Source organism: Streptomyces sp. NPDC007896 (assembly GCF_042959425.1).
GTDB lineage: Bacteria > Actinomycetota > Actinomycetes > Streptomycetales > Streptomycetaceae > Streptomyces.
Map to the genome: position 1 here is coordinate 1 of NZ_JBIBKX010000011.1, position 228,354 is coordinate 228,354.

Sequence of the window (228,354 nt, forward strand, 5' to 3'; positions counted from 1 at the left end):
TGCAGGGGGGACCCTGTGGGAGAGTAGGACGCCGCCGAACTCATTTTAGGGAAAACCCCCGTACCGGGAAATCGGTACGGGGGTTTTCTGCGTTCAGGGGCCTAGGGTTTTGTCATGCGCTACGACTTGGTGATCTTCGACAACGACGGCGTCCTCGTGGACAGTGAGCCGATCTCCAACACGATCCTGGCCGCCTATCTGACCGAACTCGGGCACCCGACCTCGTACGAGGAGTCCATCCGGGACTACATGGGGTCCGCCATGCACCGCATCCACGAGCTCGTCCAGGACCGGAGCGGGCAGCGGCTGCCGGAGGAGTTCGACGACGTCTTTCACGGGCGGGTGTTCGCCGCCTTCGAGCGGGAGCTGCAACCCGTTCCCGGTGCCGTGCAGCTGCTGGAGAAGCTGGCCGCGGACGAGGTTCCGTACTGCGTGGCCTCCTCCGGGAGCCATGAGCGGATCCGGGTGGGGCATCGGAAGACCGGGCTCGACCGGTGGTTCGACGAGGGGCGTGTCTTCAGCTCGCAGGACGTGGGGCGGGGCAAGCCGGCACCCGATCTGTTTCTCCACGCGGCCGAGCGGATGGGCGTGGCGCCGCAGCGGTGTGTCGTCGTCGAGGACAGTCCGCTCGGGGTGCGGGCGGCGAACGCCGCCGGGATGGACGTGTACGGGTTCACCGCCATGACACCGGCCGCCAAGCTCACCGGTGCCACTCAACTCTTCTCCGAGCTGGGCGAGTTGGCTGACCTGCTCGTATGACGGCACCCACCGCCCGGCACTGACATTTGTCACGCCCAGCTCCGGACGATCGTTTCTGTTGGCGAGTGGGGTCCGACCGCGAAGCTGAGTACATCGAACGGGACGTACACGGCGACGACGGAGGGACCCGATCATGAGCATCACGGCCATCGAGACCAGCACTGGAGCGACCACTGTCGAGGCACCGGCCGCCACGAGCGCCGATGCCGCCGCCAGGCCCAGCTTCCTGCCGCTGATCCTCGACGTGGCGGTGCCCGTCGGGTCGTACTACCTCCTCAAGAACGGGTTCGGCATGAGCACCATGGCGGCCCTCGGCTGGAGCAGCGTGGTGCCGGCGGTGCGGACCGTGTGGAGCGCGGTGAAGGAGCGCAAGGCCAACGCCCTGGCCGGGCTGATTCTGTTCGTCAACGTCGTCGGGCTGGCCCTCAGCCTCGTCGCCGGTGACCCGCGGCTGATGCTGGCCAAGGACAGTGGGGTCAGCAGCGCGATCGGCATCGGCATCCTGGTGTCCGTGAAGCTCGGCAGGCCGATGATGACGGCGGGCATGAAGCCGTTCCTCATCAAGGGCGACGCGGCCAAGAACGCCGCCTGGGACCGGCTGGCGGCCGGCTCCCCGCGGTTCCGGAAGGCCGAGCGGACCTTCTCCCTGGTCTGGGGCGTGGCGCTGCTCGGGGAGTGCGTCGCGCGGGTCGTGGGCGCGTACACCCTGCCGGTCGACACGATGGTCTGGCTGGGCACGGTCGTGATGATCGGTGCGATCGCGCTGGCCATCCTGGTTGCTGGGCGGCTGGCGGTCGTTCCGATGGAGAAGATGCTGGAGAACGAGGTCGCCGGGACCATCCAGCCGAAGAGGTGAGCAAAATTCATCTTCGGCTGGATCTACCCACCGGTAAGCCGGGGCCCTACGCTCGCCGCCATGACAGATGTGCTGCGGCGCGGTAGGGCCTCTTTGGCGTTCAGCTTCTTTGCCCAGGGCGCCACCTTTGCCCTGCTCGTGACGCGCATTCCGGCTATCCAGGACCGGTACGGCGTCTCCGACGCGTTGCTGCCCGCGTTCCTGGCCGCCGTGCCGATCCTCGCCGGGGTCGGCAGCGTGACGACCGAGCAGTTGGTGAGGCGAATACGGCCCAGTCGGCTGCTGCGCTGGTCCCAGCCCGTTGTGCTCCTGGCGCTGCTCGGGGTCGGGTCGGGGGACCGGCTGGTCGAACTGGCGGTCGCGCTCGGCGCCTTCGGGCTCGCGGTCGGCGCGCTCGACGCCTCCATGAACATGCTCGGGGTGAGCCTCCAGCGGACGTACGGGCGCAGCATCATGCTCGGCTTCCACGCCACGTACAGCCTGGGCGGGATCGTCGGCGCCTCGCTCGCGTGGGTCGGGGCGCACTGGCATCTCTCGCTGTTCGTGTCCTATCTGCCGGTGGTGCTCGTGCTGCTGCCGGCGGCGTTCGTGGGGAGTCGGTGGTACGTCGACGGGGGCGCCGCCTCTGTTCCTGAGGCCGATGTCGATGCCGAGGCCGATGCCGATGCCGAGGTCGGGAAGGGGCAGGGGCAGAGCGGGGCCCTGGTCTTCAGGTTGCTGTTGCCGCTGTGTCTGGTGATGACGTTCGCGTACATCGGGGACTCGACGGTTTCAAACTGGAGTGCGAAGTATCTGCAGGACGTGCTGGGCAGTTCGGAGCAGTTGGCGACCGTTCCGTACAACGTCTACATGGTGATGACGCTGGTGGGACGGGCCGTCGGGGACTTCGGGGTGCGGCGGTTCGGGGCGGTGGCCGTCGTACGGCTGGGGGCGGTCGTGGCGGCGCTGGGGTTCGCGGTGGTCGCGGTGGCGCCGGGGGCGTGGGTCGGGATGCTCGGGTTCACGTTGCTGGGGCTGGGGTTGTGCGTGCTGGTGCCGCAGACGTTCGCGGCGGCCGGACGGCTGTTCCCGGGGGCTTCGGATGCGGCCATCGCGCGGCTGAACATCTTCAATTACGTCGGGTTCTTGATCGGTTCGCCGTTGGTGGGGGCGTTGGGCGACGCCTGGAACTACCGGGGCGCCATGCTTGTACCGATGGTGTTGGTCCTGGCGACCTTGGGGTACGCCCGCTCGTTCGCGCCCGAACCGGACCGATACGGTGACGGACATGAGCGGCCGCGCACAGCTGATGTGGGACGAGGCAGTAACGGGCTATGACTTCGGCCCGGACCATCCGATGGATCCGGTCCGGCTGGCGCTGACCCGGCGACTGGTCGATGCCTTCGGGCTCGACCGGGAGGTGGATGTCGTCGCGGCGAAGCCGGCCGGGGAGTCGACGTTGCGGCTCGTGCATCGTGAGGACTATGTCGAGGCGGTCAAGGCCGCGTCGGTGGATCCGGGGGCCGCGGATGCCTCGTACGGGCTCGGGACCATGGACGATCCCGCCTTCGCGGGAATGCACGAGGTGTCGGCGCTGATCGCCGGGCAGTCGGTCGGGGCGGCGGAGGCGGTGTGGCACGGGGACGCGCTGCACGCGGTGAACTTCGCGGGTGGGCTGCACCATGCGATGCCGGGTGGGGCGTCCGGGTTCTGTATCTACAACGACGCCTCGCTCGCGATCGCGCGACTGCTGGAGCTGGGGGCCGAGCGGATCGCGTACGTGGATGTCGATGTGCACCACGGGGACGGGGTGCAGGCGGCGTTCTGGGAGGACCCCCGGGTTCTGACGATCTCGCTGCACGAGCATCCGCGGACACTGTTCCCGCAGACCGGGTGGCCGGAGGAGACGGGGGCCTCCTCGGCGGAGGGCTCCGCCGTCAACGTCGCGCTGCCGGCCGGGACCGGGGACGCGGGGTGGCTGCGGGCGTTCCACTCCGTGGTGCCCGAACTCGTCGCCGAGTTTCGGCCGCAGGTGCTTGTCACCCAGCACGGCGCCGACACCCACTTCGAGGATCCGCTCGCTCATCTCGCCGTCTCGCTCGACGCGCAGCGGGCCGTGCAGGTCGCCTGTCACGACCTGGCGCACGAGTACGCCGACGGGCGGTGGGTCGCGTTGGGTGGGGGCGGGTACGCGGTCGTGGACGTCGTACCGCGGTCGTGGACGCATCTGGTCGCCGTCGCGGCGGGGCGGCCCATCGACCCCGAGACGGTGATTCCCGAGAGCTGGCGGCAGGAGGTCTTCGCTCGTACGCGGCAGTTGGCGCCCGTGCGGATGACGGACGGGCGGTGGCCCGTGTCCTGGAAGGGGTGGGAGTCCGGGTACGACCCGGCGGACCGCCTCGACCAGGCGATCGTCGCGACGCGCCGTGCGGTGTTCCCCCTACGCGGCCTCCTCCCCTAACACCCACCAGCCCCCACCACCCCATCCCCACCCCCTGAGCCCCCGTCCCCCGGCGGGGCTGCGCCCCTGCATCACCCCGGGGGCTGGACCCCCGACTCCTGGCGGGGCTGCGCTCCTGCACCCGGGCGGGCTCTGCTCCGGACTTCCCGCGGTGTATGCCCGTCCCCTCGGCGGGGCCGCGCCCCGGCCCCCCTTACGGGGCCGCGTTCTCGTATCTCACCTGGGGAGCCTCTGCCCCGGACCTCCCGTGAGGCTGGGCTTCGGAACCCCCGGCGGGGCTTCGCCCCTGCACCCCCGGGGCTTCGCCCCTGACGCCCCGGCGGTATGTGCCCCGGCATCCCCGGGGCTCCGCTCCGGACCTCCCACGCGGCTCCGTTCCCATTCCCTTGGCGAGCCTGCGTCCCGGACTCCTTTGCGGGGCTGCGCCCATGTATCCAAACTCGGGCTCCGCTGGAGCCCGGCCGGGCTCCGCCCGACCCCCCGGACCTCCCGTGGGGATGTGCCCCGTCCCCTCGGCGGGGGTGCGCCCCAGACCTCCCAGCGGGGCAGCGTCCCGGACTCTCGGCGGGCTGCGCCCGGGCCCCCGGCGGGGCTCCACCCCGGCCCCCGGCGGGCTGCGTCCGGGACGCCCCCGGCGGGCTGCGCCCCGCCCCCCCGGCGGGAACAGCCGGGGCAGAGTGTGTATTACGCCAAGTGTGGGGCGTTTTCGGGAAATTCGGGGTTAAGGGGGTTCATGTGCGTCAGCATCGCTGTCGTGTTGAGCACCGGAGCATTACGTGCGCACCTGCTGGCGGCCCGGTTGGCCGGGCCCGTTGCGACCTCGCGTGAGGAGAGTCTGCGGAGCTATCGGCTCTTCGCGGCCCGCGATCCCCGTGTGCTGCTCGGGCTCGATCCCGAGTGGACGTGGGAGCAGCGGGATCTGATCGAGTTGATGGCCGACAAGTGCGGAGTTTCGGCCGATCCGACGCACACGAGTGGGCATGATGTGATCGACCCCGAGCGGACTTTGGTCGCGCTCGATTCCTTCGCGGCGCGACTCGCAGCGGCGGCCCGGAAGCGCGAGGCGGTACTCCTCGGGACCGGTCATCCGCACCGTCTGCTCGGTTTCTACGCCGCCCTTGCGGACGCCCTGTCGGCGGCGGGATGTACCGTCCTCACCCCCGCGCAGGGTAGCTCTGTCGACATAACGACCCGGTTCGGCCTACGCACGTACAACCTTGACTACGTACAAGGTGTCGCGCTGGTACGCGAACCCGACGCGCAAGCCCCCGGTGGTGCGACCGGCGCACACACCCACTCACCGCTGCCGGTTCGGACCGTTCTGGCGGCTGCCGCGGAGGGCGGCGGGCCGCTCCCGGAACTCGTCATCGGGGACCACGGCTGGGTCTGCGGAGCAGGTCAGCTGGGGTTCGAGGCCATGGGGCTGGCCGATACGGACGATCCTGCGCTCTTCGTCGGAGAGGCAGAGGGGCAGGTGTCCGTCGTCGTTCCGCTTGATGACGCTGTGCGGTCTGATTACTACCGACCGCTTACTCGCTATGTACTCAATCGAGCGTGTCTGTCACAGTAGGCGGCCGACGGCATCTCCTCTTCCCCACTCGCATCACCCGCCCCTACATTGGGGAGTGAGCACGCAACGACGAAGAGTCACCGGAAGGGGAAGCCGGTGGCCGTCGAGTGCGGAAGGTTCAGGTGTGTCATGGCTGCAGCTGGCGAGAGGCCTCTGAACGAGGTTCAGTTCCTTACCGTGGCGGAAGTCGCCTCGGTGATGCGAGTGTCGAAGATGACCGTGTACCGCTTGGTGCACAGCGGTCATCTGCCGGCGATCCGGGTGGGGAGGTCCTTCCGGGTGCCGGAGCAAGCGGTTCACGAGTACCTCCGCGAGAGCTATGTGGGGGTGGAGACAGCCTGACGGATGCTTCGAGGGGTTCCCGAGAGGTCCTTGTGGCCGCCTCGGGAATCCACTCGGATCCCCTCGATTACGACCTCAGCGCTCGGACGGGTAGGCTGGCCCCTCATAGGTCGTATGGGCCCATGCAGCCCAGCACCGAGTAAAGAGAAGTGAGCGAGGGTAGTCGTGGGCTCTGTTATCAAGAAGCGGCGCAAGCGGATGGCCAAGAAGAAGCACCGCAAGCTGCTCAAGCGCACTCGCGTTCAGCGTCGCAACAAGAAGTAGGGCCGTGCCCCGCATCGCGGGGCTCGTCCTTGCGCTTGTGCGAGCGCTGCGAACGGCGCGCTCTGTGGCCCCCCACCGGCCGGTGGGGGGCCACAGCCGTTTTCCGGCCGGAGTCAGGGCCCTCGGCTTCCGCCGTCGCGGCGGCTTTCGCCCAGAGCGGGTACTTTCCGTGGAGAGCGGGCGCGCGTCTCCTGCGCGAGGGCCCCGGAGGGCGATGCTGTGCATACGCCCATGTGCCGTGTGGCTTGGTCTGATCGTATGTCCGTGGCTGTCGTCACTTCGTGCATCGGGTGGTCATCACAGCGCAACATCAACCCGCTAGGTTGGCGGCACACGGGGAACACGGCAGGGTACGAGCAGAGCTACGTCCGCTCATGTCCAGAACGGGAAGAGAGGCGCTGATCTTGGGGAAGGTCGTGCTCGTCACCGGAGTGGCCCGTCAGCTGGGAGGCCGGTTCGTACGACGGATCCAACGTGACCCCCAGGTGGACCGGGTGATCGCCGTGGACGCGGTGCTGCCCGACCACCATCTGGGCGAGGCCGAGTTCGTCCAGGCCGACATCCGCCAGCCGACGATCGCCCGCGTGCTCGCCGAGCACTCCGTCGACACGGTCGTCCACATGGACGTGACGGGCATCGCGCTGGGCGGCGGCAGCCGGACGACGGTCAAGGAGACCAACGTCATCGGCACCATGCAGCTGCTGGGCGCCTGCCAGAAGTCCCCGTCGGTCAAGCGGCTCGTCGTGAAGTCCAGTACGAACGTCTACGGGTCCGCGCCGCGAGATCCGGCCGTGTTCACCGAGACCACCCCGCCCAAGTCGCTGCCCAGCGGCGGCTTCGCGAAGGACACGGTGGAGGTCGAGGGGTATGTGCGTGGCTTCGCGCGGCGGCGGCCCGACGTCGCCGTGTGTGTGCTGCGGTTCGCGAACATCCTCGGGCCGAGCGCCGACTCGCCGCTCGCCTCGTACTTCGCGCTGCCGGTGCTGCCGACCGTCTTCGGCTACGACCCGCGGCTGCAGTTCGTGCACGAGGACGACGTGATCGAGGTACTGCGGATCGCCTCGCACGATCCACAGCGCGGCACTCTCAACAGCGGCACCTTCAACATCGCCGGAGACGGCGTCCTGTTGCTCTCGCAGTGCGCTCGACGCCTGGGGCGCCCCACGGTGCCCCTGCTGCTGCCGGCGCTCAGCTGGGCGGGCACGGCGGTGCGTACCCTGGGAGTGACGGACTTCTCGCCTGAGCAGCTGCGGCTGCTCACCCACGGCAGGGTCGTGTCGACGAACCAGATGCGCGAGACGCTGGGCTACAAACCGAGATACTCGACCGCGGAGACCTTCGCGGACTTCGCACGCAGCCGGGGGCCCGGACTCCTGCCCCCCGAGGCCCTCGCGGGGGCCGTCGACCGGATCGCCGCGCTGCGTTTCGTGGGCGGCGGCAACCCCCCGACACTGAGCGCCAACTGAGGAGCGCATCGACGATGGCGGACGCCAAGGTCATTCCGTTCGACGACGACCGGTCGCGCGGGGGTGCTGTGCAGCGCCCGCCGCGGCGGCGGGCCGCGGGGAGCCGGCGCAAGGGCGATCCCGTGGTGGTACGTGAGGTCCAGCCCCTGCCCGGCCGGACCTTCCCGCAGGATGATGTTCCTGTGACGCGTGAGGAACAGCCGCCTCAGCCGTCGACGCCGAAGAACGCGCCGTCGACGTCACAGGCGCGGCAGGGTGGCGGGCTGGAACGGCGCGTCGCCGGTGGTCTCGCCTTCCTGCGTCGGCGCCTCACCGGTGACTACGAGATCGATGACTTCGGGTACGACCAGGAGCTCACCGAGCAGGTCCTGATGTCCCTGATCCGGCCGCTGTACGAGAAGTACTTCCGGGTCGAGGTGAAGGGCATCGAGAACATCCCGACCGACGGCGGCGCGCTGATTGTCGCCAACCACTCGGGCACCCTCCCGCTGGACGGCCTGATGATGCAGGTCGCCGTCCACGACAACCACCCCGAGAGCCGCCATCTGCGCCTTCTCGCGGCGGACCTGGTCTTCATGCTGCCGGTGGTCAACGAGCTGGCCCGCAAGGCCGGTCACACCCTCGCCTGCGCCGAGGACGCCGAACGGCTTCTGGAGCGCGGCGAGCTGGTCGGTGTGATGCCGGAGGGCTTCAAGGGCATCGGCAAGCCGTTCGGCGAGCGCTACAAGCTCCAGCGCTTCGGTCGGGGCGGGTTCGTGTCGACGGCTCTGCGGCAGGGCGCCCCGATCATTCCGTGCTCGATCGTCGGCGCGGAGGAGATCTACCCGATGATCGGCAACGCGAAGACGCTGGCGCGGCTGCTGGGTTTCCCGTACTTCCCGATCACGCCGACCTTCCCGTGGCTGGGTCCGCTGGGCGCCGTCCCGCTCCCGACGAAGTGGACGATCCAGTTCGGCGAGCCGATTCCCACGGACGGCTATCCGCCGGAGGCCGCCGAGGACCCGATGCTGATGTTCAACCTGACGGACCAGGTCAGGGAGCAGATCCAGCACACGCTGTACAAGCTGTTGGTGCAGCGTCGGTCGGTCTTCTTCTGACGGACGTTCCGCCGGTGACGGACGTACGAGGCTGGTGACGGACATACGAGGCTGGGGGCGCCCTTCCTGAGAAGGGCGCCCCCAGCCTCGTACCGGAGTTACTTGCTGTCCTCGCTGTCGATGCCCAGGCCCGGCAGGAGACCGGGCAGCAGCGGGGGCAGGGTGACGTCCGGCGCGCCACTCGTCGGGCTGGACTTGCCGGCCGACGGGGACGAGCTGCTGGTGTCCTTGGGCGGGTCCAGGAGGCCGCCCGTGGTGCCGCCGAGCAGGCCCTCGCCGGTACTGGTGGAGCCGGACGGCTTCGGTTTGCCGCTGCCGTGGCTGCCGGTGGTGGAGCCGCTGCTGGCGCTGGGCGCCGGACGGTCCGTACCGGACGACGAGCCCGGGGCGTCCGAACTGGCACCCCGGTGACGGCCTGTGCCCTCCTTCGCCGGGGTTCCCGGGAGCAGCGGGTCGACCTCTTCGTCTATGGCGGCGAACACCGACGAGACCTGCTGACTGACGTCGCCGAGTTGGACGGGCAGCCGGTCGCGCAGCGCGCCCCAGGCCTCGCGGTGCGACTGGGCGAAGGCGGACAGGGCCTGGATGGGGCCCAGTGAACCGTCCCGCTCGTACGCCTCGTACAGCAGGCGGTGGCCCTCGGAGGCGTCGTGCTGCATGCCCGACAGGGCACGGCGGATCTCGCCCAGGGACTCGTGGTCGAGCTGGCCCGAGCGGCCTCGTTCCATCAGCCGGCGTGCCTCGCTCAGGCGTGTGGACGCCTGGTCGAGGTAGAGCTCGCCGCGGTCGCTGTCGCCGTGGGCCAGGCCGAGTTTGATGTCCTCCATGCCTCGTTTGAGCCCGTAGAGCGAGTCACCGGGCAGGGCGTCGGAGCTGGCGGCTGCCACGCCGCCGAAGGCTCCCGCGGCCACACCCACGGTGAGCCCGCCCGCGGCCAGGCCCTTGGACAAACGCGACCGCGGTCGCAGCTTCCCCAGTCCGGTCGCCCGGTGTGCGCCCCGTGCCCGGTGCGAGCGCTGCTCGGGCACGGAACGGTCCGGGCCTTCGCCCCCCGCGGCGGTGCCTTCCAGCAGCATGGCCTCCATCGCTGCCACGAGCTGTGCTCGCTGCACGATCTTGACCTCGGGGTCCAGCTCCGGTTTGGGCAGCTCGCCGAGACCGGTGGCGAGGGCCAACAGGAGGCCCTGCTCGGTCTGTTCCGATGCAGCCTGGGACGGTGCCGATCCATCGGGCTGCTCGGCCGCCGTGCCCTGGTCGGACTGCTCCTCCAGGGCCAGGGCGAAGGCGTTCGCCCGCCGGTGTGCCGATACGTTCGCGATCACTGGCGGCACCTCCTCTCGTCAAGACGGTCGACTCCCCAGGGGGTCCTGAGGGTTGCACGCCCCGAGCGCATCCACACGATCGAGTGATCGGCGATGGCCGGGTCGTGACCACAGGGAGCCTGTATCCCGCACAACGAGCGTCGCGGCACTTGGGTTACGGACGACGGATGACCGGACCGCGAAGTCAACGGACTTTCACGGAAGGTGAGTTGGGTGTCGCAGAGCGTGTGGGATCACTATGGCGTTCGTACGGACCGGCGTTCGTACGGGTTTCAGCGGGCGTCGTCCGGGAGGAGCCGCGCCAGGGTGCGGACGGCTCGATACTGGAGGGTCTTGATGGCGCCCTCGTTCTTGCCCATCACTCGTGCGGTCTCGGCGACCGAGAGCCCTTGCAGGAAGCGCAGGGTGACGCACTCCTGCTGCTGGGGGTTGAGCCGTCGTACGGCGTCGAGCAGGGCTGCGTTCGACAGTGACTCCAGGACGGAGTCCTCGGGGCTTCGCTCGACCTCGTTCGCGTCGAGCATTTCGCCGGTGGTCACTTCGAGTCGGAATCGGCTCGATTTGAAGTGGTCCGCGACCAGGTTGCGGGCGATGGTGACCAGCCAGGCGCCGAAGTCGCGGCCCTGCCAGGTGAACGTTCCGATGCGGCGCAGGGCGCGCAGGAACGTCTCGCTGGTGAGGTCCTCGGCGGTCGCCTTGCCGCCGACTCGGTAGTAGATGTAGCGGTACACGGTGTCGCTGTACTGGTCGTAGAGGCGGCCGAAGGCGTCGGCCTCGCCGGCCTGGGCGCGCTCGACCAGATCCATCATCCGGGCGCTGTCGCTGTCTGCGGCCGGGCGGCGTGCGGTGGGCGTGGCGGCCGAGCCCGAGCGGCCTCGTCTGCCGACCGCCGCGCTGCCCTCGGCCAGGGCGTAGCAAGGGCCGAGGGGCGCGGGGACGGCGGCGAGGGCGGGGACGGCGAACGCGGTGGGGACGAAGCCGCGCAAACGGTCCAGGACCGTTGCGCGCAGCGTAGCCAGGCCCGAGGCGTCAACCCCGACGTGTGAGTACACGGGACTCCCAGAGGCAGAGCTTCCATCACGTGCAGTGCGGGACCGTTCACCCGTCGTAGCGACGGAGGGGTACCGGTTTGCGTCTGAGGAGAATAACGCTTCGTACAGGCAGCGCTACACCGAGTTGCTCAAATCATCGATTACGTCGCTTCTGTAACCGATTGACGCCTGATCAAGTGCCGGACAGTGACCGGTTGTTGATCGGATGGGTTCGGGTTCCGTCTGGGTGCGGGGCGTGTTGTGGCCGTGTGGGAGTGGGGTGACTGGGCGGGGCGCCGCGGGGGTAGGACAGGGGATTGGCCGACTCCCGGCGGGATCCTCGGGGACTGCGCCCCAGTGCCCTGGCGCCCCATCGGCCTGAGTGGCCTTGTCCTCGCACGCCGGACGGGCCGGAGGTCTTTAGGGGTGCGGGGAACTGCGCGCCAAGCCCCCACCGGCCGGTAGTCGAAGAACTATGGGCGGGCGGAGGATGCGGGGCGCGGCCCCCGGGGGTGTCAGCGGCGGCGGCGGTGGAGGGCGATGGCGGCTGCTGTGCCGCCGGCCACGGCGCCGACGCCGGCCGCGGCGGGGATGCCGACCTTCGCGGCCTTGCGGGCCGTGCGGTAGTCGCGCAGACGCCACTCGAACGTACGAGCGTGCTTGCGGAGTTTCGTGTCCGGGTTGATCGCGTAGGGGTGGCCGACCAGGGACAGCATGGGGATGTCGTTGTGGGAGTCGCTGTAGGCGGCGCAGCGGGAGAGGTCCAGGCCCTCGGCGGCGGCCAGCGCGCGGACCGCCTCCGCCTTCGCCGGCCCGTGCAGGGGCTCGCCCACCAGCTTGCCCGTGTAGACGCCGTCCACCGACTCCGCGACCGTGCCCAGCGCACCGGTGAGGCCCAGCCTGCGGGCGATCACCGTGGCGATCTCGACGGGGGCCGCCGTGACCAGCCAGACCTTCTGGCCCGCGTCCAGGTGGGCCTGGGCGAGGGCGCGCGTACCGGGCCAGATGCGTTCGGCCATGTACTCGTCGTAGATCTCCTCGCCGATCGACATCAGCTCCGCGACCCGGTGGCCCTTGACGATCGAGAGTGCCGAGTCACGGGCGTCCTGCATGTGTTCCGGGTCCTCGACGCCGGCCAGCCGGAACCACGCCTGCTGCCAGGCGAATCGGGCGAGGTCGCGGGTCTCGAAGAACTTCCGCTTGTACAGGCCCCGGCCGAAGTGGAAGAGGGCGGCGCCTTGCATCACGGTGTTGTCGAGGTCGAAGAAGGCGGCGGCCTTCTCGTCGCCGAGGACCGGGAACTCCGGTTCCTGGTCGGGCGCGTCGGCGTCGGGCGCGGCGTCGTGGGCTAGTTCCTCCAGTTCCTGGGAGGACTTGCGCGCTGCCTCCGCCGAGGCCTCGCCTGCCAACACGCTCCGCGCGGTGGCGGAGCGCCTACGGGGAGTGAGCCATCCGAGAGCGGCCATGTCGTGAGCATAGCCAGTTTGTTCGGAGCTTCCGGAGTCGAGAGGATGCGAGGCTGTGAACTCTCCGCGACCGAGCCGTTAAAGAAGTCGTCCGACCGGCACCTCCTGGCCGCGCGGGTGGCGGGAGAATGACCCGTATGAGTTCCATGTTCCGGCGCGGTGGGCGCCGTACGACGCAGAAGGCACCCTCGGAGCGGCTGGTCACGCTCATCAGGAAACCTGGTTGTCATCTGTGTGATGACGCACAAGAAGTGGTGGAGAAGGTGTGTGGGGATCTCGGGGTCCCCTGGGAGCACAAGGACATCACCGAGGATGAAGAGCTGCACCGTGCCTACTGGGAGCAGATCCCCGTGGTGCTGGTGGACGGGGCGCAGCACACCTTCTGGCGTGTGGACGAGGCGCGGCTGCGCAAGGCCCTCGCTCCGTAGCGGCGTCTTGTGGCGCGGTGTGGCGCGGTGTTCCGTCCGGATTGTGCCGTGATCGGGTCCGGGCCCCGTCCTGACCGGTGAGTCCAACGGGTCCGGAAAGTCGCCTAGGATCGACGGCGATTGGTCTCGGGGGCGGGATTTGTTGAGGAGAGTGTACGGTTTTGCCCCCTTCAGGTGCGGAACGAAGTTGTGCGCGCGCCGGTTCCATACGGGCGCGCCGGGAGTGCGTGACCCCCGTCACGTTGCCCGGGCAAATCGGACACCATCTTTGTGCACGCGTTCACAAAGACATAGCCTGCATTCGACGGGGCGGTCTAGGTACGTGTGACCGCCTGCAGCCCCGCGCTACCCGCAGGAGCACCGTGGCAACTGGCCGAACTCACCGACCGGCGACCCGCAGCCGAGGGATTCCCGAGGCCACTGTCGCCCGGCTTCCGCTGTACCTCCGAGCCCTCACCGCACTGTCGGAGCGCTCGGTACCCACGGTCTCCTCCGAGGAGCTCGCGGCCGCGGCGGGGGTCAACTCCGCGAAGCTGCGCAAGGACTTCTCCTACCTCGGCTCCTACGGGACGCGTGGTGTGGGGTACGACGTCGAGTATCTCGTGTACCAGATCTCCCGTGAGCTGGGCCTGACCCAGGACTGGCCGGTAGTGATCGTCGGTATCGGTAACCTCGGCGCCGCGTTGGCCAACTACGGCGGGTTCGCCTCCCGTGGTTTCCGGGTCGCCGCGCTGATCGACGCCGATCCGGAGATGGCCGGAAAGCAGGTCGCCGGGATCGCCGTGCAGCACAGCGACGGCCTCGAGAAGATCATCGACGAGAACGGCGTCTCCATCGGGGTCATCACCACCCCGCCGGGCGTGGCCCAGCAGGTCTGCGACCGCCTGGTCGCGGCCGGAGTCACCTCCATCCTCAACTTCGCGCCGACCGTCCTGTCCGTCCCGGACGGCGTCGACGTGCGCAAGGTCGATCTCTCCATCGAGCTGCAGATCCTCGCCTTCCACGAGCAGCGCAAGGCCGGCGAGGAGGCCGAGGCCCAGGCCGGTGCCGCCGCCGTGGCCCAGGCCGCCCAGGAGGACAACGGCAAAGGTCCTGACGGGGACGTCCCCGCCGTGATGCCGGCATGAGTCTCCTCGTCGTCGGGCTGAGCCACCGCAGCGCCCCGGTCAGCGTCCTGGAGCGGGCCACGCTGAACGCGGACGCCCAGATCAAGCTGCTGCAGGACACGGTCGCCGCCGAACCGGCCGCCGAGGCCACGCTGCTCGCCACGTGCAACCGCATCGAGCTGTACGCCGACGTCGACAAGTTCCACGCGGGCGTCGCCGAGCTGTCCACGCTGCTCGCCCAGCACAGCGGGGTCGGCCTCGACGAGCTCACCCCCCACCTCTACGTGCACTACGAGGACCGGGCCGTCCACCACCTCTTCTCGGTGGCCTGCGGGCTCGACTCGATGGTCGTGGGCGAGGGCCAGATCCTCGGCCAGATCAAGGACGCGCTCGCCACCGCGCAGGAGCTGCACTCCGCGGGCCGGCTGCTGAACGACCTGTTCCAGCAGTCGCTGCGGGTCGGCAAGCGCGCGCACTCCGAGACCGGCATCGACCGCGCCGGGCAGTCCCTCGTCACCTTCGGCCTCCAGCAGCTGTCCGCCGGCACCGCCGTCGACGCCTGGGCCAAGGGCAAGAAGGCCCTCGTCATCGGCGCGGGCTCGATGTCCTCGCTGGCCGCGGCGACGCTCGCGCGCGCCGGAGTCTCCGAGATCGTCATCGCCAACCGCACCCCGGACCGCTCGGAGCGGCTCGCCCAGATCCTCAACGAGAACGAGGGCGGCGACACGGACGTGCTGGCCCGCGCGGTACCGATGGATTCGGTGCCGCTCGAGCTGACACGTGCCGACGTCGCCATCTCCTGCACCGGCGCCACCGGGCTCGTCCTGACGGCCGAGACGGTCGCGGCGGCCGTGGAGGGACGTACGGGAGAGCCCGTGTTCACGGCCGAGCCCGCGGCGAAGCCCCTCGTGCGAGGTGCCGGCTCCGCTCGTACGGCGTCGCCCGCGGCCGTGGGCGACCAGACGCAGCTCGCTCCCACCAGCGTCGGCACCGACGACGACTGCCCGCTCGACCTGTCCGCCGTGCAGGGCACGGCCGGCTTCTCCGTACTCGGCGAGGCCGCCGTCGCCGGAATGGCCGCCGCCGAGCTGGAGCAGCACGCGGCCTGGGTGGACAAGGGCGATGTCGCGGCCCGTGCCCCGCGCGGGGCGGCCGTACTCGACCCGGAGGCCGACGCCGACGCCATCGCCGCGCTCGTGCTGGCCGTCGCCACCGTCGGCCGGGTGCCCGAGCGCCGCAGGCCCGAGCCGGTCGCCGAGGCCCCGCGGCCCGCGCCCGTGCTCTCGCTGCTGGACCTCGCCATGCCCCGTGACATCGACGCGGCCGTGCACCGGCTGCTCGGCGTGCGGCTCGTCGACATCGAGTCGCTGGCCGAGGCGTCCGCGGACGCGCCGATGGCGGCGGACGTGGACCAGGTGCGCAGGATCGTTTCCGACGAGGTGGCCGCCTTCAGCGCCGCCCAGCGGGCCGCCCACATCACCCCCACCGTCGTGGCGCTGCGCACCATGGCCGCCGACCTCGTCGCGAGCGAGATCGCGCGGCTCGACGGGCGGCTGCCGGACCTCGACGACAAGGAGCGGGGCGAGATCACGCAGACCGTGCGGCGCGTCGTCGACAAGCTGCTGCACGCGCCGACCGTACGGGTCAAGCAACTCGCCGCCGAACCCGGTGGCGCCGGGTACGCGGACGCGCTGCGAACCCTGTTCGACCTGGACCCCGAGACGGTCGCCTCCGTCTCGCGGGCCGAGAACAACAACGAGAACGCCAAGAACCGAGGGCGAGCATGAGTGAGCCACGTGAGCCACGTGCGCCGCAGGGGCAGGCTGGAGCGCCCCAAGGGCGACCAGATGAGAAGGCGGCACTGAGGCTGGGGACCAGGCGCAGCAAGCTCGCCATGGCCCAGTCCGGGCTGGTGGCGCAGGCCGTGAGCCAGGTGACCGGCAGGCCCGTCGAGCTCGTGGAGATCACGACGTACGGCGACACCTCCCGTGAGCACCTCGCACAGATCGGCGGCACGGGCGTCTTCGTCACCGCGCTGCGCGAGGCGTTGCTGCTCGGCGAGATCGACTTCGCCGTGCACTCCCTGAAGGACCTGCCGACCGGCCAGCCCGACGAGCTCGCGCTGGCCGCCGTGCCGCTGCGTGAGGACCCGCGCGACGTGCTCGTCGCCCGCGACGGGCTGCGCTTCGAGGAGCTTCCGGACGGCGCGCGCGTCGGTACCGGTTCGCCGCGCCGGATGGCCCAGCTGAACGCGTACGCCCGCAACCACGGGATGACGATCGAGACGGTCGCGATCCGTGGGAACGTCGACACGCGGATCGGATACGTACGCAGCGGGGAGCTCGACGCCGTCGTGCTCGCCGCCGCGGGCCTCGGCCGTCTGGGGCGGATAGAGGACGTGACGGACTTCCTGTCCGTCGACACCGTTTTGCCCGCCCCCGGCCAGGGGGCCCTGGCGATCGAGTGTGCCGCGGACAACGCGGATCTCGTCGCCGCGCTCGGCGAACTCGACGACCCGTTCACCCGGGCCGCCGTGACCGCCGAGCGGTCCCTGCTCGCCGCCCTGGAGGCCGGCTGCAGCGCACCCGTGGGTGCTCTCGCCGACCTTCTGGCCGACGGGCAGACTGTCAAGGAGATGCGCCTGCGCGGCGTCGTCGGCACGACCGACGGCACGACGCTGGTGCATCTGTCCACCACCGGTCCCGTGCCCGAGACACATGACCAAGCAATGGCGCTCGGCCGTGAACTCGCCGCCGAGATGCTTGCCAAGGGCGCGGCCGGTCTGATGGGGGAGCGAGCACATTGAGCCCCACCACCCTTCCCGCCGGTCCCGCACACGGGCACGTCACCTTCCTCGGTGCCGGACCCGGAGATCCGGGACTACTGACACTGCGCGCCGTCGAGGCGCTGGCGAACGCGGATGTTCTCGTCGCCGAGTACGAGGTACTCGACATGGTCCGCGTCCATGCCAGACAAGGCGTCGCCATACTGAGTACGAATACGGACGGGGGGACGGCTTTGGGCACGTCTTCCAGTACGTATCCGGGCACAGGCACGCCTCAACTAGCGGTTGTTGACGCCGTGTCAACGTCCGCTGGTGACCCCGCGTTGAGGGACGCTGCCAATCTTGTCATGGAGGCCGCGCGGGGCGGCAAGCGGGTCGTGCGTGCGGTGTCCGGTGACCCCGGGCTCGACACGTACGCCGCCGAGGAGATGCTGGCCTGCGCCGCCGCGGGCGTGCCGTTCGAGGTCGTGCCGGGTGTCGCCGCGGCCGTGGGCGTGCCCGCGTACGCCGGTGTGCCGCTGCGCGACGCGCAGGGCGCCGACGTGCGGTTCGTCGACGCGCGTACGGCCTCCGACCGGTGCTGGACCGAGGTCGGGGCGTCGGACGGGACGGTCGTCGTCTCGTCGACGCTGGACTCCGTGGCCGCCGCCGCGGGCGAGCTGGTCGCGGCCGGTCGCAAGCCGGACACGCCGATGACGGTGACCATCGCCGGTACGACGACGCGTCAGCGGACCTGGTCGGCCACGCTCGGGACGATCGCCCAGACCCTGAAGCAGGCGAAGGTGCTGCCGTCCCCGGACGGTGGGCGCCCGGTGATAGCCGTGGTCGGTGAGCGTTCCGCCGCGGCTCAGCGCGAGCAGCTCTCGTGGTTCGAGTCCAAGCCGCTGTTCGGCTGGAAGGTGCTCGTACCGCGGACGAAGGAACAGGCGGTCTCGCTCTCCGACCAACTGCGGTCCTACGGCGCCGTGCCGCACGAGGTGCCGACGATCGCCGTCGAGCCGCCGCGGACGCCGCAGCAGATGGAACGCGCGGTCAAGGGCCTGGTGACGGGCCGCTACGAGTGGATCGCCTTCACCTCCGTGAACGCGGTCAAGGCCGTGCGGGAGAAGTTCGAGGAGTACGGGCTCGACGCGCGGGCCTTCGCCGGGATCAAGGTCGCGGCGGTGGGCGAGCAGACGACGAAGGCGCTGGTCGCCTTCGGCGTGAAGCCGGATCTGGTGCCGAGCGGTGAGCAGTCGGCCGCGGGGCTTCTGGAGGACTGGCCGCCGTACGACCCGGTGTTCGACCCGATCGACCGGGTGTTCCTGCCGCGGGCCGACATCGCCACCGAGACGCTGGTCGCGGGGCTCATCGACCTGGGCTGGGAGGTCGACGACGTCACGGCCTACCGGACGGTGCGGGCCTCGCCGCCGCCTGCGGAGACGCGGGAGGCGATCAAGGGGGGCGGTTTCGACGCCGTGCTCTTCACGTCGTCCTCGACCGTACGCAATCTCGTGGGTATCGCGGGCAAGCCGCACAACGTGACGGTGATCGCCTGTATCGGTCCGGCCACCGCCAAGACGGCGGAGGAGCACGGGCTGCGGGTCGATGTCATGGCTCCGGAGCCGTCGGTGCTCAAGCTGGCCGAGGCGTTGGCGGACTTCGGTCTCAGGCGGAGGGCTGCCGCCGCGGAGGCGGGGGATCCGGTTACTCGGCCGAGTGAGCGTCGGCCGGGGGCGCGGAGGCGTCGTACGACGTAGTCGTACGGCATGGGCGTGCGTAGGGGGTATGGGGGCTTCGCCCCCCATACCCCCTGTTTTTCGGCTGCGGGTGGGTGGGGGCTGGGCGCGCAGTTCCCCGCGCCCCCCAAAAGCCTCCAGCTCGTCCGGCGTGCGCATCGGGTACCGGCAAGGTGTCGGCAAGGGGGGCCGAGGGGCGGGCGTAGCGTAGAGGGCATGACGAAGTACGGATCCTTTCCCGGTGCGCGGCCGCGGCGGCTGCGTACGACGCCGGTCATGCGGCGCATGGTCGCCGAGACCCGGCTGCACCCCGCCGACTTCATCCTCCCCGCGTTCGTGCGGGAGGGCGTGAGCGAGCCGGTCCCCATCTCGGCGATGCCCGGCGTCGTGCAGCACACCCGCGACAGCCTGAAGAAGGCCGCGCTGGAGGCCGTGGAGGCCGGGATCTCCGGGATCATGCTGTTCGGCGTGCCGGAGGACTCGAAGAAGGACGCCGTCGGAACTCCCGGGACCGATCCGGACGGGATTCTGCAGGTCGCCCTCCGCGACGTGCGCGCCGAGGTCGGCGACGAACTGCTCGTCATGTCCGATCTGTGTCTCGACGAGACCACCGACCACGGACACTGCGGAGTGCTCGACGCGGAAGGCCGTGTCGACAACGACGCGACCCTGGAGCGGTACGCCGAGATGGCCCAGGTCCAGGCCGACGCCGGGGCGCACGTGGTGGGGCCCAGCGGGATGATGGACGGGCAGATCGGGGTCATCCGGGACGCCCTGGATCAGATCGGGCGCGAGGACGTCGCGATCCTCGCCTACACCGTGAAGTACTCCTCCGCCTTCTTCGGGCCCTTCCGGGAGGCGGTCGCCTCCTCGCTGAAGGGCGACCGCAAGACGTACCAGCAGGACCCCGCCAATATGCGGGAGTCCCTGCGGGAGTTGGCTCTCGATCTGGAGGAGGGGGCCGACATGGTGATGGTGAAGCCGGCGGGACCGTATCTGGACGTCCTCGCGCGGGTCGCGGACGCCGTCGACGTGCCCGTGGCCGCCTACCAGATCTCCGGCGAGTACTCGATGGTCGAGGCGGCGGCCGAGAAGGGCTGGATCGACCGCGACAAGGCGATTCTGGAGACGCTGACCGGCATCAAGCGGGCCGGCGCCCAGAACATCCTCACCTACTGGGCCACCGAGGTCGCGCGGAAGCTGCGCTAGGGGCCGGCAGCCGCTCAGTACGCCAGCGCGTCGTCCAGGCTCTGCTGCCAGTACGTCACCGTGAGCTTGTCGTCCACGTACACGCCCTTCGCCGGGAGCGCCGGGGTCGCGCTGCCGCCCTTGGCGAAGCCGACGACGAGGGTCTTGGCCGTGTAGCCGTTGCCGCCGCTGCCGTCGGCGGCCGAGAGCAGCACGCCCGCGTAGCCGGACTCGCCCGGAGCCAGCGTGACGACCGCCTGCGGGTGGGTCGACTCGGCGACCGGCGGGACCGACTGGGCCTCGCCGAAGCGGGCGATCGGGTAGCCGGTCAGATCGCAGTTCTTCGCACCGGTGTTGGTGACGGTGAGGAGCAGGTGGTTGAGGGGGCGGGAGACCTCGGTCGCGGTGGTCTTGCTGTTGGCGCCGTTGCAGGCGGGGTTCCGGGTGGCCGTGGTGCCTGTGCCGTTCTTGCCTGCGGAGCCGGAGCCGCCGCTGGTGCCCGCCGTGGTGGCGCCCTTCGGGGCGGCCGTCGAGCCCCGCGTCTCGCCCGCCGGCTTCGCCTTCGTACCGCCGTCGGCCGTGGACCCGGTCGGCTGCGCCGAGGAATGGGACGCGGCGGACGGACCCTCGTCACGTACGCCCTTCCCGTTGTCGCACGCCGCGAGGGCGAACGCGGCGAGCGCGACCGTCGTGGCGGCGAGGAGGCGGGTGCGGGCGGTGCGTGCGGACATGGGTGATCCCCCTGTGGGTGTGGCTGGTCGGCGGCCGCTCGACCGGTCGAGGGGAGCGGCGTGCTTGGATGACCACAGCTTGTCGGTTGATCCGTCCCGGCCGCCACGGTTGCCGGGGGATACGGGACGCCGGAACGGTCGTATGGGGTCTGACCTGGGGGAATACCCTCCCCCTGGAACGCGGCCCGGGACGCGGGGGATGGGGGAACGGTGGCCGGGGACGAGTTCGCGGGGCTGCTGCGGGAGCTGAAGGAGCGGTCCGGACTCAGTTACGGGGTGCTCGCGAAACGGCTGCACGTGAGCACGTCCACGCTGCATCGGTACGTCAACGGGGACGCCGTACCGACGGACTACGCACCCGTGGAGCGGCTCGCGCGCGTGTGCGGGGCGACTCCCGAGGAGCTGGTGGAGCTGCATCGGCGGTGGGTGCGGGCCGATGTGCTGCGGGGGCAGAAGGGGGTACCTGCGGCGCCTGTGACGGACACAGCTTCCGTGGCGGATGTGGCGGATGTGGCATCTGCGAGGGATGAGGTGTCCGTGGCGGATGGGACGTCCGTGATGATGCCGGTGGGGGTGGAGGGTTCCTCGGGTGAGCCGGATGCGGCTTCGGAGGTTGTCGGCAGGCCCTCGGGTGAGGCTTCGACCGGGGGGCGGCGACGGCGTACGGTCCTCCTCGCCTCGGTCGCCGTCGCCGCGGTGCTCGCGTCCGCCGCGCTCGCGGTGCGGTTCGTGCCGGACGGCAAAGGGGACGGGAGCGGGGGGCGGGAGGTCTTGGGGGCCGCCGCGTCGTCCGGTCCCCGGGAGGGTTCGCGGGGGACGGCGTCCGCCGACGGCAAGCACCGGGAGCCGTCCGCCTCGGTCAGCGCCTCCGTCTCCGCCTCGCACGGTGGTGGGCCCGAGGCGTCCGTCTCGACGGCGGCTTCGGGTGGCGGCGCGGGCCAGGACGTCGCCGACGGCGCCACCGCGCCCCTCGTGGCCGCCAACCCGTACAAGTGGGAAGGCCCGTGCAGCCAGCACTACCTGGTGAACCGGAAGGCCGCGCAGGTGCCCCCGCCGCCGAACGAGTCGGACGCGCGCGGGTGGGTCACGGCGCTCGGCGGGGTCGCCGGTCAGGAGCAGATGCTCGCGCTGACCGTGCAGGGGACCGGGAAGGCCACCGTGGTCCTGGACGGGCTGCATGTGCGGGTGGTGGGCAAGGACGTGCCGCTCGCCTGGAACGACTTTGCGATGGGCGTCGGCTGCGGGGGTGGCGTGGAGACGAAGTCGTTCGCCGTGGATCTCGACGCGGGGCGGCCCGTGACCACGCCCAAGGCCGGGCAGCGGGACTTCCCCTACAAGGTCAGCGAGTCCGATCCCGAGGTCTTCTATGTCTTCGCGGACGCGCGGGCGCACGACGTGAGCTGGTACCTGGAGCTCGACTGGTCCAGTGGAGCGCGCAGTGGCACGGTGCGTATCGACGACAACGGGAAGCCGTTCCGGACGAGCGGGAATGTGGGGCGGCCCGCGTACGACTATCCGCTGGGCGGCAGTGAGTGGGAGACGGCCGCGACAGGTTAGTCAGGGAGGGGCACTATCAAGTCCCCCTAGGAGTTACGTTGTTGCCCATCGAATGACGCGACTCTCCAGGGAGAGGCTTTATGCCCGGTGATGCTCTCAGCCAGGACCCCGCCGAGCTGAGAAGGAGGATCGACACCACCAAGGCGCACCCGGCGCGCGTCTACGACGTCTTCCTCGGGGGCAAGGACAACTACCCGGTCGACCGGTCCGCGGCCGCCGCCGCGATCGTGGCCAATCCGACCGGGTACCTCGACGTCCGGCACAACCGGGACTTCCTGCGCAGGGCGGTCACCACGCTGACCCAGGAATCGGGTATCCGTCAGTTCCTGGACATAGGGACCGGGTTGCCGACGCAGGAGAACGTCCACCAGATCGCGCAGCGGATCACTCCGCAGTCGCGGGTCGTGTACGTCGACAACGACCCCGTTGTGCTCGCTCACGCGCGTGCGTTGCTCACCAGTGGGCCCGAGGGGCAGACGGACTACATCGACGCGGACCTCGAGGAGCCCGCGCGGATCCTCGAAGGAGCCGCGAAGACCCTCGACTTCGAGCAGCCGATCGCGCTCGTGCTGGTGGCGATCCTGCACTTCATCGAGGACGAGCAGGCCTATCCGATCGTGCGTGAGCTGGTGGAGGCGTTGCCTTCGGGCAGCCGGCTCGTGCTCAGCCATCTCACCGAGGATCTCAACGCGGAGAACATTCGGGCGGTTCAGCGGACGTTCACCGAGCGGGGGTTCACGTTCGTGCTGCGGTCCAGGGCCGAGGTGGAGCGGTTCTTCACGGAGAACGGGCTCGAGGTGGAGGAGCCGGGTGTCGTGCCCGTGCACCGCTGGCGGCCGGACGGTGCGGCTCCGCTGCCCGAAAAGGTGGATCCCGCGTACTTCGCCAGTCTCGACGACATCGAGAAGATCCGCTATCGCGACATCAATGACGTGACGGACGCGGACATCAATGTGTACGGGGTGACGGGCGTCAAGCCCTGACTCCCGCCCCCGCCGCCCCTACCCTCCCCCAAGCTCTCGGCTTCGCTCGAGCGGGGGGGACCCCCATCATCCCTACCTGGGGGCTCCGCCCCCAGACCCCCGGGTGCGTTCGCCGCCTGCGGGCCCGGTGGGGGCTGGTCGCGCAGTTCCCCGCGCCCCTGAAGACTCCGGCCGGCCCGCGTCTTCAGCGAGGGAAGCTCTTCGTGTCCGTATCGCGGAATTGGTCGGTGTAGGGCGCAGGTTTCTTTCTAGGGTGGCGAGCCAGGGGTTGTGGGAGCCGTAGGAGAAGGAGTCGTTCTGTGACCGGTCTCGAGATCGCTCAAGCCGTGCCGCCGCTCGCCGCGCGGGCCACCGCGATCGGTGGGTCGCCGGTACGGGAGATCCTCGCGGTCACCGCGCGGCCGGAGGTGATCAACTTCGCGGGCGGCCTGCCGGCGCCGGAGCTGTTCGACGCGGAGGGGATCGCCGCCGCGTTCCGTGACGTGTTCGCCCACGAGCCCGAGCGCGCGCTGCAGTACTCGACCACCGAGGGCGAGCCCGTGCTGCGGGCAGCCCTCGCGGAGCGGACCACCGCACGCGGGCTGCCGACGGACGCGGACGGCGTACTGGTCACCACCGGGTCGCAGCAGGCGCTCTCGCTGCTCGCCACCGTCCTGGTCGAGCCCGGCGACACCGTGCTCGTCGAAAGCCCCTGCTATCTGGCGGCACTCCAGGCGTTCGCGTTCGCCGGGGCGCGGGTGGTCGCGGTGCCGGCGGATGAGGACGGGATCGATCCGGACGCGCTTGAGGAGCTTGTCACTCGCGAGCGGCCCAAGCTGCTCTACACCGTGCCGACCTTTCAGAACCCGACCGGCCGGACCATGGCGGGTGAGCGCCGGGCCGCCGTCGCGTCCGTCGCCGCCCGGTGCGGGGTGTGGATCGTCGAGGACGACCCGTACGGTGAGCTCCGTTTCGAGGGCGAGCGGGTGCCGTGGATCGCCTCGTACGACGGTGCCCAGGACCGGACCGTGCTCCTCGGTTCCTTCTCCAAGGTCATGGCGCCCGGCCTCAGGCTCGGCTGGCTGCGGGCCCCCGCCGCGCTGCTGCGGGCGTGCGCCGTCGCCAAGCAGGCCGCCGATCTGCACACCCCGACCGTCAACCAGCTCGCCGCCGCGCGTTATCTCGCCGACCGGGACCTCGACGCCCATGTGGCACGGGTCGCGGGCGTGTACCGCGAGCGGCGCGACGCCATGCTGGCGGGTATCGCCGACGCCCTTCCGGCCGGGTCCACGTGGACCCGGCCCGAGGGCGGCATGTTCCTCTGGGCGCGGCTGCCCGAGTCGTACGACACCACGGCCCTGCTCCGGGGAGTGGTGGAGCAGGGAGTGGCGTACGTGCCGGGCGCGCCCTTCTACGCCGGGGAGCCCGACCCCGCGACGCTGCGGCTCTGCTTCGTCACCCAGACCCCGGACGAGATCGGTGAGGGGCTGCGGCGGCTGGCGAAGGGGCTTCGGTAGGCAGGGGAGCCGGTCAGTCCCACCAGAAGGACCACACCCGCTTGCCGAGTACCTCGTCCGCCGCGTACGCGCGCAGCGTCTCGCTCTCGTCCTGCGTGATGTTGTCCGGGCAGAAGGCGAAGTGCTCGGCGGCCACCGCCTCGGCCTCGGCCGGTGTCGTGGGCGGGGCCGCCACCGACAGGACCAGCTGGTCGAAGGTGAGGGCCACGACCCGTACGCCGAAGCGGTCCTCCCAGGAGCGCAGGACCGCGCAGATGCGGGCCACGTCGCCCTCGTAGTTCACCGGACCGGACCAGCCGATCGCCGCCGGGATGTCCGCGCTGCGGCGCGCCGGGACCAGGGCGAGGCGCGGCTCCTTCAGCCAGGAGCCGCCGCCCGCGAGGGAGTCGGCGACCTCGGTGGCCCGGTCGTCCGCGTCCGCCTCGGGCGCGGTGGCCGGTGCCAGGCCGGGCCACTGCACGCCGTGCGGCGCGATCGTCTCGGCGAACTCCTCGGCCTCACCGAAGAGTTCGGTGACCGCTTCCTTGCCGGGGTAGTCCACGTCGGCGTCGAGGTCGAGCTCGTCCTGCGCGTACTCCTCCCAGTACCCCGCCAGTACCTCGTCGGCGTCGTGATCCCCCGGATACGACATCTCCTCGGGCATCAACTCCCATTCCTCCGGGCCGCCCTGGCTGCCGCCGACGTCTATGAGGAGGGGGAGCAGGCCGGCCGTGCGCGGGGCGGAACCCAGCGTGGCCCAGTCTCCGGGGGCGGCCGGCGCCTCGGTGTGCCACAGCAACGGCTCGTGCCAGGGGCCGTCATCCGTCGTGTCGATCAGTTTCCCGGGCGGGAGTTCGAGGCCGAGCGCGCGCCCGCTCGGATCTGCCGCCAGCGAGGGCAGCGGGTTCGGAAGTGTCGCCATGCCGGTGACTTTAGGGCCCGCCACTGACAACGCACCCCGGGGTCCGCCCACGAGGCCCTGGAGCGCCGGGACACACGAACGCGGCGTGCCACAGGTGGTTCGTGGCACGCCGCGCGAAGGGGGTCAGGCGCGGGTCGAGGGCGGCGCAGTCCGTACGCCGGTCTCGACCCGCCAGGGGTCAGCGGTGGCCGTGGCCCGGGCCGCGGCCGTGGTCGTCGCCGTGGCCGTGGTCGTCGCCGTGGCCGCGGTCGTCGCCGTGTCCACGGTCGTCGCCGTGTCCGCGGTCGCTGCCGTGGCCGCGACCGTCGTCACCGTGGTGCCTGGCGTCCCAGGAGATGGTGTCGACCACACGACGGTGGTCGTTGCGGAGCGTGGCGGTGTCCTCGCGGTCGTCCCAGACGAAGTTGCGGCGGTCCTGGTAGACGTCGCGGTAGGTGTCACGCCCGAAACCGGTGTGGACGCGGACGGTGGAGCGGCCGTCCAGGCGCAGGTGGTGGAACGTGTAGACGCGGCCCTGACGGTTGGACAGCGTCCAGTTGTCCAGGTTCACGCTGTCGCGCCCGCTGTTGGAGATCCGCACCCACTCCTCGTTCAGCGAGCGGTTGGACCTGGAGCCGTGTCCCGGGGCGTCGTACTGGACCTTGCTGATCTCCACCTGCGGACCGCGCGGCCCGGCTCCGTTGGCCGCCGCCGGCAGGGCGGCTGCTCCCACCAGCGCGGCGGCGGACAGAGCGGCGGCGGCCAGGCGACGGGCCGTGAAGGTCTGCGAAGCGGTCATGGGTGCCCCCTTGGGGTACTGGCGGGTCGCGGCGACAGGATCGTGCCGGCGGCCCGCTGTTCGTGCACCCGGCCTGCTGGCCGGACACCGCACAGCTTGCCGACTGAAGTGCTCCGCTACGTCCCGGAATCGGGGGGCGTAGCCGATCAACGACATTGTCGTGATAGTCGCATGTAGCGCGCACGTTTTGTGAAGGTGTGTCGGGTTGACGCCTCTTCGGGGGGTGTGGCCGCATCGGTACGGGCCTGTGCCACTTCTTCGCCATGCCGCGCCACCCGTCCGCGTCCTCCGCCGTCACCCGAAAGTGAGTAACAGTGCCGAGCGGGCAGGGGTACCCGCGCGGGTGATCGCGTGCACGCGCGTTCGGGTGCGGAAACGCCTGATCCCGCAGGCGGCGTCAGCGGCCTACGGGATCAGGTACTACGGGATCAGCGACGTGCTGGAAATCAGAGACGCTCGGGCGTCCTGATGCCCAGCAGGGCCATGCCCTGGTGCAGGGTGCGAGCCGTGAGGTCGCACAGGAACAGGCGGTTCTCGACCTGGGCCGGGGTGTCCGCCTTCAGGACCGGGCACTCCGAGTAGAAGGTCGTGTACAGGGACGCCAGCTGGTACAGGTACGCCGCCAGCTTGTGCGGGGCGTACTCGCCGGCGACCTCCGTGATCGTCTCCGCGAAGCGGTCCAGGTGCAGGCCCAACTCGCGCTCGGCCGGGGCCAGTTCCAGCTCCGGGTGGGCGGCAGGGCGGACCTCGCCCGCCTTGCGCAGGATCGACTGGATACGGGCGTACGCGTACTGGAGGTACACAGACGTGTCGCCGTTGAGCGACACCATCTGGTCCAGGTCGAACTTGTAGTCACGGTTCGCCGACGTCGACAGGTCGGCGTACTTGACCGCGCCGATGCCCACCTGCGTGCCGCGCTCGGAGATCTCCTCCTCCGACAGCTGCCCCAGGGTGTCCTTCTCCCGCACGACCGCCGTGGCCCGCTCGATCGCCTCGTCCAGGAGATCCACCAGCCGGACCGTCTCACCCTCACGCGTCTTGAACGGCTTGCCGTCCTTGCCCAGCACCGTGCCGAAGGCCAGCTGCTGCGCCTGCACGTCGTCGCCCAGCCAGCCCGCCCTGCGCGCGGTCTCGAAGACCATCTTGAAGTGCAGGGACTGACGGGCATCGACCACATAGACGAGGGTGTTCGCCTTGAGGTTGAAGACACGGTCCCTGATCGCCGAGAGGTCGGTCGCCGCGTAGCCGTAGCCACCGTCCGACTTCTTCACGATCAGCGGGACCGGGTTGCCGTCCGGCCCCTTCACGTCGTCGAAGAACACACAGAGCGCGCCGTCGGAGCGGACCGCCACGCCCGACTCCTCCAGGAGGCGGCAGGTCTCGTCCAGCATGTCGTTGTAGCCCGACTCGCCGACCACGTCCGGGTCCCGGATCTCCATGTCCAGCTTGTCGAAGACCGAGTAGAAGTAGATCTTCGACTCGTCCACGAACTTCTGCCACATGGCGAGGGTCTCGGGCTCGCCCGCCTGGAGGTCGACCACCCGGCGCCGCGCCCGCGTCTTGAACTCCTCGTCGGAGTCGAAGAGCGTCCGCGCCGCCTTGTAGAGCCGGTTCAGGTTCGACATGGCCTCCTCGCCGGAGACCTCCGCCGCGCCCTTGTGGTCCAGCTCGTGCGGGTGCTCGATCAGGTACTGGATGAGCATGCCGAACTGGGTGCCCCAGTCGCCGATGTGATGACGCCGGACCACGCTCTCGCCGGTGAACTCCAGGATCTGGACCACCGCGTCGCCGATGACCGCCGAACGCAGGTGACCGACGTGCATCTCCTTCGCCACATTCGGCTGCGCGTAGTCGATGACCGTGGTGCCCGGGTTCTCGGCGAGCGGCACGCCGAGGCGCTCGCCGTCCTCGTACCGCGCTGCCAGGTTCTCGGTGATGGCCTTGTCGGTGATCGTGATGTTCAGGAAGCCGGGCCCGGAGACCTCGATGTCCTTGATCACCTCACCCGACTCGACCCGCGCCACGACCTGCGTCGCCAGCTCTCTCGGGTTCGCCTTCGCCTTCTTCGCGAGGGCCAGGATCCCGTTGGCCTGGAAGTCGGCCCGGTCGCTTCGTCGCAGCAGCGGGTCCGCGGAACCGGCCTCCGGCAGGGCTGCCGAGAGGGCGTCCGCGAGGCGCTGGTGGACGGAGGCGGTGAGGGACGTGACCGAGGCCATGGAGTGGCTGCCGTTCTGCTCGGGTTCCGGGATTTTCTGAGTACAGGAAAGCCAGTATCCCATGCGGTGAAAAGCCGTTTTCGCGGTTCAGGCCCGAGCTGGGAGAATGGTGCGGTCAGCCGTACTGGCGTATGAGAAAGAAGGACGTGCCGATCGTGGCTCAGAGCACCGAGACCACCGACTGGGTCTCCCGTTTCGCGGACGAGGTCATCGAGGAATCGGAGCGTCGGGCCCCGGGCAAACCTGTGGTCGTCGCGTCCGGGCTCTCCCCCTCCGGCCCGATCCACCTCGGCAACCTCCGCGAGGTCATGACCCCGCACCTGGTCGCCGACGAGATCCGCCGCCGCGGGCACACCGTGCGCCACCTGCTCTCCTGGGACGACTACGACCGCTACCGCAAGGTCCCGGCCGGCGTCCCCGGCATCGACGAGTCCTGGGCCGAGCACATCGGCAAGCCGCTGACCTCCGTCCCCGCCCCCAAGGGCTCGGAGTACGCGAACTGGGCCGAGCACTTCAAGGCCGCGATGGTCGAGGCACTGGCCGAGCTCGGCGTCGAGTACGACGGGATCAGCCAGACCGAGCAGTACACCTCCGGCGTCTACCGCGACCAGGTGCTGTTCGCCATGAAGCACCGCGGTGACATCGACGCGATCCTCGACCAGTACCGGACCAAGAAGGGCCCCGCGAAGAAGCAGCAGGGCCAGAAGCCGGTCGACGAGGCCGAGCTCGAAGCCGCCGAAGGCTCCGGCGCCGCCGCCGAGGACGACGGCAGCTCGGTCGCCGGGTACTACCCGTACAAGCCCTACTGCGGGCAGTGCGAGAAGGACCTCACCACCGTCACCTCGTACGACGACGAGACCACCGAGCTGGCCTACACCTGCTCCGCCTGCGGCTTCTCCGAGACCGTCCGGCTGAGCGAGTTCAACCGCGGCAAGCTGGTCTGGAAGGTCGACTGGCCCATGCGCTGGGCCTACGAGGGCGTCATCTTCGAGCCGAGCGGGGTCGACCACTCCTCCCCGGGGTCCTCCTTCCAGGTGGGCGGCCAGATCGTGGGCATCTTCGGCGGCAAGCAGCCGATCGGGCCCATGTACGCGTTCGTCGGCATCTCCGGCATGGCCAAGATGTCCAGCAGCAAGGGCGGGGTGCCCACCCCGGCCGACGCGCTCCAGATCATGGAACCGCAGCTGCTGCGCTGGCTGTACGCCCGCCGCCGTCCCAACCAGTCGTTCAAGATCGCCTTCGATCAGGAGATCCAGCGGCTGTACGACGAGTGGGACAAGCTCGCGGGCAAGGTCACCGACGGCTCGGTCCTCCCGGCCGACGCCGCCGCGTACGCGCGCGCGATCGGCACCGCCTCCGGGGAGCTGCCCAGGACCCCCCGCCCGATGCCGTACCGCACCCTCGCCTCCGTCGCCGACATCACCGCCGGCGCCGAGGACCAGACCCTGCGGATCCTGAGCGAGCTCGACCCCGAGAACCCGCTCGCCTCCCTGGACGAGGTCCGGCCCCGGCTCGACAAGGCCGAGACCTGGATCAACACCCAGGTGCCGGCCGAGGAGCGCACCGTCGTGCGCGACGAGCCCGACGTCGAACTGCTCAAGTCGCTCGACGACCAGGGCCGCGAGTCGCTGCGACTGCTCCTCGACGGGCTGGAGCAGAACTGGTCCCTGGACGGCCTCACCCACCTCGTCTACGGCGTCCCCAAGGTCCAGGCCGGCTTCCCCGCCGACGCCACCGCCAAGGAGCTCCCGCCGGAGATCAAGGTCGCCCAGCGCACGTTCTTCGCGCTGCTGTACCACCTGCTGGTCGGGCGTGACACCGGCCCGCGCCTGCCCACGCTGCTGCTCGCGGTCGGCCAGGACCGGGTGCGCAAGCTGCTCGCCGCGTAAGGCCTTCGGCTGTACGAGGAAGGGGGCGCCCGGTGATCACCGGGCGCCCCCTTCCTCGTACGCGCGTCTGTTCGGCGTACGCGCGTCCGTGCCTACGCGATGTGGTCCTCCTCCAGCTCCGTGTTGAAACGGTTCTGGAAGCGGTTCATGTAGCGCCTCAGCTCGCTGTCGGTCAGGGTCACGCCATACGTGGCCTCGACGTTGCCGCCGAACTCACCCTTCGTGGGCAGGCCCTGGCCGGGCATGATCGACTGACGGAACACCTGGTAGAAGCTCTCCTCGCGGGCCTTCTCGTTGGCGAGCGGCGACTGCTCCTCCCGCGGGGCGGGGATGGGCAGCTGCTCCGGGTACTCCTGGTACTCCTGCTGCTCCTGGGCGACGCCCTCACCCAGCTGACGCGTGCGGCCGGGGCCCGCCGGGATCGGGAAGGTGCCGGTCTCCTCCGGGCCGGGCTCGTAGGCCTGCGCCTGCTGCTCCTCGTACCACTGCTGGTACTGCTCCTCGGGGACGTACTCCGGGTCGTAGCCGCCCTCGTAGACGATCTCCTGGGGGGCCGGGGACGCGAACCAGGGGCTGGAGTCCGGCTCCGGAGCCTGTGCCTCCTGCATGTACGGCGGCTGGGGCTGTCGTACGGGGGCCGGGGAGGGCTCCAGCTCCCGGTGCTCGGGGGCGGCGGGGGCGGGCGTCGCCACCTGGACAGGCGCCGGGGGCAGGAGGGCCGGCTCGATGCCCGCCGCCGCCAGGCCGGAGGGGGCGGTCTCGGCGAGCGGCACGCCGTAGCGGGCCAGGCGCAGCGGCATCAGCGACTCCACCGGGGCCTTGCGGCGCCAGGCGCGGCCGAAGCGGGAGCGCAGGCGGGCCTGGTAGACGAGACGTTCCTGCTCCAGCTTGATGACCTGCTCGTAGGAGCGCAGCTCCCACAGCTTCATACGGCGCCACAGGAGGAAGGTGGGGACCGGCGAGAGCATCCAGCGGGTGAGGCGGACGCCCTCCATGTGCTTGTCGGCGGTGATGTCCGCGATCCGGCCGATCGCGTGCCGGGCCGCCTCGACGGAGACCACGAACAGGACCGGGATGACGGCGTGCATGCCGACGCCCAGCGGGTCCGGCCAGGCCGCCGCGCCGTTGAACGCGATCGTCGCGACCGTCAGCAGCCACGCCGTCTGGCGCAGCAGCGGGAAGGGGATGCGGATCCAGGTCAGCAGGAGGTCCAGGGCGAGCAGGACGCAGATGCCCGCGTCGATGCCGATCGGGAAGACGTACGCGAAGTTCCCGAAGCCCTTCTTGAGAGCCAGCTCGCGCACGGCCGCGTAGGAACCCGCGAAGCCGATTCCCGCGATGACGAGCGCACCGGCGACGACCACACCGATGAGAATCCGGTGCATTCGTGTGAGCTGGATTGGCGCGGACACCCGTACTCCCCTCTTCTTGCGTGTTGTTGCGCGCAACAGGGTGGCACATGTGTACGGCGCACGGGCGGCCGGTATGGCAGGAGCCCGGCCCGCGAGGCGACCGGGCTCCGTCAAATGCCCTGCTGGGCAGGCGAGTTGCGCGCCGAAACCCGTTGAATGTCAGTACTTCTCGATGGTCAGTTCTTCTTGGTGGCCGACGCCGAGGCCGAGGGCTTGGAGCCGGCCGACGCCGACGGGGAAGCCGACTTGGAGGGGGAGGCCGACTGCGACGGGGCGGTGGTCGCCCGGCTGCCGTCCTGGTTCGCGGAGGCCACCGCGGCCACCGCCTCCTTGGCGGCCTTCTCCGCGGCCTTCGTCAGGTCGTCCGCGCTGGGGGCCTTGTCACCGGCGAGACCGGCGCCGTTGTAGTCGAGCGTGATGACGACGTTCTCGACGCGCGTCACGACCGTCTGCTGCTTGAAGGAGCCTTCCTTCTTCTTCAGGCCGTAGCGCACCGCCGTCGACGCGTCGCCGATCCCGGAGACCGGCTCCGACCGGGCGCCCGTCGCGCCGGTCACCGTCTGCGCGTCCTTGACCTGCTTGTCGTAGTAGGTCTGCGCGAGCTGGTTGCCCTCGCCGCGGGTCGCGTCCGAGTCGAAACGCAGCAGGGAGACGTTCAGCCAGCGGAACTGGGAACCCTTGACGCCCTTGTTGTCGAGGCTGTTCCAGGAGCAGCTGCTGCGGTCCTTCGCGTCGTCCGACTTGCCCGACTTGGCGGACTTCACACCCTTTGGGGCGAGTTCGCCCAGTGTGTTCTTCGAGAACACCGAGCAAGGGGCCGGCAGCGTCGCGTACGCGGCCGGCTTGACGGCGTCCGCGGAGGTGCTCGGGGACGCGGACGAGGTCGCGGCGGTGCCCTTCTGGGCGGCGTTGTCGGCGCTCGAACCCGATCCCGAGCCGGAGCCGGAGTCCGAGGAACAACCGGCGGCGGCGAGCACCACCGGGACGGCGGCTGCGCTGACAAGGATGCGGGTGAGTCGCGGGGCTCGGCCTACTCGCTGTGCTGGTCGGTGCATGGTTCCTTCACTCGTGGCGCTCGTGGTGCGATCGCACATGGCAGGTGCGACCGGTCGGGTCCGAGGGGCCACGGTACGCGGTGAGGCAGCGATGCGTTTCCTGTTCGAGGGGTTCGCGTGGGGTGCCCCCGCGCCCCGGCGGACCCGTCAGCCGTTGAACCGGTCGACGAGCTTCTGCGCCAGATTCCGGGCCTTGTCCTGCATTTCTTTGCTGTCCGGGGTACCGGTGGAAGCGGTCGGCTGCTCGGCGTACTCGATCCTCACGATCACGTTGGACGTGCGGAACACCACAGTCACGGTGCGCTGCTGAGCCGTCGAAGACGTGGAGTTGAGCTTGTCGTTGAGGAACGCCTCCTCGCCCAGGCCGCTGAGCTTGCGGGGCTGGAGGTCGGCGGGGGTGTCGCTCGCGCCGGCGGAGGCCGAAGCGGAGGCGGAGGAGGTGGCCGAGGAGGCGGGCGTGGAGGGGGTCGCCGAGGGGGTGGCGGTGGCGGAACCGGTGTCGGACGGCGTGGCCGAAGCGGAGGGCTCGGGGAGGTTCGCCGCGGTCTCCTCGGTCGCGTAGATGTCCTGGGCGCGGGAGTCGTCGCTCACCGCGTTGTCGTAGGAGACCACGCGCTCGAAGTCGACGTTGAGATGGTCGGTGGCGTCCGTGGAGTCCACCTTCCAGCCGCAGCCGACGCGGCGGTCGGTGTCGTAGGTGAGGGTGGCCTGGCCCTCGTACACCTTGTCGCGCTGGTCCTGGTCGGTGATCTGCTTGATGCCGGGCAGCAGGGAGTCGAGGCTGTCGTGACTCACCGCGGCGCAGGCCTCCGGGAGCGTGCGGTACTTGCCCGGCTGGGCGGCCGGGGTGTTCGTGCTGACGTCGCCCGGCTTGGGGTCGGCCGCCGTGCCGTTGTTCGCCGAACCTCCGGTGCAGCCGGCCAGCAGGGCCGCGAGGAGCGCGGCGATGCCGGGGACGTACGCCTTCCGCTGCACGGTCGGGCTCCTCTCGACGGCTCCCGGGGCCTGTGGCCGGGAGCTCTGTGGTGCTGTCCTGTGGTTATTCGGTTGCCGCGCGGGGGCGGCCCCTGCAGACAATGTGTATCGCACGCACAGCCGTGGACGCCGGTCCGTTGTCCCATACGTCGACCTTGGCGCAGGTTTTGCGTTCTATGACTTTTGTCGCTTGTCGGGGGAGTGAGGATGTTATGTCGTACGTAGAGATACCGGGCGCCAAGGTACCCATCCGCATGTGGACGGACCCGGCGTCGGTCGAGGACGTGGCCCTGCGCCAGCTCCAGAACGTGGCCACCCTCCCGTGGATCAAGGGCCTCGCCGTCATGCCGGACGTCCACTACGGCAAGGGCGCGACGGTCGGCTCGGTCATCGCCATGCGCGACGCGGTGTGTCCGGCGGCGGTGGGGGTCGACATCGGGTGCGGGATGTCCGCGGTCAGGACGTCGCTCACGGCCAATGATCTGCCGGGGGATCTTTCGCGGCTTCGGTCGAAGATCGAGGAGGCGATTCCGGTGGGGCGGGGGATGCACGACTCCCCGGTCGAGCCGGGCGGCTTCCATGGGCTGGCGACGAGTGGGTGGGACGACTTCTGGGGGCGGTTCGATGGCATCGCCGAAGCGGTCAAATTCCGTCAGGAACGTGCCACTAAGCAGATAGGAACGCTCGGATCGGGCAATCATTTCATCGAAATCTGCACAGATACGACCGGTTCCGTCTGGCTGATGCTGCACTCCGGTTCGCGCAACATCGGCAAGGAGCTGGCCGAGTACCACATCGGCGTCGCCCAGAAGCTCCCGCACAACCAGGGGCTGGTCGACCGTGACCTCGCGGTCTTCGTCGCGGACACCCCGCAGATGGCGGCGTACCAGAACGACCTCTACTGGGCGCAGGAGTACGCGAAGTACAACCGAACGCTCATGGTGGCGCTTCTCAAGGACGTGGTGCGTAAGGAGTTCAGGAAGGCGAGAGTGACCTTCGAGCCGGAGGTCAGTTGCCATCACAACTATGTGAGCCGTGAGCGCTACGAGGGCATGGACCTGCTTGTCACGCGCAAGGGGGCCATCAGTGCCCGAGCCGGAGAGTTCGGCATCATTCCGGGCTCGATGGGCACGGGTTCGTACATCGTGAAGGGCCTCGGCAACGAGAAGGCCTTCAACTCCGCGTCGCACGGCGCGGGCCGGCGCATGAGCCGCAACGCGGCGAAGCGCCGGTTCTCGACCCGGGACCTGGAGGAGCAGACGCAGGGCGTCGAGTGCCGCAAGGACTCCGGCGTCGTGGACGAGATCCCGGGCGCGTACAAGCCGATCGAGCAGGTCATCGAGCAGCAGAGCGACCTCGTTGAGGTCGTTGCGAAGCTGAAGCAGGTCGTCTGCGTGAAGGGCTAGAAGCGGCGATGCGCGCGGCGGACACTCGCCGCGCCCATCGTGAACCGGTTGGTCCGGCAGCCCTACTGCGCGTGTAGCAGCTTCCAGCGGCGAACCTGGCAGGCGCTCCAGGAGTAGCCCAATTCGGCTGCTGCGTGGGCAATGGTCGGGGCGGCGAGCAGGATCCGGTCCATTTCGTGGGTCCACTCGATGCGCGGTGGCCTGGGCTTGGAGCCGGCTGGGCGAGTCCATGCCGCAACGCCCTCTGCGGTTGTCTGCTTACGCTTCAAGGACAGGCAGCCCGGATAGTAGAGGTGCGCAGCCAGATTTTGCGCTGCCTCGGTGATGTACATGATGTTGTAGAGGGCGTCGCGTTGGTTGCGTCGTAGCCTGCGTTCGGCGCCTGTGATCTCCTCCGCGTAGGAGCACTGGTCGGCCATGATGACTGGTCTCGGCGAAGTTCGTGGACCGGGTGCGTTCGGTAATGCTGCTTTTGTATGGCGTCAGTCCCTGGAATTTGCGCAAGAGGTCGATATCCCGCACGTTGATCTCGACGGTCAGTCGCCCTCGCTGCCTTGACTGCGGGGAGAGATGCCCGTCGGCCTGTAAAAATCCGAACATGTAGGCGTACTCAGGGATTTCCAGGTCCATGAACTCCGCCGTGCCGGTGCCGAGGACGTCGTTCAGCGTGAATTGGTGCGCGTTAGGCTCGCGTTCAGCCATGAGGAAGTTGGCCTTCCTGTGTGGTCAGGCCCCCGGCCGGGACGGCTATCCCGGCCGGGGGCCGTCGTTTTTGATGTTGTGGCGCGAGCCTAGATCGGGAGTTCTGCTTTCGTATGGGCGATCTATGCGGTTCACCCTTGTGAGTCAGCGGAGGTGCTTCTCCAGGAGGGTCACCGCGTACGGGGTGCCCAGGCCGCCGTCCTTGGCGGTCTGTTCGCCCACGACCGTGTAGCCGGCTGCCTGGTAGTACTCCCGTAGGCGGGGGTTGGTGGAGAGGCAGTCCAGGCGGCAGAGGGTGCGGCCGGAGGCGGCGATGCGGCGTTCCGCTTCCGCGAGCAGGTGGCGGCCGACGCCGGGCGGGGCCACGCGGCGGTCGGTCATCAGGCGGTGGATGTAGGCGGCGGTGGGGGGTTGGGGACCCCAGGCGGCCGGGTCGTCCCACCAGAGTTCCCAGGCGCCCGCCACCTGGTCGTCCAGGAGGGCCAGCCAGACTTCGCCCTCCGTCAGGCGGGTGCGGAAGTGGGGTTCGGTGAGTTGGCCGGGCTTCCACTGGTCGATGCCTTGGGAGAGCTGCCAGTGGGCCGCCTCGTCGCGGAGGCGGACCAGGGTGGGGATGTCGGCCTCGGTCGCCTGGCGGTAGGTGAGGGGAGAGGCCGGTTCGAGGAGGGTCGCGCGGAGGGCCGCGGTGAAGGTGGCGTCCAGGCCCAGGGTCTCCGTGACGTAGGACTGGATCGAGCCGTAGCGGGAGTTCATCGTCGACAGGAACCGGGTCATGATCTCGGCGGGTGCCGTGCCGTAGGCCGGCCACTGGAGTTCGCGGTCGGGGTTGTTGGCGCGCCAGTCCGCGACCAGCAGGGGCGTGGCACGTTCCGTGAGGGTGAAGTCGTCGGTGATCGTCTGCTCGGGGACGCCCAGGAGAGACAGGACCAGCGCCGCCACCAGGCCCGTGCGGTCTTTGCCCGAGGCGCAGTGGAAGACCAGGGGGGTGTCCGATTCGGCCGCTGCCCCGACCAGTTGCAGTGTCTCGCGGATTTCCTTGGTGCCGTCCTCGGCGACCTCCGCGTAGCGGGCCGCCAGGTAGGGGCCGGGGGCGACGGAAGGGGGCAGTGCCGCCTGGTCGTACGGGCGGTGCTCGATGCTCTGGTTGTGGTACGTGAGGGAGGGGTGCTCGGGGACACGGCCCTTCGCCTCGATCTCCCAGGGGTAGCGGAGGTCCACGACCGTGCGGATGCCGAGGGAGAGGAAGAGGTCCCAGTCCTGCGTCCCGGGGGTCAGTTTGCCGAGCGAGTCCGCGCGGTACAGGCGCGACCGGCGGACCGTACGGCCGTCCGCGGTGGTGTATCCGCCCAGGTCGCGGACGTTGTGCAGGCGGGCGAAGGGTATGTGTCTGTTCACATCGTGTCCGTTCACATCGTGGCAGCGTACGGCGGACGTACGGCTGCCGCGATCACTTCGCGTGGGTCACCGCGTAGATCATGACGAAGGCCACGATGTGGATGCCGAAGAGGAAGTACGCGAGGTACCACCAGACGTAGCGCTGGTTCTTCTTCTCCGCGGCGAGGTGGCGGCGCTCCGCGGAGGGCTCTGTCAGCGCTTCGCCCGGTGTCTCGTTCGGCATCCCGTCCGGCATCACAGTTCCCGGTGGACCTTGGTGTTCGACGCCTGGGCGCGGGGGCGTACGACGAGGAGGTCGATGTTGACGTGGCTGGGGCGGGTGACGGCCCAGGTGATGGTGTCGGCGACGTCGTCGGCGGTCAGTGGCTCGGCCACGCCCGCGTAGACCTTGGCCGCCTTCTCCGTGTCGCCGCCGAAGCGGGTCAGCGCGAACTCGTCCGTCTTGACCATGCCGGGCGCGACCTCGATGACCCGGACCGGCGTTCCGACGATCTCCAGGCGGAGGGTCTCGGCGAGGACGTGTTCGGCGTGTTTGGCGGCGACATAGCCCGCGCCGCCCTCGTACGTGCCGTGCCCCGCCGTCGACGACAGCACGACGACCGTGCCGTCGCCGCTCGCGGTGAGCGCCGGGAGCAGGGCCTGGGTGATGTTCAGCGTGCCGATGACGTTCGTCTCGTACATCTGGCGCCATTCGGCCGGGTCGCCGGTCGCGACCGGGTCGGCGCCCAGCGCGCCGCCCGCGTTGTTGACCAGGACGCCGATCGTCTTGAAGGCGCCGGCGAACTCGTCGACCGCCGCGCGGTCCGTGACGTCCAGCGCGTACGCGGTCGCCTGGTGGCCCGTCGCGTTGATCTCCTCGGCCAGTGCCTCGATGCGGTCCTTGCGGCGGGCGGTCAGCACGACGCGGTAGCCGGCCGCGGCGAGCTGCCGGGCCGTCGCCGCGCCGATGCCGCTGCTCGCGCCGGTGACGACGGCGATGCGGGAGGAGGCGGAGGGCACGGCGGACGTCATGGGCTGCTCCTAGTGCGTGACTATCTGGCGTACGTGATGTGGTCGGTCCTCGTCAGGATAGGCAGGCGGGCGGCGTCCGCGGGGCCGTGGGCTCAGTTGCCGCCGCGCGGCGCGTACATGATCACGGCCATGCCGGCGAGGCAGATGAGGGCGCCGGTCACGTCCCAGCGGTCGGGGCGGTAGCCGTCCGCGACCATGCCCCAGACGAGGGAGCCGGCCACGAACACTCCGCCGTACGCGGCGAGGATGCGGCCGAACTCGGCGTCCGGCTGGAGCGTCGCCACGAAGCCGTAGACGCCGAGCGCCATGACGCCGGCGCCGATCCAGAGCCAGCCGCGGTGCTCGCGCACGCCCTGCCAGACCAGCCAGGCGCCGCCGATCTCGAAGAGCGCGGCGACGACGAAGAGGGCGGCGGAGCGGACGATCAGCATGCCGTCACTCTCGCACGGGCCGTATCCGCCGCTTCCGTCACCTGATGGACGGCGCCTGTCGACGGTCAGGGGTGGCATACATCGGGTGATCACGTGAGCGTGCGTGCGTGCGGGCCCGGAGCGAAGGAAGCGACGCCATGCGGATGATGGAGATGCGGCTGCGGCTGCGGATGCGGCGGGGGACGGGGATCGGTGCGTGGGTGCCGTGCGTGGGTGTGGTGGGTGCGGGTGCGGCTCTGACGCTGGGCGGGGCGTCGTCCGTCGGGGCCCTCGCTCCCGAGGCCGATCTCGCCTATCACGGCTCGGTGTCCATGGCGGCGGGGCTCGTCGACGTGCGGCTGACCCCGCGGAACCAGGGCCCGAGTGCCGTCGAGGACGCGACGGTCCGGCTGCGCTGGTCGGCCCCGCTCGCGGATGTGCAGCGGCTGCCCGGCGCATGCGCGCGTTCGGGCCAACGGGTGGTGGTGTGCCGTACGGGGCCGCTGGCGGCGGACGGGCTGGGGGACCAGATCCGGCTGCAGGTACGGCTGCGGGGGGAGCCGTCGGAGGTGACGCTGGAGATCGACACGGTGTGGGGCGGCGGTGCGGTCGACCGCGATCACGGCAACGACCAGGAGCGGGTGCTGGCGCTGGACACCGGGGACTCGTACGTGTTCTAGGGCGGGCCGGCGACGACCGGCCGGATCGCGGAGCTGACCGGTCTGACCACCGGTTCGGCGACGCGGGTGCGGGACCGGCTGGGCGGCGGCTGGTACGCGCTCTTCGACGAGCTGGCGGACGACGAACTCGCCCTGGTCATCGGGCACATGCGCCGCACGGTGGATCTGAGCGCGGAGCAGATCGCCCGCCTGCGGGAGGGGGACTTTCAGGAGGCCGACGAGGACCGTCCGGAGCCTGCGGAGCCTTCGGACGAGGCGTTGCCGTCGCCGTCGTCGTCGTAACGCTCCCGCGCCTCGTTGACCTCCTCGATGTGCAGTTCCGCCCAGTCCTTCACGGCGGAGAGCAGTCCGGCGAGGCTGGTGCCGAGGGGGGTCAGTTCGTAGTCGACGCGGACGGGCACGGACGGGGTCACCGTGCGGACCAGGATGCCGTCGCGCTCCAGCGAACGCAGCGTCTGCGTCAGCATCTTGGGGCTGATCCCCGCGAGCTTGCGGCCCAGGTCGCTGTAGCGCATCGACGCCTCGTCCGCCTGGGCGAGCGCGCTGACGACCAGGCTGACCCACTTGTCGCTGATGCGGTCGAGGAGCTGGTTGGTGGGGCAGCTGCGGATGAACGCGTCGTACTCGATCCGCGCCTGCGCGCGCCGCTGCGCCGCGGTCGTGGTCGCCATGACTCACCTCCGGGTGATGTACGCACCTTCAGGTGCCTACTTACCGAAAGAGAGTAACTCTTCCTAGGGTTGTTGCAGCGGGAGAGAAACCCGGGTGAATCAGGCGAATCGATGCGCCAGGCGCGGGAAACAGGGAGAGCTGACATGCGGGCAGTGGTCGTGACGGAGTTCGGTGGGCCGGAAGCGGTGGAGATCGCGGAGGTCGAGGTGCCGGAGCCGGGGGCCCGGCAGATACGGATCAAGGTCGCGGCCGCCGCGCTCAATCCGGTCGACGCCGGGGTGCGCGCGGGCGGCTTCGGGGGCGCGGGGCGGCGGCTCGGACTGGGCTGGGACGTCGCCGGGACGGTGGACGCGGTGGGCGCGGACGCGGGGTGGAGGGTCGGGGACGAGGTGGTGGCGCTGTCGTACGGGGCGGTCAAGTCCCTTGGCACGCACGCCGACTACGTGGTCGTGGACGCGGACGCGGTGGCCGGGGCGCCGAGCTCGGTGGACCCCGTCCACGCGGCCTCCCTGCCCCTCAACGCCCTGACCGCGGCCCAGGCCCTGGACCTGCTGGCCCTGGAGCCCGGGCAGAGCCTGGCGGTGACGGGTGCGGCGGGGGCGGTCGGCGGATACGCCGTCCAACTCGCCGCCCACCGGGGTCTCGTGGTGACGGGGGTGGCCCGCGAGAGCGACGAGGAGCTCGTACGGTCGCTGGGGGCGGCCCACTTCGCGCCGGGCGGCGTGGACGGGGTGGACGGGGTGCTGGACGCGGCGATTCTCGGCGCGGCGGCGTTGGAGTGGGTGCGGGACGGCGGGGCGTTCGTGGGCGTCATCCCGGGGACGCATCCGGCGTCCGTACGGGGGGTGCGGACGGACTCGGTGGAGGTGAGCGCCGACGGGGCGCGTCTCGCGGAGCTGGTGGCGCTCGTCGACGAGGGGGTGCTCACGACCCGGGTCGCCGACACCTACGGGCTGGGGGAGGCGGGGAAGGCGCACGCGCGGCTGGCCGGGGGCGGGCTGCGGGGGCGGTTGGTCCTGATCCCCTGAGTCCGTGGGGTGCCTGAACGAGTCCGTGGGGTGCCCGAACGAGTCCGTGGGGTGCCCGGAGGGGCCCTGGGGTGATCTCGAAGTCCTGGGTGCTTCTGCCCGTCATCCGTTCGGCTCAACGTGGTCGGTGGTGAGGTCGAGCTGTGGTCTGTGCCCGGGGCGGGATGGCGAATGCCGTGTGCAGGAACTCGGTCACCCGCCCGAGCGCGGCCTCGCCTTCGTCGAGCAGCGCGGCGAAAGCCTGGAACAGGTGCGGGACGCCCGGGGTGACCTCGAGTGTGACCGGGACGTCGTCCGCGGCCGCGCGCGCCGCGAGCCTGACCGCGTCGTCGAGCAGCAGCTCGTTCGACCCGGCCTGGATCAGCAGCGGCGGCAGGCCACGCAGGTTCGCGAACACCGGGCTGATCAGCGGATCCGCGGGGTCCGCGGCACCTGTGTAGTCCTTGGCCCGGACCGCGATGGCATCGGGGGTGAACGACGGGTCGACCGCGATCTTGGTCGTCATGCTCGCGCCGCTCAGCGTCAGGTCCGCGTACGGCGAGAAGAGCACGCCGGCGGCCGGCATCGGTAGGTTCTGCTCACACGCACGCACCAGCAGGGCCCCGGCGAGGCCGGCACCGGCTGACTCGCCGACCACGGCGATCCGCGCCGGGTTGCCGCTTCCGGTCTCGCCGAGCAGGGCCCGGTAGGCGGCCAGGGCGTCGTCCGGCGCGGCCGGGAACGGGTGCTCGGGCGCGAGCCGGTAGTCGACCAGGATCACCCTCGTCCGGGTCCGGCGGGCGACGTTCGAGGCCAGACCTGCCGAGGTGCGCGCCGAGCCGAACACGTAGAAGCCGCCGTGGAACCACAGCAGCGTGCCTTCCGGGGTGACGCCGTCGATGCCGATCTCCAGTACCGGGACCTCGCCCAGTCGGCCGGGGGTGAGCGCCACGTCCTCGGGAAGCGGCCGGGAAGTGAGCATCCGGGTGAAGGTCTCGCGCTGTTGCACATGGTCGCCGCCGATGTGGAGCGGGCCGTTGCGGAAGAGGGTGTCGAGCGCTTCGCGCTGCTCTTTACTCATGCCCTCAGCCTTCTGTATCCAGGGACTATGCGGCAATGCCATATGTTGCATACGGTGTATGCGTGCCACGTATAGATTCGGTGGACCTGAACCTGCTGGCGCCGCTGCACGCGCTGCTCGAGGAGCGGCACGTCTCCCGCGCGGCGGACCGGCTGCACATGAGCCAGCCCTCGATGAGCCGGGCTCTCCAGCGCCTGCGCGCCACCCTCGGCGACGAACTGCTCGTGCGCGGGCCTGGCGGATACCGGCTCACCCCTCGTGCCGAGCGGATCCAGGCCGAACTGGAGCACGCACTGCCAAGACTCGAACACGTCTTCTCCGGCGAGGTGTTCGATCCTGCGACAGCGGCGCGTTCGTTCCGCCTGGCCGGAACCGACTACACGGTCTCCGCGCTCAGCGGGGTGCTGCTCGCCCGAGTGTTCGAGCAGTCACCGGGCTCGACCGTGCTCTTCTCGCGCTGGCACCATGCCGTCTTCAGCGACGCCGAGCACGGCATGGTGGACCTGCTCGTCCACGGCGGTTCGGCTCCGCCGCCGCTGCGCTCGCAGGTGCTGTTCGAGGAGGACTACGCCTGTCTGGTCTCCAGCCACCACCCGCTCGCGCAACGCCCTGCCGTGTCGCTGCGGGACTATCTGGAGTGCGCGCACATCGTGGTGGACGTCGCTGACGGACGGCAGGGGCACGTCGACCGGTGTCTTGAACTGCTGGGCAGCCCGAGGCGAGCGAGCGTGACCGTGCCCTACCACGCGGCGGCAGCCGCCGCGGTGCCGGGAACCTCGCTGATGGCGACTCTGCCGAGGAGCTTCGCGATCCGGCACGCGTCGCCAGGGACCACCGCCGTCATCCCGGCACCGACCGAGATCGGCCCGATGAGCTGTGCGATGTCCTGGCACCCGCGCCTGGACGACGACGCCGCGCAACGCTGGCTCCGCGACACGATCACCACGACCACCACGCGGTGATGACTGGGTGATGCGTGGGGGCTCCGCCCCCAGACCCCCCCCGGGTGGGTTTGTCGGCTGCGGGTGGGTGGGGGCTTGGCGCAGCTCCCCGCGCCCTTGGGGGCGGGGCTGCGCCCCGGCCCACCCGCGATCGGAGCCGGGTCAGTGGGTGGTGGTTGCGTAGGTGGTGGGGGGGTACTCCCACCGTCGCTGTGAAGTCGCGGACGAGGTGGGCCTGGTCGGCGTAGCCGAGGTCGGCGGCGAGGGCGGCCCAGTCGACCGGGCCGGCGGCCTCCGCGCGGGACAGGGCCTCGTGGATCCGGTAGCGCAGGATGATCCACTTCGGGCCGACGCCGACGTACGCGGCGAAGAGGCGTTGCAGGGCCCGTACGGTCATCCCCTCGGCGCGTGCGAAGTCGCCGACGTGCCGGATGGTGCGGTCGCCCCGGATGCGGTCCACCAGGGCCATGGCGAGGTCGGCCTGGGGATCCGGGCGCGGACCGAGACCCAGGAGGAACGCGTCGAGCGCGGCCACGCGTGTGTCCTCGTCGGCGGGGTCGAGGACGGAGGGGACCGTGGCGGCGTCCACCGAGGGAAACACCATGTGGAGTGGGATTCGCTCGCCCGTGAGTGACGTCAGGGCCCGTCCCGGCGCGAAGGGACGGAAGCCCCCCGGGCGGAACTGGATCCCGCACACCCGTCCCCGGCCCTCCAGTTTCTGTGTGAACAGGTCGAGGCCGATGCCGGCCACCTCGCCGAAGCCGAGGGGGTCCTGACCCGCGAACCTCTGGAAGACGACGTTCACGGACGGGTGCGGGACCACGTGGGAGGCGTACGGCTCGGGTAGGTCCCAGTCGATCAGCCAGTAGTGCTCCAGGTAGGGGCGGAGCGGCTCGGCGGGTTCGCGGCGGCGGAAGTGGACGCGCGCGAAGAGCTCCGCGGCGTCGACGATGCCTCGGGTGTCACGGCGTGGGGCGGCCATGACGGGATCGTAGGGCGGGGCACTGACAGTCGGGGGCAGGGGCAGGGGCAGGGGCAGGGGAGGGGGAGGGGGAGGGGCCGGCGGGCGGGGGTGGATGGTGCGCGGAATAGCGAGGTGGGGTGGATCGTTTGTGGGTATAGTTGAATCGTAAACAACCTGGAGGGTGAGCGACCATGCAGTTCGGGATCTTCAGCGTCGGCGATGTCACACCGGACCCGACGACCGGCCGTACGCCGACCGAGGCCGAGAGGATCAAGGCCATGGTCGCGATCGCGCAGAAGGCGGAGGAGGTCGGCCTGGACGTGTTCGCGACGGGTGAGCACCACAACCCGCCGTTCGTGCCGTCGTCGCCGACCACGATGCTCGGCTATGTCGCGGCGCGGACCGAGCGCCTGATCCTGTCGACGTCCACCACGCTGATCACCACCAACGACCCGGTGAAGATCGCGGAGGACTTCGCGATGCTGCAGCACCTGGCCGACGGGCGGGTGGATCTGATGATGGGGCGGGGGAACACCGGGCCGGTGTATCCCTGGTTCGGGCAGGACATCCGCCAGGGCATCAACCTGGCGGTGGAGAACTACGCGCTGCTGCGCCGGCTGTGGCGCGAGGACGTGGTGACGTGGGAGGGCAAGTTCCGCACGCCGCTGCAGTCGTTCACCTCGACGCCGCGTCCGCTGGACGGGGTGCCGCCGTTCGTGTGGCACGGCTCGATCCGGTCGCCGGAGATAGCCGAGCAGGCCGCGTACTACGGCGACGGCTTCTTCCACAACAACATCTTCTGGCCGGCCGACCACACCAAGCAGATGGTCGAGCTGTATCGGGAGCGGTACGCGCACTACGGGCACGGCACGCCCGAGCAGGCGATCGTCGGTCTCGGCGGGCAGGTGTTCATGCGGAAGAACTCCCAGGACGCCGTGCGCGAGTTCCGGCCGTACTTCGACAACGCGCCGGTCTACGGGCACGGGCCCTCCCTGGAGGAGTTCACCGACCAGACCCCGCTGACCGTCGGTTCCCCGCAGGAGGTCATCGAGAAGACCCTGGCCTTCCGCGACTACGCCGGTGACTACCAGCGCCAGCTGTTCCTGGTGGACCACGCCGGGCTGCCGCTGAAGACGGTGCTCGAGCAGCTCGACCTGCTCGGCGAGGAGGTCGTGCCCGTGCTGCGCGAGGAGTTCGCCAAGGGGCGCCCGGCGGATGTGCCGGACGCGCCGACCCACCAGTCCCTGCTCAAGGCTCAGGAGGTGAGCGTCGCATGAAGCTCGTCGTCGTCTCGGCGGGGCTGAGCGTCCCCTCGTCGACCCGGCTGCTGGCCGACCGGCTGGCCGCCGCCACCGCCGGGCACACGTCCGTCGACGTCCAGGTCGTCGAACTGCGCGACCTGGCGGTGGAGATCGCCCACAACTTCACCAGCGGCTTTCCCGGGCGGGCCCTGTCCGCGGCCCTGGATGCGGTGACGGAGGCGGACGGGCTGATCGTGGTCACACCGGTGTTCTCCGCCTCCTACAGCGGCCTGTTCAAGTCGTTCTTCGACGTGCTGGACCAGGACGCGCTCACCGGCAAGCCGGTCCTGATCGCCGCGACCGGCGGCTCCGCCCGCCACTCCCTCGTCCTCGAACACGCCCTGCGCCCCCTCTTCGCCTACCTGCGCGCCGTGGTCGTACCGACCGCGGTCTACGCGGCCTCGGAGGACTGGGGTGCGGAAGGCCTCGCCGAGCGGATCGACCGCGCGGCGGGCGAACTGGGGAGGCTCATGGAAGGCCTGGGCTCTCGGGCCGGGGCTGTGCGAAGGGCCGATGTGGCGGACACGGCGGACGCGGCGGAAATGGCGGGCGCGGCGGAATTGGCGGGCGCGTCGGCGGCCGTGGACACCGACACCGCCGCCGCCATCGCGCCGCGCGCTCTCGACGGGGCCATCGCCTCGGCCGACAGGTTCACTGTCATCCCCTTCGAGCAGCAGCTCGCCGCGCTGCGGCCCTAGGGGGAGAAGGCCGTGAAGGCCGGAAGAGGGGGTGGGCCGCCACCGTCGCGCGCTTCCGGCCCACCCCCTCGGCGCGGGCCGGACCCCTACTGGGGGATTCGGGTCGGCCCGTCCTGACATACGGGACAGACTGACCGCGCGAGGTAAGGGGCACGCGGGAGGAGGGGTGAGAGGCCGGTAAGAAGCCCACCCTCACCACCGCCCACCAGGTGGTACCCGGCCAGGGGCTTGGCAGACTGGTGGGGTGCCCCAAAATGTGCTGCTCGCCGAGGACGACCGTGCCATCCGCCATGCCCTGGAAAGGGCACTGACACTGGAGGGCTACGCGGTGACGGCCGTCACCGACGGCGTAGAGGCGCTGGCCCAGGCCCACCGCACGCCACCGGACGTCCTCGTCCTGGACGTGATGATGCCCGGTATCGACGGATTGCAGGTGTGCCGGGTGCTGCGCGCGGAGGGGGACCGTACGCCGATCCTGATGCTCACCGCACTGGTCGAGACGGCCGACCGCATCGCGGGCCTGGACGCCGGGGCCGACGACTACGTGGTCAAGCCGTTCGACGTGGAGGAGGTCTTCGCCCGGCTGCGGGCCCTGCTCCGCCGGACCGGTCAGGTGAACGGCACCCCCGCCGACGTACCGGCGTCGTCGTCGTTCGTGTCCGCGTCGAAGGAGGCGTCGGGGCAGATCTCCGCGGCCGGGCTGCGCATGGACATCCAGGCGCGCCGTGCCTGGCGCGGGCAGCGCGAGCTGGAGCTCACCCGCACCGAGTTCGAACTGCTCGAACTGCTCGTCCGCAACGCGGGCATCGTCCTCGACCACGCCACGATCTACGACCGCATCTGGGGCTACGACTTCGGCCCCGGTTCCAAGAACCTCGCCGTGTACGTGGGGTATCTGCGGCGCAAGCTCGACGAGCCGGGGGCGCCGGCGCTGATCCACACCGTCCGGGGCGTGGGGTATGTGCTGAGGGAGGACTGAGTGCCCCCCCGATGGCTCACGGGGCTGCGGCCCCGGCGGGTGTCCTCCCTGCGGGCCACCTTCACCCTGTCCTTCGCCGCCGTGGCCGCCGTGGTCACCGTCCTCGTCGGGTTCCTGAGTTACGACGCCGCCGCCCGGCTGGTGCGGGTGGACCAGCAGACCGTTTTCTCCGGGGTCGTGCAGGACCTGCGGGTCCAGGTGCGCGAGACGGCGTTGGACCCGGGTGATTTCTCGTCGTCCGACCCCGATCACGACGGGCCCCTGGACGACATCATCCGGCCCGCCCGTACGGATGTGCAGGTGCTCGGGCGCGGTGGGGTGATATCCGACCGCGGGAACCCTGCGCTGCCCGTGACCACCGCCGACCGGCGGACAGCCGCGTCCGTGACCGCGGGCAAGTGGGTGGAGCACGGGGAGGTCGACGTCGCCGGCGACCGCTACCGGGTGGCGACCGTCGCGCTGGGCGGCGGGCGGGGCGCGGTGCAGGTGGCCCAGCAGTTCAGCGACACGGAGGATCTGCTGCGGGAGCTGCAGCAGCGGACCGTGCTGCTGGTGGGGGCGGTGGTGATCGCGTCGGGGCTGTTCGGCTGGTGGCTGGCCCGGCGCATCACCCGACGGCTGGTGCGGCTGGCCGGGGCCGCGGAGGACGTGGCGCGCACCGGGCGGCTCGGCATCCAGGTGCCGGTGGCCGGATACGACGAGGTGGCCCGCCTCGGCCGCTCCTTCGACCGGATGCTCGGCCGGCTCGCCCAGTCCGAGGAGGACCAGCGCCGGCTGGTCCAGGACGCGGGCCATGAACTCCGTACGCCGCTGACCTCGCTGCGTACGAACATCTCCATGCTGCGCCGCATCGACGAGCTGCCGCCCGACGCCCGCGAGGAGCTGGTCGCCGACCTGGCGCAGGAGTCCCGCGAGCTGACCGACCTCGTCAACGAGCTGGTGGCGCTCGCGGCCGGGCGGTCCGACACCGAGCCCGTGCAGCGGATCGACCTGGCCGATCTCGCCGAGGACGTGGCGATCGCCTCGCGGCGCCGCACCGGGCGGGACATCCTCGTCCGGGTGAGCGGTGACACGACGGTCGACGGCCGTCCCACGGCGCTTCAGCGGGCGATATCCAACCTGGTGGAGAACGCGGCCAAGTTCGACCGCGAGGGCACGGCGCCGATCGAGATCGCGGTCACCGGTCCGGTGCGGCCCGGCGTCGGGGTGGGCGGCGGTCTTCCGGGCAGCGTCCGGATCGAGGTCCTCGACCGGGGTCCGGGCGTGGTCGAGGGCGATCTCGTCCGGGTCTTCGACCGTTTCTACCGCGCCGCCGACGCCCGCAGCCTGCCCGGTTCCGGGCTCGGTCTGTCCATCGTCCGCGAGGTGGCCACCGGCCACGGCGGAGCGCCGTTCGCCTTCCGGCGGGAGGGGGGAGGCGCGGTCATCGGGTTCACGGTGAGCGCGGACTACCCGACGGAAGAGGACTGACGGACAGACGGACAGACGGACAGACGGGCGAGCGGGGTCACGTCACCGTGGCTAACCGACGTGCACGCGCGGTCGGCGGGAGCGGTCGGGTTCGGCCTCGCGCAGGACCTCTCGGGTGACGGGGGCGACCTCGCCCTGGCCGAAGAGGAAGAAGCGCAGGAAGTTGGTGAAGGGGTCGCCCTCGGTCCACTCGAAGTAGATGTGCGGAGTGCAGCCGGTGCGGTCGCGGACGTACAGGAGCAGGGCGGCCAGGGCGTTGGGGATGGAGGAGGATTCCAGGGTCAGGACGCGGTAGCGGCCGTGGAGCACCTCGCCGCGTACGGTCAGGCCCGCCTCGAACTCCGAGGGGTCCAGGACGGTGACCTCGACGAAGACGAAGTCCTCCTGGGCCGGGAGGTCGTTGTCGGCGCGGATCTGCTCGATCTTCTCGCGGTACTCGGCCTTGTCACGGTTGTCGGGTTCGTTGGCGATGAACCGGATCCTGCGGCTGGCTATGTCCCGTACGAACCGATCCGCCATGTCGTCCAGGCTCACGCTGGTCACCCGCAGTTCGAAGGCGCGGGCCAGCCGGGAGAGCAGCGAGACGAGGATGATGCCGGCGATGAAGCAGGCGCCGATCTTGACGCCGTCGGGGCGTTCGATGACGTTCACGACGGTCGTGTAGAGGAAGACCGCGGAGATGACGGCGAAGGCGATGGTCCAGTTGCGCTGGCCGGCCTTGCGCGCGGCGATGGTCACGGCGATCGCGGCGGAGCTGATGAGGACGAGGACACCGGTGGCGTAGGCGCCGCCCTGCGCGTCGACGTTCGCGTCGAAGATCCAGGTCACCAGGAACGCCACCAGGATGAAGACGATCACCATGGGGCGGACGGCGCGTGCCCAGTGCGGGGCCATGCCGTAGCGGGGGAGGTAGCGGGGCATGAGGTTGAGCAGTCCGGCCATGGCCGAGGCGCCGGCGAACCACAGGATGGCGATGGTCGACACGTCGTAGACGGTGCCGAAGGCGCCGCCGAGGTACTCGTGCGCGAGATAGGCGAGGGCGCGGCCGTTGGCCTGGCCGCCGGTCTTGAACTCCTGCTCCGGGATGAGGAGCGTGGTGATGAAGCTGGTGAGGATGAGGAAGACGCTCATGATCACGGCGGCGGTGGTCAGCAGCTTCTTGGTGTCCCGGATGCGGCCGGCCGGCTTCTCGTCGGTGTCGGTGGCGTCGCCCTGGACGTGTGGCATGACGGCCACGCCGGTCTCGAAGCCGGAGAGGCCGAGGGCCAGTTTGGGGAAGACCAGGAGGGCGACCCCGACCATCGCGAAAACGTTTCCGTGCTCGGTGGTCAGGGCGCTGGTCCAGTCGGTGATCACATGCTCGGCGGTCGCCACGTGCCACAGGCCCACGATCACGACCACGGTGTTGAGCGCGAGATAGATCCCCACCAGGACGACGGCGACGCCGATCGCCTCCAGGAATCCCTTGAGGAACACCGCGCCGAGCAGCGCGACCAGGATGAGGGTGATCAGCATCTGCTTGTCGTGCAGGGTGCTGGTGAGATGGGGGTTCTCGACCAGGTGGGTGGAGGCGTCGGCCGCCGACAGGGTGATGGTGATCAGGAAGTCGGTGGCGGCGAAGCCCAGCAGGGTCAGGACGAACAGCTTGCCCTGCCAGAACGACAGCAGCCGCTCCAGCATCGCGATCGAGCCCTCGCCGCGCGGGCTCTCCTCGGCCACCCGACGGTAGACGGGCAGTGCGCCCGCCAGGGTGACGATGACGAGCACGATGGTCGCGACGGGTGAGAGGAGTCCGGCGGCCAGGGCCGCGATGCCGGGCTGGTAGCCCAGTGTCGAGAAGTAGTCGACGCCGGTCAGGCACATCACCCGCCACCAGCGCTGCCCCTGGTGCACGGGCTCCGGCAGGGCGTGCGGGCCCTGCGGGGTCTTGCCCATGTCGGACAGTCCTTCGAGCATCCACGCACGCAGCCGGCTCGTACCCGTCGTACCTCTGGTACGAGAGTGGTCGGTGGTGGCCATCGGGGTGCTCCTGACGTGCTGCCCGGCGTGGTGCCCATTGTGGTCCGATTGTGGGCAATGGGGGAGGAAACGGCAGGGCGGGTGGACATTACGGCGAACGGGGTACGGCGGTGTGGTCACAGGGGTGGCAACCTCTGGTCCGGCACGCCGGTCCGGCGCTCCGGTCCGGCACTTGGTCCGGCACTTGGTCCGCCCCCGCCGACGAGAATGCCGTGCTTTTCGCACATGTGGTCGGCCGACGGCGTCAAGGCCGCGTCAAAGTCGTCCGGGGCGACATCAGGGGCCCATCAAGGTCCGGTGTGCGTGACGTGAGGCGGTCGCAGACTGGGCGCGGCACGGGGGACACGGACGAGCGTCCGTGGCGTGCCGATGGAGGGGCTCGTGGCTGTCACGGCCGGTACCACGCACAGTCCTGCGGCGCGAGCCGGGACCACGCACAGTCCTGCGGCGCGAGCCGGGACCGTCGGAGCGCCACCGCGCGTGGCGACCGCCCCCTCCGGGGTTGGGCGCGCCCCCCGGCCACGGCGCGCAGGGTCGCGGCCGAGGCGCCCGAGACGTCCCAGGCGCCCCCGAAGTCCCCGGCGCCCTCTTCGCCTCGCACACCGAAGAGCCGCCACCGCCCTGCACCGCCGCTTCTGGGCGACGCTGCCCGCGCGACTGCGGCTGCTGAGGACCGTCACCCTCCTGCTGACCGTCGCCCTCGCCCTGCTGCTCGCGCTGGCCGGCCTCGCCGCCACCGGCACCTGGGACACCGTCGCGGGCCGCGACGCACCCCGCACCACCAGCGCCGCGGACCTGAACCTCGCCCTCAACGACATGGACGCGCAGGCCGCCAACCTCCTGCTGGCCGGCGGCGACGGGGGCAAGGGGCGGCTGGCGACGCCGTACGAGAAGGCGGTCGGCTTCTACGGTGACGCGCGCCGCGCGATCGGCCACGACCTGCGCGCGCTCGCCGTCGCCGCCCAGGGCGACGCCGCCGACGAGCACACCGTCGAGTCGCTCACCGACGACTTCGCCGAGTACCAGGAGCTGATCGGCCGCGCGCTGGAGAACGACGACCGCGCCGGCGGCAGACCGGCCGCGCTCGTCGACTACCGCGAGGCCACCGATCTCCTCCAGGCCCAGCTCCTGCCGAGCGCGAGGAAGCTGGTGGACTCCAACAACAGCGCCTTCGACCGGCAGTACGACCAGGCCCGTTCGGTGCTCTCGGCCCAGCTCGTCGCCGTCCTCGTACTCGGCGCGCTGCTGCTCGCCGCCCTCGGCGTCCTCCAGTGGTACCTGGCCCGCCGCTTCCACCGGATCCTCAACCCCGGCGTGCTGGCCGCCACCGTCTGCGCGCTGCTCGCCGTGCTGCTCGGCAGCCAGGCGCTCTCCGCCTCCGCCGACCGGCTGTACGGCGCCCGCCGCGACGCCTTCGACTCCGTCGTCGCCCTCTCCCGCGCCCGCGCGATCGCCTACGACGCGAACGCCGACGAGAGCCGCTACCTGCTGGACCCCGAGCGCCGCTCGCAGTACGCGCAGGCGTTCCTCGCCAAGTCGCAGCAGCTGTACGGGATGAAGGGCGCGAGTCTCGACTCGTACGACTTCGGGCTCGCCACGACCTGGAAGGAGTACCGCGCCGACCACCGCACCCTCGACTTCGGCGGCGAGTTCGCGCGCGAGCTCGCCAACCTCACCTTCCCCGGCGAACGGGGCGCGGCGGAGCGGACGGTGGACGCGTACGCCGTCTACCAGCGTGACGACCGGAGGATCCGGGCCCTGGTCGCGCAGGGCAAGGAGCGCGAGGCCCTCGCGTTCTGCATGGGCTGGGAGCCGGGCACGTCCAACGCCCACTTCGGGGCCTGGATGACGGCGCTGGACCAGGTGACGGACATCAACCGGCGGCACTTCACGGCGGCGGTCCGCGCGGGCCGCTTCGAGGCGACCGGACTGCTCCCGTGGACGTGCGGTCTGCTGCTCGGCGCGGGTGCGCTGATCCTGCTGGGGCTGCGACCGAGGCTCGCCGAGTTCCGCTGAACCGGGCTCTGCTGAACCGGGGTCCGCTGAGCGGGGGTGTGCCGAACCGAGTTCCGCCGTGGGCGCGTCACCGGTGCCGGGTGCCCGCCCGGGGCGCCGGCCCCTGCGGTTCCCCCCGCCGGAAGGACCCCGGCGCCCTGGCCGCGGGCCGGTCGGCATGGGCCGAGGACGTCAGCTGCCACGGCACGCTCGTGACCATGACCCCCGGGGTGAACAGGAGCCGGTTCTTCAGCCACAGCGCCGACTGGTTGTGCAGGAGGTTCTCCCACCAGTGTCCGACGACGTACTCGGGGATGAAGACGGCGACGATGTCCCGGGGGCTCTCGCGGCGGATCGAGCGGACGTACTCCACGACGGGCCGGGTCACCTCGCGGTACGGCGAGTCGATGATCTTCAGCGGGACGTCGATGCCGTACTCCTCCCAGCGCCTGAGCAGCGCCGCCGCCTCGTCACGGTCGACGGAGACCGTCAGGGCCTCCAGCCGGTCGGGGCGGAAGGCATGCGCGTAGGCGAGGGCACGGAGGGTCGGCTTGTGCAGGGTGGAGACCAGTACGATCCCCAACACGCGGGAGGGGAGGGTGAGTTCACCCTTCGGGTCGGCCACCGCCAGTTCCGCCGACGTGGCGTCGTAGTGGCGCCGGATGCCGCGCATCATCACCCACAGCACGATCGCCGCGAGTACGGCGAGCCACGCGCCCTCCGTGAACTTGGTGGCCAGCACGATCACCAGGACCAGGCCGGTGACGACCGAGCCGAATGCGTTGATCACCCGGGCCGTGTGGTGGCGGCGTCGCGGCGCCGGGTCGCGTTCCGCGCGCAGCTCTCTGTTCCAGTGCCGGACCATGCCCAGCTGGGAGAGGGTGAAGGCGGTGAACACGCCCAGGATGTAGAGGTGGATGAGGCTGGTGACGTTCGCCTTGAAGCCCCACAGCAGCAGAGCCGCGACGATCGCGAGCGCCAGGATGCCGTTGGAGAAGGCGAGCCGGTCGCCCCGGTTGTGCAACTGGTGGGGAAGGTAACGGTGTTGGGCCAGGATGGACGCGAGCAGGGGAAAGCCGTTGAAGGCCGTGTTCGCCGCCAGGATCAGGACCAGCGCGGTCGCCGCCTGGATGACGTAGAAGCCGACGCTGTGCTCGCCGCCGAAGACCGCCGCCGCGATCTGCGCGATGACCGTGCGCTGGGTGTACGAGCCGCAGTCGCCGGTGAGTCCGGTCAGCCGGCACGCGTCGTCCGTGATGTGCACCTTGGTGATCAGCGCCAGCGCGGTGACGCCCACGAACATGACGATCGCGAGGGCGCCCATCGCGGTCAGTGTCTCGGCCGCGTTTCTCGACTTGGGCTTGCGGAAGGCCGGTACGCCGTTGGAGATGGCCTCCACCCCGGTCAGCGCCGTACAGCCGGAGGAGAACGCGCGCAGCACCAGCATCAGCAGGGCGAGACCCGTCAGGTGCGCGTCCGAAGGATCCGGCGTGACCCCGTACCCGGCGCTCTCGGCGACCGGCGCGTCCCCGAGGGCGTAGCGGATCAGGCCCGTGACCACCATGACGAGCACACCGCCGATGAAGAGGTACGTCGGTGCGGCGAAGGCGCGTCCCGACTCCCGGACGCCCCGCAGGTTCATCGCCGTCAGGACCGCCACGAAGCCGATCGCCATCAGGACGCGGTGGTCGGCCAGGCGTGGGACGGCGGAGATGATGTTGTCGACGCCGGAGGCGACCGAGACGGCCACCGTCATGACGTAGTCGACGAGGAGCGAGGCGGCGACGACCAGTCCGGCGGTCGGGCCGAGGTTCGTCGACACCACCTCGTACGAGCCGCCGCCGCTCGGGTAGGCGTGCACCACCTGGCGGTACGACAGCACCACGACCGCCAACAGCGCCACGACCGCGGCCGCGATCCACGGAGTGAAGTGCAGGTAGGCAAGGCCGCCCAGGGTGAGGACCAGCAGGATCTCCTGGGTCGCGTACGCCACCGAGGACAGCGGGTCCGAGGCGAAGATCGGCAGGGCGAGCCGCTTGGGCAGCAGCGTCTCGTGCAGCTCTTCGCTGCGCATGGCCCGGCCGATCACCAGCCGCTTGAGAATCCCCGTGACGTTGAACACGGGCGGAGGGTAAGCCGGGGGAGGAGCCAGGAGGGGGCCCGACACTCACTCCGGCCCGCTCCTCCCTTGGAAGTCGCGCTTCTGTGGGCGCCCGCTCCCACCGCCGGGGGCGACCAGGCCGGTCTCGTAGGCGAGGACGACGGCCTGGGCGCGGTCGCGGAGGGCGAGCTTGGCGAAGATCCGGGCGACGTGGGTCTTCACGGTGGCCTCGCTGAGGGTGAGGGCTTCGGCGAGTTCGCTGTTCGACAGGCCGCGGCCCATCAGGGCCAGCACCTCGAGTTCACGGGGGGTCAGCGGAGCGAGGTCGCGGTGGACCGCGAGCGTGCGGGCCGCGGCTGCCGGAGCCGCGGGGCGGTGCACCGTGGCGGCCTGCTCGGCATCGCGGGCGGTCGCATAGCGCTCGACCAGACGGCGGGTGATCGAAGGGGCGAGCAGTGCGTCGCCGGTGTTCACCAGTCGCACGGCCGCGGCGAGGTGGGCGGCGGTGACGTCCTTGAGCAGGAAGCCGCTCGCCCCGACGGCGAGCGCCGCGTAGACGTAGTGGTCGAGGTCGAAGGTGGTGAGCATGAGCACCCGGCAGTGCGGGAGCAGCCGCAGGACGCGCTTGGCGGCTTCCAGGCCGTCCAGGTGGGGCATCCGGATGTCCATCAGAAGGACGTCCGGGCGCAGCCGTTCGGCTTCCGCGACGGCCTGTACGCCGTCTGCGGCCTCGCCGACGACGTCGATGCCGCGCGAGGTGAGGATGAGGCGGAAGCCGGTGCGGATGAGCTCCTCGTCGTCGGCGACGAGGACGCGCGGGGCGCGGCGGTCGGGGGCGGATTCGGTCACGGGCGCTCCAGGGGGATGCGGGCACGGACGCGGTAGCCGCCGCCGATGCGGCGCCGGGCGTCGAAGCGGCCGCCGTAGACGGCGACGCGCTCGCGCAGACCGATCAGACCGCGCCCGGTACCGTCGTCCCGGCGTCTGCGGGCGCCCGGTCCGGCATCCGTGCTCGCGCGGTCGGCGGACAGCACGCTCGGTCCGCTGTTGAGCACCTCGACCCGCAGACTGTGGTCGGCATAGCGCACCGTCACCGCCGCGTTGCCGCCGTCGCCGTACTTGAGCGCGTTGGTCAGCGCCTCCTGGACGATCCGGTAGGCGGTGACGTCGATGCCGGGCGGCAGCGGGCGCGGTTCACCGGAGATCCGCACCTCGACCGGGAGGCCGGTGAAGGCGATCCGGTCGACGAGGGTGCTCAGTTGACTCAGGCTCGGCTGCGGTGCGAGTCCGGAGAGGTCCCCTTCGCCGTACGGCCCGGCCCGGTCATCGTCGTCGTCACCGTCGGGTGACGGCGCCAGCAGGCCCAGCAGGTGGCGCAGTTCCGTCATCGCGTCGCGTCCGGCCCCCTCGACGGCCCGCAGTGCGCTCTCCGCCTCGTCCGGCAGAGTCGCCAGCACCTCGCGTGCGGCGCTCGCCGATACGACCATCAGGCTGACCTTGTGGCTGACGATGTCGTGGAGTTCGCGGGCGATGCGGGCGCGCTCGGCCGCCACCGCCGTGCGGGCGGCGGCCTCCCGCTCGCGCTCCAGCAGCCAGCCCCGCTCCTCCAGGACCCTGCGATGGCGGCGGCGGGCCCGCGCCAGCAACACGACAGCGCCCCCGGCCACCGCCAGGCTCACCCCCGCGAGGGCGATGAGCAGCCGGCCCGTCCCCGATGTCCACACGCCGTCCATCGTGCCAGGCAGCCGGCGAGCGGGCGTCCACCCGCGGGTCCACCCCGTACATCGCCGGGATGACCACCGTCGGGGGTTACCTCCGGGGGCTGACGCCCGGGCGGCCCCCGCCGCCTACCGTCCCTGCCATGACCACCGAAGACATCAGCGACGACACGGCCCCGGGGGCCGACCCGGCCGCCGCCCCGGCCGCTGTGCGCGACCAGGAAGTCGTGCGGGTGAGCGGCCTGCGCAAGGAGTACGGCGACACCGTCGCCCTGGACGGGGTGTCGCTGGCGATCCGGGCCGGGGAGGCGGTGGCGGTGATGGGTCCGTCCGGCTGCGGCAAGTCCACCCTGCTCAACATGGTCGCCGGGCTCGACCGGCCGAGCGCCGGCTCGGTGCGCGTACACGGCGAGGATCTGGGCCGGATCAACGAGACCGGCCTCGCACTCTTCCGGCGCCGCCGGATCGGCATGATCTTCCAGTTCTTCAACCTCATCGACGACCTGCCCGCGATCGACAACGTCGCCCTGTCCGCCCAGCTCACCGGAACGACCGCCCGTCAGGCCCGGCGCCGGGCGCTGGAGTTGCTGGACGAGCTCGGCATCGCCGACCGCAGGAACGTCTACCCCGCCGCGCTCAGCGGCGGCGAGCGCCAGCGTGTCGCGGTGGCCCGCGCTCTGATGAACCGCCCCGCGCTGCTGCTGGCGGACGAGCCGACCGGCGCGCTGGACAGCCACGCGGGCGAGCAGGTGATGGATCTGCTCATCGACCTCAACGAACTGGGCCAGACCCTCCTGCTGGTGACGCACGATGAGCGGCTGGCGACGCGTTGTGCCGGCCGCCTGGTGACGATGGCGGACGGCCGGATCACCGGCGAGCGGACCCTGGAGCGGTCGGCATGAGCGCGGTGTGGCGAGCCTCGCGCGCGGCCGTGCGCCGCCGCCGGCTGCAGACCTCCGTGATCGGGGTGGTGGTCCTGGTCTCCAGCATGGCCCTCGTGGTCGCCCTCGGCCTGCTGGACGTCGCGTCCGGACCGTTCGACCGGCTCTTCGGCCAGGCGCACGGCGCGCACGTCGTCGCCACCTTCGACGCGGCGAAGGTCTCCGGTGCGGAGCTGGCGCGGGCCGCGCACCGTTCGGGCTCGGGCGTGCGGGCCTCGGCCGGGCCGTTCCCGGAAGCCGTGGTCGACATGCCGCAGAACGCGGCGTCCGAGATGCCCGGGATGGGGCCCGGCCCCCTGACCGTGGTGGGGCGGGCGCAGCCAGGCGGACCGGTCGACCGCCTCGACCTCTTCGCCGGGCACTGGGCCACCGGCCGCGATCAGATCGTCCTGGCGTTGCCGGACGCGCCGGGGATGGGCGAGGGGCCGCACTCGCCGATCGGCAAGCGGATCCAGCTGCCCGGGCTGGCGCCGATGACCGTCGTCGGCCTCGCGTCCGGCGTGAGCGGGACCGCGCAGGCATGGGTCTCCCCGCAGCAGATCGCGGCCCTGCACCCCACGACGTACCAGATGCTGTACCGGTTCGAACAGGCCGCGACAGCCCGGCAGATCACCGCGGACACCGCCGCGGTGACCGCCGGCCTGCCGTCCGGATCGCTGGTCGCCCACCAGTCGTATCTGACGCTGAAGGCGCAAGTCGCGGCCGCGCCCAACGCCTTCGTGCCGTTCCTCATGGCCTTCGGGATCCTCGGTCTGCTGGTGGCGGTCCTCATCGTGGGCAATGTGGTGAGCGGTGCCGTGGTGTCGGGCTTCCGGCACATCGGGGTGCTCAAGTCCCTGGGGTTCACGCCCAACCAGGTGGTCGCGGTCTACCTGGTGATGGTCTGTGTCCCGGCGACGGCGGGCGCGGCGATCGGCACGGTCCTGGGAGGAGTGGTGGCGCGACCGCTGCTGCACCAGGTCTTCCAGGGCGCGGACCTCGCCGCGGTGAACGTCACGCCGACGATCGGCTCCTGGGTGTACGCGACCACGGCCCTCGGCATGCCGGCCGTGGTGCTGCTGGCCGCGCTGATCCCGGCGCTGCGCGCACACCGCCTGTCCGCGGCACGGGCGATCAGCGCGGGCAGCGCGCCCGCCGGCGGACGGGGGCTCGTGGTGCAGCGGTGGCTGAGCGGGGTGCGGCTGCCGCGCCCGGTGACCCTGGGCCTGGGCCTGCCCTTCGCCCGGCCCGGACGGGCCCTGCTCACCGTCTCCGCGGTACTGCTCGGGGTCGCCACGGTGACCCTCGCCACCGGCCTGTCGGCCACCATGGTCTCCTACGGCAACGCGATCGAGGGCGCCGGCCGGGCCCAGGTGATCGTCGGGCGAGGGGAAACCAGGTTCGGGCAGACCGCCTCGCGGCATGGGGACGCCGCCACCCAGTCACTTCTGCGCGCACTGCCGCACGCGGCGGACGTGTCCGCCGTGGGCTACGCCGACGTACGGCTGCTCGGGCAGAGCGAGGACGTGTCGATCCAGGGTGAGCGCGGGGGACGGTCGGCTCTCCAGGACGACCTGGCCAGGGGCCGGTGGATGCGGGGGCCCGGCGAGGCGGTGGCCTCCGGCCGATTCCTGGCCAAGCACGGTCTGCGTCTCGGTGACTCCTTCGCCCTGGGCGCGGCGGGCGCACGGCAGGAGCGCGTGACCCTGGTCGGGGAGGTCATGTCCGGCCCGGCGGACTGGATGCGCGCGGACTGGACGACGGTGACCGCCCTGGCGCCGGGCGCGCAGGCCAACCAGTACTGGGTGCGGCTCACCCCGGGATCCGACGCCGACGCCTATATGAAGGCCGTCCGGGCCGCCGACCCGGGGCTCTACCCGAGCGTGAAGACATCGGTGAACGCCGGGGCCGTGACAGTGATCGGTTCCGCGTCCGTGCTGACCCTGATGCTGTCGCTGGTCGCCGCGATGGGGGTGTTCAACACGGTCATGCTGAGCGCCCGGGAACGCCGACGCGACCTCGGGATGCTGAAATCCATCGGCATGACGCCACGGCAGGTCACGGTGATGATGGTGGTGTCCATGGCCGGACTCGGTCTGCTCGGCGGGATCCTGGGGGTGCCGCTGGGAGTCGCCGCGTACCGGGTGGTGGTCCGGACGACCGAGCACAGCGCCCACCTCGCCTTCCCGGCTCGCATGCTGGACGTGTGGCACCCGGGTTCGCTGGCCCTGCCGGCCCCGGCCGGGGTGGCGATCGCCGCACTGGGCGCGGTGATACCGGCGCGTACGGCGGCTCGGCAGACCATCGCCCGGGTCCTGCACACCGAGTGACGGCTGCACACCGAGTGACGGCCGCGCGACCTCTCGCTCACTCCAGCCCCGACACCTTGAAGACCGTCAGTGCCGTCTCGCGGTCGATCCGCTCCGAGACGCGGTGCAGCGCGGTCTCCCCGCACGAGAGCGTGGAGCGCAGGGCGGACCGGCGTGCGTCCTCGTCGAGGCGGCGCCACAGGGGCGGATTGGCGACCAGGACCCGGGGGTCGATCTCGACGCGCGCGCCGAACGTGTCCCGCAGCACGAGCCGCTGGCCGACTCCGTCCAGGCAGCGCACCGAGACCAGGTGGTCGGTGCGCACCAGCCGCGCGCGCAGCAGCCCGCGCGAGACCAGCCAGCCCTCGCCCGCGGAGACCCGGGTGGGGTACAGCACGAGGAACAGCAGCACCGCGAGCGCGGCCCACAGGGTGGCGCGCGGCGCGGAGAGGGTGCCGGCTCCCCAGTCGATGAGGAGGAGAAGGGCGAGGAGCACGGCCGCGCAGCGGATCGAGCTGCGTACGTCCCGGGCCCAGAGGTGGTCGCGCGCGACTTCCGCGGAGGGTGGGGCGGGTGCGTCGACCGCGGTGCGCGCGTCGGTGCGGCGGTTGCGGCGTTCCATACGACCGACGGTAGAGACCGGGGAGGCCGGAGGCAGCATGCCTTGACGGGTCTCTGATGACTTGGGCGTCAAGGATGCGACAAGAGGCTTCGGCCTGCCGCTATGCGGTCCGGGCGGCCCGGCCTCCCGCGGCCCATCGCCCGAGCACCGGCTCCGCGAGGGTGCGGGCCGGGAGGCACAGGGTCTGGCCGTGGCGGGCGAAGAGTTCGTCGCGGGAGGTGAAGTGGCCGAGGTCGAGGCGGAGGTGGTCGGACAGGTCACAGACGGCTCCCGGGCCGCCGTCGCAGCTCGCGGCGGCGTGGCCGTCCCAGTCGACCGCCGTACGGGCTACGGCGTCGAAGAGGGTCTCGCCGCCCTTGTTGGTGAAGCCGCCGGAGGCCGCGCTCATCTCGTCCGGGCTTGCGAACAGCTCGGCGATCGGTACCCAGTCGCCGTCCAGCAGGAACTCGGGCCACGCGAGCAGGACCCGTTCCGGGACCAGCGGCTTGAGCCGGGGGAACCGTGGATACCAGAAGACTCCGTCGACGAGCAGCCCCCGCACGCGCGTGGGTACGGCGATGGCCCGGGCGACGGCCTCCAGCACCGCCATCCGCTGACTGCACGAGCCCCGCCCGAGCGCCAGCGTCCGCGAGGTGCTCCGCAGGTCGTCCACGGAGTACACCGGGCGCACCTCACGCGCGATGATCCCGTGGGCCACGCGGAGTGAGTCGCGGGCGGTGTCCTCGGCGGGGATCCGCTCGACGAGGGCGGTGACGTTCGGGTGGGTCCAGTCGAGGATCGGGGTGGGGTGCGTGGAGCCGGGTGCGGGTTCGGTCCCCGGGGTGACCGGGTCGCCTCCCGCACGTCGGCACGGCATCAGCAAACGACTCGTCATGGCCCGCCCCTTTTCCCCGTTTTCTCTCTCAGGCTACGCCTCGGCGCTTCACGGCTTTGAGCAGGGCGCGGAGGGCGGTGGGGGAGGTGGCTGTCTCCAGGCATTCTGTGTCGGAGTCGCCTGCGGAGAACGACGACTTCTGCCCGTGGAGGGTAGGGGGCACGGTCTGCCTTTCAGAGTTCCTGGGCGATGGCGCGGATGAGATCGCGAGACGGGGCGGGCGCGAGGGCAGTGTTGGCGATGCGTTCAAGTCGGGCTCGGTAGCGGTGCAGTTGGGCGCCGGCATCCACAAATACAACGCCGTGGGCCGTGTCGACCTGCGTGGTGTCGAGCTGCGGTACCGGGCCTCCGACGTACAGCATCGACTGTCCGGCGCCCGCGAAGTCCGACGCGAAGGGGATCACCCGGACGGTGACGGACTCCCGCTCGGACGTTTTGAGGATGTGCTCAAGCTGGGCACGCGTCACTTTGGGGCCGCCCACGCGCATCCGCAGTGCCGCCTCGTGGATGACCCCCTCGTAGGGGCGGCCAGTATCGAGCGCTTGCCGGCGTCGAGTGCGGAACGCGATGTGCGCGTCGCGATCGCCCTTCGGCAGCTCCGGCTCGGCGAAGAGGGAAGCGGCGCGCATGTGCTCCTGCGTCTGTAGGAGCCCAGGGATGTGGGCCACCTGGAAGATGCGCATGTATGTGCTGTAGTGCTCCAGTTCGGCGAGGTCAAGGACCTTGGGTCGCAGCACACCCTCGTACTCCTTCCACCGACCTGGGTCGGGCTGGCATTCAGAAATTCGGCCGCCTCCCGATTCGATGCGCCCGCCGCCTCGCGCAACTTGCGCAGCTCTGCTCCCAAACGGGCCTGGCGTGCTGTAGTTGATGACCCATGCCCGAATACACCCTCTTCTGCCCGCCCCTCGACACCTCCCCCCACATCGCCCGCGACTTCGTCGCCTCCGTCCTGCGTGCCCAGAGACTCGACGAAGAACTGGTGGACGCGGCGACCCTCTGCACCTCCGAACTCGTCACCAACGCCTGCGTGCACGCCATGGGGGACGGATCGGCGCTGTGGCTGTCGGTGGAATCCGCGAAGGTGTGGGTCGTGGTCTACGACGGGGACGAGAACCCGCCGGTGATAAGGGAATTGACGCCTGAGGGATGGGAGCAGGGCGGGCGCGGGCCGTATCTGGTGGACGCCTTCACGGGCGGGTGCTGGGGCGCCGCCCCGGCCGTCCCGTACGACGGACCGGCGCACCCGAAGGGCAAGGCGGTGTGGTTCGACCTGTCGATGCCGGGGCGATGAGCCGTGGGCCTCCGTAGCATTGCAGATCATGGACTTCAAGGCGCGCGTCGAGATGACCTCCGTACCGCCGGGGCGGGTCACGCTGTCGGACCGGCGTACGCAGCGCAGTTGGTCGGTCGAGCTCGCCCCCTACGAGATCGCCGCGTTTCCCGTCACCCGGGCGTTGTACGGGGAGGTGACCGGTCAGGCTGCCGCTGCCGCCGGGGACCGACTGCCCGTCGTGAGTGTCTCCTGGTGGGACGCGGTCCGGTTCTGCAACGCCCTCTCCGGGCGCGAGGGGTTGGCGCCCGCCTACCACCTGCATGCCGACGGCGAAGGTGTCGAGGGCGAAGACATCGAGTGGGACGCGTCCGCCGACGGGTACCGGCTGCCGACCGAAGCCGAGTGGGAGCACGCCTGTCGTGCCGGGACGAGCGGACCCCGCTATGGACCGCTCGACGAGATCGCCTGGTACCGCGGGAACTCGCTCGAACGCGTCCACGACGTGGGCGGCAAGCGGCCCAATGCGTGGGGCCTGTACGACATGCTGGGCAACGTCTGGGACTGGTGCTGGGACCTTTACGACCCCGAGGTCTACGGCGCCTACCGGGTCCTGCGCGGCGGTGGCTGGTTCGACGAGCACTGGAGCTGCCGGGCCTCCGCGCGCCGCCGCAGTCACCCGACCTTCCGGGTCGACGACGTGGGATTCCGCGTCGTGCGTTCCTTCGGTCCCGCCCGCCAGGGGGGAACGTCGGCGATTTGACGGCTCAGGTCGGCGTCCTGGTCTCTTCCACGCTGTGAAGTCATGGCCCGGAGCTCGGGCACGCCGCCCGGGCAGGGCCGGCGTGTTTCCGTCATGTCGGAGCCTCAGTGCACGGGAGCGGTGTCGTGCGGGCCGTCCAGGTCGACGTGATGCGGCCCGTGGTGGTGCTCGACGCCGACCACTTCCAGTAGGGCGTCCAGGTCATGAGCGGCCGCGGCGGTCGACATGACGGTGAGGGCCAGGCACGCCATCGTGACGAGGGCGAGTCCGGGACGGCGGGCGAGGGGTGGGGCGAGGAGGGCGGCGACCCGGCGGGGGACCGGGCCCGCGCCGGCGAGCGGGCCCCGGCGGCCGAGGACGCCGCGGAAGCCGAGGGTGGACAGGCGGGGGGCAGGGGCGCCGTGGGCGGCCAGGGCCGCCTTGCCGACCGCGCGGGCGACCCGGCGGCGGTCACCGGTGGCGCGGGCGGCCTGTTCGTCGGCCCAGCGTTCCACGGTGTAAGTGACGGCGGTGGCGAAGGGCCGCAGGAGGGGGTTGGCGGCGGCGCCCAGGCCGGCCAGGGCCACGAACAGGTAGTGGTGGGCGGCGAGATGAGCGCGCTCGTGGGCGAGCAGGATGTCGTGCTCGGCCTTGTCCAGGGTCCGCAGCATGCCGGTGGAGACGACGACCCGCCCGGGCAGCCCCGGCAGCGCGTATGCGTCCGGCGCCTCGTCCTCGACGATGACGAGCCCGTCCGGCGTGGGCATGCACGCGGCGTCCCAGATGGCGGAGGCGATGGAGCGGGCCCGGCGCCACAGCATCCGCGCCGCGGTCAGCAGCGCGCCGCCGAGCAGGAGGCCGGCGAGGAGTGCGACCGGCGGTTCGGCGGGGTCGTTGATCTGCGCGGTGCGGGCCGACCAGTGGCCGAGGCCGGCGAGGAACGGGACGTCTATCAGGCCGGTGATCGCCAGTAGTCCCAGCGAGATGACGGTCGCCGCGCCCAGGATCAGCGCGGAGGCGGTGAGCAGCCAGGTGGCCAGGCGCGGTTCGCAGCGTTCGGAGAGCGGGCGGGCGCCGAGGGGCGCGATCACGGACAGCAGCAGCGGCAGATAGACGGCGATACGCATCCGGGCGGGCTCCTTGTCCTACCGGTCGGGGTCCGCGTCGGGTCCCAGCAGGTGGCGCAGCAGGTCCGCGTCGGTGTCGGACAGGCTGTCGGCGAAGCGGGCGAGGACCGCCTCGCGGTCGGGGCGCTCCTCCAGGACGGTGCGCATCCGGCGGGCGGCGAACCCGGGGTCGTCGGTGACGGGCGCGTAGGCGTACGCCCGTCCGCGCCGGGTGCGGGTGAGCAGTTGCTTGGTGTGCATCCGGGTGAGGATCGTGACCACGCTGCTGTACGTCAGCTCGCCCCCGAGCCGTTCGGCGACCTCACCCGGGGTGAGCGCGGCCTCGGCCCGCTGGAGTACGCCGAGGATCTCGGACTCCCGCTCGCCGTTGGCCCTCTTGGAGCCCCGAGCCTGTGAATCGCCTGAATCGCGGCCCATGGGTTTGTCGTTCACCCGTCCATCTTCTACAGTCGTGTAAAACTTGACCTTCTACGGCGGTGTAAATGCTGCCGTGGTCCGAGTCTGCCATGTGTCGCCGTGCGCCCGTGCCCCGGGGGACACGTGCTCGTCCTGTTCACCGCAGAGATGGATCCCATGAGTGCTATCAGCGTCGGCCAGGCCGTCGTACTCGGAGTCGTCGAGGGAGTGACCGAGTTCCTCCCCGTCTCCTCCACCGGCCACCTCAAGATCACCGAGGGGCTGATGAACATCCCGGTCGACGACACGGCCGTGGTCGGCTTCACCGCCGTCATCCAGGTCGGCGCGATCGCCGCCGTACTCGTGTACTTCTTCAAGGACATCGTGCGGATCGTCTCGGCGTGGGGCCGGGGACTGCGCGACCGCGAGGAACGGCAGCACCACGACTACAAGTTCGCGTGGTGGGTCATCTACGCCACCATCCCGATCGTGATCGTGGGCCTCGCCGCCAAGCCGCTCATCGACGGGGCGCTCGGCTCCCTGTGGGTGGTCGCCGTCTCGCTGATCGTCGGCAGTGGCGCGATGTGGGCGGCGGACCAGATGGGGCGCCACAAGCGCGGCGAGGACGACACCACCTTCAAGGACGCGATGCTGGTCGGCTGTTCGCAGATCCTCGCGCTGCTCTTCCCGGGCTTCTCGCGCTCCGGCGCCACGATGTCCACCGCGCTCGTCCTCGACCTGGACCGGGTCGCCGCCACCCGGCTCTCCTTCTTCCTCGGCATCCCCGCCCTCACCGGCGCCGGTCTGTACGAGCTGAAGGACGCCGTCGGCGCGGGGGTGGGCGTCGTACCGCTGGCCGTCGGCACCGCCGTCTCCTTCGTCGTCGCCTACGGGTCGATCGCCTGGTTGCTGAAGTTCGTCGCGAAGCACTCCTTCAACGCCTTCGTGATCTACAGGATTGTCGTCGGCGTGCTGCTTCTCGGGCTGCTGGGCTCGGGAGCGCTCCACGCCTGAGGACTCAACGCCTGAACTCTCGACGCCTGAATGCTCAGTACCTGACCGCCGAGCCGGTCGGCGCCGCCGACGCCGGTGGCGGCGACCTCGGTCACCCCTGTGTTTGTTTTCTTCGCCTTTGTTCCGGCGAGTCGGTGACGTCCCCCGTCATGCCCTCACCACTCTGGAGGCTGATCCGCTGTGCCCCACTCCGACAGTCCCACCCGCATCACCGTCATCTCCGCGAGTATGGGGGCCGGGCACGACGGCGCCGCCACCGAACTCACCCGCCACCTCACGGCGGCGGGCTTCCTCGTCGACCGCCACGACTTCCTCGACCTGCTGCCCGCCCGCATCGGCAAGCTCCTCTCCGGCGCCTACCTCCGGCTGCTGACCTGGGCCCCCGCGGGCTACCAGCGCATCTACGCCGCCACCGAGCACGAACGACGCCCCAACCCCGCCGTACGGGCCCTGCTGCGCGGCGCCGAACGCCGCACCCTCGCCACCGTCACCCCCGACACCCGCGCGGTCGTCTCGACCTACCCCGGAGCCAGCCAGGTCCTCGGCGCCCTGCGGCTGCGCGGCCGGCTCGCGATACCGGCCCTGACCTACCTCACCGACTTCTCCGTCCACTCCCTGTGGGTGGCGCCCGGCATCGACGCCCACCTCGCCGCCCACGCGATACCCGCCGCCCAGGCGCACGAGCAGGGCGCGGCGGGCGTCACCGTGACCGGCCCGATGACCGACCCGCGCTTCACCCCCGCCGACGAGGGCGAACGGCGTGCCGCCCGCACCCGCTTCGGCCTCCCCCAGGACACCTCGCTCGCCCTGCTGGTCGCGGGCTCGTGGGGAGTCGGGCCCGTCCGGGAGGCCGCCGCCGAGATCCTCGACACCGGGGTCGCGCTGCCGGTCGTGGTCTGCGGACGCAATCACGCGCTGGCCGAACGGCTGCGCGCGGACGGCATCGCCCATGTGCACGGCTGGGTGGACGACATGCCCGGCCTGATGCACGCGTGCGACGCCCTCGTTCAGAACGCGGGCGGGCTCACCTCGCTGGAGGCGCTCGCGGGCGGACTCCCGGTCGTCAGCTACCGCTGCATACCCGGGCACGGCCAGACCAACGCCGCCGCGCTCGACGAGGCGGGCCTCGCCCCCTGGATCCGCGAGCCGGACCAGTTGGCGCCGACCCTGACCGAACTCCTCCACGGTCCGCGCGGCCGGGCGCAGCGCGAGGCGGGCCTGGCCCTGTTCACCGCGGCCCCCGGTCCCGTACCGGCGGTCACGGCGATGGCCCGCGGCCCGCTGTCCGCCGTACGCCCGGGACGTCAGGGTTCCTCCGTACGCCCGGGACGTCAGGGTTCCTCGACCGCGGTACCGGCCGGGACGCCGGACCTGTCCGCAGCCCTCATACCGTCCCAGCGCCGTCCGGTCGACGCGTCGACCGCCGTAACGGCCGACGCGCCGCGCCTTCCCGCCGCCGCGCGGTTCGCCGCCAGGTCACGGCGGGCCCGGCGCCGTACGGTCCTCATGGTCGCCGCCGTCGCGGCCACCCTCTCCCTCGGTATCGGCGCCCCGCTCGCCTACGCCTACGGGGAGTCCCCCGGCCACCACTTCGGTGCGCTCACCCACTACCTGGAGGACGACGACCGATGAGGTCAGACCCGGGCCAGTTGGCCCGTAGCGTCCGGCGGGCCGGGGCGATCGCCCTGCCCGCGCTCGCCGCCGCGCACGCCGCGCCGGTGATCTCCACCTTCGGCCCGCTCCGCAACCGGGCCATGCCCCGCCTCGCCGGCCGCGGCCGCCCCGACCATGTCGCGCTCACCTTCGACGACGGGCCCGACCACCTCTCCACCCCGCACTTCCTGCGACTGCTGGACGCCCGGGGCATCCGGGCGACCTTCTTCCTGCTGGGCTCGATGCTGGCCCGCTCGCCCGGCCTGGCCAAGGAGATGGCCGCCGCCGGGCACGAGATCGGCATCCACGGCTGGCACCACCGCCCCCTGCTGCTGCGCGGCCCGCGCGCCACGTACGACGACCTCGCCCGGGCCCGCGACGCCGTCGCCGACGTCACCGGCCGCCCGCCCACGCTGTTCCGGCCGCCGTACGGGGTGATGAACACCGCCGCCCACCTCACCTGCCGCCGCCTCGGGCTGACCCCGACGCTGTGGACGGCCTGGGGCGAGGACTGGCGCAAACGGGCCACCCCGGACTCCGTCCACCGCACCGTCACCCGCGATCTGTCCGGCGGCGGCACCATCCTGCTGCACGACTCCGACTGCACCTCGGCCCCGGACTCCTGGCGCACCACCCTCGCCGCCCTGCCCCGCGTCCTCGACACCTGTGAGACGCACGGCTGGCGCATCGGGCCCCTGCGCGAGCACGGAGTCCCGGGCCTCTGACACGTCACCGGCCGTGCCGACACGTGCAGTCAGACGAGGTGGGCGAAGACCACCAGGTTCTCGGTGTAGTCCTTCGCCGAATGGTCGTAGTCGCCGGCGCAGGTGATCAGCCGGACCTCGGCGTCGCGGGTGTCGGCGTACACGCGCTTGTCGGGGAAGTCGTCCTTCGCGAACGTGTCGGCGCTGTCGACCACGAAGGTGGCGTCACGCCCGTCGGCCCTCTTCACGGTGAACTGGTCCCCCTCCCCCAACTCCCTGAGGTCGGCGAAGACGGCCGCGGAGGTGGTCGTGTCGACGTGACCGGCGATGATCGCGGCCCCCGGCTCACCGGGGGACACGCCCTTGGAGTACCAGCCGACCAGGTTCGTGTCGTCGGCGGTCGGAGGCTGGAGCTTGCCCGCGGCGTCGACGGCCAGTTCGGTGAACGGGGCGTCCACGTCGATCTTCGGGATGAGCAGCCGCGTCGGCTCGGACCGCGGCAGATGCTTGCCCGCCGGCCGGGCCGCGGACGACGGTGCGAGGCCCGCCACGGCATGGGGCTTGGCCGAGGGGTCGAACGGGTCGGAGGGCTTGCCATGGCCGCCGAACAGGCTCAGCGCCAGGACCAGGATTCCGACGCACCACACGAACAACGGCACGCCGGGCCGCGGGCCCTGGAGCGGCGTCACGGACTGTGGCTCGACAGGGGAGGACAACCGGGATGCCATCGGGCACCACCTCACTGGAACACGTACGGAACAACTCACTGGACTACGGCGGCGGAGCCGGCGCGGCACGGGGGCAACCAGCCGGGCCGCCACGCTGTGCGCAGGAGGCGGCCCGGGCTGCTATGTCGTCAGGCATGGATCAGGACAGGCCGTCCGCCGCACGCCTGCGGCGCACCACGTAGACACCCGCACCGGCGAGAGCCAGGACCGCCAGCCCACCGGCCGTCGTACCCGTAGTGGCGAGCGCACCGCCACCCGTGTGCATGCCGCCTCGGGGCTTGTCGCGCTCCGAGTCCGAGTCGTCCTTGCCGCGGCCGGAACCCGAGTCGTCGTTGCCCTTGTCGCCCTTATCGCCCTTGTCGCCCTTGTCCTTGTAGGTCTCCGGGTCGAACTTCTCGTCGTCCTTGTTCCAGTCGTCGCTGCGCACGGCGCTGAGGGCGCCGCCGCCGGTGTGCACGCCGCCTCGGGGTCCGCGGCGCTCGGAGCCGGAGTCGTCGCCCTTGCCGTGGTCGGAGCCGCCCTTCTTGCCGTGTTCGGAGTCCGACGAGTCGCCCTTGCCACGGTCGGAGCCCGAGTCGCTCTTGCCGTGGTCGGAGCCGGAGTCGTCCCTGCTCGAGTCGTCGCCGCGTACGGCGCTGAGGGCGCCGCCGCCGGTGTGCACGCCGCCTCGGGGTCCGCGGTGCTCGGAGCCGGAGTCGTCGCCCTTGCCGTGGTCGGAGCCGCCCTTCTTGCCGTGTTCGGAGTCCGACGAGTCGCTCTTGCCACGGTCGGAGCCGGAGTCGCTCTTGCCGTGGTCGGAGCCCGAGTCGCTCTTGCCGCGGTCGGAGCCGGAGTCGTCCCTGCTCGAGTCGTCACCGCGCACGGCGGTCAGGGCTCCGCCACCCGCGTGCACCCCCCCGTTCGGCTTGTCGTGCTCCTTGCTGTAGGAAGAGTCGTCGTGGCCCCCGTCACCTGCCGTGGCGGCGAGGGCACCTGGTGCGCCGATCGCGAGGGCGGCCGTGGCCGTCGCGGTGGCGAGGAGCATGCGGGCAGATCGCATCTTCGGAGTCCTTCCGTCGCAGCCAGGCAGCTGACACTGCGTCAGCTCGTGAGAACCCGACCCCGACGTGATCCACCGTCAATCCGCTGGGCCCCGCGCACCACTCGAGCCGCTCACCTGGCGCACCCCCGAGGCCGCGTCCACCCGGCCCATTCGGCCAACCGATGACCCGTCAGACTCCACTGACCTGCTGTTTCACCAGGGACGAGCGGCCGTACCCCCGCCCGCACCGCGCCTCGGGTACTACCCGATCGGCGGCAACACGACTGCGCGCCCCGCACCTTCGGTCCGCCGCGGCCCTGGCGCGTCCTTGCCCCTCCACACCGCACCACGCCAGTCACACTGACCTCAGACACCCCCACCCCCCGCGAGGTCCCCCATGGCGTACGGCCTGGCCCGCCGCGAACTGCGGCCGAGAGTTCCGCTGCGCCACGGGGAGGGCGACAAGTACCACCTGACCAGCGTCGAGGGGCTCGCCGCGCTCTCCCTGGACGCGCTGAGCTCGGTGGCGTACGGACCCGAGGCGATCGTGCTCGTACTGATCGCCGCCGGAACGGGCGCGCTGTCCGCCACGCTGCCGGTGACGCTCGTCATCGCCGGACTGCTGGCGGTGCTCGTCGTGTCGTACGGACAGGTGATCGCCGTGCATCCGGACGGCGGCGGCGCGTACGCGGTGGGGAAGAAGGATCTCGGACCGACCGTCAGCCTGCTCGCGGCGGCCAGCCTGGTCGTGGACTACGTGCTGACCGTGACGGTCAGTCTGGCGGCGGGCGCGGCCAGCCTCGCCTCCGCGTTCCCGGTGCTCGGCTCGCACCTGCTCGCGATCTGCCTGATCGGGCTCGCCCTGCTCACGGCCGTGAACCTGCGCGGTGTGGCCGACAGCGCGCGGGTGCTGATGCTGCCCACCGTGCTGTTCATCGTGAGCATCCTCGGCATCGTCGTGCTCGGCCTGGTGCGAGGTCATCCCGTGGCGGTCGTCGGCACCGACCAGCCCGTCCACGCCACCGAGGCGTTGAGCGTCCTGCTGCTCCTCAAGGCGTTCTCCTCCGGCTGCTCCGCGCTCACCGGAGTCGAGGCCATCGCCAACGGCGTGCCCTCCTTCCGCGAGCCGCGCGTCAAACGCGCCCAGCGCACGGAGCTGATGCTCGGCGCCCTGCTCGGTCTGATGCTCATCGGCATGGCCCTGCTGATCCGCCGTGACCATGTCGCCCCGCGCGGCGGCGTGACCGTACTCGCGCAGCTGACGGCGGGCGCGTACGGGACGGGATGGCCGTACTACGCCACCAACCTCATCGTCACCCTGGCCCTCGCCTTCGCCGCGAACACCAGCTTCGGCGGACTGCCCGTCCTGATGAGCCTGCTCGCCAAGGACCACCGGCTGCCGCACCTGTTCGGGCTGCGCACGGAACGGCCGGTGTACCGCTGGGGCGTGGTGACCCTCGCCCTGCTCGCGGCCGTGCTCCTGATCGCCGTGAACGCCGACACCCACCGGATGATCCCGCTCTTCGCGATCGGCGTGTTCATCGGCTTCACCATCAGTCAGACCGGTCTCGTACGGCACTGGGCCGGGCAGCGTCCGCGCGGCTGGCTGCGGCGCGCGGTCCTCAACGGGGTCGGCGCGGTACTGACCGCCGTGGCGGGCGTCGTCCTGCTCACCACCAAGTTCCTGGAAGGGGCCTGGGTGGTGGTCGTCGCCATCCCGCTGCTGATGCTGCTGTTCGACCGCGTCCAGCGCTACTACACGACCGTCGGCCGGGAACTCGGACTCGGCGAGGTCCCGCCGCCCGTGCACGTCGGCGACTCCCTCGTCATCGTGCCGGTGGGCGAGGTCAGCAGACTCACCCAGCACGCGCTGTCGGCCGCCCGCGCCCTCGGCCACGAGGTGGTCGCGGTCGCCGTGCACGCCGACCCGGTCAAGGTCCGTGCCCTCAGGGAGAGTTGGGACCGCTGGAACCCGGGTGTACGCCTGGACGTCGTCGACAGCCCGCAGCGCTCGCTCGTGGAACCGATCGTCGACTACGTCCGCAGGGCGGAGGAGGGAGGACGTCAGATCGCCGTCCTCATCCCCGAGGTGGAGCCCCTCCACCGCCGCTATCAGATCCTGCAGAACCAGCGAGGTCTGCTCCTCGCCGCCACGCTGCGGGCCCGTACGGACGTGGTCGTCTGCCTGGTGCCGTACCGGCTCAGCCTCTGAACGGCCGCCGGGGCCGGAGCCTGATCCCGAAGAGGGTCCTACAGCCCACCTACGGCCCCGGACCCGTAACGCGTCCCTGACGCGGGAGCCTCGGTCGCTCAGGACCTGTCCTCGGTCAGCTCCCGCGCGTCGAGCGGCAGCCACAGCCGGATGCGGCGGTGCACCGAGGCGAGCTCGCGGGACAGGGGCGAGGGCGGCAGGGCCAGCACCGGGCAGACGGCGTGCGCGAGGCAGTACCGGGCGACGGACGGGAACAGCGACCGGTGCAGTCTTCCTCGGCACCCCGGGCCCACCACCAGCAGGTCGTCGGCCCGGTCGGCGGTCTCGACCAGCGCCCGCCCCGGTGTGCCCCGCACGACAAGACCCCGGTACGGGACCCCGGGCCCCGCGTCGCCGAAGGCGGTGTCGAGTGCGGCGAGCAGCCGCCTGCCCGCGTCCCGCCGGAGCGTGGCCATCGGCAGTGGACCGAGCGCACCGCGGTGGGCGAAGTCACCACCGGGCGGCTCCCAGGCGATCACGACCAGCAGCTCGGCTCCGCCGCGCCGGGCCTCGGCGGCGGCCCGGCGCAGGGCCGCCAGGCTCCCCGGCGAACCGCTCACTCCGGCGACCACGCGCGGTCCCCGCTCTTCCTCGCTCATCGCTCGCGCACTCCTCGACGTCGGTCCACACACGTACCCGTCCGCCATCGAAGGGCCGCGGAACGGCGGCGGACCGACGCCTTGGCGCGGGTCTGACGGCGCGGGTGTGATTCCTGACACCCCCTTGACACCGCGGGGCCGGGCGCGGGGCGCACGCTCGAACCGGGCTCTGACGTCGGTCTTACCCCTTGCTGGCACACTGGCCGTCCGTTCCGGGAAATCCGGGGAAGGAGCACCGCATGTCGATGGTCGGCAACCTGCGCAAAGTCGCCCGTCTGGCACGCGGCGGACGCCGGGTGGACCTGAGCCACCCCGCCCGCTCCCCGCTCGGCTCCGCCGTCGTCAACTGCGTGATCTACCGCGACGGCGTCCGCCAGGAGGCCGCGCCCAGCGTCGAGGAGTCCGTCGCCCGGGTCCGCAAACGCGGCGGCCAGGGCTTCGTCTGGCTGGGGCTGCACGAGCCCACCGAGACGGAGTTCGCCCGGGTCGCCGAACTGTTCGGCCTGCACCCGCTCGCCGTCGAGGACGCGGTCCACGCCCACCAGCGCCCCAAGGTCGAGCAGTACGGCGACGTCCTGTTCGCCGTCTTCAAGACGGTCTCCTACGTCGAACACGCCGAACTGACCGCCACCAGCGAGGTCGTGAACACCGGCGAGATCATGGTCTTCGCAGGCCCCGACTTCGTGGTGACCGTGCGGCACGGACGGCACGGCTCCCTCGGCCCCCTGCGCGAGGACCTGGAGGCCGAGCCGGAGCAGCTGGCCAAGGGCCCGGCCGCGGTGCTGCACGCCATCGCCGACCACGTCGTGGACGACTACCTGACCGTCACGGACGCCGTCCAGGACGACATCGACCAGGTGGAGACGTCCGTCTTCTCACCCCGCGGTGCCAAGGGCGCCGACGCCGGCCGCATGTACCAGCTCAAGCGCGAACTCCTCGAACTCAAACGCGCGGTGGTCCCCCTCGGCCGCCCTCTCCACATCCTGGCGACCGAGCCGATGCGCCTCATCGCCCCCGAGATACAGGCGTACTTCCGTGACGTCGCCGACCACCTGTCCCGGGTCACCGAACAGATCACCGCCTTCGACAGCCTCCTCGACTCCATCCTCCAGGCCCACCTCGCCCAGGTCTCCGTCGCCCAGAACGAGGACATGCGCAAGATCACGGCCTGGGCCGCGATCGTCGCCGTACCGACGATGGTGTGCGGCGTCTACGGCATGAACTTCGACCACATGCCCGAACTCCACTGGCGCTTCGGCTACTCCTTGGCCCTCACGGTGATCGCCGCGGCGTGCTTCGTCATCCACCGGGGGTTCAAGCGCAACGGCTGGCTGTGACCGTGGCCACGTCCGGGACATGCTCCAGGGGCGCGGCTCTTCGTGGGGGAGACGGCTCAGGCGCCCCGGGCGAGACCCGAAAGTCCCGCCCGTGTCATGGAGAACCGGAGATCAGGGCCACACCAGGCAGTACGGCTGATGCCCCGCCTCGTGCAGACGATGGCTGAAATCCTGCCATTCGTGGAGAAGCTGGTACACGTTGAAGGCGTCCCGCGGGCCTCCGCGGTCCGGGACCGTCGACCAGATGAAGGCCGCCGCGCCGACCGCCTCCTCGCCGATGCCCCGGAGGGGGTCGACGACGGTCATGGGGAGCTTCACGACCGCGTAGTCGGGGTGGAGGACGACCAGTTCCAGGGGCGGGACCTTGTGGAGAGGGACGCCCTCGATGCCGGTGAGGACCATCGCGGCCATGGTCTCCGGCTTGATCTTGGTGAACATGCCGTTCATGCCGAGCTCGTCGCCGCCGAGTTCCTCGGGGCGCATCGAGATCGGCACGCGGGCCGCCGTCGCACCGTCCGGCGCGCCGAAGTATTTGTAGGTCACCCCCACCCGGCCACCATTCCCGCTTCCTGCCCTGAGCCGGTCTGCCCCGCGGTCCGTGTAGTCCATACCGTCCATACGGCCCGACGAGTCGATCCGCTCAGGATCGTTCTGTGATCCTTGCGACCCGGGTGATCCGGGAGATCCGGGAGAGCCCGGCGACCCCTGCGTCTGTCGTGCCTCGGCCGCTTCCTCCGCCTCGCGCCGGTGCCTTCCCCGCCGGGCACGCCGAGGACCGAGGTCATCGGTCCCCTCGCCCAGTCCGCCACCGCGATGCATATCTCCACCCGACTGCTTTTCTAAGGCGCGCGACCCCCGCCACGCAACCCGATCATCGTGACAGTGACCTCCCCCACGGCCGCACGCCGAAACGTACGCTGAAACACCTGTCCGCAGGATCTTCGCAGCCTCTGACACCATGGCCCGTGTGAGCTATCCGTACGAAGCCCCAGTTTCGCAGACTCTTTTCGACCGTGCGGCTGCCGTCACGCCCGGCGGCGTGAACTCTCCGGTGCGCGCGTTCCGCGCCGTGGGCGGTACGCCCCGCTTCATGGTGTCCGGAAACGGTCCATACCTGACCGATGCCGACGGGAGGGAATACGTCGACCTCGTGTGTTCATGGGGGCCGATGATCCTCGGGCACGCGCATCCCGACGTCATCGGCGCCGTCCAGGAGGCCGTCGCTCGCGGCACCTCCTTCGGCACTCCCGGTGAGGGCGAGGTCGCGCTCGCCGAGGAGATCGTCGCCCGCGTCGAGCCCGTCGAGCAGGTCCGGCTCGTCTCCAGCGGGACCGAGGCGACCATGTCCGCCATCCGGCTCGCCCGCGGGTTCACCCGGCGGTCGAAGGTGATCAAGTTCGCCGGGTGTTATCACGGGCACGTCGACTCGCTGCTGGCGTCGGCCGGGAGCGGGGTGGCCACCTTCGCGCTGCCCGACACCCCCGGTGTCACCGGCGCCCAGGCCGCCGACACGATCGTCCTGCCCTACAACGACCTCGAAGCCGTGAACGAGGCCTTCCACGCGCACCCCGGTGAGATCGCCTGTGTGATCACCGAGGCCTCGCCGGGCAACATGGGCGTCGTACCGCCCCGGCCCGGGTTCAACCAGGGACTCAAGGACGCCTGCGCGCGCAACGGCGCCCTGTTCATCTCCGACGAGGTCATGACCGGATTCCGGACCAGCAAGGCCGGTTGGTACGGGATTGACGGAGTACGTCCCGATCTCATGACCTTCGGGAAGGTCATGGGCGGAGGATTCCCCGCCGCCGCCTTCGGTGGCCGCAAGGACGTCATGGAGCACCTGGCTCCCGCGGGGCCCGTCTACCAGGCCGGCACGCTCTCCGGCAACCCCGTCGCGACCGCCGCCGGGCTCGCCCAGCTGCGGCTGCTCGACGACGCCGCGTACGACAAGGTCGACGCCGTCTCCGAGCAGATCCGCGGGCTGGTCACGGAGGCGCTGAGCAAGGAGGGCGTGGCGCACCGGCTGCAGAACGCCTCCAACATGTTCTCGGTCTTCTTCACCGGGCGTGAGGTGCGCGACTACGAGGGCGCGAAGGCGCAGGAGTCCTTCCGGTTCTCCGCGTTCTTCCACTCGATGCTGGCGCAGGGCGTCTATCTGCCCCCGTCGTCCTTCGAGTCGTGGTTCGTGTCCACGGCCCACGACGAGCGGGCCATTCAGCGGATCGCCGACGCCCTTCCGGCGGCGGCCCGGGCAGCGGCGGAGGCCACGGCATGAGCCAGGAACAGACGCAGGGTCAGATGCGGGATCAGACGCAGGATCAGACGCAGGGCCGGAATCAGGACATCACGGTCGTGCATCTCATGCGGCACGGCGAGGTCGCCAACCCGGACGGGGTGCTCTACGGGCGGCTGCCCGGCTACCACCTGTCCGAGCTCGGGCGGCAGATGGCCGAGCGGGTCGCCGAGCACCTGGCGCCGCGGGACGTCACGCATGTCGTCGCCTCGCCGCTGGAGCGGGCGCAGGAGACCGCGACGCCCATCGCGAAGGCGCACGGGCTCGACCTCGACACCGACGGGCGGCTGATCGAGGCCGAGAACGTGTTCCAGGGGAAGACCTTCGGCGTGGGGGACGGGGCGCTGCGGCGGCCCGAGAACTGGAAGCACCTCGTCAACCCGTTCAAGCCGTCCTGGGGCGAGCCGTACGTCGATCAGGTCGTACGGATGATGGGGGCGCTGGACGCCGCCAAGGACGCGGCCCGCGGGCATGAAGCGGTGCTGGTCAGCCACCAGTTGCCGATCTGGATCGTGCGGTCCTTCGTGGAGAAGCGGCGGTTGTGGCACGACCCGCGCAAGCGGCAGTGCACGCTGGCGTCCCTGACGACCTTCACCTACCGCGGCGACAAGATCGTGTCCGTGGGGTACAGCGAGCCCGCCAGGGATCTCGTCCCCGCCCATCTCCTCGCGGGCGCCAAGCCGGTGAAGGGGAAGGGCAAGGCGTTCGGGGCGTAGAGCGCCGATTTCCGTACACCTTGGCGCAAAGTGTTCGTATTCGTCGTTACCCGAGTTGTTCTTCGTAAAATATGATCAATGTTGCGCGTGCGAAGGAACCTATCTGCTTGTCGTGCCCTCTCATTGTGTGTCAGCTGGGAGCCAGCTGAGAGGGCGCGATGAGATGGGGACCGAATGCGGGACATCAGCCGGCGGGGAATGATCGGCCTCGGGGCGGGTGCCGCGGCGGCGATGGGACTCGCGGCGTGCGGCACCGACCAACAGGACGGTCAGGGCGGGGGCGGTGGTTCCCGGTCGGGCAAGCCCGGTCCGTCGGGCGAGTCCAGCGCCTCCTCGAACCCCGGCCGCCCGATAGGCGACGGCTCCACCTCCTTCACGGGCAAACAGCCGCACCAGCCCGCGAAGCCGGTTCCTCTGGAGCCCGGTCAGACCCCTCCGCAGTTCGTGGTCTTCTCCTGGGACGGCGCGGGTGAGGTCGGGACCGGTCTCTTCTCCCGCTTCCTCGGGCTCGCCCGCGAGCACGAGGCGCACATGACCTTCTTCCTCTCCGGGCTGTACCTCCTGCCCGAGTCGAAGAAGCGCAAGTACCTGCCGCCGAACAACCCACGGGGCGCCTCCGACATCGGCTATCTCTCCGACGACCACGTCAAGTCGACGCTCGGGCTCGTCCGGCAGGCCTGGCTCGACGGCCACGAGATAGGCACGCACTTCAACGGCCACTTCTGCTCCGGCCACGGCACCGTCGGCAACTGGACGCCGGCGCAGTGGCGCAGTGAGATCGACCAGGCCAAGTCCTTCGTCAAGGAGTGGCGGACCAACACGGGCTGGACCGATCTGCCCTCGCTGCCCTTCGACTACGAGAAGGAACTCGTCGGTGGGCGCACCCCCTGTCTGCTCGGCCAGAACAACCTGCTGCCCACCGCCAAGGAGCTCGGCTGGCGCTACGACGCCTCCTCGCCCGGCGGCCGCCAGGTCTGGCCGCAGAAGCGGCACGGACTGTGGGACCTGCCCCTCCAGGCGATCCCCTTCCCGGGGCGCAGCTTCGAGGTGCTGTCCATGGACTACAACATGCTGGCCAACCAGTCGATCAACTCGACGAAGGCGCCCGCGCACAACTACCCGGCGTGGCGGCAGCAGGCGGGCGAGGCGTACGTCGCCGGATTCCGGCGGGCCTACGAGAGCAACCGGGCGCCCTTCTTCATCGGCAACCACTTCGAGCACTGGAACGGCGGCATCTACATGGACGCCGTCGAGTACGCCTTCAAGCACATCGCCCGGGAGAAGGAGAAGGGCGAGGACGTCCGCCTCGTCTCCTTCCGGCAGTACGTGGACTGGATGGACGTACAGAAGCCCGAGATCCTGGCCAAGCTGCGGACGTTGGACGTGGGACAGCGGCCCGCGGGTGGCTGGAAGACGTTCCTCGGCGACACCGGCAAGGGGGCTGGTACCGGTACTGGGACGGGTACTGGGACGGGTACTTCCAAGGGGTCCGGGGACACCGCCTGAAATGGTGTTTTCCGCCCGCGAGGGGGGTGCGGAAGATCCTCGAATCGGGCATGCGAAACTTTTCACATGAGTGCCGCCTGCCGCGCCGAACAGCGCTCGAACCGCACCCGTAGCCGCGCCGCCCTGCTCACCACCGGGGCCGCCGTCGCCGCGCTTGTCCTGTCCGCGTGCGGTTCGGGCGGGACGTCCGGGGGCTCGGGCAACAGCAACTTCGTGGCGGGCAAGGACGGCATCTCGACCGTCGCCAAGGGTTCCCGGGTCGAGGCCCCCGACCTCTCCGGCCCGACCGTGGACGGCAAGCAGCTCGACGTCAAGGACTACAAGGGCAAGGTCGTCGTCCTGAACGTGTGGGGCTCCTGGTGCCCGCCGTGCCGTGCCGAAGCCCCGAACTTCGCCAAGGTCGCCAAGGACACCGCGGCGCAGGGCGTGCAGTTCGTCGGCATCAACACCCGTGACGCCAACGTCAGTCTGGCCCAGGCGTTCGAGAAGCAGCACGGCGTCAACTTCCCCAGCCTCTACGACCCCACGGGCAAGCTGCTGCTCCGCTTCAAGAAGGGCACGCTGAACCTGCAGACGATCCCCTCCACGATCGTCATCGACCGGGACGGGAAGGTCGCGGCCCGTACGCTGCAGGCCCTCAGCGAGGACAAGCTCCGCGAGATGCTCGACCCCGTCCTCGCGGAGAAGTGACCGACGTGTCCCTTCTCGCCGCGTCCACGAACCTCGCCGCGTCGTCCGACACCGTCGTCAGCGGTGCCCTGGTGCTCGCCCTGCCGATCGCCGTCCTCGGCGGGCTCGTCTCCTTCTTCTCGCCGTGCGTGCTGCCGCTCGTCCCCGGCTATCTGTCGTACGTGACCGGTGTCACCGGCACGGATCTGGCGGAGGCCAGACGGGGGCGGATGGTTGCGGGCGCCAGCCTGTTCGTGGTGGGCTTCACCGCCGTGTTCGTCTCCGGCGGGGCGCTGTTCGGCTACTTCGGGTCGACCCTCCAGGAGTACCAGAGCACGCTCAGCAAGATCCTCGGCGTACTGATGATCGCGATGGGCGTGTTCTTCATGGGGATGATGCCCTGGCTCACGCAGCGCGAGTTCCGCTTCCACAAGCGGCCGGTGACCGGCCTGGTCGGTGCTCCGATACTCGGCGCGCTCTTCGGCATCGGCTGGACGCCCTGCCTGGGACCGACGCTCTCCTCCATCAATTTTCTCTCCATGAACCAGGCGAGCGCGGGCCGCGGCGCCATACTGACCGTCGCGTACTGCGTCGGTCTTGGAGTGCCCTTCGTCCTCGCCGCCGTCGCCTTCCGCAAGGCGCTCGGCGCCTTCGCCTGGGTCAAGCGGCACTACGCGTGGGTGATGCGGATCGGCGGCGGCATGATGATCGCGACCGGCCTGCTCCTGCTCACCGGTGCCTGGGACAGCATCGTGCAGCAGATGCAGACCTGGTCCAACGGCTTCACGGTAGGGATCTGATCGATGAGCACGACCGACACCGACACCGGCACGGGCAGGACGAAGGACCCGGCGGCCGCCAAGCGGCACATCGGGGTGAGCGCCGACGGCGAACTCGGCGAAGCCGGATCCCAGCTGTCCACCGCGCCGGTCGACACGGCCGTGCCCGGCTCCTTCGGCGGGTCCCGCGCGCCCGGCGCCCTGGGCGGGCTGACCTGGACCGGCCGTGAGGTCGTCGGCTGGGCCCGCTGGTTCTGGCGGCAGCTGACGTCGATGCGGGTCGCCCTGATCCTGCTCTTCCTGCTGTCGCTCGGGGCGATCCCCGGCTCGCTGATCCCGCAGTCCGGGACCGACGCCCAGAAGGTGGCGGACTTCAAGGACGCGCACAGCATCCTCGGGCCCGTCTACGACAAGCTCGGCCTGTTCCACGTCTACAGCTCGGTGTGGTTCTCCGCGATCTACATCCTGCTGTTCGTCTCGCTCATCGGCTGCATCGTGCCGCGCACCTGGCAGTTCGTCGGGCAGCTGCGCGGCCGTCCGCCGGGCGCCCCCAAGCGGCTGAACCGGCTGCCCGCGTACGCGACCTGGCGCACCGGGGCCGAGCCGGAGCAGGTCCGCGAGGCCGCCCTCAAGATCCTCAAGCAGCGACGCTTCCGGGCGCACATCGAGAAGGACGCCGTCGCCGCCGAGAAGGGCTACCTCCGCGAGACCGGCAACCTGCTCTTCCACATCGCGCTGATCGTGATGCTGGTCGCCTTCGCCTGGGGCCAGCTCTTCAAGTCCGAGGGCAACAAGCTGATCGTCGAGGGCGACGGGTTCTCCAACACGATCTCGCAGTACGACGACTTCAAGTCCGGCAACCTCTTCAGCACCGACGACCTCACGCCGTTCAGCTTCAACCTCAAGAAGTTCACCGGCACCTACGAGCGGACCGGCCCCAACAAGGGCACCCCCCGCACGTACCAGGCGGCCATCACCTACAGCATCGGCGCGTACGGCAAGGAGAAGAAGACCACCGTCAAGGTCAACGAGCCGCTGAGGATCGGCGACTCGAAGGTCTATCTCACCGCCCACGGTTACGCGCCGGTCGTCACCGTCCGGGACGGCAAGGGCAACGTCGTCTACCACGACGCCGTGCCGATGCTGCCGCTCGACTCGAACGTCACCTCGCAGGGCGCGATCAAGGTCATGGACGGCTACAAGAACGCGCAGGGGACGACCGAACAGCTCGGTTTCTCCGCCTTCTTCGTGCCGACCTTCGCGGGTGCGGGCAAGGGCGACATGTTCTCCCAGTTCCCCGCGCTCGACTTCCCCGTGCTCGCGCTGTCCGGGTACCACGGCAGCCTGGGTGTCGACGCGGGCATCCCGCAGAACGTGTACCAGCTCGACACCTCGAAGATGAAGCAGTTCAAGGACGAGAAGGGCAACATCGTCAAGGCGCGCCTGCTGCCCGGCGAGACGATGAAGCTGCCGAACGGCGCCGGCTCCATCACCTTCGACAAGGGCATCAAGGAGTGGGCGAACTTCCAGGTCACCCAGCAGCCCGGCAGTGACTGGGCGCTGATCGGTGCCTTCACCGCGATCTTCGGGCTCGCCGGTTCGCTCTTCATCCAGCGTCGCCGCGTGTGGGTGCGGGCGACCACCGGGGCCGACGGCGTCACCGTCGTCGAGATGGCGGGCCTCGGCCGCAGCGAGTCCGCGAAGCTCCCCGAAGAACTGGGGGACCTGGCCGCCCTTGTGCACGACCAGGCGCCCACCCAGCCCGACACAGACGAAGCCGCAGTCGAAACCGACCCCGACGCCGAACCCTCCGTACCTGCCGCCGAAGGGGCTGAGAAGTGACTCTCGCCACCGCAACCGACCTGGGTGCCGTGACCGATCTGGCCACGGCCACCAACGAACACCTCGCCAACATCAGCAACACGCTGATCTACTCCGCGATGGCCGTCTACACCCTGGCCTTCTTCGCGTACATCGCCGAGTGGATCTTCGGCAGCCGCAGCAAGGTCGCCCGTACGGCCGCCGCGCTCACCACCGCCGAGAAGGCGGAGGCCCCCGCGGTCACCGTGCAGTCGGCGGGCGGTACGGCCGTCCTGGAGCGGCCGAAGGTCGTCACCCGGTCGGCGGCCGGCGCCCGTGACGTGCCCGACGGGCCCGGCGCACACGGCGGGGACGAGCAGGGCGACCTCTACGGCCGGATCGCGGTGTCCCTCACCGTGCTCGCCTGGGCCGTCGAGGCGGCCGGTGTCGTCGCCCGCGCGCTGTCGGTGCAGCGGGCGCCGTGGGGCAACATGTACGAGTTCAACATCACCTTCTCCACGGTCGCCGTCGCCGTGTACCTGGCGATGCTGGCGCTGAAGAAGAACATCCGCTGGCTGGGTCTGCCCCTGGTCACCACGGTCCTCCTCGACCTCGGCCTCGCGGTCACCGTGCTCTACACGGCGAGCGACCAGCTGGTGCCCGCGCTCCACTCGTACTGGCTGTACATCCACGTCTCGACCGCGATCTTCTGCGGCGCCGTCTTCTACGTGGGCGCGGTCGGCACCCTGATGTACCTCTTCAAGGACTCGTACGAGAACAAGCTCGCCACCGGCGGCCAGCCGGGCCGCTTCGCCACCTCCGTCATGGAGCGGCTGCCCTCCTCGGCCTCCCTCGACAAGTTCTCCTACCGCGTCAACGCCGCCGTCTTCCCGCTGTGGACCTTCACGATCATCGCGGGCGCCATCTGGGCGGGCGACGCGTGGGGCCGCTACTGGGGCTGGGACCCCAAGGAGACCTGGGCGTTCATCACCTGGGTCGCCTACGCCTGCTACCTCCACGCCCGCGCCACGGCCGGCTGGAAGGGCCGCAAGGCCGCGTACATCGCCCTGATCGCCTTCGCCTGCTTCCTCTTCAACTACTACGGAGTCAACATCTTCGTCTCCGGCAAGCACTCCTACGCGGGCGTCTAGCCTTCGGCGCGTGCGGAACGGCCTCTCCCGGGCCACGCTGGTGTCATGACCCGAGCCATCGAAGAGGGCGCCACCGAGACCCGGGAGGACGGCACCCGCGTCCTGCACTACCTGCTGCGTTTTCCCCAGCCTGTGGAGAACGTCTGGAAGGCGGTGGCCACACCCGAGGGCCTGAGGGCGTGGCTGGCCGAGGCCGAGGTCTTCGAACCGCGACTCGGCGGCGCGGTCACGCTCCGCGGGATCGGCAGCGGCCGGATCACGGCGTGGGACGTCGAGCGGATCGCCGAGTACACGGTCGAGGGGCGGGGCCGCATCCGCTTCCACCTGGAACCGGCCCGCCCCACAGGCACGACGGTCCGCTTCACCCACGAGTCCCCAAGGGACGAGGACCCGGGCTGGCGCCTGCGCTTCGAGAGACTGGCGAGCGCCCCGTAGGGGCGCGGGGCTGTGACATTGTGCGGCTTCGCCGCGTGGGCGCGACCAGCCACACACGACCCGCACCCGCCCGACCACGGAACTCCAACGGCGCCCCCCGTCAAGCCGGCGGCAGACACTCCGTCGGCGGCTTCCCTTCAGGCCACGCGATCTTCACGAAGCGAGCCCGGGACTCGGGCGTCAGCTGCACGATCGGCACCGCCTTGTCGTACGGATTGCCGTGGGCGTCCAGACAGATCCACCCGCTCGCCCCGTTCACCCGCAGCTCCTTGCCCTTGACCTGCGGCCACTGGAGCCCGACGTCCGCGAGGGCCGGGATCTTCCCCGTCGGCGACGCCCCGCGGATGCCGCGCACGGCGAGCCGCATGGCGTCGTACGCGATGATCAGCTGGCCGTCGTCCAGGGCGATCGGCCCGACGGGCCCGACCGGCTCCTTCCCGGCACTCCCCAGAAGCGACTGCAACACCTTCGCGTCGGCCGCGCTGCCGCCCGTCTTCGCGGTGTCCTTCAGCCAGGCGTCCGGGTGGGCCAGGGACGTGTAGCGGACGGTCAGCAGCGGGTCCTTGAGGGCGGCCGGGTCGAGGTCCTTGTCCCCGGCGAGGTAGGAGCCCTCGTCGCCGGTGAGCACGGTGAACCGGCGGTCGTGGCAGCCGCGCTGGCCCAGCATGTTGATGAACTGCCGCAGCTGGGTGTGGCGCCCCGCGAACAGGATGGTGTTCGTGGTGGTCGGCGTGTTGCAGAGGATGTTGGTGATCTGCATGAAGACGTTGGAGGTGCTGCCCTCCTTGCTGCGGTCTGCGGGCGGCGTGAACGGCTGGGCCTCGTAGCGCGCGCCCTTGAGCATCTTCTCGAAGGACGCCTGGAGCGTGCGCGTGTACGGGTCGCCGGTGCGGTCGTAGACGAGGAAGGCGTTGGCAGCGGAGACCTTGGCGAAGGAGGCGAGGGCGCGGGCCTCGTCGGTGTTGGTGGGGGAGACACGGGCGAGCCCGGGGAACGGGTCCTTGCCGTCCTGCCCGTTGGCCAGGTCGTCGGCGGTGATCGAACTCCCTATCACCGGGATGCCCCGGCTGGTGAGCTCCTTGACGGCCTTCTTGTTGTTGTCGGTGCTCAGACCGACCCCGGTCACCGCGCGCAGCCGGTCGGAGCCTCCCGTCATGCCCGCCAGCTGGTCGACCGTGTGCTGCCAGTACGTGCCGGTGGAGCCGGGGTTGGCCAGCACCAGGCGGATCTTCGGCTTCAGGCCGGTGGTGTCGTGGTTGGCCTGGTACTGGGCCAGATAGGCGCCCTGGAGCTCGTGCAGCACATCGCCCAGGTTGTCGGCGTCGGTGGCGGTGAAGGGTTCCAGGAGCGCGACGGTGACGTAACTGCCGGGCGCCAGACGGGCGTTCTCGCGGTGGATGGCCCGTACGGTGTCGGCGAACTGCGGACGCCCGAAGGCGTACGTCGTCCACGAGACGCCCACGCACTCGTCGCTGCCCTTCGGCTGGACGACGCCGGGCGCGCAGGAAAGATTCTCCTTGGTGGCCGTCATACCGCCCCAGATGCCGAGGCCCGCCAGTACTGCCGCGAGGGTCAGCGCGACATACCTGCGGAAACGAATCTCCCAGACGTCCTCGCGCAGCCAGGTCCACAAGCGCGCCATCACAGGTCCCCGTTCCCGTTCTCGTCGTCGTCACCAGGGATGCGCAGGGGGCGGCCGGCGAGGGCGTCCGACGGCCACTCCCGCGAGGCCCGCCACAGCAGCGGGTTGCCCGCGGGCCGCAGGTTCGACAGCTGCTCCAGCTCGAAACGGAGCCGGTCGGACACCTTCGGGTCCGGCAGCACCAGCGGATCGGTCAGCTGCCAGACCGCGTGCAGCAGGCGTCGTACCCGTAAGTGCAGTACGGCGTCCACGCTGTCCGGCGGCTGCTGGGCGGCGTCGGTGCGGCCGAGCGCGACGGCCGCCCGGTCGTCGTGACCGCCGTGGCCGCCGAAGTCGCGGCCGTCCGGATCGTGTGCGTGGTAGTAGGGCGCGGACGCGATGAAGACGAGCGAGGACAGCCAGGACGCGGTGTCGGTGCGCGGGAAGGTGTCGCGCAGGTGCGCCACCGCGAAGTCGGCCTTGCCGAGGGCGAGTTCGTGGTGCAGTCGACAGCGCGCGCTGTCCGGCTGGTCCCCGTCGCCGTAGTGGTCGATGAGGGTGCGGTGCACGGACCGCCAGCGTGCGTGGTCGGGGTCGTCGTGGTGCAGCCGCAGCAGGAGCAGCGCGCGCAGGAACGGATCGCCCACGAACTGCCCGGCGGCGCTCGTCCAGCCCTCCTCCGTGAGCCGCTCCTCCAGCGCGAGGACCCCCGACGCGCCGAAGTCGTCGGAGAGCTGGACCTCCGCGAGCGCGCAGGCCGAGTCGCGGTCGTGGGCCGCGGCGAGCACGGTCAGCTCGTCGAGCCGGCCACCGGGTACGAGCCGGTCGAGCAGCTCCTGATAGGTGGGCCGGCCGTCGTTGTCCTCGTGGACGGCGACGTCGGAGGTGAGCAACTCGCCCAGGGACTTGGCTCCTTGGGGCAGGTTCTGGCGGGCGGACTCCGCGAGGAGGGTGACGCCGAGCGGGCTGCCGCCGGACAGCCGATGGGTGGCGTGCGGGAGTTGAGGGGGGAGCGCGAGGCCCTGCGAGACGCCGCCCACGAGGTGCAGGGTGTCGTCCGGGGTCAGCGGCGGCAGCGCGACGAGCAATGCCCGCGAGGACGGCGAGGTGCCCGGCTCCCAGTTGGTGTTCCGGGCGACCTCGGGGAGGGTGCGGCGGCTCGCGTTGCGCAGTGCTCCATGGCTGTAGCCGCGCAGGGCGGCGAAGAAGACGACGTGGTCGGCGATGCCGTCGGCGCGGTCGCGCAGCACCGGTTCCATCAGGCCGAGGCCCGCCCGTTCCTGCACGTTGTCGATCAGCACGACCGGGCGGCCCAGCCGGTGCGAGCGCTGCATGACCCCCGCGTACGCGTCGTCGAGGTCGGCCAGCAGGGCCCGTACGAGATAGCGCTCGGCGTGGGTGCGGGAGTCGCCGCCCGCGCGGAAGTGCGAGGAGAGCAGGATCAGGCCGAGCTTGGGATTGCCGCCCGCGTTCGGATAGTCGCGGTACCAGGTGGCGGCCCTGCGCAGCCGGCGGGGAGCGGGGCCGATCCCCTCGGCGAACGCTTCCAGGGTGGCTTCGATGATCGGCGCGATCACGGGACCCGTACCGCTGAGCGAGGCGATGAGCTTGGAGACGACCTTGCTCACCCAGCGGCCCGCGAACCCCGAGAGCCATGAGCCGGTCTCGTTCAGCAGCAGGATCCGCTCCGCCTCCTGCCGGATGCGGGGCACGTCACGGTCGCTCCAGCCGCCCGCCGCGACGGCCAGCAGCCCGGACGTCAGGCGCGGAAAACCGATCCGCCCGGCGCCGGTCACCGGCTCCGCGAGCTGCTCGGCGATGGTGGTGAGCGCCTGTCCCACCGGCGACCAGGACTCCGCGGGCCGCTCGGCGGGCGGCCCGGCGAACTGCCGTTCCTCGCCGTCGACCAGCGCGACCGGTGTGTGTCCGCGGTACGCGTCGCGCAGCTCCCGCAGTACGGCGCTCTTGCCGAGCCCCCGCCCGCCCGCGAACACCACGAAGGGCAGTTCCTTCGGGTGTTCGTACGGGTTCGAGCGCAGCTGGTACGGGCGCAGGCCGACGAGCCGTGGTGCAAGACCGGGCGGATCGGTGTCGAACAGCGCTCCGCGTCCGTGCAGCCCTCTGTGCACCGCATCTCCCCCTGGCGCGGTCCGGTCCTGCTCTGTGCTGCTGTGAGGTCTATCAACACCAGTGTAAAAAGGGGGAGTTGATTCGGACTAGGGCATGGGATGTCCGTTTGGTTACGAAATTTTTCCGCGCCCTTTCATTCAGCTATCCCACGGTGATCGAATCCAGCTTTTCGCGCAGATAAACATGGGAGTCGACGGGCGGATACGCGACGCGGCCCACCGGCGCGGGGACCGACTCCACCACCGTCCCCGGCGTGCACTCGCCGAAGTAGACCAGCGACATCAGCTCCTCGGCCGGCGCGTCGGCGGGCGGGGGCAGCACCCGGTGCCGGCCCGAGCGCCACCGGTCACCCGTCCAGCGGGCCATCAGGTCACCGATGTTGATCGTGAACGCCGCCGGGTCGAAGGGCGCGTCCTCCCAGCCGCCCTCGTCCGTGTAGACCTGCAGCCCGCCCTTGCCGGCCTGGCGGTCGAGGATGGTGACGGTGCCGAAGTCGGTGTGGGGGCCGATACGGAACTGGCCGGGCTCCGGCTCGCCGACGACCTCCGTTCCCGGGTACCAGTTGATGTTGAAGCCGTACGTCGGGTGGTCCATGTGCCGGGTGAAGAAGTCCGGCTCCAGTCCCAGGGCCTCCCCCAGGAGGGCCAGCAGGTGGTTCTCCAGCTCGCCCATCCCCGCCAGGTACTCCTCGCAGAGCTTTTGCAGCTCGGGGGCCTCGGCGGGCCACACGTTGGGCGCGTACCACTCCGCGTTCGTCTCCGGGTCCTCGAAGGGCTCGTGCGTCGCGAAGGTCAGCGACTCCTTGAGGTCGGGGGGCGTCTGCGTACCTTCCGCATATCCGTTGGCCTCGGCACCCGGGCCGAGCCAGCCGCGCCCGCCGACCTGGACGGCGTACGGCTGCTTGACCTCTGTGGGGAGGGCGAAGAAGGCGCGGGCGGCCTCGCGGATGCGGGTGCGCAGGGCCGGGTCCACACCGTGTCCGGTGACGAGGAGGAAGCCGGCGCTCTGGAGGGCTTCGTCGACGGTGCGGGCGATGCGGGTACGGGCGTCGGGGTCGCCGTCCAGCCAGGGCCGCAGGTCGATGGTCGGGATGCGGGGGGTACGGAGGCTACTCACCAATGTCCTCGTTCCACAGAGCCGGGTTGTCCTTGATGAAGTCACGCATCAGCGCGGTGCACTCGGGGTCGTCCAGGAGCACGATCTCCACGCCGTGCTCGGCCAGCCAGTCGTGGCCGCCGTGGAAGGTCTCCGCCTCGCCCACCACGACCCGCGAGATGCCGAACTGGCGTACCAGGCCGGAGCAGTACCAGCACGGCGACAGGGTCGTCACCATGGTCGTACCGCGGTACGAACGCTGTCGTCCCGCGGCGCGGAACGCCGAGGTCTCCGCGTGCATGGACGGGTCGCCGTCCTGGACCCGCCGGTTGTGTCCGCGGCCCAGAAGCGTGCCGTCCGCGCCGTACAGCGCGGCGCCGATGGGGATGCCGCCCTCCGCCAGCCCGGCGCGGGCCTCCGCGACGGCGGTCGACAGCCACACCCGTGCCCGTGCCTGATCAATGCGCTCCATGACTCCACTCTCCTGTGGCCGAAACACGAGGGCAACGTGCGGAAAGTACTCTCCCGGCAACCCGCACCCGGACGGACTGTCAGCACCTGTGGAGGTTCCCGTGCCCGCACTCACCCTCCGCGACATCCTGGCCCTCGACCCCGTCCGCGGCAGCGAGCCCGAACTCCTCGCCGGCGAAGGCGCCCTGGACCGCCCGGTCCGCTGGGTGCATTCGAGCGAGGTGTACGAGGGGGCGAACTTCCTCGACGGCGGCGAACTGCTCCTCACCAACGGCTTCGGGCTGACCGACGCGGACGAGGACACCCGCCGGCGCTACGTCCGCGAGCTGGACGCGCGCGGAGCGGCGGGCCTCGCGGTGGAGGTCGGGCGGTCGCTGGTGCGGATGCCGGAGGAGGTCGTCGACGAGGCCCGGCGGCTCGGTCTGCCGCTGTTCGCCCTGCACCGGGTGGTGCCCTTCGTCCGCATCACCGAGGCCGCGAACCGGGCGATCGTGGCGCGCGGTCTGTCGGGGCGGGCGGCGTCCGTACGGCCCTGGGGCGGCGACCACACCGCCGCCCTGCTCGCCGATCTCGCCGACGGGCAGGCCCTCAACCAGCCCGAGGTGGAGGCACGCGCGGCGCTCGCCGGGTTCCATCCGGGTCCGGGCGCGCGGCTGGTCGGGGTGTCGGCGCACGGGGCGCGCGAGCTGGGCGTGGTCGACCGGGCGGCGCGCTCCCTGGGCGGGGTCGCGGTGCTGCGGGCCGCGTTTCCGGGGGACGTACTGGCGCTGGTGGCGATGCCGGACGACGCCGTACGGACGGTGACGGCGCGGCGTGATGTCGTACGGGCCGTGCAGGAGGCCTTCCGGACGGCCGCCGAGGCCGGGGTGACCGTGGCGGTCGGACACGCGGTTCTCGCGGGCGGCGGCTGGCTGCGCTGGAGCGAGACACTGCGGGCGGCCCGGACGACCCTGGAACTGGCGCTCACCGTGTCGTCCGCCGAACCCGGCCCGACCGGCGACCCGGTCGTCACCTCCTCCCGCGCCCTCACCCTGGAACGCGAGCTGACCCGAGGCGGTGTGGACGCCAACCGCGACCGCCTCGCCCGCCTGGTCCAGCACACCCTGGGCCCCCTGCTGGCCTGGGAGGCCGCCCACCCCAGCGACCTCGTCCGCACCCTGGAGATCCACCTCCGCCACGGCTGCTCACCCACCCGCACGGCGGCCCTGCTCCACATCGGCCGCCAGTCCCTCTACCAGCGCCTGGAACGCATCGAATCCCTCCTGGGCCTGGAGATCGACGACCCGGACCTCCTGGGAGAGCTGCTCGCGGCCCTGTGCGCGCACCGGATCGTGCGGGGGGTGCCGGCGGCCGCGGACGGCGGCCTGCGGACGGTGGCCTGAACTGCCCCCGATCCGACCCGACCGTCAGCAGGTGTGTGCGCGGGCCCGTGCGTACTGCCGGGCCAGTGCGCGGAAGGACTCCTTCGGCTCCCAGTGCCGTCCGCCGTGGCGGTCCTCGATCGTCTTCACGATCCCGTAGCTCGCCATGTCGAGGTCGTGGCGGGGGTCGCGGGGGCGGTGCGGGGCGTCGGGGGTGACGAAGGTGTACGCCATCGCCGAGTACAGGCCCATCGACTCGAACACCGACAGCACGTCCGTCAGATACGCGGCCTGGGTGCGCTCACTGCGGACGAGACCGCCCTTGATCTCCGGCGGTTCCTTGCCGTGGTCCACGACGTCCCAGCCCATGCCGCCCTTCTCCGGCGCGCCCTCGAAGGTACAGCAGCCGAACTCCATGACGGCGACGGGCTTCCCGAAGCGCCGCAGCGCGGCGAGGTCGCGGACGTAGGCGTTCCGGTCCCGGAAGTAGCCGTAGTAGTCGACACCGACGAGGTCGAAGAGGCCCCAGTCGACGTCCTCGTCCTGCGCGGCGGCGTACGTCAGCCGCCCGTGGAAGACGGACCTGCCCACGGACGCCGCCTTCGCCGTGAACCGGTGCAGGCGCCGTGCCATCAGTACGGGGTCGAAGTCGCCCTTGAGCAGATGTTCGATGCGCTCCTGGGCGTTGGCGCCGGGCACGATCCCGGGCACGTACAGCACGAACTCGCAGCCGACACTGAGATGCACTCCCGCGCCCCGCCGCCGCAGCCGCTCGGCGAACCGGCCCGTCTGCGCGAGGTGGTCGAGGATCTCGTGTTCCGGTACATCGCCCAGGGTCGGCTCCAGCCAGACGTTCAGACCGAGCTCCGCCGCCTCGGCCGCGGTGGCGCTGAGCCGTTCGACGCCGTCGCCGGTGACCTTGACGGAGTCGGCGTGCAGGTCGTGCGCGATGGCGCGCAGGTCGCGCCGCATGCGCCCGGGGCTCCACCCGGTGCTCGGCGTCTCCCCGTCCGTCACCTCGTACACCACACCCCGGTACGTCAGCCCCGGCCGACGCCCCGCAGCCCCGGCCCGCCCGACCGGCAGCACCACCGCGCCCCCGGCCCCCGCGGCCATCCCCATGAACCGTGCCCGAGTGATCCCCCGCATGGCGCCTCCCCGTGTCCGTTCTGCGGACTTCAGTCTGGGAAGCGGCCGTCCGCCCCGCAGTCGGCCGATGGTCTACGGAGGGTCGACGAAAGTACGGAACCGCTGAGCGCACGTCACACCTCGGACGCCGCCTCGGCGATGCCGTACGCCAGGGCGTCGAAGTTTTCCCGGTAGAAGCCCAGCCGGATGTGGAAGGGCTCCTGGAGGAACGCGCCCTCGCGTGAGACGAACATGGTCGGCGCGGCGGTCAGCGCGCTGTGCACCGCGTGCAGTTCCTCCGCACGGAAGCGGATGTCGCATGACTCCCTGGGCCCGCCGGTGAGGCGCTCGATGAGCGCGTCGACCGTCTCGCGGCCGGTACCGAGCAGCACGGTCAGGGTCAGGTCGCTGACGTCCCGGTGACGCAGGTGGCTCAGTGCCTCGTACATCGCCGCCCGCCTGGACGGGGTGAGGCGGGCGACGAACGCGTCCCCGTCCCGGGTCAGCCTGATCCGTGTTCTCATGCGTCTCCCTCTCGCCTCCTCATCCCGTCCCTCGAAGGGGGACCGACAGTCCTGAGGAGTTGCCGTCACGCGATGTCGGCCTCCCCGGCCGTGCCGTGGGCGCGCAACAACAGTTTCCCCGTGCTCGTCCGCGTCCCCATCAGCCGGTGCGCCTCCGCCGCGTCCGGCAGGGCGAACTCCGCCGTCACCGGCAGGGACACCACTGCGTCGACCACCGTCCGGAAGGCGCGTTCGGTGAGGGCGCGCAGTTCGGTCGGGGCCGTCTGGGCCAGGGTGAGGATGGAGAAGCCGGAGACCGACAGGGCCAGCGGGTAGAGGTCCGGCTCGCCCACCTGCCACGGCTGCGCCCCGCTCGCGTTGCCGAAGGAGACCAGGCGGCCGAAGGGGGCGAGGGCGGCGAGGGAGGCCCGCAGGGTTTCGCCGCCGACCGGGTCGAGGGCCAGGTCCACCCCGCGACCGTCCGTCGCCTCGCGCACCTCCTTCGCGAAGGAGGCGGAGGAGGTGACGAAGACCTCGTCGTAACCGTGCTCCCGTGCGTACTCGGCCTTCGCCGCGCCCGACACCACCCCGTAGACAGCCCCGGCCCCCGCCGCGCTCGCCAACTGCCCCAGCACCGTGCCCACCCCACCCGCCGCGCCCTGCACGAGCACCGTCTCGCCGGGCTGGAGCCGGCCCACGGCATGGATCAGGGCGTACGCGGTGGGCAGCACGGTGGGGAGGGTCGCGCCCGTGCGCAGGCCCACACCGGGCGGCAGCGGGAAGACGGTCACCGCGTCGGCCACGACGACGTCCGCGTACGCGCCGCCCTGCGTCAGGGCGGCCACCTCCTGCCCCACGGCGAGGCCGGTGACCCCGGCGCCGAGGGCCCGGACGCGGCCCGAGACCTCCAGACCGGGGACGAAGGGCAGGGCGGGCACCCGGTAGCCCTCGGCCCGTGCCTTGAGGTCGGCGAAGTTCACACCCGTGTAGGCCACGTCGATGCTCACCTGCCCCGGACCGGGCTCGGGCACCTCCGCCTCCACGACCTTCAGTACCTCGGGACCGCCGTACTCCTGGATCTCGACCGCGCGCATGGCACACCCCTCGCGAGAGCTCGTCGACTCGACTGTTCAATGAAAACCGAACAGTCGGGAGTGTATGGTTTCCATCGAACACTCGGCAAGGTGGGGAAGATCTGAGGGGAGTCGGGCGTGGCGCAACGAGCGAGTCACAGAGCCGCCCCGGAACACACCCACCCCGACGACGTTCCGGTCCAGACCGCCCTCGCCGCCCTCGCCGATCCCGTACGCGTCACCCTCGTGAGGGAGTTGGCCGACTCGGCGGAGTGGACGCGCAGTTGCGGCAGCTTCGATGTGCCGGTCGGCAAGGCGGCCCTCAGCCACCACTTCGCGGTGCTGCGCGGGGCGGGTCTGGTGGAGCAGCGCGACGAGGGTCCCAAGCGCGTCAACCGCCTGCGACGCGAGGAGTTCGAGGCCCGCTTCCCCGGACTCCTCGACCTGGTGCTGCGTGAGGACCCGACGCACTGAACCGATTCGCCGCCCCCCGCGTCAAAGGGGCATGAAGAAGCGTGTGAGGGGTCGGACGGCCACCGGTGTCACCGTGACCGGTGCCGTCGTGCTGCTGGGAGCGCTGCTCCAGGGATCGAGCGCCGTCGCACAGGCCGAGCCCGCGCATACCGCGCCCGTCACCGCCACCTGCGTCGGCACGCGGCCGGCCGGGAGCCTTCCCGAACTCGGCGCCGAGGACTTCACCCCGCTGGACCGCACCTTGGCCCACGTCAGCAGGATGGGGGAGTCCGCCCGCTACGCCGCCGTCTACACGGGCCTGTCGGTCGACGAGGAGGACCGGGCCACGGACGTGTACCGCATGCCGTCCGCCTCCTTCGACGCCGACCTCTGCGGCGCCGCCGAGAAGGGCGTCACGGTGCGGCTGCACGACACCGATGCCAACCGGACCGACCTGGAGGCCCTCGCCGACCGGATCGCCGAGGACATGTCCCGCTGGAACGGCACCTTCGACCTGCGTGAAGTCGGCGTGGACGAGGCCGGGTTCGTGTTCGTGGGCGTCGACGACCCCACCACCGCCCGACCCCTCCTCCAGAAGGCCTTCGGCGCACGGCACATCGAGGTGGGGTACGCCGAACAGGCCTCGCTGCTGAGCGCCACCGGCTGACCGCTCAGCCCGTGCGGGGCGCCCGCCGCAGCAGCGCGTACAGCGCCGCGCTCACCGCGAAGCCCACCAGGCAGGTGATGTCGCCGAAGGACGCCCAGTGCTTCGGCACCCAGCCCACGTACTTCTCCTGGTTGGAGAAGAGCGGAACCGAGACCACCACGCCGATCAACAGGGCGGTGATACCGGGCCAGTTGGTGAACGCGCGGTCGCCCAGGCGTCGGGCCGGCTCGTCGTCCGGAGTCCGGGTCCGGAGCCACCGCTCCACCAGCACCACTCCCAGCCACGGTCCGATCCAGTACGCGATGACCAGCAGGAACGCCTCGTACGCATGCCCGGCGTCGGACAGCGACGCCCACGCCGCCGCCGTGCCCGCCACGCCCGAGAGCACCACCAGCGCGCCGCGCCCCAGCCAGGCCGGCAGCCGCAGGCCGAGCGAGGTGATGGACATGGCGGAGGAGTAGACGTTCAGGGCGTTCGCCGAGACACCGCCCAGGATGATGGAGAGCAGCACCAAGTCGCCGAGCCAGGACGGGAGATGGCCGGTGAAGGCGGCCGTTGGGGTCGCGCTGTCGGGGGACGCGATCGTCGCCGACGCCGCGCCGATGAGGGAGACGACCGCGACGGAGAGGAAGAGACCCACGGCCGGGTAGAGGGCGGTCCTGAACGTGTTCGCCGTGCGGGGGAGGTAGCGCGAGTAGTCCGTGGCGTACGGGTTCCAGCCCGCCGCGTACCCCCATGCCGTACTGAAGGCCAGCAGGAAGCCGCCGACGCCGCCGCCCCCGCCCGAGGTGCCCAGGTCCGCGTGGTCGAACGTCCACACCCCCGCCACCAGGAACACCACCGCCAGCGCCGGGAACGCGTACTTCTCGAAGGCGTGCACGAAGTTGTGGCCGATGAAGCCGATCACGATCTCGACCGCCACCACCAGCAGCAGCGAGGGCAGGGGGCGCAGACCCGTCAGCGTGTTCAGCGCGAACGCGGCGCTCACGCTGTTCACGGCGAACCAGCCCACGCCCGCCACCAGGGCATTCACCCCGGCAGGCAGCAGATTGCCCCGGTAGCCGAAGGAGAGGCGGCCGATCACCATCTGCGGGACGCCGAACCGGGGTCCGTCGAGGGACAGGACGCCTTGCGTCAGGGCGCCCAGCGCCGTGCCCAGCAGCAGTGCCGCGGCCGCCTGCCAGAAGTTCAGTCCGAAGAAGAGGACCGAGATCACGCCGATGTACACGGTCGCGAACTCGATGTTCGGGGAGGCCCAGGTCCACAGCAACTGGAGCGGACTGCCGTGGCGTTCGGCGTCGGGAATCGGTTCCGAGCCCGCCGTCTCGACGGCGATGACTCTGTCGCCGTACTCGGGCGTGATCGGTGCGGTGGTGCCGGCGGGAGCGGTCGTCATGCACCGTAAGTGTCCGGGGCCCCGCCACCCCCGGCCAGAGGCGCACTGTCCGTTTCGGGAGGCTCGTCGGCGTACACCTTGTACGGGCGTCAGCTCTCGGACTCCTCGCCGGCCTCGCGCCGGCGCAGCTCCTCCTCGCGGCGCCGCAGGTCGGCCTCCCAGTCCTTCAGGAGTGCCTCGTCCTTGACGTTCTTGGAGGGGGACGACTCCGCGTTGAGGGAGTTCAGGAACTCGGGGTTGTCGTCGGGGGCGACGTACTGCGGGCGCTGGTCGCGGTGCCACTCGGAGGGCGTGACGCCTCGGGTCGGGCCCCGGCCGACCTTGCCCGCGACGAGCCAGGCGATCGGGCCGACGAGGACTTCTCCGAAGAGCAGGATGATGATCACCCACACCACCTTGGGCAGGCCGCGGACCTCCTCCTCCGGCGTGTTCAGGCAGTCGATGAACGAGTAGATCCACAGCGCCAGGACCAGCAGGAACGGCAGATACCTGAGCATGGCGGAACGGTCCCCCAGTGGACGGTGGCGGGGCGGTGCGGGGCCCCGATGACGCGCACAGGGTAGCGGCTGACTTCAACGGGAGGATGACACTTTCCCCACCCCCACCCCCACCCCCACCGCCCCAGCCTCCCGGTGGGTTCGTCGGCTGCGGGTGGGCGGGGGCTGGTCGCGCAGTTCCCCGCGCCCCTGAAGGGGCGCTGCCCCTCGGGGCGGTTCCTCGGCCGCGGACCGGTGGGGGCTGGTCGCGCAGCTCCCCGCGCCCCTGAAGGCCTCGGCCCGCCCGGCGTTCGCAGGCGAAGCCGGAGGCCGCACGCACCCCACTCACCCCGGCCCGCATCTTTCAGCCCGTCCGGCGTTTGAGGACGAGGCCGGAGGCCGATGCCCCACCCACCCCGTCCAGCCACCCACGTCCGCACCCTCCAGCCCGTCCGGCGTTTGAGGACGAGGCCGTTCAGGCCGATAGCGGGGGTCTGGGGGCGCAGCCCCCTGGGATGGGACGGGTAGGGGCGGCGGGGGCGAGAGGGGTGGTCCCGCCCACGGCGGTGGGGCGCACGTCGGTGTCGGGCGGCCCTCAGCGATACTTGGACGCATGGCTTACGACGATCTTCGATCCCTGCTGAGGGCGCTGGAGCGCGAGGGCGACCTCAAGCGCATCAAGGCCGAGGTGGACCCGTATCTGGAGGTCGGGGAGATCGTCGACCGGGTGCAGAAGGCGGGTGGACCGGCGCTGCTCTTCGAGAACGTGCGCGGGTCCGCCATGCCGCTCGCCATGAACGTCTTCGGGACCGACCGGCGGCTGCTGAAAGCCCTCGGTCTGAAGTCGTACGGCGAGATCAGCGAGAAGATCGGCGGCCTGCTCAGGCCCGAGCTGCCCCACGGTTTCGTCGGCGTACGCGAGGCCTTCGGCAAGCTCGGCGCGATGACCCACGTACCGCCGAAGAAGGTGAAGTCCGACAACGCGCCCGTGCAGGAGGTCGTGCTGCACGGTGAGGACGTCGACCTGGACGCCCTCCCCGCACTCTTCACCTGGCCCCAGGACGGCGGCTCCTTCTTCAACCTCGGGCTCACCCACACCAAGGACCCGGAGAGCGGAATCCGCAACCTCGGGCTCTACCGCCTCCAGCGCCACGACAAGCGCACCATCGGCATGCACTGGCAGATCCACAAGGACAGCCGCAACCACTACCAGGTGGCGGCGAGGAGGGGAGAGCGACTGCCGGTCGCGATCGCCTTCGGGTGCCCCCCCGCCGTGACATACGCCTCCACCGCCCCCCTGCCCGGTGACATCGACGAGTACCTCTTCGCCGGGTTCATCCAGGGCAAGCGGATCGAGATGGTGGACTGCAAGACCGTCCCGCTGCAGGTCCCCGCGAACGCGGAGGTCGTGCTCGAAGGGTGGCTGGAGCCGGGGGAGATGCTCCCGGAGGGGCCCTTCGGCGACCACACCGGGTTCTACACGCCGCAGGAGCCCTTCCCGGCGCTGACCATCGACTGCGTCACCATGCGCAAGCGGCCGCTGCTCCAGTCGATCGTCGTGGGGCGGCCCCCGACGGAGGACGGCCCCCTCGGGCGAGCGACCGAGCGCTTCTTCCTCCCCCTGCTGAAGATCATCGTGCCGGACATCGTGGACTACCACCTCCCCGAGGCCGGCGGTTTCCACAACTGCGCGATCGTCGCGATCGACAAGAAATACCCCAAGCACGCCCAAAAGGTGATGCATGCCGTCTGGGGGGCGCACATGATGTCCCTCACGAAACTCATCGTGGTCGTGGACTCGGACTGCGACGTCCACGATCTGCACGAGGTCGCGTGGCGGGCCCTCGGCAACACCGACTACGCCCGCGACCTCACCGTCGTCGAAGGCCCCGTCGATCATCTCGACCACGCCTCCTACCAGCAGTTCTGGGGAGGCAAGGCGGGCATCGACGCGACGAGGAAGTGGCCCGAGGAGGGTTACACCCGGGACGGGGGATGGCCGGAAATGGTTCTCTCCGACCCGGAGACGGCGGCGACGGTCGACCGCCGTTGGAAGGAGTACGGCCTGTGAGGTCCATCAACAGCACCAGGGCGGGCAGCCGGTGACCAGCGCATCCGCCGCGCTCCCGCAGCAGCCGGGGCGCACCAAGGCCTTCCTCCGGCTCGTCATGATCGAGCACTCCGTCTTCGCGCTGCCCTTCGCCTACATCGCCGCGCTGACCGCGATGTTCGAGTGGGACAAGAACGTCCACTGGGGCAGGCTGCTGCTCGTCACGATCGCGATGGTCGGGCTGCGCACGTTCGCGATGGCGGCGAACCGGATCATCGACCGCGAGATCGACGCCCGCAACCCGCGCACGGCCCACCGTGAGCTGGTCACCGGCGCGATGAGCGTGAAGCACGCGTGGACGGGCGCGCTGGTCGCGCTGGTCTTCTTCCTGGGCGCCGCGGCCCTCCTGAACCCCCTGTGCCTGGCCCTGGCCCCCATCGCCGTGATCCCGATGGTGGTGTACCCGTACGGCAAGCGGTTCACGAACTTCCCGCAGGCCATCCTGGGTCTGGCCCAGGCGATGGGCCCGATCGGCGGCTGGCTGGCGCTCTCCGGCGAGTGGTCGTGGGACGCCGTCATCCTGGGGCTCGCGGTCGGGATCTGGATCGGCGGCTTCGACCTGATCTACGCCTGCCAGGACGTCGAGACGGACCGCGAGATCGGGGTCATGTCGGTACCGGCGCGCTTCGGTATCCCCGCCGCGATCTGGGGGGCGCGCGCCTGCCACGCCGTCACCACCGCCCTGTTCGCCTGGTACGCCGTCGCCACCGACGCGGGCGCGTTCTTCTGGCTGGGTCTGCTGATCGTCGCGGGCGCGTTCCTCTACGAGCACTCCATCGTGAAGCCGCACGACCTGTCCCGTCTGAACCGCGCGTTCTTCCAAGTCAACGGATTCATCGGCATCGCCCTGTTCGTGTGTGCCCTGCTCGATCTGCTGGTCCGCGGGCTCACGGTCTGAATCCCGACAGCCGCCGGATACCCTCGACATCATGAAGCCAGGACAGACGCAGCGCCGGCCTTGGATCGTGGGGGTGTCGGGCGCCTCCGGTACGCCGTACGCCGCCTCCGTGCTGCGGGCGCTCCTGGCGGCGGGGGAGAGCGTCGACCTGGTGGTCTCGCGCGCCTCCCGGCTCACGCTGCTCGACGAGACCGGCCTCTCCTTCCGGGACGCCCACTGGCAGGACGACCTGCGGGTATGGCTGGCGCGTGGCGCGGACGGCAAGCCCGGCACCTTCGACGCCTTCGAGGGGCGCCTGGACGCCGTACGGCACTGGAGCGCCGGTGATCTGGCGGCGGGGCCGTCCTCGGGCTCGTACCCCTCGAAGGGCATGCTCATCGTGCCCGCCTCGACGGCCTGCGTGGCCGGAGTCGCCCTGGGGCTGTCGAAGGACCTGCTGCAGCGCGCGGCGAGCGTGACCCTCAAGGAGGGGCGCAAGCTCGTCGTAGCCGTCCGCGAGACCCCGTTGAGCGGGCAGACACTGCGTCACCTGGTCTCCCTGGACGACGCGGGCGCCACCGTGCTGCCCGCATCACCGGCGTTCTACGCGGGGGCCACGCACATCCAGGACCTGGTGGACTTCGTCGCCGGGCGGGTGCTGGACGCGGCGGGCGTCGAACACGGGCTGTACCGCCGGTGGGAGGGCGAACTCGGCGGCGGCTTCCGAGCGACCTGAGCGGCCACGACCCCGAGCACGTACGACCTCGGCACGCACGACCCGAACACGTACGACCCGAACGCGTATGACCTGAACACGCACGACCCGAGCACCACTGAGCAACATCGCACCACTCACGACTCACACACTTCAGCGGAAGGCTAGCGATCGCATGGACGCGGTGGACAGGCAGCTCATCCAGGCCCTGAGAGAGAACGGCCGGGCCTCCTACGCGGAGCTGGGGCGCCTCGTCGGTCTGTCGGGACCCAGCGTCACCGACCGCATCAACCGGCTGGAGGCGGCCGGGGTCATCACCGGTTACCGCGCCACCGTCGACTCCGCCTCGCTCGGTCTCGGCGTCACCGCCCTGATCGGCATCTCGCTCTCCGACGCCGCCGACCACGAGGACGTGGCCCGGCGGATGCGGGACCTCGGCGAGATCGAGGACTGCTGGTTCATCGCGGGCGACGACTCGTTCATGCTCAAGGTGCGGGCGAGTGATGTCGACGGGCTGGAGAAGACCATCCGGCGGCTCTCGGGGACGAAGGGTGTCTCCCGGACCCGTACGACGATCGTGCTCTCCACGAAGTGGGAGAACCGGGTCGGAGAGCTGCCCGAAGAGGGTTAGGGCACGAAGTGCCTGATGGGGGCCCCTCCCGCCCGGAGGGTGGGGGAGTACGGTTTACGAAGGCTGTCTGAGGAAGAGGTAGAGGCATGGACGTCGGGCTCAAGCGCGAGCTGGAGCAGAAGGTTCGAGCCGGTGAGCGGCTGACCCGCGAAGACGGCATCGCGCTGTACGAGTCGGACGACCTGGCCTGGCTGGGCGGGCTCGCCCACGAGGTGCGCACGCGCAAGAACGGCGACGTCGTCCACTTCAACGTCAACCGCCACCTCAACATGACGAACGTGTGCACCGCGTCCTGCGCGTACTGCTCGTTCCAGCGCAAGCCGGGCGAGAAGGACGCGTACACGATGCGCATCGAGGAGGCCGTCCGCCTCGCCAAGGCGATGGAGAACGACAACCTCACCGAGCTGCACATCGTCAACGGCCTGCACCCGAACCTGCCGTGGCGCTACTACCCGCGGTCGCTGAGCGAGCTGAAGAAGGCCCTCCCGAACGTCTCCCTGAAGGCCTTCACGGCGACGGAGATCCACCACTTCGAGACGATCTCCGGGCTGTCGGCGTCGGAGATCCTCGACGAGCTGATCGAGGCGGGCCTGGAGTCCCTCACCGGTGGCGGCGCGGAGATCTTCGACTGGGAGGTCCGCCAGCACATCGTGGACCACCGCACGCACTGGGAGGACTGGTCGCGCATCCACCGGCTCGCGCACGAGAAGGGTCTGAAGACTCCGTGCACGATGCTGTACGGGCACATCGAGGAGCCCCGCCACCGCGTCGACCACGTCCTCAGGCTCCGTGAGCTCCAGGACGAGACCGGTGGTTTCCAGGTCTTCATCCCGCTGCGCTACCAGCACGACTTCGTGGACGTGAAGGACGGCAAGGTCCGCAACCGGCTCCAGGCGCGCACCCAGATGGCGACCGGCGCCGAGGCCCTGAAGACCTTCGCGGTCTCCCGTCTCCTCTTTGACAACGTGCCGCACGTCAAGGTCTTCTGGGTGATGCACGGCGTACAGACCGCGCAGCTCGCCCTCCAGCACGGTGCCGACGACATGGACGGCTCGGTCGTCGAGTACAAGATCACGCACGACGCGGACAACTACGGCACGCCGAACAAGCTGACCCGCGAGGACCTGCTCGACCTGATCCGCGACGCGGGCTTCCAGCCGGTCGAGCGCAACACCCGTTACGAGATCATCCGCGAGTACGACGGCCCGGACCCGGCGCGCCGCGAGTCGCCGCAGCCGATGCGCGTCTGACGCTCCGCGGTCCGGTCGTACGCCCATGACGGCCCCTGTGCCGGTTCCCTCCTCGCGGAGGGGGCCGGCATGTCGCTTCGTCCGACGACTCCGCCATCGTGTTCCGGACGTTCAACCTGGCGTAGCGGGGTGACATCTGCGGTTGGCCCGCTCCGACCTCGGTGTTCTACGCTCGGTGGCCGTGCCACTGACCTTCACCCTGTTCACGCGTGACGCGAAGCCGACCCACCTCCTGCCCGACCAGCTGCTCACCCTCTGGACGGATGTCACCAACGCGGGTGGTGCGGTCGGCTTCGTGCCGCCGGTGACCCCCGTCGACATACGCCCCCGCGCCGAGGCCCACCTCACGGCGATAGCCGAGGGCCGCACCCGGCTCCTCGCCGGATTCACCGCCGACGGCCGGCTCGCCGCCACCGCGTTCCTCGCCCTCAACGACCACCCCCTCATGCGCCACTGGGCCTGGCTGTACACCGTCATGGTCGACCCGGCCCTCCAGGGCCGCGGCTACGGCGCCGACCTGCTCCGCGAGGCCGAGGACCGGGCCCGCGCACTCGGCCTGGAGGGACTCCGCCTCACCTGCCGGGGCGGGGAGGGACTGGAACGCTTCTACGCCTCCTGCGGCTACAAGGAGATCGGCCGGGCGCCCGACGCGCTGCGTGTCGCCCCGGGCGACGACCGTGACGAGATCACGATGCTGCTGCCTCTCCCGCCTGGCGACTGAGGCCCCCCTGCACGAGGATCGGGCCGGGCGTGCTTCACTGGACGGTGCCCTTTGGGAACGTTCGAAACGGTTCGGAACGGAAGAGTGGATTGACATGGGCCGCTACACACTGATGCGCCTCGGCGTCTTCGCCGGCTGCCTCGTGGTCGTCTGGGGCCTCGTCTACCTGGGCATCGCCCCGCGCGGCCTGGGTGACTCCAACTACATGTGGATCGTCCTGCTCGCGCTGGTGATCTCCGCGCCCATCAGTTTCGTCGTGCTGCGCAAGGAGCGCGACCGCGCCTCCGCCCAGGTCGTCGCGCGCGTGGATCGCATGAAGACCAACCTGGAGCAGAACCGCAGCCAGGAGGACGGCGTGGACGACGCCGCCCGCGGCGGCGTGCAGGGCCAGACCTCGTAACGCTGTGCCTGGCCGACGGCGGCCGATCGTACGCTTGCCCGTATGGGTGCTGTGAAGAACAAGCGGATGCCGCGCGCGGTGCGTGAACAGCAGATGCTGGACGCCGCCGTGCGGACCTTCGGGCAGCGGGGGTACCGATCCGCTTCGATGGACGAGATCGCCGATCTGGCGGGCGTGTCAAAGCCGTTGGTGTACCTGTACCTGAACTCCAAGGAAGACCTCTTCACCGCCTGCATCCGCCGTGAGGCGGCCGCACTGACCACGGCGGTACGCGCGGGCGTCCAGTCCGGTCTGCCCGCCGACCGTCAACTCTGGGCAGGCCTGCGGGCGTTCTTCACGCACACGGCGGACAACCCGGACGGCTGGGCGGTCCTGCACCGTCAGGCGCGCACGCACGGCGAGCCGTTCGCGGCCGAGGTCGCGGCGATGCGTGAGGAACTCGTCGCGTTCGTCACCCAGCTGATCGTGGTCGCCGCGCGCGAGGCACATCGTGACCCGTCCCTGGCCGAACGGGAGGTCGCCGGACTCGCCGAGGCCCTCGTCGGCGCCGCCGAGTCCCTCGCCGCCTGGGCCAACGCCACGCCGGGCGTCTCCGCGAAGCAGGCGGCGGCGACGCTGATGAACTTCGCCTGGGCGGGCCTGGGCGACCTGATGGAGAACCGCCCGTGGACGCCTCCGCAGGACTGACCCCTTCACCGTATGAGCTGTAGGTCGCCCGTCAGATGCAGGCGCCCGGAGTCCGTGCCGCGGAGCTCGAAGGCGGGACCGTCGGCGGCGTAGGTGACCGTGCCCGGGAGGAGAACGGGGGCCTTGAAGTCGGCACGCAGCCGTACCGCGTCCTGGGGGCCCTGTTCCGCGAGGCAGCGGGCCACCGTCCACATGCCGTGCGCGATGGCGCGGGGAAAGCCGAACAGGCGGGCGGTGAGGGGGTGCAGGTGGATGGGGTTGCGGTCCCCCGAGGCCGCACCGTACCGCCGCCCGACGTCCGCGCCGAGACGCCATTCGGCGCGGACGGGGAGGGGCTTGGCGTCGTCCGACTCCCGCGGGGGCGTGGACGTCGGCTCCCCGGCCGTCCGGTGCCGGGCGAGATAGGTACTCCTCGACTCCCACACCGGCTCGCCGTCGATCCTGGCCTCGGTCGCGACGACGGCTTGCGTCCCGCGACGATGGGGCGCCAACCCAGCGACACACACGCCGAGTTCGTACGCCTCCGTGGCGGCCAGCGGCTGCCGCTGGGTGATCTCGATCGAGGTGTGGACGAGCCCGAGCAGCGGCAGCGGGAACGAGCGGCTCGCCATGATCCGCATCGCGAGCGGAAACCCGAGGACGTGCGGATACGTCACCGGCAGCGCGTCCGCCCCCGTCGCGAACCCACAGACCCGCTCGTACGCGGCGAGCCGGGCGAGGTCGATACGGACGTCCGGGAGAACGAGAGGGGTCGGCGGGACGTGGGCGTCCGGGCGGGGTCGCTTGAAGGGGGAGAGGAGCGCGCCTCGGGCGAGGACAGGGGTCAGGTAGCGGTCGGCCATGGTCCAACTCCCGGCTCGGATGTATTTACTCCGGAGTCAGGTTACCCAGGGTAAGGGTGCGTCAATGCCTGCCGGGGCGCAGGGTGGTACCCGTCGCGGGGGACCGAGCACCCGATCTCGACGGACAGGGCTGCGCCGAGTTCCGCGGCGTTGGTCGCGGCGTCCGCGTCAGGGGCCCGCAATCCCGGGCCCGGCGGTGAGGAAGGCGGACCAGGTGGTGGGGGAGAGGGTGAGGCGGGGGCCGGTGGGGTTCTTGGAGTCGCGGATGTGGATGGTGTGGGGGGTGACAGCGACTTCGAGGCACTGACCTCCCTCGCCGTCGCTGTAGCTCGACTTGCGCCAGGTGTAGGCGACTTCGAGGCATTGGCCGCCTTCGCCGCTGCTGTAGCTCGACTTGAACCAGTTCAGCTGCTCTATGGTCATCGCTCTTCCAGCATCTTCTCGATCAGGTCCAGGGACTCGTACGGGTTGAGCGCCTGCGCCCGGATGATCCCATAGCGGGCGGCGAGGACGCGGACCTCTTCGCGGTCGGTGATCAGGCGTGGGTACCCCTGGATCTCCATATACCCCACCTGGTCCTTCCCCTTCGGGATGAGAAGCGTGAACGAGCCGCCCAGGCTGGGGTGTTCACGGCGCCCCGTCGGCATCACCTGAAGCTGCACGTTTCGCAGGCGCCCGATACGCAGCAACTGTTGCAACTGTTCAGCGTGCACTTCGGGCCCGCCGATGGGCCGTTCCAGTACCGCCTGCTCCAGCACGAAGCTGCACTCCGGCGGAGGCCATCGCTCGAAGAGCTGCTGTCGCGAGAGGCGGTCCGCCACGCGTCGCTCGATGGTCGACTCGTCGAGGGGAGGGTGCCGTTGCGTGAACACCGCCCGCGCGTACGACTCCGTCTGCAACAGCCCGAGCACGCCCATCGTGCTGTAGTCGTACAACGAAACGGCCTCCGCCTCCAACCCCGCGTAACTCCGATACCACTCCGGATGACGCGTCCGCGCCTTCTTCATCGCCTCCCTGACCTCGGGGATCGCCTGCTTCAACAGGCCCCCGGCGTCCAGGAGTTCGTCCGCCTTCTCCAGCAGCTCGGGCCGAGTCACCCGTACCCCCCGCTCCATGGCGGAGATCGCGTCGGGCCCGTACCCCACCGACTGCCCGAACTCCTTCTGCGTCAGCCCCGCCCGCTCCCGCAGCAGTTTCAGCATCTTGCCGAGCGCGGTGAACAAGCCCGTCGTTCCCTCGGCCTCCGCCGGTGTCTCCGGCCTCCGGTCGGTCTCTTCCGTCACGTACGCCACCGCCTTCACACGCTCACCGCCACGGCCGACAACCCGCACACCCCGCGCACCGCATCCGTACGGCTACGCAGCGTCGCCGGGTCACTCCTGGTCAGCGTAGGGCGAGCCGACCACGCTCGGTGATGTGAACTCTCGAATCTCCACCCCCACCGACGAACTGAGCCAGCGCCTCAGCTCCACCCCGCGCGGCGCCCGCCTGGCCCGTCGCCTCACCGCACACCAACTCGCCGAGTGGGGATACCCGCACGACAGCGACGTGAACGACACCGCACAGCACGTCGTGGCCGAACTCGCCGCCAACGCGGTCACCCACGGCCGCGTTCCCGGACGCGACTTCGAACTCCGCCTGCTGCGCCTTCCGGAGGACACGCTGCGCATCGAGGTGAGTGACGCGCGTGGTGACCGGCAACTGCGGTTCGGTGCGGGGGCGATGGACGGTGAGGGAGGGCGGGGTCTGATCATCGTGGCCCTGCTCGCGCCCGTCTGGGGCATCGCGGACCGTCTCGTCGGCAAAACGGTGTGGGCCGAACTTCCTTTGAAGATTTAAGATTTACCCTGGGTAACTCGCACCTCGCCCACCCCAGACACCCACAAACCCCACACTTCGGCCCCGTACGATCCCGTCACCCCTGCCTCGCCTGAACCCCCCATGGCCCGGGGCCGTATGAGGCTTCTGAGGCTTGGCGCCCTCACCCCGCCTCACACCCCCTGGTCCCGGCAGACAAGGAGCCGCCCCCGTGTCCAGCCCGTACCATTCAGACCCATCCGTACCCTCCCTCGTGGAGCCCGAGATCAAGCGGCTGGACGGAGTGGTGCGCGAGGTGTCCATGCCGCCCCTCGTCGGTCAGGTGACCCACGGCTCGCTCGCGGACATCCCGTTCGACAACGCGACCGTGGCCCCGAACGCGGCGGTTCTCAGCAGGAAGAACGCCGACGGTGCCTGGGAGGACGTGACCGCCACCGAGTTCGCCGCGCAGGTGCTGGCGGTCGCGAAGGGCCTGATCGCCGAGGGCCTGGCGCCCGGCGACCGCATCGCGATCATGGCGCGGACGACGTACGAGTGGACGCTCCTGGACTTCGCGGCCTGGGCGGCGGGTCTGGTCACCGTCCCCGTCTATCCCACCTCCTCCGTCTTCCAGGTCCGCTGGATCCTCCAGGACTCGGGAGCCGTCGCCCTCGCCACGGAGACGGTGGCGCAGGCGTCCGCGCTCGGCCCGGAACGCGACCGGATCCCCGACCTGCGGCACATGTGGGTCTTCGACAAGGGACACCTGGAGCGGCTGGCCGAGCTGGGCCAGGACATCCCGGACCAGGAGGTCGCCGTACGCCGTGGAGTGCTCGGCCCCGACACGCTCGCCACCCTCATCTACACCTCGGGCACCACCGGCCGCCCCAAGGGCTGCGCACTCTCCCACGGCAACTTCTTCGCCGAGATCGACAACGCGATCGAACTGCTCTACCCGATCTTCAAGGCGAAGACCTCGGACGCCGCGTCGATGCTCCTCTTCCTCCCCCTCTCCCATGTCTTCGGGCGGATGGTCGCGGTCGCCTGTCTGCGCGCACGGGTGCGCCTGGGCCATGCGCCGAGCCTGAGTACCGAAGACCTGCTCGCGGACCTGGCGAGCTTCAGACCCACCTTCCTGCTGGCCATCCCCTATGTCCTGGAGAAGGTGTTCAACACCGGCCGGGCCACGGCCGAGAAGATGGGCCGCGGGTCCTCCTTCGACCGCGCCGCGCGCATCGCGTGCAGCTACGGCGAGGCGGTCGAGGCCAAGCAGCACGGCACCGGGCCGGGTCCCTCGCGCTCCCTGCGTGCCGCCCGCGCCCTGTACGACCCCCTGGTCTACCGCCGTATCCGCAACGCGCTGGGCGGCAAGGTCCGCTACGCGATCTGCGGCGGCTCCCCGCTGGGCCGCCGTCTCGCCGCGTTCTACGCGGGCGCCGGCATCGAGATCTTCGAGGGGTACGGCCTGACGGAGGCCACCGCCGCCGCGACCGTCACGCCCCCGCTCAAACCCCGACTGGGCACGGTGGGCTGGCCGCTGCCCGGCACCAGGGTCCGGATAGCCGGGGACGGCGAGATCCTGCTGGGCGGCGAACAGATCTTCCGCGGCTACTGGGACCCGAACGCGGGCGGCGTCGTCGACGCGGCGCCGGACGGCTGGTTCGCGACCGGTGACATCGGCGAACTGGACGACGGGGGCTACCTCACCATCACAGGCCGCAAGAAGGAGATCCTGATCACCGCGGGCGGCAAGAGCGTGGCCCCCGCGCCCCTGGAGAACTGGCTCCGCTCGCATCCGCTGATCGCCCAGTGCATCGTCCTCGGCGACCGCCGCCCCTACGTCACCGTCCTCATCACCCTCGACCAGGACGGCGTCACCCACTGGCGCCAGATGATCGGCAAGCACCCCGTCCCGCCGGAGCTCCTCATGGACGACCCGGAGCTGAACGCCATCCTCCAGCGCGCGATCGACGAGGCCAACAAGCTCGTCTCCCGCCCCGAGTCCATCCGCCGCTTCGCCGTCCTTCCGGGGGACTTCACGGAACTGGCGGGCCACGTGACCCCCACCATGAAGCTGAAGCGGGCGGCGATCGAACGTGACTTCAGCAAGGAGATCGAGGAGCTGTACGTGCGGTAGGGCCGATCCGGACAAGGCAGGAGCCCCGCGACCGGCTGGCGCGGGGCTCCTTGGGTAATGCGATCCGTTCCGGATCAAAGCATTGGGCTCATGAAGCCCGCAGACTTAGATCGGGGTGACGTTCTCCGCCTGCGGGCCCTTCGGACCCTGCGTGACGTCGAAGGAAACCGACTGGTTCTCTTCGAGAGAGCGGAATCCGCTCGCGTTGATCGCGGAGTAGTGGACGAAGACGTCCGGGCCGCCGCCTTCCTGGGCGATGAAACCAAAGCCCTTTTCGGCGTTGAACCACTTCACGGTTCCGGTAGCCATAAGCCCTCCTTGGGCCCAAAGGGTTGCCCTGCTCCAGAACCTGCGATTGTGTAAACAACTGCATACGTCTGAAAACGACGAGAGCCCGCGGTCACATGCTCCGCAGGCTCTGTACTGCAAGGGAAACCAAACTGCAACTTGCGGCGAGCCTAGCACGCAGGCAGCCGAAAGCAATAGGGGGCAAGATCACGTCACCCGGATGTTTGACCCGCATGGCGGATGGGTTGACGTGATGGTGTCGGCTTGCTGTCGCAAGGGTTGACACAAGAGGGCGGAAGGGTTTCGGAAACCACGCGGGGACCCTGGAGACTGCACGGTACTCCATGGGGTCTAGCCTCGCGATGTGGACAATTACCGCACCCGGCCGCGCGTCGGCCACATCCAGTTCCTGAACTGCCTGCCCCTCTACTGGGGGCTCGCGAGAACGGGCACGCTCCTCGACTTCGAGCTCACCAAGGACACCCCGGAGAAGCTCAGCGAGAAGCTGGTGCGGGGCGACCTCGACATCGGGCCCATCACGCTCGTCGAGTTCCTCAAGCACGCCGACGAGCTGGTCGCCTTCCCGGACATCGCGGTCGGCTGCGACGGTCCGGTGATGTCCTGTGTGATCGTCTCGCAGGTCCCGCTGGACCAGCTGGACGGCGCACGGGTCGCCCTCGGCTCCACCTCTCGTACGTCCGTTCGGCTCGCGCAGCTGCTGCTGGCCGAGAGCGTGGGCGTCCAGCCGTCCTACTACACGTGCCCGCCCGACCTCAGCCTGATGATGCAGGAGGCCGACGCCGCCGTCCTCATCGGCGACGCGGCACTGCGGGCCAACCTCCTCGACGGGCCGAAGTTCGGTCTGGAGGTGCACGACCTCGGCACGCTGTGGAAGGAGTGGACGGGCCTGCCGTTCGTCTTCGCCGTGTGGGCGGCCCGCCGCGACTACCTGGAGCGCGAGCCCGTCGTCACCCGCAAGGTGCACGAGGCCTTCCTCGCCTCCCGGGACCTCTCGCTGGACGAGGTCTCCAAGGTCGCCGAGCAGGCGGCCCGCTGGGAGGCCTTCGACGAGCGGACCCTGGAGCAGTACTTCACCACGCTCGACTTCCGCTTCGGCGGCCCGCAGCTCGCGGCCGTACAGGAGTTCGCCCGGCGGGTCGGCTCGACCACCGGCTTTCCGACGGACGTGAAGGTCGAACTGCTGACTCCCTGAGAGCGCGGGGACGTTGTGAACCCGCGGGGGTGTTCGGGACCCCGTGGGGGCGTACGGAACTACCCTGCTGGGCAGTGCGTCCGTGCGTACGGGGGAGGTGGGAGCGCCATGCAGCCGCTCGGAGTGGATGAACCCACGGTCGTGGGGCCCTACCGGCTGCTCGGCCGGCTGGGGGCCGGCGGCATGGGGCGGGTGTACCTGGGCCGCAGCGCGGGCGGGCGGACGGTCGCGGTCAAGATCGTGCACCCGCACTTCGCGCTCGACGAGGAGTTCCGTGCCCGCTTCCGCCGCGAGGTCGAGGCCGCGCGACGGGTGGGCGGCGCGTGGACGGCCCCGGTCCTCGACGCGGACCCGGAGGCGTCCGTGCCATGGGTCGCGACCGGCTACGCGGCCGGTCCCTCGCTCGCGGCGGCGATCGCCGACGCGAGCGGGCCGCTTCCGGCGCATTCGGTACGGGTGCTGGGCGCGGGCCTGGCCGAGGCGCTCACGGCGGTCCACGCACTGGGCCTCGTCCACCGTGACGTCAAGCCCTCCAACGTCCTGCTCACCCTCGACGGCCCCCTCCTCATCGACTTCGGCATCGCCCGCGCCACCGACGGCACCGCCTCGCTCACCTCGACGGGCGTCTCCGTCGGCTCCCCCGGCTACATGTCCCCCGAGCAGATCCTCGGCAAGGGGGTCACGGGCGCGGCGGACGTCTTCTCCCTGGGCGCGGTGCTGGTGTACGCGGCGACGGGCGAGTCCCCGTTCCCCGGTGACTCCTCGGCCGCCCTCCTCTACAAGGTGGTGCACGAGGAGCCCCGGCTCGGCTCCCTGGAAGGGGAGCTACGGGAACTCGTGGCCGCCTGCCTCGCCAAGGACCCGGCCGGTCGGCCGAGCCCGGGCGAGGTGGCCGGACGGCTGGCCCCCGAGGGCGCGGCCCGGCTGGTGACCGCCGGCTGGCTGCCGGGGCCCCTGGTGGAGCAGGTCAGCCGCAGCGCGGTGCAGCTGCTGAACCTGGAGGCGGCGGAGGTGACGCCGTCCGGGCCGGTGGGCTTCAGCAGCCCTTCGGTGGGCACGGACTCCGGGACCGGTCCGCCGCCGCCCGACGGGGTGTTCGGTCCGCCGCCGACCATGCCGCCGTACGCCATGCCGACGTACGTACCGGGGCAGCGCGATGTCCAGGACGCGGTCGCGGCGCCGACGGTCCACCCGGGCAGGCTCTCCGTCAGCGTGGCCGCGGCCTCGGCGCCCGGTGCGAACGGTCGTGGCCGCAGGGTGAGTTGCACGCTCGCGCTGGCCGTCGCGGGAGCGCTGGCCGCGGTGACCGTGGGCTCGGTGTTCCTGTTCCATCTGCTTCCGGGCGGCGGTGACGACAACTCGGCCTCCAGCGGCTCCGATTCCGCGGCCAGCCCTCCGGCGGCGACACCGAACGCCTCCGGCTCGGCCGGCGCGACGCTCGCCTCCGTGCCCGCGCACTACCTCGGTACCTGGTCGGGCGATGCCTACGCACTGAGCGGGAAGCTGCCCGCGGGCACGTTCCGGGTCACCCTCCACCAGGCCGCCGTGGGCAAGGAGTTGGGCACGTTCCGGTCGACCGACCTGATCGGCGGCACCTGTGACGACGTACTCGTCCTGAAGAAGGTCACCGACAAACAGCTCACCGCGACGAGCACCGCCAAGACGTCCAACCCCAGCACCTGCACGACGGGCAGCCACGAGGTGCGGCTGATCCCCGCCGGGGGCGACCTCAAGTACGAGACGGACAACGCGGACGCGGGCGATCCGGTGGCCCGTATGTCGAAGGCCGAGTAGCCGTGGACCTCGAACTCTGGTCCGTCCGGCCGCTGTGGCTGACCGTCCTCGCCGCCCTCTGGGGCGCGGCGGCGGGACTGCTGGTACCGCGGGCCGCCTACCGGTTCGCGGTGGAGCCGGACGAGGCGTGGCGGACCCGGTGCCCCGACGGACACGCCCTCACCGGCGCCGCGGGCGGCTGGCTCGGCCTCGCCCGCTGCGCCGACTGCGCCGAGTACCTTCGTGACCTTCGTACGTCGTGGTCGGCGCCCGGCGACGCGGGGCATACGCCCGGTGATGCGGGGACCGTGCCGGGCGGTGCGGGGCGGGTGCCGGGCGGTGCCCCGACGACCTACCGCTACGGCCCCGGCACCCCGCTCGTCGCCCTCACCACCGCGGGGGCCTGCGCCGGTCTCGCCCTCGCCGCCGGCGCCCGCCCCGAACTGGCCGTCTGGCTGCTGCTCGCGCCGCTCGGTGTGCTGCTCGCGGTCGTGGACTTCCAGGTGCAGCGCCTGCCGGACGTCCTGACCCTGCCGCTCGCGGGCCTGGCGCTCGTACTGCTGGGCCTGATGGCCCTCGTACCGGAGCACGCGGGGCAGTGGCCGACCGCGCTGTTCGGGTCGCTCGTGCTGGGCGGCGCGTACTTCCTCCTCTTCCTCGTCAACCCGAACGGCATGGGCTTCGGGGATGTGAAGCTCGCGCTGGGGATCGGGGCCGTGCTCGGCTGGTACGGATGGGGGACCGTGGTGCTCGGGACCTTCGCCGGGTTCTTGTTCGGCGGCCTGTACGGGCTGGGGCTGGTGCTGATGCGACGCGCGGGGCGCAAGACGTCCATCCCCTTCGGACCGTTCCTGATCGCGGGGGCGTACGTCGGGCTGCTGATCGGGGCGTACGCGGCCTGACGTCGGGTCGCGGACGGGGCTGGCGTAGGCTGGCCGGGTCCGTCCAGAACCCTTACGAAAGGGACGCTCCCGGTGACCGAGAAGGCCGACCTCACGTCTTTTGATGTCACAGCCGTCCTCGACCGTGCTGCCGCGGGTGGGCGGATCACCCCCGAAGAGGCGCTCGTCCTCTACCGCGACGCCCCGCTGCACGCCCTGGGCGCCGCCGCGGACGCGGTACGCCGCCGCCGGTACGCGGGGACCGAGCACATCGCCACGTACATCATCGAGCGCAACATCAACTACACGAACGTGTGCGTCACGGCGTGCAAGTTCTGCGCCTTCTACGCGGCTCCCAAGGACACGGCCAAGGGCTGGACGCGCGACCTCGACGACATCCTGCGCCGCTGCGCGGAGACCGTCGAACTCGGCGGTACGCAGATCATGTTCCAGGGCGGACACCACCCGGACTACGGCGTCGAGTACTACGAGAAGCACTTCGCCGCGATCAAGGCCGCCTACCCGCAGCTGGTCATCCACTCCCTCGGCGCGTCCGAGGTCGAGCACATGGCCCGCATCTCCAAGGTGAGTGTGGAGGAGGCCATCCAGCGGATCCACACCGCCGGCCTCGACTCCTTCGCGGGCGCAGGTGCCGAACTCCTCCCGGCCCGCCCCCGCAAGGCGATCGCCCCCCTCAAGGAGTCCGGCGAGCGCTGGCTGGAGATCATGGAGACCGCGCACGGGCTGGGCGTCGAGTCGACGTCCACCATGCTCATGGGCACCGGCGAGACCAACGCCGAGCGTATCGAGCACCTGCGGATGATCCGTGACGTACAGGACCGCACGGGCGGCTTCCGCGCCTTCATCCCGTACACCTACCAGCCCGAGAACAACCACCTGAAGGGCCGCACGCAGGCGACGCTCTTCGAGTACCTGCGGATGATCGCGATCGCCCGGCTGTTCATGGACAACATCGCCCACATCCAGGGCTCCTGGCTGACCACCGGCAAGGAGGTCGGCCAGCTCTCCCTGCACTACGGCGCGGACGACCTCGGCTCGATCATGCTGGAGGAGAACGTCGTCTCCTCGGCGGGCGCCAAGCACCGCTCCAACCGCATGGAGATCATCGACCTGATCCGCAAGGCCGGCCGCGTGCCCGCCCAGCGGACCACGACGTACGAGCACATCGTCGTCCACGACGACCCGGCGAACGACCCGGTCGACGAGCGCGTCATGTCCCACATCTCGTCCACCGCGATCGAGGGCGGTACGGCGCATCCCGAGCTGAAGCTGCTCGCCTCCAACTAGCCCCGCCGTGCTGACGATCCACACCGCCGACGAGCTGCGCATCAGCTGGGACGCGGACCCGCTGAAGGGCGGCGCGGTCGCCGTGGAGGGCGACCGGGTCGCGGGCACCGGGCCGCTGGACGTGCTGCTGGAGCGCTTTGCGGGGGCGCGGGTCCGCAGATGGCCCGGGGTCCTCGGGCCGGCGCTCGTCCACGAGGGCCCACTGCCCGAGGCACCGTCCCCACGGGAACGTGTTCACGCGGTGCTGAAGTCGGGTGCCACAGCGGTACTGGCGGAGTACGCCGACACCCCCGACCTCCGCGCGGCGGCCTCCCGCAACGAGGTCGCCGTACTCCGTAGTGCAAGAAAGCCCGAGATCACCGATACCGGCCGAGCCGACTTGGCGGTCTTCGATGCGGACGGGACGTGCTTGGCGACGGTGTGCGCAGGCCGCCTGGTACACAGACGCCGCTGAACTTCTTCACCCCGGGCGGGGAAGCGCCCCGTTTTCAGGGGCGCGGGGCTGTGTACATATGCGGCTCCGCCGCGGGGCGCGACCAGCCCCCACCGGCCCGCAGATCAGATATGCGCCGTCACCCAGCGAACGCCTCCGCAAACGCCCCCGAACTCTGCGAAACCCCACTGCAATTGGTGGCCGCATTGTCCGAAGAAGCGTCACCACTCGAACACTGCTGATCCCGGAACGTCGACCACATCGACACCCAAGCGATCTTCTTCGACTCGGCGAACGCACGGACCTGCGCCGCGTCCGAGAGGCTGAACGTCTCCTTGGCCACGTCGTTGTCCCCGATCATCGAGGTCAACGCGAGCCCCTGCCAGGCGCCCGCACTCGACAGTCCGAAAACATCCCGCAGTTGATCATGGGTCGCCTTGGCGGAGGTCTCGGCGTAGTCGCTCATGTCCCCGGAGTACGAACTCCCGTAGTTCATCGTCATGATGTTGACCGTGGAGACCGTCACGGCGTTGTCGTTGGCGGACTCCAGCAGCGCCAGACTGTCCGAATCCAGCCCCGACGGCATGACCGGCAGCGTGAAGGACACCTTCAGGTCACCGCGCTCCTTCTGGAGCAGCGCGATCGCCTTGGACCGCAGCGCGACCGACGCGGAGTCGGTCAGCGCGCCCCCCTCGATGTCGAAGTCGGCCTGGGTGGACCCGGCGGCGTCGAGCGCCGCCCCGTACGCCGCCGCGAGCGCGCTCGCGCTGTCGCAGACCTCCGCCAGCTCCTTGCCGGACGCCCCGCCGAACGAGACGCGCACACTCGCGCCGGACTCCTTCAGCGCAGAGATCCGGGACTTCACGGCGGCCTTGTCGATGGCGTCCGTGCCGTTCCACTTGGCCGTGCAGTTGGTGCCGTCGGAGATCACGAAGGCCAGGTTGTACGTGGTCGGAGACCCCTTCGAGTCCGTCGCGGAGGCCTCTGTGGCGCTCACGTAGGGCGCGTACGAGGTGCTGGACGAGGTGCTGGGGGAGGACTCGCTCTCGGAGGGCGCCGCACTCGTCCGCGGGGCCTGGGAGGTCTGCGCGGGCGCCGCGTCCGTGGCACCCGTACCACCGGAAGAGCACCCCGCCGCCGCCAGAGCAAACAGGCAGGTGAGCCCGGCAGCCGGCCTCAGATAACCCCTCATTGCGTATGCACCCGCTCTCGTGATTTCTGTCTCAGGACCGAAACAAAGTGCGATTCGGGAGTTCCAAGGTGGCACATCCGAGGGTGATTTCCGAATACAGGAAGCGCATGGGTAACCCATGAGTAGCGGTACGCGAATCGGGCAAGCCGGGCCGCGAATCGGTACACAAGGCAAATATGTATCGACCCTGAGCTGCGCAGATGTTCAAGGATTCTCTCAGGGAATGGACAGCTTGGGTCAAGTTTCATGGGCGCCTCACATGAGAACCAGAGAATTGGCCACATAAAGGAGCCCTAATATCCGGGGAATGCAATCCGAGTCAGCCATCGAAAACCACAGTCAAGGGCGCGGCCGCCGCCGCAAACGCGGCAACGCGTCCGAAGACGGTCCCGTGTTCGTTGACAACTCCGGGCGCAGAGCACGTCTGCTGCGCAGGTTCGGCATGCTCGTCGGCGCCGTCTGCTTCGGTTACGCGGTCGTCCTCGGGATGGCCTTCATGGGCTGGGGCACCTCGCTGACCCCGTCCTCGCTCTTCCCGTTCAGCGGCGGCCAGGCCGGCTCCGCACCCGGGGGCAATCTCCGGCCGCAGGGCGGCGTGGCCCCCACCGGCAGGCCGACCGGCACCCCGCCGTCGGGCCTGCGCACGGGCACGGCCCCCTCCTCGGCCGCTTCCCCGGCCCCGGCCGCATCCGCATCCGCGTCCGCTTCCACCGGCGCCAACTGACCGGAACGGACCCACCTCCATGACTTCGACGACGCCTTCACGCGGCCGCCGGCGCGCCCCCACCAAGATGGAGCGGGCGGCCGGCAAGGCCGCGGCGCTGCAGAAGCCGCGCGTGATCCTCGCGCTGCTGCTCCTGCTGGGGCTCACCAGCGTGATGCTGCTCGACGGCTATCTGCGTTCCGAGATCGGCAACGACGCGCGGGTGCGCGACGGCGCGGCCTACGACAAGGTGCCGCAGAAGATCCTCGACGGCGGTCCGCTCCTGACGTTCACGGGCGGCACGGCCAAGACCCAGTCCGTCCCGAAGAAGACCATCGTGCTCACCTTCGACGACGGTCCGACCCCGACCTGGACTCCCCAGATCCTCAAGGTGCTCGAAGACAACGGCGTCGAGGCCACCTTCTTCATGGTCGGCTCGATGGTCTCCCGCTATCCGAGCGTCGTGAAGGACCTCGTGGACCAGGGCAACGAGGTCGGCATCCACACCTTCACCCACGTCGACCTCTCCTACCAGGGCACGGGCCGGCTCCAGCGCGAGCTGAAGCAGACCCAGCTCGCGCTCGCGGGTGCGGCGGGGATCACCACGACGCTGTTCCGGGCCCCGTACTCCTCGGAGATCAACGCCGTCGACAACTACAGCTGGCCCGTCTACAAGGAGATCGGCAACCTCGGCTACACCAGCGTCTTCGTCGACACCGACAGCGACGACTGGAAGAAGCCGGGCGTCTCGAAGATCGTCCAGTGGGCCACGCCGAAGAACAACAAGGGCGCCGTCGTCCTCATGCACGACGCGGGCGGCGACCGCTCGGAGACGGTCAAGGCGCTCGACACGTACATCAAGAAGATGAAGGCGAAGGGGTACTCCTTCACCACCGTCAGCGGCGCGATGGCGAAGCTGAACAGGGCGGCGAACGGTGCCGGCCGCACGGGCACCGCCGGTTCCGGACAGGCCGTCGAGGCCGGGATCGGACAGACCGGTACAGGGGCGGGGGCGGGGGCGGGTGCCGGTACGGACACCGGCGCGCTGGGCGAGCAGCCGGGCGGCACGCAGTCCGCGCCCGGTTCGAGCTCCACCACCAACTCCACCGACAAGGTGAACGTCGAGCAGTCCGGCCAGCAGAAGGCCACCGGCTCGACCCTCTACGAGGGCAAGGCCCTCGTCTACGCGGTCGCGGTCGCCGAATGGGTCCTGCCGCTGCTCTCCTGGCTGCTGCTGGTCGTCGGCATCTCCGTCATGGGCCGCTTCGGGATGATGCTGATCCTCGCCCGCCGCCACTACAGACAGCGCAACAGGAAACGCGGCAAGGGCGGCAAGTTCAGCTGGGGGCCGACGGTCACCGGGCCGGTGACGGTGATCGTGCCCGCGTACAACGAGAAGGAGTGCATCGCCAACACGCTCCACTCGCTGGCGCAGAGCACCCATCCGATCGAGATCATCGTCGTCGACGACGGCTCCACGGACGGCACCAAGGAGATCGCCGAGTCGCTGGGCCTGCCCAATGTCCGGGTCATCCGCCAGGAGAACGCGGGTAAACCGGCCGCCCTCAACAACGGTGTCCGCAACGCCAGTTACGACATCGTCGTGATGATGGACGGCGACACCGTCTTCGAACCGGACGCCGTGCACCAGCTCGTCCAGCCCTTCGCGGACCCGGGCATCGGCGCGGTCGCGGGCAACGCCAAGGTCGGCAACCGCAACACCGTCATCGGCGCCTGGCAGCACATCGAGTACGTGATGGGCTTCAACCTCGACCGCCGCATGTACGACCTGCTGCGTTGCATGCCCACCATCCCGGGCGCGATCGGCGCGTTCCGCCGCGACGCGGTCCTCGAGGTCGGCGGCATGAGCGAGGACACGCTCGCCGAGGACACCGACATCACCATCGCGATGCACCGCGCGGGCTGGCGGGTCGTCTACCAGGAGCACGCCAAGGCCTGGACGGAGGCGCCGAGTTCGCTGAAGCAGCTGTGGTCGCAGCGCTACCGCTGGTCGTACGGCACCATGCAGGCGCTGTGGAAGCACCGCAAGTCCCTGACGGACAAGGGCCCGTCGGGCCGCTTCGGCCGCATAGGCATGCCGCTCGTGGTGATCTTCCAGATCATCACGCCGGTCCTTGCTCCGCTCATCGACGTGTTCACCATCTACTCGATGATCTTCGTGGACTTCTGGGCCTCACTGCTGGCCTGGCTGGCGGTGCTGGTCGTCCAACTCGTCTGCGCCGCCTACGCGTTCCGCCTCGACCGTGAGAAGTACCGCTACCTCGCGATGCTGCCACTGCAGCAGCTCGCGTACCGCCAGATGATGTACCTCGTCCTGATCCACTCCTCCGTGACCGCTCTGACCGGCGGCCGCCTCCGCTGGCAGAAGCTCAAGCGCACGGGTGAGGTCGGGACCCCGGCAGGAGTGAGCTGACATGAGCTGGGGCTCGGAACAACAGCGGTACCAGGGATATGAGGGGTACCAAGGCCAGCAGGACTACCAAGGGCAGCAGGGGCAGCAGGGGCAGCAGGGATATGACTACGGGTACGGGCAGCAGCCCGATCCGTACGGCCAGGGCCGGCAGCCTCAGGTCCCCCAGCTGTACGGCTACGGCTCGGGATACGTCGACCATGGCCAGGTGTACGTCACCGAGACGGCACCCCTGCCGGTGATCGAGCCGGAGCCCGCGGCGGACGCTGCCGTCCGGACCGAGCTCAGCCCTGACGCCGGGGAGCCCGAAAGCCCCGCCGCCGAACCTGCGCCGAAGGCCAAAGGCAGCGGACGCGACCGCTACTTCGACGCGCTGCGCGCCGTCGCGCTGGTCCGTGTCGTGGCGTACCACACCTTCGGCTGGGCCTGGGCAGGCCTGGTCTTCCCGTCGATGGGCGTGATGTTCGCGCTCGCCGGCTCACTGATGGCCAAGTCCCTGGAACGCCCCGCGCTCACGGTGGTCAAGAGCCGGATGCGACGGCTGCTGCCGCCTTTCTGGTTCTGGGGCTTCTTCGTCGTGGTGGCGATGCTGATCCACGACTGGATGCCGGGCTGGCAGATCGTCTTCTGGATCGTGCCGGTCGGCGACCCGCCGGGCAACCAGTGGGGCATCCAGGCCTGGGAGATCCTCTGGTACCTGCGGACGTATCTCTGGTTCGTCCTGATGTCCCCGCTGCTCCTGAAGGTCTTCCGCAAGGCCCCCCTCCCGGTCCTGCTCCTCTCCCTCGCCCCGATCATGGTCTTCCAGTACGCCTGGCAGCCTCCGTACGACCGCTTCGGCAGCGGCCTGACGGACTTCGCCACCTTCCTGTTCTGCTGGCTGGTCGGCTTCGCGCACCGCGAGGGCGTGCTCCAGCGGCTGAAGCCGGCCCTGGTGATCCTTGCGTCGCTCGCCCTCCTGGCGTACGGCGGCTGGTACGCCTTCGCGCACCAGGCGGAGTTCGGTACGTACGACCTGGACGAGGTCCCCGTCGCGCAGACCTTCTGGTCGGCCGGCTTCGTGACGCTGCTGATGTACTTCAAGGCGTACTACAACGTCGACTTCGCCTGGCTCGCCCGCTTCAAGCGGCTCGACCGGACCGTGACGATCTTCAACGGGCGGGCGGTGACGATCTACCTCTGGCACGAGATCGCCCTCGTGCTCGCGGTCCCGCTGATCGACCAGTTCTGGAAGGTGCCCGCCTTCGAGAAGTGGCTGCCGCTGGAGAGCCAGTGGTTCATGTTCGGCATCGGCTGGGTGCTGATCTGGGTCGCCATCCCGCTGGTCGGCTGGGTCGAGGACGTGGCCGCCAAGAAGAAGCCGAAGCTGCTCCCCTGAAGGAACCTCCGGGAGATCTCCTGAGGGGGTTGCACGAGACCGGCGTACGGGCCGGGCGCCGCGAAGTCGCCCGGCCCGTGCTGCCACAATGGGGGAGTGACCCGCGCATCCCTGGACAAGCAGCCGCACGAAGTCGCCTCGATGTTCGACGACGTGGCGGAACGGTACGACCTGACGAACGACGTGCTGTCGCTCGGCCAGGACCGGGTGTGGCGCAGGGAGGTCGCGAAGGCGGTCGACGCGCGCCCCGCACAGAAGATCCTGGACCTGGCGGCCGGTACGGCGACCTCGTCCCTCCCCTTCGCCCGCACCGGCGCCTACGTCGTGCCCTGCGACTTCTCCCTCGGCATGCTCCGGGTCGGCAAGAAGAACCACCCCTGGCTGCCGCTGACCGCGGGCGACGCGACGAAGCTGCCCTTCAAGGACGACACCTTCGACGCGGTGACGATCTCCTTCGGCCTGCGCAACGTCCAGGACACCGACACGGCGCTGAGCGAGCTGTACCGGGTGACCAAGCCCGGCGGCCGGGTCGTGATCTGCGAGTTCTCGCACCCGACCTGGGCCCCGTTCCGCACGGTCTACACCGAGTACCTGATGCGCGCGTTGCCGCCGGTCGCCCGTGCGGTGTCCTCCAACCCCGACGCGTACGTCTATCTCGCCGAGTCCATCCGCGCCTGGCCGAACCAGCCCGAACTCGCCGAGAAGCTGCGCAAGGCCGGCTGGTCGAAGGTGGCCTGGCGGAACCTGACGGGCGGCGTGGTGGCCCTGCACCGGGGCTTCAAGGCCGCCTGACGCCTTCTCCGGGCAAGCGCCGGCTGACGCCTTCTCCGGGCAAGGGGCCGCCCGACCCCTCTTCCGGGCAAGCGCCGCCGGACGCGTTCTCCGGGCGAGCTGCCGCTCCCGGTTCCGGAGAGCGCCTGTCTCACCTGAGCACTTCGAACGGGTCCCCGGGCTCGTCGAGCTCACGGCGCATGCCGCCCGACGGCGGACCCGGCAGCCGCGGCTCCCGCACACCCGCGCCGCCCTCCGCGTCACCGAGGTCGAACCACACGGTGACCACGGCCCCGCGCGGCACCTCGGAGCCGGGCGGCGGATATTGGCGTACGACGTAGTCGACGACGGTGAGATGGAAGTCGGGCCGGTCGGGCGCGGCGAGCAGCACACCTCGCGCGTCGGCCGTCTCGCGTGCGTCCACGGCCATCAGGCCGATGAGCCGCGGCACGCGCACTTCGGGTGTCTTGGGTGTCAGGCGCACGGACGTCACCCCCAGCGGTACCGGAAGGGTAAGCCAGGGCCCGGCCCTTCCGGAAGCCGTCGGGTGGCCGCCGGAAACCGTCGGGTGGCTGCCAGAAACCGTGAGGCGGCCTTCCGGAAGCCGTCAGAGGGCGAGGCGGTAGCAGTGCGCGGGTTCGGCCGTCGTGGGATGGGTGACGACCTCGGCCAGTTCCATGCCGACGCGTCGGGTCACGGCGATGGAACGCTCGTTGCCCGGTCTGACGATGGCGACGACATCCGAGACGCCCGCCGCGCGCACCCGCTCCAGGGTGGTGAGCGTGGCGGCGGTGACGTAGCCCTTGCCCCAATGCGCCCTGCCGAGCCGCCATCCGATCTCGATCTCGCCCTTGGGCCCCCACTCACGCGGCCACGGCTGCGCCCCGGTGAAGCCCAGCACCTCACCTTCCGCGTCGACCAGGGTCCACAGACAGAAACCGAGTTCTGCGTCGTGCCGGCGTTGCCGCGCGGTGAGCTCCTCGTACACCGACAGTTCGGCCGCCTTCCCACCGTGGAACTCCATGACCTCGGGGTCGGCGAAGATCCGGTGCCAGGCGAACGCGTCCTCGTCGGTGGGGACACGCAGCCGTACGTCGGGGAGAGCTCGGTTCACGGGGCAACCCTTCAGCCAGGTGATCAGTACCGCTGCATAGACTGCCCATGTCCAGTGCCCGTCAGCACGCAGATTTCGAGTCTTGGGGAGACCCCGCCGTGACCGAGCCCCAACCCCTCTCCGAAAACACCGCAGATGTGATCGTCGTCGGGGCTGGACCAGCCGGTTCCACGACCGCGTACTACCTGGCGAAGGCCGGACTCGACGTCCTGCTCCTGGAGAAGACCGCGTTCCCGAGGGAGAAGGTCTGCGGTGACGGCCTGACCCCGCGCGCCACCAAGCAGCTCGTCTCCATGGGGATCGACATCTCCGAAGAGGCCGGCTGGCTGCGCAACAAGGGCCTGCGCATCATCGGCGGCGGCGTCCGCCTCCAGCTGGACTGGCCGGATCTCGCCTCCTACCCGGACTACGGACTCGTCCGCAAGCGCGACGACTTCGACGAGCAGCTGGCCCGGCAGGCGCAGAAGGCGGGCGCGCGGCTGTACGAGCGCTGCAACGTCGGCGCCCCCATCATCGACGACCGCACCGGCCGCATCACGGGCGTGCACGCGAAGCTGGGCGACACGGGGGAGAAGCGCGAGGTCACCTTCCACGCGCCGCTGGTCGTCGCCGCCGACGGCAACTCGACCCGCCTGTCCCTGGCGATGGGCCTGCACCGCCGGGAGGACCGCCCGATGGGTGTCGCGGTCCGTACGTACTTCACGTCCCCGCGCCACGAGGACGACTACCTGGAGTCCTGGCTGGAGCTGTGGGACCGCCGGGGCGCCGAGGACCGTCTGCTGCCCGGCTACGGCTGGATCTTCGGCATGGGCGACGGCACCTCGAACGTCGGCCTGGGCGTGCTCAACACCTCCGACTCCTTCAAGGAGCTGGACTGGCGCGAGGTCCTGAAGGCCTGGTGCGCGTCCATGCCGGAGGACTGGGGCTACACGCCGGAGAACATGACCGGCCCCATCCGCGGCGCCGCCCTCCCCATGGCCTTCAACCGCCAACCGCACTACACCAAGGGTCTGCTGCTGGTCGGCGACGCCGGTGGCCTGGTCAATCCCTTCAACGGCGAGGGCATCGCCTACGCCATGGAGTCCGGCCAGATCGCCGCGGACGTCATCGTGCAGGCCCACGCCCGCTCGACGCCGACCCAGCGAGAACTGGCCCTCCAGCGCTACCCCCGTGTCCTCAAGGACACCTACGGCGGCTACTACACCCTCGGCCGCGCCTTCGTGAAGCTCATCGGCAACCCGAAGGTCATGAAGATCGCGACCCAGCGCGGCCTGACCCACCCGCTGCTGATGAAGTTCACCCTCAAGATGCTCGCGAACCTCACGGACCCGACCGGCGGCGACGCGATGGACCGCATCATCAACGGCCTCTCGAAAGTGGCACCGAAAGCCTGACACCATCACGGGGGCGCGCCGGGGGGACCTCCAGGGTCCTCCGGGGTCCTCCGGGGGCGGTCCCGGCCCCAGGGCAGCACGACGAGGCCGCCACCCACTCGGGTGGCGGCCTTCACGCCGTATGACTCACAAGGTCCCGCGACTCAGAGAACGCGCACCGCGCCCGTGGCCGGGTAGCCCGAAAGGTCCTGAATCACCACACCCTTGGAGGGGTTGGCCGCGTCCAGGTACTGGCCGTTACCGATGTACACACCCACGTGGTACGCCGAACCGGCCGAACCCCAGTACAGGATGTCGCCGACCTGGATGTTGGACAGCGAGACCGGCGTACCGGACGTCGACTGGTCCTGCGAGACGCGCGGCAGGTCGACACCGACCTGCCGGAACGCGGCCTGTACGAGGCCGGAGCAGTCCCAGGCGTTGGGGCCCGTACCGCCCATCACGTACGCGTCGCCGACCTGAGCCTTGAGGAAGGCGATGACGGTGGCGACACTGCCGCTGGCCGGGGCGGAGACGGTCGAACTCGAGGAGCCCGCGGAGCTGGACAGGACGGTCCGCGTGGACGACCGAGAGGCGGCCTGGGCGGCTGCGGCCTTGCGCGCGTCCTCGGCCTTCTTCTTGGCCTCGGCCTTCTTCTTGGCGTCCGCGAGGTCCGCCTTGGCCTGCTTCGCGGCCTTTGCGGCGGCCGCGTCGCGCTCGGCCTGCAGCTCGTAGTTGGCAGCTGCCTGCTGCGTGGCATCCGCGGACTGCGCCAGCTGAGTGGCCAGGTCGGCCGTCAGGGTGGGCAGTTCGAGGGTCTGGGTCACGGGCTCGGCCGCGTTCGCCGAACCAGCCGCACCGGCCACGGCCAAGGTGCTGAGAACGCCACCGGCAACTCCGGCGCGCATCGCTAGCGTCGACGCGTTGCGGCGGGGCTTCCGGTGGTTGCGTATGTGAGCGGTGTGGGACATGGGTACAACCGGTATCAGGGACTCCCTCATACCTTCAAGAAACGTGTGGTGCGCCACAGTTGTTCAATCCGCGGCCGAATCCGGGGCGCGTCACTTCTTATTGACGCCGTAACGGGCATTCTGGACAGAGATGATCAAGCCTGTGATCATGCCCTTTCCGTATTACGTCCGAATTGCCCTCTGCCTACCACTGGTCGCAGCCTGTGGCCAAGGCCGGCTTATCTGACCCATAGATCGATGTGACACAGGTCACGGAACGGTCACCGGGTCGACGGCGTCTCGCGCGCACCTCTCGACTGCCCTCTGCTCGTGAATGTGTGCACGCGTCGACGTCCGTCCACATCCGTCCACACCTCTCCCTCCGATGTGTGAACGCGCTCCTCTACCAAGCCCCTGCGTCCAGCACCAATTTGCATGCATCGGAAGTCTCTTGATATTGAGACGCCGCCCCGGACCTGTGGTGACGAGCGGAAATGTCACATCTGGTGATCGCGCGGACGCTTCGCGTATGAAGATCACTGCTCATCCGACTTCATGATCCTTCGTCAGGTGGTGGAGATCACAAAGCTTGTGCAATACCCCGTGTCGCAGATCACAGACCGGCGGGCATAAGATGCGAGGCAGTTGGGCTTGTGACCTGCTTCACATGTACGCGATCTTCGTCGGGACGCACGGGGTTCGTGGGACGGGTGGGGCGGAAGTGCTTGCCTGACGCAACCGCCAGCAGTCAGTGCCGACTGAGAGGAGCGAGGAGCGTGAACGCGTATGCGCCGATCCTCGTACTGGGAGCCCTCGGGGCAGGCTTTGCGATCTTCTCCGTGGTCATGGCCACGCTTATCGGTCCAAAGCGATACAACCGGGCCAAGCTCGAGGCCTACGAGTGCGGTATCGAGCCGACCCCCACGCCGGCCGGCGGCGGGCGCTTCCCCATCAAGTACTACCTGACGGCGATGCTCTTCATCGTCTTCGACATCGAGATCGTCTTCCTCTACCCCTGGGCCGTCACCTTCGACGCCCTGGGTGTTTTCGGGCTCGTGGAGATGCTGCTCTTCGTGCTCACCGTCTTCGTCGCGTACGCGTACGTATGGCGGCGCGGCGGCCTGGAATGGGACTGAGGGGCCTTTAAGACATGGGACTCGAAGAAAAGCTGCCGAGCGGATTCCTGCTGACCACCGTCGAGCAGGCCGCGGGCTGGGTGCGCAAGGCGTCCGTCTTCCCCGCCACGTTCGGACTCGCCTGCTGCGCCATCGAGATGATGACGACCGGCGCGGGCCGCTACGACCTCGCGCGCTTCGGCATGGAGGTCTTCCGCGGCTCACCGCGCCAGGCCGACCTCATGATCGTGGCCGGCCGCGTCAGTCAGAAGATGGCGCCGGTGCTGCGGCAGGTCTATGACCAGATGCCCAACCCCAAGTGGGTGATCTCCATGGGGGTCTGTGCCTCATCGGGTGGAATGTTCAACAACTACGCCATTGTGCAGGGCGTCGACCACATCGTCCCGGTCGACATCTATTTGCCCGGCTGTCCGCCGCGGCCCGAGATGCTGATCGACGCGATCCTCAAGCTCCACCAGAAGATCCAGACCTCCAAGCTCGGCGTGAACGCCGAGGAGGCGGCCCGCGAGGCGGAGGAAGCGGCGCTCAAGGCGCTCCCCACCATCGAGATGAAGGGCCTGCTGCGGTGAGCGACGTGAACGGCAACGGGGTGAACCCCGAGAAGGACCTCGGCGCCTCCAACCTCCCCGGCCAGCGTGGCGAGGGCGGTGAGGAGATCCGCGTCCAGCGCGGCATGTTCGGCGCCAACAACGGCGGCGACACCACCGGCTACGGAGGCCTGGTCCGCTCCGTCCGGCTCCCCGGCCCGGCCACCCGCCCCTACGGCGGCTGGTTCGACGAGGTCGCCGACGAACTGGAAGGCGCCCTGGAGGAACAGGGACTCGTCCCCGACAACGCCATCGAGAAGACGATCGTCGACCGCGACGAGCTCACCTTCCACATCGAACGCGAGTACCTGCTCCGGGTCGCCCAGACCCTCCGCGACGACCCGGCCCTCCGCTTCGAACTGTGCACGGGTGTGAGCGCAGTGCACTACCCGAGCGACAAGGGCCGGGAGCTGCACGCCGTCTACCACCTGCGCTCGATCACCCACAACCGGCTGATCCGCCTCGAAGTCAGCGCCCCCGACGCCGACCCGCACGTCCCCTCGCTCGTCTCCGTCTACCCGACGAACGACTGGCACGAGCGCGAGACGTACGACTTCTTCGGCCTGATCTTCGACGGCCACCCGGCCCTGACGCGGATCATGATGCCGGACGACTGGCAGGGCCACCCGCAGCGCAAGGACTACCCCCTCGGTGGCATCCCCATCGAGTACAAGGGCGCCCAGATCCCTGCTCCGGACCAGCGGAGGTCGTACTCATGAGCACGCAGACCCCTTCTTCCGGCGCGTCCGCCGCGGCGGCGCGGGAGACGACCGAGGGCACCGTATATACGGTCACCGGTGGCGACTGGGACGAGATCGCCCAGTCCGCGGCGAAGTCCGACGACGAGCGCATCATCGTCAACATGGGCCCGCAGCACCCGTCCACCCACGGCGTGCTCCGGCTCATCCTGGAGATCGACGGCGAGACGGTCACCGAGGCCCGCTGCGGCATCGGCTACCTCCACACCGGCATCGAGAAGAACCTCGAGTTCCGCACGTGGACCCAGGGCACCACGTTCGTGACGCGCATGGACTATCTGACGCCGTTCTTCAACGAGACGGCCTACTGTCTCGCCGTCGAGAAACTCCTCGGCATCGAGGACCAGATCCCCGACCGCGCCACGATCATCCGCGTCCTCCTGATGGAGCTGAACCGACTCTCCTCCCATCTGGTGTGCATCGCCACCGGAGGCATGGAACTCGGCGCCACCACGATCATGATCTACGGCTTCCGTGATCGTGAACTCATTCTCGACATCTACGAGCTGATCACCGGCCTGCGGATGAACCACGCGTACATCCGCCCCGGCGGACTCGCCCAGGACCTGCCGCCCGGCGCGGTGGACCAGATCCGCGAGTTCGTGAAGAAGATGCACAAGAACCTTCCCGAGTACGACAAGCTCGCCACCGGGAACCCCATCTTCAAGGCCCGTATGCAGGACGTCGGCTACCTCGACCTGGCCGGCTGCATGGCCCTCGGCGCCACCGGCCCGATCCTGCGCTCCGCGGGCCTGCCGCACGACCTGCGCAAGGCCCAGCCGTACTGCGGCTACGAGACGTACGACTTCGAGATCCCGACCGCCGACACCTGCGACTCCTACGGGCGCTTCCTGATCCGCCTGGAGGAAATGCGCCAGTCGCTGCACATCGTCGAGCAGTGCCTGGACCGGCTGCAGCCCGGCCCGGTCATGGTCGCCGACAAGAAGATCGCCTGGCCCGCCCAGCTCGCACTGGGCCCCGACGGTCTCGGCAACTCCCTAGACCACATCAAGAAGATCATGGGCACCTCCATGGAGGCCCTGATCCACCACTTCAAGCTGGTGACCGAGGGCTTCCGCGTCCCGCCGGGACAGGCGTACGCGGCGGTCGAGTCGCCCAAGGGCGAGCTCGGGGTGCACGCCGTGTCCGACGGAGGCACCCGCCCCTACCGGGTCCACTTCCGCGACCCGTCCTTCACCAATCTGCAGGCGATGGCGGCGATGTGCGAGGGCGGCCAGGTCGCCGACGTCATCGTCGCCGTCGCGTCCATCGACCCCGTGATGGGAGGCGTCGACCGGTGACCACCACCCCCGAGGGCGTCAGCCTGGGTATGCCCCAACTGCCCGCGCCCGACTATCCGGACGACGTTCGAGCCCGGCTCGAAGCGGACGCGCGCGAGATCGTCGCCCGCTACCCGGACTCCCGTTCGGCGCTCCTTCCGTTGCTGCATCTCGTGCAGTCGGAGGAGGGCCACGTCACGCGCACGGGGCAGCGGTTCTGCGCCGACGTACTGAACCTGACCACGGCCGAGGTCACCGCCGTCGCGACCTTCTACTCGATGTACCGGCGCAAGCCGAGCGGTGACTACCAGGTGGGTGTGTGCACCAACACCCTGTGCGCGGTCATGGGCGGCGACGCGATCTTCGAGGCCCTGCAGGACCACCTGGGCGTCGGCAACGGTGAGACCACCGACGACGGCAAGGTCACGCTGGAGCACATCGAGTGCAACGCGGCCTGCGACTTCGCACCGGTCGTGATGGTCAACTGGGAGTTCTTCGACAACCAGACCGTGGCCTCCGCGAAGCGCCTCGTCGACGACCTGCGCACGGGAGCACAGGTCGCACCCACCCGCGGCGCCCCCTTGTGCAGCTTCAAGGACACCGCGCGAATCCTGGCGGGCTTCCCCGACGAGCGCGAGGGCGCCGTGGAGGCGGGCGGCAGCGCGGGCCCCGCCTCACTGATCGGTCTCCGCCTGGCCAAGGGGGAGAGCGTCCAGGCGCGCGTGGTCCACCCACGAGGCGGCCGGGCACCGCAGGACCAGCCGCCGGCCGAGCACCTGAGCTCGCACGACGCGCCGCAGGACACATCGGCCTCTGATCCGTCGCACCCGGCGGGTCCCGCAGCCGAGGAGGGGGAGTGATGACGTTGGCACCCGAGATCGACGAGACCAGCCCGGAGAAGCTGCTCGCACCCGTGCTGTCGGCCTTCTGGGACGAGGAGAAGTCCTGGACGCTGGACGTCTACCGGAGGCACGAGGGGTACGAGGGGCTGCGCAAGGCGCTGGCCATGTCGCCGGACGACCTGATCGCGTACGTCAAGGACTCCGGTCTGCGCGGCCGGGGCGGCGCGGGATTCCCCACCGGAATGAAGTGGCAGTTCATTCCTCAGGGCGATGGCAAACCTCACTATCTAGTTGTCAACGCCGACGAATCGGAGCCGGGAACCTGCAAGGACATCCCGCTCCTCTTCGCGAACCCGCACAGCCTCATCGAGGGCATGGTGATCGCGTGTTATGCCATCCGGTCTTCGCATGCGTTCATCTATCTCCGCGGTGAAGTCGTCCCCGTATTGCGACGGTTGCACGAGGCCGTTCGAGAGGCCTACGCGGCGGGCTACCTGGGCGAGAACATCCTGGGCAGCGGACTAGACCTCAAGCTCACCGTGCACGCGGGCGCGGGCGCGTACATCTGCGGTGAGGAGACCGCACTGCTCGACTCGCTCGAAGGCCGCCGTGGTCAACCGCGGCTCCGTCCCCCCTTCCCAGCCGTCGCGGGCCTCTATGCGTGCCCGACTGTGGTGAATAACGTCGAGTCGATCGCGTCAGTTCCCGCCATTCTCCGAAAAGGCAAGGAATGGTTCAGGTCGATGGGCAGCGAGAAGTCCCCGGGCTTCACGCTCTACTCGCTCAGCGGCCATGTCGCCAGCCCCGGCCAGTACGAAGCTCCGCTCGGCATCACACTCCGTCAACTCCTCGAGATGAGCGGCGGGATGCGCCCCGGCCACCGGTTGAAGTTCTGGACTCCGGGCGGCTCCTCGACCCCGATGTTCACCGACGAGCACCTCGACGTCCCTCTTGATTACGAAGGAGTGGGTGCCGCGGGTTCCATGCTCGGCACAAAAGCACTCCAGTGCTTCGACGAGACGACCTGCGTCGTGCGGGCGGTCACCCGGTGGACCGAGTTCTACGCCCACGAGTCCTGCGGCAAGTGCACACCCTGCCGCGAAGGGACCTACTGGCTCGTGCAGTTGCTGCGCGACATCGAGGCCGGCAAGGGCGTCATGTCGGACCTCGACAAGCTCAACGACATCGCCGACAACATCAACGGCAAGTCGTTCTGCGCCCTCGGCGACGGCGCCGCCTCGCCGATCTTCTCCTCGCTCAAGTACTTCCGCGGGGAGTACGAGGAGCACATCACGGGCCGCGGCTGCCCCTTTGATCCGGCCAAGTCCACCGCTTGGGCCGACCGCACGGAGGTGAACGCATGACGGTGACCACCAGCGCTCCCTCGGGAGGGGGAGAGGCGGCGGTTCCGCCGGAGGACCTCGTCTCGCTGACGATCGACGGAGCAGAGATCAGCGTGCCCAAGGGCACCCTGGTCATCCGGGCCGCCGAACAGCTCGGCATCGAGATCCCCCGATTCTGCGACCATCCGCTGCTCGACCCGGCCGGCGCCTGCCGCCAGTGCATCGTCGAGGTCGAGGGCCAGCGCAAGCCCATGGCGTCCTGCACGATCACGTGTACGGACGGAATGGTGGTGAAGACTCACCTCACCTCGCCCGCCGCCGAAAAGGCCCAGCACGGTGTGATGGAGCTGCTGCTCATCAACCACCCGCTGGACTGCCCGGTCTGCGACAAGGGCGGCGAGTGCCCGCTGCAGAACCAGGCGATGTCGCACGGCAACGCCGAATCCCGCTTCGAGGGCAAGAAGCGGACCTACGAGAAGCCGGTCCCGATCTCCACGCAGGTGCTGCTCGACCGCGAGCGGTGCGTGCTGTGCGCCCGCTGCACCCGCTTCTCCAACCAGATCGCGGGCGACCCGATGATCGAGCTGATCGAGCGGGGCGCGCTCCAGCAGGTCGGCACCGGCGAGGGCGACCCGTTCGAGTCGTACTTCTCCGGGAACACCATCCAGATCTGCCCGGTGGGCGCGCTGACCTCGGCGGCGTATCGCTTCCGCTCGCGTCCGTTCGACCTCGTCTCCTCGCACTCGGTGTGCGAGCACTGCGCGGGCGGCTGCGCGACCCGCACCGACCACCGGCGCGGCAAGGTCATGCGGCGCCTGGCCTCCCCCGACCCCGAGGTCAACGAGGAGTGGCTCTGCGACAAGGGGCGGTTCGGGTTCCGGTACGCGCAGCAGCGGGACCGGCTCGACACACCCCTGGTACGGGGTGAGTCGGGTGAACTGGAGCCCGCTTCCTGGCCCGAGGCCCTGGAGGCGGCGGCTCGGGGCCTGTCGGCGGCACGCGGCCGGACCGGCGTCCTGACCGGTGGCCGCCTCACCATCGAGGACGCCTACGCCTACAGCAAGTTCGCGCGCGTGGCCCTCGACACGAACGACATCGACTTCCGCGCGCGCGTGCACAGCGCCGAGGAGGCCGACTTCCTGGCCTCCCGGGTCGCCGGACACGGACGGGACCTCGACGGTACGGGCCTGACCTACACCACTTTGGAGAAGGCGCCCGCCGTCCTGCTCGTCGGCTTCGAGGCCGAGGAGGAGGCGCCCGGAGTCTTCCTGCGGCTGCGCAAGGCCTGGCGCGGACACGGACAGAAGACCTTCTCGCTCGCCACGTACGCGACACGCGGCCTGGACAAGGCGGGCGGCACGCTGCTGCCCGCCGCGCCCGGTACCGAGACCGAGTGGCTGGACGCCCTCGCGAGCGGCGTCGGTCTGGAGGGCGACGGTGCCAAGGCCGCCGAGGCGCTGCACACCGAGGGCGCGGTGATCGTCGTCGGCGAGCGGCTCGCGGGCGTGGCGGGCGGACTCACCGCCGCCGTACGGGCCGCGTCCGCGACCGGCGCCACACTGGTGTGGATCCCGCGCCGGGCCGGGGAGCGCGGCGCGATCGAGGCGGGCGCGCTGCCGTCGCTGCTACCGGGCGGGCGTCCGGCCACCGACCCGCGCGCGCGGGAGGAGGTCGCGACAGCCTGGGGCGTCTCCGCACTCCCGCACCGCTACGGGCGCGACACCGGCCAGATCGTCGAGGCCGCCGTCGGCGGGGAGCTGCGAGCCCTGGTGGTGGCGGGCGTGGAGGTCGCCGACCTTCCCGACCCGGCACGCGCGCGTGCGGCCCTTTCCGAAGTCGGCTTCCTGGTGTCGCTCGAACTGCGGCCCGGTGAGGTCACCGAGCACGCGGATGTCGTCCTCCCGGTGGCCGCGGTCGCCGAGAAGGCGGGCACCTTCCTGAACTGGGAAGGCAGGGTGCGCTTCTTCGAGGCCGCGCTCAAGCCCGACCAGATGACCCGCCGCCTGGCGCCCACCGACGCGCGCGTCCTGCAGATGCTCGCCGACGCCATGGACGTACACCTGGGTCTGCCGGATCTGCGCACCACGCGCGGGGAGCTGGACCGGCTCGGTCCCTGGGGCGGCCTGCGGGCCACCGGGCCCGTGGAGATCGCGGCATCGCTGCCGCGTCCCGCCGCGGGGGAGGCCGTGCTCGCGGGCCACCGACTGCTGCTCGACCAGGGACGCCTCCAGGAAGGCGACGACGCGCTCGCCGGGACCCGGCATGCCGCACGCGCGCGTGTGTCGGCCGCCACGGCCGCCGAGGCGGGCGTCAAGGAAGGCGACCTCCTCGCGGTCACCAGCAGCGCCGGAACCGTCGAACTCCCGCTGCAGATCACCGAGATGCCCGACCGCGTGGTCTGGCTCCCGCTGAACTCCACCGGAGGGGGCGTCGCCTCCGACACGGGGGCGCTGCCCGGCGCACTCGTCCGCATCGGCCCGGCGACGCTCGCCACCGAGGCCCCCAAGGAGGTGGAGGCATGACGCCGTACCTCGCCGCTGAAGACCTCTCCATGTTCGGCCACGACCCCTGGTGGCTGGTCGTCGTCAAGGCGGTCTTCTGCTTCGCCTTCCTGATGGTGACCGTGCTCTTCTCCATCGTGTGGGAGCGCAAGGTCGTCGCCTGGATGCAGCTGCGCATCGGACCCAACCGGCACGGCCCCTGGGGCATGCTCCAGTCGCTCGCCGACGGCGTCAAACTGATGCTCAAGGAAGACGTCATCGTCAAACGCGCGGACAAGGTGGTCTACGTCCTCGCGCCGATCGTCGCGGCCATCCCGGCCTTCATGGCGATCGCGGTGATCCCCTTCGGACCCGCCGACAACGAGATCTCGATCTTCGGCCATCGCACCACGATGCAGCTCACGGACCTGCCGATCGCGATGCTGTACATCCTCGCGGTCGCCTCGGTGGGCATCTACGGGATCGTGCTGGCGGGTTGGAGTTCTGGATCCACCTACCCGCTGCTGGGCGGTCTGCGGTCCTGCGCGCAGATGATCTCGTACGAGATCGCCATGGGCGCCGCTTTCGCCTCGGTGTTCCTCTACTCCGGGTCGATGTCGACCTCGACGATCGTCGAACAGCAGCACGACCGCTGGTACATCATCCTGCTGCCGGTCTCGTTCCTGATCTACATCATCACAATGGTGGGCGAGACCAACCGCGCCCCCTTCGACATGCCGGAGTCCGAGGGCGACCTCGTCGGCGGTTTCAACACCGAGTACTCGTCCATCAAGTTCGCGCTGTTCATGCTCGCCGAGTACGTGAACATGGTGACGGTCTCGGCCGTGTCGACCACGCTCTTCCTGGGCGGCTGGCGGGCCCCGTGGCCCATCAGCACCTTCTGGGAGGGTGCCAACCACGGCTGGTGGCCGATGCTCTGGTTCGTGGTGAAGGTGCAGCTGCTGCTGTTCTTCTTCATCTGGCTGCGCGGCACGCTGCCGCGCGTCCGCTACGACCAGCTGATGAAGCTCGGCTGGAAGGTCCTCATCCCGGTCTCCGTGGTCTGGCTGATGCTCGTCGCGACCGTACGGACCCTCAAGAACGAGAACTACGGCTTCGCCGACATCGCCCTGTACGTCGGCGGTGGCGTCCTCGTCCTGCTGCTGCTCTCGTTCGCCGTGGACATCTTCCGCGACAAGCAGGGAGCGCAGGAAGCGCCTGCCGAGCCCGCCGCCTTCGACCCGATGGCCGGTGGATTCCCGGTGCCGCCACTGCCGGGACAGGAGCTGCCACCCGTGCCACGGCGCCGCCCGCGCCGCGAGCGCGAGTTGATTGTCAGTGGTGGGTCCGATACTGCGAGTGACGGATCGAATGGCGGAACTCGTGACGGAAAGGAGGGGTCCGATGGCTGAGGAGCCGAAGGAGACCAAGCCTGGTTTCCAGAACCCCGTCGCCGGCTTCGGCGTGACCTTCAAGGCCATGTTCAAGAAGCGCCTGACGGAGCAGTACCCGGAGCAGCAGAAGACCACCGCCCCGCGGTTCCACGGCCGGCACCAGCTCAACCGCCACCCGGACGGTCTGGAGAAGTGCATCGGCTGCGAGCTGTGCGCCTGGGCCTGCCCCGCGGACGCCATCTATGTGGAGGGCGCGGACAACACCGACGAGGAGCGCTACTCGCCGGGCGAGCGGTACGGCCGCGTCTACCAGATCAACTACGCCCGCTGCATCCTGTGCGGCCTGTGCATCGAGGCGTGCCCCACCCGCGCGCTCACGATGACGAACGAGTTCGAGCTCGCCGACTCCAGCCGCGCCAACCTCATCTACACCAAGGAACAGCTGCTCGCCGGGCTCGATGAGGGCATGGTCGACACACCGCACTCGATCTTCCCCGGCACGGACGAGCAGGACTACTACCAGGGTCTGGTGACCGAGGCGGCGCCGGGCACGCAGCGCCAAGTCGCCGTCTCCAAGGGCGAGAAGCCCACGGAAGAGGGGGTGGGGGCATGAGCGCGCAGCTCGCCGCCTACTCCACCTCCACCGGAGAGGCCTTCCAGTTCTGGGTCCTCGGCGCGGTCGCTGTGATCGGCGCCTTGTGCACCGTCTTCATGAAGAAGACCGTGCACAGCGCGCTCTGTCTCGCCGGCACCATGATCATCCTGGCGGTGTTCTACCTCGCCAACGGCGCCTACTTCCTGGGCGTCGTGCAGATCGTCGTCTACACCGGCGCGATCATGATGCTGTTCCTCTTCGTGGTCATGCTCGTCGGTGTCACCGCGGCGGACTCCCTGAAAGAGACCATCAAGGGTCAGCGCTGGCTGGCTCTGGTGTGCGGACTCGGCTTCGGCGTCCTGCTGATCGCGGGCATCGGCAACGCGTCCCTGAAGGACTTCAACGGCCTGAGCAAGGCCAACGCCAACGGGAACGTGGAAGGCCTCGCCGCCCTCATCTTCACGAAGTACGTGTTCGCCTTCGAAATCACCGGCGCCCTGCTCATCACGGCCGCCGTTGGCGCGATGGTGCTCACGCACCGCGAGCGCACCGAGCGCGCCAAGACCCAGCGCGAGCTGTCCGAGCAGCGCGTACGGGAAGGCAAGCACGTACCGCCGCTGCCGGCCCCCGGTGTCTACGCCCGGCACAACGCGGTGGACATCGCCGGCCTCCTCCCGGACGGCACCCCGTCCGAGCTGACCGTCAGCAAGACGCTGCGGGACCGCGGCCAGATCCGTGACGTGTCCACAGAGGCGCTGAGCGATCTGAAGGCGCTGGAGCAGCGAGCCGAAGAACGCCTGGAGCGCACGAAGACGGAGGAGGCGTCCAAGTGAACCCGGTCAACTACCTCTATCTCGCCGCCCTGTTGTTCACGATCGGCGCCACCGGCGTGCTGATCAGACGCAACGCGATCGTGGTGTTCATGTGCGTCGAGCTCATGCTCAACGCCTGCAACCTCGCGTTCGTCGTCTTCTCCCGCCTGCACGGCAATCTCGACGGCCAGATCATCGCCTTCTTCACGATGGTCGTCGCCGCCGCGGAGGTCGTGGTCGGGCTCGCGATCATCGTGTCGCTCTTCCGTTCCCGCCACTCGGCCTCGGTCGACGACGCCAGCCTGATGAAGCTGTAAGGGGTCGCTGAATCGTGGAGAACCTGATTGCGCTGCTGGTAGCGGCGCCTCTGCTCGGAGCGGCCGTACTGCTGTGCGGCGGCCGGCGGCTCGATGCCGTCGGCCACTGGATCGGTACGGCGCTCGCGGCCGCGTCCTTCGTGATCGGCGCGATCCTCTTCGCCGACATGCTGGGCAAGAGCGCGGACCACCGGGCCATGAGCCAGTACCTGTTCAGCTGGGTCCCCGTCGAGGGCTTCCAGGCGGACGTCTCCTTCCAGCTCGACCAGCTGTCGATGACGTTCGTCCTGCTGATCACCGGCGTCGGCTCACTGATCCACCTGTACTCGATCGGGTACATGGAGCACGACGAGCGGCGCCGCCGCTTCTTCGGCTACCTGAACCTGTTCCTCGCGGCGATGCTGCTGCTCGTCCTCGCCGACAACTACCTGCTGTTGTACGTCGGCTGGGAGGGCGTCGGCCTCGCCTCGTACCTGCTGATCGGCTTCTGGCAGCACAAGCCCAGCGCCGCCACCGCCGCGAAGAAGGCCTTCCTGGTCAACCGCGTCGGCGACATGGGCCTGTCGATCGCCATCATGCTGATGTTCACCACCTTCGGGTCCTTCGCCTTCGGGCCGGTGCTCGGTACCGAGGGGCACCCGGGGCTCGTCGGTGGCGCGACCGAGGGCAAGCTCACCGCCGTCGCCCTGATGCTGCTGCTCGCCGCCTGCGGCAAGTCCGCCCAGGTGCCGCTGCAGTCCTGGCTCGGAGACGCGATGGAGGGCCCGACCCCGGTCTCGGCCCTCATCCACGCCGCGACCATGGTGACCGCGGGTGTCTACCTGATCGTCCGCTCTGCCGCGATCTTCAACGCCGCGCCCGACGCCCAGCTCGTCGTCACCGTGGTCGGCGCCGTCACGCTCCTGTTCGGTGCGATCGTCGGTTGCGCGAAGGACGACATCAAGAAGGCGCTCGCCGGATCGACGATGTCGCAGATCGGCTACATGGTGCTGGCCGCGGGCCTCGGCCCCATCGGCTACGTCTTCGCGATCATGCACCTGGTGACGCACGGCTTCTTCAAGGCCGGACTGTTCCTCGGCGCCGGCTCGGTCATGCACGGCATGAACGACGAGGTCGACATGCGCAAGTACGGCGGCCTCCGCACGTACATGCCGATCACCTTCGTCACCTTCGGCCTCGGCTATCTCGCCATCATCGGCTTCCCGGGCCTGTCCGGCTTCTTCTCCAAGGACAAGATCATCGAGGCGGCCTTCGCGAAGGGCGGCACCGAGGGCTGGATCCTCGGCGGGGCGGCCCTGCTGGGCGCGGCCATCACGGCGTACTACATGACCCGCGTGATGATCATGACCTTCTTCGGGGAGAAGCGCTGGCAGCCGGACGCCGAAGGCCATGAGCCGCACCCGCACGAGTCCCCGCGGTCCATGACGATCCCCATGATCGTGCTGGCCTTCGGATCGGTCTTCGCGGGCGGTTTCTTCAGCATCGGCGACCGCTTCCTCAACTGGCTGGAGCCGGTCACCGGGCACTCGGAGGGCAACTCGCCCGTCAGCGCCCTCACCGTCACGCTGGCCACGATGGTGCTGCTCGTCGTCGGCGCCGGAATCGCGTACGCCCAGTACGGGCGCAGCCCCGTCCCGGTCGTCGCCCCGCGCGGTTCCCTGCTCACCCGGGCCGCCCGGCGCGACCTGCTCCAGGACGACTTCAACCACGTCGTGCTGGTACGCGGCGGGGAGCACCTCACACGCTCCCTGGTGTACGTCGACCACACCCTGGTCGACGGGGTCGTCAACGGCACCGCGGCCTCCATGGGCGGCCTCTCCGGGCGGCTGCGCAAGTTGCAGAACGGCTATGCGCGCAGTTACGCGGTCTCGATGTTCGGCGGTGTGGCGATCCTCGTCGCCGCGACCCTGCTGATGAGGGCGGTCTGATACCGATGTCCTTTCCTCTGCTGACAGCGACGGCGGCGCTCCCGGCGATCGGGGCGATCGCCACGGCCGCCGTGCCGGCCGCGCAACGCGTCGCCGCCAAGTGGCTGGCGCTGCTCGTCTCGCTCGCCACGCTCGTCCTGGCCGCGATCGTGCTCGTACGCTTCGACCCCGGCGGCGACCGCTACCAGCTCACCGAATCCCATGCCTGGATCAAGGACTTCGGAGTGCGGTACGAGCTGGGCGTGGACGGCATCGGGGTGGCGCTCGTCGCGCTGACCGCGCTGCTGATCCCGTTCGTGATCCTGGCGGGCTGGCACGATGCCGACCCGCAGGAGACAGGAAACAGGCGCTGGCGGCCGACCCAGGGCTTCTTCGCCCTGATCCTGGCCGTCGAGGCGATGGTGATCATCTCCTTCGAGGCCACGGACGTCTTCCTCTTCTACATCTTCTTCGAAGCCATGCTGATCCCGATGTACTTCCTCATCGGCGGCTTCGGGGACCGTGCCCACGAGCACGGGGACGAGGCGGCGGCGACCCAACGCTCGTACGCCGCGGTGAAGTTCCTCCTCTACAACCTGGTCGGCGGCCTGATCATGCTGGCCGCCGTCATCGGCCTCTATGTAGTGGCCGGAAACTTCTCGCTCCAGGAGATCGTGCAGGCCCGCGCCAGTGGATCGCTGCACATGGCGACCAGCACGGAGCGGTGGCTGTTCCTCGGCTTCTTCTTCGCGTTCGCGGTGAAGGCGCCCCTGTGGCCGCTGCACACCTGGCTGCCCAACGCCATGGGAGAGGCCACGGCCCCGGTCGCGGTACTGATCACGGCGGTGGTCGACAAGGTCGGCACCTTCGCGATGCTCCGCTTCTGCCTCCAGCTCTTCCCGGAGGCGAGCAAGTGGGCGACGCCGGTCATCCTCGTCCTCGCCCTCATCAGCATCATCTACGGGGCGCTGCTCGCGGTCGGCCAGCGGGACATCAAACGGCTGGTGGCGTACGCGTCGATCTCGCACTTCGGGTTCATCATCCTGGGCATCTTCGCGATGACCAGCCAGGGCCAGTCGGGCGCGACGCTCTACATGGTCAACCACGGGATCTCGACCGCCGCCCTGATGCTGGTGGCGGGCTTCCTGATCTCGCGGCGCGGCTCGCGTCTGATCGCCGACTACGGAGGGGTGCAGAAAGTCGCCCCGGTGCTCGCGGGCACCTTCCTGATCGGCGGCCTCGCGACCCTCTCGCTCCCCGGGCTCGCGCCCTTCGTGAGTGAATTCCTGGTCCTGGTGGGCGCGTTCGAGCGCTACCCGGCCGTCGGCATCGTCGCCACCTTCGGCATCGTCCTCGCCGCGCTCTACACGCTCGTCCTCTATCAGCGGACGATGACGGGCCCGGTGAAGGCGGAGGTCGCCGAGATGCCCGACCTCAGGGTGCGTGAGCTCCTGGTGGTCGCCCCGCTGATCGCCCTGCTGATCTTCCTGGGCGTCTATCCGAAGCCGGTCACCGACATCGTCAACCCGGCGGTCCAGCAGACCATGTCCGACGTCCATAAGACGGACCCCAAGCCCGAGGTGGAGGCGGCCAAGTGAGCGCAGCAGCCGTCCACAGCCTGTGGACAACCGCGGCCGAACCGATCTCCAAGATCAACGCGCCGAAGATCGAATACGGGCAATTGTCGCCCACCCTGATCGTGATCGGGGCGGCGCTCGTAGGGGTGCTCGTCGAGGCCTTCGTGCCGCGCAAGTTCCGCTACTACACGCAGGTCTTCCTGTCCGTCGTCGCGCTCGCCGCCGCCTTCGCCGCGGTGATCGCACTGGCGGCGGGCGGATACGGCACCACAAAGGCGCATATCGCGGCCATGGGCGCGATCGCCGTCGACGGACCGTCCCTGTTCCTGCAGGGCACGATCCTGCTGGCGGGCATCCTCGGTGTCTTCACCTTCGCCGAGCGACGGCTCGACCCGGAGGCGCACGGCAACCGCGTCGACTCGTTCGCCGCGCAGGCCGCTTCCGTGCCCGGCAGCGACAGCGAGAAGGCCGCGGTGAAGGCCGGGTTCACCACCACCGAGGTGTTCCCGCTGCTGCTCTTCGCGATCGGCGGCATGCTGGTCTTCCCGTCGGCCAACGACCTGCTGACGCTGTTCATCGCGCTGGAAGTCTTCTCGCTGCCCCTCTACCTGCTGTGTGCCGTGGCCCGCCGCAAGCGGCTCATGTCGCAGGAGGCCGCGGTCAAGTACTTCCTGCTCGGCGCCTTCGCCTCCGCGTTCACCCTCTTCGGCATCGCCCTGCTCTACGGCTACGCGGGCTCCGTGTCGTACGCGACGATCGCGCAGGTCGTGGACGGCACGATCCCGAACGTCGACCTGGCGCTCGCCGGCACCATGGGCAACGACGTGCTGCTGCTCATCGGCGCCGCGATGGTCGTCATGGGCCTGCTCTTCAAGGTCGGCGCGGTGCCGTTCCACATGTGGACGCCCGACGTCTACCAGGGCGCGCCGACACCGGTCACCGGCTTCATGGCCGCGGCGACGAAGGTGGCCGCCTTCGGGGCGCTGCTGCGGCTGCTGTACGTCGTCCTGCCGGGTCTGCGCTGGGACTGGCGGCCGGTCATGTGGGCCGTCGCGATCGTCACCATGCTGGGCGGTGCGATCGTCGCGATCACCCAGACCGACATCAAGCGGCTCCTTGCGTACTCGTCCATCGCGCACGCCGGATTCATCCTCGCGGGCGTCATCGCGACCTCGCCGGACGGCGTCTCGTCGGTCCTCTTCTACCTGGCCGCGTACTCGTTCGTGACGATCGGGGCCTTCGCGGTCGTGACCCTGGTCCGGGACGCGGGCGGCGAGGCCACGCACCTGTCCAAGTGGGCGGGCCTCGGACGCCGCTCCCCGCTGGTGGCGGCGGTCTTCGCGGTCTTCCTGCTGGCGTTCGCGGGCATCCCGCTGACCTCCGGCTTCGCCGGGAAGTTCGCCGTCTTCAAGGCGGCGGCGGAGGGCGGCGCGGGCCCGCTGGTCGTGGTCGGTGTGATCTCGTCGGCGATCGCGGCGTTCTTCTACATCCGCGTGATCGTGCTCATGTTCTTCAGCGAGCCGCGGCCGGAGGGACCGACGGTCGCCGTGCCCTCGCCGCTGACCATGACGGCGATCGGGTTCGGCGTGGCGGTCACGCTGGTGCTCGGTGTGGCGCCGCAGTACTTCCTGAACCTGGCGAGCCAGGCGGGAGTCTTCGTCCGCTGAACCACGTACGGGCCGGGGCCCCGCTCCCTCCTCGTGAGGGAGCGGGGCCCGAGCTGTGATCAGCGCATCGCGAGCCCCGTCTGAGCCGCCTGGCCCGAACGGACCGGGCACTTGACCGTGGGATTCCCTAGAGGCGTGAGAGGCGTACGTGACTGTGCCGGCCCGTCGCGGCCCCCTCCCGCCCGAGCAGCATGTTCCCGGCTGGAGAGGCGTCGCCATGCGAGTGGGGCCAACGGATTGAACGCGCGCAGGGCGCGCCGTGCAGGGGAGTGAGACCGGCGGGACGCGAGTGCGTAGGGAAGCCGATCGGTCGCAGCCTGTGGATAACTCTCGGGCTGTCGGCGCGGACCCCTATCGTGGACGCAGTGGTCGAGGCGCGACGTACGGGGGACAGGACGATGGGCGGGACGGGTGTGATGACCGAAGCGGACGCGACGGGGACGCTGGGAGAGAGCGAGGCACTGGCCACGCTCCACCGGGTCTTCGGGTACGACGCCTTCCGCGGCGAGCAGGAAGCGATCATCGAGCACGTGGTGGCGGGCGGTGACGCTGTCGTCCTGATGCCGACGGGTGGCGGCAAGTCGCTCTGCTACCAGATTCCGGCCCTGGTCAGACCGGGTACGGGAGTCGTGGTCTCGCCCCTCATCGCGCTGATGCAGGATCAGGTGGACGCGCTGCGCGCGCTGGGCGTGCGCGCCGGGTTCATGAACTCCACGCAGGACTTCGACGAGCGGCGCGTGGTGGAGGCCGAGTTCCTGTCGGGGGAGCTCGACGTGCTCTACCTGGCCCCGGAGCGGCTGCGCCTGGAGACCACGCTGGACCTGCTGTCACGCGGGAAGATCTCCGTCTTCGCGATCGACGAGGCGCACTGCGTGGCCCAGTGGGGTCACGACTTCCGCCCCGACTATCTGGCGCTCTCACTGCTCGGCGAGCGCTGGCCGGACGTCCCGCGTATCGCGCTGACGGCCACGGCCACCCGCGCGACGCACAAGGAGATCACCCAGCGCCTGGCCATGCCGACCGCCCGCCACTTCGAGGCGAGCTTCGACCGTCCCAACATCCAGTACCGGATCGTCCCGAAGGCCGACCCCAAGAAGCAGCTGCTGTCCTTCCTGCGAGACGAGCACGCGGGTGACGCGGGCATCGTGTACTGCCTCTCGCGCAACTCGGTCGAGAAGACGGCCGAGTTCCTCTCCCGCAACGGCGTCGAGGCGGTGCCGTACCACGCGGGTCTGGACGCGGGCACCCGCGCCACCCACCAGTCGCGCTTCCTGCGCGAAGAGGGCCTGGTCGTGGTCGCCACCATCGCCTTCGGCATGGGTATCGACAAGCCGGACGTGCGGTTCGTCGCCCACCTCGACCTGCCCAAGTCGGTCGAGGGCTACTACCAGGAAACGGGACGCGCGGGCCGTGACGGACTGCCGTCCACCGCATGGATGGCGTACGGGCTTCAGGACGTCGTCCAGCAGCGCAAAATGATCCAGGGTTCCGAGGGCGACGAGGCGTTCCGCCGCCGGGCCGCCGCCCACCTGGACTCGATGCTGGCCCTGTGCGAGACGGTCCAGTGCCGGCGCTCCCAGCTCCTCGCCTACTTCGGCCAGGACCCGCACACCCCGGCATGTGGCAACTGCGACACGTGCCTCGCACCGCCGGAGACCTCGGACGGCACGGTCGTGGCACAGAAGCTGCTGTCCACGGTGGTACGGCTGCAGCGCGAGCGCGGGCAGAAGTTCGGCGCCGGCCAGATCATCGACATCCTGCTGGGGCGGCGCACCGCCAAGGTGATCCAGTTCGATCACGACCAGCTGTCCGTGTTCGGCATCGGTGAGGACCTCGCCGAGTCCGAATGGCGCGGCGTGGTGAGGCAGTTGCTGGCGCAGGGCCTGCTCGCGGTCGAGGGCGAGTACGGGACGCTGGTGCTGACCGAGGAGAGCGGGACGGTGCTGCGGCGCGAGCGCGAGGTGCCGCTCCGCAAGGAGCCGCCGAAGCCCACCGTCTCCCGCTCGTCCTCCTCGTCCTCGCGGGGCGATCGCAAGGCCAAGGCAGCCGCGGCCGACCTGCCCCAGGAGCTCGTCCCCGCCTTCGAGGCCCTGCGCTCCTGGCGCGCCGAACAGGCCAAGGAACAGGGCGTCCCGGCGTACGTCATCTTCCACGACGCCACGCTCCGGGAGATCGCCACGGTGTGGCCGACCTCGGTCGAAGGCCTCGGCGGCATCAGCGGGGTGGGCGAGAAGAAGCTGGCGACGTACGGAGAGGGCGTGGTCGCAGTGCTCGCCTCCCTGGGCGGCGGCGCCCCCGGAGCAGCACCGGCTCCCGCGGCCAGTGAGGCACCGGACCCGGACTGGCCCGAGATGGACGCGGAACCCGAGCCGGAGGACTGGATATAGGGCGCCCCGGCCCTCTGCCCGACGCTGTGGTCACAGGGCCCGTGACGCGTACGCCCTGACGTCCGCGTCGGAGTCCGCCGTGGCCGTGGCCAGGGCCACGCGGGCGCCCTCGTCGATCGAGGAGTGCCGTACGAGGGCCAGGACCGCCGCCTTGCGGACGTCGGCGTTCGGGTCTTCCAGAGCCCGGGCGAGCGCCGGGACGGCGACCCCGCCCTCCGCGGCGGACAGCGCGGTCGCGGCGCCGGAGCGCACCTGCCAGGCGGGGTCGGCCTGAGCGGCGACGGCACGCGCGGCCAGGGACGCGGGGCAGCCGGTGACGGCCAGCGTCGCGAAGGCCGCTGCCCGGGCCAGGGCGTCCGGGTCGGTGGTGAGCCGGTCGAGGGTGTCCTCGACGAGCTTTCCCGGGGTCACGTTGGCGAGGGCCTTGGCCACCGTGACGCGGACCTCGCGGGACGGGTCGGCCGCCGCCCGGCTCAGGGGCTCCGTGGCGTCGACGGAGACCAGGGCGCGCACGGCCTCGACGCGGACGGCGGTTTCGGGATCGGCGAGGGCGTTCGCGAACAGTTCCGCGTCGCCCAGGCGCAGCGCGCGCAGGACGTCCAGGGCGGCGGCGCGTACGACGGGATCGTCCTCGGTCAGGGCGGCGGCGAGGCCCTCGCGCAGGTCCGGCTCGGCCGGCAGGGTCTCCACCAGCTCGCGCAGCGAGGCCGCGGCGGTGGCCCGTACGTCGCCGTGCGGGTCCCGGAGTGCGGCGGCGAGGGCGGGACCGGTGCCGGGCGGCACGGTCTCGGTGAGGACGCCGACGGCCGAGCGTCGGACAGCGGGGGACGGGTCTTCCAAGTAGGGCAGCAGCGCGCTGAGTTCGGGCTCCTGTTCCGTGAGGGTGAGGAGTGCGAGGAGGCGGGGCGAGGTGCCGCCGCCGGTGTGGTCGAGTCCCCTGCCGTCGGGATCGGTGCCGGGGACCGTGACGGAAGGGGGCGCCGAGGCCACCGGCGCGGCGTCCCGTGCCCCCGCCGTGGCGACCGCCTCCGGGTGGACCTCGCCGAGGTGTCGGCAGGGGCCGCCCGTCGGGGCGAAGTCGGGAACCGGGACGAGATAGGGAGCCACGGGACGGGCCGTGAACTCCATGGAGCCGGAGGGGGACTTGTGCAGGTCGAGGTGGTGGAACCAGGAGTCGTCGTCGCGCGTGGGATGGTCCGTGCGGTCGTGGTACAGGCCCCAGCGGGACTCCGTGCGGGCCAGGGAGGCGCGGGCCGCCATCTCCGCGCAGTCGCGGATGAACGTGACTTCGGCGCACCGCATCAGCTCGTGCGGAGTACGGGCACCCATCTCCGCGATGTCCGTGCGGATCCGCTCGAACGCCTCCAGGGCGAGGGAGAGCCGGGCGCCGGACTTCGGCGGTGCCACGTAGTCGTTCACGAAGCGGCGGAGTTTGTACTCGACCTGGGACTGCGGGGGCCCGTCCGGGTGGTGCAGCGGGCGGTAGACCAGTTCGTGCGCGTCGCGCAGCTGATCCTGCGGCAACTTGCCCTCGTAGGGCTTGTACTGGGCGGCGTCCGCTCCCGCGAGGTCGCCGAAGACGAACGCGCCGATCATGTAGTTGTGGGGGACACAGGCCAGGTCCCCGGCGGCGTACAGGCGGGGCACGGTCGTACGGGCGTGGTCGTCGACCCGTACGCCCGAAGCGGAGTGGCCGCCGCACAGGCCGATCTCGGAGATGTGCATCTCGATGTCATGGGTGCGGTAGTCGTGGCCGCGACCGGCGTGGAAGGTACCGCGCGTGGGGCGTTCGGTGGTGTGCAGAATGGACTCGAGGGCGCTGATCGACTCCTCGGGGAGGTGGCTGAGCTTGAGGTACACCGGGCCCCGGTCCGAGGCGATCTCGGCGGCGAACTCGGCCATCATCTGGCCCGACCAGTAGTCGGAGTCGACGAAGCGTTCGCCGTGCCGGTTGACCTGGTAGCCGCCGAAGGGGTTGGCGACGTAGGCGCAGGCGGGACCGTTGTAGTCCTTGATCAGCGGGTTGATCTGGAAGCACTCGATGCCGGTGAGTTCGGCGCCGGCGTGGTAGGCCATGGAGTAGCCGTCACCGGCGTTGGTGGGGTTCTCGTATGTGCCGTAGAGGTAGCCGGAGGCGGGCAGACCGAGGCGGCCGCAGGCGCCGGTCGCGAGGATCACGGCCCCGGCGCGTACGGAGACGAACCGCCCCGTGCGGGTGTTGAAGCCCGCGGCACCCACCGCACGCCCCTCCGCCGTGAGGACCCGTACCGGCATCACCCGGTTCTCGATGCGGATGCGCTCGCGCATCTCGCGGCGCCGCAACTGCCGGTAGAGGACCTTCTTGACGTCCTTGCCCTCGGGCATCGGCAGCACGTAAGAGCCGGAGCGATGCACCTGGCGGACCGCGTACTCACCGTGCTCGTCCTTCTCGAACTTCACGCCGTACGACTCCAGGCGCCGCACCATCGCGAAGCCGCGGGTCGCGGTCTGGCGGACGGTGGTCTGGTCGACGATGCCGTCGTTGGCGCGGGTGATCTCGGCGACGTAGTCGTCGGGTTCGGCGCGGCCGGGGATGACCGCGTTGTTGACGCCGTCCATGCCCATGGCGAGCGCGCCGGAGTGGCGGACGTGGGCCTTCTCCAGGAGCAGGACGTCGGCCCCGTGCTCGGCGGCGGTGAGGGCCGCCATCGTGCCGGCCGTGCCGCCGCCGATGACGAGTACGTCGCAGGACAGCTCTTCGGCGTCCGCGAGCGCGGGGATCTCCACGAGGGTGTCCACGAGGGTGCCTTTCAGGTGCTGAGGGACGTGAGGATCTCGCCGCGCAGGGTGAGCCGCGCCGGGTCGTCGAGTGCGGATCGCTCACGCGGGCGCGGTACTTCACGTACGGAGAGAAGCCGGCCGGGGCTGCCGGGATCGCCGTCGTCGGCCGGGTGTCCGGAGCCGAGGAGCGCGACCCGGTCGCCCAGGAACAGCGCCTCGTCCACGTCGTGGGTGACGAAGACGACGGTCGCTCCGGTGCCGTGCAGTACTTCGACGAGGAGGTCCTGCATGCCGGCGCGGGTCTGGGCGTCGAGGGCGCCGAAGGGTTCGTCCATGAGGACGGCGCGGGGTGCTCCGGCGAGGGCGCGGGCGAGCTGGACGCGCTGGCGCTGGCCGCCGGAGACGCGGTGCGGCAACTGCCTTTCGCGGTCGGCGAGTTTGACGCGGGCGAGCCAGGCCGAGGCCTGCGCGTGCCGCTCGGTGCGGGACGAGCCCTTGATGGCCAGCGGGAGTTCCACGTTGGCGCGCAGGGTGCGCCAGGGAAGAAGGGCGTCCTCCTGGAAGACGAGCGCCCGGTCGCCACCGGGGCCCGCCAGGGGGCGACCGTCCTGGGCGACGGTTCCGGCGAGTGCGGGCAGCAGCCCGGCGAGGGTGCGCAGAAGGGTCGACTTGCCGCAGCCGGAGGGGCCTACGACGGTGAGGATCTCGCCGGGGGTGATGTCCAGGTCGACGCCTTCGAGGACGGGCGCGCCGGGGCGGCCGAGCGAGGCGCGTGTGAGGGACAGCCGGGTGCCGCGCGCGGCGACGGGCGTCCCGGTCTCAGACGAGGTGCTCATCGCGCACCCCCTCCTCGCGGACAGGCTCCGGGACGGACGAGACCGGGGCCAGGGCCTTGCGCGGGCGCGCCCCGGCGACGTACTCGGTGCGTGGCAGCCACCGGGTGAGCCACCGCCCCACGCGCTCGACGGCCGTGGAGGTGACCCAGCCCAGCACACCGATCGTGACCATGCCGACGAAGACACCGGGGTAGTCGACGACGGTGTAGTCCTGCCAGGTGCGGTAGCCGACGCCGTACTGGCCGGAGATCATCTCGGCGGAGATCACACAGATCCACGAGACGCCGATGCCGACCGAGAGACCGCCGAAGATCCCGGGGAGGGCGCCGGGCAGGACGACCGAGCCGAGGATCCGCCATCGGCCGCCGCCCATGGTGCGTACCGCCTCCTCCCACACGGGGGCCAGGGCACGAACCGCGTGCCGGGTGGAGACCAGGACCGGGAAGAAGGCGGCGGCGCACGTGATGAAGACGATGCCCTGTTCGTTGTCGGGGAAGAGGAGGATCGCCACCGGGACGAGCGCGATCGCGGGGATCGGCCTGACCACTTCCACCAGCGGGCCGAGCAGGTCCTCGGCGAGGCGCGAGCGGGCCACGAGCACGCCCGTGGTCACCCCTAGGACGGCCGCCAGCAGGAAGCCGGTGAGGATCCGGGTGAGGCTGTCGGTGAGGTCCGTCCAGTAGTCGTGGCCGCCGAGGCGGTCACCGAAGGCACGGGCCACGTCGGCGACGGTGGGGAACTGCGAGAAGCGCAGCCAGAGGTCGACGTTCAGGCTGGTCAGCAGCTGCCAGGTGGTCAGGGCCGCGGCGAGCGACGCGGCCCTGACGAGATACCGGGTCATGACGCCCGCTCCAGCGCGGAGGCGTACGAGATCGTGTGCGCGCCCTGGTGGCCGGCGATGTATGCCTGCGCGGTCGCCGCCGTGACGAAGGGGCGCAGGTCGCTGCCGTCGGCCACCCACACCGCCCGGTCGGCGAACCACAGAGTGCCGGTCGTGGCGTCGGGGACGTACGTGGCGCGGACGGTGTCGCGATGGGATGACACGTAGTGGAGAAGAGAGGAGGGGGAGGCGAAGGCACGGGTCGAGGAGGCGCCCTTGGGCCACACCTCGCTCGCGACCGGCGGAGGTGACGCGGCGAGCTGATCGGCGTACGTGGTCGGGCCGAGGGCGCGCCTGACGTACTGGTCGTCGACGAAGGCGTCCACGTCGACGTCTCCTACGAGCTTCGCCGACTTCAGGACGGAGACGTCCTTCTTCAGCGCGGAGATCAGCTGGGGCTTGAGGGCCGGGTCGAAGGTGGCGATGCCGTGAGCGCCGTTGTAGAGGTAGACGACCTCGGCGGGCAGGTCGGTCGCCTTCGCGACCTTCTGGGCGGCGGCCAGTGGGTGGTCGCGCAGGTAGGTCGTCGCCTCCGCCTGGGCCTTGAGGAAGGCCTCCAGGACGGCCGGGCGCTTCTTCGCGAAGTCCTCGCGGGCGGTGACGCCGTGGAAGGTCGGCAGATCGAGTGCGGCGCCGTCGTACAGGGCCTTCGCCTTGCCCTGGAAGGCGAGCAGGCCGGGCCAGGCGACGAACTGCGAGAGCGCGTCGGTGCTGCCCGCGGCGAGGGCCGAAGCGCCCACCGCGGGCTGCTGGTTGAGCTTCTGGATGCCCTTGTCCGGGTCGATTCCGGCGCGCTGCAGGGCTCGTACGAGGGTGCCGTCGGCCGCCGAACCGATGCTGGTCGACACCTTCTTGCCGCGCAGGTCGTCGAGGGTGGCGAGCTTCGAGTCCGGTGCCGTGACGATGGTGTTGAGGCCGCCTCGGAGGTTGTAGCCGGTGACGGAGACGAGGCGGGTGGGGCGGCCGAGCAGTTTGCCGCGGGCCGCGTTGATCAGCAGCGGGAAGTCGCCCATCGAACCGATGTCGATCTTACCGGCGGTCATCTGGGCGGTGATCGGGGCGCCGGTCGCGTAGTCCTGCCAGTTCACCTTGTACGTGGTGCCGTCCCTCAGGGAGTTCAACTCCTTCTCGAAGGAGCCGAGGGAACGAAGCAGGGTTCCCGCGGTGACGGTGTTGATGGTCTTGGACTGGTAGCCGACCGTGATGGTGACCGTGGAGCCGGCGCCGGTCGTCGCGCCGCTGCCGCAGGCAGTGAGAGGAAGGACGAGGGCGGCCGTGGCGAGGGCGGCGAATGCCTTGAGTTTCATGGGAGTTCGGTCCTCTCACCGGAGGAGGTAGGGCATGTTGACCGTGACGGCCCCGGTGGGGCAGCGGGCCGCGCAGGGGCCGCAGTACCAGCACTCGTCGACGTGCATGTACGCCTTGCCGTTGCTCTCGTCGATGGCGAGGGAGTCCAGCGGGCACATGTCCACGCAGAGCGTGCAGCCGTCGATGCACTTCGACTCGTCGATGGTCACGGGCACGTCGGCCCGCTGGGGCGCCAAGGGCATGGCTGTCTCCAGAAAAGTCGTGCGTGGGATGAACCGGAAGGGTCCTTCGAAACGATGAAGGGGTGGAGGGGCGCGGTGGCGAGGGGCGCGGTGAGGAAGGGGGTGACGGTGATGTGGTGAAGAGAGGCGTCAGAGCGTGCGGCGGAGCTGGCCGCTCATCGTGATGCGATCGCCGCGGAAGCGGATGAACTCCAGGTCCACGGGGCGGCCGTCGGCGAGGTGAGTGAGCCGCTCCAGCATGAGGACGGCCGTACCGCGGGGCGCTTGCAGGACGGCCGCCGAGTGTGCGTCGGAGTTGACCGCCTCCAGGGTGATCTCGGCGTGCCCCAGCGGCTGGCCTGCGATGGCTTCCAGGAGGCGGAAGACATCGGTGTTCTCCAGGTCGGCGCCGAGCAGGGCGGTGCCCAGGTCGAGCGGGATGTAGGTGAGGTCGAGGGAGAGGGGGAGTCCGTCGAGGCGGCGGAGTCGTTCGATGTAGAGGACGTCGGCGCCGGGGGCGATACGGAGGCGGTCGGCCACGGGGGTGGGCGCGGCCACGGGGCCGACCGTGCGGACCTCGTTGGTGACCTGGCCGTGTTCGCGCAGGGTCTCCGCGAGCCCCATCAGCCGGTCGAGTCCGTGCGGGTACTTCTGGGCGACGACGACGGTGCCGACGCCGGGAAGGCGTTCCACCAGGCCTTCCGCGCGGAGCAGGTCGAGGGCCTGGCGGACGGTGTTGCGCGAGGCGCGGTAGTCGGTGCCGAGGGCGGCTTCGTGCGGAAGGGCGCCGTCCGGGAAGCTGCCGGTCAGCACCTGGTGGCGGAGCAGGTCGGCGAGTTGCCTCGCCCGGTCCGCGCGCAGCCGGCGCCGGTGGGCGGCGACGGTGGTCGCGCCGGGGCCGGCGTGCTCTCGGATGCGTTCGGTGGGCATGCGACGGACCATACCGACGGCGTGCGGGTGGTGGTGTTGCTGGAGTATTGCGCCACCTGTCGATGGTGAGGGCCGGGGGTTGGCCTGCGGTTTTGGTCGGGAGGAGGGGAGATCTGCCACCCGTGGGGGCGCGGTGTGGGGCGGGGGTGTCTTGTGGGTGCGGGGGCGTGGGACAGGCGGGGTAGGGGTTTTCGCCCCCGCCGCCCCTACCCGTCCCATCCCAGGGGCGCCGCCCCCTCGACCTCGTTCGCTCCCCCGGGGACTCCCCTCCCTGGGGGACTACCGCAGGGTGGGGACTCGCCTCCCCCGGGGGACCACCGCGCGGCTTCGCCCCCGCATCCCGACGGGGCTTGCGCCCCCGGACCATCCCGGGCCGGAGTCAGGAAGGGTCGGGTGCCGGGGTGATGCGGCCCGTCACCTCGCCCAGCCCCACTCGCGTGCCACCGGGGCCCGGGGCCCAGGCCGTCAGGGTGACCTCGTCGCCGTCCTCCAGGAAGGCCCGCTTGCCGTCGGGGAGGTCGAGGGTGTCGCGGCCGTTCCAGGTGAGTTCCAGGAGGGAGCCGCGCTCGTGCTCGGAGGGGCCGCTGACCGTTCCCGAGCCGTACAGGTCGCCGGTGCGCAGGGAGGCTCCGTTGACCGTCATGTGGGCCAGTTGCTGGGCAGCCGTCCAGTACATGGTGGAGAAGGGGGGTTCGGAGACGACGTGGCCGTTGACGGCGACGGAGATACGGAGGTCGTAGCCGCCGGGCTCGTCCTCGGAGTCGTCCAGGTAGGGGAGGAGGGGGTGCGTGCGGGCCGGGGGCGCGACCCGTGCGTCGTCCAGCGCGTCGAGCGGCGTGATCCAGGCCGACACCGAGGTGGCGAAGGACTTGCCGAGGAAGGGGCCGAGAGGGACGTACTCCCAGGCCTGGATGTCGCGCGCCGACCAGTCGTTGAGGAGGCAGAGGCCGAAGACGTGGTCGCGGAAGGAGGAGAGAGGGACAGGCGTGCCCCTGGTCGAGGGTGCGCCGACCACGAAGCCGACCTCCGCCTCGATGTCGAGCCGGACGGAGGGGCCGAAGACGGGGGCGGTGTCGGAAGGGGCCTTGCGCTGGCCCGAGGGGCGGACCACCTCCGTGCCCGACACCACGACCGTGCCGGAGCGGCCGTGGTAACCGATCGGCAGGTGCTTCCAGTTGGGGGTGAGGGAGTCGGTGGCGTCGGGGCGGAAGATCTGGCCGACGTTCCGGGCGTGGTTCTCGGAGGCGTAGAAGTCGACGTAGTCCGCGACCTCGAAGGGGAGGTGCAGGGTCACCTCGGAGAGGGGGTGCAGGAGGGGCGCGATGGTCTCCCGGTGGGCCGGGACCGTCACCCAGGCGGTGAGTGCGCGGCGTACGTCGGACCAGGCCGTGCGGCCGGCGGCGAGCAGCGGGTTCAGGGTGGGCTGCGCGAGCAGTTCGGCGTACGGGGAGCCGAGTGCCCGGGCGGTCGCTCCCGCGTCGAGGACGTGGTCGCCGAGCCGGACGCCGACGCTCCGCTCGGACGCTCCGGCCCGGGAGAAGACGCCGTAGGGGAGGTTGTGCGGGCCGAAGGGATCGCCCTCGGGGACGTCGAAGGGGGGCATCGGGTGGTGCCTCGCTTTCGTGGTCGTGCGCGCTGTGTGATCCGTGTGATCTGTCTTGGCCGTGTGATCCGCGCGGTGCACGTGTGGGTGTTTCACGTGTTCCGGGTGGTCGCGGCACAGGTTACGGGGGAGTGACGTGCTGTGGCAGTGCCCAGAGAGTTGCCGTGAGTCGCCGTGAGTTGTCCTGAGTCGCAGCGGCGGTACCCGAAGAGTTGCCTCGACAGTGCCTAAAGAGTTCGCAATGTCCGAATAGGCCTTGTCGGACGCGGTAGTTCCGGCTTAGCGTCCTTTGGGGACACGGACGGGGTGGGTCCGGTCCGTAGGGGGGACACGTGGGGGGACCCGTGGCCAGGAGCGTCAGCGGAGTACCGGTCGACGCCGACCGGAACGTTCCGGGCCTGATCGTGAAGTTTGGTGACTATCCGCTGCACCACGGCGGTGTGGGCGCCATCCGAAGTCTGGGCCGCCTCGGCATACCGATGTATGCGATCACCGAGGACCGTTACACGCCTGCCGCGGCCTCGCGCTATCTGCGCCGTGCCTTCGTCTGGCCGACGACGGGGACGGAGGAGCCGGAGCGTCTCGTCGAGGGGCTGCTGCGGATCGGGGCCCGCATCGGGCGGCCGACGGTGCTCGTCCCGACGGACGAGGAGGCGGCCGTCCTGATCGCCGAGCACCAGGAGGAGCTGGGGGAGCGGTTCCTCTTCCCTCGGGTGGACGCCAAACTGCCCCGGCGCCTCGCCAGCAAGCAGGGCCTACACGAACTCTGTGTGGAACACGGCATCCCCAGTCCGGCGGCGGCCTTTCCGCAGTCGTACGAGGAGATCGTGGCGTTCGCCGAGAGTGCCCGGTTTCCGATCGTGGCCAAGAACCGCGAGGCGTTCGTACGCCGCAGCCGGCCGGCCGTGAACGGGACGACGAGGATCGCGACCCGGGAGGGGCTTCTGTCACTCGCTCGGGACTGGGGTGATCAGCCTGGCGTGATCCTCCAGGAGTACCTGCCCAGGGAGGAGGCGGAGGACTGGATCGTGCACGCGTACTTCGACGCGGACTCGACGCCGCTCGCGATGTTCACGGGCGTGAAGGTCCGCTCCTGGCCGCCGCACGCGGGAATGACGGCGAACGCGTATGTCGTCGACAATCCGGAACTCGCGGACCTCGCCGCGCGTTTCATCAAACAGATCGGCTTCAGCGGCGTCATCGACCTCGACCTGCGCTTCGACCGGCGCGACGGGCAGTACAAACTCCTCGACTTCAACCCCCGGATGGGCGCGCAGTTCCGGCTCTTCGAGAACGAGTCGGGGATCGACGTCGTCCGTGCCATGCATCTCGACCTGACCGGGCGCACCGTTCCCGAAGGTGAACAGCGGGCCGGTCACCGGTACATCGTGGAGAACATCGACCTGCCGGCCCTGCTCGCCTACCGGCGCAGCGGCTACACGACCCCGCACGCGCCGGCTCGCGCGAGCGGTACGGAGCTGGCCTGGCTCGCGGGTGACGACCTGCGGCCGTTCTTCACGATGCTCGCGCGCCTCGTGCGGCCGGGCGCGAGGCATCTGTATCAGCTGTGGCGGACCAACCGCCGCGGCAACAGCACCAGTACGACCACGAAGTGACGAAAGTACGTCCTGGGGAGGGACTTCGTGATTCATCCGGTAGCAGTCATCGGTGCCGGCCCGTTCGGCCTGTCCACCGCCGCCCATCTGCGGGCGCGCGGTATCCCGGTGCGCGTGTTCGGCGAGCCCATGGTGAGCTGGCGTGACCACATGCCCGAGGGGATGCTTCTCAAGTCGACTCCGGTCGCGTCCAGCCTCGACGCCCCGCAGCCCGGCCACACGATCGCCGACTACTGCGACGCGGCGGGGATCCGTCGGCTCGTCACGGACGAGGACATCATTCCGGTCGAGACGTTCATCGCGTACGGCGAGTGGTTCCAGCAGAAGCTGGTGCCCGAGCTGGAGCGGGTGCGGGTCGTGTCCGTCGACCGCCGGGGCGGCGAGGGCTTCGAACTCAAGCTGGACTCGGGGGAGTCGTTCACGGCGCGGGCGGTCGTCGTGGCCACGGGACTGTACGGACTCGCCCATCTGCCGCCCGAACTCGGCGGCGCGGCGGCGGACGGACCCACACCCACCGGCCCCGTCTCACACAGCTCCCAGCACCACGACCTCACCCGGTTCTCCGGCAAGGAGCTGATCGTCGTCGGCGCGGGCCAGTCCGCGCTGGAGACGGCGGCGCTCGCGGCGGAGGCGGGCGCGCAGGTGCGGGTGGTGTCCCGGGGACGGGGCAGGGTCGCCTTCGGCGCGCCGCCCTGGAAGCAGCCGAAGCTGCGCCCCGAGTCGCCCTTCGGACGTGCCTGGTCCCTGTGGGCGCTCAGCTACTACCCGCACCCCTACCGCTATCTGCCCGCCGAGACCCGGCACTACCTGGTCCGCCGAGTCCTCGGCCCGCTCGGCGCGTGGTGGCTGCGCGACCGCTTCGAGGGCAAGGTCGAGGTCAGCGAGGTCTCCGGGATCGTTCGCGCCGACGTCTCGGACGGGCGTCCGGTCCTCTCCGTGCGGACCCTGGGCGGCCGGACCGAGGAGGTTTCCGCCGACCATGTCATCGCGGCGACCGGCTATCGCGTCGACATCGCCGCGATGGACTTCCTGGGACACGAGTTGCGTACGGCGCTCGAGGTGAGCCGCGGCACTCCCAAGCTCGGTGCGGGGTACCGCTCCTCGGTGCCCGGGCTGTACTTCACGGGGTTGCCGGCGGCGGCTTCCTACGGGCCGGTGATGCGGTTCGTGTGCGGTACGGAGTTCGCTTCGCCGCGGCTGGCCAAGCACTTGGCGGGCGCGCACGGGTGAGGTGGCCGGGGTCCGTACGGTCGAGGGGGCGGCGGCTTGTGAGCCACGCCCCCGGGCTGGGCCCAACCAGCCTCGCCGGAGCTCGTGTTGGGCTCAGGCAGCCACAGTCACCGCAGCCGCGTCATCCTCTGGAGTGACATTCCGCTCGGAGTGTTTTCGTACCGCCCGCTTCGGTGGGCAGGGCAGAAGTGCACTCTGTACGCCCGGTACGCCCCGTACGGTGAACGGCGTTGCTGACGGGATACCGGACGTCGTCCGGTTCACGCCGGGCCGATGAGTCGTTCGATCCGTATTCTTCGGATCATGGCCGCTCCGACTGCATATTCACTTATCGCCACTGACCTGGACGGAACGCTGCTCCGCGGCGACGACACCCTCTCCGACCGGTCCCGGGCCGTGTTGGCGAGGGTGGCCGAGGCGGGTGCCCGGCACCTGGTCGTGACGGGGCGCCCGGCGCCGAGAGTTCGACCGCTGCTCGACGAACTCGGCGGCGCGGGGCTGGCGGTGTGCGGGCAGGGGGCGCAGTTGTACGACGCGGCGGCGGACCGCCTGCTGTGGTCGGTGACCCTGGACAGAGAACTCGCGGAGACCGCGCTCGGCAAGATCGAGGCGGAGGTCGGGCTGCTCTACGCCGCGGTGGACCAGGACGGCGTGGACGGGCTGACGCTCATCGAGCCGGGGTACGTGATGCCGCATCCGACGCTTCCGGCGGTACGGGTACACCGCCGCGACGACCTGTGGACGGAGCCGATCAGCAAGGTGCTGCTCCGTCACCCGTCGCTGTCCGACGACGAGTTGGCATCGGCGGCCCGGGGTGTGGTGGGCTCGCTGGCCACCGTCACCATGTCGGGGCCAGGGACCGTCGAACTCCAGCCATGCGGCGTGACCAAGGCGACCGGTCTGGCGCTCGCCGCCGCCCACCTCGGTCTCACTCCCGCCGCCACCATCGCCTTCGGTGACATGCCCAACGACATCCCCATGTTCGACTGGGCCGCCCGGGGGGTCGCCATGGCCAACGCCCATCCGGAGCTGAAGGCGGTGGCCGACGAGGTGACGCTGTCGAACGAGGACGACGGGATCGCGGTGGTACTGGAGCGGTTGTTCCCGAGCCGGACGGATCGGTCCCGGGAATCCGGAGAGCCCCGTGGGCCCCTGCAGCCGTCCGAGTCTCCTCGACCCCATCAGCCCCATCAACTCCGGCAGTCGTACCAGCCCTACCGGCCCAACCAACCCCACCAGTCCTATCAGTAGGGGCCGTTGACGTTGTCGATCGAGCCGTACTTCGCCGCCGCGTAGTTGCAGGCCGCCGTGATGTTCGCGACCGGGTCGTAGGGGTTCATCGACGTGCCGGGCACGTGGTAGGCCTTGAACGTCGGGTCGATGACCTGGAGGAGCCCCTTGGAGGGGATACCGGCCTTGGCGTTGGAGTCCCAGTTGTTGATGGCCAGGGGGTTCCCGGAGGACTCGCGCATGACGTTGCGGTGGATGCCGTTGTAGGTGCCGGGGATCTTGGCGCGGGCCATGATGTCCAGCGAGTGCTTGATCCATCCGTCGAGGTTGTTCGCGTACGTCTTCGCGGAGGCCTTGGTGGCGGTGGGCGCCGGGGTCGCCTTGGTGGGGGTTTGGACCCTTTTGGTGCCCACGGTCAGGGTGAGGCCCGGGCGGAGCGTCGACGGGTCGGGGCCTATGACCGCGCGGTTGGCGACGTACAGCTTCGCCGCGCCACCGCTCGTGGGGTACTTCTGCGCGATCTTGGGCAGGGTGTCGCCCGCGACCACCTTGTACGTGATGAGCTGGACGTCGGTGGTGGTGGCGGCGGTGGGGGTGGCGGCCTGTGCGCAGGTCGCGCCCACGATCGGAAGGGCGAGCGTGACTCCGCCCAGTCCCGCGGCGAGGATGCCCCGAGTGAGGATGCTGTGGGTCTTGAAGCTGCGGCGTTTGCCTCGTGCGGACATGGCGAATTCCTCTCCGGTGCCTGCGAGGTGAGCTGTCGGGTTCGGGCGGGAGCTGCCCGGCCGCACGGTGTGTGCGACTTCACCCCTAGCCGTTCCGGTGTCCGGATCGGCGGCTTACCTGGGTCCCCCGCTCCTGCCGTGCGTGTGTGGGTGGCTGGGATATTCCGGTCGGCGGCAGGATTGGGCGGTCCGTCCGGATCGACGTGAACGTATGCGAGAGCACATGTCCGGAACAAGCCCTCATTTCCCGGTGTAGATCGCTTTCACCTGCGAAATAGGGGGGAGAAAATGCCCGATTAATCCGGAACGTGACACTCAACTTGCCTTATGCAAAGGGGGAGTCGTCAAGAGGGGATAAAGAGCCCGCCCCGCATGGGCGTGACCCAACTCACGCGACCAAGCAGAAATAAAGCGGCACTGGCGGCAAATCGGACATCAGGCTTCGAGTGTCCAGGCCGGTGAGGCCGCGGGCGGAGCCGGGCGCACCTTCCACACGGACAGGTCCGTGTCGGGGTCGTCGTCGGGGAGCCGGCCGGCGTTGGGCTTGAAGTAGAGGCCGTGGGCCCAGTATTCGGGGAGTTCGTGGCACATCAGGTCCGGGTAGGGGTCGAACTCCTGCCCCACGTAAGCCCTGTTGATCCTCGCCACCGCCTCGGCCCGGGGAATCCCGAAGCGCGAGACCATCGCGTCGGCCATCTCGCGGAAGTACGCGAGCATCCCCTCGTCCAGGGCCATCAGGAACTCACCGGTCCGCGCCATGCTCCTCCGGGTTGCCCATGCCGCCGCCGGGACTCCAGTCCGCCGTCCGGGGGATTCTCCTCTCCCACGTCCGATGGAAGACCACCTCGTTGCCGTCCTTGCAGATCAGCTCGTTCGAGGTGATGAACTCCCGGGCGTCGCAGCTGAGTTCGGAGCGTGTCTCGACCCGGGCGTCCCAGGGCAGTTCCGGGCGGTGCAGACGGATCGACCTCGTCGAGCGGGTGCGGGCGGAGAGCGGGTCCGACTCGTCGATGGTGTACGTGTCCAGGGCGTCCTCCGTGCATTCGAGGCCGTCCGGGTGGACACGGGTGCCGTCCCGGCGAGGGTCGACCTCCAGGCGCCACTCGCCCCTCGCCACGTCACGGGAGACCAGGCGTTCGGGGCGGGGCTCGTCAAGGGTGGCCGGTGACGTCACTCCCAGGGGTTCGGACTGCTCCGGCTCCTCGAAGGTGATCCCCGGGTCCGACTCCCGCGCTCGCACCGGAAGTTCGAGGGAACTGGCCGCCGGGTCCAGGGTGAACCCCACCGCCGAGCCCGGCTGGGGCCAGATCCACGGCCAGTAGGCGGAGGAGAGGGAGAGCCGGATGCGGTGGCCGGGCGGGAACGCGTAGCCGATGGCGGTCAGGTCGAAAACCACGTCCTCCGTAGAGCCCGGTTTCCAGGAGACCGCCTGGTCGGAGCCGTAGCGCGCTGACAGGTTCAGAGCACCCCGGGTCACCAGCGTCGAGGAACCGTCGACAGCGACGTCGCACACCCGGGCGATCACCTGGCCCCAGGGGGAGTGGGACGTCAGACGGAGGCGGACCCTCGGGCGCCCCAGGACCCAGGTCTCCCCCGGGACCTCGAACTCGAAGCAGGCCGATCTCGCGTCCTCCTCCCGCTGGTTCGGCGGCAGGTCCGCGTCGTTCCCGACGGGACGGAAACGGCCCGCGTCCACGCCCGTGTGCTGAGGGGAGCGCACCAGCACCGGCGCGCCCCACAGCGCGTACGCGATCGGGGTCACGGAAGGTGAGGGCCAGGCGGTGTCGCCCACCCAGCGGCCGGGGAGAGACGGGTACGTCGTCGCCGGGAGGTGCGCGGCCATGACGTAGGAGCGCAGGAGGGGCTGCGCCATCACGTCACGGTTGTTCACGCCGGGGTTCGGGTGGGCGGTCGTGTCGGGGTTCGGTTCGGCGGTCGTGTCGGGGTTCGGGTGGGCGGTCGTGCCGGGGTTCGGATCGGGGGTCGTGCCGGAGTCCGGGTAGGCGGTCGCGTCGGAGCCCCGATCTGCGGTCCCGTCGGGGCTGGGATTGTTGATCGCGCCGAGGTCGGGATTGCCGATCACGTAGAGGTCGGGATGACCGATCACGTCGGGCTCGGGCCCTGGGACGCTCGTGTCGGTCGGCCTGAGCCAGTGGTCCCACCACCTCAGCGTCTCCTGGAGGAAGCCGATCGCCGGGCCCGGCGGCAGGCCCCGGTCCGGGTACTGGTGGCACCAAGGGCCGATCAGGCCGCGCACGCGGTCGGCGGGAAGGCTCTCGACCAGCCGCAGCACCGTGTCGCGGTACGGGTCGTGCCAGCCGCCCACCGCGAGCACGGCGGCCCGGATCCCTCCGTATCCCCCGTCCTCGCGCACACCGGCGTGGCGCCAGTACGCGTCCCGGGTCGGGTGGGACAGCCACGTATGGATGAACGGCTCCACCGTGTCCAGGCGCTTCACCCACATGTCGCGCCACATCACCTGGCCCACGTGTGCCGGATCCGGCGGACGGGCGACGTCGGCGAGCGCCATGGCCGCCCGGGCGTGCGTCTCGACGGCGAGGACGGAACCTCCCATGCGGTGCCCGTCGTTGTCATAGGGGTCGTCGGTCGAGCAGACCGTGACGATCGCCTTGAGCGGTTCGGGCGCGAGGGCCGCGATCCGGAGGGAGGTGAAGCCGCCCCGGGAGACGCCGAACATGCCCACCGCGCCGCTGCACCAGGGCTGGTCCGCCAGCCAGTGGATCACTTCCACCCCGTCGGCCCGCTCGCCCTCCCCGTACGGGTCCGCCGGCACGCCCTCCGAATTGCCGTAACCGCGGGCATCCACCCGGACGGAGGCGTAGCCGTGGCCCGCGTACCAGGGGTGGCGCTGCCAGTCGCGTGGCGCGGTCCGGTCGGTGAGCCGGTCCGGGAGATATTCGAGGAGCGCGGGGACGGGCGCGTCGGTCAGCGGGCGCCACACGCGTGCGTGCAAGCGGGTGCCGTCCGGGAGAGGGATCCACAGATCCTCGTGAGTCGTCTCGTGCGAGAGGACGTACGGATGTGCATGCTCATCACGGTGTCCTCTGTGTCCTCGGTGTCCTCTGCGTCCTCAGTGCCCTGCGGTCGTCCTCGGTGCCCCGGTCGTCCTCGGCGGTCGGCTCTCAACCCGTCCTATCAGCCGATACGTCTGATATCCGGCCGAATCGACTGATCAAGAACATACCGCCCGTGATCCCGTATCGCCCGAGTGTGGGACTGTCTGCCGCTCGGGGGACATCGGGTGGCGGGGGAGAGGGAAGTCGGGAGGAAGTCGGCAGTGGGGACGGTGGGCGCTCGTGGTGATCGAAACGTGACCGGATACGCTGACTTGAGTGATGGCAGCGACACATCGACAAACCGTGTCATCGACCGAATGATCGACCGAGTTCGCCATGTGATCGTCAGCAGACAGGAGAACCTCTCGTGACCGTCGTCGGGCCGTTCGGGCTGAGCGTGCGGGACCAGGCTCTCGAAGCCGATGTCCAGGCCGGATTGACGGCTGTGGAGGAGGGCTTGCTCGAAGTCACCAAGAGCGAGGTCCCCTTCATCACAGAGGCCGCGCAGCACCTGCTGCGCGCCGGCGGGAAGCGGTTCCGTCCGCTGCTCGTGATGCTCGCCGCGCAGTTCGGTGACCCCTACGCGCCGGGTGTCGTGCCCTCGGCCGTGGTCGTCGAACTGACCCATCTCGCCACCCTGTACCACGACGACGTGATGGACGAGGCCGACGCGCGGCGCGGCGTGCCCAGCGCGAACACCCGCTGGGGCAACTCGGTCGCCGTGCTCACCGGCGACTTCCTCTTCGCGCGCGCGTCGCACACCCTGGCCGACCTCGGGCCCGAGGCCGTCCGCATCCAGGCCGAGGCGTTCGAGCGGCTCGTCACCGGACAGATCCTGGAGACGGCGGGGCCCCGCGACGGGCGCGACCCGGTCGACCACTACCTCGACGTGCTCAGCGGCAAGACGGGCTCGCTGGTCGCCGTGGCGTGCCGGTTCGGCGCGATGATGTCGGGCGCCGACGAGACGGTCGTGGACGTGCTGACGCAGTACGGGGAGCGGCTGGGCGTCGCCTTCCAGCTCGCGGACGACGTGCTCGACATCGCCTCCGACTCGCACGAGTCCGGGAAGACGCCGGGGACGGACCTGCGCGAGGGCATCGCCACGCTGCCGGTGCTGCGGCTGCGTGAGCGGGCGGAGCGGCTCGGTCTCGCCGAGGACATCGCGCTGTGCGAGCTGCTCGACTCCGACCTCACGGACGACGACCGGCACGCGCAGGCGCTGGCCCTGCTGCGGGCGCATCCCGCGCTGGAACAGGCCCGCCGTGACACCGTGCGGTACGCCGAGGAGGCCCGCGCCGCGCTCGTTCCGCTCCCCGAGTGCGATGCGAAGGCCGCGCTCGTGGAACTGGTGGACGCGGTGGTGCACCGGGCCGGATAGGCGCCCGGAGCGCGCCACTGGCGTACGCCCTCCCCGGTGTCGACGTACACCCTCCCCGATGTGATGCACGTCACGTTGTTGGATTGAGTCCAGGGTAGGAATCGGTCCGTACTCCCGTACAGAAGCTGACGCAGGGGGCGTCGGCTGCATTACGGGGAGAAAAAAGAATCATGGAATCGAACGCCACGTTCAATGCCATGTCGGACATGCGTCGCAGGGGCCTGGTCCTGGCCGGTGTCGCGGTGGCAGCCGCGGCCGGTGTGGCCGCCGCCGTCATCCCGGCGGTCGCCGCCGGCGGCAGCCACCACAGTGACCACGGCGGCATGAGCCACTCGGCGCATGGCGACCAGACCATCGTCGCGCAGAGCGGAGTCGTCGGCGGCAGCGGCGGCACCATCCTCGCCACCAGCCTCCGCGGAGCCAACGAGGTACCCGTCAAGGGCGGCCCCGCCGTCGGCGACAAGGACGGCGCGGCACTGGAGTTCATCAAGGTCAAGGGGGACAAGGTGTCCGTCGCCGTGACCTGGCGCGGCACCGGCAGGCCGACCATGCTCCACATCCACCAGGGCGCCAAGGGCACCAACGGCGGCGTCAAGATCGACTTCACCAAGCTGCTCGGCACGATCAAGGGCCACCACGTGGTCGGCACCGTGAAGGTGAAGGACGCCGCCCTGCTGGAGCGGCTGAAGAACGACCCGGGTGCGTTCTACGCCAATCTGCACACCGCCGAGTTCCCGGGCGGAGCTGTCCGCGGCCAGCTCCACAAGGTCACCGGCTCCTTCGACTTCCGTGACTCCCTCGACAACTTCCAGGCGTCCGTGGTCAAGGGCAAGCAGATCTACGAGTGCAAGCCCGCCGAGGGTGGTGGCTACGCCTTCGCGCAGCGTGACGTCGCCGCGCTGCTCGGTGGCGACATCGTGCACACGTTCGTGAAGCCCAACTCCGGTACGCCGCAGTGGGTCGCGCCCGACCGTAGCGCGGTCACCGGAGCGGTGATCTCCAAGACTCCGAACGGCGACAAGAACATCGCCGAGCTGGACCTCAAGGCCACCCAGTCCGGCAAGCACCGCGGTCTGCTGGCCGACACGCAGGAGATCCTGCGGCTCAACACCGTGGGCGGCGTCGCCCCGGCCGGCTCCTGCTCGCCGGGCACGATCGTGGGCGTGCCCTACCGGGCGGACTACGTGTTCGTGCAGCGCTGACGGACACGGGCCTCGTGCGGCGCTGTGACGGACACGGGCCTCGTGCGGCGCTGTGACGGACACGGGCCTCGTGCGGCGCTGACGGGTACCGAGGCGCAGTGAGGCTCATGCGGTGGTTTCCCCAACCCCTACGGGTCGGGGGAGCCACCGCCTCCTCACGTCATACCGCAGGACTACGTGGAGTTGAGTCCGGGGTCTGACGCTTCTCGTCGGCCGATTTGGTCAGATTGAGAACACCACTCCTCACCGGTTCGGGTGAGAATGGCGGCTATAGGGGTGGAGAAGTGAGGACGGTAGGCCGCCGCCGACGACGGAGGTAAGGCACACATGGCACCGTACGAATCCGACAGGACCGCCGGGGCGGAAGGGCTGCCCGACGAGGCCGACGACGTCCGCGCCGGTCGGCGCAAGGCTGCTCGTTACGTCGTTCCGGTCGCAGTGGTGGGGGTGGCGGCCGCGACCATCGGGCTCGTCCCGGCGCTCGCCGACTCCGGCGACCCCAGCCTGCCGAAGATCACCGCAGAGCAGCTCATCGAGAAGATCGCCAAGTCGGACGTCCAGCAGCTGTCCGGCACGGTCAAGGTCAGCACCGATCTCGGACTGCCCAGCCTGGGCGGCCTGGAGAGCGGCATGCTGTCCGGCGCCACCAAGGGATCCGGCGGCTCCTCCGCCGACCCGCAGTCCAAGCTCATGGAGCTGGCCTCCGGCACGCACACGGTGCGCGTCGCGGCCGACGGCCCGGACAAGGCCAAGGTCTCCGTCCTGGAAAACGCCGCCGAGTACAGCGTCATCCACAACGGCAGCGACGTATGGGCGTACGACAGCAAGTCGAACGAGGTGTACCACTCGACGGCCCCCGCAGCCGAAAAGGGCCGGGAGAAGGCGCCGAAGGACGTCCCGACGACGCCCAAGGAGCTCGCCGACGAGGCCCTGAAGTCGGTCGACGACACGACCTCCGTGACGGTCGACGGCACGGCGCAGGTCGCGGGCCGTGACGCCTACAAGCTGCTCATCAAGCCGAAGCAGTCCGGCTCCACGGTCGGCGCGATCACCGTCGCGGTGGACGCGAAGACCGGGGTGCCGCTGAAGTTCACGCTGGTCCCGAAGAGCGGCGGCGCGGCCGTGGTGGACGCCGGTTTCACCCAGGTCGCCTTCGCCAAGCCGGCCGCCTCGACCTTCGACTTCACCCCGCCGAAGGGTGCGAAGGTCACCGAGGGCAAGGACTCCAAGGACTCCAAGGCCCCGGAGTCCGGTCCGACCCGCGGTGACCTCGGCAAGGGGCTCGACGGTCTGAAGACCATCGGCAAGGGCTGGAGCACCATCGCGGAGTTCGACACGGGCGGCCAGGGCATGCCCTCCGGCTCGTCGTCCCAGGGCGGCAACTTCTCCGGGTTCCTGAACTCCCTCGGTGACCACGTCAAGGGCAAGTTCGGCTCGGGCACGGTCTTCTCGACCCGCCTGGTCAACGCGCTGATCACGGACGATGGCAAGGTGTACGCCGGTGCGGTCACCAAGGACGCGTTGGTGAAGGCGGCCAACGCGGCCCACTGAGCACCGTACGGACGGAACCGACGGACGGAACCGACCAGGGTACGGATGAAGCCGAAACGAGGGAGCCCATGGAGGAGCGGTCCGCCGAGGGTACGGACCCGCCTGTGGCAGGCACCGCCACCGCGTCCGCCGAGGGTACGGTGATCGCCACCCGCGCGCTCACCAAGCGCTTCCGCGGCGGACAGCTCGCCGTGGACGGTCTCGATCTGACCGTCCCGGCGGGCAGCGTCTTCGGCTTCCTCGGACCCAACGGCTCGGGCAAGACCACCACCATCCGCATGCTGATGGGCCTGATCGAGCCGACCTCGGGCACGGCGCGTGTGCTGGGGCAGCCCATGCCCCGCGCCACCCGCGCCGTGCTCCCGCACGTGGGCGCCCTCATCGAGGGCCCCGCGCTGTACGGCTTCCTCTCCGGCCGTGACAACCTCCTCCGGTACGACGCCGCCGACCCGACCGCCGACCCGCGCACCCGGCGTACCCGCGTCGCGGCCGCCCTCGACCGGGTCGGACTCACCGCGGCCGCGGGCAAGAAGGCGAAGGCGTACTCGCTCGGCATGAAGCAGCGGCTCGGGCTCGCGGCCGCGCTGCTCCAGCCCCGCCGCCTGCTCGTCCTGGACGAGCCGACCAACGGCCTCGACCCGCAGGGCATGCGCGAGATCCGTTCCCTCGTGCGGGAGCTGGCCTCGGACGGCACGACCGTCTTCCTCTCCTCACACCTGCTCGACGAGATCGAGCAGGTGTGCACGCACGCCGCAGTGATGGCACAGGGGCGGCTGATCACCCAGGGCCCGGTGGCGGAGCTCGCGGCGGGGGCACGAGGGCGGCTGGTCGTGACCACCCCGGACCCCGGGGACGCGGCGCGCGTACTGAAGGAACAGGGAATCGCGGATCTCGTCGTGACGGAGACGGGCGTGACCGCCGAACCTCCGGACCGCGAACTCGCCGAACTGAACGCCGCGTTGGTCACGGCGGGCGTCCGCGTCCGTGGCTTCGGCGTCGAACGGGCCTCACTGGAGGACGCGTTCGTGGCGCTGACGGGGGAGGGGTTCGATGTCGCGGGCTGAGACCGAGGGCGAGGCTGAAGCCGAGGCCGAGGCAATACGCGTCCAGGACACGGCGGTACGGAAACCGAGTCCCCTGTGGACCTTCGGACTCTTCCGCAGCGAACTCCTCACCACCTTCCGGCGCTGGCGGACCATCGCGCTGCTCGCCGTGCTCGCGGCCGTGCCGATCCTCATCGGCATCGCGATCAAGATCGAGACCCGCGACGGCTCGACGGGGGGCGGTGGTGGCGGCGAAGGACCGGCGTTCATCTCGCAGATCACCAACAACGGCCTGTTCCTGGTGTTCACGGCGCTCGCCGCGACCCTCCCCTTCTTCCTGCCGATGGCCATCGGCGTCATCGCGGGCGACGCGATCGCGGGCGAGGCGAACGCGGGGACGCTGCGCTACCTGCTGGTCGCGCCCGCCGGCCGCAGCCGCCTGCTGCTCACCAAGTACGCGACCACCATGACGTTCTGCCTGGTCGCGACCCTGGTGGTGGCGCTCTCGGCGCTCACGGTCGGCGCGCTGCTCTTTCCCCTGGGCGAGCTGACGACGATTTCCGGGACCAGGATCAGCTTCACCGAGGGGCTCGGGCGGGCGTTCCTCATCGCGCTGGTCGTCGCCGCGTCACTGATCGGCGTCGCGGCCCTCGGCCTGTTCGTCTCGACGCTGACCAACAGCGGCATCGCGGCGATGGCGACGACGGTCGGCCTTCTCATCACCATCCAGATCCTGGACCAGATCCCCCAGCTCCACGCCCTCCAGCCGTACTTCTTCTCCCACTACTGGCTGTCCTTCGCCGACCTCATGCGCGACCCGGTGTACTGGGACGACCTGGTCCGCAATCTCGGACTCCAGGGCCTGTACGCGGCGGTGTTCGGCTCGGCGGCGTGGGCGCGGTTCACGGCGAAGGACATCACCGCGTAGCCGCTAGCGCGCGGCTGCCACACCCTGGGTCTCGCGCCTTTCGCGCCTTTCGTGCCCCTCGTCGGTGTCGTGCGTCTCGTAGGGGTAGCGGGCGAGCGGTGCCTCCCGTGCGAAGAACGTCTTCGCACGCGCCAGCGCGGCCGTGTCCTTCAGTACGTCACCGGGCTTGCTGCCGTTGCCGAGCAGGACCCCGCCGAACCGCATGCCCAGGTACGCGGCCGAGTGGTCGAGAGTGCCGATCAGCGGGTCGGCGACCTCTTCCTCCTCGTGCGCCAGCGCGGTGACGCCCCAGAGGGTGCGCCCCGCCATCCTGGCCTTGAAGTCGACGCCGGGGGTACGCAGCCAGCCCGACCAGTAGTCCAGGTAGCGCTTGGTGAGGCCGGAGACCGAGTACCAGTACAGCGGCGAGGCGATCACGATGTCGGTGGCCGCCAGGGTGGCGTCGAGCAGCAGCGCCGGGTTGCTCCCGGCGGCCGGGTGTACGTGGTCGCTGTCGCGCCGCAGGTCCACGAAGTCGGGCAGCGGGTGCTCGGCGAGGCTCAGCCAGCGCTGCTCGACATCCGCGGGCAACTGTTCGGCGGCCCGGCGGGCCAGCAGCTCGGTGTTGCCGTCGGGGCGGCTGCTGCCCAGCAGGAACAGGAAATGTCGGCTCATGGGTCCCCCAGGGTGCGTGTGCGACGGGTCGTGGAACAGCACGACCGCGACTGCATGCGTGCACAATATATGCATGCGCATGAGACGTCCATGCTGCGATACGGGATGAGGGATGCCTGCCGTCGGCTGCCGGGCGTCTTGTCTGAGGTCAGAGCCGACGCGCGGCGTCCGTCAGGCGGGCCAGCGCGGCCGTTTCGCGGGGCGGCGGCGAGGCGAGGTCACCGATGCGCCACGCCGGGATCCACGGCACCTGATACACGTCGATCATCGAATCGATCACCTTGACGCGCTGGGCGAGTGGGCGGGGCAGCCGTCCGGGCGCGTCCGCGACCAGCACCACGGCGTCGAGGTCGAGCCCCGGGGGCGCCTCGCCCCGGCGGAAGGTGTCCAGGGTGTGCGAGACGGCGTCCAGTCCCGCCGCGTGCGTACGCCCGACGAGGAGCACCGACCCCGGTTCTCCCTGGTCGGGCCGGGGCCAGTTCCGCCCGGCGTCATGGCCGCCGAAGGCCGCGGCGAGCGTGGTGGTGCCGGCCCCGCCGTGCGTCGCGACCCAGGCGAACCGTCGTGGGCCGACGGCGAGGTGGCCCGGTTCGCCCCCCGCGGGTTCGGGCCACCGAGTGGGTTCCACCGTGTCGGCGACCGGCCCGCGGAGCCAGATTTCGGGCCCCGCCGTCCCCTGCCGCGTGCTCCCCTGCATCACCTGACCACTCTCCTCGGCCGTCCGTTGTCAGTCATCGGTCGTCACCGACCGTCATCCTTGTCGTCGGCCACTCTTACGAGCCTGTGACGTCGTAGTGACGCATGCAGCGGTGGTGAGCCGAGAGACTTGACTGTATGTACCTGACCGGATCTTGAGGCAAGGTCGACGCATGGAAGTACGACCCGAGTGAGGGAATCGATGTCTCGACTCAGCCGCGAACAGAAGCGGGAATCCAAGCGGCAGCGCTCGGCGGTCGGCCCCGGTGCCGGCCCGCTGGAGGTGCGGGTCCCCGTGCCTGCGGGGGAAAACGGGGGCGCCGCCACGGTCGGTGGTGTGCCGGTCGTCGTGGTGCCCGGCGAGACAGTCCAGGCCGCCGTCCTGAACCACCTCCACGGACTCGCCATCGCCGTCGGTCACTCCGTCCTCGCCACCGTCCACGACGAACGGATCGGCTTCGTCGTACCGCTGGAGGTGTACGGGGACGGGTCGAGCCGGTACACGGGCGAGCCGGTACGGGTGGGGCCGCCGGCCGAGGTGCCCGGGGTGCAGGAATCCCCTCCCGCGATGCCCGCGGCTCCCCCCGCGCCGCCGCCGCCGGTACCTCCGGTTCCGCCACGGGACAGCGCGACGCACGTGGTGCGGGCCGTGGAGGAGCCGCAGCCGGTGCCGCAGCCGATGCCGGTGTCGGTGTCGGAGCCTCAGCCCCTGCCCGGGGCCGCGGCGACGCATGCGCTGCGGGCGCTGCCGGAGCCGACGCGGGACGCCACGCCCGGCGTCGCGGTGGCACCGACGGGCGAGTTCGGCCCGCCGCCCGTGGGGCTGACTCCTGAGCGTCCGGCCCCCGCGATGGAGGCCATGTCCCTCATGGACCCCGAGCCGGAGCCGAAGCCCACTCCCGCGCGCGGCTTCGACGCCGTCGCCGAGTCGGTGCTGGCACCGGTTCAGGAGACGGAGGGCGCGGCGTTCCTCGTGGAGCCCGTGGCGCGGATCAACGAGGCCGTGAAGATGGGCCGGATCGAAGAGGCCACGGGGATGGCGGAGCGGGTCGGCGCGGACGCGGCGCGGTCGCTGGGCCCCGAGCACCCGGAGGTGCTGCGGCTGCGTGAGCTGACCTCGTACATCGCCTACTTGGCCGGTGACCCGCTCCGGGCGTTCCACCTCTCCCTCGACCTCGCCCGGGTCCGCAGGCGGCACCAGGACCCCGACGCCGCGTATGGCAACGTACAGAGCGCCGCCGCGGCCTGGCGCGCCGTCCGCGACCCCGTGCAGGGGCTGAATCTGGGGCAGGACCTGATCACGCTGTGGACCGAACTCGTGGCCGACGGCGGCCCCGCCGCAGACGACCTCGAACAGCTCGACTCGGCCCGCACCCGTATGACCCGCCTCGCGGGGCGGGCCCGGGCCCGCCCCCTGGCGGACAACCCGTACACAGCCTAGGAGGGCTGGGAGGACGAGGCCCCGCAGGGAAGACTCCGTGGGTGCCCCCACGGAGCCCCCACGGAGCCCCCACGGAGCCCCCACGGAGCCCCCTGGGAGCCCTAGGAGCCCCAGGAGCCCTAGGAGGACAGCGTCCACACGGCGTGCGCCAGCGCGTCCGCGTTCCGGTTCAGCGCCGTGTCGTCGATGTTGGACGCCGTGTCGCAGGAAGCGTGGTAGCAGCGGTCGAAGGCCTGGCCGGAGGTACCGCCCCACTTGGCGGCCTGGGCGGCCGTCTTGATGTAGTCGGCGCCGCTGAAGAGGCCGCCGACCGGTATGCCCACGTTCTTGAAGGGGGAATGGTCCGAGCGGCCGTCGCCCTCGGTCTCGGGCTCCGTGGCGATGCCGACGCCCGCGAAGTAGTCCTTGAAGGTCTTCTCGATCGTGGGGTCGTCGTCGTAGACGAAGTAGCCGGGGTTCGGCGAGCCGATCATGTCGAAGTTCAGATAGTCGCCGATCTTCGCCCGGTTCGCGGAGGACAGGCTGTTCACGTAGTACTTCGAGCCGACCATCCCCAGCTCTTCCGCGCCCCACCAGGCGAAGCGCAGGTGCTTGGTGGGCTGGTACTGGGTCCGGGAGACGGCGAGCGCGGTCTCCAGGATCGCGGCGGACCCGGATCCGTTGTCGTTGATGCCGGGCCCGGCGGTCACGCTGTCGAGGTGGGAGCCCGCCATGACGACCTGGTTGGCGTCGCCGCCGGGCCAGTCGGCGATCAGGTTGTACCCGGTGCGCCCGGAGGACGTGAACTGCTGGAGGGTCGTGGTGAATCCGGCCGCGTCCAGTTTCGCCTTCACGTAGTCGATGGAGGCCTTGTAACCGGTGCGGCCGTGTGCGCGGTTGCCGCCGTTGGCGGTGGCGATGGACTGCAGCTGTGCGAGATGGGCCTTGACGTTGGCCACGGGGATGTCGGGTGCGGCGGCCGCGGCGGTGGGGGCGGGCGCCGCGCCGGTTATCGCGCCGGTGGTGAGGAGCGTGACGGCCGCGACGACGACGGCGCCGGTGGCACGCCCGGGAACGGAGAGCTTCATGTGGGGGGGCTCCGGATTCCTTGTGGGAAAGAGGTGCCTGATGGTGTTTCTGAGGCTGACGTTCCGTCAAGAGCGCAATCCGGTCAGGGTGGTTCGCATAGCGGACCCGGGCCACCGGGGTGAGCGACGCTCACTGCACGCAGAACTCGTTCCCCTCCGGGTCGGTCATCACCACCCACTCGCCGGCCGGTTCCTTCACATGGCGCAGTACGTCCGCGCCCAGCCCCTCCAGCCGGGCGACCTCGTCCGCGCGTCGGCCCTCGCCCGGGTGCAGGTCGAGATGGAGCCGGTTCTTGACAGTCTTCGGCTCAGGGACGCGCTGGAAGAGCAGGCGCCGCCCGAGCTCGATGCCGCGCTCCTTGTCGTACGGGTCGTCCGGATGCCGTACGGCGATCAGGTCCCGGAAGGCCGGGCGGCCGTGGAAGTCGACGGCGGCCTCGGCCGGCAGGGCACCGAGGCCCAGGAGTCGTTCGACGAGCGCGCTGTTGTCCTCGACCTCGTAACCGAGGGCGGCGGCCCAGAAGTCGGCTTGGGCGTGCGGGTCGGTGGCGTCGATGACCAGCTTCCAGTGCACGGGCGTAGGCGTCATGCAGCCACTCATAGTGGTTGCATGACCGAGCGTGCAACGGATTCGCGCAGGTGCCCCTCGAACACCGGACCCCGGACCCCGGACCCCGGACCCCGGACAGTGGACGCCGGACAGTGGACGCCGGACACCCCGAGGCTTCCAGGGGTGCGGGGTAGGGGCGGCGGGGGCGAAACCCTCTACGACTTGGCGTCCACGGCGGCGGCACTCCGCACGCCGGCAACGGCACCCCCGCCGGCCCCGGCCTTGAGCGCCCGAGCCGCCCGCCGCGCGGTCCGCAGCGCGTCGAAGGTGAGCAGCGACAGCGCGAGCCAGACCAGCGCGAACCCGGCCCACCGCTCCAGCGGCATGGCCTCGTGGAAGTAGAGGATGCCGAGCAGGAACTGGAACACCGGGGCGAGGTACTGCAACAGCCCCAGCGTGGACAACGGCACCCGTATCGCGGCCGCGCCGAAACAGACCAGCGGAAGCGCGGTCACCACGCCCGTCGCCGCGAGCAACGTCGCATGCCCCGCACCCTCCGTGGCGAAGGTCGCGCCCCCGCTCGAACCCAGCCACAGCAGATAGGCGAGCGCGGGCAGGAACTGGATCGCCGTCTCGGCGGCGAGCGACTCGATCCCGCCGAGGTTGACCTTCTTCTTCACCAGCCCGTACGTGGCGAAGGAGAAGGCGAGGGTGAGAGAGATCCACGGCGGCCGGCCGTACCCGATGGTGAGGACGAGCACCGCGGAGAAGCCGACACCGACCGCCGCCCACTGCACGGGGCGCAGCCGTTCCTTCAGCAGCAGGACGCCCATGGCGATGGTGACGAGCGGGTTGATGAAGTAGCCGAGGGACGCCTCGACGACGTGCTCGCTGTTCACGGCCCAGATGTAGACGCCCCAGTTGATCGTGATCACGGCCGCCGCGACGCTGATCAGCGCCAGCTTGCGCGGCTGTCGCAGCAACTCGCCGAGCCAGGCCCAGCGACGCATCACCAGCAGGGCGATGCCGACCACGGCGAGGGACCACACCATCCGGTGGGCGAGGATCTCCAGGGCCCCGGCCGGCTTCAACAGCGGCCAGAAGAGGGGAACGAGCCCCCACATGCCGTACGCGGCGAAGCCGTTCAACAGCCCGACGCGCTGCTCGGCCTTGGATATCTGGGGCCCTGTCGGGCCGACCGGGCCACTGGAACTCATGGAGCCGGTCGCACCCGTCGAATCCTTCGCCTGCTGCACGGCCACCGGCCCTCCCTCTCGCACAGCTGCTCCCGTGCAGCCTCCAAGAAGGTAGCGCCGAGCACCCCCGCCTGTCATGCCCGTATCGCTATACGGTCATGACGGGCGGGGGTGCGGGTGGCGACGGTGCCGGGGCCCGAGGGGGAGTCAGCCCTTCAGCGCCGCCGCGATCGACTCGGCGACCGGCGTGGTCGGGCGGCCGGTCAGCCGGGACAGGTCACCGCTGGTGCCCGCGAGCTCGCCCTTCTCGATGGACGCGTCGACGCCCGCCAGGATCGCGGCGAGGGGGCCGGGCAGTCCGGCGCCGGTCAGGATGCCGGTGAGCGCCTCGACGGAGACGCTGTTGTAGGCGATCTCCTTGCCGGACTGCTCGGCCACCAGGGCGGCGTACTCGGCGAAGCTCCACGCGGTGTCGCCGCTCAGCTCGTACGTCTTGTTCTCGTGGCCCTCACCGGTCAGTACGGCCACGGCGGCGGCCGCGTAGTCGGCGCGGGTGGCGGAGGCGACCCTGCCGTCGCCGGCGGCCTGGGTGACGGCGCCGTACTCGAGGACCGGGGCGAGGTTCTCGGTGTAGTTCTCGTTGTACCAGCCGTTGCGCAGCAGGGCGTAGGGCACACCCGACTCCAGGATCGCCTTCTCGGTGCCCTTGTGGTCGTCGGCGAGGGCGGCGGTGAGGGTGCCCGGGGCGCTGGTGTACGCGAAGAGCGCGACCCCGGCGGCCTTTGCGGCGTCCAGGACCACCTGGTGCTGGGCCACGCGGCCCTTGTCGAACTCGTTGCCGGAGATGAGCAGCACCTTGTCACCGGCGGCGAAGAGGGTCCCGAAGGTCTCGGGCTCGTTGTAGTTGGCGACCGCGATCTTCACACCGCGGGCCGAGAAGCCGGCGGCCTTCTCCGCGTCGCGGACGACGGCGGTGATCTGGTCGGCCGGAACCTTCTCCAGCAGCCCCTCGATGACGTGGCGGCCGAGGTGTCCGGTGGCTCCGGTGACGACGATGCTCATGACGTGGCTCCTTGTGGGGTGGGTCTGCCACTAACCCTAGGAGAAGCGCTAACTATGCGAAAGTACCCACTTTGAAGTAAGGTACTGGCATGGGAGTAAGTGCAGAAGTGCCCGCGGCCGTCTCCAGGTACGACACCGGCGAGGCGATGTGCCCGTACCGCCTCGTCCTGGAGCACGTCACCAGCCGTTGGGGCGTGCTCGTACTGATCGAGCTCCTCGACCGCCCCTACCGCTTCAGTGAACTGCGCCGGGCGATCGGCCGGGTCAGCGAGAAGATGCTCACCCAGACTCTCCAGACCCTGGAGCGCGACGGTCTCGTCCACCGTGACGCGAAGCCCGTGATCCCGCCCCGTGTCGACTACTCGCTCACGGAACTGGGCCGCGAGGCCGCCGAGCAGGTGCGCGCGCTGGCCGTCTGGACCAAGGACCGGATGGACGACGTCGAGAAGTCCCGCCACGCCTACGACGAGGCCCGGGCGTCAGCCACCCGGGCCCCTGGAACTTCTTGAACGCCTCGAAGAACGCCTCGAAGAACGCCTCCAAGAACGCCTCCAAGAACGCCTCCAAGAACGCCTCGAACGGTCGGCTGGCTCAGCCGACGACCGTCCAGGAGTCCCCGCCCGCGAGGAGCGTCGCGAGGTCGCCCTTGCCGTTCTGTTCGATGGCCGTGTCGAGCTGGTCGGCCATCTGGGTGTCGTAGACCGGCCGCTCCACGGAGCGCAGGACGCCGATCGGGGTGTGGTGCAGGGTGTCCGGGTCGGCCAGCCGGGAGAGCGCGAAGGCCGTGGTCGGGGACGCGGAGTGGGCGTCGTGGACCAGGATCTGTGCCTCGTTCTCCGGGGTGACGGCGACGACCTTCAGGTCACCGGTCAGCTGATCCCGTACGACACCCTTGGCGCGGTCCGCGCCGAAGCGGATCTGCTGCCCGTGTTCGAGGCGGATCACCGCCTCCTCGGCCTGCTGCTTGTCCTTGAGGACCTCGAAAGCGCCGTCGTTGAAGATGTTGCAGTTCTGGTAGATCTCCACCAGCGCCGTGCCCGGGTGGGCGGCGGCCTGCCGCAGTACGTCGGTGAGGTGCTTGCGGTCGGAGTCCACGGTCCGGGCCACGAAGGACGCCTCCGCGCCGATGGCCAGGGACACCGGGTTGAAAGGCGCGTCCAGCGAGCCCATCGGCGTCGACTTGGTGATCTTGCCGACCTCGGAGGTCGGTGAGTACTGCCCCTTGGTGAGGCCGTAGATCCGGTTGTTGAACAGCAGGATCTTCAGGTTCACGTTGCGGCGCAGCGCGTGGATCAGATGGTTGCCGCCGATGGAGAGGGCGTCCCCGTCACCGGTCACCACCCACACACTCAGGTCCCGCCTGCTGGAGGCGAGCCCCGTCGCGATGGCGGGCGCGCGGCCGTGGATGGAGTGCATGCCGTACGTATTCATGTAGTACGGGAAGCGGGACGAGCAGCCGATGCCCGACACGAAGACGATGTTCTCCTTGGCGAGGCCGAGCTCGGGCATGAAGCCCTGCACGGCGGCCAGGACCGCGTAGTCACCGCAACCGGGGCACCAGCGCACTTCCTGATCGGACTTGAAGTCCTTCATGGACTGCCTGGCCTCGGCCTTGGGCACCAGAGTGAGCGCCTCGATCGTGTCCGCGCTTCCTGTGGTCGTCTCAGCCATCGATGGCCTCCTTGAGCGCCGTGGCGAGCTGTTCGGCCTTGAACGGCATGCCGTTGACCTGGTTGTAGGAGTGCGCGTCGACCAGGTACTTCGCCCGGACGAGCGTGGCGAGCTGGCCGAGGTTCATCTCGGGGATCACCACCTTCTCGTAACGCCTCAGCACCGCGCCGAGATTCCGGGGGAACGGGTTGAGGTGGCGCAGATGGGCCTGCGCGATGTTCTCCCCGGCCGCCCGCAGCCGCCGTACCGCCGCGGTGATGGGTCCGTACGTCGAACCCCAGCCCAGAACCAGGGTGTTGGCCTCGCCGGACGGGTCGTCGACCTCGATGTCCGGGACGTCGATGCCGTCGATCTTCGCCTGGCGGGTGCGGACCATGAAGTCGTGGTTGGCGGGGTCGTAGGAGATGTTGCCCGTGCCGTCCTGCTTCTCGATCCCGCCGATGCGGTGTTCGAGACCCGGTGTGCCCGGGATCGCCCAGGGGCGGGCCAGGGTCCCCGGGTCGCGCTTGTACGGCCAGAACACCTCGGTGCCGTCGTCCAGGGTGTGGTTCGGACCCTGTGCGAACTGCACCCGCAGGTCCGGGAGTTCGTCGACCTCCGGGATCCGCCACGGCTCGGAGCCGTTGGCCAGGTAGCCGTCGGAGAGGAGGAGGACGGGGGTGCGGTAGATGAGGGCGATCCGGGCCGCCTCCAGGGCGGCGTCGAAGCAGTCGGCCGGTGTGCACGGGGCGACCACCGGTACCGGGGCCTCTCCGTTGCGCCCGTACATCGCCTGGAGCAGGTCCGCCTGCTCCGTCTTCGTCGGCAGACCCGTGGACGGACCGCCGCGCTGGATGTCGATGACCAGGAGCGGCAGTTCCAGGGAGACCGCGAGCCCGATGGTCTCCGATTTCAGTGCCACGCCCGGCCCGGAGGTGGTGGTGACGGCGAGGGAGCCGCCGAAGGCCGCGCCCAGGGCGGCGCCGATGCCCGCGATCTCGTCCTCGGCCTGGAAGGTGCGCACGCCGAAGTTCTTGTGCCGGCTCAGCTCGTGCAGGATGTCGGAGGCCGGGGTGATCGGGTAGGAGCCCAGGTAGAGGGGCAGGTCCGCCTGTTTGGAGGCGGCGATCAGGCCGTACGACAGGGCCAGGTTCCCGGAGATGTTGCGGTAGGTGCCGGTCGGGAAGGTCTTGGCGGCCGGGGCGACCTCGTAGGAGACCGCGAAGTCCTCGGTCGTCTCGCCGAAGTTCCAGCCCGCCCGGAACGCGGCGATGTTGGCGGCGGCGATCTCGGGCTTCTTCGCGAACTTGGTCCGCAGGAACTTCTCGGTGCCCTCGGTGGGCCGGTGGTACATCCAGGACAGCAGGCCCAGCGCGAACATGTTCTTGCTGCGCTCGGCCTCCTTGCGGGACAGCTCGAACTCCTTGAGCGCCTCGACCGTCATCGTCGTCAGCGGGACCGGATGGACGGCGTACGCGTCCAGCGAACCGTCCTCCAGCGGGCTGGCCGCGTAACCGACCTTCGCCATCGCCCGCTTAGTGAACTCGTCCGTGTTGACGATGATCTCCGCGCCGCGCGGCACGTCACCGATGTTCGCCTTGAGTGCCGCCGGATTCATGGCCACCAGCACATTCGGCGCGTCACCGGGCGTGAGGATGTCATGGTCAGCGAAATGCAGCTGAAATGAAGAAACGCCCGGCAGTGTGCCTGCGGGCGCTCGGATTTCGGCGGGGAAGTTCGGCAGCGTCGAAAGATCGTTGCCGAAGGACGCCGTCTCGGAGGTGAAGCGGTCGCCGGTGAGTTGCATTCCGTCACCGGAGTCACCCGCGAACCGGATGATCACCCGGTCGAGCCGGCGTGTTTCCTTTGCCCCCGCCGGTTTGCGCTGTTCTCCTACGACGGCTTCGTCGGCCTGCTCCGCTGGGCTACTGACCTGGCTGGTCACTTAACTGGACCTCCTTCGAGGCGGCTGTCTGGGAACGGCCTTCCCGCAGGCCTTCCCAGGACCAACCCTACGTCTGTAAGGGTCGCCTTCCCTCGGCCGTTCGCATGATGGACACCATTTTGAGACGGTTCGACGCCCTGACTTGTCATGACTTACTCGCCCCCGACGCTCCTCTGGAAGACGCTTCTACCTCATCCTTTGGTTCTCGTGCCGGTCTCGCGCCGCTCTGGTGCCGTGTCGGGCGCCCCTGTCCTTCGAGTGTCCTTCGAGGGCGATTCCGTTCGGCTGACCCAGTGTCAGCCCCTCAGGAGTTCAGATAGGTGAGGACCGCGAGAACACGCCGGTGATCGCCGTCGCTCGGGGAAAGCCCGAGTTTCAGGAAGATATTGCTGACGTGCTTCTCGACCGCCCCGTCACTCACCACGAGCTGCCGCGCGATCGCCGAGTTGGTGCGTCCCTCGGCCATAAGTCCTAGGACCTCCCGCTCCCGCGGGGTGAGCCCGGCCAGTACGTCCTGCTTACGGCTGCGCCCAAGCAGCTGCGCGACCACTTCCGGGTCCAGCGCGGTACCCCCCTGGGCCACCCGCACCACCGCGTCCACGAACTCGCGCACCTCCGCGACGCGGTCCTTGAGCAGGTAGCCGACGCCACGGGTCGAACCGGCCAGCAGTTCGGTGGCGTAGCGCTCCTCCACGTACTGCGACAGCACCAGCACGCCCACCCCCGGGTGCTGCTTGCGCAGCTGCACGGCCGCCTTCACGCCCTCGTCGGTGTGCGTCGGTGGCATCCGTACGTCCGCGACCACGACGTCCGGCAGCGAGTCCTGGGCCGCCAGGTCGGTGATCGTCTTGATCAGCGCGTCGCCGTCTCCGACGCCGGCCACGACGTCGTGTCCGCGGTCGGTCAACAACCGGGTCAGGCCCTCCCTGAGCAGCACTGAATCCTCGGCGATGACCACCCGCACCCTGTCCTCCACGATTCTCGGCCCCCCACACCATTCCCCGACCCACGCCGGCAGCGTCCCCGCTCATACATCAGCCCACAGCATCCCAGCATTCGGACCACCCTGCGCCAGGACGAGGGGAATCAACGGGAACCAAGGGGAATCAGGGGGAAGAGGAAGGGGGAATACGGGGGACGCACTTTTGGCCCCGGGTGGGTTTTTTGGGGGGGCGGGGATTTCAGGCTGGTGGGGGGGGAGTGAGGAGTAGGGGGCGGGGCCTGGGGGTGGGGGGCGGAGCCCCTGGGGACCGCGCCGCCTCGTAAGGGTTCTTGGTGGGGTGCAGGGGCAGGGCCCAGCGGTGGGGTTCGGGGAGCCCACGAGGAGGGTGGGCTCGGGCGGACCCGCGAGGTGCCGGGGCGGAGCCCCTTGGGGCGGGGCTGAGGGCAATGTTCGCGGCGCGGTGCGGAGGCGGGGACCGGCTGGGGGTCGGGGCAAAGGGGCCGTGGGCTGCCGTGGGCTTGGGGGCGTCGCCGCCTTGGCGGGGTTGAGGGGGCAGCCCTTCTTCGTGGGTTGAGGGCGGTGATCCCCTGCGGGGTCCGGGGACCGAGCTTCGTCGGGGGCTGGGGCAGCGCCCGGGACGAGGGTCGGGCCCGCGCCCCAGGTGGGGTGCGGGGGTGGAGCCCCGTGAGGGTCGGGGGCCGTGCCCCGGTGGGGTTGCAGAGGCGGAGCCGCGCGGGAGTCGGGGGCCGCCCCGGTGGGGTGCAGGAGTGGAGCCGCGCGGGGTTTGGGGCCGCGCCCCGGTGGGGTGCAGGGGCGGAGCCCCACCGGGGCGCGGGGCGGAGCCCCGGGGATGGGACGGGTAGGGGCGGCGGGGGCGAGAAACACCCCACCCCGCGCCCCCGCTCACCCCCGCCAGGGCAACTCCGCAGTAATCCGAGTGGGCCCACCCACAGGAGAGTCCACCACCAGAACCCCGTCCACCGCATCGAGCCGCTCCGCCAGCCCCGCGAGCCCGGACCCACCGGAAACATCGGCCCCACCCACACCATCGTCGACAACCTGAAGCATCAACCGGTTCTCGACCCGCCACACATCGACCATGGCCCGCGCCGCCCGCGCATGCTTACTGATGTTCTGCAGCAGCTCGGAGACGGTGAAGTACGCGATCCCCTCGATCGCCGGCGCCGGCCGAGCGGGAAGATCCACATCCACCTGCACCGGCACGGTGCACCGCGAGGCCACGGAAGACAGCGCCGCATCCAGCCCACGATCGGTCAGCACGGCCGGATGAATCCCACGCGCCAGATCCCGCAGCTCCTGCAACGCCGTCTTCACCTCACCGTGCGCCTCGTCCACCATCCGCGCCGCCGCCCGCGGATCCTCGGTGAGCTTCTCCTTGGCCAGACCGAGCCCCATCGCGAGGTTGACGAGCCGCGCCTGTGCCCCGTCGTGCAGGTCCCGTTCGATGCGCCGCAGGTCCGCCGCGGCCGTGTCGACCACGACCCCCCGGTCCGACTCCAGCTCGACCACCCGGCTCGCCAGCCGCGACGGCCCGAGCAGCCCCGCCACCATCACCCGGTCCACCGTGGTCAGCGCCCGCACGATCCACGGCGTGGCCATCGTGATCAGCAGCCCCAGCAGCGCGGTGACGGTGATCTCGAAGGGGTTGTCCAGGTAGATGCGGTGTGTGCCGTCACCGTAGAGCTGGAGGCCCCCCTGCCCGCCGTACACGGGGAACAGCCAGAACCACAGTGGATACGTCAGCATCGCCCAGCCGTACGCCCAGAAACTCAGGGTCACCACGAACGAGAACACCGACCACGGGAACTGCACCACCGAGTACAGCAGATGCCGCCACGCCGAACCGCTCTTGAGGATCGCCCCCATCCACGCCATCGCCCCGTGCTTGCGCACCCGCAAGGGCTCCGGCGCGGCCACCTCGATCCCGAGCAACCCGCGCGCCCGCGCCCGTTCCAGCGCGCCGAACCCGAGGACGCCGGCGAGGGCCGCGGCGAGCACCGGGATCCCCAGGAAGGTGACCAGCAGCCCCATGCCGAGCGAGAACATCGTGACGGCGAACGTGAACATGAGGATGCCGACCGGCAGGCCCGACATCACATAACCGAACTCGCGCCAGCTGCGCGCCTCGATCGGCGCCCGCAGCGGTGCCGGGAGACGGTGCCGCCGCTCCTCGGCACCCGCCTCGTGGAATCCGGGCCCGTTCGGGTACCCGTACCCCTGTCCGTACTCCGTCGCCATCGGTGTCGTCCGTTCTACTCGTCCTGCTCGTCGGCTCGTACTCCCACCCTGCTGTCCCCGGCTCTTCCCGACCATGGAGCGGGTCGGCGTCTTGGGACGGGGGTTTTCCCTACCCCGGAGCCCGATGCGATCCCGGAGCCCGATGCGATCCCGGAGCCCGATGCGATCCCGGAGCCCGACGCGACCCCGGAGACGCCACCCCGAGCCCGACGCCCGCCCGCAGAACGCAGGGCCGCGCCCGCCAAGGCCTGTCCACCGGTCCCGCCCGCCCCGCCCCGCCCGTCCCGCCTGTCCCACTCGCCCCGTCAGCCCCGCCCATCCCCCCGGTCCCGCCAAGGCAGCTCCGCCGTGATGGTGGTCGGGCCGCCGGGCGGTGAGTCGACGACGAACAGCCCGTCCACCGCACCCAGCCGGTCCGCGAGCCCCGCCATCCCGGTACCGCCGTCGAGGGCGGCCCCGCCGCGGCCGTCGTCCTGGACCTGTATGAGCAGCCGCTCGTCCGACCGCCACACGTCGACGGACGCGGAGCGCGCCCCGCTGTGCTTGCTGACGTTCTGCAACAGCTCGGACACGGTGAAGTAGGCGATGCCCTCGATGGCGGCGGCCGGTCTCGTCGGGAGGTCGGCCGTCACCTTCACCGGCACGGTGCAGCGCGAGGCGACCGACGACAGCGCCGCGTCGAGGCCCCGGTCGGTGAGGACCGCGGGATGGATGCCGCGGGCCAGATCGCGCAGCTCCTGCAGGGCCAGCTTCACCTCGCCGTGCGCCTCGTCGACCATGGCCGCGACGGTCTCGTCGGCCTGGCCCTCGAGGAGCTTCTCCTTGGCCAGACCGAGCCCCATCGCGAGGTTGACGAGCCGCGCCTGCGCCCCGTCGTGCAGGTCCCGTTCGATGCGCCGCAGGTCCGCCGCTGCCGTGTCGACCACGACCCCCCGGTCCGACTCCAGCTCGGCGATGCGCCGCTCCAACTCGTCCGAGGGAGACAGCAGCCCGCGCACCATGGCCCGGTCCACGTTCGTCAGCCCCCGCGCGAGGAACGGCAGCACCGGCCACAGCAGGAACAACGACGTCAGCGTGACCGTGAAGGTGACGATGCCCCACGGCAGCCGGATGAAGTCGTACAGCACCGTCCGCCAGGCCACCGGGTCCCGCAGGCTCGACCACAACCAGGGGAAGAAGCCCGTCCCGCGCACCGGCATCGGGCTCGGCTCGTCGATCCGCACGCCGAGCAGCTTGCGCGCCCGTGCCCGCTCCATCCGGCCCAGCAGCCGTGTGCCCCGCAGCCCGCCCGCGAGCAGCGGCAGCCCGATCACCGTGACAGCCAGCCCCGCGCCCGTGGAGATGAGCGTCACGACGTAGACGAAGCCGAAGATCGAGACCGGCAGATTGGCGAGGAGGTGCGCGATCTCCTTCCACGTCTGCCGGCCGAGGGCGAAGCGTGGGGGAGGCAGCCGGTCACTGTCGGCCGACCCGTCCGGTATGTCTGATGCATCCAGTAGGCCCGGTATATCCGAGGCTTGCGGCGTGTCCGACGGGCCGAGGGGGCCGACAGGGATGATGCGTTCGGTCATATTCGCTAGCCTGCCCGGCGGCGAGTCGCCGCGCCATGAGGTCGACCGCCACGATCCACTGGGGAAAACCCCACCCCTTGAGGTGAAAGCGAACGCCGCCGCACGGTGTACCTGGACGTGCTCGCGAGGTGAAATGGGTAGTGACCGCGAGGTGCGGACGGGAACCCGGTGACACGTGAGCCGGGCGAGTGCGGGAACCCGGCGACGGGCAAGGCGGACGAGTCCGTGACATGTCCCCGATAGCCAATGCGTGACGGGCTGCTTACCGTCTCTTTAGCAGGCCCTAGACTCCCGTCCGTACAGATCGTCGAACAGGGCGCATCACAGCGTGCGCGACGGGGCGCGCGCCGGGCGCAACGAGGTCAGGGAGTGAGGGGCTGACGTGCCGGAACCGACCGTTGTCACGGCAACCGGGGCCGTCGTCGCGGCGGGGTACTTCCAGTCGTACTCGGTCGTCGGACTGCTCGTCGTCGTCGGCGTGCTCTTCGTCGCCGTCGCCTTCGGGGCGGGCCGTCTGCTGCGGCCGGTGGTCCCGACCCCCGAGAAACTCCTGACGTACGAGTGCGGCGTCGACCCCGTCGGCGAGGGCTGGGCCCACACCCAGGTCCGCTACTACGTCTACGCCTTCCTCTACGTCATCTTCGCCGTCGACTCGATCTTCCTCTTCCCCTGGGCGACCGTCTTCGCCGCGCCCGGCTACGGCGCGGCCACCCTCGTGGAGATGTTCATCTTCCTCGGCTTCCTGGCCGTGGGCCTGCTGTACGCATACAAGAAGGGCGTCCTGACATGGACGTGACCCACTCGGACGTGACCGCCTCGGACGTGACCCCCTCGATGACCTCCGAGCAGGCGCCGCTGCCCGAGCCCGTGCTGCTTCCCGAGCCCGTGCTGCTTCCCGAGCCGAAGCGTCTCGGCGTGCTCTCCCGGCTGGCTCCGGAGCCGATGAAGGTGGTCCTGAACTGGGGCCGCCGCTACTCACTCTGGGTCTTCAACTTCGGCCTCGCCTGCTGCGCGATCGAGTTCATCGCCGCGTCGATGGCCCGGCACGACTTCATCCGGCTCGGCGTGATCCCGTTCGCACCAGGCCCGCGCCAGGCCGACCTGATGGTCGTCTCCGGCACGGTCACGGACAAGATGGCCCCCGCCGTCAAGCGCCTCTACGAGCAGATGCCCGAGCCGAAGTACGTCATCTCCTTCGGCGCGTGCAGCAACTGTGGCGGCCCCTACTGGGACTCCTACTCCGTCACCAAGGGCGTCGACCAGATCATCCCGGTGGACGTCTACGTCCCCGGGTGCCCGCCCCGTCCCGAGGCGCTGCTCCAGGGCATCCTCAAGCTCCAGGAGAAGATCGCCCGGGAGTCGCTGGGGGAGCGCTACAGCTCCTCGCCGCGCCCGTCGGCCGCCGCCCTCCAGAGCGACCTGGTGCGTCCGCCCGCCGTGAGGGAGGACCGATGACCGTCGGCTGGCTCCCCGCGCCCGTCGAGGAACTCTTCGGCCCGGAGGCCACGGCCGAGGAGTCGTACGCGGTCCTGACGGTCGACGTACCGCCGACTGCCTGGCTCCCCGCCCTGGAGACCGCGCGCGACTCGCTGGGCTGCACCTACTTCGACTGGTTGAGCGCCGTCGACGAACCCGGCACGGGCTTCCGCGTCGCCGCGCACGTGGTGGCCCTGTCTCCCGTACGCCGCCTCCTCGTCCGTACGACCGTCCCGCACTCGGCACCCGTCCTGGCGACGGCGGTCTCCGTGTACGCCGGCGCCGGCTGGCACGAGCGCGAGACCCACGAGATGTTCGGCGTCACCTTCGAGGGCCACCCGGGCCTCGACCCCCTTCTTCTCCCCGAGGGCTTCGAAGGCCACCCCCTCCGCAAGGACTTCGTCCTCGCCGCCCGCGTCGCCAAGGCCTGGCCCGGGGCGAAGGAGCCGGGGGAGTCCGATCACGGTGGCCCCAAGCGCCGCCAGATGCTTCCGCCCGGCGTCCCCGACCCCAACGAATGGGGTCCCCTGAAGGGCCAGCTCCCTCCGGCCCCCGCCCGCCCGGCGCGCGGAGCGGCCCGCACCGCCGGCGACCGCCCGGTGCGGCGGGCCCGCACGGCGGGCGAGGGCTCGGCAAGCCAGGCCGCCACCACCGGCGGCGGCACGGGGACCGATCCCTCCGCCGCTGCCACCACGGCAACCGCTGCTGCCGCTGCCACCACGGCAACCGCTGCTGCCGCTGCCGGTGCGCAGGCCCCGACGCCTCCTCGCCGGGCGCGCAGCGCCAGCCAGGGCTCGGCCAGCCAGCAGACCGAGGCCCCGGCCACCGAGCAGCAGTCGACCACGACAGCCCCCGGTGCCCCAGGGACCGCCGAGCCGACGCCTCCCGCCGGCCCCCGCCGTACGCGCAGCGCGAGCCAGGGCTCGGCGACACAAAGGACACAGGCCACCGAGCCGCCCGCTGCCGCCGCACCCGCAAGGCCCGCGGCGCCGCGCAGCTCCGATGCCCCTTGGCACCACGCCCGCCCTGCGTTCGACGAGCAGGAGCAGGAGCAGGAACCGAAGCGCGAGCAGGAACCGAAGCAGAAGCAGGAATCGAAGCAGGAGTCCGGTTCGGAGTCGGAGCCGGGGGCCACCCCGGAGCCCGCAGCCGCCCAGAGTCCCGACCCCGAGGTCACTGCGAAACCCCCGGCATCCCCTGATTCGGACTCCGACTCGGACCCCGGCTCCACCCCCGAAGACCCCACCCCCGAAGACCCCACCCCCAGAAACCCAACCGGAGGCACACAGTGAACGACGCTCTCGACGTCGCCCTACGCCTCCTCGTCGTCTTCGTGGTGTTCCTGACGTTCCCCCTGATCGTCGGTCAGACCGAGCACAAGGTGATGGCCCACATGCAGGGCCGCCTCGGCCCGATGTACGCCGGCGGCTTCCACGGCTGGGCCCAACTCGTCGCGGACGGCGTGAAGTTCGCCCAGAAGGAAGACATCGTCCCCGCGGGTGCGGACCGCCGTATCTTCCAGCTCGCCCCCGCCGTCGCCCTCCTCCCGTACCTTCTCGTCCTCCTCGCCATCCCGATCGGCCCGGGCGAGGGCGCCGTCGGCCAGGTCGTCGACGCGGGCATCTTCTTCGTTCTCGCCGTGATGGGCGTGGGCGTCCTCGGCTCGCTCATGGCGGGCTGGGCCTCGGCCAACAAGTTCTCCCTCCTCGGCGGCCTGCGCACCGCCGCCCAGCTCCTCGCCTACGAACTCCCGATGCTGCTGACCGCCGCCTCCGTCGCGATGGCGGCCGGCACGGTCTCCCTGCCCGGCATCGTCGCCGCCTTCGAGTGGTGGTGGGTGCCATGGCAGATCGTCGGCGCGATCGTCTTCTTCGTGGCGGGCCTCGCCGAACTCCAGCGCCCGCCCTTCGACATGCCCGTCGCCGACTCGGAGATCATCTTCGGCGCGTACACCGAGTACACCGGCCTGCGCTTCGCGCTCTTCCTCCTTGCCGAGTACGCCGGAATCGTCGTCCTGTGCGGTCTGACCACCGTCCTCTTCCTGGGCGGCTGGCACGGCCCGTGGGGTGCCGACGGCCTCGGCTGGGTCTGGACCCTCCTGAAGGCGGCCCTCCTCGCCTTCGTCGTGATCTGGCTGCGCGTCACCTATCCCCGCCTGCGTGAGGACCAGCTCCAGAAACTCTCCTGGACCCTCCTCGTCCCCCTCTCTCTCGCCCAGATCGCCCTCACCGGCATCGTCAAGGTGGTGATCTCGTAACCATGGCCGAGCCTCTCCCGCCCACCCGTCCCCGCATTCCTGGCTCCGGACTCGCCAAGGGCCTGGCCGTCACCCTCCGCACGATGACGAAGAAGACCGTCACCGCGCAGTACCCGGACGCCCAGCCCGAACTCCCGCCCCGCTCCCGCGGCGTCATCGGCCTGTTCGAGGAGAACTGCACGGTCTGCATGCTGTGCGCCCGCGAGTGCCCGGACTGGTGCATCTACATCGACTCCCACAAGGAGACGGTCCCGCCGACCGCCCCCGGTGGCCGCGAGCGCAGCCGCAACGTCCTCGACCGCTTCGCCATCGACTTCTCCCTGTGCATGTACTGCGGTATCTGCATCGAGGTCTGTCCTTTCGACGCGCTGTTCTGGTCCCCGGAGTTCGAGTACGCGGAGACCGACATCCACGAACTCACCCACGAGCGCGACAAGCTCCGCGAGTGGATGTGGACGGTTCCGGCCCCGCCCGCCCTCGACCCAGGCGCCGAGGAACCGAAGGAACTGGCCGCCGCCCGCAAAACAGCCGACAAGCTCGCCGCCGAGGCAGCCACGGCAGCCGAGGCAGCCGAGGCGGTCGGACTCGCTGCGCAGACAGCCGACCAGGCTGTCCAGCCCGAACCCCCGGCCCGGGACACGCCTACGACCACAGGCACGACCACAGGCACGACCAAGGACCCGACCACAGGCACGACCAAGGACCCGACCACAGGCACGACCACGGGCACGCCCGAGCCCTCCAAGCCCTCCGACCCGCAGGACGGTGCGTCGTGAGCCTCGCAGCAGCCACGGCCGCCGCGGCGCGGGCCACGACCACCGCCGCCGAAAGCCACGGCTTCCTCTCCCCGACGGGCGTCGAGATCGCCTTCCTCCTCGTCGGTCTGGTCACCTTCGGCGCCGCGATCGTCACCGTCACCACCAAGCAGCTGGTGCACGCCGCCCTGTGGCTGGTGATGACGCTCGGCGGCCTCGCCGTCGAGTACCTCCTGCTCACGGCCGAGTTCATCGCCTGGGTGCAGGTCCTCATCTATGTCGGTTCCGTCGTCGTCCTCCTTCTGTTCGGTCTGATGCTCACCAAGGCGCCGATCGGCCGCTCCCCGGACGCCGACTCCGGCAACCGCTGGGCCGCCCTCACCGTGGCCCTCGCCGCGGCCGCCGCCCTCGTCTGGGTGGTCGTGGACGCCTTCCGCACCACCTGGGTCGACCTGAAGGGCCCCGCCGCCGGCTCCACCGAGGTCACCGGGGCGAGCCTCTTCCAGAACTGGGTCCTCCCCTTCGAGGCCCTCTCCGTCCTCCTTCTCGCCGCCCTGGTCGGCGCGATCGTCCTCTCCCGCAAGGCGAAGGCGGACGCGACCATCACCGCGGACGCGACCTCCCCCGCGGGCACCGCCGCCCCCGCGGGTGCCCAGAGCCGCCGGAGCGAGAAGGAAGGGACCCGCTGATGCACCTCGCCTATCCCGCCGTGCTCTCCGCCCTCCTCTTCTGCACGGGCCTGTACGGAGTCCTCGCGCGCCGCAACGCGATCCTGGTCCTGATGTCCGTCGAGCTCATGCTCAACGCCGTCAACCTGAACCTCGTCGCCTTCGACGTCTGGCTCTCCAGGACCGCCCGCGACACGCTCCACTCCGGCCAGGCCCTGACCCTGTTCACCATCGCCATCGCGGCCGCCGAGATCGGCATCGGCCTGGCGATCGTCCTCGCCGTCTACCGGGGCCGCGGCACCTCGGACATCGACAAGCTCCGCGACACCGCCGAGGGCCCCGCCCCGGACGGCTCCCACGGCGACGGCACCGAAGAAGCCCCCGTCACGGGAGACGAGAAGGCTGAGGCCACCGCGTGACCACGACCACCCTCGCCGTCCTCGTCCCCCTCCTTCCGTTCCTGGGCGCCGCGGCCGGACTCCTCCTCGGCCGCACGGCCCCCGGCTACGTCCGCCCCCTCGCGGTACTCCCGTCCCTCACCTCCCTCGTCCTCGCCGTACTGGTCGCCGTGCGCCAGGGCGGCGGCCAGGCCATCAACGCGGCCACCGAACTGACGCCCACCGGCTCGGTCCCGATCGAACTCTCCCTGCACATCGACGGCTTCGCCGCTCTCGTCGCCGTACTCGTCGGCGTCGTCGCCTCCTGCGTGCAGATCTACTCGACGGGCTACCTGCGCAACGACCCGCGCTACCCCTCGTACGCCGCTCTCATCTCCCTCTTCACCTCCGCGATGCTGCTCGTCGTCTACTCCGGCGACCTGATCGTGCTCCTGGTCGGCTGGGAGGTCATGGGCATCTGCTCGTACTTCCTGGTTGGCCACTACTGGGAGACCCCTGAGGCCCGCGCCGCCTCGATCAAGGCCTTCCTGGTCACCAAACTCGGCGACGTCCCTTTCCTCATCGGTCTGTTCGCCCTCGGCACCGACGCCGGGTCCTTCCGCATCACCACGGTCCTCGGCACCGTCGCGAGCGGCGGACTGCACCATCCGACGCTGGTCGCCCTGCTGCTCCTCGCCGGCGTGGCGGGCAAGTCGGCGCTGTTCCCGCTGCACACCTGGCTGCCCGACGCGATGGCGGGCCCGACACCCGTCTCCGCCCTGATCCACGCCGCGACGATGGTCGCCGCCGGTATCTACTTCGTCGCCCGGCTCCTCCCCGTCTTCCAGGCCTCCTCGGCCGCGATGGTGGTCCTAGCCGTCATGGCCGCCGTCACGATGGCGGGCTCGGCACTGGCCGCACTCGCCCAGGACGACATCAAGCGTGTCCTCGCGTACTCGACGATCGGCCAGCTCGGCTACATGGCCGGCGCCCTCGCCGTCGGCGACCGCGGTGCCGCCGTCTTCCACCTCCTGTCCCACGGCGCCTTCAAGGCGCTGCTGTTCCTCGCCGCCGGCGTGATCATCCACGCCTCCGGCACCAACTCGCTGGCCGTCATGTCCCGCATGACGGGCCTGCGATCCCGCGTCCCCGACGCCTACTGGACGATGACCGTCGCGCTGCTCGCGCTCGCCGCGATCCCGCCGTTCAGCGGCTTCTTCTCCAAGGAGGCCGTCCTCGGCGCGGCCGAGCACGTCGCCACCGGCCACACCGAGCACGCCCCCGGCTCCGCGGGCTGGATCGTCCTCATCGCCGGCCTGGTCACCGCCGTACTCACCGCCGCGTACGCGACCCGGCTGTGGCTGCTGGCCTTCCACGGCCGGGGCGTCGAGGCCCCCGACCACGGCAAGGAACCACGCAGCATGACGGTCGTGCTGTGGGTACTCGCCGTCCCGTCCCTCGCCTTCGGGCTCGCGTACGGTGCGCTTCCCGACTGGTTCGACGGCCGCGACCTGACACCGGTCCTCACCACCTCCGTCCTCAGCACGGGGCTCGCCCTGGTCGGCGGGATCGTCACTTACGGCGCCTGGCGGCACACCACCGCGCTGGCTCCCCGCGTGCCGATGGGCGCGGTCGTGGCCCACCCCGACGCCGAACCCGCGCAGGTCGAGGCGGAGGCGATCGCCAGCCACGCACCCGTGTTCGGAGACGTGGCCTACGCCCCCGACCCGGCGGACCCCGGACGGCTGCTGCTCGGCCCGCTGCACCGGCACGCGGCCGTCGGTTTCCACCTCGACGCCGTGTACAACGTGCTGTTCGTCCGCCCCGTCCAGGCCGGAGCCACACTCGTCCGGTTCCTCGACCGTGAGGTCGTCGACACCTACGTACGCGGTGCCGCCGCCCTACCCCGCCTGCTCGGCGCCGCCGTACGGCGCGCGCAGACCGGCAATGTGCAGACCTATGTGAGCGCGCTGCTCGCCGGCACCGTCGTCCTGGTGGTCGCCGCCCTCCTAGTCGCCACGGGAGCGTGAGCAGGCGTGATCGATATCAGTGAATCCGTGATGCAGATTCTTCTCGCGTTGATCGTCGTCGGGCCGCTCATCGGGGCCGCCGCCGCTCTCCTGCCCGCGCCGCCCGGACTGAAGGGAAAGTCGCCGGACCAGGCCGTGCTGCGGCACGGCGTGATCGTCACCGGCGTGGTGCTCATCGCCGCGATCGTCCTCGCGCTCGGCTTTGACCATGACACCCCGGCCAAGGCACAGCAGATGCAGGCCACGACGGACATCAGCTGGATCCCCGCACTCGACGTGCGGATCCACCTCGGCATCGACGGCATTTCCCTCCCCCTTCTGGTCCTGACCGCGCTGCTGACCTTCCTCTGCGCGCTCTACAGCTACTTCAAGATGCCCGCGGGTCCGACCCCGAAGGCCTTCGTCGCACTGCTGCTCGTCCTCGAGTCCGGCACCCTCGCGACCTTCGCCGTCCTCGATCTGCTGCTGTTCTTCCTCGCGTTCGAGATGGTGCTCATCCCGATGTACTTCCTCATCGCCCGATGGGGCGGTGCCCAGCGCCAGGCCGCGGCCTGGAAGTTCATCCTCTTCACGCTGCTCGGTTCGGTCGTCATGCTGCTGGGCCTGCTCCTGATCGGAATCAAGGCGGGCACATTCGACATGGTGGCACTCGCCACTGACAACGGCCGGTCGCTGACCACATCCGTGCAGGTCATCGCCGTTTTGGCGATCGGAATCGGGCTCGCGGTCAAGACGCCGATGTGGCCGCTGCACAGCTGGCTGCCGGACGCCCACACCGCCGCGCCCACCGTCGGCTCGGTCCTGCTGGCCGGTGTACTCCTGAAGATGGGTACGTACGGTTTCGTCCGTATTCTGCTGCCGATCGCGCCGGACGGCATGCACACCTTCGCCCCCTACCTCGCCGCCTTCGCCGTGGTCGGGATCATCTACGGATCCCTGGCCTGCCTGGCCCTCGCGAAACAGGGCGCGAAGGGCGATCTCAAGCGGCTCATCGCGTACTCGTCCGTCGGCCACATGGGATTCGTCCTGCTCGGCATCGCGACGATGACCCCGACCGGCGTGAACGGCGCGCTGTTCGCCAACATCGCCCACGGCCTCATCACCGGACTCCTCTTCTTCCTCGTCGGGGCGCTGAAGGACCGCACGGGCACCACCGACCTCGACACCCTCGCCGAGGAGACCGGCGCCGCGCTCTACGGCAAGGCTCCACGTCTCGGCGGCCTCCTCGCCTTCGCCGCCGTCGCCTCGCTCGGGCTCCCGGGCCTCGCCGGATTCTGGGGCGAGATGCTGGCCCTGTTCGGCGCGTTCAAACCCGCCGCCGACCTCAGCCGCCCCGCGTATCTGACGTTCATGGCGATCGCCGCCTTCGGCACGCTGCTCACGGCCGCGTACATGCTCGTCGTCGTACGCCGTGTGTGCATGGGCGAGACCCCGCGGCAGGAGGCGCCGAAGCTCGCCGACGTCCAGAGCTACGAGTTCGCGGCCTGGACGCCGCTCGTCGTCCTCACCGTCGTCGCCGGTCTGTGGCCCAAGGCCCTCCTCGGCCTGACCGACCCGGCCGTACAGCAGCTCCTCGCAGGAGGCACCCGATGAGCTCCCTGGTCCAGTCCGTCGACTGGCTCGCGATCGCGCCGCCCACCCTCGCCGCGGTCGTCGGACTCGTCGTGCTCGTCGCCGATCTCTTCATCGGAGAGGAGAAGAAGGCGGTACTCGGCTGGGTGTCGGTGGCGGGGCTCGCCGCGTCCGCGCTCATGCTGCTGCCCCTCCTGGACGGCGACCGCGCCACCTTCTGTCTGACGGGCGACGCGCACGCCTGCAGCTACACGGCGGACCGCTTCACCCTCGTCATCCAGTTCCTGGTCCTCGGCGGCGCGCTCCTGGCAGCACTGCTGTCGGTCACGGCCCTGAAGGACGCCAACAAGGAAATCCCCGAAGGGGAGTTCTGGTTCCTGCTGCTCTCCTCGGCCGCGGGCGCCGCCCTGCTGCCCGCCTCCCGTGATCTCGCGACGCTCATCGTCGCCCTCGAAGTCGCCTCGCTGCCCGCCTTCGCACTCGTCGGCATCAAACGCGGCGACAAGAAGTCCTCCGAGGCGGCCCTGAAGTTCTTCCTGTCCTCCGTCACCGCGACCGCCGTGAGCCTCATGGGCGTCAGCTTCGTCTACGCGACGACCGGCACCCTCTACCTCACCCAGATCGCGGACAAGATCCAGCACGTCGACGGACAGTTCCACACCCTCGCCCAGGCGGGAGTCGTCCTCACCCTCGTCGGCTTCGCCTTCAAGACGGCCGCCGTGCCCTTCCACTTCTGGGTGCCCGACACCTACGTAGGGGCGCCCTTGCCGATCGCCGCCTACTTGTCGGTCGTCGGCAAGGCGGTCGGCTTCTCCGGCCTGATCCTCGTCACCGTCGTCGCCCTTCCCTCGTACGCGGACGTCTGGGGCCCCGCGCTCGCCGCGCTGGCCGCCCTCACCATGACCGTCGGCAACGTCGGCGCCCTGCGCCAGCAGGCCACGCGCGCGTACAGCGCGGTCCGCCTGCTCGCCTGGTCCTCCGTCGGCCAGGCCGGCTACCTCCTGGTCCCGATCGCGTCCGCCGGCTACTCCAAGGACGCCGACAAGGCCGTCGGCTCCACCGTCGCGTACGCCCTGATGTACGCGGCCGTGAACCTCGGCGCCTTCGCCGTGGCCGCCCTCGTCGCCCGTACGAGCCCCCTGAACCGCATCAGCGACTACCGGGGCCTGTACGCGTCGCGCCCCCTCTCGGCCCTCCTCCTCGGCTTCTTCCTGCTGTGCCTCGCGGGGCTGCCGCCGGGCATCATCGGCCTCTTCGCGAAGGTCACCGTCTTCTCGGCGGCCGTCGACGCCGGGCTCGGCTGGCTGGCCGTGATCATGGCCGTCAACGTCGTGATCGCGCTCTTCTACTACCTCCAGTGGACGACCCTGCTCTTCCGCGCCCCCGAGGGCGAGCCCGAGAAACACCGCGTCCCGGCCCCGCTGACCGCCGCGATCGCCCTGACGGCAGTCCTGGGCATCGCCCTGTCCGGAGCACCTCAGCTGGTCCTGCGCTTCTCGGCCACCGGCCTGTTCTGACACCGTCACCCGCACGGCCTACACGCGCCACCGCCCGCACAAGGGAACTAGTGCTCCCCGCCTGGCGTTGACCAGTACGGGAGGGTCCACTGAAGAGTGGACGCAAGGCATCAGCAAGCAAAAGGGTTCCCCTGCCGCACCACTTGGAGGGCGTACCGTGCACCGCCGGCACAACGGGCTCAGGACCGCCGTACTCCTCGGGGGACTGTCCGCACTCATCATCGTCATCGGCAGCTTCTTCGGGCGTACCGGCCTCGTCGTCGCGCTGTTCATCGCGATCGGGACGAACGCGTACGCGTACTGGAACAGCGACAAACTGGCTCTACGCGCGATGCGCGCACGCCCGGTGAGCGAATTCGAGGCCCCGGCCCTGTACCGCATCGTCCGGGAGCTCTCGACCCAGGCCCGCCAGCCCATGCCGCGCCTGTACATCTCACCGACGGAAGCGCCGAACGCGTTCGCGACGGGGCGCAACCCGCGCAACGCGGCGGTGTGCTGCACCGAAGGAATCCTGCGCATCCTGGACGAACGCGAGCTGCGCGGCGTCATCGGCCACGAGCTCAGCCATGTCTACAACCGAGACATCCTGATCTCGTCGGTCGCGGGCGCCCTCGCCTCCGTGATCATGTTCCTGGTGAATTTCGCCTGGCTGATCCCGGTAGGCCGTTCGAACGACGACGAGGGTCCCGGCGTCCTCGGCTTGCTGCTGATCATGATCCTGGGTCCGCTCGCCGCGTCCCTCATCCAGCTGGCCATCAGCCGCTCCAGGGAGTACGAGGCGGACGCGTCCGGCGCCCAGCTCACCGGCGACCCCCTCGCCCTCGCCAGTGCCCTGCGCAAGCTCGACGCGGGCACCAAACAACTGCCGTTGCCCCCCGAGCCGCGCATCGAGACCGCTAGCCACATGATGATCGCCAACCCCTTTCGCCCGGGCCAGGGAATGTCGAAGATGTTCTCCACGCACCCGCCGATGGCGGAGCGCATTGCCCGGCTCGAGCAGATGGCAGGTCGCCAGCAATGAAGACAATCCTGAACGTCATTTGGCTCGTCCTGAGCGGCTTTTGGCTGTTCCTCGGCTACTTGGCTGCCGGCGTGCTGCTGTGCATCACCATTATCGGCATCCCGTTCGGCATCGCGGCCTTCCGTATCGGCGTCTACGCCCTGTGGCCCTTCGGCTATACGACGGTGGAGCGCCGCGACGCGGGCGCACCCTCCTGCGTCGGCAACGTCCTGTGGCTGGTCCTCGCGGGCTGGTGGCTCGCCCTCGCCCACATCGTGACCGGCATCCTCCTGTGCATCACGATCATCGGCATCCCATTCGGCATCGCCAACTTCAAGCTCATCCCGGTCTCGTTGCTTCCGCTGGGCCGCGAAATCGTCCGCACGGACGAGCCGTTCGCCACGCGCTGACGAGGCGGCGCGGGGGTGCAGAATCCGAAGTACGCCGTGGCGGCGTACAGCAACAGGGGCGTCGGCGAGTCGATATGGGCCCTGTGCAAGGACGCCACTGACGAGCTCTACGTCGATCCGCTCCCTCCGCCGCGCGTCCGGTACGAACTCCTCGGCTGCGCACCCCGGGGCGAGCTGGCCGGGGCCATGGAGCGGGCCCGCACCACGGGCTCCGCTCCGTTGGGCGGCCTATTGGTGCGGACCCTCGACGCCACACACACCCCGGTCGGGGAGGAATGGCCACTGGAGTACGCAAGGGTCCTCGGTGATCGCCCGTGCCCGCTCGACCCGACGCTGCGCGACATCACCGTCGAGGTGTCGGCGGTCCCGGACACCCAGGCCGAACACCCCCAGCGGCCGTTACCTTCCACGGGACACCGACTCCTGGGCGCGGACGGCGAGGCGTGGGGCCATTGCAGGGACCTCGGCCAAGTCCCCGTCGAATTCCTCGAACCGGCCGAGCCGCCGGTGCGCCTGCTCGGCTGCTCCCCGCGCGGATCCCTGCGCGACGCGCTCGAAGCGGGCGACGAGGACCTGGGGCATGCTCGCGTGCTGCGCCTCAACCGGGTCGGCCGGACGGTCGGCTCCGTACTCGAAGGCGAGATCATCGCGTGGATCCCCTCCGCGCACGGCCGGGGCCTGGTCGATCTCACCCTTGACCCCTGGTCGCGGCGGCTTCCCACAGCAGCTCGGGAGGCGTGGGACGTGTGGTGGCACGAACGCCAGTCCGAGCCGAACAGCTGGGTCCGATGCAGCCCACAGGGGCGCGAGTTCTGGCTCGACCGAGCCCGGGAAGGAACGAATCCGTACGGGCCCGACCCAGAGCCCGGCTCCACCTACCACCTCGACGGCCGCCACGTCACCGACGTGCCGGCCTTCCACTGTGCGCTGGGCGAGGCGGTGAACGGCCCCGGCGGCTACTTCGGCCACGACCTGACCACCGTCGCCGACCGCCTGCGAGACGGCTACGGCGCCGCGCCGCCCTTCACCCTCGTGTGGCACGACGCCGACGTCGCCCGCACCTGCCTCGGCGTGACACCGTGCCGCGACCGCAGACCCCCGACATTCGAGGAACTCCTCGCCTTCCTCACCGAGAACGGCGTCGACGTACGCATCGCCTGATGGGTTATCCACAGGCCGCCCGATTGTCAGTGGCGCGCTGCATCATGAATCCATGACCGAAATCGAGCAGTTGCTGGCACGGGTCGGTACGGAGGCCCGTAACACCCGCCCGTGGGGCTGGCCTTCGCTCCCCGAGCCCGTGGACGCGGCGGCGGTCGCCCGCGCCGAAGCCGTCCTGGGGTTCACCCTGCCGCCGCTGCTCGCCGCGCTCTACCTGCGGATAGGGGACGGCGGCTTCGGTCCGGAGTACGGCCTGTTGCCGCTGCTCGACGGTCCCCCGTCAGGCGAGCCCGCCGCCGTCCCGCAGTACCTCGCCCACCGGGAGAGCGGCCGCCAGGACCCCGACTGGCCCTGACCGGAGGGCGTTCTGCCGATATCCCACTGGGGCTGCGGTATGTACGCGTGCGTGGACTGCCGCAGCCCCCGGGGCACGGTCCTGCTCTACGAGCCGAACGCCGACGAGGCCGACCACGCCTGGTACGTGGACGCACCCGACCTGGAGGCGTGGCTGGGCACCTGGCTGGAGGGCTCCGGCTGGTACGAGGAGTCCAACGACGACACGGACTTGGCCCCCTGGCCCGACTTCCGCATACGCACGGCGACGGCACAGACCTCGTAGCGACCCGCCCACCACCGCGGCCCCGCCGGTGGCTACCGCGAGGCCGCCCACACCCTCACGCCGTACGCCGCCGCCCCCACAGCCAGCACTGCCGCGCCCACGACCACCGAATCCGCCGGCAGCGCGAACGCCAGGGTCACACATCCGACGAGTCCCACCACCGGCACCACCCGCGCCGCCGGAGCGGGACTCAGCGTCCAGGCCGACGCGTTGGCCACGGCGTAGTACGCCAGTACACCGAAGGAGGAGAACCCGATCGCGCCCCGCACATCCACCCTCGCGGCCAGCGCGGCGACCACCGCGCCCACGGCCAGCTCCGCCCGGTGCGGCACCTGGAAACGCGGATGTACGGCGGCCAGGGAGCTCGGCAGATGACCGTCGCGGGCCATGGCCAGCGTCGTGCGTGAGACGCCCAGGATCAGGGCGAGGAGCGAGCCGAGCGCGGCCACGGTCGCACCCACCCGCACCACCGGCACGAGCCCCGGCACACCGGCCGCCCGCACAGCGTCGGCCAGTGGCGCCGAGGCGCGCCCGAGCCCGTCCGGCCCCAGCACCGAAAGGACCGCCACCGCGACCGCCGCGTACACGAGGAGCGTGACACCCAGAGCCGTCGGGATCGCGCGTGGAATGGTGCGCGCCGGATCCCGTACCTCCTCACCGAGCGTCGCGATCCGCGCGTACCCGGCGAACGCGAAGAACAGCAGCCCCGCCGCCTGGAGCACCCCGCCCGCGCCACCGGAGACCCCGACGTCCAGCCGCCCAGCGTCGGAGGCGTCCGAACCGAGACACACGACCACCACGGAAGCGAGGACCGCGAGGACCACCGAAACGATCACCCGGGTCAGCCAGGCGGACTTCTGCATGCCGCCGTAGTTCACCGCGGTGAGCACCACCACGGCCCCGACCGCCACCGCGTGCGCCTGCCCCGGCCAGACGTACGCGCCCACGGTGAGCGCCATCGCCGCACAGGAAGCCGTCTTCCCGACGACGAACGACCAGCCCGCCAGATACCCCCAGAAGGCGCCGAGACGCTCACGCCCGTATACATATGTGCCACCGGAGGCCGGATACAGAGCGGCCAGCCGTGCGGAGGACATCGCATTGCAGTACGCGACCACGGCCGCGACCGCGAGCCCGAGGAGCAGACCGGACCCGGCCGCCCGCGCCGCGGGGCCCAGCGCCGCGAAGATCCCGGCACCCACCATCGACCCGAGCCCGATGACCACGGCGTCCCCGACGCCCAGGGTGCGCCGCAACTCGGATCCGGACTGTGTCATGGGCGGCACCCTACTGATCGCTGCAACCGACCGCCGCCGACGAGACGTCCTTGCCGACGACGCGCCAGGAACACCAGCACGACACCGGCTGCTCGAACTCGAAGGCATGACACAGCAGGTCCGGAGCAGGATCACAGCACAGGGACAGCGCGGAGAGGCAGGTTCAGGGCATGGGCATCATCAGCTGGATCATTCTGGGACTGTTGGCCGGGGCCATCGCCAAATTCCTGCTGCCGGGCCGTGACCCGGGCGGCTTCATCGGCACGACCGTCATCGGCATCGCGGGCGCCTTCATCGGCGGCTGGATCTCCGCGCGGTGGCTGGACCACCCGATCGCCAAGCAGTTCTACGACGGGGCCACGTGGGCCGCCGCGATCGGCGGCTCGCTCGTCCTGCTCATCCTCTACCGCATCCTGTTCGGCGACTCGCGCCGTTGAGCGCGCGCCCCGAGGCCGCAGCCAGCAGGCGAGAAGGGTGGGCACCTCCGGGGCCCACCCTTCCTCGTACGCGCAACTTCGCTCGTACGCGCAATGAACCACCGGCCGAAGCCGGTTGACGGCCGACGGCTACCGGTAGTTCACGTACTGCAGCGCGAAGTCGAAGTCCTTGCCCTTGAGCAGCGCCTGCACGGCCTGCAGGTCGTCACGGCTCTTGGAGCTGACGCGCAGCTCGTCGCCCTGCACCTGCGCCTTCACGCCCTTCGGGCCCTCGTCGCGAATGATCTTCGCCACCTTCTTCGCGTTCTCCTGGGAGATGCCCTCCTCGATGGACGCGAAGATCTTGTACTCCTTGCCGGAGAGCTGGGGCTCGCCCGCGTCCAGCGCCTTCAGCGAGATACCGCGCTTGACCAGCTTGGTCTCGAACACATCGAGGATGGCCTTGACCCGCTCCTCGGAGTTCGCCTCCATCAGGATCTTCTCGCCGGACCAGGAGATGGAGGCGCCCACGTTCTTGAAGTCGTAGCGCTGCGAGATTTCCTTGGCGGCCTGGTTGAGGGCGTTGTCGACCTCCTGCCGCTCGACCTTCGAGACGATGTCGAAACTGGAGTCGGCCATGTCCTGTGGCTCCTTGTATCGGGGTGCGTAGGGGCGGCCGTCGAACCCGGCGTAGGTCCCCGGCCGCATCCGCATAAGCCTAGCCACCCCCTCCCCTCCAAGCGCAGATCAATCGGGTGGCGAAGCACCCCCGAGCATCAGGTATCGTTTACGTCGTTGCCAGGGAGCACCGCCGAAAAGCGGTCCTCAAGGCAGCAACCCCGGCGGTGTGCCCGAGCGGCCAAAGGGAGCAGACTGTAAATCTGCCGGCTCAGCCTTCCCAGGTTCGAATCCTGGCGCCGCCACATGAAGGTAGACCCCCTCCGATCTGCGGAAACGTAGATCGGAGGGGGTCTCTTCGTTATCGAACGCGATCTTTCGGTCAGAATCGAAACGGGGTGACTTGTCTCACCCCGTCTCGCCCGGATCCCACTCCTGATCAGCCTGCCCGTCCCCCAGGCATCCCCCGGGGGACGGGCGGACGGTCGCTCCGGCTCGTTCCACCCGCGCAGGGCAGCTTCTATCCGCCGGTTGGCTCTCTCCTGGGTCGGAGCTCGGCCAGAGGAGACCCCGGCATGACGCAGGTCGTAGGGCCGCCGTGCGTGCGGGGAAGCGGCCTCAGCCGCGCTGATCACTTTTTCCCGAGCTTTTGCCCGGACCTCCCCGTACCGGTTTCTTGCCGCAGGCCCCCGCGGCTGGTCCGAAACGGCCGCAGGTCAGTCATCCCATACCGGGGGACGTAAATCCGGTGGACAGGGGCAGCTCTTGAGAACCGTCGTGGTGCGAGTCGGTGTGGGTTCAGATTCCACACCCGCCGTCAGGTGGACGGCCCCTGACCGAGTGGGACAGTCAGAGGCCGTGGTGTTGTCCGAGCGGGATTCCCCTACTGCTCGTAAGGGTTGAAGCACTTGAGCGCGGCCCAGCCGTAGATGACCTTGTGGTCCTTGCGCACCACCTTGCCGTAGATCCAGGCCTTGTCCACCTTGATGTCCTTGTAGCCCTTGTAGTCCACCTTCGTGCCGTTCATGAGGTCGCCCTTGTAAGCGACGCCAGTGACCTTCGCGCTGGTGTTGGAGTTCGCTCGTATGTTGACCGAGCTGCACGTGGCCTTCAGCTTCCAAGTGGAAGCTGCCGACGCGGACTCGGCACTCAGTCCGAGCGCCCCTATCGCGAGGGCGGAAGCGCTCAGAACCGCCACCAGTGACTTCTTCAGCATTGCTGTGCTCCTTATCGACTATCGGCTCCGACTGTCCACAGCAAGCACAGCCGACCGTGTCCGGCTGTCCGCGTGGACAGACGCGACTGTCTAGTAAACCCCCGCGAGCTGGCGGGATTTCGACAGGTCCTCGACGATCCTTCGATAGATCGTCAACGGCCTGACTCCTGCTTTGCTCGGTCAGGTCCCGTGGCAGCAAACGTAGTTGGCGATGGGTACGCGTTACGCGGGCGGGGTCTCAGGGCCGGCGGCCCGTCATCCGTGCTGCCGCGGCGATCGTCGAGTGGGTCTCGCGGAAGGGAGACGGCAGCGTCTGGGGCTGGGGAGGAAACGTAAGACCTCACGGACAGTGGGACGCTCCTGCGTTGAGTAGCGAACGGGGCGGCGCTGCTGTGCGGCCCCGAGACTCGTTTGCGTGTTTGCCGGACGGCCGCTCGTTGAAAGGGCCCCCTAACGTCGGCTGGAGTTAGCGGCCGACTCCGAGACGCGGGATTCTGGTGATACGCCGGCCGCGGAGCTTCGAACAAATGCGGGCTGGAGCGCATCTCACGCTTCGTGAAGCCCAGCTCAGGCTCATACGGCCATCAGCGCGACGGGTACCCGTCGCGTCTTCCGGAAGGAGGCCGGGCGATGAATGTCCCTTCGTACCGTGACCGTAGAAGCGCGACAGCACCACCGCGGCTCCCCGGCCGGGCCACGACCGCACGCAGACTGAGCACCGCTGCCGCTGTGGCGGCGATGCTTCTGGCGGGCTGTGGCACGACCCCCAAGGCGTCCCCGCACTCCAGTGGCCCCGACGTGTCCCTCGCCCCGCCCGTCACGCGTTCCCCCTCCTCTTCGTCCCTCGCTCCGGCCCTCACCACCGCCGCCACCGCGTGCACCAACAGCACGAAGCTGGCCGGGTGGTCGAACCGCCGGCTGGCCATGCTGACCATCGCCGTCCCGGTGTCGGAGACCTCGGTGGCCGGCGTCACCTCCGAGGTGAGCGCCGGTGCGGGCGGGGTGCTTCTGTTCGGCAGCAAGGCGCCGTCCGACCTCGGCTCGCGGCTGACCGCCCTGAAGTCCCACGTACCCGGACACCTGGGCCTGCTGGTGATGACCGACGAGGAGGGCGGCGGCATCCAGCGCATGTCGAACCTCGTCGGGTCCCTGCCCTGGCCCGCGTACATGGGCGCACACTGGACCCCGGCCCAGATCCAGCAGAACGTCACCAAGGTCGCCACCAAGATGGCGGCCGCCCAGGTGAACATGGACCTCGCGCCGGTGGTCGACGTCGACGGCAGAAACGTGGCCCCCAGCCGGACCAACCCCGACGGATGGCGGTCCTTCAGCGGCAACACCGCGGTGGTCTCCAAGGCCGGTGTCGCGTACGTGAACGGGTTGCGCGCCGGAGGCGTGATACCCGTCGTCAAGCACTTCCCGGGCCTTGGCGGCTCCAGCTACAACTCCGACTTCGGCCCCGCCCGCACCCTGCCCTGGTCCACCCTGCAAAAGGTGGGCATCCCGCCGTTCACAGCGGCCATCAAGGCCGGTGCCCCGGCCATCATGGTCTCCAACAACATCGTGCCGGGCCTGGGCACCAATCCGGCGAGCCTGTCACCCACCGTCATCAGCTCCGAGCTGCGCGGCAAGCTGGGATTCAAGGGGCTGGTGGTCACCGACTCGCTCAGCGCGAAGGCGATCTCCGCCGCCGGCTTCAGCATCCCCGCCGCCGCCGTCCAGGCCCTGCGCTCTGGTGCCGACATGGTCATGTTCGATCTGGGGGGCAATGTCAGCTCCCAGACGTCCTCGATCGCCTCGGCGATCACCAATGCGGTGGGCGGCGGACACCTCGCCCGCAGCCGCCTCATCGACGCGGCAGGGCACGTTCTGGCCGTCCGGCACGTGAATCTCTGCTCCTGAGCGTGAGTGGACGCAGACCTTGCCCAGTCAGGGCTCCTGAGCGCGAGTGGACACAGACCTTGCCCAGTCAGGCCGGCCACGCCTCTCAACACCCGTAGGTCAGGCCGGCGAAGCGAGTGCACCGGTACGCATGCGTTGCTCGACCATCAGCCTTGACGTGACCGCGCCACGGCCCTACTGTCGCGACACCAAGTGTTCATGTTGACATATGAAGTTCATGTACGTGAACACGCTGTGCTGAGAAATACGCGCGCCCGCCAACCGAGCCCACCGAGCCGACAGGAAGGCACCCCCCATGCGCATGCGTACGCTGCTCACCTCCCTGGCCACCGCCACCGCCGTCACCGGCGGCCTGGCCCTTGTGGCTCCCGCCGCGCCGGCCAGTTCACTTTCCGCCGCCGCTTCCGCCGCCGCGGGCGTGGCCGGCGCACCCAGCGGCCAGCGCAGTACCAACGTCGTTTCCTCACCCATGGCGGACCCGTCCGTCGCGCCCGGTGGGAATTTCGACCTGTCGGTATGGCAGCTTCAGGAGCCGGTGGGCTCCCCCGGCTCACCGACGACGATCCCGTCCTCCCGGCTTCAGGGGGCCAACGGGTTCCAGGACTCGTACTTCTACACGGACACCCGTGACGGCGCGATGACCTTCTGGGCGCCGGAGAAGGGCGTCACCACACCGAACTCGAACTACGCCCGCTCCGAACTGCGGGAGATGAACCGCAACGGCACCGCCGCCAACTGGTCGCTCAGCGGCACGCATCAAATGAAGGCGACGCTGCGGGTCGTGTCCGTCACATCGAACGTCTGTGTAGGACAGATCCACCTCGGCACAGGAGGCTCGTCCACCAAACCGCTGCTGGAGCTGTACTACCGGTCGAGCGGTGACATCGTCCTCGGCACGGAGAACTCGCCCTCCGGAGGGCAGACACTGCACACCGTCGGCCACGTATCGGTCGGCAAGACATGGTACTACACGATCGCAGTCTCGGGCGGGCACACCATCGACCTGACGGTCAACGGGAGCACCACGCACTACGCCATCCCGTCGTCGTTCGACGCCTACAAGCAGTACTTCAAGGCAGGCTCGTACAACCAGTCGTCCTCCGACAGCACCACCAAGGGCGCTCGGGTCGCCTTCTACGGCCTCACCGTCTCTCACGGTTGAGCGCAACGTTTCCGCAGGTCACGGGGCTAGATCATGCTGACATGCCATCGCCGTGAGGCCATAGGTTCGGGTGCTGTCGGTGCGGCTGCTGCCCGCCGGGCAGACTGATCTCATGTCATCGCGTCGTAGGAACTGCCCCGAGTGCCGTCGGGAGATCGCCATCGTCGCGGGACGGTTCGCCCGGCATGATCCGCCTGGTGTGCGGGGGAGCGGGGAGCTGGTCTCGTGTCCCGGGTCGCGTCGGCCGGCGCAGCTGGGGGCGGCCCAGCCGACGTTGGACGGGTACTCCGTGCCCGACTTTCCCGGGCAGCTTCCGTTGTTCTGAGCGGGCCGGCGGATGGCACGCTCCGGTCCGGTCCGGCACGCTCCGGTCCGGTCCGGCACGCTCCGGTCCGGTCCGGTCCGGGCGGTGGCTAGTTCCCCGCGACCGATTTGACCGCCACCGAAATCGGTGTCGAGCCGCCGATCAACTCCAGGGTCAGCCCGGCCGTCGCAGGAGTCTCCACCAGCTCCGCCAGGACCGCGGCGACGTCGTCCCGTGGGATCGCTCCGCGGCCGGTCGAGGCCTCCAGGCGTACGAGTCCGGTGCCGGCGTCGTTGATCAGCGATCCGGGGCGCAGGATCGTCCAGTCCAAAGACGTACGACCGCGTACGTACTCGTCGGCCTCGCCCTTGGCGCGCAGATACAGGTCGAAGACGTCGTCGCCCGGGTGCGCCGGGTCCGCGCCCATGGACGACACGACGACGTGGCGTCGCACGCCCGTTCGTTCCGCGGCGTCGGCGAACAGGACGGCGGCGCCCTTGTCCACCGTCTCCTTGCGGGCCGGACCGCTGCCCGGGCCCGCGCCCGCCGCGAAGACGGCCGCGTCCGCGCCCTGCAGATGGGCGGCGACCTCCTCCACCGAAGCCGACTCCAGATCGCAGAGGACCGGCTCGGCACCGGCCGCCCGCAGATCGTCGCCCTGCTCGGCGCGGCGGATGATCCCCGCGACCTCGTCACCGCGCGCGGCGAGCAGGCGCTCCAGCCGCAGCGCGATCTGACCATGACCTCCAGCGATGACAATGCGCATGTTTCCGACCGTACGCCCGGATGGACCCGTTCGCCGCACGACCCTGTGGACAACTCAGGGGTCTCTTGAGTTGTCCACAGGGGCGCGCGGCGGCGGAGGCCGTCATGCACTCGGCCCGCGTGGTGAACAGGGGGCGCTCGGGGGGTGGTTGCAGCCGTGCGTGCACAACGTGTGGGGTCGTGGACGGCAGTTGTGGCTAGGAAGGCTCTCCGCGTCCCTGTCGGGGCAGGTCCAGCCCCACCGCTGCCGCCGAGTTGCAGTACTCCCGCACCGCGCTGGTCCGCGCCACCACGCGCCCCCGGTGCACCACGATCCGGCTGTACGCGAGCGACAGCGCCCCTGCCAGGCGGTTCCCGCGCACCGCGAGCAACTCGGCCGGGAAACCGGCTTCCACGCGTACCTCGGGCAGTCCGAGGGCAGCCCGCGCGCCGGAGCTCACGGCGTCGTACGCGTCCTCGGGGCGCTGACCGTGCCGTGAGGCCAGCAGGTACGCGGCCTCCAGGGGGTCGCCGCGGCCCACCGGGTTCGATACGTCCCGCAGGGCGCCGCTGCCCGCGGCGATCCGTACCCCGGCCGCCCGCAGCATCCGTACCGGAGCCGTTCCGCGCCGGTCCACGCCTCCGCAGCCGCCCTGCGGCAGGCACACCACGGTCACGCCCGCCGCGGCGAGTTGGTCGGCCGCCCGGGAGGCCACCTCGGACGGCAGTCGGCCGAGGCCGCCGCACGGGCCGAGCGTCACTCCGGACCGCAGTCCGCCCGCCATTGCCGCGAGCCGGGCGAGCCGGGCGGGATCGGAGGCGTCCGTGTGCAGGTCGACCGGGCAGCCGTGTTCCGAGGCGAGTTCCAGGACCGCCTCCACGTACCCCGTCGGATCCGGGTCGGCGTCCGGGCAGCCGCCCACCACCGAAGCGCCCATCTTCACGGCGTCCTGCAGTATCGCGAGCCCGTCGGCACCGGCGACCCCGGTGAGCACCCGCGGCATCGCCACCGCCGTCAGCTCGGCCAGCCCGCGCAGCGCCCGCCGCGCCTGGAGCACCGCCGCCAGCGCGTCGAGGCCCTGTACGTCGCCGACGCGCACGTGCGAGCGCAACGCCGTCGCCCCGTGCCCGAGTTGCAGCAACGCGGCCTCGGTGGCCCGGCGCTGGACCTCCTGGGTGTCGTACGAGAGGGGGCCGTCGCCGTCGGCCGTCAGGGCCGTGTCGCCGTGTGCGTGAGGCTCGGCGGGGGCCGGCAGGAGCAGGTAGCCGTCGAGGTCCACCTTCGCGGCGCGCGAGCCGGAGGCGGGTGTCGCCAGGCTCCCGGCGGTGCCGACCGCCTCGATGCGCCCGCCGCCCAGCCGCACGTCCACAGTCCGGCCGTCGGTGAGCCGCGCCCCGCGCAGCAGCAGGGTGGCGGTGTCGGCCTGTCCCCACGAGGAGTGGGGTGGCTGCGGCTGGCTGTCGGGCATCGCGCTCCTGGGGCTCGGGGGCGGCTGCTGGGAGGGGCGACTGGGGAGGTGGGCGCTTTCGCGGTGGGGGGGTGTGGGGGTGGCGGGAGGTGATGGGGTGGAGGAGTGGGGCGACGTCGTGGGGCGACGTCATGGGGAGTGAGGGGCAAGATCACGCAGCGTGAGTCGAGCCTAGGGTGGCGAGCCCTTCTCGTCCGGGAGGAGCGCAATAGTCGTACCGGTGTGGTCCGTGCACGGACAGAAAGCGGGAGATGAGAGCCGGGCGCGCGGGGCGGCCGGACGGAGTCGCTGGTCAGCCGGGCCGTGAGGCCGGGACCGGGGGCTGTCGGCCGGGCGGTGTGTCCGTGATTCGTGGGGCGGGAGCGGCCGGAGTCGCGGCCGTGACGCACCGTGCGTGAGGGGCCGGAAGAGCGGCGGGGAACGGCCGGGAACGGGCCGGGGAGGGTGCCGCGAAACGGATTTGGGCGATCGGCGGGCGAGCGTGTAATGTCTTCATCGCTCGCCCCAATAGCTCAGTCGGTAGAGCGTCTCCATGGTAAGGAGAAGGTCTACGGTTCGATTCCGTATTGGGGCTCTGGTGTGAGAGGTTCCCGTCGCAAGACGGGGGCCAATCGCATCACAGCGGTGTAGCTCAGTCGGTAGAGCAAGCGGCTCATAATCGCTGTGTCACCGGTTCAAGTCCGGTCACCGCTACAGACAGTAGCCGATTGTGGGGTCGGTCCTTCGATCGGCTACTCTTCTATGCGTTAATGTCCCATCCGTTCGTCAAGGAGCACTCCTGTGGCTGCCACCGACGTCCGCCCGAAGATCACGCTGGCCTGCGTGGAGTGCAAGGAGCGGAACTACATCACCAAGAAGAACCGGCGTAACGACCCGGACCGACTGGAGATGAAGAAGCACTGCCCGCGTTGCAACGCGCACACCGCGCACCGCGAAACGCGATAAATCAGGCTCGTACACGAGGCCGTCCCCAGTAACGGGGGCGGCCTCGCGTCGTTCACCGGCGGAGTGCCGACGTGCGAGTGGTCGTCGAGCAGTCGCCGACAGTCCTCGTACGGGCATCGGTCCGAGAATCGCTGCACCGGCTGAAAACCAGGAGGTACCGAGCCCATGGCGCTCGAGCAGTCCTTCGTGGGGCGGTCCTACCCGCCCACCGACCCCTATGAGGTCGGTCGCGAGAAGATCCGCGAGTTCGCGGAGGCCGTGGGGGACACCAACCCGGCGTACACGGACCCGGAGGCCGCCAAGGCGCTCGGGTACTCCGATGTGATCGCCCCGCCGACCTTTGTGTTCGCGATCACCTTCAAGGCCGCGGGGCAGGTCGTCCAGGACCCCCAACTGGGTCTCGACTACAGCCGGGTGGTGCATGGTGACCAGAAGTTCGCCTACACCCGTCCGGTGCGTGCGGGCGACCGGCTCACGGTCACCTCGACCATCGAGGCGATCAAGTCCATGGCGGGCAACGACATCGTGGACATCCGTGGTGAGGTCCATGACGAGGCGGGCGAGCACGTGGTGACGGCCGTCACCAAGCTCGTGGCTCGCGCGGCGGAGAAGGGCTGACCATGACGGCGAAGATCGCGTATGACGACGTCGAGATCGGTGCCGAGCTGCCGGCCCGGACCTTCCCCGTGACACGCGCCACACTCGTGCAGTACGCGGGCGCCTCCGGGGACTTCAATCCCATCCACTGGAACGAGAAGTTCGCGGTCGAGGTCGGTCTCCCCGACGTCATCGCGCACGGCATGTTCACCATGGCCGAGGCGATCCGCGTCGTCACCGACTGGGCGGGTGATCCGGGTGCGGTCGTCGAGTACGGCGTCCGCTTCACCAAGCCCGTCGTCGTCCCCAACGACGACAAGGGGGCGACCATCGAGGTCAGCGGCAAGGTCGCGGCCAAGCTGGACGACAACACCGTCCGCGTCGACCTCACCGCGATGAGCGCGGGGCAGAAGGTCCTGGGCATGTCGCGAGCGGTCGTTCGACTGGCCTGATGGCCGTCATGAGGAGCGATGGGTGAGCGGGTAAGGGGCGCCGGCCACTGTCGGCGCCCCTTACATGTCCTCTGGCCGCGCCTGGCCGCACCCGGCCGTATCCGGTTCGTCCGTTTGCGGTCCGGTGGTTTGCGGGTGACTGCGGTCTGTCTGCTGTAGCGGTTGTCTGCAGGCGCCCGTGGTTCGTCCGTCCGCGGTCCGGCTGTTCACGGTCCGTCCGCTCCGGCCCGCTGTGTGGTGGGTCGGGGCCGTGCCGGTACGTCGAGCCCGTCGCCGCCGGATCAGACGTGGGCCGGGCAAGCGAGCCGCTGCTCGATCCGAACGTAAGCGACGGGCTTGCGACGTACCGGCACGGCCCGTCCGTGGGTGCGCGGCTGCCGGTTGTGGGGCGTGCGCATCGCTCGAAGCCGCTCCCGCCTACCGCTCGACGTACCGGCACGGCCCCTCGCGTGCGTGTGCGGCCGCAGGTCGTCGCGGCTGCCGGTTGTGGGGCGTGCGCATCGCTCGAAGCCGCTCCCGCCTACCGCTTGACTTAGTTAGTGATTGGGCACTAACTTAGTCGCATGGTCAGGATGAGCGCAGACGAGAGGCGCGAGAGCGTCATCCGCGCGGCGATCGTGGAGTTCGCCCGGGGTGGTTACTACGGCACGTCCACCGAGGTGATCGCCAAGCGCGTCGGCGTCTCGCAGCCGTATCTCTTCCGGCTCTTCCCCGACAAGCGGGCGATCTTCCTCGCGGCGGCGCATCGCTGCATGGAGGACGCCGTCCGCACCTTCGGGGAGGCCGCGAAGGGTCTGGAGGGTGAAGATGCCCTGCATTCCATGGCGAACGCGTACACCAAGGCGATCGCGGAGCACCCCGAGCAACTGCTGATGCAGATGCAGATGTACGTCGTGACCGCGGCCGCGGAGCAGGCCGGCGATCGCGAGCTCGGTGAGGCCGTACGGGCCGACTGGATGCGGCTGTGGGAGACCGTCCACCTGCCGCTCGGCGCCGACCTGAACGAGACGACGGGCTTCATGGCGTACGGGATGCTCATCAACTGCCTGGTGGCCATGGGTTTTCCGCCCGAGCACAGGGTCTGGGAAGGGCTCTATCCGTCGGCGCGGCCCAGTGGCCGGCTGGAGAAGTAGGTAGGGGAAGCGGGTGGGGGAGGCGGATGTCGGCGCCTTTTTCTGGTCGCGAAAGTTAGTCAGTAATAACTAACCATAGGGAACGATCGCCCTTAGGGGGAGCGATGTCACAGCAGACCGCACGTCGCGGGGGAGCCACCTGGGCCCTCATCATCACCAGCGTCGCCGGATTCATGGCGGCTCTCGACAATCTCGTCGTCACCACCGCACTGCCCTCCATCCGCAGGGATCTCGGCGGAGCGCTGGACGACCTGGAATGGACCGTGAGCGCCTACACGCTCACCTTCGCCGTCCTGCTGATGTTCGGTGCGGCGCTCGGCGACCGGTTCGGCCGTCGTCGGCTCTTCCTCGTCGGTCTCTCCGTCTTCACCGGCGCCTCGGCGGCCGCCGCCATGGCGCCCGGCCTCGACTCGCTGATCGCCGCCCGCGCGGTCCAGGGCGTCGGCGCGGCGATCATGATGCCGCTCACGCTCACCCTGCTGACGGCCGCGGTGCCGGCCGCCAAGCGCGGCATGGCGTACGGGATCTGGGGCGCCGTGAACGGACTCGCGGTCGCCTCCGGGCCCCTCATCGGCGGCAGCCTCACCGAACACGTGTCCTGGCACTGGATCTTCTGGCTGAACGTGCCGCTGGGCCTCGCGCTGCTGCCCCTCGCCCGACTGCGGCTGGCCGAGTCCCACGGCACCGGCGCCCCGCTCGACATCACCGGCACCCTGCTCGTCAGCGGCGGTCTCTTCGGGATCGTGTACGGCCTGGTCCGCGGGCCCGCCGAGGGCTGGGCCAGCCCGATCGTCCTGACCGGTCTGCTCGCGGGCGCCGCACTGCTCACCGGCTTCGTCTTCCACGGCATCCGCGCCAAGAACCCGATGCTGCCGATGCGGCTCTTCCGCTCTCGTGCCTTCGCCGGGATCAACGCCGCGAGCCTGCTGATGTTCCTCGGGATGTTCGGCTCGATCTTCCTGCTCAGCCAGTACATGCAGGGCGTCCTCGGCTACTCGCCCACCCAGGCCGGCCTGCGGATGCTGCCCTGGACCGGGATGCCGATGCTCGTCGCGCCGATCGCCGGGTACCTCTCCGACCGCATCGGCGGGCGTCCCGTGGTCGCCACCGGGCTCTTCCTGCAGGCCGCCGGGCTCGCGTACTACGCCTCCGTGGTCGCCGCCCACGCCTCGTACGCCGCGCAGCTGCCCGCCCTGATCGTCAGCGGCATCGGAATGTCCCTGTACTTCGCCCCGGCCTCCAACCTGGTCATGTCCAGCGTCCGTCCGCAGGAGCAGGGCATCGCCTCCGGAGCCAACAACGCGCTGCGTGAGGTGGGTGGCGCGCTCGGTATCGCGGTGATGTCCTCGATCTTCTCCGCGCAGGGCGGCTACGGGACCGCTCAGACCTTCGTGGACGGCCTGCGGCCCGCGCTCGTGGTGGGCTCCGCGGTGGTCGCCCTGGCGGGTGTCGCGGTGCTGCTCATCCCGACGGCGCGGCGTGCGGCTCAGGCCCGGGTCGTCGCCTCCGAGTCGCCCCAGGGGCAGGATCTGGCCCAGGTGCCGGTTCTGGAAACCGCCTCGCGCTGAGGGGATGGAATCCGCCTCGCGGTGAGCGGGAGGGAAACCGCCCGCCGGGGGAGGGTCCAGGATCCAAACCCTTGATTGGTCCCTACGTGAACACACAGAAGCGGCCCCGCCTCGACCGGCGGGGCCCTTCTCGTACTCTTGAGCCCGTGCAGGAACTCCACGACGCCCCGCTCGCCCCGCTGACCACCTTCCGGCTGGGGGGTCCCGCGACCCGGCTGATCACCGCCACGACCGACGCCGAGGTGATCGCCGCCGTCCGAGAGGCCGACGACACCGGTACGCCGCTGCTGATCATCGGCGGCGGATCGAACCTGGTCATCGGCGACAAGGGCTTCGCCGGGACCGCCCTGCGCATCGCGACCACCGGCTTCGCCCTCGAAGGTACGAGGCTGGAGCTGGCGGCGGGCGAGGTGTGGACCGACGCGGTCGCCCGCACCGTCGAGGCCGGGCTCGCCGGCGTCGAGTGCCTCGCCGGGATCCCCGGCTCCGCAGGCGCGACCCCGATCCAGAACGTGGGCGCGTACGGCCAGGAAGTGTCGTCCACCATCACCGAAGTGATCGCGTACGACCGTAGGGCGCGTGAGACGGTCACCCTGGCCAACGCCGACTGCGCCTTCTCGTACCGCCACAGTCGCTTCAAGGCGGACCCCGAGCGGTACGTCGTGCTGCGCGTCAGGTTCGAGCTGGAGGACGCGGACGGGCTGTCGGCGCCGATCAAGTACGCCGAGACGGCACGCTCCCTCGGGGTCGAGCCCGGTGACCGGGTGCCGCTCGCCGCCGCCCGCGAGACCGTCCTGAAGCTGCGCTCCGGCAAGGGCATGGTGCTCGACCCCGAGGACCACGACACCTGGTCGGCCGGGTCGTTCTTCACCAACCCGATCCTCACCGACGAGGATTTCGCCGCGTTCCACGCGCGCGTGGCGGAGCGGCTGGGCGCCGAGGTCGTGCCGCCCGCGTACCCGGCGGGGGAGGGCCGCACCAAGACCTCCGCGGCCTGGCTGATCGACAAGTCCGGCTTCACCAAGGGCTACGGCTCCGGACCCGCCCGGATTTCCACCAAGCACACCCTGGCCCTCACCAACCGGGGCCTGGCCACCACCGAGGACCTCCTCGCGCTGGCCCGCGAGGTCGTCGCCGGCGTCCGCGACGCCTTCGGGATCACCCTGGTCAACGAGCCGGTGACGGTGGGCGTGGAGCTCTAGACAGAGTTCAGGGCAGAGTTCGAGGTGGAGCTCTGGAAGGTGATTCGCACACACGGCGGGGTCGCTCGGCGGAGTCCTAGTACGCGACTCCGACGCCCTGCTTCACCGTCCCCGGGTCGTCGATCATCGCCAGCATCGCGTGCGCCACGTCGGCGCGTCCGATGAACCGGCCCTTGAGCGGGAAGCCCCCGACGACCGTCCGGTACGAGCCGGTCACCGGCTTGTTCTGCAGCCGCGGCGGGCGTACGACCGTCCAGTCGGTCGCACTCCGGGCCAGTTCGCCCTCCATGGCCGCCAGGTCGGCGTAGACGTCCTTCAGGATCAGCGAGACCAGACCCCGCGCGGCACGGTCGGCGAACGGCGCGCCCTCGGGGTCGGGACCGACCGGCCCCGCGCTCACCACCAGCAGCCGGCGCACCCCCTCGGCCTCCATGGCGCCCAGCACCGTACGGGTGAGCCGGGTCGCGATCCCGGCGTCCTTGCGGGTGCGGGCGCCGAGCCCGGAGAGAACGGCGTCCCGGCCCGTGACCGCGGGGCGCAGCGCCTGCGGGTCAGTGAGGTCCGCGCGGAACACCTCCAGGCCCGCACCCGTGACGGTCAGCCGCGTCGGATCCCGTACGACGGCCGTGACCTGGTGGCCGGAGTCCAGCGCCTGCCGGACGATCTCCTGGCCGATGCCGCCGGTGGCACCGAAGACGGTGAATTTCATGACGTGATCCCCCCTGGGTGGATCTGGTGGGTGAGCATTCACTCACCACTGCTTGCTCCTAGAGTGGGTAAGCACTCACCCACCCGTCAAGGCCGAACAGGGGTGACCATGGAATCCTTGGGGCCCATGCAGCAGAAACCGGCCCGGATCCGCATCCTCGACGCGGCGCACGAGCTCATGCTCACCATCGGCCTCGCCCGCGCCACGACCAAGGAGATCGCCAAGGCCGCGGGCTGCTCGGAGGCGGCGCTCTACAAGTACTTCCCGAGCAAGGAGGAACTGTTCGTCAAGGTGCTCAAGGAACGCCTGCCCCAGCTGACCCCGCTGCTGGCCGGCCTCGCGGCCGAGCCGGGCCGGGGCACCCTCCTGGAGAACCTCACCGGGATCGCCCGTCAGGCGGCCCTCTTCTATGAGCAGAGTTTTCCGATCGCCGCCTCCTTGTACGCGGAGACGCAACTCAAGCGCCGGCACGAGGAGTCGATGCGCTCCATGGGATCGGGCCCCCACATGCCCATCCGGGGCCTCGACGCCTATCTCCGCGCCGAACAGGGCGCGGGCCGGGTCCGCGCCGGGGTCGACACCTACGCGGCGGCCTCGCTCCTGCTGGGCGCCTGCGCCCAGCGGGCCTTCGCCTACGACTCCACGGAGGAGGGCAAGCCGCCGCCCGTGGACGAGTTCGCCTCGTCCATCGCCCGCACGCTGCTGGGCGGAATCTCCGTTGCGGACGAGTCGTCGTGACGGTCACCCTGGTGCGATGAGACCAGCCCCCACGGCCGTGCGGCACTCCCCGTGCGGCTGAGCGTCACGGAGTTCACGCCGCGCGTCGGCCCGCGCGCCTACCGGGTCGTCCAGCCGCGTCCGCCGTTGCGGCACACCACGCTCAGTGACCCCTTCGAAGGCTGGGGCTACCTCGTGGGCGACCATGACGGACTCGCCCGGCTCGCCGCGCTCTTCTCGTTCGCCGCGTTCTCCCGGCACACGATCGTGTACGTCCCGCTGCGGCGGAGCATCCCCAGGGCCCACGCGCCCGGGGTGCCGGTCGACCTCGTCCTCGCCCACCGGTCGCCGGGCCTGCGGGCCTCCGCCTGGCCCGAGCTGCGCCGTCGGCTGCGGGAGGGCACCCCGCTCACCGTGCGCACGAACGAGGAGCGCACCGCCGCCCACGCGGCCGCCTGGGAGGCGCGCTGGGAGCAGCGCTGGGACCGCCTCGACGCGCGGGACCGGATCCATCCGGCCGTACACGCGGGGACGCTCTTCCTCCTCGGGGCCCGGGACACCTTCGCCTCGGCGGCCACGCACCTGGAGGTGGCGGCCGGGTTCGGGCCGCGGGGGAAGCGGGCCGCCAAGGGGCATGACGTGCTCGTCGCCTCCCTGACCCCGCACCTGCCGCTGTCCCGGGGCCGCCATGTCGAGCTGGACATCGGCTTCCAGGCGTATCCGCCCTACACCCACTTCAGGCGACCGGGGCGGCCAGCCAGTCGTCGATGCCTGACAGCAGCTTCTCCTTGACGTCCTTGGGGGCCGCCGTGGCCCGCACCGACTGGCGTGCCAGCTCGGCCAGTTCCGCGTCCGTGAAGCCGTGGTGGTGGCGTGCCAGCTCGTACTGGGCGGCGAGCCGGGAGCCGAACAGCAGGGGGTCGTCGGCGCCGAGGGCCATCGGGACGCCGGCCTCGAAGAGGGTGCGCAGGGGGACGTCCTCGGCCTTCTCGTAGACCCCCAGGGCGACGTTCGACGCCGGGCACACCTCGCAGGTGATGCCGCGGTCCGCGAGCCGCTTCAGCAGTCGTGGGTCCTCGGCGGCGCGCACACCGTGCCCGATCCGGGTGGCGTGCAGGTCGTCCAGGCAGTCGCGGACCGACGCCGGGCCGGTCAGCTCGCCGCCGTGCGGCGCGGACAGCAGCCCGCCGTCCCGCGCGATCGCGAAGGCCCGGTCGAAGTCCCGCGCCATGCCCCGCCGCTCGTCGTTGGAGAGCCCGAAGCCGACGACGCCGCGGTCCGCGTAGCGCACGGCGAGCCGGGCCAGGGTGCGGGCGTCCAGCGGGTGCTTCATGCGGTTCGCGGCCACCAGGACGCGCATCCCGAGCCCGGTCTCCCGCACGGCCGAGTCCACCGCGTCCAGGATGATCTCCAGCGCCGGGATGAGCCCGCCCAGCCGGGGCGCGTACGAGGTCGGGTCGACCTGGATCTCCAGCCAGCCGGAGCCGTCCTTGATGTCCTCCTCGGCGGCCTCGCGCACCAGGCGCTGGATGTCCTCGGGCTCTCTGAGACAGGACCGCGCCGCGTCGTACAGCCGCTGGAAGCGGAACCAGCCGCGCTCGTCGGTCGCCCGCAGCCTGGGCGGTTCGCCGCTGGTCAGGGCTTCGGTGAGGGCTTCGGGCAGCCGGACGCCGTACTTGTCGGCCAGTTCCAGCACGGTGGTGGGCCGCATCGAACCGGTGAAGTGCAGGTGCAGATGGGCTTTCGGCAGTTCAGAGAGATCACGTACGCGCTCCATCCCAGGATCCTGCCGTACGTTCCCGCCGTGCCGGTAGCGCTTTCCCCGTTAGTGGTCTTGCTCGCACGAAGAAGCGGGCCGCCTCCCCGGAGGGAAACGGCCCGCACACACGCGTGGAGCGCGAAAACGTCAGTCCCGTGCCTCGGCCAGGAGCTTCTGGATCCGGCTGACGCCCTCGACGAGATCCTCGTCACCCAGGGCGTACGACAGACGCAGGTACCCCGGGGTGCCGAAGGCCTCACCCGGGACGACCGCGACCTCGGCCTCCTCCAGGATGAGCGCGGCCAGCTCGACCGTGTCCTTGGGGCGCTTGCCGCGGATCTCCTTGCCGACGAGGGCCTTGACCGAGGGGTACGCGTAGAAGGCGCCCTCGGGCTCGGGGCAAAGCACGCCGTCGATCTCGTTGAGCATCCGCACGATGGTCTTGCGGCGGCGGTCGAAGGCCTCGCGCATCTCGGCGACGGCCGTCAGATCGCCGGAGACGGCGGCGAGGGCGGCGACCTGGGCGACGTTGGACACGTTCGAGGTGGCGTGCGACTGGAGGTTGGTCGCGGCCTTGACGACGTCCTTCGGGCCGATGAGCCAGCCCACGCGCCAGCCGGTCATGGCGTACGTCTTCGCGACGCCGTTCACGACGATGCACTTGTCGGCGAGCTCGGGGACGACCACCGGGAGGGAGTGGAATTCCGCGTCCCCGTAGACCAGGTGCTCGTAGATCTCGTCCGTCAGGACCCACAGGCCCTTCTCGGCGGCCCAGCGGCCGATCTCCTCGATCTGCTCGCGGCTGTAGACCGCGCCCGTCGGGTTGGACGGGGAGACGAAGAGCAGCACCTTGGTGTTCTCGGTGCGGGCGGCCTCCAGCTGCTCGACCGAGACGCGGTAGCCGGTGGTCTCGTCGGCGACGACCTCGACCGGGACACCGCCGGCGAGACGGATCGACTCCGGGTACGTCGTCCAGTACGGCGCCGGGACGATGACCTCGTCGCCCGGGTCGAGGATCGCGGCGAAGGCCTCGTAGATGGCCTGCTTGCCACCGTTGGTGACCAGGACCTGGGCGGCCTCCACCTCGTAGCCGGAGTCACGCAGGGTCTTCGCGGCGATCGCGGCCTTCAGCTCGGGCAGGCCGCCGGCCGGCGTGTAGCGGTGGTACTTCGGGTTGGAGCACGCCTCGATGGCGGCCTGGACGATGTAGTCCGGGGTCGGGAAGTCGGGCTCACCGGCGCCGAAGCCGATCACCGGGCGCCCGGCGGCCTTCAGGGCCTTCGCCTTGGCATCCACGGCGAGGGTGGCGGACTCGGAGATCGCGCCGACTCGGGCGGAGACCCGGCGCTCGGTGGGAGGGGTTGCAGGGCTCATGGCCCCCATCGTTTCAGACCGGAAACTTCCCCGGCACGCGGGTTTCACGGACTGAACAACAAGAGAACAACCGTCCGTATCCGGACCCCTCGCCGGTCGATCTTCGGCGGACAAAGCCCGTACGGACACTTTCTGTTCGACGACCGGCCCCGGACCACGTACACTCTCACCTCGTTGGCCTTCAGCGGTCGCACTCATCCGATGCACACCGAGCATCCGGGTGGATGCGGTACGTTGGGGGAAACAAAGGGTCGTAGCTCAATTGGTAGAGCACTGGTCTCCAAAACCAGCGGTTGGGGGTTCAAGTCCCTCCGGCCCTGCTACACACACCTTCGCCAGGATGTGTGCGCATGTACGTACCGCAATGCACCGCCGTGCGGCTCAACCGGGCGCGGCACGGCCACGACCCGGAATCAGGTGAGGACGAGTGACGGACGCCGTGGGCTCCATCGACATGCCTGATGCCGAGGCGCCCGAGTCTCAGAAGAAGGCCCGCAAGGGCGGTAAGCGTGCCAAGAAGGGCCCGCTGAAGCGCCTTGCCACTTTCTACCGCCAGATCGTCGCGGAACTCCGCAAGGTCGTCTGGCCGACTCGCAATCAGTTGACGACGTACACCACAGTGGTGATTGTCTTCGTCGTCATCATGATTGGCCTGGTGACCGTGATTGACTATGGGCTCAACCACGCCGCCAAGTACGTCTTCGGCTGAGCCGAGAGCGAAGGGCGCCGTCACCGGCGCCCCTTTCGCGTGTTCCACCCCCATGTATCCAGGAAGAAGCAGCCACCGTGTCTGACCCGAACCTGAACGATGCCAGCGAGTCGGTCGAGTCCGTTGACGACGAGCTCGACATCGTCGAGGGCGCGGACGTCGTGGACGAGTTCGAGGCTGCCGATGCCGCCGCCGGCGAGCCCGCCGAGGAAGCGGCCCTGCACGTCGAGGACGAGTCCGGTGAGGACGTCGAGGACGAGGACGTTCCCGACGAGGCCCTCGCTGAAGACGCCGAGGAAGGCGACGAGGAAGAGGCCGAAGAAGAGGCCGAGCCCGTCGACCCTGTCACCGCACTGCGCGAGGAGCTGCGCACGCTCCCCGGCGAGTGGTACGTCATCCACACGTACGCCGGTTACGAGAACCGCGTGAAGACCAACCTCGAACAGCGCGCCGTCTCGCTGAACGTCGAGGACTTCATCTTCCAGGCCGAGGTGCCGCAGGAAGAAGTCGCGCAGATCAAGAACGGCGAGCGCAAGACGATCAAGCAGAACAAGCTCCCGGGCTACGTCCTGGTCCGCATGGACCTGACGAACGAGTCCTGGGGTGTCGTCCGCAACACTCCCGGTGTCACCGGCTTCGTGGGCAACGCCTACGACCCGTACCCGCTGACGCTGGACGAGATCGTCAAGATGCTCGCCCCGGAGGCCGAGGAGAAGGCCGCCCGTGAGGCCGCCGAGGCCGAGGGCAAGCCCGCTCCCCAGCGCAAGGTCGAGGTCCAGGTGCTGGACTTCGAGGTCGGCGACTCGGTCACCGTCACGGACGGCCCGTTCGCCACGCTGCAGGCGACCATCAACGAGATCAACGCCGACTCCAAGAAGGTCAAGGGCCTGGTGGAGATCTTCGGTCGCGAGACCCCGGTCGAGCTTTCGTTCGACCAGATCCAGAAGAACTGACACCTTCTGGACGTACGTCTTCCGAACAGGTCAGACGGGCTCACGCAGCCCGTCTGACCTGCTCGGTTTTTGGCCGCGCATGGATACCCGTTATCGTTGTGCGGTATGCCTCCATCCGGATGAACCGGGCGGAAGCTGAAAACTCTCACTAGGACCCGGAGAGAGCACATGCCTCCCAAGAAGAAGAAGGTCACGGGGCTTATCAAGCTCCAGATCCAGGCCGGCGCGGCCAACCCGGCTCCGCCGGTCGGCCCGGCGCTGGGCCAGCACGGCGTCAACATCATGGAGTTCTGCAAGGCCTACAACGCCGCGACCGAGTCGCAGCGCGGTTGGGTCATCCCGGTGGAGATCACGGTCTACGAAGACCGCTCCTTCACCTTCATCACCAAGACTCCGCCGGCCGCCAAGATGATCCTCAAGGCCGCGGGTGTCGAGAAGGGCTCCGGCGAGCCGCACAAGACCAAGGTCGCCAAGATCACCCAGGCGCAGGTCCGCGAGATCGCCACCACGAAGATGCCCGACCTCAACGCCAACGACCTGGACGCCGCGTCGAAGATCATCGCCGGCACCGCCCGTTCCATGGGCATCACGGTCGAGGGCTGACGCCCACCTTCGTAGGAACCATGCGGTGTGAGCCGCACGTGGCAGGGCCTGCTCGGTCCGTACCACGACTCCTCAGAACACATCAGGAGCAGTAGTGAGCAAGCGCAGCAAGTCTCTCCGCGCTGCGGACGCCAAGATCGACCGGGAGAAGCTCTACGCCCCGCTCGAGGCCGTCCGTCTCGCCAAGGAGACCTCCACGAGCAAGTTCGACGGCACCGTCGAGGTCGCCTTCCGCCTGGGTGTAGACCCGCGCAAGGCCGACCAGATGGTCCGCGGCACCGTGAACCTCCCGCACGGCACCGGTAAGACCGCCCGGGTCCTGGTCTTCGCGACCGGTGACCGTGCCGAGGCCGCACTCGCCGCGGGCGCCGACATCGTCGGCTCCGACGAGCTCATCGACGAGGTGTCGAAGGGCCGTCTGGACTTCGACGCCGTCGTCGCCACCCCGGACCTCATGGGCAAGGTCGGCCGTCTGGGCCGTGTCCTCGGCCCGCGTGGTCTGATGCCGAACCCGAAGACCGGCACCGTGACCCCGGACGTGGCCAAGGCCGTGACCGAGATCAAGGGCGGCAAGATCGAGTTCCGCGTCGACAAGCACTCGAACCTGCACTTCATCATCGGCAAGACCTCCTTCGACGAGGCCAAGCTGGTGGAGAACTACGGCGCCGCGCTGGACGAGATCCTTCGTCTGAAGCCGTCCGCCGCCAAGGGTCGCTACATCAAGAAGGCCGCGATCAGCACCACGATCGGCCCCGGCGTTCCGGTCGACCCGAACCGCACCCGCAACCTCCTCGTCGAGGAGGACCCGGCCGCCGTCTGAGCCTTTCGCTCACCACGGTGACCGCGTCGCATACGCGTTCTTGGCACGGGCCCCGCAACCTTTCGAGGTGCGGGGCCCGTCCCCATTCTCGGATACGTGTGTCAGTGGGCTGCGTTAGCGTGCAGCTCTCAGGATTCGCATAGGGGTGGGACGAATGAAGAGCACGCGCGTGCGCCGAGTGACCCTTTCGATCGCGCTGGTGAGCGCGCTGGCGGGGGTGGCCGCCTGTTCCTCGGGCTCCTCCGGAGGCTCCGGCAAGGACGACAAGGCGGCCCAGGGCACGACTCACGTCAGCCCCATAGCGGCCCTGCGGTCCGCCGAGAAGTCCACCGACGGCGCCGACTCCGCCAGGATCGAGTCCACGATGAGCCTGGGCACGCTGATGTCCATGAAGTCGGACGGCTCCATGGGCTGGGGCAACGGCCTCACCGGTGACATGACGATCACGTACACCGGCGGCACGATGGCCGAGACGATGCGCAAGACGGGCAGCAGCTCCATGCAGGCCCGCTATCTGTCGGACGCCTACTACGCCAGGATGGGCGAGGCGTTCGCCAAGCAGGTGGGCGGCAAGCACTGGATCAAGTACGCGTACGACGACCTGGCGAAGTTCGCGGGCGGCTCCGGCGCGTTCCTGAAGGACCAGATGCAGAACAACTCGCCGAACCAGTCGGTGAAGCTCCTGCTGGCCTCCGGCGATGTGAAGAAGGTCGGCGACGAGACGGTCCGCGGAGAGAAGACCACGCACTACGCGGGCACGGTCAACGTCTCGGACCTCGCGGCCAAGAGCTCGCACCTCACCGCGAGCCAACTCACCGACCTGAAGAAGCAGTTCACCCAGGCCGGCATCACGACGGAGGACGTCGACATCTGGGTCAACGGCAAGGACCTGCTCGTCAAGGCGGTCTCCAAGGGCGAGCTGTCGAGCGGCACGATGTCCTCGACGACGTACTACAGCGACTACGGCGTGAAGGTCTCCGCCGTGGCGCCCCCGGCGAGCGACACGGCCGACTTCAAGGACCTGCTGAAGACGCAGGGCCTGACGCCGGGCAGCGGCGACACTTCGAGCGGGTCGGGCACCACGAGCTGAGGCTTCAGGCGCCTGGAGGTCCGGGTGCCCAGGTGCCCAGAGGTCCAGGTACCAGAAACTCAAGTACCAAGAAACTCAAGTACCAAGAAACTCAAGTACCAAGAAACTCAAAAGAATTCAGGAGACGCTCGAACCTCCCTGGGCTACGCTGCCGGCGAAGTCTGTGTATCGCTCATGTGTTCCCTGGGGGGATCCTGATGTTTTCTGTGCGTGACTCCGTACGGCACGGAGCGGCGGGGGCCGCACTCGCGGCCCTGGTCCTCGGAGGGGGCGCCGTCGCCTGTGCGAAGGGCGACGAGTCGCCGAAGATGACGCCCGCGGCGGCCGTGGCCAAGGCGGCGAAGAACAGCGAGACCATCACCTCGCTCAGCTACCGGATGACCGGCAAGGTCCCGGAGACGGGCCGCGTCGAGGCCCAGGCGTCGATGAGCATGAAGCCGCTGGCCATGAGCATGAAGATGACCGCTCTCGACCAGGGCGCCGACGGCAAGATGGAGATCCGGGTCGTCGACGGGGCGATGTACCTGGGCGGGGGCGCGGCCGCCGCCAAGGAGATGGACGGCAAGAGCTGGATGAAGTTCGACATCTCCGGGATGGCCAAGGGCGCCGACGGCTCCGCGGGCATCGACGCGAGCAAGCTCTCCAACCAGGCCGACCAGGACCCGTCCCAGGCGTCCACCTACCTGACCGGCGCCAAGGACGTGAAGAAGGTCGGCACCGAGAAGATCGACGGCGTGCAGACCACCCACTACAACGGCACGGTCACCCTCGACGAACTCCGCGCCGAGCTCAAGAAGAAGGACAAGGCGACGCGGGACAAGCGCGAGAAGAGCCTGAAGCAGTACGAGGAGCTGGGCGCCGACAAGCTCACGATGGACATGTGGGTCGGGCCGGACGACCACACCAAGCAGGTCCGGGTGCGCGCCGCCTCCGACAAGGGCCCGCTCGACATGACCATGGTCTTCCTCGACTACAACAAGCCGGTGACGGTGAAGGCCCCGCCCGCCAAGGACACCGTCGACCTCGCGCAGCTGATGAAGGACGCCCAGAAGGGCTGATCCGGCACTGAACCGTCACTGAGCCGAGGCGCCGTGGGGCGCTGAGCCGAGGCGCCGTCGAGTGCCGGGACGAGGCGCTGTCGAGCGGATTTGCTTGACAGCGACCCGGTCACGTACTGTTCCCCAGAAGCCAAAGACCGCTGGTCGTTGCCTTGCGCTCGCAAGAGGGCAGGGCGGCCGAAGGATCCGCTGAAACTGCGGACGACCCGCGTAGGTGACCGTGGATGTGCTCCCGGAGTTCGCTTGCCCAGCTTGCGGACGTACCGGTCGAGCTACGCCCCGTGCGCCTGCGCCGGGGCGTTTCGTTTTGCCCAGCCCCTTCTGAGCGGTCCTCATCACCCGGAAGGAGGCCGACGCTCTATGGCAAGGCCCGACAAGGCTGCCGCGGTAGCCGAGCTCGCGGACCAGTTCCGCAGCTCGAACGCCGCTGTGCTGACCGAGTACCGGGGTCTCACCGTGGCGCAGCTCAAGACGCTGCGTCGTTCGCTCGGTGAAGACGCCCAGTACGCCGTGGTGAAGAACACGCTGACCAAGATTGCGGCCAACGAGGCCGGGATCTCCACGCTCGACGACCTGTTCAACGGTCCGACGGCGGTCGCGTTCATCACCGGTGACCCGGTGGTGTCCGCGAAGGGTCTTCGTGACTTCGCCAAGGACAACCCCAACCTCGTCATCAAGGGCGGTGTCCTTGACGGCAAGGCGCTGTCCGCCGACGAGATCAAGAAGCTTGCGGACCTCGAGTCCCGCGAGGTTCTGCTCGCCAAGCTGGCGGGTGCCTTCAAGGGCAAGCAGACTCAGGCTGCCCAGCTCTTCCAGGCGCTCCCCTCGAAGCTCGTCCGCACCGTGGACGCTCTTCGTGCCAAGCAGGCCGAGCAGGGCGGTGCCGAGTAATTCGGCTCGCGCATTGATCGCCGCCTAGGCAGCTCCGTCTAGGCAGTGGTCGCAGCGGGCCGAAAGTACGCCCGCCTCACATGTACATCCGGCACCAGCCGAATAAGTGGAAGGATCGCCCATCATGGCGAAGCTCAGCCAGGAAGACCTGCTCGCGCAGTTCGAGGACATGACCCTCATCGAGCTCTCCGAGTTCGTGAAGGCGTTCGAGGCGAAGTTCGACGTCACCGCCGCCGCCGCGGTCGCCGTTGCCGGTCCGGCCGGCCCCGCCGCCGCTGCCGAGGCCGTCGAGGAGCAGGACGAGTTCGACGTCATCCTCACGGGTGCCGGCGAGAAGAAGATCCAGGTCATCAAGGTCGTGCGTGAGCTGACCTCCCTGGGTCTGAAGGAGGCCAAGGACCTCGTGGACGGCGCCCCGAAGCCCGTTCTCGAGAAGGTCGCCAAGGAGGCCGCCGAGAAGGCTGCCGAGTCCCTCAAGGGCGCCGGCGCCTCCGTCGAGGTCAAGTAGTCCCACGGGCCCGCTGAGGGCCCCTCGCGAGCTGATACAGGTCCACTAGTGCGCCTGTAACGCTGACGCACTGAAGAGCGATCACCCAACTGGGTGGTCGCTCTTCGGCGTTCCTGGGGTCCGGTGGCGGCTGCCTTGCACTGTCGATGGCGACGAGTATGGTGATCTTCGTTGTTGCCTCCGGCCGAGCCCGTGACGGGCTGCAAGACGGGCTGCAAGACAGGTTGCACGTGACGATCGCGGCACTTGCTTAGGGCATGGGGGGCCTTGACGAACCGCACGCAGCGCGCAATTCTCAGGACGCGTCGTCACAACGATCCGGATCCGAGGCATGGATCGGTGGCGAAGAGGGCAGTATCGATGTGCATTGAGGGCGTGGCTTGCCGCAGGTGTTGAGAACAACGATGGTCTCAAAAAACCGGGACTGGACATCAGTGGGCCTAGTGGCTACACTGACCCTTTGCGCTGCCTGTTAGCTGCCTCCTGCCCGTCACCAGGGGCATGCCCTCGCGTGAGCACCGATGACTAGATCATCCCTGACCTGGCCTTTTGGCTGAATCGGGAACGGACTGTCTCTGTGCCCACAGTGGGGGGCCGGTACGCGCGTAGTGAGTCCGAGCCCTCGGAAGGACCCCCTCTTGGCCGCCTCGCGCACTGCCTCGACCGCGAATACGAACAACGGCGCCAGCACCGCCCCGCTGCGCATCTCCTTTGCAAAGATCAAGGAGCCCCTCGAGGTTCCGAACCTTCTTGCGCTGCAAACCGAGAGCTTCGACTGGCTGCTCGGCAACGACGCGTGGAAGGCTCGTGTCGAGGCGGCTCTGGACAACGGACAGGACGTCCCCACGAAGTCCGGTCTGGAGGAGATCTTCGAGGAGATCTCCCCGATCGAGGACTTCTCCGGGTCGATGTCCCTGACGTTCCGGGACCACCGCTTCGAGCCTCCGAAGAATTCCATCGACGAGTGCAAGGACCGCGACTTCACGTACGCGGCCCCGCTCTTCGTCACCGCCGAGTTCACCAACAACGAGACCGGCGAGATCAAGTCCCAGACGGTCTTCATGGGCGACTTCCCGCTCATGACCAACAAGGGCACCTTCGTCATCAACGGCACCGAGCGTGTCGTGGTGTCGCAGCTGGTCCGCTCGCCGGGCGTCTACTTCGACTCCTCGATCGACAAGACGTCCGACAAGGACATCTTCTCCGCGAAGGTCATCCCGTCCCGGGGTGCCTGGCTGGAGATGGAGATCGACAAGCGCGACATGGTCGGTGTCCGCATCGACCGCAAGCGCAAGCAGTCCGTCACCGTTCTCCTGAAGGCTCTCGGTTGGACGACCGAGCAGATCCTCGAGGAGTTCGGCGAGTACGAGTCCATGCGCGCCACCCTGGAGAAGGACCACACCCAGGGCCAGGACGACGCGCTGCTCGACATCTACCGCAAGCTGCGTCCGGGCGAGCCCCCGACCCGCGAGGCCGCGCAGACGCTTCTTGAGAACCTCTACTTCAACCCGAAGCGCTACGACCTCGCGAAGGTCGGCCGCTACAAGGTCAACAAGAAGCTGGGCGGCGAGGCCCCGCTGGACGCCGGGATCCTGACCGTCGAGGACATCATCTCGTCGATCAAGTACCTGGTGAAGCTGCACGCCGGTGAGACCGAGACCGTCGGTAACAACGGCACGCAGATCGTCGTCGAGACGGACGACATCGACCACTTCGGCAACCGTCGTCTGCGCAACGTCGGCGAGCTCATCCAGAACCAGGTCCGCACGGGTCTGGCTCGTATGGAGCGCGTCGTCCGCGAGCGCATGACGACTCAGGACGTCGAGGCGATCACGCCGCAGACCCTGATCAACATCCGGCCGGTCGTCGCCTCCATCAAGGAGTTCTTCGGCACCAGCCAGCTGTCGCAGTTCATGGACCAGAACAACCCGCTGTCGGGTCTCACCCACAAGCGCCGTCTGTCGGCTCTTGGCCCGGGTGGTCTCTCCCGTGAGCGGGCCGGCTTCGAGGTCCGTGACGTGCACCCCTCGCACTACGGCCGCATGTGCCCGATCGAGACCCCTGAAGGCCCGAACATCGGTCTGATCGGCTCGCTCGCCTCCTACGGCCGCGTCAACGCGTTCGGTTTCGTCGAGACGCCGTACCGCAAGGTCACCGGCGGTGTCGTCACCGACGAGGTCGACTACCTCACGGCCGACGAAGAGGACCGATTCGTCATCGCGCAGGCCAACGCGCCGCTGACGGACGAGCTCCGCTTCGAGGAGTCCCGCGTCCTGGTCCGCCGTCGTGGCGGAGAGGTCGACTACGTCCCCGGTGAGGACGTCGACTACATGGACGTCTCGCCGCGCCAGATGGTGTCGGTCGCGACCGCCATGATCCCGTTCCTCGAGCACGACGACGCCAACCGTGCCCTCATGGGCGCGAACATGATGCGTCAGGCCGTGCCGCTCATCAAGTCCGAGGCGCCGCTGGTCGGCACCGGCATGGAGTACCGCTGTGCGGTCGACGCCGGTGACGTACTGAAGTCGGAGAAGGACGGTGTGGTCCAGGAGGTCTCCGCGGACTACGTCACCACCGCCAACGACGACGGCACGTACACCACGTACCGCCTGCACAAGTTCTCCCGCTCGAACCAGGGCACCTCCGTCAACCAGAAGGTTGTCGTGGACGAGGGCGCCCGGGTCATCGCCGGTCAGGTTCTGGCCGACGGCCCGGCGACCGAGAACGGCGAGATGGCGCTCGGCAAGAACCTGCTCGTGGCGTTCATGCCGTGGGAGGGTCACAACTACGAGGACGCGATCATCCTGTCGCAGCGCCTCGTGCAGGACGACGTCCTCTCCTCGATCCACATCGAGGAGCACGAGGTCGACGCCCGTGACACCAAGCTCGGCCCCGAGGAGATCACCCGGGACATCCCGAACGTCTCCGAGGAGGTCCTCGCCGACCTCGACGAGCGCGGCATCATCCGCATCGGTGCCGAGGTCGTCGCCGGCGACATCCTGGTCGGCAAGGTCACGCCCAAGGGTGAGACCGAGCTGACCCCGGAGGAGCGCCTGCTCCGCGCGATCTTCGGTGAGAAGGCGCGCGAGGTGCGCGACACCTCGCTGAAGGTGCCGCACGGCGAGATCGGCAAGGTCATCGGCGTCCGCGTCTTCGACCGTGAAGAGGGCGACGAGCTGCCGCCGGGCGTGAACCAGCTGGTTCGTGTCTACGTGGCGCAGAAGCGCAAGATCACGGACGGTGACAAGCTCGCCGGCCGCCACGGCAACAAGGGTGTCATCTCCAAGATCCTGCCGATCGAGGACATGCCGTTCCTGGAGGACGGCACCCCGGTCGACATCATCCTCAACCCGCTCGGTGTCCCGTCCCGAATGAACCCGGGACAGGTCCTGGAGATCCACCTCGGCTGGCTCGCCAGCCGCGGCTGGGACGTCTCCGGTCTCGCCGACGACTGGGCGCAGCGACTGCAGGCCATCGAGGCCGACGTGGTCGCCCCGGGCACCAACGTCGCCACCCCCGTCTTCGACGGTGCGCGTGAGGACGAGCTCGCGGGTCTGCTGCAGCACACGATCCCGAACCGCGACGGAGAGCGCATGGTGCTCCCGACCGGCAAGGCGCCGCTGTTCGACGGCCGCTCCGGCGAGCCGTTCCCGGAGCCGATCTCGGTCGGCTACATGTACATCCTCAAGCTCCACCACCTGGTCGACGACAAGCTGCACGCCCGCTCGACCGGTCCGTACTCGATGATCACCCAGCAGCCGCTGGGTGGTAAGGCCCAGTTCGGTGGCCAGCGCTTCGGTGAGATGGAGGTGTGGGCGCTGGAGGCGTACGGCGCCGCTTACGCCCTCCAGGAGCTGCTGACCATCAAGTCCGACGACGTGACCGGCCGCGTGAAGGTCTACGAGGCCATCGTCAAGGGCGAGAACATCCCCGAGCCCGGCATCCCCGAGTCCTTCAAGGTGCTCATCAAGGAGATGCAGTCTCTCTGCCTCAACGTGGAGGTGCTGTCCAGCGACGGTATGTCCATCGAAATGCGTGACACCGACGAGGACGTCTTCCGCGCGGCGGAGGAGCTCGGCATCGACCTGTCCCGGCGCGAGCCGAGCAGCGTCGAAGAGGTCTGACGGGAGTTCGGCGGGCCTTTGACCACCTGTGGAAAAGGTGACAAAGGCCTGCCGGCCCCAGGACCCCCGTTTCAGACCCCAAGACTTACAACCCTGAGAGGGATTGACGCATAGTGCTCGACGTCAACTTCTTCGATGAGCTCCGGATCGGTCTGGCCACCGCTGACGACATCCGTCAGTGGAGCCACGGCGAGGTCAAGAAGCCCGAGACCATCAACTACCGCACCCTCAAGCCCGAAAAGGACGGACTCTTCTGCGAGAAGATCTTCGGTCCGACCCGGGACTGGGAGTGCTACTGCGGTAAGTACAAGCGTGTCCGCTTCAAGGGCATCATCTGTGAGCGCTGCGGCGTCGAGGTCACTCGCGCCAAGGTGCGTCGTGAGCGGATGGGCCACATCGAGCTTGCCGCTCCCGTCACCCACATCTGGTACTTCAAGGGCGTTCCGTCGCGTCTGGGCTACCTGCTCGACCTCGCCCCGAAGGACCTCGAGAAGGTCATCTACTTCGCGGCGTACATGATCACGTTCGTCGACGAGGAGCGCCGCACCCGCGACCTGCCCTCGCTGGAGGCGCATGTCTCCGTCGAGCGTCAGCAGATCGAGAACCGTCGCGACGCCGACCTCGAGGCCCGCGCCAAGAAGCTCGAGACCGACCTGGCCGAGCTCGAGGCCGAGGGTGCCAAGGCCGACGTGCGCCGCAAGGTGCGCGAGGGTGCCGAGCGTGAGATGAAGCAGCTGCGTGACCGTTCGCAGCGCGAGATCGACCGTCTCGACGAGGTGTGGACCCGCTTCAAGAACCTGAAGGTCCAGGACCTTGAGGGCGACGAGCTCCTCTACCGCGAGCTGCGTGACCGCTTCGGCACGTACTTCGACGGTTCGATGGGTGCCGCGGCGCTGCAGAAGCGCCTGGAGTCCTTCGACCTCGACGAGGAGGCCGAGCGCCTTCGCGAGATCATCCGCACCGGCAAGGGCCAGAAGAAGACCCGTGCGCTCAAGCGCCTCAAGGTCGTCTCCGCGTTCCTGCAGACCAGCAACAGCCCCAAGGGCATGGTGCTCGACTGCGTGCCGGTCATCCCGCCGGACCTGCGTCCGATGGTGCAGCTGGACGGTGGCCGCTTCGCGACCTCCGACCTGAACGACCTGTACCGCCGCGTGATCAACCGCAACAACCGTCTGAAGCGACTCCTTGACCTCGGTGCCCCCGAGATCATCGTGAACAACGAGAAGCGCATGCTTCAGGAGGCCGTCGACGCGCTCTTCGACAACGGCCGTCGTGGTCGCCCGGTCACGGGCCCCGGCAACCGTCCGCTGAAGTCCCTCAGCGACATGCTGAAGGGTAAGCAGGGTCGATTCCGTCAGAACCTGCTCGGCAAGCGTGTGGACTACTCCGCGCGTTCCGTGATCGTCGTCGGTCCGCAGCTGAAGCTGCACCAGTGTGGTCTGCCCAAGGCCATGGCGCTGGAGCTCTTCAAGCCGTTCGTGATGAAGCGTCTGGTCGACCTGAACCACGCGCAGAACATCAAGAGCGCCAAGCGGATGGTCGAGCGCGGCCGCACGGTCGTGTACGACGTCCTGGAAGAGGTCATCGCCGAGCACCCGGTTCTGCTGAACCGTGCGCCCACGCTGCACCGCCTCGGCATCCAGGCCTTCGAGCCGCAGCTGGTCGAGGGCAAGGCCATCCAGATCCACCCGCTCGTCTGCACCGCGTTCAACGCGGACTTCGACGGTGACCAGATGGCCGTCCACCTGCCGCTCTCCGCGGAGGCGCAGGCCGAGGCCCGCATCCTGATGCTGTCCTCGAACAACATCCTCAAGCCCGCCGACGGCCGCCCGGTCACGATGCCGACCCAGGACATGGTCCTCGGTCTGTTCTTCCTGACCACGGACGGCGAGCTGCGCGACGTCAAGGGTGAGGGCCGTGCCTTCGGCTCGACCGCCGAGGCGACGATGGCGTTCGACGCCGGGGAGCTCGCGCTCCAGTCGGCCGTCGACATCCGCTTCCCGGTGGGCACCATCCCGCCGCGCGGCTGGACCCCGCCGGCGCAGGAGGAGGGCGAGCCCGAGTGGCAGCAGGGTGACACCTTCCGCCTCCGTACGACCCTGGGCCGTGCGCTCTTCAACGAGCTGCTGCCCGAGGACTACCCGTTCGTCGACTACTCGGTGGGCAAGAAGCAGCTCGGCGAGATCGTCAACGACCTGGCCGAGCGCTACCCCAAGGTCATCGTGGCGGCGACGCTCGACAACCTGAAGGCGGCGGGCTTCTACTGGGGCACCCGCTCCGGCGTCACCGTGGCCATCTCCGACATCGTCGTTCCCGAGGCGAAGAAGGAGATCGTCAAGGGCTACGAGGCGCAGGACGAGAAGGTCCAGAAGCAGTACGAGCGCGGTCTGATCACCAAGGAAGAGCGCACTCAGGAGCTCATCGCGATCTGGACCAAGGCGACCAACGAGGTTGCCGAGGCGATGAACGCGAACTTCCCGAAGACGAACCCCATCTTCATGATGGTTGACTCGGGTGCCCGAGGAAACATGATGCAGATGCGTCAGATCGCCGGTATGCGCGGTCTGGTGTCGAACGCCAAGAACGAGACGATCCCGCGTCCGATCAAGGCCTCCTTCCGTGAGGGCCTGTCGGTGCTGGAGTACTTCATCTCGACGCACGGTGCTCGTAAGGGTCTGGCGGACACGGCTCTGCGTACCGCCGACTCGGGTTACCTCACCCGTCGTCTGGTCGACGTCTCCCAGGACGTCATCATCCGCGAGGAGGACTGCGGCACCGACCGTGGCCTCAAGCTGCACATCGCGGAGCGCGGCGCGGACGGTGTCCTGCGCAAGGCGGAGAACGTCGAGACCAGCGTGTACGCACGTGCGCTGGCCGAGGACATCACCGTCGACGGCAGGGTGCTGGCCCCGGCCAACACCGACCTCGGCGACGTCCTCATCGACGAGCTGGTCAAGCACGGCATCGAGGAGGTCAAGACCCGTTCGGTCCTGACCTGCGAGTCCGCCGTCGGCACCTGCGCCATGTGCTACGGCCGTTCGCTGGCCACCGGCAAGCTGGTCGACATCGGTGAGGCGGTCGGCATCATCGCCGCCCAGTCCATCGGTGAGCCCGGTACCCAGCTGACGATGCGTACCTTCCACACCGGTGGTGTGGCCGGTGACGACATCACCCAGGGTCTGCCCCGTGTCGTCGAGCTCTTCGAGGCTCGTACGCCGAAGGGTGTCGCCCCGATCTCCGAGGCCTCCGGCCGCGTGCGGATCGAGGAGACCGAGAAGACCAAGAAGCTCGTCGTCACCCCGGACGACGGCAGCGACGAGACGGCGTTCCCGATCTCGAAGCGTGCCCGGCTCCTGGTGTCCGAGGGCGAGCACGTCGAGGTGGGCCAGAAGCTCACCGTGGGTGCCACCAACCCGCACGACGTGCTGCGCATCCTGGGTCAGCGTGCCGTCCAGGTCCACCTGGTCGGCGAGGTCCAGAAGGTCTACAACTCGCAGGGTGTGTCGATCCACGACAAGCACATCGAGATCATCATCCGGCAGATGCTGCGCCGTGTGACGATCATCGAGTCGGGCGACGCGGAGCTGCTGCCCGGCGAGCTGGTCGAGCGTTCGAAGTTCGAGACCGAGAACCGTCGTGTGGTCCAGGAAGGCGGCCACCCGGCCTCCGGCCGTCCGCAGCTGATGGGTATCACCAAGGCCTCGCTGGCGACCGAGTCGTGGCTGTCGGCGGCGTCCTTCCAGGAGACGACCAGGGTTCTGACGGACGCGGCGATCAACGCCAAGTCCGACTCCCTGATCGGCCTCAAGGAGAACGTCATCATCGGTAAGCTCATCCCGGCCGGTACGGGTCTGTCCCGCTACCGCAACATCCGGGTCGAGCCGACCGAAGAGGCCAAGGCCGCGATGT

The 228,354-nt window shown here is 70.0% G+C and carries 203 protein-coding genes, 4 tRNA genes, 4 pseudogenes and 1 riboswitch (1 of these 212 only partly in view); of the genes and pseudogenes, 134 read left to right on the forward strand and 77 right to left on the reverse strand.

Annotated elements, in window-relative coordinates; all coding sequences use genetic code 11:
- Positions 1-114 precede the first annotated feature (114 nt).
- From ACFZDJ_RS31450 to ACFZDJ_RS31490, 9 genes are all read left to right on the forward strand, one after another.
- Positions 115-759, forward strand: a complete 645-nt coding sequence (locus ACFZDJ_RS31450) for an HAD-IA family hydrolase (protein WP_390934818.1) — start codon at positions 115-117, stop codon at positions 757-759.
- A 133-nt stretch (positions 760-892) separates the two neighbouring features.
- Positions 893-1,615, forward strand: a complete 723-nt coding sequence (locus tag ACFZDJ_RS31455) for a VC0807 family protein (RefSeq protein ID WP_391063882.1) — start codon at positions 893-895, stop codon at positions 1,613-1,615.
- 60 nt (positions 1,616-1,675) lie between these two features.
- Complete coding sequence (locus ACFZDJ_RS31460) at positions 1,676-2,932, forward strand: MFS transporter (protein ID WP_391063885.1); 1,257 nt, start codon at positions 1,676-1,678, stop codon at positions 2,930-2,932.
- Positions 2,883-4,055 carry an acetoin utilization protein AcuC gene (locus tag ACFZDJ_RS31465; protein ID WP_168494311.1) on the forward strand — a complete coding sequence of 391 codons (1,173 nt, stop codon included), beginning with the start codon at positions 2,883-2,885 and terminating at the stop codon, positions 4,053-4,055. The genes ACFZDJ_RS31460 and ACFZDJ_RS31465 overlap by 50 nt, the downstream gene beginning before the upstream one ends.
- Before the next feature lie 754 nt (positions 4,056-4,809).
- The gene (locus ACFZDJ_RS31470; RefSeq protein WP_391064335.1) at positions 4,810-5,625 is read left to right on the forward strand and encodes a phosphatase; all 816 of its coding nucleotides are present in this window, start codon (positions 4,810-4,812) and stop codon (positions 5,623-5,625) included.
- A 129-nt stretch (positions 5,626-5,754) separates the two neighbouring features.
- Positions 5,755-5,967, forward strand: coding sequence for a helix-turn-helix domain-containing protein (locus ACFZDJ_RS31475; protein WP_004984898.1), 213 nt, complete (start codon positions 5,755-5,757; stop codon positions 5,965-5,967).
- A gap of 165 nt (positions 5,968-6,132) precedes the next feature.
- Positions 6,133-6,231, forward strand: a complete 99-nt coding sequence (locus ACFZDJ_RS31480) for a 30S ribosomal protein bS22 (protein ID WP_003948845.1) — start codon at positions 6,133-6,135, stop codon at positions 6,229-6,231.
- 404 nt (positions 6,232-6,635) lie between these two features.
- The gene (locus tag ACFZDJ_RS31485; RefSeq protein ID WP_384925148.1) at positions 6,636-7,697 is read left to right on the forward strand and encodes an NAD-dependent epimerase/dehydratase family protein; all 1,062 of its coding nucleotides are present in this window, start codon (positions 6,636-6,638) and stop codon (positions 7,695-7,697) included.
- Between the two features lie 14 nt (positions 7,698-7,711).
- A complete protein-coding gene (locus ACFZDJ_RS31490; RefSeq protein ID WP_390934821.1) occupies positions 7,712-8,794 on the forward strand; it encodes a 1-acyl-sn-glycerol-3-phosphate acyltransferase in 1,083 nt (360 codons plus the stop codon).
- Between the two features lie 98 nt (positions 8,795-8,892).
- Here the strand turns inward: ACFZDJ_RS31490 and ACFZDJ_RS31495 are convergent, their stop codons facing one another.
- From ACFZDJ_RS31495 to ACFZDJ_RS31505, 3 genes are all read right to left on the reverse strand, one after another.
- A complete protein-coding gene (locus tag ACFZDJ_RS31495; protein WP_391063888.1) occupies positions 8,893-10,116 on the reverse strand; it encodes a DUF5667 domain-containing protein in 1,224 nt (407 codons plus the stop codon).
- Positions 10,117-10,388: 272 nt separating this feature from the next.
- Positions 10,389-11,168, reverse strand: a complete 780-nt coding sequence (locus ACFZDJ_RS31500; RefSeq protein ID WP_384925121.1) for an ECF subfamily RNA polymerase sigma factor, BldN family — start codon at positions 11,166-11,168, stop codon at positions 10,389-10,391.
- Between the two features lie 494 nt (positions 11,169-11,662).
- Complete coding sequence (locus ACFZDJ_RS31505) at positions 11,663-12,613, reverse strand: HAD family hydrolase (protein ID WP_384925123.1); 951 nt, start codon at positions 12,611-12,613, stop codon at positions 11,663-11,665.
- A 128-nt stretch (positions 12,614-12,741) separates the two neighbouring features.
- On the opposite strand from ACFZDJ_RS31505, the gene ACFZDJ_RS31510 reads away from it, so the two are divergent.
- The 6 genes from ACFZDJ_RS31510 to hemB all read left to right on the forward strand — a co-directional run bounded on the left by ACFZDJ_RS31510 (position 12,742) and on the right by hemB (position 19,859).
- Positions 12,742-13,041, forward strand: a complete 300-nt coding sequence (locus ACFZDJ_RS31510) for a glutaredoxin family protein (RefSeq protein WP_075033738.1) — start codon at positions 12,742-12,744, stop codon at positions 13,039-13,041.
- A 362-nt stretch (positions 13,042-13,403) separates the two neighbouring features.
- A complete protein-coding gene (locus ACFZDJ_RS31515) occupies positions 13,404-14,168 on the forward strand; it encodes a redox-sensing transcriptional repressor Rex (protein ID WP_054228018.1) in 765 nt (254 codons plus the stop codon).
- Positions 14,165-15,934, forward strand: coding sequence for a glutamyl-tRNA reductase (locus tag ACFZDJ_RS31520; protein ID WP_390934824.1), 1,770 nt, complete (start codon positions 14,165-14,167; stop codon positions 15,932-15,934). Before ACFZDJ_RS31515 ends, ACFZDJ_RS31520 begins: the two co-directional genes overlap by 4 nt.
- 74 nt (positions 15,935-16,008) lie before the next feature.
- Positions 16,009-16,953, forward strand: a complete 945-nt coding sequence (gene hemC, locus ACFZDJ_RS31525; RefSeq protein WP_168517655.1) for a hydroxymethylbilane synthase — start codon at positions 16,009-16,011, stop codon at positions 16,951-16,953.
- Positions 16,950-18,671 (forward strand): uroporphyrinogen-III synthase, encoded by a 1,722-nt coding sequence (locus ACFZDJ_RS31530; RefSeq protein WP_384925127.1) that lies wholly within the window; start codon positions 16,950-16,952, stop codon positions 18,669-18,671. The genes hemC and ACFZDJ_RS31530 overlap by 4 nt, the downstream gene beginning before the upstream one ends.
- Before the next feature lie 195 nt (positions 18,672-18,866).
- Positions 18,867-19,859, forward strand: coding sequence for a porphobilinogen synthase (gene hemB / locus ACFZDJ_RS31535; RefSeq protein ID WP_391063892.1), 993 nt, complete (start codon positions 18,867-18,869; stop codon positions 19,857-19,859).
- A gap of 14 nt (positions 19,860-19,873) precedes the next feature.
- On the opposite strand, the gene ACFZDJ_RS31540 is transcribed toward hemB, so the two are convergent.
- Positions 19,874-20,569, reverse strand: coding sequence for a DUF4232 domain-containing protein (locus ACFZDJ_RS31540; protein ID WP_391063894.1), 696 nt, complete (start codon positions 20,567-20,569; stop codon positions 19,874-19,876).
- A 210-nt stretch (positions 20,570-20,779) separates the two neighbouring features.
- Between ACFZDJ_RS31540 and ACFZDJ_RS31545 the strand changes: the two genes are divergently transcribed.
- The 3 genes from ACFZDJ_RS31545 (at position 20,780) to ACFZDJ_RS31555 (ending at position 24,605) form a co-directional block, all read left to right on the forward strand.
- Entirely contained in the window at positions 20,780-22,126 is a 1,347-nt protein-coding gene (locus ACFZDJ_RS31545; protein ID WP_391063896.1) for a helix-turn-helix domain-containing protein, read from the forward strand.
- Positions 22,127-22,206: 80 nt separating this feature from the next.
- Positions 22,207-23,109 (forward strand): SAM-dependent methyltransferase, encoded by a 903-nt coding sequence (locus tag ACFZDJ_RS31550; protein WP_390934828.1) that lies wholly within the window; start codon positions 22,207-22,209, stop codon positions 23,107-23,109.
- A gap of 299 nt (positions 23,110-23,408) precedes the next feature.
- Positions 23,409-24,605 carry an aminotransferase class I/II-fold pyridoxal phosphate-dependent enzyme gene (locus ACFZDJ_RS31555; RefSeq protein ID WP_391063899.1) on the forward strand — a complete coding sequence of 399 codons (1,197 nt, stop codon included), beginning with the start codon at positions 23,409-23,411 and terminating at the stop codon, positions 24,603-24,605.
- A 13-nt stretch (positions 24,606-24,618) separates the two neighbouring features.
- Here ACFZDJ_RS31555 and ACFZDJ_RS31560 read toward each other — a convergent pair whose 3' ends face one another.
- The 3 genes from ACFZDJ_RS31560 to argS all read right to left on the reverse strand — a co-directional run bounded on the left by ACFZDJ_RS31560 (position 24,619) and on the right by argS (position 28,500).
- Positions 24,619-25,506: a DUF4253 domain-containing protein gene (locus tag ACFZDJ_RS31560; RefSeq protein WP_391063901.1), complete on the reverse strand. Its 888-nt coding sequence runs from the start codon at positions 25,504-25,506 to the stop codon at positions 24,619-24,621.
- Between the two features lie 178 nt (positions 25,507-25,684).
- Complete coding sequence (locus ACFZDJ_RS31565; RefSeq protein WP_391063904.1) at positions 25,685-26,284, reverse strand: lamin tail domain-containing protein; 600 nt, start codon at positions 26,282-26,284, stop codon at positions 25,685-25,687.
- Between the two features lie 446 nt (positions 26,285-26,730).
- Complete coding sequence (gene argS / locus ACFZDJ_RS31570; RefSeq protein WP_168517657.1) at positions 26,731-28,500, reverse strand: arginine--tRNA ligase; 1,770 nt, start codon at positions 28,498-28,500, stop codon at positions 26,731-26,733.
- 146 nt (positions 28,501-28,646) lie between these two features.
- Between argS and lysS the strand changes: the two genes are divergently transcribed.
- On the forward strand, positions 28,647-30,389 hold the full coding sequence (gene lysS / locus ACFZDJ_RS31575; protein ID WP_390934834.1) for a lysine--tRNA ligase: 1,743 nt from the start codon (positions 28,647-28,649) through the stop codon (positions 30,387-30,389).
- Between the two features lie 92 nt (positions 30,390-30,481).
- Here lysS and ACFZDJ_RS31580 read toward each other — a convergent pair whose 3' ends face one another.
- The 3 genes from ACFZDJ_RS31580 to ACFZDJ_RS31590 all read right to left on the reverse strand — a co-directional run bounded on the left by ACFZDJ_RS31580 (position 30,482) and on the right by ACFZDJ_RS31590 (position 33,831).
- A complete protein-coding gene (locus tag ACFZDJ_RS31580; RefSeq protein WP_391063908.1) occupies positions 30,482-31,801 on the reverse strand; it encodes a DUF2637 domain-containing protein in 1,320 nt (439 codons plus the stop codon).
- 176 nt (positions 31,802-31,977) lie between these two features.
- Complete coding sequence (locus ACFZDJ_RS31585) at positions 31,978-32,856, reverse strand: DUF3558 domain-containing protein (protein ID WP_391063911.1); 879 nt, start codon at positions 32,854-32,856, stop codon at positions 31,978-31,980.
- Between the two features lie 147 nt (positions 32,857-33,003).
- Positions 33,004-33,831 (reverse strand): DUF3558 domain-containing protein, encoded by an 828-nt coding sequence (locus ACFZDJ_RS31590; RefSeq protein WP_391063914.1) that lies wholly within the window; start codon positions 33,829-33,831, stop codon positions 33,004-33,006.
- A 212-nt stretch (positions 33,832-34,043) separates the two neighbouring features.
- On the opposite strand from ACFZDJ_RS31590, the gene ACFZDJ_RS31595 reads away from it, so the two are divergent.
- The gene (locus ACFZDJ_RS31595) at positions 34,044-35,237 is read left to right on the forward strand and encodes an RtcB family protein (protein WP_390934838.1); all 1,194 of its coding nucleotides are present in this window, start codon (positions 34,044-34,046) and stop codon (positions 35,235-35,237) included.
- A gap of 62 nt (positions 35,238-35,299) precedes the next feature.
- Here ACFZDJ_RS31595 and ACFZDJ_RS31600 read toward each other — a convergent pair whose 3' ends face one another.
- The 5 genes from ACFZDJ_RS31600 to ACFZDJ_RS31620 all read right to left on the reverse strand — a co-directional run bounded on the left by ACFZDJ_RS31600 (position 35,300) and on the right by ACFZDJ_RS31620 (position 38,776).
- Positions 35,300-35,656 carry a hypothetical protein gene (locus ACFZDJ_RS31600; protein WP_391063917.1) on the reverse strand — a complete coding sequence of 119 codons (357 nt, stop codon included), beginning with the start codon at positions 35,654-35,656 and terminating at the stop codon, positions 35,300-35,302.
- A 427-nt stretch (positions 35,657-36,083) separates the two neighbouring features.
- Positions 36,084-37,334, reverse strand: a complete 1,251-nt coding sequence (locus tag ACFZDJ_RS31605; RefSeq protein ID WP_391063920.1) for a GNAT family N-acetyltransferase — start codon at positions 37,332-37,334, stop codon at positions 36,084-36,086.
- A gap of 52 nt (positions 37,335-37,386) precedes the next feature.
- Positions 37,387-37,557, reverse strand: coding sequence for a hypothetical protein (locus tag ACFZDJ_RS31610; protein WP_384907278.1), 171 nt, complete (start codon positions 37,555-37,557; stop codon positions 37,387-37,389).
- An 11-nt stretch (positions 37,558-37,568) separates the two neighbouring features.
- Positions 37,569-38,345: an SDR family NAD(P)-dependent oxidoreductase gene (locus tag ACFZDJ_RS31615; protein WP_095853240.1), complete on the reverse strand. Its 777-nt coding sequence runs from the start codon at positions 38,343-38,345 to the stop codon at positions 37,569-37,571.
- A gap of 92 nt (positions 38,346-38,437) precedes the next feature.
- Complete coding sequence (locus ACFZDJ_RS31620) at positions 38,438-38,776, reverse strand: YnfA family protein (protein ID WP_054228002.1); 339 nt, start codon at positions 38,774-38,776, stop codon at positions 38,438-38,440.
- Positions 38,777-38,919: 143 nt separating this feature from the next.
- Between ACFZDJ_RS31620 and ACFZDJ_RS31625 the strand changes: the two genes are divergently transcribed.
- Both ACFZDJ_RS31625 and ACFZDJ_RS31630 read left to right on the forward strand, forming a co-directional pair.
- Positions 38,920-39,435 carry a hypothetical protein gene (locus tag ACFZDJ_RS31625; RefSeq protein WP_390935040.1) on the forward strand — a complete coding sequence of 172 codons (516 nt, stop codon included), beginning with the start codon at positions 38,920-38,922 and terminating at the stop codon, positions 39,433-39,435.
- 3 nt (positions 39,436-39,438) lie between these two features.
- Positions 39,439-39,717, forward strand: a pseudogene (locus ACFZDJ_RS31630) (MarR family transcriptional regulator); the annotation flags it as partial.
- Here ACFZDJ_RS31630 and ACFZDJ_RS31635 read toward each other — a convergent pair.
- Positions 39,642-40,106: a winged helix-turn-helix transcriptional regulator gene (locus tag ACFZDJ_RS31635; protein WP_391063922.1), complete on the reverse strand. Its 465-nt coding sequence runs from the start codon at positions 40,104-40,106 to the stop codon at positions 39,642-39,644. The pseudogene ACFZDJ_RS31630 and the gene ACFZDJ_RS31635 sit on opposite strands and share 76 nt — an antisense overlap.
- A 144-nt stretch (positions 40,107-40,250) precedes the next feature.
- On the opposite strand from ACFZDJ_RS31635, the gene ACFZDJ_RS31640 reads away from it, so the two are divergent.
- Complete coding sequence (locus ACFZDJ_RS31640) at positions 40,251-41,135, forward strand: zinc-binding dehydrogenase (protein WP_391063925.1); 885 nt, start codon at positions 40,251-40,253, stop codon at positions 41,133-41,135.
- A 115-nt stretch (positions 41,136-41,250) separates the two neighbouring features.
- Here the strand turns inward: ACFZDJ_RS31640 and ACFZDJ_RS31645 are convergent, their stop codons facing one another.
- On the reverse strand, positions 41,251-42,195 hold the full coding sequence (locus ACFZDJ_RS31645) for an alpha/beta hydrolase fold domain-containing protein (protein ID WP_391063928.1): 945 nt from the start codon (positions 42,193-42,195) through the stop codon (positions 41,251-41,253).
- A 62-nt stretch (positions 42,196-42,257) separates the two neighbouring features.
- On the opposite strand from ACFZDJ_RS31645, the gene ACFZDJ_RS31650 reads away from it, so the two are divergent.
- A complete protein-coding gene (locus ACFZDJ_RS31650; RefSeq protein WP_391063931.1) occupies positions 42,258-43,157 on the forward strand; it encodes a LysR substrate-binding domain-containing protein in 900 nt (299 codons plus the stop codon).
- Positions 43,158-43,326: 169 nt separating this feature from the next.
- On the opposite strand, the pseudogene ACFZDJ_RS31655 reads toward ACFZDJ_RS31650, so the two are convergent.
- Positions 43,327-44,118, reverse strand: a pseudogene (locus ACFZDJ_RS31655) (DUF6597 domain-containing transcriptional factor); the annotation flags it as partial.
- A gap of 173 nt (positions 44,119-44,291) precedes the next feature.
- Here ACFZDJ_RS31655 and ACFZDJ_RS31660 point away from each other — a divergent pair.
- The 4 genes from ACFZDJ_RS31660 to ACFZDJ_RS31675 all read left to right on the forward strand — a co-directional run bounded on the left by ACFZDJ_RS31660 (position 44,292) and on the right by ACFZDJ_RS31675 (position 48,548).
- Entirely contained in the window at positions 44,292-45,377 is a 1,086-nt protein-coding gene (locus ACFZDJ_RS31660) for an LLM class flavin-dependent oxidoreductase (RefSeq protein WP_168494358.1), read from the forward strand.
- Positions 45,374-46,099: a CE1759 family FMN reductase gene (locus ACFZDJ_RS31665; RefSeq protein WP_391063934.1), complete on the forward strand. Its 726-nt coding sequence runs from the start codon at positions 45,374-45,376 to the stop codon at positions 46,097-46,099. Before ACFZDJ_RS31660 ends, ACFZDJ_RS31665 begins: the two co-directional genes overlap by 4 nt.
- Positions 46,100-46,343: 244 nt before the next feature.
- Positions 46,344-47,078: a response regulator gene (locus ACFZDJ_RS31670; protein ID WP_390934847.1), complete on the forward strand. Its 735-nt coding sequence runs from the start codon at positions 46,344-46,346 to the stop codon at positions 47,076-47,078.
- Complete coding sequence (locus tag ACFZDJ_RS31675; RefSeq protein WP_391063937.1) at positions 47,079-48,548, forward strand: ATP-binding protein; 1,470 nt, start codon at positions 47,079-47,081, stop codon at positions 48,546-48,548.
- Between the two features lie 51 nt (positions 48,549-48,599).
- On the opposite strand, the gene ACFZDJ_RS31680 is transcribed toward ACFZDJ_RS31675, so the two are convergent.
- On the reverse strand, positions 48,600-50,567 hold the full coding sequence (locus ACFZDJ_RS31680; RefSeq protein WP_390934849.1) for an amino acid transporter: 1,968 nt from the start codon (positions 50,565-50,567) through the stop codon (positions 48,600-48,602).
- Positions 50,568-51,047: 480 nt separating this feature from the next.
- On the opposite strand from ACFZDJ_RS31680, the gene ACFZDJ_RS31685 reads away from it, so the two are divergent.
- Entirely contained in the window at positions 51,048-52,583 is a 1,536-nt protein-coding gene (locus ACFZDJ_RS31685) for a hypothetical protein (protein ID WP_391063940.1), read from the forward strand.
- A 67-nt stretch (positions 52,584-52,650) separates the two neighbouring features.
- On the opposite strand, the gene ACFZDJ_RS31690 is transcribed toward ACFZDJ_RS31685, so the two are convergent.
- From ACFZDJ_RS31690 to ACFZDJ_RS31700, 3 genes are all read right to left on the reverse strand, one after another.
- The gene (locus ACFZDJ_RS31690) at positions 52,651-54,636 is read right to left on the reverse strand and encodes an amino acid permease (RefSeq protein WP_390935042.1); all 1,986 of its coding nucleotides are present in this window, start codon (positions 54,634-54,636) and stop codon (positions 52,651-52,653) included.
- Between the two features lie 93 nt (positions 54,637-54,729).
- Positions 54,730-55,512 (reverse strand): response regulator, encoded by a 783-nt coding sequence (locus ACFZDJ_RS31695; protein WP_391063943.1) that lies wholly within the window; start codon positions 55,510-55,512, stop codon positions 54,730-54,732.
- Positions 55,509-56,396 (reverse strand): sensor histidine kinase, encoded by an 888-nt coding sequence (locus tag ACFZDJ_RS31700; RefSeq protein ID WP_384907250.1) that lies wholly within the window; start codon positions 56,394-56,396, stop codon positions 55,509-55,511. Before ACFZDJ_RS31700 ends, ACFZDJ_RS31695 begins: the two co-directional genes overlap by 4 nt.
- A gap of 128 nt (positions 56,397-56,524) precedes the next feature.
- Here ACFZDJ_RS31700 and ACFZDJ_RS31705 point away from each other — a divergent pair, with 128 nt between their 5' ends.
- Positions 56,525-57,283 carry an ATP-binding cassette domain-containing protein gene (locus ACFZDJ_RS31705; RefSeq protein ID WP_390934852.1) on the forward strand — a complete coding sequence of 253 codons (759 nt, stop codon included), beginning with the start codon at positions 56,525-56,527 and terminating at the stop codon, positions 57,281-57,283.
- The gene (locus tag ACFZDJ_RS31710) at positions 57,280-59,631 is read left to right on the forward strand and encodes an FtsX-like permease family protein (RefSeq protein WP_391063946.1); all 2,352 of its coding nucleotides are present in this window, start codon (positions 57,280-57,282) and stop codon (positions 59,629-59,631) included. Before ACFZDJ_RS31705 ends, ACFZDJ_RS31710 begins: the two co-directional genes overlap by 4 nt.
- Positions 59,632-59,668: 37 nt before the next feature.
- Here ACFZDJ_RS31710 and ACFZDJ_RS31715 read toward each other — a convergent pair whose 3' ends face one another.
- The 3 genes from ACFZDJ_RS31715 to ACFZDJ_RS31725 form a co-directional block, all read right to left on the reverse strand.
- Positions 59,669-60,232, reverse strand: coding sequence for a hypothetical protein (locus ACFZDJ_RS31715; protein ID WP_390934854.1), 564 nt, complete (start codon positions 60,230-60,232; stop codon positions 59,669-59,671).
- Positions 60,233-60,332: 100 nt separating this feature from the next.
- Positions 60,333-61,106, reverse strand: a complete 774-nt coding sequence (locus ACFZDJ_RS31720) for a transglutaminase domain-containing protein (RefSeq protein ID WP_390934855.1) — start codon at positions 61,104-61,106, stop codon at positions 60,333-60,335.
- Between the two features lie 173 nt (positions 61,107-61,279).
- Positions 61,280-61,843, reverse strand: coding sequence for a Scr1 family TA system antitoxin-like transcriptional regulator (locus ACFZDJ_RS31725; protein ID WP_391063949.1), 564 nt, complete (start codon positions 61,841-61,843; stop codon positions 61,280-61,282).
- A gap of 140 nt (positions 61,844-61,983) precedes the next feature.
- Here ACFZDJ_RS31725 and ACFZDJ_RS31730 point away from each other — a divergent pair, with 140 nt between their 5' ends.
- The gene (locus ACFZDJ_RS31730; RefSeq protein ID WP_390934859.1) at positions 61,984-62,400 is read left to right on the forward strand and encodes an ATP-binding protein; all 417 of its coding nucleotides are present in this window, start codon (positions 61,984-61,986) and stop codon (positions 62,398-62,400) included.
- Positions 62,401-62,428: 28 nt separating this feature from the next.
- The gene (locus tag ACFZDJ_RS31735; protein WP_391063952.1) at positions 62,429-63,142 is read left to right on the forward strand and encodes an SUMF1/EgtB/PvdO family nonheme iron enzyme; all 714 of its coding nucleotides are present in this window, start codon (positions 62,429-62,431) and stop codon (positions 63,140-63,142) included.
- Between the two features lie 104 nt (positions 63,143-63,246).
- On the opposite strand, the gene ACFZDJ_RS31740 is transcribed toward ACFZDJ_RS31735, so the two are convergent.
- Entirely contained in the window at positions 63,247-64,248 is a 1,002-nt protein-coding gene (locus tag ACFZDJ_RS31740; RefSeq protein ID WP_391063955.1) for a M48 family metalloprotease, read from the reverse strand.
- 18 nt (positions 64,249-64,266) lie between these two features.
- The gene (locus ACFZDJ_RS31745) at positions 64,267-64,680 is read right to left on the reverse strand and encodes a BlaI/MecI/CopY family transcriptional regulator (RefSeq protein ID WP_360263257.1); all 414 of its coding nucleotides are present in this window, start codon (positions 64,678-64,680) and stop codon (positions 64,267-64,269) included.
- Between the two features lie 141 nt (positions 64,681-64,821).
- Here ACFZDJ_RS31745 and ACFZDJ_RS31750 point away from each other — a divergent pair, with 141 nt between their 5' ends.
- The 3 genes from ACFZDJ_RS31750 (at position 64,822) to ACFZDJ_RS31760 (ending at position 68,036) form a co-directional block, all read left to right on the forward strand.
- Positions 64,822-65,658: an undecaprenyl-diphosphate phosphatase gene (locus ACFZDJ_RS31750; protein WP_391063958.1), complete on the forward strand. Its 837-nt coding sequence runs from the start codon at positions 64,822-64,824 to the stop codon at positions 65,656-65,658.
- 180 nt (positions 65,659-65,838) lie between these two features.
- Positions 65,839-67,290, forward strand: coding sequence for a glycosyltransferase (locus tag ACFZDJ_RS31755; protein WP_390934863.1), 1,452 nt, complete (start codon positions 65,839-65,841; stop codon positions 67,288-67,290).
- Positions 67,287-68,036, forward strand: coding sequence for a polysaccharide deacetylase family protein (locus ACFZDJ_RS31760; protein WP_390934864.1), 750 nt, complete (start codon positions 67,287-67,289; stop codon positions 68,034-68,036). The genes ACFZDJ_RS31755 and ACFZDJ_RS31760 overlap by 4 nt, the downstream gene beginning before the upstream one ends.
- Positions 68,037-68,065: 29 nt before the next feature.
- On the opposite strand, the gene ACFZDJ_RS31765 is transcribed toward ACFZDJ_RS31760, so the two are convergent.
- Entirely contained in the window at positions 68,066-68,743 is a 678-nt protein-coding gene (locus ACFZDJ_RS31765) for a class F sortase (RefSeq protein ID WP_391063960.1), read from the reverse strand.
- A 139-nt stretch (positions 68,744-68,882) separates the two neighbouring features.
- The gene (locus ACFZDJ_RS31770) at positions 68,883-69,782 is read right to left on the reverse strand and encodes a hypothetical protein (RefSeq protein ID WP_390934866.1); all 900 of its coding nucleotides are present in this window, start codon (positions 69,780-69,782) and stop codon (positions 68,883-68,885) included.
- Positions 69,783-70,161: 379 nt separating this feature from the next.
- Between ACFZDJ_RS31770 and ACFZDJ_RS31775 the strand changes: the two genes are divergently transcribed.
- Positions 70,162-71,976, forward strand: a complete 1,815-nt coding sequence (locus tag ACFZDJ_RS31775) for an amino acid permease (protein ID WP_391063963.1) — start codon at positions 70,162-70,164, stop codon at positions 71,974-71,976.
- Positions 71,977-72,074: 98 nt separating this feature from the next.
- Here ACFZDJ_RS31775 and ACFZDJ_RS31780 read toward each other — a convergent pair whose 3' ends face one another.
- Complete coding sequence (locus ACFZDJ_RS31780; protein WP_391063965.1) at positions 72,075-72,614, reverse strand: universal stress protein; 540 nt, start codon at positions 72,612-72,614, stop codon at positions 72,075-72,077.
- A 239-nt stretch (positions 72,615-72,853) separates the two neighbouring features.
- Here ACFZDJ_RS31780 and ACFZDJ_RS31785 point away from each other — a divergent pair, with 239 nt between their 5' ends.
- On the forward strand, positions 72,854-73,951 hold the full coding sequence (locus tag ACFZDJ_RS31785; protein WP_391063968.1) for a CorA family divalent cation transporter: 1,098 nt from the start codon (positions 72,854-72,856) through the stop codon (positions 73,949-73,951).
- A gap of 111 nt (positions 73,952-74,062) precedes the next feature.
- Here ACFZDJ_RS31785 and ACFZDJ_RS31790 read toward each other — a convergent pair whose 3' ends face one another.
- A complete protein-coding gene (locus tag ACFZDJ_RS31790) occupies positions 74,063-74,500 on the reverse strand; it encodes a hypothetical protein (RefSeq protein WP_003974483.1) in 438 nt (145 codons plus the stop codon).
- Between the two features lie 409 nt (positions 74,501-74,909).
- Here ACFZDJ_RS31790 and hemL point away from each other — a divergent pair, with 409 nt between their 5' ends.
- From hemL to ACFZDJ_RS31830, 8 genes are all read left to right on the forward strand, one after another.
- Positions 74,910-76,226, forward strand: coding sequence for a glutamate-1-semialdehyde 2,1-aminomutase (gene hemL, locus ACFZDJ_RS31795; RefSeq protein WP_168510099.1), 1,317 nt, complete (start codon positions 74,910-74,912; stop codon positions 76,224-76,226).
- Positions 76,227-76,249: 23 nt separating this feature from the next.
- Complete coding sequence (locus ACFZDJ_RS31800; protein WP_391064341.1) at positions 76,250-76,960, forward strand: histidine phosphatase family protein; 711 nt, start codon at positions 76,250-76,252, stop codon at positions 76,958-76,960.
- Positions 76,961-77,134: 174 nt separating this feature from the next.
- Positions 77,135-78,466 (forward strand): hypothetical protein, encoded by a 1,332-nt coding sequence (locus ACFZDJ_RS31805; protein ID WP_390934870.1) that lies wholly within the window; start codon positions 77,135-77,137, stop codon positions 78,464-78,466.
- A gap of 66 nt (positions 78,467-78,532) precedes the next feature.
- Positions 78,533-79,156, forward strand: a complete 624-nt coding sequence (locus tag ACFZDJ_RS31810; protein WP_101400006.1) for a TlpA disulfide reductase family protein — start codon at positions 78,533-78,535, stop codon at positions 79,154-79,156.
- Positions 79,153-79,935, forward strand: coding sequence for a cytochrome c biogenesis CcdA family protein (locus ACFZDJ_RS31815; protein ID WP_168494436.1), 783 nt, complete (start codon positions 79,153-79,155; stop codon positions 79,933-79,935). The genes ACFZDJ_RS31810 and ACFZDJ_RS31815 overlap by 4 nt, the downstream gene beginning before the upstream one ends.
- A gap of 3 nt (positions 79,936-79,938) precedes the next feature.
- Entirely contained in the window at positions 79,939-81,756 is a 1,818-nt protein-coding gene (locus tag ACFZDJ_RS31820; RefSeq protein ID WP_391063971.1) for a cytochrome c biogenesis protein ResB, read from the forward strand.
- Positions 81,753-82,865, forward strand: coding sequence for a c-type cytochrome biogenesis protein CcsB (gene ccsB, locus ACFZDJ_RS31825; RefSeq protein ID WP_391063974.1), 1,113 nt, complete (start codon positions 81,753-81,755; stop codon positions 82,863-82,865). Before ACFZDJ_RS31820 ends, ccsB begins: the two co-directional genes overlap by 4 nt.
- A 45-nt stretch (positions 82,866-82,910) precedes the next feature.
- Positions 82,911-83,300, forward strand: a complete 390-nt coding sequence (locus ACFZDJ_RS31830) for an SRPBCC domain-containing protein (RefSeq protein ID WP_390934872.1) — start codon at positions 82,911-82,913, stop codon at positions 83,298-83,300.
- 100 nt (positions 83,301-83,400) lie between these two features.
- Here the strand turns inward: ACFZDJ_RS31830 and ACFZDJ_RS31835 are convergent, their stop codons facing one another.
- The 4 genes from ACFZDJ_RS31835 to ACFZDJ_RS31850 form a co-directional block, all read right to left on the reverse strand.
- Complete coding sequence (locus ACFZDJ_RS31835) at positions 83,401-84,942, reverse strand: ABC transporter substrate-binding protein (RefSeq protein ID WP_391063976.1); 1,542 nt, start codon at positions 84,940-84,942, stop codon at positions 83,401-83,403.
- The gene (locus tag ACFZDJ_RS31840; protein WP_391063978.1) at positions 84,942-87,050 is read right to left on the reverse strand and encodes a hypothetical protein; all 2,109 of its coding nucleotides are present in this window, start codon (positions 87,048-87,050) and stop codon (positions 84,942-84,944) included. The genes ACFZDJ_RS31835 and ACFZDJ_RS31840 overlap by 1 nt, the downstream gene beginning before the upstream one ends.
- 142 nt (positions 87,051-87,192) lie before the next feature.
- The gene (locus tag ACFZDJ_RS31845; RefSeq protein ID WP_390934875.1) at positions 87,193-88,167 is read right to left on the reverse strand and encodes a 2-oxoglutarate and iron-dependent oxygenase domain-containing protein; all 975 of its coding nucleotides are present in this window, start codon (positions 88,165-88,167) and stop codon (positions 87,193-87,195) included.
- A complete protein-coding gene (locus ACFZDJ_RS31850; protein ID WP_168494448.1) occupies positions 88,160-88,618 on the reverse strand; it encodes a nucleoside deaminase in 459 nt (152 codons plus the stop codon). Before ACFZDJ_RS31850 ends, ACFZDJ_RS31845 begins: the two co-directional genes overlap by 8 nt.
- Before the next feature lie 100 nt (positions 88,619-88,718).
- Between ACFZDJ_RS31850 and ACFZDJ_RS31855 the strand changes: the two genes are divergently transcribed.
- Positions 88,719-89,999 carry a PucR family transcriptional regulator gene (locus ACFZDJ_RS31855; RefSeq protein ID WP_384907195.1) on the forward strand — a complete coding sequence of 427 codons (1,281 nt, stop codon included), beginning with the start codon at positions 88,719-88,721 and terminating at the stop codon, positions 89,997-89,999.
- A 24-nt stretch (positions 90,000-90,023) separates the two neighbouring features.
- Here ACFZDJ_RS31855 and ACFZDJ_RS31860 read toward each other — a convergent pair whose 3' ends face one another.
- The 3 genes from ACFZDJ_RS31860 to ACFZDJ_RS31870 form a co-directional block, all read right to left on the reverse strand.
- Entirely contained in the window at positions 90,024-91,127 is a 1,104-nt protein-coding gene (locus ACFZDJ_RS31860) for an abortive phage infection protein (RefSeq protein WP_391063982.1), read from the reverse strand.
- 113 nt (positions 91,128-91,240) lie between these two features.
- The gene (locus ACFZDJ_RS31865; protein WP_391063985.1) at positions 91,241-91,630 is read right to left on the reverse strand and encodes a hypothetical protein; all 390 of its coding nucleotides are present in this window, start codon (positions 91,628-91,630) and stop codon (positions 91,241-91,243) included.
- Between the two features lie 65 nt (positions 91,631-91,695).
- Positions 91,696-92,703: a zinc-binding dehydrogenase gene (locus ACFZDJ_RS31870; protein ID WP_391063988.1), complete on the reverse strand. Its 1,008-nt coding sequence runs from the start codon at positions 92,701-92,703 to the stop codon at positions 91,696-91,698.
- 117 nt (positions 92,704-92,820) lie between these two features.
- Here ACFZDJ_RS31870 and ACFZDJ_RS31875 point away from each other — a divergent pair, with 117 nt between their 5' ends.
- Together ACFZDJ_RS31875 and ACFZDJ_RS31880 are read left to right on the forward strand one after the other, a co-directional pair.
- Positions 92,821-93,156, forward strand: a complete 336-nt coding sequence (locus tag ACFZDJ_RS31875; RefSeq protein WP_168510123.1) for a helix-turn-helix transcriptional regulator — start codon at positions 92,821-92,823, stop codon at positions 93,154-93,156.
- Between the two features lie 43 nt (positions 93,157-93,199).
- Entirely contained in the window at positions 93,200-93,802 is a 603-nt protein-coding gene (locus ACFZDJ_RS31880) for a hypothetical protein (RefSeq protein ID WP_391063991.1), read from the forward strand.
- A 4-nt stretch (positions 93,803-93,806) separates the two neighbouring features.
- Here the strand turns inward: ACFZDJ_RS31880 and ACFZDJ_RS31885 are convergent, their stop codons facing one another.
- Both ACFZDJ_RS31885 and ACFZDJ_RS31890 read right to left on the reverse strand, forming a co-directional pair.
- Complete coding sequence (locus tag ACFZDJ_RS31885) at positions 93,807-95,198, reverse strand: cytosine permease (protein ID WP_391063994.1); 1,392 nt, start codon at positions 95,196-95,198, stop codon at positions 93,807-93,809.
- An 89-nt stretch (positions 95,199-95,287) separates the two neighbouring features.
- Entirely contained in the window at positions 95,288-95,695 is a 408-nt protein-coding gene (locus ACFZDJ_RS31890; RefSeq protein ID WP_168494462.1) for a PLD nuclease N-terminal domain-containing protein, read from the reverse strand.
- Positions 95,696-96,287: 592 nt separating this feature from the next.
- Between ACFZDJ_RS31890 and ACFZDJ_RS31895 the strand changes: the two genes are divergently transcribed.
- The 8 genes from ACFZDJ_RS31895 to ACFZDJ_RS31930 all read left to right on the forward strand — a co-directional run bounded on the left by ACFZDJ_RS31895 (position 96,288) and on the right by ACFZDJ_RS31930 (position 103,065).
- Positions 96,288-97,745, forward strand: a complete 1,458-nt coding sequence (locus tag ACFZDJ_RS31895) for a menaquinone biosynthesis decarboxylase (protein WP_168494463.1) — start codon at positions 96,288-96,290, stop codon at positions 97,743-97,745.
- A 31-nt stretch (positions 97,746-97,776) separates the two neighbouring features.
- Positions 97,777-98,682 (forward strand): menaquinone biosynthesis prenyltransferase MqnP, encoded by a 906-nt coding sequence (gene mqnP, locus ACFZDJ_RS31900; RefSeq protein ID WP_391063997.1) that lies wholly within the window; start codon positions 97,777-97,779, stop codon positions 98,680-98,682.
- A gap of 31 nt (positions 98,683-98,713) precedes the next feature.
- Positions 98,714-99,397 (forward strand): UbiX family flavin prenyltransferase, encoded by a 684-nt coding sequence (locus ACFZDJ_RS31905; RefSeq protein WP_168510130.1) that lies wholly within the window; start codon positions 98,714-98,716, stop codon positions 99,395-99,397.
- Positions 99,398-99,551: 154 nt separating this feature from the next.
- Entirely contained in the window at positions 99,552-100,007 is a 456-nt protein-coding gene (locus ACFZDJ_RS31910) for an Lrp/AsnC family transcriptional regulator (protein ID WP_054232130.1), read from the forward strand.
- 86 nt (positions 100,008-100,093) lie between these two features.
- Positions 100,094-101,257: an aminofutalosine synthase MqnE gene (gene mqnE, locus ACFZDJ_RS31915; protein ID WP_168510132.1), complete on the forward strand. Its 1,164-nt coding sequence runs from the start codon at positions 100,094-100,096 to the stop codon at positions 101,255-101,257.
- Between the two features lie 181 nt (positions 101,258-101,438).
- The gene (locus ACFZDJ_RS31920) at positions 101,439-101,978 is read left to right on the forward strand and encodes a GNAT family N-acetyltransferase (RefSeq protein WP_390934881.1); all 540 of its coding nucleotides are present in this window, start codon (positions 101,439-101,441) and stop codon (positions 101,976-101,978) included.
- 94 nt (positions 101,979-102,072) lie between these two features.
- A complete protein-coding gene (locus ACFZDJ_RS31925; RefSeq protein WP_075028610.1) occupies positions 102,073-102,378 on the forward strand; it encodes a DUF4229 domain-containing protein in 306 nt (101 codons plus the stop codon).
- A gap of 42 nt (positions 102,379-102,420) precedes the next feature.
- Positions 102,421-103,065: a TetR family transcriptional regulator gene (locus ACFZDJ_RS31930; RefSeq protein WP_390934882.1), complete on the forward strand. Its 645-nt coding sequence runs from the start codon at positions 102,421-102,423 to the stop codon at positions 103,063-103,065.
- A gap of 5 nt (positions 103,066-103,070) precedes the next feature.
- On the opposite strand, the gene ACFZDJ_RS31935 is transcribed toward ACFZDJ_RS31930, so the two are convergent.
- From ACFZDJ_RS31935 to ACFZDJ_RS31945, 3 genes are all read right to left on the reverse strand, one after another.
- A complete protein-coding gene (locus ACFZDJ_RS31935; RefSeq protein ID WP_391064001.1) occupies positions 103,071-103,907 on the reverse strand; it encodes a MaoC/PaaZ C-terminal domain-containing protein in 837 nt (278 codons plus the stop codon).
- 168 nt (positions 103,908-104,075) lie between these two features.
- Positions 104,076-104,330, reverse strand: a complete 255-nt coding sequence (locus ACFZDJ_RS31940) for a DUF397 domain-containing protein (RefSeq protein ID WP_190169879.1) — start codon at positions 104,328-104,330, stop codon at positions 104,076-104,078.
- Positions 104,327-105,190 carry a Scr1 family TA system antitoxin-like transcriptional regulator gene (locus ACFZDJ_RS31945; RefSeq protein ID WP_391064004.1) on the reverse strand — a complete coding sequence of 288 codons (864 nt, stop codon included), beginning with the start codon at positions 105,188-105,190 and terminating at the stop codon, positions 104,327-104,329. The genes ACFZDJ_RS31940 and ACFZDJ_RS31945 overlap by 4 nt, the downstream gene beginning before the upstream one ends.
- Positions 105,191-105,323: 133 nt before the next feature.
- Here ACFZDJ_RS31945 and ACFZDJ_RS31950 point away from each other — a divergent pair, with 133 nt between their 5' ends.
- Both ACFZDJ_RS31950 and ACFZDJ_RS31955 read left to right on the forward strand, forming a co-directional pair.
- Entirely contained in the window at positions 105,324-105,746 is a 423-nt protein-coding gene (locus ACFZDJ_RS31950; RefSeq protein WP_391064007.1) for an ATP-binding protein, read from the forward strand.
- 190 nt (positions 105,747-105,936) lie between these two features.
- A complete protein-coding gene (locus ACFZDJ_RS31955; RefSeq protein WP_390934887.1) occupies positions 105,937-107,841 on the forward strand; it encodes an AMP-binding protein in 1,905 nt (634 codons plus the stop codon).
- Between the two features lie 105 nt (positions 107,842-107,946).
- Here the strand turns inward: ACFZDJ_RS31955 and ACFZDJ_RS31960 are convergent, their stop codons facing one another.
- On the reverse strand, positions 107,947-108,150 hold the full coding sequence (locus tag ACFZDJ_RS31960) for a cold-shock protein (RefSeq protein ID WP_028805073.1): 204 nt from the start codon (positions 108,148-108,150) through the stop codon (positions 107,947-107,949).
- A 343-nt stretch (positions 108,151-108,493) separates the two neighbouring features.
- Between ACFZDJ_RS31960 and ACFZDJ_RS31965 the strand changes: the two genes are divergently transcribed.
- The 5 genes from ACFZDJ_RS31965 to ACFZDJ_RS31985 all read left to right on the forward strand — a co-directional run bounded on the left by ACFZDJ_RS31965 (position 108,494) and on the right by ACFZDJ_RS31985 (position 113,758).
- A complete protein-coding gene (locus ACFZDJ_RS31965; RefSeq protein ID WP_391064010.1) occupies positions 108,494-109,342 on the forward strand; it encodes an MqnA/MqnD/SBP family protein in 849 nt (282 codons plus the stop codon).
- 108 nt (positions 109,343-109,450) lie between these two features.
- Positions 109,451-111,136 (forward strand): protein kinase, encoded by a 1,686-nt coding sequence (locus tag ACFZDJ_RS31970; protein ID WP_391064013.1) that lies wholly within the window; start codon positions 109,451-109,453, stop codon positions 111,134-111,136.
- Positions 111,137-111,138: 2 nt separating this feature from the next.
- Positions 111,139-112,017 (forward strand): prepilin peptidase, encoded by an 879-nt coding sequence (locus tag ACFZDJ_RS31975; RefSeq protein ID WP_391064015.1) that lies wholly within the window; start codon positions 111,139-111,141, stop codon positions 112,015-112,017.
- Between the two features lie 72 nt (positions 112,018-112,089).
- The gene (mqnC, locus tag ACFZDJ_RS31980) at positions 112,090-113,304 is read left to right on the forward strand and encodes a cyclic dehypoxanthinyl futalosine synthase (protein ID WP_067367507.1); all 1,215 of its coding nucleotides are present in this window, start codon (positions 112,090-112,092) and stop codon (positions 113,302-113,304) included.
- Between the two features lie 7 nt (positions 113,305-113,311).
- A complete protein-coding gene (locus tag ACFZDJ_RS31985) occupies positions 113,312-113,758 on the forward strand; it encodes a hypothetical protein (protein WP_391064018.1) in 447 nt (148 codons plus the stop codon).
- A gap of 118 nt (positions 113,759-113,876) precedes the next feature.
- Here ACFZDJ_RS31985 and ACFZDJ_RS31990 read toward each other — a convergent pair whose 3' ends face one another.
- Positions 113,877-114,929 carry a chitinase gene (locus tag ACFZDJ_RS31990; RefSeq protein WP_391064020.1) on the reverse strand — a complete coding sequence of 351 codons (1,053 nt, stop codon included), beginning with the start codon at positions 114,927-114,929 and terminating at the stop codon, positions 113,877-113,879.
- Positions 114,930-115,320: 391 nt separating this feature from the next.
- On the opposite strand from ACFZDJ_RS31990, the gene ACFZDJ_RS31995 reads away from it, so the two are divergent.
- The 4 genes from ACFZDJ_RS31995 to ACFZDJ_RS32010 all read left to right on the forward strand — a co-directional run bounded on the left by ACFZDJ_RS31995 (position 115,321) and on the right by ACFZDJ_RS32010 (position 120,233).
- Entirely contained in the window at positions 115,321-115,653 is a 333-nt protein-coding gene (locus tag ACFZDJ_RS31995; protein ID WP_390934892.1) for a hypothetical protein, read from the forward strand.
- Positions 115,654-115,672: 19 nt separating this feature from the next.
- A complete protein-coding gene (locus tag ACFZDJ_RS32000; protein WP_391064023.1) occupies positions 115,673-118,066 on the forward strand; it encodes a glycosyltransferase in 2,394 nt (797 codons plus the stop codon).
- 1 nt (position 118,067) lies between these two features.
- Complete coding sequence (locus ACFZDJ_RS32005) at positions 118,068-119,441, forward strand: acyltransferase family protein (protein WP_391064026.1); 1,374 nt, start codon at positions 118,068-118,070, stop codon at positions 119,439-119,441.
- A gap of 96 nt (positions 119,442-119,537) precedes the next feature.
- On the forward strand, positions 119,538-120,233 hold the full coding sequence (locus tag ACFZDJ_RS32010; protein ID WP_168494496.1) for a demethylmenaquinone methyltransferase: 696 nt from the start codon (positions 119,538-119,540) through the stop codon (positions 120,231-120,233).
- Between the two features lie 130 nt (positions 120,234-120,363).
- Here ACFZDJ_RS32010 and ACFZDJ_RS32015 read toward each other — a convergent pair whose 3' ends face one another.
- Positions 120,364-120,696: a PASTA domain-containing protein gene (locus tag ACFZDJ_RS32015; protein ID WP_054232190.1), complete on the reverse strand. Its 333-nt coding sequence runs from the start codon at positions 120,694-120,696 to the stop codon at positions 120,364-120,366.
- 123 nt (positions 120,697-120,819) lie between these two features.
- On the reverse strand, positions 120,820-121,326 hold the full coding sequence (locus tag ACFZDJ_RS32020) for a GNAT family N-acetyltransferase (RefSeq protein WP_391064028.1): 507 nt from the start codon (positions 121,324-121,326) through the stop codon (positions 120,820-120,822).
- A 98-nt stretch (positions 121,327-121,424) separates the two neighbouring features.
- On the opposite strand from ACFZDJ_RS32020, the gene ACFZDJ_RS32025 reads away from it, so the two are divergent.
- Complete coding sequence (locus tag ACFZDJ_RS32025) at positions 121,425-122,720, forward strand: geranylgeranyl reductase family protein (protein ID WP_168510160.1); 1,296 nt, start codon at positions 121,425-121,427, stop codon at positions 122,718-122,720.
- A 143-nt stretch (positions 122,721-122,863) separates the two neighbouring features.
- Here ACFZDJ_RS32025 and ACFZDJ_RS32030 read toward each other — a convergent pair whose 3' ends face one another.
- A complete protein-coding gene (locus ACFZDJ_RS32030; protein ID WP_060901541.1) occupies positions 122,864-123,700 on the reverse strand; it encodes a C40 family peptidase in 837 nt (278 codons plus the stop codon).
- A 725-nt stretch (positions 123,701-124,425) separates the two neighbouring features.
- Here ACFZDJ_RS32030 and ACFZDJ_RS32035 point away from each other — a divergent pair.
- The 15 genes from ACFZDJ_RS32035 to recQ all read left to right on the forward strand — a co-directional run bounded on the left by ACFZDJ_RS32035 (position 124,426) and on the right by recQ (position 142,731).
- Entirely contained in the window at positions 124,426-124,785 is a 360-nt protein-coding gene (locus tag ACFZDJ_RS32035) for an NADH-quinone oxidoreductase subunit A (RefSeq protein ID WP_007383963.1), read from the forward strand.
- 14 nt (positions 124,786-124,799) lie between these two features.
- Complete coding sequence (locus tag ACFZDJ_RS32040; protein WP_053743379.1) at positions 124,800-125,354, forward strand: NADH-quinone oxidoreductase subunit B family protein; 555 nt, start codon at positions 124,800-124,802, stop codon at positions 125,352-125,354.
- Complete coding sequence (locus tag ACFZDJ_RS32045) at positions 125,351-126,091, forward strand: NADH-quinone oxidoreductase subunit C (protein ID WP_390934896.1); 741 nt, start codon at positions 125,351-125,353, stop codon at positions 126,089-126,091. Before ACFZDJ_RS32040 ends, ACFZDJ_RS32045 begins: the two co-directional genes overlap by 4 nt.
- On the forward strand, positions 126,088-127,431 hold the full coding sequence (locus ACFZDJ_RS32050) for an NADH-quinone oxidoreductase subunit D (protein ID WP_054232151.1): 1,344 nt from the start codon (positions 126,088-126,090) through the stop codon (positions 127,429-127,431). Before ACFZDJ_RS32045 ends, ACFZDJ_RS32050 begins: the two co-directional genes overlap by 4 nt.
- A 29-nt stretch (positions 127,432-127,460) precedes the next feature.
- The gene (gene nuoE / locus ACFZDJ_RS32055; RefSeq protein WP_168517683.1) at positions 127,461-128,270 is read left to right on the forward strand and encodes an NADH-quinone oxidoreductase subunit NuoE; all 810 of its coding nucleotides are present in this window, start codon (positions 127,461-127,463) and stop codon (positions 128,268-128,270) included.
- On the forward strand, positions 128,267-129,616 hold the full coding sequence (gene nuoF / locus ACFZDJ_RS32060; RefSeq protein ID WP_248296907.1) for an NADH-quinone oxidoreductase subunit NuoF: 1,350 nt from the start codon (positions 128,267-128,269) through the stop codon (positions 129,614-129,616). Before nuoE ends, nuoF begins: the two co-directional genes overlap by 4 nt.
- Complete coding sequence (locus ACFZDJ_RS32065; protein WP_390934897.1) at positions 129,613-132,117, forward strand: NADH-quinone oxidoreductase subunit G; 2,505 nt, start codon at positions 129,613-129,615, stop codon at positions 132,115-132,117. Before nuoF ends, ACFZDJ_RS32065 begins: the two co-directional genes overlap by 4 nt.
- Positions 132,114-133,487, forward strand: coding sequence for an NADH-quinone oxidoreductase subunit NuoH (gene nuoH / locus ACFZDJ_RS32070; RefSeq protein WP_391064031.1), 1,374 nt, complete (start codon positions 132,114-132,116; stop codon positions 133,485-133,487). Before ACFZDJ_RS32065 ends, nuoH begins: the two co-directional genes overlap by 4 nt.
- Positions 133,480-134,082: an NADH-quinone oxidoreductase subunit NuoI gene (gene nuoI / locus ACFZDJ_RS32075; RefSeq protein WP_382181727.1), complete on the forward strand. Its 603-nt coding sequence runs from the start codon at positions 133,480-133,482 to the stop codon at positions 134,080-134,082. Before nuoH ends, nuoI begins: the two co-directional genes overlap by 8 nt.
- Positions 134,079-134,897: an NADH-quinone oxidoreductase subunit J gene (locus tag ACFZDJ_RS32080; RefSeq protein ID WP_391064033.1), complete on the forward strand. Its 819-nt coding sequence runs from the start codon at positions 134,079-134,081 to the stop codon at positions 134,895-134,897. Before nuoI ends, ACFZDJ_RS32080 begins: the two co-directional genes overlap by 4 nt.
- Positions 134,894-135,193 (forward strand): NADH-quinone oxidoreductase subunit NuoK, encoded by a 300-nt coding sequence (nuoK, locus tag ACFZDJ_RS32085; protein ID WP_095853175.1) that lies wholly within the window; start codon positions 134,894-134,896, stop codon positions 135,191-135,193. The genes ACFZDJ_RS32080 and nuoK (ACFZDJ_RS32085) overlap by 4 nt, the downstream gene beginning before the upstream one ends.
- A gap of 14 nt (positions 135,194-135,207) precedes the next feature.
- The gene (gene nuoL / locus ACFZDJ_RS32090; RefSeq protein ID WP_101400045.1) at positions 135,208-137,121 is read left to right on the forward strand and encodes an NADH-quinone oxidoreductase subunit L; all 1,914 of its coding nucleotides are present in this window, start codon (positions 135,208-135,210) and stop codon (positions 137,119-137,121) included.
- Positions 137,122-137,126: 5 nt separating this feature from the next.
- Positions 137,127-138,698, forward strand: a complete 1,572-nt coding sequence (locus ACFZDJ_RS32095; RefSeq protein WP_168510176.1) for an NADH-quinone oxidoreductase subunit M — start codon at positions 137,127-137,129, stop codon at positions 138,696-138,698.
- On the forward strand, positions 138,695-140,344 hold the full coding sequence (nuoN, locus tag ACFZDJ_RS32100) for an NADH-quinone oxidoreductase subunit NuoN (protein WP_384907140.1): 1,650 nt from the start codon (positions 138,695-138,697) through the stop codon (positions 140,342-140,344). The genes ACFZDJ_RS32095 and nuoN overlap by 4 nt, the downstream gene beginning before the upstream one ends.
- Before the next feature lie 398 nt (positions 140,345-140,742).
- Entirely contained in the window at positions 140,743-142,731 is a 1,989-nt protein-coding gene (gene recQ / locus ACFZDJ_RS32105) for a DNA helicase RecQ (RefSeq protein ID WP_391064344.1), read from the forward strand.
- Positions 142,732-142,761: 30 nt separating this feature from the next.
- Here recQ and ACFZDJ_RS32110 read toward each other — a convergent pair whose 3' ends face one another.
- From ACFZDJ_RS32110 to fahA, 7 genes are all read right to left on the reverse strand, one after another.
- The gene (locus tag ACFZDJ_RS32110; RefSeq protein ID WP_391064037.1) at positions 142,762-145,509 is read right to left on the reverse strand and encodes a fumarate reductase/succinate dehydrogenase flavoprotein subunit; all 2,748 of its coding nucleotides are present in this window, start codon (positions 145,507-145,509) and stop codon (positions 142,762-142,764) included.
- A gap of 11 nt (positions 145,510-145,520) precedes the next feature.
- The gene (locus tag ACFZDJ_RS32115; RefSeq protein WP_391064040.1) at positions 145,521-146,327 is read right to left on the reverse strand and encodes an ATP-binding cassette domain-containing protein; all 807 of its coding nucleotides are present in this window, start codon (positions 146,325-146,327) and stop codon (positions 145,521-145,523) included.
- Positions 146,311-147,168 carry an ABC transporter permease subunit gene (locus tag ACFZDJ_RS32120; protein WP_391064042.1) on the reverse strand — a complete coding sequence of 286 codons (858 nt, stop codon included), beginning with the start codon at positions 147,166-147,168 and terminating at the stop codon, positions 146,311-146,313. The genes ACFZDJ_RS32115 and ACFZDJ_RS32120 overlap by 17 nt, the downstream gene beginning before the upstream one ends.
- Positions 147,165-148,514, reverse strand: coding sequence for an ABC transporter substrate-binding protein (locus tag ACFZDJ_RS32125; protein WP_391064045.1), 1,350 nt, complete (start codon positions 148,512-148,514; stop codon positions 147,165-147,167). The genes ACFZDJ_RS32120 and ACFZDJ_RS32125 overlap by 4 nt, the downstream gene beginning before the upstream one ends.
- Before the next feature lie 15 nt (positions 148,515-148,529).
- The gene (locus ACFZDJ_RS32130; protein ID WP_010986276.1) at positions 148,530-148,757 is read right to left on the reverse strand and encodes a ferredoxin family protein; all 228 of its coding nucleotides are present in this window, start codon (positions 148,755-148,757) and stop codon (positions 148,530-148,532) included.
- A gap of 129 nt (positions 148,758-148,886) precedes the next feature.
- Positions 148,887-149,666 carry a UTRA domain-containing protein gene (locus ACFZDJ_RS32135; RefSeq protein ID WP_391064048.1) on the reverse strand — a complete coding sequence of 260 codons (780 nt, stop codon included), beginning with the start codon at positions 149,664-149,666 and terminating at the stop codon, positions 148,887-148,889.
- A 379-nt stretch (positions 149,667-150,045) separates the two neighbouring features.
- Complete coding sequence (gene fahA, locus ACFZDJ_RS32140; protein WP_390934905.1) at positions 150,046-151,269, reverse strand: fumarylacetoacetase; 1,224 nt, start codon at positions 151,267-151,269, stop codon at positions 150,046-150,048.
- 344 nt (positions 151,270-151,613) lie between these two features.
- On the opposite strand from fahA, the gene ACFZDJ_RS32145 reads away from it, so the two are divergent.
- From ACFZDJ_RS32145 to ACFZDJ_RS32155, 3 genes and pseudogenes are all read left to right on the forward strand, one after another.
- Positions 151,614-152,885, forward strand: coding sequence for an ATP-grasp domain-containing protein (locus ACFZDJ_RS32145; protein WP_391064050.1), 1,272 nt, complete (start codon positions 151,614-151,616; stop codon positions 152,883-152,885).
- 27 nt (positions 152,886-152,912) lie between these two features.
- Positions 152,913-154,115 (forward strand): FAD-dependent oxidoreductase, encoded by a 1,203-nt coding sequence (locus tag ACFZDJ_RS32150; RefSeq protein ID WP_385370743.1) that lies wholly within the window; start codon positions 152,913-152,915, stop codon positions 154,113-154,115.
- A 303-nt stretch (positions 154,116-154,418) separates the two neighbouring features.
- Positions 154,419-155,222 (forward strand): annotated as a pseudogene (locus ACFZDJ_RS32155) (HAD family hydrolase); the annotation flags it as partial.
- Between the two features lie 137 nt (positions 155,223-155,359).
- Here the strand turns inward: ACFZDJ_RS32155 and ACFZDJ_RS32160 are convergent.
- The 3 genes from ACFZDJ_RS32160 to ACFZDJ_RS32170 form a co-directional block, all read right to left on the reverse strand.
- Positions 155,360-156,070, reverse strand: coding sequence for a transglycosylase SLT domain-containing protein (locus tag ACFZDJ_RS32160; protein WP_390934908.1), 711 nt, complete (start codon positions 156,068-156,070; stop codon positions 155,360-155,362).
- 4 nt (positions 156,071-156,074) lie between these two features.
- Positions 156,075-156,236, reverse strand: a riboswitch (cyclic di-AMP (ydaO/yuaA leader).
- Positions 156,237-156,505: 269 nt separating this feature from the next.
- A complete protein-coding gene (locus ACFZDJ_RS32165) occupies positions 156,506-156,829 on the reverse strand; it encodes a hypothetical protein (RefSeq protein WP_391064053.1) in 324 nt (107 codons plus the stop codon).
- A complete protein-coding gene (locus ACFZDJ_RS32170; RefSeq protein WP_391064056.1) occupies positions 156,813-159,044 on the reverse strand; it encodes a CocE/NonD family hydrolase in 2,232 nt (743 codons plus the stop codon). Before ACFZDJ_RS32170 ends, ACFZDJ_RS32165 begins: the two co-directional genes overlap by 17 nt.
- A gap of 470 nt (positions 159,045-159,514) precedes the next feature.
- Here ACFZDJ_RS32170 and ACFZDJ_RS32175 point away from each other — a divergent pair, with 470 nt between their 5' ends.
- From ACFZDJ_RS32175 to ACFZDJ_RS32195, 5 genes are all read left to right on the forward strand, one after another.
- On the forward strand, positions 159,515-160,525 hold the full coding sequence (locus ACFZDJ_RS32175) for a polyprenyl synthetase family protein (RefSeq protein ID WP_168510197.1): 1,011 nt from the start codon (positions 159,515-159,517) through the stop codon (positions 160,523-160,525).
- Positions 160,526-160,695: 170 nt separating this feature from the next.
- The gene (locus tag ACFZDJ_RS32180) at positions 160,696-161,727 is read left to right on the forward strand and encodes a CHRD domain-containing protein (RefSeq protein WP_391064059.1); all 1,032 of its coding nucleotides are present in this window, start codon (positions 160,696-160,698) and stop codon (positions 161,725-161,727) included.
- Between the two features lie 327 nt (positions 161,728-162,054).
- A complete protein-coding gene (locus ACFZDJ_RS32185; RefSeq protein ID WP_391064061.1) occupies positions 162,055-163,278 on the forward strand; it encodes a DUF2092 domain-containing protein in 1,224 nt (407 codons plus the stop codon).
- Between the two features lie 68 nt (positions 163,279-163,346).
- Positions 163,347-164,342: an ABC transporter ATP-binding protein gene (locus ACFZDJ_RS32190; RefSeq protein WP_385382128.1), complete on the forward strand. Its 996-nt coding sequence runs from the start codon at positions 163,347-163,349 to the stop codon at positions 164,340-164,342.
- Positions 164,329-165,249, forward strand: coding sequence for an ABC transporter permease (locus ACFZDJ_RS32195; protein WP_384907112.1), 921 nt, complete (start codon positions 164,329-164,331; stop codon positions 165,247-165,249). The genes ACFZDJ_RS32190 and ACFZDJ_RS32195 overlap by 14 nt, the downstream gene beginning before the upstream one ends.
- A 3-nt stretch (positions 165,250-165,252) precedes the next feature.
- Here ACFZDJ_RS32195 and ACFZDJ_RS32200 read toward each other — a convergent pair whose 3' ends face one another.
- Positions 165,253-165,903, reverse strand: coding sequence for an NAD(P)H-dependent oxidoreductase (locus tag ACFZDJ_RS32200; RefSeq protein ID WP_391064065.1), 651 nt, complete (start codon positions 165,901-165,903; stop codon positions 165,253-165,255).
- Between the two features lie 148 nt (positions 165,904-166,051).
- Positions 166,052-166,600 carry a DUF6668 family protein gene (locus ACFZDJ_RS32205; RefSeq protein ID WP_391064068.1) on the reverse strand — a complete coding sequence of 183 codons (549 nt, stop codon included), beginning with the start codon at positions 166,598-166,600 and terminating at the stop codon, positions 166,052-166,054.
- 201 nt (positions 166,601-166,801) lie between these two features.
- On the opposite strand from ACFZDJ_RS32205, the gene ACFZDJ_RS32210 reads away from it, so the two are divergent.
- A complete protein-coding gene (locus ACFZDJ_RS32210) occupies positions 166,802-168,040 on the forward strand; it encodes a tetratricopeptide repeat protein (RefSeq protein ID WP_391064071.1) in 1,239 nt (412 codons plus the stop codon).
- A 119-nt stretch (positions 168,041-168,159) separates the two neighbouring features.
- On the opposite strand, the gene ACFZDJ_RS32215 is transcribed toward ACFZDJ_RS32210, so the two are convergent.
- From ACFZDJ_RS32215 to ACFZDJ_RS32230, 4 genes are all read right to left on the reverse strand, one after another.
- Positions 168,160-169,107, reverse strand: a complete 948-nt coding sequence (locus ACFZDJ_RS32215; RefSeq protein WP_391064074.1) for a M28 family peptidase — start codon at positions 169,105-169,107, stop codon at positions 168,160-168,162.
- A gap of 130 nt (positions 169,108-169,237) precedes the next feature.
- A complete protein-coding gene (locus ACFZDJ_RS32220; protein WP_391064077.1) occupies positions 169,238-169,696 on the reverse strand; it encodes a VOC family protein in 459 nt (152 codons plus the stop codon).
- A gap of 176 nt (positions 169,697-169,872) precedes the next feature.
- Positions 169,873-170,874, reverse strand: coding sequence for an EamA family transporter RarD (rarD, locus tag ACFZDJ_RS32225; protein WP_391064347.1), 1,002 nt, complete (start codon positions 170,872-170,874; stop codon positions 169,873-169,875).
- Positions 170,875-171,060: 186 nt separating this feature from the next.
- Complete coding sequence (locus ACFZDJ_RS32230; protein WP_390934923.1) at positions 171,061-171,915, reverse strand: NAD(P)H-binding protein; 855 nt, start codon at positions 171,913-171,915, stop codon at positions 171,061-171,063.
- An 89-nt stretch (positions 171,916-172,004) separates the two neighbouring features.
- Between ACFZDJ_RS32230 and ACFZDJ_RS32235 the strand changes: the two genes are divergently transcribed.
- Positions 172,005-172,424, forward strand: coding sequence for a winged helix-turn-helix transcriptional regulator (locus tag ACFZDJ_RS32235; RefSeq protein WP_391064080.1), 420 nt, complete (start codon positions 172,005-172,007; stop codon positions 172,422-172,424).
- Positions 172,425-172,506: 82 nt separating this feature from the next.
- Here the strand turns inward: ACFZDJ_RS32235 and ACFZDJ_RS32240 are convergent, their stop codons facing one another.
- The 5 genes from ACFZDJ_RS32240 to ACFZDJ_RS32260 all read right to left on the reverse strand — a co-directional run bounded on the left by ACFZDJ_RS32240 (position 172,507) and on the right by ACFZDJ_RS32260 (position 180,283).
- A complete protein-coding gene (locus tag ACFZDJ_RS32240) occupies positions 172,507-173,586 on the reverse strand; it encodes a thiamine pyrophosphate-dependent enzyme (RefSeq protein WP_390934927.1) in 1,080 nt (359 codons plus the stop codon).
- Positions 173,579-175,510 carry a 2-oxoacid:acceptor oxidoreductase subunit alpha gene (locus ACFZDJ_RS32245; RefSeq protein WP_168510221.1) on the reverse strand — a complete coding sequence of 644 codons (1,932 nt, stop codon included), beginning with the start codon at positions 175,508-175,510 and terminating at the stop codon, positions 173,579-173,581. The genes ACFZDJ_RS32240 and ACFZDJ_RS32245 overlap by 8 nt, the downstream gene beginning before the upstream one ends.
- A 304-nt stretch (positions 175,511-175,814) precedes the next feature.
- Positions 175,815-176,474: a response regulator transcription factor gene (locus ACFZDJ_RS32250; RefSeq protein ID WP_360263284.1), complete on the reverse strand. Its 660-nt coding sequence runs from the start codon at positions 176,472-176,474 to the stop codon at positions 175,815-175,817.
- 882 nt (positions 176,475-177,356) lie between these two features.
- Positions 177,357-178,712, reverse strand: a complete 1,356-nt coding sequence (locus ACFZDJ_RS32255; RefSeq protein WP_391064083.1) for a sensor domain-containing protein — start codon at positions 178,710-178,712, stop codon at positions 177,357-177,359.
- Between the two features lie 305 nt (positions 178,713-179,017).
- Positions 179,018-180,283, reverse strand: coding sequence for a sensor histidine kinase (locus tag ACFZDJ_RS32260; protein WP_168510225.1), 1,266 nt, complete (start codon positions 180,281-180,283; stop codon positions 179,018-179,020).
- A gap of 382 nt (positions 180,284-180,665) precedes the next feature.
- Here ACFZDJ_RS32260 and ACFZDJ_RS32265 point away from each other — a divergent pair, with 382 nt between their 5' ends.
- The 14 genes and pseudogenes from ACFZDJ_RS32265 (at position 180,666) to ACFZDJ_RS32330 (ending at position 194,125) form a co-directional block, all read left to right on the forward strand.
- Positions 180,666-181,079, forward strand: a complete 414-nt coding sequence (locus tag ACFZDJ_RS32265) for an NADH-quinone oxidoreductase subunit A (RefSeq protein WP_075028564.1) — start codon at positions 180,666-180,668, stop codon at positions 181,077-181,079.
- A 38-nt stretch (positions 181,080-181,117) separates the two neighbouring features.
- Positions 181,118-181,738, forward strand: a complete 621-nt coding sequence (locus ACFZDJ_RS32270; RefSeq protein WP_391064351.1) for an NADH-quinone oxidoreductase subunit NuoB — start codon at positions 181,118-181,120, stop codon at positions 181,736-181,738.
- A complete protein-coding gene (locus ACFZDJ_RS32275; RefSeq protein WP_391064087.1) occupies positions 181,735-183,051 on the forward strand; it encodes an NADH-quinone oxidoreductase subunit C in 1,317 nt (438 codons plus the stop codon). Before ACFZDJ_RS32270 ends, ACFZDJ_RS32275 begins: the two co-directional genes overlap by 4 nt.
- Entirely contained in the window at positions 183,048-184,016 is a 969-nt protein-coding gene (locus tag ACFZDJ_RS32280) for an NADH-quinone oxidoreductase subunit H (protein WP_388118014.1), read from the forward strand. Before ACFZDJ_RS32275 ends, ACFZDJ_RS32280 begins: the two co-directional genes overlap by 4 nt.
- 2 nt (positions 184,017-184,018) lie before the next feature.
- Entirely contained in the window at positions 184,019-184,792 is a 774-nt protein-coding gene (locus ACFZDJ_RS32285; protein ID WP_391064090.1) for a 4Fe-4S binding protein, read from the forward strand.
- Entirely contained in the window at positions 184,789-185,460 is a 672-nt protein-coding gene (locus tag ACFZDJ_RS32290; RefSeq protein WP_391064092.1) for an NADH-quinone oxidoreductase subunit J, read from the forward strand. Before ACFZDJ_RS32285 ends, ACFZDJ_RS32290 begins: the two co-directional genes overlap by 4 nt.
- Positions 185,460-185,858, forward strand: coding sequence for an NADH-quinone oxidoreductase subunit NuoK (nuoK, locus tag ACFZDJ_RS32295; RefSeq protein WP_054228323.1), 399 nt, complete (start codon positions 185,460-185,462; stop codon positions 185,856-185,858). The genes ACFZDJ_RS32290 and nuoK (ACFZDJ_RS32295) overlap by 1 nt, the downstream gene beginning before the upstream one ends.
- Positions 185,855-187,846, forward strand: a complete 1,992-nt coding sequence (locus ACFZDJ_RS32300) for an NADH-quinone oxidoreductase subunit L (RefSeq protein ID WP_391064094.1) — start codon at positions 185,855-185,857, stop codon at positions 187,844-187,846. The genes nuoK (ACFZDJ_RS32295) and ACFZDJ_RS32300 overlap by 4 nt, the downstream gene beginning before the upstream one ends.
- A 6-nt stretch (positions 187,847-187,852) precedes the next feature.
- Positions 187,853-189,439 (forward strand): NADH-quinone oxidoreductase subunit M, encoded by a 1,587-nt coding sequence (locus tag ACFZDJ_RS32305; protein ID WP_390934943.1) that lies wholly within the window; start codon positions 187,853-187,855, stop codon positions 189,437-189,439.
- Positions 189,436-190,935 (forward strand): proton-conducting transporter membrane subunit, encoded by a 1,500-nt coding sequence (locus tag ACFZDJ_RS32310; protein WP_391064096.1) that lies wholly within the window; start codon positions 189,436-189,438, stop codon positions 190,933-190,935. The genes ACFZDJ_RS32305 and ACFZDJ_RS32310 overlap by 4 nt, the downstream gene beginning before the upstream one ends.
- A 157-nt stretch (positions 190,936-191,092) precedes the next feature.
- Complete coding sequence (gene htpX, locus ACFZDJ_RS32315) at positions 191,093-191,956, forward strand: zinc metalloprotease HtpX (RefSeq protein ID WP_391064099.1); 864 nt, start codon at positions 191,093-191,095, stop codon at positions 191,954-191,956.
- Positions 191,953-192,345, forward strand: coding sequence for a YccF domain-containing protein (locus ACFZDJ_RS32320; protein WP_054228318.1), 393 nt, complete (start codon positions 191,953-191,955; stop codon positions 192,343-192,345). Before htpX ends, ACFZDJ_RS32320 begins: the two co-directional genes overlap by 4 nt.
- A 15-nt stretch (positions 192,346-192,360) precedes the next feature.
- Positions 192,361-193,506 carry a barstar family protein gene (locus tag ACFZDJ_RS32325; protein ID WP_391064101.1) on the forward strand — a complete coding sequence of 382 codons (1,146 nt, stop codon included), beginning with the start codon at positions 192,361-192,363 and terminating at the stop codon, positions 193,504-193,506.
- 52 nt (positions 193,507-193,558) lie between these two features.
- Positions 193,559-194,125: pseudogene (locus ACFZDJ_RS32330) on the forward strand (SMI1/KNR4 family protein).
- Between the two features lie 32 nt (positions 194,126-194,157).
- Here ACFZDJ_RS32330 and ACFZDJ_RS32335 read toward each other — a convergent pair.
- Positions 194,158-195,402, reverse strand: a complete 1,245-nt coding sequence (locus ACFZDJ_RS32335; protein ID WP_391064104.1) for an amino acid permease — start codon at positions 195,400-195,402, stop codon at positions 194,158-194,160.
- Positions 195,403-195,572: 170 nt separating this feature from the next.
- Here ACFZDJ_RS32335 and ACFZDJ_RS32340 point away from each other — a divergent pair, with 170 nt between their 5' ends.
- Positions 195,573-195,839 carry a GlsB/YeaQ/YmgE family stress response membrane protein gene (locus ACFZDJ_RS32340; protein WP_054228314.1) on the forward strand — a complete coding sequence of 89 codons (267 nt, stop codon included), beginning with the start codon at positions 195,573-195,575 and terminating at the stop codon, positions 195,837-195,839.
- 129 nt (positions 195,840-195,968) lie between these two features.
- On the opposite strand, the gene ACFZDJ_RS32345 is transcribed toward ACFZDJ_RS32340, so the two are convergent.
- Entirely contained in the window at positions 195,969-196,457 is a 489-nt protein-coding gene (locus tag ACFZDJ_RS32345) for a YajQ family cyclic di-GMP-binding protein (RefSeq protein WP_101403673.1), read from the reverse strand.
- Positions 196,458-196,659: 202 nt separating this feature from the next.
- Between ACFZDJ_RS32345 and ACFZDJ_RS32350 the strand changes: the two genes are divergently transcribed.
- A tRNA-Tyr gene (locus ACFZDJ_RS32350) sits at positions 196,660-196,741 on the forward strand.
- Between the two features lie 578 nt (positions 196,742-197,319).
- Here the strand turns inward: ACFZDJ_RS32350 and ACFZDJ_RS32355 are convergent.
- Positions 197,320-197,652, reverse strand: coding sequence for a hypothetical protein (locus tag ACFZDJ_RS32355; RefSeq protein WP_384907030.1), 333 nt, complete (start codon positions 197,650-197,652; stop codon positions 197,320-197,322).
- A 630-nt stretch (positions 197,653-198,282) separates the two neighbouring features.
- Here ACFZDJ_RS32355 and ACFZDJ_RS32360 point away from each other — a divergent pair.
- The 3 genes from ACFZDJ_RS32360 to ACFZDJ_RS32370 all read left to right on the forward strand — a co-directional run bounded on the left by ACFZDJ_RS32360 (position 198,283) and on the right by ACFZDJ_RS32370 (position 201,041).
- Positions 198,283-199,554 carry a glycoside hydrolase family 3 N-terminal domain-containing protein gene (locus ACFZDJ_RS32360; RefSeq protein WP_391064107.1) on the forward strand — a complete coding sequence of 424 codons (1,272 nt, stop codon included), beginning with the start codon at positions 198,283-198,285 and terminating at the stop codon, positions 199,552-199,554.
- Between the two features lie 295 nt (positions 199,555-199,849).
- Positions 199,850-200,716, forward strand: a complete 867-nt coding sequence (locus ACFZDJ_RS32365; protein WP_391064110.1) for a polysaccharide lyase family 7 protein — start codon at positions 199,850-199,852, stop codon at positions 200,714-200,716.
- Between the two features lie 112 nt (positions 200,717-200,828).
- Positions 200,829-201,041: a hypothetical protein gene (locus ACFZDJ_RS32370; RefSeq protein WP_168494586.1), complete on the forward strand. Its 213-nt coding sequence runs from the start codon at positions 200,829-200,831 to the stop codon at positions 201,039-201,041.
- An 88-nt stretch (positions 201,042-201,129) separates the two neighbouring features.
- On the opposite strand, the gene ACFZDJ_RS32375 is transcribed toward ACFZDJ_RS32370, so the two are convergent.
- Both ACFZDJ_RS32375 and ACFZDJ_RS32380 read right to left on the reverse strand, forming a co-directional pair.
- Entirely contained in the window at positions 201,130-201,786 is a 657-nt protein-coding gene (locus ACFZDJ_RS32375) for an SDR family oxidoreductase (RefSeq protein WP_168510246.1), read from the reverse strand.
- A gap of 196 nt (positions 201,787-201,982) precedes the next feature.
- Positions 201,983-203,233, reverse strand: a complete 1,251-nt coding sequence (locus ACFZDJ_RS32380; RefSeq protein ID WP_390934961.1) for a hydrolase — start codon at positions 203,231-203,233, stop codon at positions 201,983-201,985.
- Between the two features lie 501 nt (positions 203,234-203,734).
- Here ACFZDJ_RS32380 and ACFZDJ_RS32385 point away from each other — a divergent pair.
- The 8 genes from ACFZDJ_RS32385 (at position 203,735) to ACFZDJ_RS32420 (ending at position 209,130) form a co-directional block, all read left to right on the forward strand.
- Positions 203,735-203,807 (forward strand) — tRNA-Thr (locus tag ACFZDJ_RS32385).
- A gap of 46 nt (positions 203,808-203,853) precedes the next feature.
- Positions 203,854-203,926, forward strand: a tRNA-Met gene (locus ACFZDJ_RS32390).
- Positions 203,927-204,013: 87 nt separating this feature from the next.
- Positions 204,014-204,178 (forward strand): 50S ribosomal protein L33, encoded by a 165-nt coding sequence (gene rpmG / locus ACFZDJ_RS32395; protein ID WP_004571794.1) that lies wholly within the window; start codon positions 204,014-204,016, stop codon positions 204,176-204,178.
- Between the two features lie 165 nt (positions 204,179-204,343).
- On the forward strand, positions 204,344-204,796 hold the full coding sequence (locus ACFZDJ_RS32400) for a MaoC family dehydratase N-terminal domain-containing protein (RefSeq protein ID WP_391064114.1): 453 nt from the start codon (positions 204,344-204,346) through the stop codon (positions 204,794-204,796).
- A 2-nt stretch (positions 204,797-204,798) separates the two neighbouring features.
- Positions 204,799-205,227 (forward strand): MaoC/PaaZ C-terminal domain-containing protein, encoded by a 429-nt coding sequence (locus ACFZDJ_RS32405; RefSeq protein ID WP_391064117.1) that lies wholly within the window; start codon positions 204,799-204,801, stop codon positions 205,225-205,227.
- A 563-nt stretch (positions 205,228-205,790) separates the two neighbouring features.
- Positions 205,791-206,360, forward strand: a complete 570-nt coding sequence (locus tag ACFZDJ_RS32410) for a TetR family transcriptional regulator (RefSeq protein WP_390934966.1) — start codon at positions 205,791-205,793, stop codon at positions 206,358-206,360.
- Between the two features lie 104 nt (positions 206,361-206,464).
- On the forward strand, positions 206,465-207,928 hold the full coding sequence (locus ACFZDJ_RS32415) for a DHA2 family efflux MFS transporter permease subunit (RefSeq protein ID WP_384907013.1): 1,464 nt from the start codon (positions 206,465-206,467) through the stop codon (positions 207,926-207,928).
- Between the two features lie 146 nt (positions 207,929-208,074).
- Complete coding sequence (locus ACFZDJ_RS32420) at positions 208,075-209,130, forward strand: UDP-N-acetylmuramate dehydrogenase (RefSeq protein ID WP_390934968.1); 1,056 nt, start codon at positions 208,075-208,077, stop codon at positions 209,128-209,130.
- A gap of 76 nt (positions 209,131-209,206) precedes the next feature.
- Here the strand turns inward: ACFZDJ_RS32420 and ACFZDJ_RS32425 are convergent, their stop codons facing one another.
- Complete coding sequence (locus ACFZDJ_RS32425; protein ID WP_168510258.1) at positions 209,207-209,839, reverse strand: NAD(P)-dependent oxidoreductase; 633 nt, start codon at positions 209,837-209,839, stop codon at positions 209,207-209,209.
- Between the two features lie 126 nt (positions 209,840-209,965).
- On the opposite strand from ACFZDJ_RS32425, the gene ACFZDJ_RS32430 reads away from it, so the two are divergent.
- Both ACFZDJ_RS32430 and ACFZDJ_RS32435 read left to right on the forward strand, forming a co-directional pair.
- A complete protein-coding gene (locus ACFZDJ_RS32430; RefSeq protein WP_168510260.1) occupies positions 209,966-210,577 on the forward strand; it encodes a TetR/AcrR family transcriptional regulator in 612 nt (203 codons plus the stop codon).
- 51 nt (positions 210,578-210,628) lie between these two features.
- A complete protein-coding gene (locus ACFZDJ_RS32435; protein WP_391064122.1) occupies positions 210,629-211,348 on the forward strand; it encodes a hypothetical protein in 720 nt (239 codons plus the stop codon).
- Here the strand turns inward: ACFZDJ_RS32435 and ACFZDJ_RS32440 are convergent.
- Together ACFZDJ_RS32440 and ACFZDJ_RS32445 are read right to left on the reverse strand one after the other, a co-directional pair.
- Positions 211,293-212,333 carry an adenosine deaminase gene (locus ACFZDJ_RS32440; RefSeq protein WP_168510264.1) on the reverse strand — a complete coding sequence of 347 codons (1,041 nt, stop codon included), beginning with the start codon at positions 212,331-212,333 and terminating at the stop codon, positions 211,293-211,295. The two genes, ACFZDJ_RS32435 and ACFZDJ_RS32440, sit on opposite strands and share 56 nt — an antisense overlap.
- Before the next feature lie 129 nt (positions 212,334-212,462).
- Positions 212,463-213,689 (reverse strand): aminotransferase class I/II-fold pyridoxal phosphate-dependent enzyme, encoded by a 1,227-nt coding sequence (locus ACFZDJ_RS32445; protein WP_391064125.1) that lies wholly within the window; start codon positions 213,687-213,689, stop codon positions 212,463-212,465.
- 247 nt (positions 213,690-213,936) lie between these two features.
- Between ACFZDJ_RS32445 and ACFZDJ_RS32450 the strand changes: the two genes are divergently transcribed.
- The 11 genes from ACFZDJ_RS32450 to ACFZDJ_RS32500 all read left to right on the forward strand — a co-directional run.
- Positions 213,937-214,009: transfer RNA gene (locus tag ACFZDJ_RS32450), tRNA-Trp, on the forward strand.
- 107 nt (positions 214,010-214,116) lie between these two features.
- Positions 214,117-214,398 carry a preprotein translocase subunit SecE gene (gene secE, locus ACFZDJ_RS32455; RefSeq protein ID WP_067367170.1) on the forward strand — a complete coding sequence of 94 codons (282 nt, stop codon included), beginning with the start codon at positions 214,117-214,119 and terminating at the stop codon, positions 214,396-214,398.
- Positions 214,399-214,475: 77 nt separating this feature from the next.
- Positions 214,476-215,351, forward strand: coding sequence for a transcription termination/antitermination protein NusG (gene nusG / locus ACFZDJ_RS32460; protein WP_168494601.1), 876 nt, complete (start codon positions 214,476-214,478; stop codon positions 215,349-215,351).
- Positions 215,352-215,519: 168 nt separating this feature from the next.
- Positions 215,520-215,954, forward strand: a complete 435-nt coding sequence (gene rplK, locus ACFZDJ_RS32465) for a 50S ribosomal protein L11 (protein WP_030359033.1) — start codon at positions 215,520-215,522, stop codon at positions 215,952-215,954.
- A 94-nt stretch (positions 215,955-216,048) separates the two neighbouring features.
- Positions 216,049-216,774, forward strand: a complete 726-nt coding sequence (gene rplA, locus ACFZDJ_RS32470; RefSeq protein ID WP_060901502.1) for a 50S ribosomal protein L1 — start codon at positions 216,049-216,051, stop codon at positions 216,772-216,774.
- Between the two features lie 154 nt (positions 216,775-216,928).
- Positions 216,929-217,864, forward strand: coding sequence for a hypothetical protein (locus ACFZDJ_RS32475; protein ID WP_391064128.1), 936 nt, complete (start codon positions 216,929-216,931; stop codon positions 217,862-217,864).
- Between the two features lie 206 nt (positions 217,865-218,070).
- Complete coding sequence (locus ACFZDJ_RS32480; protein WP_390935055.1) at positions 218,071-218,922, forward strand: DUF1396 domain-containing protein; 852 nt, start codon at positions 218,071-218,073, stop codon at positions 218,920-218,922.
- Between the two features lie 360 nt (positions 218,923-219,282).
- Positions 219,283-219,813 carry a 50S ribosomal protein L10 gene (rplJ, locus tag ACFZDJ_RS32485; protein ID WP_060901499.1) on the forward strand — a complete coding sequence of 177 codons (531 nt, stop codon included), beginning with the start codon at positions 219,283-219,285 and terminating at the stop codon, positions 219,811-219,813.
- 124 nt (positions 219,814-219,937) lie between these two features.
- Positions 219,938-220,321 carry a 50S ribosomal protein L7/L12 gene (rplL, locus tag ACFZDJ_RS32490; RefSeq protein ID WP_351527681.1) on the forward strand — a complete coding sequence of 128 codons (384 nt, stop codon included), beginning with the start codon at positions 219,938-219,940 and terminating at the stop codon, positions 220,319-220,321.
- 638 nt (positions 220,322-220,959) lie between these two features.
- Positions 220,960-224,445 (forward strand): DNA-directed RNA polymerase subunit beta, encoded by a 3,486-nt coding sequence (gene rpoB / locus ACFZDJ_RS32495; RefSeq protein ID WP_390934984.1) that lies wholly within the window; start codon positions 220,960-220,962, stop codon positions 224,443-224,445.
- A gap of 113 nt (positions 224,446-224,558) precedes the next feature.
- Positions 224,559-228,354, forward strand: partial view of a DNA-directed RNA polymerase subunit beta' gene (locus ACFZDJ_RS32500; protein ID WP_097285836.1) — the 5' portion only. 104 nt of this gene lie beyond the right edge of the window; 3,796 of the gene's 3,900 nt are visible here — the first part of the coding sequence; the start codon lies at positions 224,559-224,561; its stop codon lies beyond the right edge, outside the window.

Bases quoted from the DNA above. Each gene is read 5' to 3' on its own strand.
- ACFZDJ_RS31450 (WP_390934818.1), top strand. From the start codon at position 115: ATGCGCTACGACTTGGTGATCTTCGACAACGACGGCGTCCTCGTGGAC.
- ACFZDJ_RS31455 (WP_391063882.1), top strand. From the start codon at position 893: ATGAGCATCACGGCCATCGAGACCAGCACTGGAGCGACCACTGTCGAG.
- ACFZDJ_RS31460 (WP_391063885.1), top strand. From the start codon at position 1,676: ATGACAGATGTGCTGCGGCGCGGTAGGGCCTCTTTGGCGTTCAGCTTC.
- ACFZDJ_RS31465 (WP_168494311.1), top strand. From the start codon at position 2,883: ATGAGCGGCCGCGCACAGCTGATGTGGGACGAGGCAGTAACGGGCTAT.
- ACFZDJ_RS31475 (WP_004984898.1), top strand. From the start codon at position 5,755: ATGGCTGCAGCTGGCGAGAGGCCTCTGAACGAGGTTCAGTTCCTTACC.
- ACFZDJ_RS31490 (WP_390934821.1), top strand. From the start codon at position 7,712: ATGGCGGACGCCAAGGTCATTCCGTTCGACGACGACCGGTCGCGCGGG.
- ACFZDJ_RS31505 (WP_384925123.1), bottom strand. From the start codon at position 12,613: ATGGCCGCTCTCGGATGGCTCACTCCCCGTAGGCGCTCCGCCACCGCG.
- ACFZDJ_RS31510 (WP_075033738.1), top strand. From the start codon at position 12,742: ATGACCCGTATGAGTTCCATGTTCCGGCGCGGTGGGCGCCGTACGACG.
- ACFZDJ_RS31520 (WP_390934824.1), top strand. From the start codon at position 14,165: ATGAGTCTCCTCGTCGTCGGGCTGAGCCACCGCAGCGCCCCGGTCAGC.
- hemB (WP_391063892.1), top strand. From the start codon at position 18,867: ATGACGAAGTACGGATCCTTTCCCGGTGCGCGGCCGCGGCGGCTGCGT.
- ACFZDJ_RS31540 (WP_391063894.1), bottom strand. From the start codon at position 20,569: ATGTCCGCACGCACCGCCCGCACCCGCCTCCTCGCCGCCACGACGGTC.
- ACFZDJ_RS31550 (WP_390934828.1), top strand. From the start codon at position 22,207: ATGCCCGGTGATGCTCTCAGCCAGGACCCCGCCGAGCTGAGAAGGAGG.
- ACFZDJ_RS31560 (WP_391063901.1), bottom strand. From the start codon at position 25,506: ATGGCGACACTTCCGAACCCGCTGCCCTCGCTGGCGGCAGATCCGAGC.
- ACFZDJ_RS31565 (WP_391063904.1), bottom strand. From the start codon at position 26,284: ATGACCGCTTCGCAGACCTTCACGGCCCGTCGCCTGGCCGCCGCCGCT.
- argS (WP_168517657.1), bottom strand. From the start codon at position 28,500: ATGGCCTCGGTCACGTCCCTCACCGCCTCCGTCCACCAGCGCCTCGCG.
- ACFZDJ_RS31585 (WP_391063911.1), bottom strand. From the start codon at position 32,856: ATGCACCGACCAGCACAGCGAGTAGGCCGAGCCCCGCGACTCACCCGC.
- ACFZDJ_RS31595 (WP_390934838.1), top strand. From the start codon at position 34,044: ATGTCGTACGTAGAGATACCGGGCGCCAAGGTACCCATCCGCATGTGG.
- ACFZDJ_RS31600 (WP_391063917.1), bottom strand. From the start codon at position 35,656: ATGGCCGACCAGTGCTCCTACGCGGAGGAGATCACAGGCGCCGAACGC.
- ACFZDJ_RS31610 (WP_384907278.1), bottom strand. From the start codon at position 37,557: ATGCCGAACGAGACACCGGGCGAAGCGCTGACAGAGCCCTCCGCGGAG.
- ACFZDJ_RS31615 (WP_095853240.1), bottom strand. From the start codon at position 38,345: ATGACGTCCGCCGTGCCCTCCGCCTCCTCCCGCATCGCCGTCGTCACC.
- ACFZDJ_RS31620 (WP_054228002.1), bottom strand. From the start codon at position 38,776: ATGCTGATCGTCCGCTCCGCCGCCCTCTTCGTCGTCGCCGCGCTCTTC.
- ACFZDJ_RS31625 (WP_390935040.1), top strand. From the start codon at position 38,920: ATGATGGAGATGCGGCTGCGGCTGCGGATGCGGCGGGGGACGGGGATC.
- ACFZDJ_RS31635 (WP_391063922.1), bottom strand. From the start codon at position 40,106: ATGGCGACCACGACCGCGGCGCAGCGGCGCGCGCAGGCGCGGATCGAG.
- ACFZDJ_RS31640 (WP_391063925.1), top strand. From the start codon at position 40,251: ATGCGGGCAGTGGTCGTGACGGAGTTCGGTGGGCCGGAAGCGGTGGAG.
- ACFZDJ_RS31645 (WP_391063928.1), bottom strand. From the start codon at position 42,195: ATGAGTAAAGAGCAGCGCGAAGCGCTCGACACCCTCTTCCGCAACGGC.
- ACFZDJ_RS31660 (WP_168494358.1), top strand. From the start codon at position 44,292: ATGCAGTTCGGGATCTTCAGCGTCGGCGATGTCACACCGGACCCGACG.
- ACFZDJ_RS31665 (WP_391063934.1), top strand. From the start codon at position 45,374: ATGAAGCTCGTCGTCGTCTCGGCGGGGCTGAGCGTCCCCTCGTCGACC.
- ACFZDJ_RS31680 (WP_390934849.1), bottom strand. From the start codon at position 50,567: ATGGCCACCACCGACCACTCTCGTACCAGAGGTACGACGGGTACGAGC.
- ACFZDJ_RS31690 (WP_390935042.1), bottom strand. From the start codon at position 54,636: ATGCGCAGCGAAGAGCTGCACGAGACGCTGCTGCCCAAGCGGCTCGCC.
- ACFZDJ_RS31700 (WP_384907250.1), bottom strand. From the start codon at position 56,396: ATGGACGGCGTGTGGACATCGGGGACGGGCCGGCTGCTCATCGCCCTC.
- ACFZDJ_RS31705 (WP_390934852.1), top strand. From the start codon at position 56,525: ATGACCACCGAAGACATCAGCGACGACACGGCCCCGGGGGCCGACCCG.
- ACFZDJ_RS31710 (WP_391063946.1), top strand. From the start codon at position 57,280: ATGAGCGCGGTGTGGCGAGCCTCGCGCGCGGCCGTGCGCCGCCGCCGG.
- ACFZDJ_RS31715 (WP_390934854.1), bottom strand. From the start codon at position 60,232: ATGGAACGCCGCAACCGCCGCACCGACGCGCGCACCGCGGTCGACGCA.
- ACFZDJ_RS31720 (WP_390934855.1), bottom strand. From the start codon at position 61,106: ATGACGAGTCGTTTGCTGATGCCGTGCCGACGTGCGGGAGGCGACCCG.
- ACFZDJ_RS31730 (WP_390934859.1), top strand. From the start codon at position 61,984: ATGCCCGAATACACCCTCTTCTGCCCGCCCCTCGACACCTCCCCCCAC.
- ACFZDJ_RS31735 (WP_391063952.1), top strand. From the start codon at position 62,429: ATGGACTTCAAGGCGCGCGTCGAGATGACCTCCGTACCGCCGGGGCGG.
- ACFZDJ_RS31740 (WP_391063955.1), bottom strand. From the start codon at position 64,248: ATGCGTATCGCCGTCTATCTGCCGCTGCTGCTGTCCGTGATCGCGCCC.
- ACFZDJ_RS31750 (WP_391063958.1), top strand. From the start codon at position 64,822: ATGAGTGCTATCAGCGTCGGCCAGGCCGTCGTACTCGGAGTCGTCGAG.
- ACFZDJ_RS31760 (WP_390934864.1), top strand. From the start codon at position 67,287: ATGAGGTCAGACCCGGGCCAGTTGGCCCGTAGCGTCCGGCGGGCCGGG.
- ACFZDJ_RS31765 (WP_391063960.1), bottom strand. From the start codon at position 68,743: ATGGCATCCCGGTTGTCCTCCCCTGTCGAGCCACAGTCCGTGACGCCG.
- ACFZDJ_RS31770 (WP_390934866.1), bottom strand. From the start codon at position 69,782: ATGCGATCTGCCCGCATGCTCCTCGCCACCGCGACGGCCACGGCCGCC.
- ACFZDJ_RS31775 (WP_391063963.1), top strand. From the start codon at position 70,162: ATGGCGTACGGCCTGGCCCGCCGCGAACTGCGGCCGAGAGTTCCGCTG.
- ACFZDJ_RS31780 (WP_391063965.1), bottom strand. From the start codon at position 72,614: ATGAGCGAGGAAGAGCGGGGACCGCGCGTGGTCGCCGGAGTGAGCGGT.
- ACFZDJ_RS31785 (WP_391063968.1), top strand. From the start codon at position 72,854: ATGTCGATGGTCGGCAACCTGCGCAAAGTCGCCCGTCTGGCACGCGGC.
- hemL (WP_168510099.1), top strand. From the start codon at position 74,910: ATGGCCCGTGTGAGCTATCCGTACGAAGCCCCAGTTTCGCAGACTCTT.
- ACFZDJ_RS31800 (WP_391064341.1), top strand. From the start codon at position 76,250: ATGCGGGATCAGACGCAGGATCAGACGCAGGGCCGGAATCAGGACATC.
- ACFZDJ_RS31805 (WP_390934870.1), top strand. From the start codon at position 77,135: ATGCGGGACATCAGCCGGCGGGGAATGATCGGCCTCGGGGCGGGTGCC.
- ACFZDJ_RS31810 (WP_101400006.1), top strand. From the start codon at position 78,533: ATGAGTGCCGCCTGCCGCGCCGAACAGCGCTCGAACCGCACCCGTAGC.
- ACFZDJ_RS31820 (WP_391063971.1), top strand. From the start codon at position 79,939: ATGAGCACGACCGACACCGACACCGGCACGGGCAGGACGAAGGACCCG.
- ACFZDJ_RS31830 (WP_390934872.1), top strand. From the start codon at position 82,911: ATGACCCGAGCCATCGAAGAGGGCGCCACCGAGACCCGGGAGGACGGC.
- ACFZDJ_RS31835 (WP_391063976.1), bottom strand. From the start codon at position 84,942: ATGGCGCGCTTGTGGACCTGGCTGCGCGAGGACGTCTGGGAGATTCGT.
- ACFZDJ_RS31850 (WP_168494448.1), bottom strand. From the start codon at position 88,618: ATGGAGCGCATTGATCAGGCACGGGCACGGGTGTGGCTGTCGACCGCC.
- ACFZDJ_RS31860 (WP_391063982.1), bottom strand. From the start codon at position 91,127: ATGCGGGGGATCACTCGGGCACGGTTCATGGGGATGGCCGCGGGGGCC.
- ACFZDJ_RS31865 (WP_391063985.1), bottom strand. From the start codon at position 91,630: ATGAGAACACGGATCAGGCTGACCCGGGACGGGGACGCGTTCGTCGCC.
- ACFZDJ_RS31870 (WP_391063988.1), bottom strand. From the start codon at position 92,703: ATGCGCGCGGTCGAGATCCAGGAGTACGGCGGTCCCGAGGTACTGAAG.
- ACFZDJ_RS31885 (WP_391063994.1), bottom strand. From the start codon at position 95,198: ATGACGACCGCTCCCGCCGGCACCACCGCACCGATCACGCCCGAGTAC.
- ACFZDJ_RS31890 (WP_168494462.1), bottom strand. From the start codon at position 95,695: ATGCTCAGGTATCTGCCGTTCCTGCTGGTCCTGGCGCTGTGGATCTAC.
- ACFZDJ_RS31895 (WP_168494463.1), top strand. From the start codon at position 96,288: ATGGCTTACGACGATCTTCGATCCCTGCTGAGGGCGCTGGAGCGCGAG.
- ACFZDJ_RS31905 (WP_168510130.1), top strand. From the start codon at position 98,714: ATGAAGCCAGGACAGACGCAGCGCCGGCCTTGGATCGTGGGGGTGTCG.
- ACFZDJ_RS31910 (WP_054232130.1), top strand. From the start codon at position 99,552: ATGGACGCGGTGGACAGGCAGCTCATCCAGGCCCTGAGAGAGAACGGC.
- mqnE (WP_168510132.1), top strand. From the start codon at position 100,094: ATGGACGTCGGGCTCAAGCGCGAGCTGGAGCAGAAGGTTCGAGCCGGT.
- ACFZDJ_RS31925 (WP_075028610.1), top strand. From the start codon at position 102,073: ATGGGCCGCTACACACTGATGCGCCTCGGCGTCTTCGCCGGCTGCCTC.
- ACFZDJ_RS31930 (WP_390934882.1), top strand. From the start codon at position 102,421: ATGGGTGCTGTGAAGAACAAGCGGATGCCGCGCGCGGTGCGTGAACAG.
- ACFZDJ_RS31935 (WP_391064001.1), bottom strand. From the start codon at position 103,907: ATGGCCGACCGCTACCTGACCCCTGTCCTCGCCCGAGGCGCGCTCCTC.
- ACFZDJ_RS31940 (WP_190169879.1), bottom strand. From the start codon at position 104,330: ATGACCATAGAGCAGCTGAACTGGTTCAAGTCGAGCTACAGCAGCGGC.
- ACFZDJ_RS31960 (WP_028805073.1), bottom strand. From the start codon at position 108,150: ATGGCTACCGGAACCGTGAAGTGGTTCAACGCCGAAAAGGGCTTTGGT.
- ACFZDJ_RS31970 (WP_391064013.1), top strand. From the start codon at position 109,451: ATGCAGCCGCTCGGAGTGGATGAACCCACGGTCGTGGGGCCCTACCGG.
- ACFZDJ_RS31990 (WP_391064020.1), bottom strand. From the start codon at position 114,929: ATGAGGGGTTATCTGAGGCCGGCTGCCGGGCTCACCTGCCTGTTTGCT.
- ACFZDJ_RS32000 (WP_391064023.1), top strand. From the start codon at position 115,673: ATGACTTCGACGACGCCTTCACGCGGCCGCCGGCGCGCCCCCACCAAG.
- ACFZDJ_RS32005 (WP_391064026.1), top strand. From the start codon at position 118,068: ATGAGCTGGGGCTCGGAACAACAGCGGTACCAGGGATATGAGGGGTAC.
- ACFZDJ_RS32030 (WP_060901541.1), bottom strand. From the start codon at position 123,700: ATGAGGGAGTCCCTGATACCGGTTGTACCCATGTCCCACACCGCTCAC.
- ACFZDJ_RS32040 (WP_053743379.1), top strand. From the start codon at position 124,800: ATGGGACTCGAAGAAAAGCTGCCGAGCGGATTCCTGCTGACCACCGTC.
- ACFZDJ_RS32050 (WP_054232151.1), top strand. From the start codon at position 126,088: ATGAGCACGCAGACCCCTTCTTCCGGCGCGTCCGCCGCGGCGGCGCGG.
- nuoE (WP_168517683.1), top strand. From the start codon at position 127,461: ATGCCCCAACTGCCCGCGCCCGACTATCCGGACGACGTTCGAGCCCGG.
- ACFZDJ_RS32065 (WP_390934897.1), top strand. From the start codon at position 129,613: ATGACGGTGACCACCAGCGCTCCCTCGGGAGGGGGAGAGGCGGCGGTT.
- nuoH (WP_391064031.1), top strand. From the start codon at position 132,114: ATGACGCCGTACCTCGCCGCTGAAGACCTCTCCATGTTCGGCCACGAC.
- nuoI (WP_382181727.1), top strand. From the start codon at position 133,480: ATGGCTGAGGAGCCGAAGGAGACCAAGCCTGGTTTCCAGAACCCCGTC.
- ACFZDJ_RS32080 (WP_391064033.1), top strand. From the start codon at position 134,079: ATGAGCGCGCAGCTCGCCGCCTACTCCACCTCCACCGGAGAGGCCTTC.
- ACFZDJ_RS32095 (WP_168510176.1), top strand. From the start codon at position 137,127: ATGTCCTTTCCTCTGCTGACAGCGACGGCGGCGCTCCCGGCGATCGGG.
- recQ (WP_391064344.1), top strand. From the start codon at position 140,743: ATGGGCGGGACGGGTGTGATGACCGAAGCGGACGCGACGGGGACGCTG.
- ACFZDJ_RS32115 (WP_391064040.1), bottom strand. From the start codon at position 146,327: ATGAGCACCTCGTCTGAGACCGGGACGCCCGTCGCCGCGCGCGGCACC.
- ACFZDJ_RS32120 (WP_391064042.1), bottom strand. From the start codon at position 147,168: ATGACCCGGTATCTCGTCAGGGCCGCGTCGCTCGCCGCGGCCCTGACC.
- ACFZDJ_RS32125 (WP_391064045.1), bottom strand. From the start codon at position 148,514: ATGAAACTCAAGGCATTCGCCGCCCTCGCCACGGCCGCCCTCGTCCTT.
- ACFZDJ_RS32130 (WP_010986276.1), bottom strand. From the start codon at position 148,757: ATGCCCTTGGCGCCCCAGCGGGCCGACGTGCCCGTGACCATCGACGAG.
- ACFZDJ_RS32135 (WP_391064048.1), bottom strand. From the start codon at position 149,666: ATGCCCACCGAACGCATCCGAGAGCACGCCGGCCCCGGCGCGACCACC.
- fahA (WP_390934905.1), bottom strand. From the start codon at position 151,269: ATGCCCCCCTTCGACGTCCCCGAGGGCGATCCCTTCGGCCCGCACAAC.
- ACFZDJ_RS32160 (WP_390934908.1), bottom strand. From the start codon at position 156,070: ATGTCCGCACGAGGCAAACGCCGCAGCTTCAAGACCCACAGCATCCTC.
- ACFZDJ_RS32165 (WP_391064053.1), bottom strand. From the start codon at position 156,829: ATGGCGCGGACCGGTGAGTTCCTGATGGCCCTGGACGAGGGGATGCTC.
- ACFZDJ_RS32180 (WP_391064059.1), top strand. From the start codon at position 160,696: ATGGAATCGAACGCCACGTTCAATGCCATGTCGGACATGCGTCGCAGG.
- ACFZDJ_RS32185 (WP_391064061.1), top strand. From the start codon at position 162,055: ATGGCACCGTACGAATCCGACAGGACCGCCGGGGCGGAAGGGCTGCCC.
- ACFZDJ_RS32190 (WP_385382128.1), top strand. From the start codon at position 163,347: ATGGAGGAGCGGTCCGCCGAGGGTACGGACCCGCCTGTGGCAGGCACC.
- ACFZDJ_RS32195 (WP_384907112.1), top strand. From the start codon at position 164,329: ATGTCGCGGGCTGAGACCGAGGGCGAGGCTGAAGCCGAGGCCGAGGCA.
- ACFZDJ_RS32200 (WP_391064065.1), bottom strand. From the start codon at position 165,903: ATGAGCCGACATTTCCTGTTCCTGCTGGGCAGCAGCCGCCCCGACGGC.
- ACFZDJ_RS32205 (WP_391064068.1), bottom strand. From the start codon at position 166,600: ATGCAGGGGAGCACGCGGCAGGGGACGGCGGGGCCCGAAATCTGGCTC.
- ACFZDJ_RS32210 (WP_391064071.1), top strand. From the start codon at position 166,802: ATGTCTCGACTCAGCCGCGAACAGAAGCGGGAATCCAAGCGGCAGCGC.
- ACFZDJ_RS32215 (WP_391064074.1), bottom strand. From the start codon at position 169,107: ATGAAGCTCTCCGTTCCCGGGCGTGCCACCGGCGCCGTCGTCGTCGCG.
- ACFZDJ_RS32220 (WP_391064077.1), bottom strand. From the start codon at position 169,696: ATGACGCCTACGCCCGTGCACTGGAAGCTGGTCATCGACGCCACCGAC.
- rarD (WP_391064347.1), bottom strand. From the start codon at position 170,874: ATGAGTTCCAGTGGCCCGGTCGGCCCGACAGGGCCCCAGATATCCAAG.
- ACFZDJ_RS32230 (WP_390934923.1), bottom strand. From the start codon at position 171,915: ATGAGCATCGTCGTCACCGGAGCCACCGGACACCTCGGCCGCCACGTC.
- ACFZDJ_RS32235 (WP_391064080.1), top strand. From the start codon at position 172,005: ATGGGAGTAAGTGCAGAAGTGCCCGCGGCCGTCTCCAGGTACGACACC.
- ACFZDJ_RS32240 (WP_390934927.1), bottom strand. From the start codon at position 173,586: ATGGCTGAGACGACCACAGGAAGCGCGGACACGATCGAGGCGCTCACT.
- ACFZDJ_RS32255 (WP_391064083.1), bottom strand. From the start codon at position 178,712: ATGGCGACGGAGTACGGACAGGGGTACGGGTACCCGAACGGGCCCGGA.
- ACFZDJ_RS32260 (WP_168510225.1), bottom strand. From the start codon at position 180,283: ATGACCGAACGCATCATCCCTGTCGGCCCCCTCGGCCCGTCGGACACG.
- ACFZDJ_RS32270 (WP_391064351.1), top strand. From the start codon at position 181,118: ATGACCTCCGAGCAGGCGCCGCTGCCCGAGCCCGTGCTGCTTCCCGAG.
- ACFZDJ_RS32275 (WP_391064087.1), top strand. From the start codon at position 181,735: ATGACCGTCGGCTGGCTCCCCGCGCCCGTCGAGGAACTCTTCGGCCCG.
- ACFZDJ_RS32285 (WP_391064090.1), top strand. From the start codon at position 184,019: ATGGCCGAGCCTCTCCCGCCCACCCGTCCCCGCATTCCTGGCTCCGGA.
- nuoK (WP_054228323.1), top strand. From the start codon at position 185,460: ATGCACCTCGCCTATCCCGCCGTGCTCTCCGCCCTCCTCTTCTGCACG.
- ACFZDJ_RS32310 (WP_391064096.1), top strand. From the start codon at position 189,436: ATGAGCTCCCTGGTCCAGTCCGTCGACTGGCTCGCGATCGCGCCGCCC.
- ACFZDJ_RS32320 (WP_054228318.1), top strand. From the start codon at position 191,953: ATGAAGACAATCCTGAACGTCATTTGGCTCGTCCTGAGCGGCTTTTGG.
- ACFZDJ_RS32335 (WP_391064104.1), bottom strand. From the start codon at position 195,402: ATGACACAGTCCGGATCCGAGTTGCGGCGCACCCTGGGCGTCGGGGAC.
- ACFZDJ_RS32340 (WP_054228314.1), top strand. From the start codon at position 195,573: ATGGGCATCATCAGCTGGATCATTCTGGGACTGTTGGCCGGGGCCATC.
- ACFZDJ_RS32345 (WP_101403673.1), bottom strand. From the start codon at position 196,457: ATGGCCGACTCCAGTTTCGACATCGTCTCGAAGGTCGAGCGGCAGGAG.
- ACFZDJ_RS32355 (WP_384907030.1), bottom strand. From the start codon at position 197,652: ATGCTGAAGAAGTCACTGGTGGCGGTTCTGAGCGCTTCCGCCCTCGCG.
- ACFZDJ_RS32360 (WP_391064107.1), top strand. From the start codon at position 198,283: ATGAATGTCCCTTCGTACCGTGACCGTAGAAGCGCGACAGCACCACCG.
- ACFZDJ_RS32365 (WP_391064110.1), top strand. From the start codon at position 199,850: ATGCGCATGCGTACGCTGCTCACCTCCCTGGCCACCGCCACCGCCGTC.
- ACFZDJ_RS32370 (WP_168494586.1), top strand. From the start codon at position 200,829: ATGTCATCGCGTCGTAGGAACTGCCCCGAGTGCCGTCGGGAGATCGCC.
- ACFZDJ_RS32375 (WP_168510246.1), bottom strand. From the start codon at position 201,786: ATGCGCATTGTCATCGCTGGAGGTCATGGTCAGATCGCGCTGCGGCTG.
- ACFZDJ_RS32380 (WP_390934961.1), bottom strand. From the start codon at position 203,233: ATGCCCGACAGCCAGCCGCAGCCACCCCACTCCTCGTGGGGACAGGCC.
- ACFZDJ_RS32400 (WP_391064114.1), top strand. From the start codon at position 204,344: ATGGCGCTCGAGCAGTCCTTCGTGGGGCGGTCCTACCCGCCCACCGAC.
- ACFZDJ_RS32405 (WP_391064117.1), top strand. From the start codon at position 204,799: ATGACGGCGAAGATCGCGTATGACGACGTCGAGATCGGTGCCGAGCTG.
- ACFZDJ_RS32410 (WP_390934966.1), top strand. From the start codon at position 205,791: ATGGTCAGGATGAGCGCAGACGAGAGGCGCGAGAGCGTCATCCGCGCG.
- ACFZDJ_RS32415 (WP_384907013.1), top strand. From the start codon at position 206,465: ATGTCACAGCAGACCGCACGTCGCGGGGGAGCCACCTGGGCCCTCATC.
- ACFZDJ_RS32425 (WP_168510258.1), bottom strand. From the start codon at position 209,839: ATGAAATTCACCGTCTTCGGTGCCACCGGCGGCATCGGCCAGGAGATC.
- ACFZDJ_RS32430 (WP_168510260.1), top strand. From the start codon at position 209,966: ATGCAGCAGAAACCGGCCCGGATCCGCATCCTCGACGCGGCGCACGAG.
- ACFZDJ_RS32440 (WP_168510264.1), bottom strand. From the start codon at position 212,333: ATGGAGCGCGTACGTGATCTCTCTGAACTGCCGAAAGCCCATCTGCAC.
- ACFZDJ_RS32445 (WP_391064125.1), bottom strand. From the start codon at position 213,689: ATGAGCCCTGCAACCCCTCCCACCGAGCGCCGGGTCTCCGCCCGAGTC.
- rplK (WP_030359033.1), top strand. From the start codon at position 215,520: ATGCCTCCCAAGAAGAAGAAGGTCACGGGGCTTATCAAGCTCCAGATC.
- ACFZDJ_RS32475 (WP_391064128.1), top strand. From the start codon at position 216,929: ATGAAGAGCACGCGCGTGCGCCGAGTGACCCTTTCGATCGCGCTGGTG.
- rplJ (WP_060901499.1), top strand. From the start codon at position 219,283: ATGGCAAGGCCCGACAAGGCTGCCGCGGTAGCCGAGCTCGCGGACCAG.
- rplL (WP_351527681.1), top strand. From the start codon at position 219,938: ATGGCGAAGCTCAGCCAGGAAGACCTGCTCGCGCAGTTCGAGGACATG.